General features: G+C 70.9%; 174 protein-coding genes and 15 pseudogenes (2 of these 189 running past the window's edge). 111 read left to right on the forward strand and 78 right to left on the reverse strand.

Going from position 1 to position 230,686, the window contains the following annotated elements; translation table 11 throughout:
* Both EJ357_RS45105 and EJ357_RS45110 read left to right on the forward strand, forming a co-directional pair.
* A protein-coding gene (locus tag EJ357_RS45105) for an AfsR/SARP family transcriptional regulator (protein WP_126398323.1) crosses the window boundary here: on the forward strand, positions 1–1,192 show its 3' portion. Its footprint begins 827 nt before the window's first position; only the last 1,192 of its 2,019 coding nucleotides appear in the window; its start codon lies off the left edge, out of view; its stop codon occupies positions 1,190–1,192.
* Between the two features lie 221 nt (positions 1,193–1,413).
* Positions 1,414–13,887, forward strand: a complete 12,474-nt coding sequence (locus tag EJ357_RS45110) for a non-ribosomal peptide synthetase/type I polyketide synthase (protein ID WP_126398325.1) — start codon at positions 1,414–1,416, stop codon at positions 13,885–13,887.
* Here EJ357_RS45110 and EJ357_RS45115 read toward each other — a convergent pair.
* The 3 genes from EJ357_RS45115 to EJ357_RS45125 form a co-directional block, all read right to left on the reverse strand.
* Entirely contained in the window at positions 13,832–14,869 is a 1,038-nt protein-coding gene (locus EJ357_RS45115) for an LLM class flavin-dependent oxidoreductase (protein ID WP_126400891.1), read from the reverse strand. The genes EJ357_RS45110 and EJ357_RS45115 overlap by 56 nt on opposite strands.
* A 94-nt stretch (positions 14,870–14,963) precedes the next feature.
* Positions 14,964–16,466: a metallophosphoesterase family protein gene (locus EJ357_RS45120; RefSeq protein ID WP_126398327.1), complete on the reverse strand. Its 1,503-nt coding sequence runs from the start codon at positions 16,464–16,466 to the stop codon at positions 14,964–14,966.
* Positions 16,467–16,559: 93 nt separating this feature from the next.
* Positions 16,560–17,441: an MHYT domain-containing protein gene (locus EJ357_RS45125; protein ID WP_126398329.1), complete on the reverse strand. Its 882-nt coding sequence runs from the start codon at positions 17,439–17,441 to the stop codon at positions 16,560–16,562.
* A gap of 266 nt (positions 17,442–17,707) precedes the next feature.
* Here EJ357_RS45125 and EJ357_RS45130 point away from each other — a divergent pair, with 266 nt between their 5' ends.
* From EJ357_RS45130 to EJ357_RS45140, 3 genes are all read left to right on the forward strand, one after another.
* Positions 17,708–18,607 (forward strand): arginase family protein, encoded by a 900-nt coding sequence (locus tag EJ357_RS45130; RefSeq protein ID WP_126398331.1) that lies wholly within the window; start codon positions 17,708–17,710, stop codon positions 18,605–18,607.
* A gap of 83 nt (positions 18,608–18,690) precedes the next feature.
* Positions 18,691–19,947 (forward strand): SLC13 family permease, encoded by a 1,257-nt coding sequence (locus EJ357_RS45135; RefSeq protein WP_126398333.1) that lies wholly within the window; start codon positions 18,691–18,693, stop codon positions 19,945–19,947.
* A 106-nt stretch (positions 19,948–20,053) separates the two neighbouring features.
* The gene (locus tag EJ357_RS45140; protein WP_126398342.1) at positions 20,054–20,554 is read left to right on the forward strand and encodes a universal stress protein; all 501 of its coding nucleotides are present in this window, start codon (positions 20,054–20,056) and stop codon (positions 20,552–20,554) included.
* 40 nt (positions 20,555–20,594) lie between these two features.
* On the opposite strand, the gene EJ357_RS45145 is transcribed toward EJ357_RS45140, so the two are convergent.
* Complete coding sequence (locus EJ357_RS45145) at positions 20,595–21,392, reverse strand: DUF899 domain-containing protein (protein WP_126398344.1); 798 nt, start codon at positions 21,390–21,392, stop codon at positions 20,595–20,597.
* A 105-nt stretch (positions 21,393–21,497) separates the two neighbouring features.
* Between EJ357_RS45145 and EJ357_RS45150 the strand changes: the two genes are divergently transcribed.
* A complete protein-coding gene (locus EJ357_RS45150; protein ID WP_126398346.1) occupies positions 21,498–22,181 on the forward strand; it encodes a transglutaminase domain-containing protein in 684 nt (227 codons plus the stop codon).
* Between the two features lie 27 nt (positions 22,182–22,208).
* On the opposite strand, the gene EJ357_RS45155 is transcribed toward EJ357_RS45150, so the two are convergent.
* The 6 genes from EJ357_RS45155 to EJ357_RS45180 form a co-directional block, all read right to left on the reverse strand.
* Positions 22,209–23,150 carry a hypothetical protein gene (locus EJ357_RS45155; protein WP_126398348.1) on the reverse strand — a complete coding sequence of 314 codons (942 nt, stop codon included), beginning with the start codon at positions 23,148–23,150 and terminating at the stop codon, positions 22,209–22,211.
* Between the two features lie 159 nt (positions 23,151–23,309).
* Positions 23,310–24,497: an MFS transporter gene (locus EJ357_RS45160; protein WP_126400893.1), complete on the reverse strand. Its 1,188-nt coding sequence runs from the start codon at positions 24,495–24,497 to the stop codon at positions 23,310–23,312.
* A 215-nt stretch (positions 24,498–24,712) separates the two neighbouring features.
* Positions 24,713–24,868, reverse strand: a complete 156-nt coding sequence (locus EJ357_RS48740; RefSeq protein ID WP_175647761.1) for a hypothetical protein — start codon at positions 24,866–24,868, stop codon at positions 24,713–24,715.
* 222 nt (positions 24,869–25,090) lie between these two features.
* Positions 25,091–26,281 (reverse strand): MFS transporter, encoded by a 1,191-nt coding sequence (locus EJ357_RS45170; protein WP_126398350.1) that lies wholly within the window; start codon positions 26,279–26,281, stop codon positions 25,091–25,093.
* Between the two features lie 96 nt (positions 26,282–26,377).
* Positions 26,378–27,133, reverse strand: coding sequence for a dienelactone hydrolase family protein (locus tag EJ357_RS45175; protein WP_126398352.1), 756 nt, complete (start codon positions 27,131–27,133; stop codon positions 26,378–26,380).
* Between the two features lie 122 nt (positions 27,134–27,255).
* Positions 27,256–27,876 carry an L-threonylcarbamoyladenylate synthase gene (locus EJ357_RS45180; protein ID WP_175647762.1) on the reverse strand — a complete coding sequence of 207 codons (621 nt, stop codon included), beginning with the start codon at positions 27,874–27,876 and terminating at the stop codon, positions 27,256–27,258.
* A gap of 250 nt (positions 27,877–28,126) precedes the next feature.
* Between EJ357_RS45180 and EJ357_RS45185 the strand changes: the two genes are divergently transcribed.
* Positions 28,127–29,632: a PucR family transcriptional regulator gene (locus EJ357_RS45185; protein ID WP_126398354.1), complete on the forward strand. Its 1,506-nt coding sequence runs from the start codon at positions 28,127–28,129 to the stop codon at positions 29,630–29,632.
* Positions 29,633–29,784: 152 nt separating this feature from the next.
* Here EJ357_RS45185 and EJ357_RS45190 read toward each other — a convergent pair whose 3' ends face one another.
* The 6 genes from EJ357_RS45190 to EJ357_RS45220 are packed head-to-tail and all read right to left on the reverse strand — an operon-like array spanning position 29,785 to position 35,298.
* Entirely contained in the window at positions 29,785–31,047 is a 1,263-nt protein-coding gene (locus tag EJ357_RS45190; protein WP_126398356.1) for a cytochrome P450 family protein, read from the reverse strand.
* Entirely contained in the window at positions 31,044–32,282 is a 1,239-nt protein-coding gene (locus tag EJ357_RS45195) for a cytochrome P450 family protein (protein ID WP_126398358.1), read from the reverse strand. Before EJ357_RS45195 ends, EJ357_RS45190 begins: the two co-directional genes overlap by 4 nt.
* The gene (locus EJ357_RS45200) at positions 32,279–32,911 is read right to left on the reverse strand and encodes a GTP-binding protein (RefSeq protein WP_126398360.1); all 633 of its coding nucleotides are present in this window, start codon (positions 32,909–32,911) and stop codon (positions 32,279–32,281) included. Before EJ357_RS45200 ends, EJ357_RS45195 begins: the two co-directional genes overlap by 4 nt.
* Positions 32,883–33,245 carry a DUF742 domain-containing protein gene (locus EJ357_RS45205; RefSeq protein ID WP_126398362.1) on the reverse strand — a complete coding sequence of 121 codons (363 nt, stop codon included), beginning with the start codon at positions 33,243–33,245 and terminating at the stop codon, positions 32,883–32,885. The genes EJ357_RS45200 and EJ357_RS45205 overlap by 29 nt, the downstream gene beginning before the upstream one ends.
* Positions 33,242–33,664 carry a roadblock/LC7 domain-containing protein gene (locus EJ357_RS45210; RefSeq protein WP_126398364.1) on the reverse strand — a complete coding sequence of 141 codons (423 nt, stop codon included), beginning with the start codon at positions 33,662–33,664 and terminating at the stop codon, positions 33,242–33,244. Before EJ357_RS45210 ends, EJ357_RS45205 begins: the two co-directional genes overlap by 4 nt.
* Positions 33,661–35,298 (reverse strand): ATP-binding protein, encoded by a 1,638-nt coding sequence (locus tag EJ357_RS45220; protein WP_228472805.1) that lies wholly within the window; start codon positions 35,296–35,298, stop codon positions 33,661–33,663. Before EJ357_RS45220 ends, EJ357_RS45210 begins: the two co-directional genes overlap by 4 nt.
* Positions 35,299–35,590: 292 nt before the next feature.
* Here EJ357_RS45220 and EJ357_RS45225 point away from each other — a divergent pair, with 292 nt between their 5' ends.
* From EJ357_RS45225 to EJ357_RS45260, 9 genes are all read left to right on the forward strand, one after another.
* Positions 35,591–35,827: a hypothetical protein gene (locus EJ357_RS45225; RefSeq protein ID WP_126398366.1), complete on the forward strand. Its 237-nt coding sequence runs from the start codon at positions 35,591–35,593 to the stop codon at positions 35,825–35,827.
* 355 nt (positions 35,828–36,182) lie between these two features.
* Positions 36,183–37,913: a fatty acyl-AMP ligase gene (locus EJ357_RS45230; protein WP_126398368.1), complete on the forward strand. Its 1,731-nt coding sequence runs from the start codon at positions 36,183–36,185 to the stop codon at positions 37,911–37,913.
* 128 nt (positions 37,914–38,041) lie between these two features.
* Positions 38,042–45,226, forward strand: coding sequence for a type I polyketide synthase (locus tag EJ357_RS49890; RefSeq protein WP_228472806.1), 7,185 nt, complete (start codon positions 38,042–38,044; stop codon positions 45,224–45,226).
* Complete coding sequence (locus EJ357_RS49895; protein WP_267132870.1) at positions 45,201–51,809, forward strand: HAD-IIIC family phosphatase; 6,609 nt, start codon at positions 45,201–45,203, stop codon at positions 51,807–51,809. Before EJ357_RS49890 ends, EJ357_RS49895 begins: the two co-directional genes overlap by 26 nt.
* Before the next feature lie 103 nt (positions 51,810–51,912).
* Positions 51,913–54,285 (forward strand): thioester reductase domain-containing protein, encoded by a 2,373-nt coding sequence (locus EJ357_RS45240; protein ID WP_126398370.1) that lies wholly within the window; start codon positions 51,913–51,915, stop codon positions 54,283–54,285.
* The gene (locus EJ357_RS45245) at positions 54,282–55,421 is read left to right on the forward strand and encodes an alpha/beta hydrolase (protein ID WP_126398372.1); all 1,140 of its coding nucleotides are present in this window, start codon (positions 54,282–54,284) and stop codon (positions 55,419–55,421) included. Before EJ357_RS45240 ends, EJ357_RS45245 begins: the two co-directional genes overlap by 4 nt.
* A gap of 107 nt (positions 55,422–55,528) precedes the next feature.
* Positions 55,529–56,308 carry an alpha/beta fold hydrolase gene (locus EJ357_RS45250; RefSeq protein WP_126398374.1) on the forward strand — a complete coding sequence of 260 codons (780 nt, stop codon included), beginning with the start codon at positions 55,529–55,531 and terminating at the stop codon, positions 56,306–56,308.
* Positions 56,309–56,388: 80 nt separating this feature from the next.
* Positions 56,389–56,751: an ArsR/SmtB family transcription factor gene (locus EJ357_RS45255; RefSeq protein WP_126398376.1), complete on the forward strand. Its 363-nt coding sequence runs from the start codon at positions 56,389–56,391 to the stop codon at positions 56,749–56,751.
* Positions 56,744–57,382, forward strand: a complete 639-nt coding sequence (locus EJ357_RS45260; protein ID WP_126398378.1) for an SRPBCC family protein — start codon at positions 56,744–56,746, stop codon at positions 57,380–57,382. Before EJ357_RS45255 ends, EJ357_RS45260 begins: the two co-directional genes overlap by 8 nt.
* A 349-nt stretch (positions 57,383–57,731) precedes the next feature.
* Here EJ357_RS45260 and EJ357_RS45265 read toward each other — a convergent pair whose 3' ends face one another.
* The gene (locus EJ357_RS45265) at positions 57,732–58,448 is read right to left on the reverse strand and encodes a lipoprotein (protein ID WP_126398380.1); all 717 of its coding nucleotides are present in this window, start codon (positions 58,446–58,448) and stop codon (positions 57,732–57,734) included.
* 104 nt (positions 58,449–58,552) lie between these two features.
* Here EJ357_RS45265 and EJ357_RS45270 point away from each other — a divergent pair, with 104 nt between their 5' ends.
* Entirely contained in the window at positions 58,553–59,344 is a 792-nt protein-coding gene (locus EJ357_RS45270) for a maleylpyruvate isomerase family mycothiol-dependent enzyme (RefSeq protein WP_126398382.1), read from the forward strand.
* Between the two features lies 1 nt (position 59,345).
* On the opposite strand, the gene EJ357_RS45275 is transcribed toward EJ357_RS45270, so the two are convergent.
* Complete coding sequence (locus EJ357_RS45275) at positions 59,346–59,972, reverse strand: NADPH-dependent F420 reductase (RefSeq protein ID WP_126398384.1); 627 nt, start codon at positions 59,970–59,972, stop codon at positions 59,346–59,348.
* A gap of 233 nt (positions 59,973–60,205) precedes the next feature.
* Here EJ357_RS45275 and EJ357_RS45280 point away from each other — a divergent pair, with 233 nt between their 5' ends.
* The gene (locus tag EJ357_RS45280; protein WP_126398386.1) at positions 60,206–60,844 is read left to right on the forward strand and encodes a class I SAM-dependent methyltransferase; all 639 of its coding nucleotides are present in this window, start codon (positions 60,206–60,208) and stop codon (positions 60,842–60,844) included.
* A gap of 58 nt (positions 60,845–60,902) precedes the next feature.
* Here the strand turns inward: EJ357_RS45280 and EJ357_RS45285 are convergent, their stop codons facing one another.
* Together EJ357_RS45285 and EJ357_RS45290 are read right to left on the reverse strand one after the other, a co-directional pair.
* The gene (locus tag EJ357_RS45285; RefSeq protein ID WP_126398388.1) at positions 60,903–62,492 is read right to left on the reverse strand and encodes a glycerol-3-phosphate dehydrogenase/oxidase; all 1,590 of its coding nucleotides are present in this window, start codon (positions 62,490–62,492) and stop codon (positions 60,903–60,905) included.
* On the reverse strand, positions 62,489–63,088 hold the full coding sequence (locus EJ357_RS45290) for a TetR/AcrR family transcriptional regulator (RefSeq protein WP_126398389.1): 600 nt from the start codon (positions 63,086–63,088) through the stop codon (positions 62,489–62,491). The genes EJ357_RS45285 and EJ357_RS45290 overlap by 4 nt, the downstream gene beginning before the upstream one ends.
* Positions 63,089–63,161: 73 nt before the next feature.
* Between EJ357_RS45290 and EJ357_RS45295 the strand changes: the two genes are divergently transcribed.
* The gene (locus EJ357_RS45295; RefSeq protein WP_126398391.1) at positions 63,162–64,760 is read left to right on the forward strand and encodes an FAD-binding oxidoreductase; all 1,599 of its coding nucleotides are present in this window, start codon (positions 63,162–63,164) and stop codon (positions 64,758–64,760) included.
* A gap of 93 nt (positions 64,761–64,853) precedes the next feature.
* Positions 64,854–65,735: a YegS/Rv2252/BmrU family lipid kinase gene (locus EJ357_RS45300; protein WP_126398393.1), complete on the forward strand. Its 882-nt coding sequence runs from the start codon at positions 64,854–64,856 to the stop codon at positions 65,733–65,735.
* 131 nt (positions 65,736–65,866) lie between these two features.
* On the opposite strand, the pseudogene EJ357_RS45305 reads toward EJ357_RS45300, so the two are convergent.
* Positions 65,867–66,187, reverse strand: a pseudogene (locus tag EJ357_RS45305) (helix-turn-helix transcriptional regulator); the annotation flags it as partial.
* Positions 66,188–66,316: 129 nt separating this feature from the next.
* On the opposite strand from EJ357_RS45305, the gene EJ357_RS45310 reads away from it, so the two are divergent.
* From EJ357_RS45310 to EJ357_RS45320, 3 genes are all read left to right on the forward strand, one after another.
* A complete protein-coding gene (locus EJ357_RS45310; RefSeq protein ID WP_126398397.1) occupies positions 66,317–67,150 on the forward strand; it encodes an anti-sigma factor antagonist in 834 nt (277 codons plus the stop codon).
* A 46-nt stretch (positions 67,151–67,196) separates the two neighbouring features.
* A complete protein-coding gene (locus EJ357_RS45315; RefSeq protein ID WP_126398399.1) occupies positions 67,197–67,649 on the forward strand; it encodes a flavodoxin family protein in 453 nt (150 codons plus the stop codon).
* A gap of 130 nt (positions 67,650–67,779) precedes the next feature.
* Complete coding sequence (locus EJ357_RS45320; protein ID WP_407698452.1) at positions 67,780–69,861, forward strand: DUF1996 domain-containing protein; 2,082 nt, start codon at positions 67,780–67,782, stop codon at positions 69,859–69,861.
* A 134-nt stretch (positions 69,862–69,995) separates the two neighbouring features.
* On the opposite strand, the gene EJ357_RS45325 is transcribed toward EJ357_RS45320, so the two are convergent.
* The 3 genes from EJ357_RS45325 to EJ357_RS45335 all read right to left on the reverse strand — a co-directional run bounded on the left by EJ357_RS45325 (position 69,996) and on the right by EJ357_RS45335 (position 72,318).
* A complete protein-coding gene (locus EJ357_RS45325) occupies positions 69,996–70,745 on the reverse strand; it encodes an SDR family NAD(P)-dependent oxidoreductase (RefSeq protein WP_126398401.1) in 750 nt (249 codons plus the stop codon).
* Between the two features lie 109 nt (positions 70,746–70,854).
* Positions 70,855–71,616, reverse strand: a complete 762-nt coding sequence (locus EJ357_RS45330) for a YqjF family protein (protein ID WP_126398403.1) — start codon at positions 71,614–71,616, stop codon at positions 70,855–70,857.
* A 48-nt stretch (positions 71,617–71,664) separates the two neighbouring features.
* The gene (locus EJ357_RS45335) at positions 71,665–72,318 is read right to left on the reverse strand and encodes a TetR/AcrR family transcriptional regulator (protein ID WP_126398405.1); all 654 of its coding nucleotides are present in this window, start codon (positions 72,316–72,318) and stop codon (positions 71,665–71,667) included.
* A 57-nt stretch (positions 72,319–72,375) separates the two neighbouring features.
* Here EJ357_RS45335 and EJ357_RS45340 point away from each other — a divergent pair, with 57 nt between their 5' ends.
* Both EJ357_RS45340 and EJ357_RS45345 read left to right on the forward strand, forming a co-directional pair.
* Positions 72,376–73,062, forward strand: a complete 687-nt coding sequence (locus EJ357_RS45340; protein ID WP_126398407.1) for a class II aldolase/adducin family protein — start codon at positions 72,376–72,378, stop codon at positions 73,060–73,062.
* Entirely contained in the window at positions 73,059–73,988 is a 930-nt protein-coding gene (locus EJ357_RS45345; RefSeq protein ID WP_126398409.1) for a carbohydrate kinase family protein, read from the forward strand. Before EJ357_RS45340 ends, EJ357_RS45345 begins: the two co-directional genes overlap by 4 nt.
* 153 nt (positions 73,989–74,141) lie before the next feature.
* On the opposite strand, the gene EJ357_RS45350 is transcribed toward EJ357_RS45345, so the two are convergent.
* The 4 genes from EJ357_RS45350 to EJ357_RS45365 are packed head-to-tail and all read right to left on the reverse strand — an operon-like array spanning position 74,142 to position 78,582.
* The gene (locus EJ357_RS45350; protein ID WP_126398411.1) at positions 74,142–75,134 is read right to left on the reverse strand and encodes a TAXI family TRAP transporter solute-binding subunit; all 993 of its coding nucleotides are present in this window, start codon (positions 75,132–75,134) and stop codon (positions 74,142–74,144) included.
* Entirely contained in the window at positions 75,131–76,549 is a 1,419-nt protein-coding gene (locus EJ357_RS45355) for a sensor histidine kinase (RefSeq protein ID WP_126398413.1), read from the reverse strand. Before EJ357_RS45355 ends, EJ357_RS45350 begins: the two co-directional genes overlap by 4 nt.
* A gap of 9 nt (positions 76,550–76,558) precedes the next feature.
* Complete coding sequence (locus tag EJ357_RS45360; RefSeq protein ID WP_126398415.1) at positions 76,559–77,218, reverse strand: response regulator transcription factor; 660 nt, start codon at positions 77,216–77,218, stop codon at positions 76,559–76,561.
* 17 nt (positions 77,219–77,235) lie between these two features.
* Positions 77,236–78,582, reverse strand: a complete 1,347-nt coding sequence (locus EJ357_RS45365; protein ID WP_126398417.1) for an MFS transporter — start codon at positions 78,580–78,582, stop codon at positions 77,236–77,238.
* Between the two features lie 213 nt (positions 78,583–78,795).
* Here EJ357_RS45365 and EJ357_RS49900 point away from each other — a divergent pair, with 213 nt between their 5' ends.
* The gene (locus EJ357_RS49900) at positions 78,796–79,011 is read left to right on the forward strand and encodes a hypothetical protein (protein ID WP_126400899.1); all 216 of its coding nucleotides are present in this window, start codon (positions 78,796–78,798) and stop codon (positions 79,009–79,011) included.
* Between the two features lie 75 nt (positions 79,012–79,086).
* Here the strand turns inward: EJ357_RS49900 and EJ357_RS45375 are convergent.
* Positions 79,087–79,467 (reverse strand): annotated as a pseudogene (locus EJ357_RS45375) (ABC transporter ATP-binding protein); the annotation flags it as partial.
* On the opposite strand from EJ357_RS45375, the pseudogene EJ357_RS45380 reads away from it, so the two are divergent.
* The 5 genes and pseudogenes from EJ357_RS45380 to EJ357_RS45400 form a co-directional block, all read left to right on the forward strand.
* Positions 79,464–79,670 (forward strand): annotated as a pseudogene (locus EJ357_RS45380) (hypothetical protein); the annotation flags it as partial. The pseudogenes EJ357_RS45375 and EJ357_RS45380 sit on opposite strands and share 4 nt — an antisense overlap.
* A gap of 114 nt (positions 79,671–79,784) precedes the next feature.
* Positions 79,785–80,477 carry a YoaK family protein gene (locus EJ357_RS45385; RefSeq protein ID WP_126398419.1) on the forward strand — a complete coding sequence of 231 codons (693 nt, stop codon included), beginning with the start codon at positions 79,785–79,787 and terminating at the stop codon, positions 80,475–80,477.
* A 166-nt stretch (positions 80,478–80,643) separates the two neighbouring features.
* Positions 80,644–81,543: an aminoglycoside phosphotransferase family protein gene (locus EJ357_RS45390; RefSeq protein ID WP_126398421.1), complete on the forward strand. Its 900-nt coding sequence runs from the start codon at positions 80,644–80,646 to the stop codon at positions 81,541–81,543.
* Positions 81,544–81,719: 176 nt separating this feature from the next.
* The gene (locus EJ357_RS45395; protein WP_126398423.1) at positions 81,720–82,172 is read left to right on the forward strand and encodes a hypothetical protein; all 453 of its coding nucleotides are present in this window, start codon (positions 81,720–81,722) and stop codon (positions 82,170–82,172) included.
* The gene (locus tag EJ357_RS45400; protein WP_126398425.1) at positions 82,145–82,864 is read left to right on the forward strand and encodes a pentapeptide repeat-containing protein; all 720 of its coding nucleotides are present in this window, start codon (positions 82,145–82,147) and stop codon (positions 82,862–82,864) included. Before EJ357_RS45395 ends, EJ357_RS45400 begins: the two co-directional genes overlap by 28 nt.
* Before the next feature lie 116 nt (positions 82,865–82,980).
* Here the strand turns inward: EJ357_RS45400 and EJ357_RS45405 are convergent, their stop codons facing one another.
* From EJ357_RS45405 to EJ357_RS45425, 6 genes are all read right to left on the reverse strand, one after another.
* Entirely contained in the window at positions 82,981–83,991 is a 1,011-nt protein-coding gene (locus EJ357_RS45405; RefSeq protein ID WP_126398427.1) for an amidohydrolase family protein, read from the reverse strand.
* A 223-nt stretch (positions 83,992–84,214) separates the two neighbouring features.
* Positions 84,215–85,645, reverse strand: coding sequence for a cysteine desulfurase (locus EJ357_RS45410; RefSeq protein ID WP_126398429.1), 1,431 nt, complete (start codon positions 85,643–85,645; stop codon positions 84,215–84,217).
* Positions 85,632–87,008, reverse strand: coding sequence for a family 2B encapsulin nanocompartment shell protein (locus tag EJ357_RS45415; RefSeq protein ID WP_126400901.1), 1,377 nt, complete (start codon positions 87,006–87,008; stop codon positions 85,632–85,634). Before EJ357_RS45415 ends, EJ357_RS45410 begins: the two co-directional genes overlap by 14 nt.
* Positions 87,009–87,391: 383 nt before the next feature.
* On the reverse strand, positions 87,392–87,514 hold the full coding sequence (locus EJ357_RS50390; protein WP_267132834.1) for a hypothetical protein: 123 nt from the start codon (positions 87,512–87,514) through the stop codon (positions 87,392–87,394).
* Positions 87,511–87,777: a LysR substrate-binding domain-containing protein gene (locus EJ357_RS50895; protein ID WP_126400903.1), complete on the reverse strand. Its 267-nt coding sequence runs from the start codon at positions 87,775–87,777 to the stop codon at positions 87,511–87,513. Before EJ357_RS50895 ends, EJ357_RS50390 begins: the two co-directional genes overlap by 4 nt.
* Positions 87,714–87,914 (reverse strand): hypothetical protein, encoded by a 201-nt coding sequence (locus EJ357_RS45425; RefSeq protein WP_126398431.1) that lies wholly within the window; start codon positions 87,912–87,914, stop codon positions 87,714–87,716. Before EJ357_RS45425 ends, EJ357_RS50895 begins: the two co-directional genes overlap by 64 nt.
* 112 nt (positions 87,915–88,026) lie before the next feature.
* Here EJ357_RS45425 and EJ357_RS45430 point away from each other — a divergent pair, with 112 nt between their 5' ends.
* Positions 88,027–89,184 carry a hypothetical protein gene (locus tag EJ357_RS45430; RefSeq protein WP_126398433.1) on the forward strand — a complete coding sequence of 386 codons (1,158 nt, stop codon included), beginning with the start codon at positions 88,027–88,029 and terminating at the stop codon, positions 89,182–89,184.
* 42 nt (positions 89,185–89,226) lie between these two features.
* Here the strand turns inward: EJ357_RS45430 and EJ357_RS45435 are convergent, their stop codons facing one another.
* The 3 genes from EJ357_RS45435 to EJ357_RS45445 are packed head-to-tail and all read right to left on the reverse strand — an operon-like array spanning position 89,227 to position 92,710.
* On the reverse strand, positions 89,227–90,129 hold the full coding sequence (locus EJ357_RS45435) for an amidohydrolase family protein (protein ID WP_126398435.1): 903 nt from the start codon (positions 90,127–90,129) through the stop codon (positions 89,227–89,229).
* Positions 90,126–91,712, reverse strand: coding sequence for an HAL/PAL/TAL family ammonia-lyase (locus EJ357_RS45440; protein WP_126398437.1), 1,587 nt, complete (start codon positions 91,710–91,712; stop codon positions 90,126–90,128). The genes EJ357_RS45435 and EJ357_RS45440 overlap by 4 nt, the downstream gene beginning before the upstream one ends.
* Entirely contained in the window at positions 91,709–92,710 is a 1,002-nt protein-coding gene (locus EJ357_RS45445) for an ornithine cyclodeaminase family protein (RefSeq protein ID WP_126398439.1), read from the reverse strand. Before EJ357_RS45445 ends, EJ357_RS45440 begins: the two co-directional genes overlap by 4 nt.
* 185 nt (positions 92,711–92,895) lie before the next feature.
* Here EJ357_RS45445 and EJ357_RS45450 point away from each other — a divergent pair, with 185 nt between their 5' ends.
* The 5 genes from EJ357_RS45450 to EJ357_RS45470 all read left to right on the forward strand — a co-directional run bounded on the left by EJ357_RS45450 (position 92,896) and on the right by EJ357_RS45470 (position 97,402).
* Entirely contained in the window at positions 92,896–94,146 is a 1,251-nt protein-coding gene (locus EJ357_RS45450; protein WP_228472807.1) for an ABC transporter ATP-binding protein, read from the forward strand.
* Entirely contained in the window at positions 94,143–94,808 is a 666-nt protein-coding gene (locus EJ357_RS45455; RefSeq protein ID WP_126398441.1) for an ABC transporter permease, read from the forward strand. The genes EJ357_RS45450 and EJ357_RS45455 overlap by 4 nt, the downstream gene beginning before the upstream one ends.
* On the forward strand, positions 94,805–95,494 hold the full coding sequence (locus tag EJ357_RS45460) for an ABC transporter permease (protein WP_126398443.1): 690 nt from the start codon (positions 94,805–94,807) through the stop codon (positions 95,492–95,494). Before EJ357_RS45455 ends, EJ357_RS45460 begins: the two co-directional genes overlap by 4 nt.
* Positions 95,495–95,576: 82 nt before the next feature.
* Complete coding sequence (locus tag EJ357_RS45465; protein ID WP_126400905.1) at positions 95,577–96,500, forward strand: ABC transporter substrate-binding protein; 924 nt, start codon at positions 95,577–95,579, stop codon at positions 96,498–96,500.
* Positions 96,501–96,700: 200 nt separating this feature from the next.
* Positions 96,701–97,402: a 2-phosphosulfolactate phosphatase gene (locus tag EJ357_RS45470; RefSeq protein WP_323377726.1), complete on the forward strand. Its 702-nt coding sequence runs from the start codon at positions 96,701–96,703 to the stop codon at positions 97,400–97,402.
* Positions 97,403–97,884: 482 nt separating this feature from the next.
* Here the strand turns inward: EJ357_RS45470 and denD are convergent, their stop codons facing one another.
* Positions 97,885–98,910 carry a D-erythronate dehydrogenase gene (gene denD, locus EJ357_RS45480; protein ID WP_126398446.1) on the reverse strand — a complete coding sequence of 342 codons (1,026 nt, stop codon included), beginning with the start codon at positions 98,908–98,910 and terminating at the stop codon, positions 97,885–97,887.
* Positions 98,911–99,072: 162 nt separating this feature from the next.
* A pseudogene (locus tag EJ357_RS50900) lies at positions 99,073–99,210 on the reverse strand (helix-turn-helix domain-containing protein); the annotation flags it as partial.
* 169 nt (positions 99,211–99,379) lie between these two features.
* On the opposite strand from EJ357_RS50900, the gene EJ357_RS45485 reads away from it, so the two are divergent.
* The gene (locus EJ357_RS45485; RefSeq protein WP_126398448.1) at positions 99,380–99,592 is read left to right on the forward strand and encodes a hypothetical protein; all 213 of its coding nucleotides are present in this window, start codon (positions 99,380–99,382) and stop codon (positions 99,590–99,592) included.
* 65 nt (positions 99,593–99,657) lie between these two features.
* Here the strand turns inward: EJ357_RS45485 and EJ357_RS49905 are convergent.
* A pseudogene (locus EJ357_RS49905) lies at positions 99,658–99,834 on the reverse strand (HTH domain-containing protein); the annotation flags it as partial.
* Positions 99,835–99,915: 81 nt separating this feature from the next.
* On the opposite strand from EJ357_RS49905, the gene EJ357_RS45495 reads away from it, so the two are divergent.
* Positions 99,916–100,629: an NADPH-dependent F420 reductase gene (locus tag EJ357_RS45495; RefSeq protein WP_126398452.1), complete on the forward strand. Its 714-nt coding sequence runs from the start codon at positions 99,916–99,918 to the stop codon at positions 100,627–100,629.
* 181 nt (positions 100,630–100,810) lie between these two features.
* On the opposite strand, the gene EJ357_RS45500 is transcribed toward EJ357_RS45495, so the two are convergent.
* The 4 genes and pseudogenes from EJ357_RS45500 to EJ357_RS45515 all read right to left on the reverse strand — a co-directional run.
* Positions 100,811–101,578: an NPP1 family protein gene (locus EJ357_RS45500; protein WP_126398454.1), complete on the reverse strand. Its 768-nt coding sequence runs from the start codon at positions 101,576–101,578 to the stop codon at positions 100,811–100,813.
* Between the two features lie 26 nt (positions 101,579–101,604).
* A complete protein-coding gene (locus EJ357_RS45505) occupies positions 101,605–102,720 on the reverse strand; it encodes a chitinase (protein ID WP_126398456.1) in 1,116 nt (371 codons plus the stop codon).
* An 88-nt stretch (positions 102,721–102,808) separates the two neighbouring features.
* Positions 102,809–104,953, reverse strand: a complete 2,145-nt coding sequence (locus tag EJ357_RS45510) for an RICIN domain-containing protein (RefSeq protein WP_126400907.1) — start codon at positions 104,951–104,953, stop codon at positions 102,809–102,811.
* A gap of 143 nt (positions 104,954–105,096) precedes the next feature.
* A pseudogene (locus tag EJ357_RS45515) lies at positions 105,097–105,963 on the reverse strand (chitinase); the annotation flags it as partial.
* Between the two features lie 482 nt (positions 105,964–106,445).
* On the opposite strand from EJ357_RS45515, the gene EJ357_RS45520 reads away from it, so the two are divergent.
* A complete protein-coding gene (locus EJ357_RS45520; protein WP_126398460.1) occupies positions 106,446–107,084 on the forward strand; it encodes a GNAT family N-acetyltransferase in 639 nt (212 codons plus the stop codon).
* 59 nt (positions 107,085–107,143) lie between these two features.
* On the opposite strand, the pseudogene EJ357_RS45530 reads toward EJ357_RS45520, so the two are convergent.
* Both EJ357_RS45530 and EJ357_RS45535 read right to left on the reverse strand, forming a co-directional pair.
* Positions 107,144–107,565, reverse strand: a pseudogene (locus EJ357_RS45530) (IS5 family transposase); the annotation flags it as partial.
* Positions 107,566–107,845: 280 nt separating this feature from the next.
* Positions 107,846–108,631 carry an AraC family transcriptional regulator gene (locus EJ357_RS45535; RefSeq protein ID WP_126400909.1) on the reverse strand — a complete coding sequence of 262 codons (786 nt, stop codon included), beginning with the start codon at positions 108,629–108,631 and terminating at the stop codon, positions 107,846–107,848.
* An 82-nt stretch (positions 108,632–108,713) separates the two neighbouring features.
* Here EJ357_RS45535 and EJ357_RS45540 point away from each other — a divergent pair, with 82 nt between their 5' ends.
* From EJ357_RS45540 to EJ357_RS45550, 3 genes are all read left to right on the forward strand, one after another.
* Complete coding sequence (locus EJ357_RS45540) at positions 108,714–109,532, forward strand: phytanoyl-CoA dioxygenase family protein (protein ID WP_175647767.1); 819 nt, start codon at positions 108,714–108,716, stop codon at positions 109,530–109,532.
* Positions 109,529–109,795, forward strand: coding sequence for a hypothetical protein (locus tag EJ357_RS45545; RefSeq protein ID WP_126398466.1), 267 nt, complete (start codon positions 109,529–109,531; stop codon positions 109,793–109,795). The genes EJ357_RS45540 and EJ357_RS45545 overlap by 4 nt, the downstream gene beginning before the upstream one ends.
* 394 nt (positions 109,796–110,189) lie before the next feature.
* Positions 110,190–111,692, forward strand: coding sequence for an RICIN domain-containing protein (locus tag EJ357_RS45550; protein ID WP_228472808.1), 1,503 nt, complete (start codon positions 110,190–110,192; stop codon positions 111,690–111,692).
* 12 nt (positions 111,693–111,704) lie between these two features.
* Here the strand turns inward: EJ357_RS45550 and EJ357_RS45555 are convergent, their stop codons facing one another.
* Positions 111,705–114,158: a SpoIIE family protein phosphatase gene (locus tag EJ357_RS45555; protein ID WP_126398470.1), complete on the reverse strand. Its 2,454-nt coding sequence runs from the start codon at positions 114,156–114,158 to the stop codon at positions 111,705–111,707.
* Between the two features lie 866 nt (positions 114,159–115,024).
* Here EJ357_RS45555 and EJ357_RS49910 point away from each other — a divergent pair.
* The 6 genes and pseudogenes from EJ357_RS49910 to EJ357_RS45590 all read left to right on the forward strand — a co-directional run.
* Positions 115,025–115,192 (forward strand): annotated as a pseudogene (locus EJ357_RS49910) (Tat pathway signal sequence domain protein); the annotation flags it as partial.
* A pseudogene (locus tag EJ357_RS45570) lies at positions 115,191–115,565 on the forward strand (ABC transporter permease subunit); the annotation flags it as partial. The pseudogenes EJ357_RS49910 and EJ357_RS45570, both read left to right, overlap by 2 nt.
* Positions 115,566–115,756: 191 nt before the next feature.
* Positions 115,757–116,965, forward strand: a pseudogene (locus EJ357_RS45575) (1,4-beta-glucanase); the annotation flags it as partial.
* Positions 116,965–118,932, forward strand: coding sequence for a beta-galactosidase (locus EJ357_RS45580; RefSeq protein WP_126398474.1), 1,968 nt, complete (start codon positions 116,965–116,967; stop codon positions 118,930–118,932). The pseudogene EJ357_RS45575 and the gene EJ357_RS45580, both read left to right, overlap by 1 nt.
* A complete protein-coding gene (locus EJ357_RS45585; RefSeq protein WP_126398476.1) occupies positions 118,929–121,133 on the forward strand; it encodes a glycosyl hydrolase family 95 catalytic domain-containing protein in 2,205 nt (734 codons plus the stop codon). The genes EJ357_RS45580 and EJ357_RS45585 overlap by 4 nt, the downstream gene beginning before the upstream one ends.
* Positions 121,134–121,171: 38 nt before the next feature.
* Entirely contained in the window at positions 121,172–121,888 is a 717-nt protein-coding gene (locus EJ357_RS45590; RefSeq protein ID WP_126398478.1) for a glycoside hydrolase family 12 protein, read from the forward strand.
* A gap of 69 nt (positions 121,889–121,957) precedes the next feature.
* On the opposite strand, the gene EJ357_RS45595 is transcribed toward EJ357_RS45590, so the two are convergent.
* From EJ357_RS45595 to EJ357_RS45605, 3 genes and pseudogenes are all read right to left on the reverse strand, one after another.
* Positions 121,958–122,923 carry a glycoside hydrolase family 6 protein gene (locus EJ357_RS45595; protein ID WP_126398480.1) on the reverse strand — a complete coding sequence of 322 codons (966 nt, stop codon included), beginning with the start codon at positions 122,921–122,923 and terminating at the stop codon, positions 121,958–121,960.
* 130 nt (positions 122,924–123,053) lie between these two features.
* Positions 123,054–124,097, reverse strand: a pseudogene (locus EJ357_RS45600) (endo-1,4-beta-xylanase); the annotation flags it as partial.
* Between the two features lie 85 nt (positions 124,098–124,182).
* Positions 124,183–125,799 (reverse strand): glycoside hydrolase family 43 protein, encoded by a 1,617-nt coding sequence (locus EJ357_RS45605; RefSeq protein WP_456114843.1) that lies wholly within the window; start codon positions 125,797–125,799, stop codon positions 124,183–124,185.
* A gap of 360 nt (positions 125,800–126,159) precedes the next feature.
* On the opposite strand from EJ357_RS45605, the pseudogene EJ357_RS45610 reads away from it, so the two are divergent.
* Positions 126,160–126,656 (forward strand): annotated as a pseudogene (locus EJ357_RS45610) (glycoside hydrolase family 27 protein); the annotation flags it as partial.
* 219 nt (positions 126,657–126,875) lie between these two features.
* Here EJ357_RS45610 and EJ357_RS45615 read toward each other — a convergent pair.
* The 5 genes and pseudogenes from EJ357_RS45615 to EJ357_RS45635 form a co-directional block, all read right to left on the reverse strand.
* Positions 126,876–127,112: pseudogene (locus tag EJ357_RS45615) on the reverse strand (alpha-galactosidase); the annotation flags it as partial.
* A gap of 282 nt (positions 127,113–127,394) precedes the next feature.
* Positions 127,395–129,161 carry a cellulase family glycosylhydrolase gene (locus EJ357_RS45620; RefSeq protein WP_126398484.1) on the reverse strand — a complete coding sequence of 589 codons (1,767 nt, stop codon included), beginning with the start codon at positions 129,159–129,161 and terminating at the stop codon, positions 127,395–127,397.
* Positions 129,162–129,262: 101 nt separating this feature from the next.
* Positions 129,263–130,768 carry a glycoside hydrolase family 43 protein gene (locus EJ357_RS45625; RefSeq protein ID WP_126398486.1) on the reverse strand — a complete coding sequence of 502 codons (1,506 nt, stop codon included), beginning with the start codon at positions 130,766–130,768 and terminating at the stop codon, positions 129,263–129,265.
* A gap of 48 nt (positions 130,769–130,816) precedes the next feature.
* Positions 130,817–132,949, reverse strand: coding sequence for an alpha-galactosidase (locus tag EJ357_RS45630; protein WP_126398488.1), 2,133 nt, complete (start codon positions 132,947–132,949; stop codon positions 130,817–130,819).
* 16 nt (positions 132,950–132,965) lie between these two features.
* A complete protein-coding gene (locus EJ357_RS45635; RefSeq protein ID WP_126398490.1) occupies positions 132,966–134,951 on the reverse strand; it encodes a beta-galactosidase in 1,986 nt (661 codons plus the stop codon).
* A 222-nt stretch (positions 134,952–135,173) separates the two neighbouring features.
* Here EJ357_RS45635 and EJ357_RS45640 point away from each other — a divergent pair, with 222 nt between their 5' ends.
* The 3 genes from EJ357_RS45640 to yicI are packed head-to-tail and all read left to right on the forward strand — an operon-like array spanning position 135,174 to position 141,795.
* Positions 135,174–138,119, forward strand: a complete 2,946-nt coding sequence (locus EJ357_RS45640) for a glycoside hydrolase family 3 protein (protein ID WP_126398492.1) — start codon at positions 135,174–135,176, stop codon at positions 138,117–138,119.
* Positions 138,116–139,516, forward strand: coding sequence for a GH1 family beta-glucosidase (locus tag EJ357_RS45645; RefSeq protein WP_126398494.1), 1,401 nt, complete (start codon positions 138,116–138,118; stop codon positions 139,514–139,516). Before EJ357_RS45640 ends, EJ357_RS45645 begins: the two co-directional genes overlap by 4 nt.
* Positions 139,513–141,795 carry an alpha-xylosidase gene (gene yicI / locus EJ357_RS45650; protein WP_126398496.1) on the forward strand — a complete coding sequence of 761 codons (2,283 nt, stop codon included), beginning with the start codon at positions 139,513–139,515 and terminating at the stop codon, positions 141,793–141,795. Before EJ357_RS45645 ends, yicI begins: the two co-directional genes overlap by 4 nt.
* Positions 141,796–142,397: 602 nt before the next feature.
* Here yicI and EJ357_RS45660 read toward each other — a convergent pair.
* Entirely contained in the window at positions 142,398–144,026 is a 1,629-nt protein-coding gene (locus EJ357_RS45660; RefSeq protein ID WP_126398500.1) for a PucR family transcriptional regulator, read from the reverse strand.
* Positions 144,027–144,286: 260 nt separating this feature from the next.
* Here EJ357_RS45660 and EJ357_RS45665 point away from each other — a divergent pair, with 260 nt between their 5' ends.
* From EJ357_RS45665 to EJ357_RS45680, 4 genes are read left to right on the forward strand one after another with little or no spacing between them, the layout of a single operon-like run.
* Positions 144,287–145,555, forward strand: coding sequence for an aspartate aminotransferase family protein (locus EJ357_RS45665; protein WP_126398502.1), 1,269 nt, complete (start codon positions 144,287–144,289; stop codon positions 145,553–145,555).
* The gene (locus tag EJ357_RS45670; protein WP_126398504.1) at positions 145,552–148,446 is read left to right on the forward strand and encodes an FAD-binding and (Fe-S)-binding domain-containing protein; all 2,895 of its coding nucleotides are present in this window, start codon (positions 145,552–145,554) and stop codon (positions 148,444–148,446) included. The genes EJ357_RS45665 and EJ357_RS45670 overlap by 4 nt, the downstream gene beginning before the upstream one ends.
* Positions 148,443–149,882 carry an NAD-dependent succinate-semialdehyde dehydrogenase gene (locus tag EJ357_RS45675; RefSeq protein WP_126398506.1) on the forward strand — a complete coding sequence of 480 codons (1,440 nt, stop codon included), beginning with the start codon at positions 148,443–148,445 and terminating at the stop codon, positions 149,880–149,882. The genes EJ357_RS45670 and EJ357_RS45675 overlap by 4 nt, the downstream gene beginning before the upstream one ends.
* Before the next feature lie 11 nt (positions 149,883–149,893).
* Entirely contained in the window at positions 149,894–150,247 is a 354-nt protein-coding gene (locus EJ357_RS45680) for a cupin domain-containing protein (RefSeq protein WP_126398508.1), read from the forward strand.
* Between the two features lie 39 nt (positions 150,248–150,286).
* Here EJ357_RS45680 and EJ357_RS45685 read toward each other — a convergent pair whose 3' ends face one another.
* Positions 150,287–151,030, reverse strand: coding sequence for an IclR family transcriptional regulator (locus EJ357_RS45685; RefSeq protein WP_126400913.1), 744 nt, complete (start codon positions 151,028–151,030; stop codon positions 150,287–150,289).
* A gap of 370 nt (positions 151,031–151,400) precedes the next feature.
* Positions 151,401–152,147: an IclR family transcriptional regulator gene (locus EJ357_RS45690; protein WP_126400915.1), complete on the reverse strand. Its 747-nt coding sequence runs from the start codon at positions 152,145–152,147 to the stop codon at positions 151,401–151,403.
* A 280-nt stretch (positions 152,148–152,427) separates the two neighbouring features.
* Between EJ357_RS45690 and solA (EJ357_RS45695) the strand changes: the two genes are divergently transcribed.
* The 14 genes from solA (EJ357_RS45695) to EJ357_RS45760 all read left to right on the forward strand — a co-directional run bounded on the left by solA (EJ357_RS45695) (position 152,428) and on the right by EJ357_RS45760 (position 167,777).
* Positions 152,428–153,567: an N-methyl-L-tryptophan oxidase gene (gene solA, locus EJ357_RS45695; protein ID WP_126398510.1), complete on the forward strand. Its 1,140-nt coding sequence runs from the start codon at positions 152,428–152,430 to the stop codon at positions 153,565–153,567.
* 2 nt (positions 153,568–153,569) lie between these two features.
* Positions 153,570–154,631: a M14 family metallopeptidase gene (locus EJ357_RS45700; RefSeq protein ID WP_228472809.1), complete on the forward strand. Its 1,062-nt coding sequence runs from the start codon at positions 153,570–153,572 to the stop codon at positions 154,629–154,631.
* Positions 154,632–154,712: 81 nt separating this feature from the next.
* The gene (locus tag EJ357_RS45705) at positions 154,713–155,819 is read left to right on the forward strand and encodes an ABC transporter substrate-binding protein (RefSeq protein WP_126398514.1); all 1,107 of its coding nucleotides are present in this window, start codon (positions 154,713–154,715) and stop codon (positions 155,817–155,819) included.
* A complete protein-coding gene (locus EJ357_RS45710) occupies positions 155,812–156,951 on the forward strand; it encodes an ABC transporter ATP-binding protein (RefSeq protein ID WP_126398516.1) in 1,140 nt (379 codons plus the stop codon). Before EJ357_RS45705 ends, EJ357_RS45710 begins: the two co-directional genes overlap by 8 nt.
* Before the next feature lie 3 nt (positions 156,952–156,954).
* Positions 156,955–157,851: an ABC transporter permease gene (locus EJ357_RS45715; protein WP_126398518.1), complete on the forward strand. Its 897-nt coding sequence runs from the start codon at positions 156,955–156,957 to the stop codon at positions 157,849–157,851.
* Positions 157,848–158,714, forward strand: a complete 867-nt coding sequence (locus EJ357_RS45720) for an ABC transporter permease (protein ID WP_126398520.1) — start codon at positions 157,848–157,850, stop codon at positions 158,712–158,714. Before EJ357_RS45715 ends, EJ357_RS45720 begins: the two co-directional genes overlap by 4 nt.
* Positions 158,711–160,093: an aminotransferase class III-fold pyridoxal phosphate-dependent enzyme gene (locus EJ357_RS45725; protein WP_126398522.1), complete on the forward strand. Its 1,383-nt coding sequence runs from the start codon at positions 158,711–158,713 to the stop codon at positions 160,091–160,093. Before EJ357_RS45720 ends, EJ357_RS45725 begins: the two co-directional genes overlap by 4 nt.
* Positions 160,094–160,124: 31 nt before the next feature.
* Entirely contained in the window at positions 160,125–161,078 is a 954-nt protein-coding gene (locus EJ357_RS45730; RefSeq protein ID WP_126398523.1) for a succinylglutamate desuccinylase/aspartoacylase family protein, read from the forward strand.
* Positions 161,075–162,550 carry an aldehyde dehydrogenase family protein gene (locus EJ357_RS45735; RefSeq protein ID WP_126398524.1) on the forward strand — a complete coding sequence of 492 codons (1,476 nt, stop codon included), beginning with the start codon at positions 161,075–161,077 and terminating at the stop codon, positions 162,548–162,550. The genes EJ357_RS45730 and EJ357_RS45735 overlap by 4 nt, the downstream gene beginning before the upstream one ends.
* Complete coding sequence (locus EJ357_RS45740) at positions 162,547–163,485, forward strand: aldo/keto reductase (RefSeq protein ID WP_126398525.1); 939 nt, start codon at positions 162,547–162,549, stop codon at positions 163,483–163,485. Before EJ357_RS45735 ends, EJ357_RS45740 begins: the two co-directional genes overlap by 4 nt.
* 45 nt (positions 163,486–163,530) lie before the next feature.
* Entirely contained in the window at positions 163,531–164,196 is a 666-nt protein-coding gene (locus EJ357_RS45745) for a haloacid dehalogenase type II (RefSeq protein ID WP_126398526.1), read from the forward strand.
* Positions 164,197–164,246: 50 nt separating this feature from the next.
* Positions 164,247–165,530 carry an NAD(P)/FAD-dependent oxidoreductase gene (locus tag EJ357_RS45750; protein ID WP_126398527.1) on the forward strand — a complete coding sequence of 428 codons (1,284 nt, stop codon included), beginning with the start codon at positions 164,247–164,249 and terminating at the stop codon, positions 165,528–165,530.
* Positions 165,531–165,621: 91 nt separating this feature from the next.
* The gene (aspA, locus tag EJ357_RS45755) at positions 165,622–167,031 is read left to right on the forward strand and encodes an aspartate ammonia-lyase (protein ID WP_126398529.1); all 1,410 of its coding nucleotides are present in this window, start codon (positions 165,622–165,624) and stop codon (positions 167,029–167,031) included.
* A gap of 11 nt (positions 167,032–167,042) precedes the next feature.
* Positions 167,043–167,777 carry an SDR family NAD(P)-dependent oxidoreductase gene (locus tag EJ357_RS45760; protein ID WP_126398531.1) on the forward strand — a complete coding sequence of 245 codons (735 nt, stop codon included), beginning with the start codon at positions 167,043–167,045 and terminating at the stop codon, positions 167,775–167,777.
* 51 nt (positions 167,778–167,828) lie between these two features.
* Here the strand turns inward: EJ357_RS45760 and EJ357_RS45765 are convergent.
* A pseudogene (locus EJ357_RS45765) lies at positions 167,829–168,355 on the reverse strand (ATP-binding protein); the annotation flags it as partial.
* Positions 168,356–168,364: 9 nt separating this feature from the next.
* Here EJ357_RS45765 and EJ357_RS45770 point away from each other — a divergent pair.
* Positions 168,365–168,525, forward strand: a pseudogene (locus EJ357_RS45770) (pirin family protein); the annotation flags it as partial.
* Positions 168,526–168,722: 197 nt separating this feature from the next.
* Here EJ357_RS45770 and solA (EJ357_RS45775) read toward each other — a convergent pair.
* The 6 genes from solA (EJ357_RS45775) to EJ357_RS48750 form a co-directional block, all read right to left on the reverse strand.
* Complete coding sequence (gene solA, locus EJ357_RS45775; RefSeq protein ID WP_126398533.1) at positions 168,723–169,868, reverse strand: N-methyl-L-tryptophan oxidase; 1,146 nt, start codon at positions 169,866–169,868, stop codon at positions 168,723–168,725.
* A 20-nt stretch (positions 169,869–169,888) separates the two neighbouring features.
* The gene (locus EJ357_RS45780; protein WP_228472810.1) at positions 169,889–171,292 is read right to left on the reverse strand and encodes an NAD(P)/FAD-dependent oxidoreductase; all 1,404 of its coding nucleotides are present in this window, start codon (positions 171,290–171,292) and stop codon (positions 169,889–169,891) included.
* Positions 171,293–171,393: 101 nt separating this feature from the next.
* Positions 171,394–171,573, reverse strand: coding sequence for a hypothetical protein (locus EJ357_RS45785; protein ID WP_228472811.1), 180 nt, complete (start codon positions 171,571–171,573; stop codon positions 171,394–171,396).
* A gap of 83 nt (positions 171,574–171,656) precedes the next feature.
* Complete coding sequence (locus tag EJ357_RS45790; protein ID WP_126398535.1) at positions 171,657–172,040, reverse strand: RidA family protein; 384 nt, start codon at positions 172,038–172,040, stop codon at positions 171,657–171,659.
* 4 nt (positions 172,041–172,044) lie between these two features.
* Entirely contained in the window at positions 172,045–172,725 is a 681-nt protein-coding gene (locus tag EJ357_RS45795; protein ID WP_126398537.1) for a haloacid dehalogenase type II, read from the reverse strand.
* 90 nt (positions 172,726–172,815) lie between these two features.
* The gene (locus EJ357_RS48750) at positions 172,816–172,965 is read right to left on the reverse strand and encodes a hypothetical protein (protein ID WP_175647769.1); all 150 of its coding nucleotides are present in this window, start codon (positions 172,963–172,965) and stop codon (positions 172,816–172,818) included.
* A 322-nt stretch (positions 172,966–173,287) separates the two neighbouring features.
* Between EJ357_RS48750 and EJ357_RS45800 the strand changes: the two genes are divergently transcribed.
* Positions 173,288–173,974 carry a GntR family transcriptional regulator gene (locus tag EJ357_RS45800; RefSeq protein ID WP_126398540.1) on the forward strand — a complete coding sequence of 229 codons (687 nt, stop codon included), beginning with the start codon at positions 173,288–173,290 and terminating at the stop codon, positions 173,972–173,974.
* A 1,017-nt stretch (positions 173,975–174,991) separates the two neighbouring features.
* Entirely contained in the window at positions 174,992–176,575 is a 1,584-nt protein-coding gene (locus tag EJ357_RS45810) for an ISL3 family transposase (protein WP_267132871.1), read from the forward strand.
* Between the two features lie 58 nt (positions 176,576–176,633).
* On the opposite strand, the gene EJ357_RS45815 is transcribed toward EJ357_RS45810, so the two are convergent.
* A complete protein-coding gene (locus EJ357_RS45815; RefSeq protein WP_126398544.1) occupies positions 176,634–177,542 on the reverse strand; it encodes a hypothetical protein in 909 nt (302 codons plus the stop codon).
* A gap of 451 nt (positions 177,543–177,993) precedes the next feature.
* Here EJ357_RS45815 and EJ357_RS45820 point away from each other — a divergent pair, with 451 nt between their 5' ends.
* The 7 genes from EJ357_RS45820 (at position 177,994) to EJ357_RS45850 (ending at position 185,017) form a co-directional block, all read left to right on the forward strand.
* Complete coding sequence (locus EJ357_RS45820) at positions 177,994–178,845, forward strand: IS5 family transposase (RefSeq protein ID WP_126398546.1); 852 nt, start codon at positions 177,994–177,996, stop codon at positions 178,843–178,845.
* A 253-nt stretch (positions 178,846–179,098) separates the two neighbouring features.
* Positions 179,099–179,941 carry an IS5 family transposase gene (locus tag EJ357_RS45825; protein ID WP_126387580.1) on the forward strand — a complete coding sequence of 281 codons (843 nt, stop codon included), beginning with the start codon at positions 179,099–179,101 and terminating at the stop codon, positions 179,939–179,941.
* A 727-nt stretch (positions 179,942–180,668) separates the two neighbouring features.
* Positions 180,669–180,878 (forward strand): DUF2180 family protein, encoded by a 210-nt coding sequence (locus EJ357_RS45830; RefSeq protein ID WP_175647770.1) that lies wholly within the window; start codon positions 180,669–180,671, stop codon positions 180,876–180,878.
* A gap of 993 nt (positions 180,879–181,871) precedes the next feature.
* Positions 181,872–182,357, forward strand: a complete 486-nt coding sequence (locus tag EJ357_RS45835) for a RidA family protein (RefSeq protein ID WP_126398550.1) — start codon at positions 181,872–181,874, stop codon at positions 182,355–182,357.
* A 124-nt stretch (positions 182,358–182,481) separates the two neighbouring features.
* Entirely contained in the window at positions 182,482–183,591 is a 1,110-nt protein-coding gene (locus EJ357_RS45840; RefSeq protein WP_126398552.1) for an alanine racemase, read from the forward strand.
* A gap of 71 nt (positions 183,592–183,662) precedes the next feature.
* Entirely contained in the window at positions 183,663–184,397 is a 735-nt protein-coding gene (locus tag EJ357_RS45845) for an SDR family NAD(P)-dependent oxidoreductase (RefSeq protein ID WP_126398554.1), read from the forward strand.
* 341 nt (positions 184,398–184,738) lie between these two features.
* Complete coding sequence (locus EJ357_RS45850; protein WP_126398557.1) at positions 184,739–185,017, forward strand: cupin domain-containing protein; 279 nt, start codon at positions 184,739–184,741, stop codon at positions 185,015–185,017.
* 316 nt (positions 185,018–185,333) lie between these two features.
* On the opposite strand, the gene EJ357_RS45855 is transcribed toward EJ357_RS45850, so the two are convergent.
* From EJ357_RS45855 to EJ357_RS45865, 3 genes are all read right to left on the reverse strand, one after another.
* Positions 185,334–185,492 carry a hypothetical protein gene (locus EJ357_RS45855; RefSeq protein ID WP_228472812.1) on the reverse strand — a complete coding sequence of 53 codons (159 nt, stop codon included), beginning with the start codon at positions 185,490–185,492 and terminating at the stop codon, positions 185,334–185,336.
* 427 nt (positions 185,493–185,919) lie between these two features.
* Positions 185,920–186,999 carry a phosphotransferase gene (locus EJ357_RS45860; protein WP_228472813.1) on the reverse strand — a complete coding sequence of 360 codons (1,080 nt, stop codon included), beginning with the start codon at positions 186,997–186,999 and terminating at the stop codon, positions 185,920–185,922.
* A 22-nt stretch (positions 187,000–187,021) separates the two neighbouring features.
* Entirely contained in the window at positions 187,022–188,374 is a 1,353-nt protein-coding gene (locus EJ357_RS45865) for an aspartate aminotransferase family protein (RefSeq protein ID WP_228472814.1), read from the reverse strand.
* A gap of 144 nt (positions 188,375–188,518) precedes the next feature.
* Between EJ357_RS45865 and EJ357_RS45870 the strand changes: the two genes are divergently transcribed.
* The 6 genes from EJ357_RS45870 (at position 188,519) to EJ357_RS45895 (ending at position 195,173) form a co-directional block, all read left to right on the forward strand.
* On the forward strand, positions 188,519–189,688 hold the full coding sequence (locus EJ357_RS45870) for an ROK family transcriptional regulator (protein ID WP_126398559.1): 1,170 nt from the start codon (positions 188,519–188,521) through the stop codon (positions 189,686–189,688).
* A 478-nt stretch (positions 189,689–190,166) separates the two neighbouring features.
* Complete coding sequence (locus EJ357_RS45875) at positions 190,167–190,313, forward strand: hypothetical protein (RefSeq protein ID WP_323377730.1); 147 nt, start codon at positions 190,167–190,169, stop codon at positions 190,311–190,313.
* Between the two features lie 129 nt (positions 190,314–190,442).
* Entirely contained in the window at positions 190,443–190,727 is a 285-nt protein-coding gene (locus EJ357_RS49915) for a hypothetical protein (RefSeq protein ID WP_228472815.1), read from the forward strand.
* A gap of 159 nt (positions 190,728–190,886) precedes the next feature.
* Complete coding sequence (locus EJ357_RS45885; RefSeq protein ID WP_228472816.1) at positions 190,887–191,282, forward strand: AsnC family transcriptional regulator; 396 nt, start codon at positions 190,887–190,889, stop codon at positions 191,280–191,282.
* 492 nt (positions 191,283–191,774) lie between these two features.
* Entirely contained in the window at positions 191,775–193,298 is a 1,524-nt protein-coding gene (locus EJ357_RS45890) for an ABC transporter substrate-binding protein (protein ID WP_126398561.1), read from the forward strand.
* A gap of 6 nt (positions 193,299–193,304) precedes the next feature.
* Positions 193,305–195,173, forward strand: a complete 1,869-nt coding sequence (locus tag EJ357_RS45895) for an ABC transporter permease subunit (RefSeq protein WP_126398563.1) — start codon at positions 193,305–193,307, stop codon at positions 195,171–195,173.
* Here EJ357_RS45895 and EJ357_RS45900 read toward each other — a convergent pair.
* Positions 195,118–196,071, reverse strand: coding sequence for an expansin EXLX1 family cellulose-binding protein (locus EJ357_RS45900; protein WP_126398565.1), 954 nt, complete (start codon positions 196,069–196,071; stop codon positions 195,118–195,120). The two genes, EJ357_RS45895 and EJ357_RS45900, sit on opposite strands and share 56 nt — an antisense overlap.
* A gap of 222 nt (positions 196,072–196,293) precedes the next feature.
* Here EJ357_RS45900 and EJ357_RS45905 point away from each other — a divergent pair, with 222 nt between their 5' ends.
* Positions 196,294–198,375 carry a glycosyltransferase gene (locus EJ357_RS45905; protein ID WP_175647771.1) on the forward strand — a complete coding sequence of 694 codons (2,082 nt, stop codon included), beginning with the start codon at positions 196,294–196,296 and terminating at the stop codon, positions 198,373–198,375.
* Between the two features lie 19 nt (positions 198,376–198,394).
* Here EJ357_RS45905 and EJ357_RS49920 read toward each other — a convergent pair whose 3' ends face one another.
* From EJ357_RS49920 to EJ357_RS45915, 4 genes are all read right to left on the reverse strand, one after another.
* Positions 198,395–198,682, reverse strand: coding sequence for an RICIN domain-containing protein (locus EJ357_RS49920; RefSeq protein ID WP_407698453.1), 288 nt, complete (start codon positions 198,680–198,682; stop codon positions 198,395–198,397).
* A gap of 330 nt (positions 198,683–199,012) precedes the next feature.
* The gene (locus EJ357_RS49925; protein WP_228472817.1) at positions 199,013–199,429 is read right to left on the reverse strand and encodes a glycoside hydrolase N-terminal domain-containing protein; all 417 of its coding nucleotides are present in this window, start codon (positions 199,427–199,429) and stop codon (positions 199,013–199,015) included.
* Between the two features lie 12 nt (positions 199,430–199,441).
* Positions 199,442–199,729 carry a hypothetical protein gene (locus tag EJ357_RS49930; protein WP_228472818.1) on the reverse strand — a complete coding sequence of 96 codons (288 nt, stop codon included), beginning with the start codon at positions 199,727–199,729 and terminating at the stop codon, positions 199,442–199,444.
* A gap of 129 nt (positions 199,730–199,858) precedes the next feature.
* Positions 199,859–202,090, reverse strand: a complete 2,232-nt coding sequence (locus EJ357_RS45915) for an alpha-L-fucosidase (RefSeq protein ID WP_126398568.1) — start codon at positions 202,088–202,090, stop codon at positions 199,859–199,861.
* Positions 202,091–202,560: 470 nt separating this feature from the next.
* On the opposite strand from EJ357_RS45915, the gene EJ357_RS45920 reads away from it, so the two are divergent.
* The 12 genes from EJ357_RS45920 (at position 202,561) to EJ357_RS45975 (ending at position 214,276) form a co-directional block, all read left to right on the forward strand.
* A complete protein-coding gene (locus EJ357_RS45920) occupies positions 202,561–203,622 on the forward strand; it encodes a sugar ABC transporter substrate-binding protein (protein WP_126398570.1) in 1,062 nt (353 codons plus the stop codon).
* A gap of 46 nt (positions 203,623–203,668) precedes the next feature.
* Complete coding sequence (locus EJ357_RS45925; protein WP_126398572.1) at positions 203,669–205,243, forward strand: sugar ABC transporter ATP-binding protein; 1,575 nt, start codon at positions 203,669–203,671, stop codon at positions 205,241–205,243.
* Positions 205,236–206,282 carry an ABC transporter permease gene (locus EJ357_RS45930; RefSeq protein WP_126400923.1) on the forward strand — a complete coding sequence of 349 codons (1,047 nt, stop codon included), beginning with the start codon at positions 205,236–205,238 and terminating at the stop codon, positions 206,280–206,282. Before EJ357_RS45925 ends, EJ357_RS45930 begins: the two co-directional genes overlap by 8 nt.
* A gap of 90 nt (positions 206,283–206,372) precedes the next feature.
* Positions 206,373–207,707, forward strand: a complete 1,335-nt coding sequence (locus tag EJ357_RS45935) for an L-fuconate dehydratase (RefSeq protein ID WP_126398574.1) — start codon at positions 206,373–206,375, stop codon at positions 207,705–207,707.
* Complete coding sequence (locus EJ357_RS45940; RefSeq protein ID WP_126398576.1) at positions 207,700–208,620, forward strand: amidohydrolase family protein; 921 nt, start codon at positions 207,700–207,702, stop codon at positions 208,618–208,620. Before EJ357_RS45935 ends, EJ357_RS45940 begins: the two co-directional genes overlap by 8 nt.
* Positions 208,611–209,048, forward strand: a complete 438-nt coding sequence (locus EJ357_RS45945; RefSeq protein ID WP_126398578.1) for an RbsD/FucU domain-containing protein — start codon at positions 208,611–208,613, stop codon at positions 209,046–209,048. The genes EJ357_RS45940 and EJ357_RS45945 overlap by 10 nt, the downstream gene beginning before the upstream one ends.
* Positions 209,045–210,088, forward strand: a complete 1,044-nt coding sequence (locus EJ357_RS45950) for a zinc-dependent alcohol dehydrogenase (RefSeq protein WP_126398580.1) — start codon at positions 209,045–209,047, stop codon at positions 210,086–210,088. The genes EJ357_RS45945 and EJ357_RS45950 overlap by 4 nt, the downstream gene beginning before the upstream one ends.
* Positions 210,085–210,846, forward strand: a complete 762-nt coding sequence (locus tag EJ357_RS45955) for an SDR family oxidoreductase (RefSeq protein WP_126398582.1) — start codon at positions 210,085–210,087, stop codon at positions 210,844–210,846. Before EJ357_RS45950 ends, EJ357_RS45955 begins: the two co-directional genes overlap by 4 nt.
* Entirely contained in the window at positions 210,843–211,475 is a 633-nt protein-coding gene (locus EJ357_RS45960) for a bifunctional 4-hydroxy-2-oxoglutarate aldolase/2-dehydro-3-deoxy-phosphogluconate aldolase (protein WP_126398584.1), read from the forward strand. Before EJ357_RS45955 ends, EJ357_RS45960 begins: the two co-directional genes overlap by 4 nt.
* Positions 211,472–212,509, forward strand: a complete 1,038-nt coding sequence (locus tag EJ357_RS45965; protein ID WP_126398586.1) for a sugar kinase — start codon at positions 211,472–211,474, stop codon at positions 212,507–212,509. The genes EJ357_RS45960 and EJ357_RS45965 overlap by 4 nt, the downstream gene beginning before the upstream one ends.
* 40 nt (positions 212,510–212,549) lie before the next feature.
* Positions 212,550–213,563, forward strand: a complete 1,014-nt coding sequence (locus EJ357_RS45970) for an aldo/keto reductase (RefSeq protein ID WP_126398588.1) — start codon at positions 212,550–212,552, stop codon at positions 213,561–213,563.
* Complete coding sequence (locus EJ357_RS45975; protein WP_126398590.1) at positions 213,554–214,276, forward strand: FadR/GntR family transcriptional regulator; 723 nt, start codon at positions 213,554–213,556, stop codon at positions 214,274–214,276. The genes EJ357_RS45970 and EJ357_RS45975 overlap by 10 nt, the downstream gene beginning before the upstream one ends.
* Positions 214,277–214,328: 52 nt before the next feature.
* Here EJ357_RS45975 and EJ357_RS45980 read toward each other — a convergent pair whose 3' ends face one another.
* Positions 214,329–215,762: a glycoside hydrolase family 43 protein gene (locus tag EJ357_RS45980; RefSeq protein ID WP_126398592.1), complete on the reverse strand. Its 1,434-nt coding sequence runs from the start codon at positions 215,760–215,762 to the stop codon at positions 214,329–214,331.
* 233 nt (positions 215,763–215,995) lie between these two features.
* Here EJ357_RS45980 and EJ357_RS45985 point away from each other — a divergent pair, with 233 nt between their 5' ends.
* From EJ357_RS45985 to EJ357_RS46010, 7 genes are all read left to right on the forward strand, one after another.
* Positions 215,996–217,312 (forward strand): ferredoxin reductase family protein, encoded by a 1,317-nt coding sequence (locus tag EJ357_RS45985; RefSeq protein ID WP_126400925.1) that lies wholly within the window; start codon positions 215,996–215,998, stop codon positions 217,310–217,312.
* A gap of 160 nt (positions 217,313–217,472) precedes the next feature.
* Entirely contained in the window at positions 217,473–218,258 is a 786-nt protein-coding gene (gene trpC, locus EJ357_RS45990) for an indole-3-glycerol phosphate synthase TrpC (RefSeq protein ID WP_126398594.1), read from the forward strand.
* Between the two features lie 52 nt (positions 218,259–218,310).
* Positions 218,311–218,874 (forward strand): MBL fold metallo-hydrolase, encoded by a 564-nt coding sequence (locus EJ357_RS45995; RefSeq protein ID WP_126398596.1) that lies wholly within the window; start codon positions 218,311–218,313, stop codon positions 218,872–218,874.
* A gap of 110 nt (positions 218,875–218,984) precedes the next feature.
* Entirely contained in the window at positions 218,985–219,161 is a 177-nt protein-coding gene (locus EJ357_RS48755; RefSeq protein ID WP_175647772.1) for a hypothetical protein, read from the forward strand.
* A 386-nt stretch (positions 219,162–219,547) separates the two neighbouring features.
* Entirely contained in the window at positions 219,548–220,246 is a 699-nt protein-coding gene (locus EJ357_RS46000) for a substrate-binding domain-containing protein (RefSeq protein WP_228472820.1), read from the forward strand.
* Between the two features lie 125 nt (positions 220,247–220,371).
* A complete protein-coding gene (locus EJ357_RS46005; RefSeq protein ID WP_126398598.1) occupies positions 220,372–222,804 on the forward strand; it encodes a SpoIIE family protein phosphatase in 2,433 nt (810 codons plus the stop codon).
* Positions 222,805–223,024: 220 nt separating this feature from the next.
* Positions 223,025–223,390: a hypothetical protein gene (locus EJ357_RS46010; protein ID WP_126398600.1), complete on the forward strand. Its 366-nt coding sequence runs from the start codon at positions 223,025–223,027 to the stop codon at positions 223,388–223,390.
* Positions 223,391–223,491: 101 nt separating this feature from the next.
* Here the strand turns inward: EJ357_RS46010 and EJ357_RS46015 are convergent, their stop codons facing one another.
* Positions 223,492–224,079, reverse strand: a complete 588-nt coding sequence (locus tag EJ357_RS46015) for a TetR/AcrR family transcriptional regulator (protein ID WP_126398603.1) — start codon at positions 224,077–224,079, stop codon at positions 223,492–223,494.
* 207 nt (positions 224,080–224,286) lie between these two features.
* Between EJ357_RS46015 and EJ357_RS46020 the strand changes: the two genes are divergently transcribed.
* On the forward strand, positions 224,287–227,511 hold the full coding sequence (locus EJ357_RS46020; protein WP_126398605.1) for a bifunctional cytochrome P450/NADPH--P450 reductase: 3,225 nt from the start codon (positions 224,287–224,289) through the stop codon (positions 227,509–227,511).
* Between the two features lie 127 nt (positions 227,512–227,638).
* A complete protein-coding gene (locus EJ357_RS46025; RefSeq protein WP_126398607.1) occupies positions 227,639–228,829 on the forward strand; it encodes an MFS transporter in 1,191 nt (396 codons plus the stop codon).
* A gap of 260 nt (positions 228,830–229,089) precedes the next feature.
* Here the strand turns inward: EJ357_RS46025 and EJ357_RS46030 are convergent, their stop codons facing one another.
* Positions 229,090–229,452 carry a MerR family transcriptional regulator gene (locus tag EJ357_RS46030; RefSeq protein ID WP_126398609.1) on the reverse strand — a complete coding sequence of 121 codons (363 nt, stop codon included), beginning with the start codon at positions 229,450–229,452 and terminating at the stop codon, positions 229,090–229,092.
* A 70-nt stretch (positions 229,453–229,522) separates the two neighbouring features.
* On the opposite strand from EJ357_RS46030, the gene EJ357_RS46035 reads away from it, so the two are divergent.
* Complete coding sequence (locus EJ357_RS46035; RefSeq protein ID WP_126398611.1) at positions 229,523–230,386, forward strand: NAD(P)-dependent oxidoreductase; 864 nt, start codon at positions 229,523–229,525, stop codon at positions 230,384–230,386.
* A gap of 217 nt (positions 230,387–230,603) precedes the next feature.
* Positions 230,604–230,686, forward strand: partial view of a transposase gene (locus EJ357_RS50905; protein ID WP_126398613.1) — the 5' portion only. Its footprint extends 46 nt past the window's final position; the window shows 83 of its 129 coding nt (coding positions 1–83); the start codon lies at positions 230,604–230,606; its stop codon lies beyond the right edge, outside the window.

Consider the following 230,686-nt stretch of genomic DNA (forward strand, 5'->3'; position numbering starts at 1 on the left):
CGTCGCCCCCGACGCCCGGGCACGCCTGGAGTCGACGGCCGGCCTGCTGCGCAACCTCGCCGTAACCGGCGGCAGCGGACTGCCGGCCGCCCGCGAGCACCGGGTCGCGGCGATCGCGGCCGCCGAGGAACTGGGCGACGCCGAACTGACGGCCCGGGTGATCGGCGCCTACGACGTCCCGGCGATCTGGACCACCCTGGACGACCCGGAACAGGCCGCACACGTGGTCGCGGCCGCCGAGCGCACCCTCGCCGCCCTGCCTTCCACCGAGTTCCCGGCCGGGCTCGAACAGGGCGGTTCCCCCGTCGGCCAGGAGGCGGCCAGGGCCCGGTTGCTGGCCACCATCGCCCTGGAGTCGCGTGGCACTGCCCTCGCCCGTGGCTCTCAGGCCGCCCGCCAGGCAGAGGAGATCGCTCGCCGGCTGGACGATCCGGTGCTGCTGGCGTTCGCCCTCAACGGGGCATTCATGCAGTGCTTCGACCGCGCCGGACTGGCGCCGCGGCGCGACGAGATCGGCGCCGAACTGGTCGCGCTCTCGGCCCGGCACGGCCTGGCCGACTTCGAGATCCTCGGCCACCTCGTCCGGCTCCAAGCCCGCTGCGCCCTCGGCGACTTCACCGCGGCCGACCGGCACGCGGCCGCCGCGGACGCACTGGCCGTACGGCACGAGCGGCCGTTGGTGGGCGTGTTCACCGGCTGGTACGCGGCGCTGCGGCTCGACGCCACGGACCAGGCACCGGCGAATCAAGCGGAAGCGGCCTACCGGGACGCGGCCGGCCTGCTCCGCGACGCGGGTATGCCGGGCCTCGCCGAGGGCCTGCTGCCGCTCGCGCTGCTGTGCCTGCGCCTGCGGCACGGGCTTCCCCTGAGCTTCGACGAAGACACGGACTGGGGCCCGTACGCCCCCTGGGCGCACCCCCTTCTCCTCCTGGACCGGGGCCACCTCCCGGAGGCCGCCGAGGCACTGGACGCCACACCCGAGCCGCCCCGCGGCCTCCTCCAGGAGGCTCTGTGGTGCCTCACCGCCCGAGCGGCACTGGCGCTGGGCGACCACCAGGTCATGGCACGCGCCCAGGCCGCCCTCACCCCGGCGGCCGGCGAACTGGCCGGTGCGGGCAGCGGCCTGCTGACCCTGGGCCCGGTCTCGGCCCACCTGACCGACCTGGCAACCGCCCTCGCGGGCACGGAATAGGAGCTGGACCCCGGCCCGATCGGACGCCGAAGGAGTCCGGCGGAGAGCCGGAGAGCGCTGGGCCGTCCTCTGCCGAAACAGCCCCGGCGGTCGTCCGGTACGTACTCCGGGGCAGGGCAATTCGGCGGTGAACCGGTCGAACATTCTCCTCGTCATACTGGTGAATGATCGAAAACGCTGCTGGCGGGTGCCCTGGCCCCGTGCGACGAGGAAGGAAGCGCATGCCGACTGCCGGGCGCCGTACCGCCGTCACGCTCCTCGACATCCTGCTGCGGGCCGCCGAGGAAGAACCCGGTCAGGTCGTCGTCCATGTCCGCGGAGACGGCAGCGAACACACCGTCACCTTCGCCGAACTCCACGACGACGCCCTGCGCGTGGCCGGGGGTCTGCGCGCGGCGGGGCTCGAGCCCGGCACGCCCGTTCCGCTGCTCGCGGAGCTCGGCGAGGACTTCCAGCCGATGTTCTGGGGCGCCCTGGCGGCGGGACTCGTGCCCGTGCCGCTCGCCCCGGAGACGCGCCGGGTCGGACCGGTCTGGGAGTTCCTGGGCAGGCCCGCCGTGGTGGTCGACGACACCACCGAAGCCCTGCTCGCCGAGATCCCCGGCCCGGTGCGCGCCCTGCGCCTGAGCGCGTTGCGCGAGGGCGACCCGCTGTGCTCGCTGCCCCGCAGGGATCCACAGGACCTCGCCTTCCTGCAGTTCTCCTCCGGCAGCACCGGCGCCCCGAAGGGCGTGGAGCTCACCCACGAGGCCGTGCTCGCGAACCTCCGGCAGATCCGCGCCGCCATGGCGATCACCCCGGACGACGTGGTGGCGACCTGGATGCCGTACTTCCACGACATGGGCCTGATAGGCACCCACCTCGTCCCCATGGCCGCGCGCCTGAAGCAGGTACGCCTCGAACCCCTGACCTTCGCCAAGCGTCCGGCCCGCTGGCTCGAAGCGGTGACGCGGCACAAGGCGACCCTGCTGTCGGCGGCGAACTTCGCGCTGGCGCTGGCGGTGCGGCGGGTGCCGGACAGCACCTGGGCCGGCTCGGACCTGAGCTGCGTACGGCTGATGCTCGTGGGCGCCGAGCCCATCGCACCGCGCGTGTGGCGGGAGTTCACCGCCAAGGCCGGCCCGGCGGGGCTGGACGCCACGGCCATGCTGCCGGTCTACGGACTGGCCGAGGCCACCCTCGCGGTGACCGTACCCCCGCTCGGGGAGATCGCCGAACCGCTGGCACTGGACCGGACGGCGCTCAGCCGTGGCCGGGCCGTTCCCGCCGAACCCGGACCGGACGCCGTCGAACTGATGGACGTGGGCCGCCCCGTGCCGGACTGCGAGATCCGCGTCACCGACGACTCCGGCAGGTCCCTCGGCGAGCGGCGGATCGGTCACATCGAGGTACGGGGTCCCCAGGTGGCCCGCGGCTACCACCGCAGCCCCGAGGCGAGCGCCGCCGCGTTCTGCGGTGGCTGGCTGCGCACCGGCGACGTCGGCTTCCTGGACGAGGGCCGCCTGTGCGTCACCGGCCGTCACAAGGACGTCGTCTTCGTCGGCGGCCGCACCTTCCACGCACCCGACATCGAGGAGACCGCCGCCGCCACTGAGGGACTGCCCGGCGGGACGGTGGCGGCGATCGGATCCACCGACCCGGACACCGGGGGCGACCGTGTCGTGGTGTTCGTGCAGTGGGCGCGGCCCGCCCCGGCCACGGCTCTGCCGGTACTCGACGCCGCCGCGGCCCGGGTCCGCGAGGCATTGGGCCACGACGACGTACGGGTGTTGCCCCTGCCGCCCGGGGCGTTTCCCCGCACGACGAGCGGCAAGCTGCGGCGCGCTGTGATGCGGGTGCGGTTCGAGGCGGGCGCGTACGCGGCGGTCGAGGAGCGGCTGTCCGCGGCGCGGGTCGAGGGTGAGCCTGATCGGCTTGAGGGTGAGCGTGACCGGGTCGGGGCCAAGCCGATCCTGCCCAAGGCCGAGTCGGCCCTGTCCAAGGCCGAGTTGCCCCCTGCGGAAGGGCTCCGTCCGCAGGGGCCCGAGCCACGCTCACGGCGCGACGTCGAGGACGCGCTACGGGGTATCTGGGCACGGATCCTGGACCTCGCGCCGGCGGACATCGACCGCGACGACCGGTTCTTCGCGCTCGGGGGATCCTCGCTGAAGGCGATGGCGGTGCTCGCCGGGATCGAGGACGCCTTCGCCGTCACGGTGGAGCCGCGTGTGCTGCGCGACCACGACACGGTGGGCGCGCTGGCCGGACATGTGCTGGCCCAACTGACCAGTGCCAGTACGGGATGTGAGGTGACGTCAGGAGCGTCGTCACGTTCCGATGGCGGCGGGGTGACGGACACGACCGACGCCGAGCGCGCCTCGGTGCCGTCCGGTGCGAACGCGGGGAACCAGCCGGTGGCGGTGCTCGGCATGGCCTGCCGGTTCCCCGGTGCTTCGACGCCCGAGGCGTTCTGGGAGCTGCTCCTCGCCGGACGTGACACGGTGACCCCCGCACCCGACACCCGCTGGGAGAGCGCGCCGGACGGCCCCGGTCTCTTCGGGTCCTTCCTCCCGGACCCGGCGGACTTCGACGCCGCGTTCTTCGGCCTGGACGACGAGGAGGCCCGCGCGACCGACCCGCAGGCGCGGATCTTCCTGGAGCTGGCCCACGAAGCCCTGGAGCGCGCCGGGTACGCGGGACCGCGGCGGACCGGTCGCCGGATCGGTGTGTTCGCCGCCGTGAGCGACAGCGGCTACCGGGAGATCCTGGCCGCCGCCACGGACGGCGACCTCGCCGCCCACCCGGGCGCGCTCACCGGGAACCTGCCCAACCTGATCGCCGCCCGCCTCTGCCAGGCCCTCGACCTGGACGGCCCCGCCCTCGCGGTCGACACCGCCTGTTCCTCCGCGCTCGTTGCGCTGCACCTGGCGCGGCGCAGCCTCCAGAGCGGCGAATGCGATGTCGCGGTCGTCGGCGGTGTCCAGCTCGCGCTCACCCCGACCGGCCACCGGCTGCTCGCACGCGCGGGCGCGCTCTCCCCGACGGGCAGTGGCCGCCCCTTCGGCGCCGCCGCCGACGGCATCGTGCCCGGAGAAGGCGGAGCGGTCCTCGTCCTCTCCCGCCTGGACGACGCACGGCGGGACGGCGATGCGGTACTCGCCCTGGTCCGTGGCACGGCCGTCAACAACGACGGGCGATCGCTCAGCCTGCTCGCCCCCAACCCGCGTACCCAGCGCGAGGTCATCACCCAGGCGTACGGCGAGTGCGGCGTCGACCCCGACGCGGTGTCGTACGTCGAGGCACACGGCACCGGCACTCCGGTGGGCGACCCGATCGAGGCGCAGTCGCTCGGGCACGCCTTCCCGCCCCGCAGCGACGGGCTTCCGCGCCTGCTCGGCTCGGTCAAGGCCAACATCGGTCACCTGCTGAACGCCGCCGGCATGCCCGGCCTGCTCAAGACGGTCCTGGCGCTCCAGCACCGCCGGATCCCGCCCGCCCCGAACACGGCCACGCCCGCGCCCTACCTGGAACGTGTCGCCCCGGGCTTCGAACTCGTCACCGAGCAGCGGGAATGGCGGACCCCCGGACCCCTGGTCGCGGGCGTCAACGCCTTCGGCTTCGGCGGGACCAACGCGCATGCCGTACTGGAGGAGGCACCCGGACGGACAACCTCTCCAGTGTCCGCCGCCGACGGCCCGCACCTGCTCACGCTGTCGGCCCACAGCCCCGACGCCCTCCGAACGGCCGCCGCCGACCTGGCCGCGTACGCACGGACCCGCCCGGACCTGCGGGAAGCCGACCTCTGTGCCACCGTCAACGCCGCCCGCGACGACCGTCCTCACCGCCTGGCCGTGGTCGTGGAAGGCGACCTCGCGGACCGTCTCCATGCCGCCCGCCCGGCAGACTTCGCGCTCGCCCGTTCCCGCCCACGCACGGTGTTCCTGATGCCCGGACAGGGAGCACAGCGGCCAGGGCAGGGCCTTGCCCTGTACCGGTCGGCTCCGGTGTTCCGGGAGGTCGTCGACGAGGCCTCCTCGCTGACCGGCCCCGTGCTCGGGCGCTCGCTCGCCGAGTGGTGCCTCGATCCCCGCACGGATCCCGCGGAGTTGGCCAGGACCGAGGTGGCCCAGCCGCTGCTCGTCGCGTTCGGGGTGGGACTGGCCCGGCAGTTGGGGGAGTGGGGCCTGGGCGCGGACGCGGTCGCCGGACACAGCGTGGGTGAGATCGCGGCCGCGTGCGTCGCCGGGGCGCTCAGCCTCGCCGAAGCTGTGGGGTTCGCCGCGGAGCGTGGGCGCCTGGTGGGTGAACTGGCCCTGCCCGGAGCCATGGTCGCCGTCAAGGGAGACGAGAACAGCGTCGCCGAGCTCGTCGCCGCGTCCGGCGGCTCGCTGAGCGTCGCCGCCGTCAACGGCCCCGGGCAGGTGGTGATCTCAGGGTCCGAGGATGCCGTCGACCGCGCTGTGGCGGAGCTGACGGGACGTGGCGTGGCCACGCGCGGACTCCGCGTCTCGCACGCCTTCCACTCGCCGCTGCTGGAGCCGGTCCTCGACCCGCTGCGGGACGCCGCGAAGGCGCTCACGGTCAAACCGGTGGCCGTGCCGATGCTGAGCACGGTCACCGGCGAATGGCGCCCCGGCCTCACGCCCGCCTACTGGCAGGAGCACGCCGTCCAGCCGGTACGGTTCGGCGCGGCTGTGGCGCGGCTCCTGGACGAGGGCTACGACCATTTCGTCGAACTGGGCCCGGGGAACACCCTGGGCGGAGCGGTCCGCGCGGTCGCCGGCATGCGGGGCGGCCCGGACGTGGCGGTGCTGACGACAGGACTCGCCGGGGACTCGGGCCGTGATCCCGAATCCTCCGGGGCGCGGGCCCTGTTGGAGACGGCGGGCCGACTGTGGGCACGCGGCGCGGAACTGGATCGGGTGGCTCTGGAGGGGACGGTTCCGGCACCCCTGGACCGGACGGGGCGGGGCGTCGGACGGCCGAGGGTCCCGGTACCGACGTATCCGTTCCAGCGCACCCGCCACTGGCCGAGCAAATCCGGCGCGGAAACCGTGGTGCGGCGCCTCGACTGGAGGGACGCGCCGCTGACGTCGGCGGCGGGGCCTCGCGTGGTACGGCTGATCGGCGCCGACCAGGTGCTGGGTACAGCCCAAGTGCCGGGCATGGGCGAGGGGTTGGGCTCGGTCCAGTCGCTCGGCCAGGCCCTTGCCGAGCGGCTCACCGGCCGTGGGGTGACCGTGATGTGGGAGGGCAGCACCGCGGACGAGACGGTCTCCGCGTCGCCGGACACCGTGGTGTGGCTTGCGGGCGCGGTGGGCACCGGAGACGGACGCCTCCCGGCCACGGCCATGGACACGGCCGCGACCACGGACACCGGCCTGAGCGCGGCCGTTCCCGCACTGCGCCCCGTGCTCGACCTGCTCGCCACCGGCTGCGCCCGACTGCTGGTGGTCACCGAGGACGCGTACGTCGTCGGTGCCTCGACGCAAGAGGCGCGCCCGGCGCAGGCGCTCCTGCACGGCTTCGCGCTGGCGCTCCCGCAGGAGTACCCGGGGCTTGCCGCAGCCGGCATCGACCTGTCCGCCCGCGACCCGCTCGACGCCCGGGTCGACGCCTTGGAACGGGAGCTGTGGTCGGCCCCCCGGCCGGGCGCGGAGGACGCGGAGGGGGCGGGGGGCGCGTTCGCGTGGCGCTCCGGCCGCAGGCTCAGCCGTACGCCGTCCGACGTGCCGGACGCTCCGGCGGCCCTCGATGCCCTGCCGCCGGACGGCACGTACCTGATCACCGGGGGAGCCGGCGGGCTCGGCTCCGCGCTCGCACGTGATCTGGCGGGTCGCGGCGCCCGCGACCTGATCCTGACCGGCCGCTCCGAGACCGCTCCCGACGAGCTGCTCAGCGAACTCCGCGCCCTGGGCGCCCGGGCCCGGTACCGGGCGGCCGACGTGTCCGACGCGGCCGCCGTCGACGCCCTGTTCGCCACCCTGCCCCCGCTCGATGGGGTGTTCCACGCCGCCGGTACGGTCCGGCCCGGCACCCTCCGTGCCAAGAGCGACGGCGAGATCGAGCAGGTACTCGCCGCGAAGGTGCGGGGCACGGTGCTGCTCGCCGAGGCGCTGCGGCGACACGGCCAGGCACCGGCGGTGTGCGTCGCCTTCTCCTCCCTCTCCTCGGTGCTGCCCGGCCTGGCGGGCGCGCTCGGCGACTACGCGGCGGCCAACGCCTTCCTGGACGCCTTCGCCGCCGCCGAACGCGCCGCGGGCCGGCCCTGGCAGGCGATCGGGTTCGGGCCTGTCGCCGATGCGGGACTGGCCGCCGGATCACCGGTCCGACAGCGGCTGCGCGCCCGCGGGCTGACCCCGATGACCGCGCGGGCAGCGATCGCCGCGCTGCGCACGGCCGTCGCCACCGATGCCGCGCATCTGCTGGTGACCCCCTCGGAGCCGCCCGCGCCGGCCGTCACCGTGGACCGCCCGAGCGGTACGCAGGACAGCGCAGTTCCAGCGCCCCGTACCCCACCGGACGGCGAAGCCGATGCCGGCGCCGAGGTCGACCCGGACCGCGTCGCCGATCTGGTCCGCCGCCTGCTGGCCGAGGCACTGCACCGCGCCCCCGAGGACATCGGCGACGACGAGCAGTTCCTCGGCCTGGGGCTCGACTCCCTGACCGCTGTGGACCTCGCACGCCGCCTGGAGACGGAACTCGGGCTGCCGCTGCCCGCCACGCTGCTCTTCGAGTACCGGACGATCGGCGAACTGGCCGCCCATCTCGGCGGACAGACACCAACGGCCGCCCCCGCCCTCATCCCCGCCCCCACCGCCGTCACCCGCCGCGCGGCTGAGACCACCCCTCGCCCCCTCACCCCGCTCCAACGCGCCTTCCTCACCACCGAGGCCCTGTACGAAGGCGTCACCGCCTACGGCTACATACGCCAGACCGTCCGAGGCCCCCTCGACCCCGACCTCCTCGGCCTCGCCCTGTCCCACCTCGCGGCACGCCACCCGATGCTGCGCCTGCGCATCACCACGGACGCCACGGACGCCACGCACGCCACTCACGGCACACCGCCGCCCCGCCAGTACGCCGCACCAGCCGATCGCACCGACCGATCCCCGTACTGGTACGAGGTGCACGAGCCGGACGCCACCACGCCGCCCCTGCCCGACCTCGAACAGCGGCTGTACAACCGCCCGTTCGACCTGACCGCCGAGGCCCCGGTGCGTGCCGCTCTGGTCCGTGACCGCAGTGACGCGCACCTCGCCCACCTGCTGCTGGTCGTCCATCACAGCGCCGCGGACGGCTACAGCCTCAAGGTCCTGTGCGAGGAGCTCTGGTCGCTCTACACCGCCCTCGCCGACGGGCGCGCCCCCGAACTCCCCACCCCACGCGCCGAGTTCGCCGACTACGCGGACCTGGTCACCGCGGAGCGCCGGTCGCCCGACTTCACCCGGGACCAGCGGTACTGGCGTGACCGCATCGCCGAGCACACCGCGTCGGCCACGGCCCCGGCACTGCCGTACGACGGCAACCCGGAAGCACTCCCGGAGCCGCCGCTCGCCCACCACCAGACGACCGTCGACGCACCGCTCACGGCGGCGCTGCGCGAGCTGGCCGCCCGCCACGAGGTCTCCCTGTTCCATCTCCTCCTCGCGGTGTACGGCCGCTGCCTGGCCCGGTGGAGCGGACAGCGGGCCGTCGCCGTGAACGTGGCGCGCGCCCGCCGGGAGGTGCCCCTGCCCGGGATCGACCGCCTCGTGGGCCCGCTCGCCGACACCCTGCCGGTCTTCGCCGACGTCGACCCCGACGAGCCCGTGACCTCGCTGGCGCGCCGGCTGCAGCGGATCTGGCGTGAGGCAGAGTCCCACGCCACGCTCGGCAGCCCCGACATCGCCGCGCTGCTGCCCGCCACCGGCCCCGCCCCACGTACGGTCGCCCCGGCCGGGTTCAGCTTCGCCCGCTTCCCGGTGAGCCACGGCCGCGACTGGCCGGTCACCGTGACCCCGACCGCGGCGGCCACCGCCTCCGCCGCGACCCGGCTCGGCCTGCTGTGCTGGGAGTCCGACACAGCCCTGCGCCTGTCCTGGAACCACCCCGCCCACCTCTTCCGGCGCACGACCGTGGAGCGGCTCGCCGCGGACTACCTGGGCGAACTGCGCGCCGCGACCGTACAACCGCCGACGCCGTCGCTTTCCCCTGGCAAGGCCGCCACACACCCCGGCGACACCACCAGCCGCCCCGGCGACACCGCCGCACACCCCGTCACGCCTGCCGGTTCCCGATCTCGCGGCGACGACGGTGTCGCGGCCCGCCTGAGCGCCCAGTTCCGCGCGACGCCGACAGCAGTGGCCGTCAACACCGGCAGCGCGACGCTCACTTACGCCGAACTCGACAGCGCCTCCGCCGCTCTCGCCACCCGGCTGAGAGCGAACGGCGTACGCCCCGGCGACCTGGTCGGCCTGCTCACCGAACCGGGCGCGGACACCGTCGTCGGCGTGGTCGGCATCCTCCGCTCGGGCGCCGGTTGGGTGCCCCTGGACGCCGCTCACCCCGTCGCCCGGCTGCGGGACCAGGTCCACCGCACCGGCGTGAGCGTGGTGGTGTGCCACACGGCGACACGAGCGGCCACTGCCGCGCTGGCCGACATCACCCTGGTCACCGCCGACGGCCCGGCACCGGCCTTGGACCCCGTGCTGCCGCTGCCGCCCGCCGACCCGGACGCCATCGCCTACGTCATCTTCACCTCGGGCTCCACCGGCCGCCCCAAGGGCGTCCCGATCACCCACCGCTCCATGCTCAACTACCTCGACTGGTCGTTGGCCACCTTCGGCTACGGCCCGGGGGATCATCTCGCGCAGACGGCGAATGTCTGCTTCGACGCCTCCGTACGCCAGTTGCTGGCACCCCTGCTGGTCGGCGCCACGATCCACACCCTCACCCGGGACCTCGTCCGTGACCCCGAAGCCCTGCTGGACCGGATCGTCGACGACCGCATCACGGTGTGGAGTTCGGTGCCGACGCTGTGGGAGCGGCTGCTGACCGCCGCCGAGACCCGGGCGGGACAGGACGGCACCCCCCCGGACCTGTCGGCACTGCGCTGGGTCCACGTGGGAGGCGAGGCACTCCCCGCCGCCCACGTGCGGCGCTGGTTCGACCTGCTCGACACCTGCGGGGGACCGGAGCACCGGGTCGCCAACCTCTACGGGCCCACCGAGGCCACCATCAACGCCACCTGCCACATCATCGACACCCGGCCCGCCGACGACGTACGGCACCTGCCCATCGGCCGGCCGGTGGCCGGGACCGAACTGGCCGTCGTCACCGAGGCGGGCCGCCCCTGCCCGCCCGGCGAAGCCGGTGAACTGCTCATCGCCGGAACCGGGCTGACACCCGGTTACCTCGGCGAACCGCACCTCACCGCGCAGGCCTTCGTCGAACGTGACGGTCACCGCTGGTACCGCAGCGGTGACCGCGTCCGCCGAACCGCTGACGGCGCACTGGAGTTCCTCGGCCGGCTCGACGACCAGGTCAAGGTCCGCGGCCACCGCGTCGAACTCGGCGAGGTCGAGGCCGCGCTGCTCACCCACCCGGACGTCTCCCGGGCCGCCGTGCTGCTCGCCGAGGGACGCCTGTTGGCGTACGTCGAGCCCAGGCCCGGTGCCGGGGAGCCCGACGCACGCGAGCTGCGCGCCTTCCTGGCCCGCGTTCTGCCGCCGTACATGCTGCCCGGACGCATCCGCTCGATGCCGGCGATGCCGCTGACCGGCACCGGCAAGATCGACCGAAAGCTGCTGGCGCGCGAAGGCGAGGGAACGAGCGGTGCGGACGCCGCCGACGGCGTCGTCGGCCGCGACGGGGACGACCGTGCTCACGGGTCCGCGCCGTCCGGGCCCGGAACCCCTCCCACCACCCCGACCGAGCGCACCGTGGCACGCATCTGGTCGGCCCTGCTGGACGTCCCGGACGTCACACGCGACGACGACTTCTTCGCCCTCGGCGGCGACTCCATCATGGTCCTGGAGCTCTTCGCCCGTCTGCGCAACGAACTGCCGTCCGTCCCCCGGCCCACCACCCTCTACACCCACCGCACACTGAGCGCAATCTCGGCAGCCCTCGACACCGCCGCCGCCACAGTCCCCTCGGTCGCACCGACCCCGGACTCCGGCTCCGGCTCCGCGCAGTTCGCGGGCCCCTACCCGCTCACCCCCTCCCAGCGAGGCTTCCTCCTCGCCGAGACCATCGACCCCGGTGCGGGCTCCGGCTGGCTCGCCCGGTTCCGGCTGGGCGGGCCGCTGCGCCAGGACGTCCTCCAGCGCGCCGTCGACGTTCTGGTGGCCCGGCATCCCATGCTCCGCACCGTCTTCCCCGCGGGCGCCCGTCCGCCGGTGCAGCAGGAGCTGCCGGACTCGCTGCGTCTGCCCGTGGAGGCGGAGACCCTCGCACACCCCGACCTGCTCGAAGAGCGGATCGCCGAGGAGGCACGCCGCCGACTGGAGCCCTGGGCCTGGCCGTTGCTGCGGCTGCGGCTGTTCGGTGTGGCCCCCGACGAGCACGTGCTCGTCGTCCATGCGCACCACCTCATCGGCGACGGCTACAGCGCCGCCCTGCTCGCCAGGGAACTGCTCACGGTGTACGACCGCCTCGACCGCGGCCTGTCCCACGGCCTGCCGCCGCTCGACAGCTCCTTCCGCGACCACGTCGCCCTGTCCGCCGTACGCCCACACCCACACGGACCCGAGGCCGAGGACTACCGCGCACGCCTCGGAGCGCCCTACACGCCCCCGGTGCTGCGCAACCCGACCCCCGAGGACGCCGACGTACAACCGGCGTTCCACACCACGGGGTTCACCCTGGACCCCGTCACGACCGGTGCGCTGCGCAGGCTCGCCCGAGCAGCGCACCGCACCCCGTACGCCCCGCTGCTCACCGCGTACTACCGCGCCCTCGCGGCGTTCACCGGACAGCGCGATCTCGTGCTGGGGCTCGCTGTCACCGGGCGCGAGGAGTCCACGGTGGACGCACACCGGGTGTTCGGCCCGTTCGCGGAGGCGGTGGCCCTGCGCCCTGCTGGGCCCGGCGGAGGTGACCCCGGCATGGGAAGCGACGGCCAACTGCCCTCGTTCGAGGACGACTTGCGGTGCCTAGCCGCCGAGGCCGACCTGGCCCGGGCCGAAGGGCCGGGCGGTGAACTCCGCACGGCAGCGGGACTGCCGCACCACGCCCAGTTCTTCTTCACCTTCCTCGACTTCACCTCTCTCGGCTCGGAGGCCGTGGGCCGTCTGACGCTGCACGCGGACGAGTCCGACACCGCCCTCGCCCCGCCGCCGGTGGGCACCGACGTGTTCCTGGCCGTGCGGCCGGTGGCGGACGGTGAGGGACTGCGCGTCACCGTGCGGGCCTCGGCGGCGGCCCTCACCTCCCGTGAAGTCGCCGGGTTCGCCGAGGAGATACGGAGGCAGCTGCGGGACGCGCTCAGCGAGGTGCGGGACCCCGAAGCCGCGCCGGCCCGCAGCGGTGGCCGCCGACGCCGTAGGCACCTCGACGCCGCGCTCGTCGGATACCTGCCTGCCCCGCACCACCTCGCCGCCATCGCCGGACTGCCGCCCGAGAGTCCCGGCCTCGGCCGTGAGGAGATCCGGGCGCTCCTCTTCCCGGAGGGGCGTGCCCGGCTGCTGGAGGAGACCGGGACCCCGCTCGGGAACTCCGGCTTCGTGGCCCTGCCTCTGTTCGCGGACGAACTGGCCGCGGGCGGCGACCTCGCGGCCCGCACCGCCCGCGCCGTGGAGCATGCCGCCTCACTCGGTGCGCGGTGCGTCTCGCTCGCGGGCATGATCCCGTCCCTCACCGGCTACGGCTACGACGTCCTGCGGGAGACCACGGCCGGCGCCGCCCTCACCACCGGTCACGGGTCGACGACCGTGGCCGTGGTCAAGACCGTCCGGGCCACGCTCGCGGCGACCGGCCGCCGCCTCGACGATCTCTCCCTGGCGATCGTCGGGTGCGGCTCGATCGGCACCTCGTCCCTACGCCTGCTGCTGGCGACGGCACCCCGCCCGCCGGCCCGGCTGCTGCTGTGCGACGTGCCCGCAAGCACCGTGCGACTGAAGCGGCTGGCGGCCGACCTGACGGCCGGGAATCCCGCGATGCCGGTCCAGGTCGCCGAGTCCGGGCGGAGCCTGCCCGCGTCGGTCTACGAGGCCGACGTGATCGTCACCGCCGTGAGCGGCGCGACGAACCTCCTGGACATCGACCGGCTCCGCCCCGGCACGACCGTCGTGGACGACTCCTTCCCGCACTGTTTCGACACCGCGAGGGCACTGGACCGCATGAGCCGCGACCAGGACGTCCTGGTCGTCGGAGGCGGTCTGCTGGCCCTGGACGCCACGGTTACGCGGCTGAGTGACGATCTGCCGGGCGTGGCGAGCGCGGGGTTCGCCATGCGGCCCGGGATCGCGGGCACCTTGGCGTCGTGCCGACTGGAGTCGCTGCTCCACGCCCATCTCGCGGACTCCGGCCGCTCGCCGAGCGCTCTCCCCCTCATCCACGGCCTGGTCGACCTGCCCCGTGCCCTTGCCCACTGGGACGCGGCCGAGGCCGCCGGGGTCCGGCCCGCCCCGCTGCACCTTCTCGACCGCGTCCTCGCGGAGGGCGAGGGGCTGCCTGTCAGGTCCCCGAACGCCAACCCAGCGCCGGACCCAGCCGGGTGGCGATGTCCGTGAGGATCTGCACATAGTCCTCGTGCTCGAAGGTGAAGGGCAGCGCGAACGCCACCTCGTCGACCTCGCGGAACGCGGCGTGGGCGTGGAGGCGTTCGGCGATCTCCGCCGAGCTGCCGACGAGGTCCGGCGCGAACAGCAGCCGGGCCGGACCCTGCGGTGCCGCGGTGCGCGGGGTGCGCTTGGCGACGTACTCCTCGTACTTCGCGCGCTGCTCGGGCGTGGCGGAGTCGGTGGGGATGACGACGAGGCCCTGGGAGACGCGGGCGTTCTCGCCGTCGGGGTGATGGGCGCGGAAGGCGCGGATGTGCGAGAGCTGGATCGCCGCGAAGTCCGGTGCCGCCGCCGCGTCTTCGGGCTCCTCCACCTTGACGACACTGCTGGTGAGCAGGTTCATCCCCTGCTCGCCGGCCCACTGCGCCGAACGCAGGCTGCCGCCGCCGTACCACAGCCGGCTGCCCAGGCCGGGGGAATGCGGCTGCACGCGCTCGGAGAACACTTCAAAGCCCTCCATGCCGCTGAAGTCCGTGGCCGGCTTGCCCCGCACGAAGTCCAACAGCCGCCGCACCCGCCCGTAGCCGAAGTCCTCGACGTCGGCCGTGTCGGGGTACAGGGCCTCCTTGACCCGGTCGTAGTGCATCGGCGGGCCCACGCTGACGCCCGGGTTGATACGGCCCCCCGACAGGATGTCGACCGTCGCCAGGTCCTCGGCCAGCCGCAGCGGGTTCTCCCAGCCGAGCGGGATGACGGCGGTGCCGAGCTCGATGCGGCTGGTGCGCTGGGAGGCCGCCGCGAGGACGGCGACGGGGGAGGAGATGCCGTACTGGAGATGACGGTGGCGGAGCCACGCGCTGTCGAAGCCGAGCCGCTCGCCCAGCTCGATGATCTCCAGCGTGGATTCGTGGCCCCGCCGTGGATCCGCCTCGTCGAACAGCCCGATCGTGAGGAAACCGAGTTTGCGCAACGGTCGTGAGGTCGGCGGCACGGGCCCTCCATCGTTCATGGATCAAGGAGTACGGCAGTGCCAACCACCTCGCGCCCGACGATGTTCCCGCCCCGACCCGCCGCCCCGCTCCAGGTCAGAACAGGGGAATGGTGACCTCGTCCTCCACCGGCGGGGCAATCTCCTGGGCGCGGTTGCCGGTCGCGGCGTAGCAGCGCAGACGGACGGTCTGCGGGGTGACGTCCAGCCGCAGGAAGCATTTGAAGAACGGCGGGCTGTAGGTCGCCGAGCTCGGCGAGAACAGCGAGGTGTAGATCTTGCGCACGGGCAGGCGGAACCGCTTGGCGCGGTCGGGCCGGCGTCCGGTGCCCAGCAGGCCCGCGACCAGGCGCGTGCGCCGGGTGATCCGGGCGTCGGCGGCCGGTGCGCGACCCGGCCGGATGTCCAGCCGCTCGGCGACGACGGCCGTGGCCTCCGCCTCGGTGAGAGAGAAGAAGCGGCGCAGGCGCAGCCTTCGCCCGTAGAGCCCGCTGTAGAAGGCCAGGGAGTCGCCGCGCAGGGGATAGCAGCGGAACTCCTTCTCCGTGACGTTCGCGATGTCGACCCGCGGAATCGTGTGCGTGGCGTGCATGAACGCACCGCCGCCGCCCGCGACGACGTACTGGATGGTGCGGCCGTCCACCTGCACCGGATAGCGCTGGTAGTTGTGGATGTCGCCGCCTATCGCCGCGACATAGCGGTGGGCCGGGTCGCGGACGATCTCGTCGACCGTGCCGCCTCCGTCGATGGCGCAGGGGTGGTACTCACCGTCCACGTACAGGGGCTGGCCCGTGATGAGGATCTTCGGCCGGGGATCCTTGGACACCTCGCGCAGCCAGGCGCCCTGTTCGGCGTCGATGGTCCCGAGCAGTCCCGTGTCGATGCCGATGATCCGCACCGGCCCGGCGTCGATCGCCCAGTACGGCCCCGGCTGGACGGCCTGTTGAGCCGGAGCAGACCTCAACTCACGAGCCTGCGGGAGGTGTTGACCGTCGCCCTTGCGCGGCCTGTGCCACAGCAGCGATCGCAGCCATGCCTTGCTGAGCGGGCGCGGCGCCGCCTCCGGTTCGAGGGGCGGGGCGTCGTCGCAGAAGACGCGCATGAACGCGCCGAGGTCCTCGTACCAGTCGTGGTTGCCCGGGATCGCGTAGATCGGTGCCTGGTAGTCCTGGTACGGGCGGAAGAACTTGGTGTCGTAGTCGTCGGCGCTGCCCACCGGATAGATCACGTCACTGGCGAGGACCGCGAACCTGGTGTCCTGGCCCACCTTCGAGAAGCCCGGCACGACCGCGTACTGGGGCTCGTCGCCCTCGCCGGTGTCACCGATGACGAGGAAGGAGAAGCTGTCCGGGTCGTCGCGCCGGATCACCTTGTCGGCAGGCGCCCCGGCGGCCGCCCGCTGAGCGACCCAGCGGCTGCGCGTACGGCCCGTGGGGTCCCCGAACCAGGACGCGAGCACGCCGTTGCGGGCGGCCCAGAGCATCTTCGGGCTGAGCCAGGAGATCTTCTCGACCTTGGACGGCATCAGCCGCTTGTACTCGCCGAGTTCGGTGGCGCCCCAACCGGCGCCTTCGGCGGTATCGCGTGAGGAGTCAGACACCTGTGCACCGTAACAATGATCTAGAGACGGGCGGGAAGGGGAGGGCGGGGCTCCGGCGTGTCGCCCTGCCCCGTCCTCCCGACTTGCGTCGGGTCACCACTTGTGGGCGGACGGTTCCCGGTGGGCCGGCCGGGCACCGGCCGTGGGTGCCTTGAACTCCCGCTCGCCGCCCGGCCGTTGCCCTGGGGCACTGCCCGGTCCTGCGGTACGCGGGGATGTTCCGGAGCGGTTCCTCTGGCCCTCGCCGAGGACCAGGAGCGGGTCGAACATCACGACCACTCCGGCCAGCAGGAGGAAGATGGCCGGCCCCAGGAGCATGGGCAACAGCAGCGAGGTGGGCGAGTCACCGGCCCACGACGCGCCGGTCGCACCGTGCAGATGCACGCTGACGGCGGCCATGCCCGTGTAGTGCATGCCCGAGACGGCCACGCCCATGACCATGCTGGCGCCGAGGCTGGTCATGAAGCCGCGGACGGTGACCGCCGCCCAGAGCGCGGCGGTCGCGGCGATGATCGCGATCAGGATCGAGAGCGTGACGGTGAACACGTCGTACTGGATGCTGCCGTCGAGGTGCATCGCCGCCATGCCCAGGTAGTGCATGGCGGCCACACCGAGGCCGGTGATGACGCCCGCACCGGTCAGAGCGCCCTTGCCCGCGCCCCGATAGCCGACGATGAACACACCGACGCCGACCACGATGACGGCCACGGCGAGGCTGAGGACGGTGAGTCCCACGTCGTAGCCGATCCGGGTCTCCTCGACCTGGAAGCCGATCATCGCGATGAAGTGCATCGTCCAGATGCCGCAGCCGATCGATGCGGCGCCCAGCGCCAGCCAACCCGCCTTCCACGACTGCTCGTTGAGCAGGGACCGGACGATGCACCGCAGTCCCAGCGCCCCTCCCAGGCAGGCCATCAGATAAGCCGCCACCGGGGTCACCGCACCATAGCGGAACCCGTCAACCGTGCCTTCCATAAGCCAACTCCCCCCAGAGTCTTGGCCAGTTGTGGAGAAAGGTGTACGGGGCAGGGTTGGGCGAAAGCAAGCCTTTACCGCCGGTAGCAGTTGAACTCTGCATCACCGGGAGTCAACTTCGGTCACACAGGGATGAGTTTTGGCCATGTGCGGGCTGGGCTCGGCAGGGCCTGCTTCGGACCACGAGTGGTGCCGGGCCTCGGGATGTGGCACAGATGGGGGGAGGCGGCATCGGGCAGGAGGGGGCAGCGGCGGAAGGAGCGGGCATGCAGGACATCGCGATCATCGAGGCGCCGTCCGTGCTCGGCCTGCGGCCCTCCGGGGTCCAGGACCTGCCGGCGGCGCTGCTCGACGCCCACCTGTCGGCCACTCCCGGCGCGGTACGGGCCGGCCGGGTCGAACCACCCGCCTACGACCCGACGAGGGACGCCGACACCGGGGTGCTCAACCCGCACGCCATCGCGGAGTACTCCGCCCGACTGGCCGACGCGGTCGGCGGCGTTCTCGACGAGGGCCGCTTCCCCGTCGTCCTCGGCGGGGACTGCAGCATCCTGCTCGGCAACCTCCTCGCCCTGCGCCGCCGCGGACGCCACGGCCTGCTGTTCCTCGACGGGCACACCGACTTCTACCAGCCCTCGGCGGAGCCGACCGGTGAGGCGGCCTCGATGGAACTCGCCCTGGCCACGGGCCGCGGCCCCCGGCTCCTCACCGACCTCGAGGGCCGCGGCCCCCTGGTGCGGGACGAGGACGTCGTGGCCTTCGGCTTCCGCGACGCCGCCGAGTCCGCCCGGGCCGGTATGCAGCCGCTCCCGGCCGGGCTGCACGCCATCGACCTCGACGCCGTACGCGCGTTCGGCGCGGACAAGGCAGCGCGCCGAGCCGTCGACCGGCTCGCCGCCGGTGCGGGCGCCGGGTTCTGGGTCCACCTCGACGTCGACGTCCTGGACGACGCGATCATGCCCGCCGTCGACTACCGCCAGCCCGACGGGCTGACCTGGGACGAGTTGGAGAGCGTGCTGCGGACGGCGCTGGCCGATGCGCGCGCCGTGGGACTCGACGTCACGATCTTCAACCCGCGCCTCGACCCGGACGGCACCATCGCCGCCCGCCTCGCCGAGTGCCTGCGCCGTGGGCTGTCGGTGCGGAGTGCCGGCAGGGGTGCATGACTATTCTGTGGGTACGCCGCTGACCAGGCGGTTGTGCAACCGCCGGCTGCACCGGACACCCCCCACCTCGAAAGGCTCCGACCCTGAACGGCCCGCTCGCGGAAGCGCTCTCTGCCGTCCTCCTCGTGGTGGTACTGGTCTGTGCCGTGGTACGCCCATGGGGCCTGCCGGAGGCGGTCTTCGCCGTCCCGGCCGCGGCGGTGGTCATCGCCACCGGGGCGATCTCACTGGACCACACAGCGGAGGAGGCCGCCCGGCTGGGGCCGGTGATCGGCTTCCTCGCAGCCGTCCTCGTGCTGGCCCAACTGTGCGACGACGAGGGACTGTTCCAGGCCTGCGGGGCCTGGATGGCACGCACCGCCGCGGGCCGGCCACGCCGGCTCCTGGGGCAGGTGTTCGTCGTCGCCTCGCTGATCACCGCGGTGCTGAGCCTGGACGCCACGGTCGTGCTGCTCACCCCGGTCGTCTTCGCCACCGCCGCCCGGCTCGGCGCCCGTGCCAAGCCGCACGTGTACGCCTGCACCCACCTGTCGAACACGGCCTCGCTGCTGCTGCCCGTCTCCAACCTCACCAACCTGCTGGCCTTCGCCGCGAGCGGGCTGAGCTTCACCCGCTTCGCCGCGCTGATGGCGCTGCCGTGGGTGGTCGCGATCGGCATCGAGTACCTGGTCTTCCGCCGGTTCTTCGCGGTGGATCTGGAGGCCGGCGCCCAGGCCCCGGCCTCCGCCGGGCCGCCCGAGCTGCCGCTGTTCGCCCTCGTCACGGTGGCGGGCACGCTGGTCGGGTTCGTGGTGACCTCGGCGGTGGGGATCGACCCGGCGTGGGCGGCCTTCGCGGGAGCGCTGGTGCTCGCCGTGCGCGCCCTGATCCGGCGCCGGACCACTCCCGCGGCCCTGGCCCGGGCCGTGGGCCTGCCGTTCCTCGCGTTCGTCCTGGCCCTGGGCATCGTGGTGCGGGCCGTCGTCGACAACGGGCTGGACGACGCCCTCGGCCAGCTCGTCCCCGACGGCACCGGACTGCCCGCGCTGCTCGGCATCGCCGCGCTGGCCGCCGTACTGGCGAACGTGATCAACAACCTGCCGGCGGTGCTGGTGCTGCTGCCCCTGACCGCGCAGGCCGGGCCCGGCGCCGTGCTGGCGGTGCTGCTCGGCGTGAACATCGGCCCCAACCTCACCTACGCCGGGTCCCTGGCGACGCTGCTGTGGCGCAAAATCGTGCACGAGCACGACACTGACGTCGAGCTGGGAGAGTTCACCCGGCTCGGCCTGTACACCGTGCCCGCCGCGCTCATCTGCTCGGTGGTGGCGTTGTGGGGCGCACTGGAACTGATCGGAACGTGAGCGAAACCCGATCTGAGGCCCCTCGGCGTCCGATCGGCCAATTGACCCGAGGCCGAGGCCGATCGGATACGACCGGACCGGACCGAGAAACCGGAGGCTGACCTGTATGGCCGTCATCGTGTGGATCGTGGAGGGCACCTGGCCGGCCTGCGTGGACGCGGCCCGCTCCCGGGTTCCGGAAGGCTCGGAGATCGTCCTGCTGCACGTCACCGGCCACGAAAGCCCGGGAGCCGCGCACGGAGCCTTCGCCGGTCTGCTCGGCCGGGGCCACCCCGAGCGGGATCCCGGCACCCGGATGGAGCAGCTGGCCGCCGACTCCGCCCGCGAACTCCTTGAGACGGCGGCCGACAGGCTCGGCCGGGACTGCGCGCGCGTGGAACGCTCCGGCCGCGTCGAACGCGAGGTCGTCGCCGCGGCCGACGGCGCCGATCTGCTCATCCTGGCCCGGGACGGCGATCGCAGCCATCTGGGCCCCAGGAGCCTGGGCCCGGCCAGCCGGTTCGTCGTGGACCACGCCCCCTGCCCGGTCCTCCTGGTCTGGCCGGAAACCGCCCCAGGACTGTCCAGCATCCCGGCCCCGCCCCCGCATCCCCCGCACCACCACTAGAGCCGTCAGCCGTCAGGAGCCAAACGCCAGACGTCAGCCGTCAGACGTCGTACTCGTCGGGCAGCCGCAACCCGGGCCCGCCGGCCTGCAGGCCAAGAGGCACCGCGCGGCCCTTCGGCTCCTCCCACTCCTCCTGGCGGCCGAGTGCGGTGAGGTCCAGGTACGGGATGCCGTAGTGGAACTGCTCGATGCCACGGCCGAAGGCGGAGTAGGTGTGGAACACCTCGTCCCCGACCCGCAGAAAGGCGCTGACGCCCGGCCAGTCGCCGCGCATCCGCTCCGACCACGGCATGCCCGCCTCCGCGAGCTCGGCCTCGGTGCGGTGGAAGACCTGCACCGGCGCGACGCGCTCGTCGACGGTCGCGTGGAAGTCGTAGTTGAAGTCGCCGCCCGCCGAGGAGTACCAGGGGAACGTCCATCCCATCCGCGCACGGTAGGCGGCGAGCTTCGGATACGGCGCCCGGCTCACCGCCACCAGCGTCGTGTTGCGGGCATGCAGCTGCCGCAGCCTGCCGATGCCGTCGGCCGCGGAGGAACAGCTGGGGCAGCCGGTGTCGCGGGGGTGCTCGACGCCGTCGGCGTCGATGTCGTACATCCACATGAAGTGGTGCATGACCAGCTGAGGGCGCCCCTCGAACAGGTCGGGCAGACTCACCGTCCCGTCCGGACCCTCGAAGGTGTACGCCTTCTCGACCCGGACCATCGGCAACCGTCGCCGTTGGGCGTTCACCCGGTCACGCGCGCGCGTGAGCTCCTTCTCCTGCGCCAGCAGTTCCTTGCGGGCGGCGAGCCACTCCTCGCGCGACACCACGTCCGGCAGGTTCGCCATCGAAGTCATCTCCCGGTCCTCCCACAGGTGCCGTCCAACGAGCGGCCGAAGCGACCACCCCTCCAGCTTGCGCCCGCCCCCGCCCGCTGCGCACACCGATTCGGTCCGGATGCCATGGCCCTGGGGATTGCCGAGAGCCGGATGGAAGAGAAGAACATCCGGCCGGTCAGCGAACTCATCGCCGCGCTGACCGCCGTGGATCCGGCTCCGCTGCACCGGCCGCGAACGCCCGCGACGCGGGTGATCGGCACCTGCCGCCACTTCGCCACGATCGCCTGCGCGCTCCTGCGGGCACGAGGGATCGCCGCCCGCGCCCGGTGCGGTTTCGGGACGTACTTCCAGCAGGGGCGCGGCTTCGACCACTGGATCACCGAGTACTGGGACGAGGCCCGGTGCCGATGGGTGCGCGTGGACACCGAGCATCTCGGCAGGGACTTCGTCGCCCGCCCGGACGACCTCGCGCCGGGCGAGTTCCTCACCGGCGGCGAGGCATGGGTCCGCTACCGGAGCGGCATGATCGATCCGCACACCTTCGGTACGGCGGGCACGGATCACGCCTGGGGGCCGCACGAGATCAGCGGCAACGCCGTCCGTGACCTCGCCGCGCTGTGCAAGTGGGAGACCTTGAACTGGGACGAGTGGGGTCGCATGACCGCGGCGTACGAGGGCGCCACCGGCCCCGACTACGACCGGCTGATCGACGTGGTCGCCGATGCCTGCGCCCAGGACGATCCGTCCGCGCCGGCCCGCCTGTTCGCCCACGAGGACCTCGCCGTACCCCGGGACCTCACCGGCTGAAGCCGGCCGGCGGCCGACCGCGGGTCTCTAACGCCTGCGTGCGCTCAGGCGTTTCACCTCCCGGGCCGCCTCCCGCTCCTCGCGCTCGGCCCGGGCCAGGGCGTCCGCGGTCGTGCGGCCGCGCTCTTCGGCCTCCCGCTGCTCGTGTTCGGCCCGCTGGAGCTCTTCCCGGGCCTGACGCAGCTGCTGCTCGGCGGCCGACACCTGCTGCCGGGCCTGGTCGTGCCGGTCTCGGGCCTGCCGCAGCGCGTCGTCGGCGTCGGCTTGCTCGGCGCGTCTGTCGTGCAGCCGCCGCGTGGCCTCTTCGGCCGCTTCTCGGGCCTCGTCGAGCTGCTCCTGCCGCCGTCGGCGCCGTTCGGCGAGTTCGTCCTTAGAGCGTGTCCGCGCGGACGGTGCGGGTGCCGTGGATGCGGTCGGCCTGCGCGGAGCGTGGGTCGTGGCAGCGGTGCCGGTGGGAAAGTCCGACGGCGGGGTGAGCGCGCTCTCCAAGCGGCCGCCGGCCCACCGGTCGGCGGCCTCCGGGTCGGCGAGCACGGCGCGCAGGGTGGACTCGAGGTCCTGCTGCACCGTGGCCGACAGCGGGTGCCCCGCCTGACGGGCCAGTTGGGCGGCCTGCCGGGACAACGCGGAGACCATCTGCCGACGCTGCTCCGCCAGCTCCTTGATGCCACCGGCGTCCAGAGCGTGGTACGCCTCGCGCAGCGCCGGTCCCAGTTCCAGGATCCGCCGGCTCTCCTGGGGCCTGGAGCGCAGCAGCAGGTTCGCGGCCCAGGCCGCCAGGGTGGGGCGCCGGGCGGCGCGGAGACGGCGGGCGTCCTCGACGTGGCCGGCCGTCTTGGCCGCGGCCGCCAACTCCGCACGGCGGGCGACGAATTCGGCCGGAGGCGTCACGTAGAGGTCGTCGAGCACCGCCTCCACGTCGGGCTCCCGGCCGTCTCGTGTTCCCTTGCGCTTGTTCAGGGTCCCCACATCCCCGGTGCACCTTCATGCCACGGGCTCGGACCCGGCTCGGCGGCGCCCCGGGCCGACCCGCCACCGGCCCCGGACGGCAGGCAGGCGATCACGTGACGCACGGACATGGCACCAGCCTCACCCGCACCCGCTGCCCCCGCATCCCGGACCTGCCCATCAGCAAGGCCGGGAAGTCGGCCGCCCGGGTGACCCGGCCTGCCTCGCGGCGACGGCCATGACGACGGTGGAGATCAGGACGACGCCGGCGCCGACGTAGAGCGGCGCCGTGTAGCCGAGGCCCGCCGTGATGGCCAGGCCGCCGAGCCAGGCGCCGAGGGCGTTGCCCACGTTGGACGCGGACACGTTGGCGCTCGCGGCCAGTGCCGCACCGTGGGCGTAGTCGGTGACGCGAGTGATCAGTCCGGGCACGCCGGCGAACCCGAACAGGCCCATCAGAAACACCAGGACGACCGACGCGGTGGCGCTGGTGGCCAGCAGACCGAACACGGCCAGCGTTACGGTGAGGCCGAGCAGGGACAGGACCAGCGCGCGGTCACGGTCGCCGTCCGCCGCCCGCCCGCCGATCAGGTTCCCGACGACCAGGCCGACGCCGTACACCATGAGCAGCCAGGCGACATCCGCGGGGGAGAAGCCGCCGACCTCGGTGAACGTGTAGGCGATGTAGCTGAACGCACCGAACATCCCGCCGTAGCCGAGCGCGGTGGCCGCCAGGGTCAGCCAGACCTGACCGGACCGCAAGGCGCGGACCTGGGCGCGCAGGCCACTGGGCGGTACCGGGCCGGGGTGGCCCACCGTGGGTGGCCGGCCGGGGACGAGGGCGACGATGCCCGCGAGGGCCAGCACGCCGATCGCGGTCACCGCCCAGAAGGCCGTCCGCCAGCCCCAGCGCTCCCCGAGCAGCGCGCCGAAGGGCACGCCCAGCACGTTCGCGACCGTCAGACCGGCGAACATGACGGCCACCGCACGGGACTTCCTCTCCGGTGCGACAAGGCTGCCGGCGACGAGGGACCCGATGCCGAAGAACGAGCCGTGGCACAGCGCCGCGACGACCCGCCCCAGCAGCATCACGGGATAGTTCGGCGCCAGGGCGGACAGCAGGTTGCCGATGACGAACAAGGCCACCAGGCCGACCAGGACGTTCTTGCGGGGCAGTCGTGCCGTCGCCGCGGTGAGCACGATCGCGCCGACCGCGACACTCAGCGCGTACCCGGAGATCAGCCATCCCGCTGCCGCCTCGGACACCGCGAGGCTCGACGCCACCCGCGGCAGCAGCCCGGCGATCAGGAACTCGGTCAGACCGATACCGAAACCACCCAGCGCCAGCGCGACGAGCCCACTCGGCATCCGTCGCCGTTCGACCGCGCGCCCGTCCGAAACGAGCCTGGAGGCGCCGTCGCTCACCGTAAGTCCGTGTCCCCGACCGTGAATTCGTTCATGGGCCCACCCTCACGGCTGCCGGGTGGATCCGTCGATGGACAAAGATCGACGGCGCTTGGACGAAAGCGAGAGAGGTCGGGGCCCTCTCGGCCACGCCGCCACTCCTGCGTCCATGCCGCTGGCTACTCCTTGATCCACCGCCGCAGCGCCTCGACCGTGTCCTCCGGTGTCGTGTTGAAGCACAGGCGGATCCCGGGCGCCTCCTCGGTCAGGACGTTGACCAGTCGCTCGAACAGCAAAGTGTTCTCCGGCAGCATCCGTACGCCCCCGCCGATCATCGCCAAAGCGAATGTGTGCTTTGAAGCTCCTCGCGGACGGTGGCCTCGGCGCTGTCGGGAGAGGTGTCGATGAGGCACGGCACGGCATCGAACCCGGCTTCGCGCAGTGCCGCGTTCGCCGCCCCGATCGGGGCGCTCGCGGCACGGTGATCTTCCCTGTGTATCAGGAAGTTGGGCCCGCGGCCCGGTCGCTCGGAACCCGACGGACGAGCTGACCCGCGCTCAGGTCCGCACCGGTACCGGCCGCCGAAGGAGATAGGCCGCCGCGCCCGACACCAGCACGGTCATGCACGCGATGAACACCAGCCCCGCGTTCTCCAGGCCGATCGGCCCCGTCAGCAGGCCCACACCGATCACCGGTACCGAGATGCCCCCGTAGGCCACCACGAACAGCGTCGAGATCACCGCCGCACGCCGGTCCGCCGGGGACGCCTCCGCCACCGCGGCCAGCGCCCCGCGAAACGCCAGCCCCTGACCGCAGCCGCCGACGAGCGCGCTGAGCACCACCGGTGACATCAGATCCCAGTGCAGCGCCCCCGCGAGCAGCGCCAGCCCGGCGAGGAGTCCGGCGCAGCCCAGCGGCAGCGATCGCCTCACCCCGACCGGACCGACGGCCAGTTGCCCGGCGGTCGAGGCGAAGAAGGCCAGCGCGACGACCAGCCCGCTCACGGCGTGGTTGTCCACGTCCAGGGACTCGGCGAGGAACGCGGGGCTGACCGACGTGAACACACCGAACAGCGCGAACCCCACGAACGAGGCGATCGCCGCGGGACCGAACACCGCCCGCACGCTCGCGGGCAGGGCCGGCCGCTGCGGCCGTACGGTGCTCAGCGGCAGCCGCTCCCGTACGGTCTCGGGAAGCCGCAGCAGGACGGCGGCACAACCGGCGACCAGGGCCAGGTGCACGGCGAACGGCAGATACAGCGGCCAGGCGGCGTACTGCGCGAGCACGCCGGCCAGCAGCGGACCGCAGCCCAGTCCGCCCATGTTGGCGGCCGTCGCCACGAAGGTGGCCCGAGAGGCGCCCCCGGGCGGCGCCAACTCCATCACGTACGCCGTAGCGGCCCCGGTGAACAGACCGGCGGACAGCCCCGACAACAGCCGCCCCGCATACAGCCAGCCCAGCCCGGTGGCGCACAGGAAACAGACCGCACTGGCCGCGGCGCACCCCAGTCCCCACATCAGCACCACGCGCCTGCCCACCGCGTCCGAGGCGTTGCCCACCAGCAGCAGCACGCCGATGACCCCGAAGGCGTACACGGCGTACACCACGGTCACCGTCAGCTCGGAGAACCCGAACTTCTCCTGGTAGAGGGGATAGAGGGGCGTCGGCAGCGTGGTGCCGGCCATGCACACGGCGAACACGGCCCCGCTGAGCGAACACTCCCGCCACCCTCGGTGATCACCGTCCACGCCGCCGACGATAACCCCGCATGCGGCCTTGGTCCGGCCCGGCGCGCCACCGGTCCGGCAGAGGCGTTCGCGCGCAGGCCCAAGGCCACGAGCGGTCTAGAACGTCCGCTTCAGCAGATCGAGCAGCGCCGCCCAGTGCCGCTCGGCCGCGGCCCGGTCGTATGCGGAGGTGTCCGCCTGTGTGTAACCGTGGTGGGCGCCCTCGTAGACCTCGTACCGGTGGCGGACCCCGGCCGCGGTCAGCGCCCCGGCGAGGCGCTCCATCTGCTCGGGCGGCATGGACTGGTCCGCGTCGGCGTGGCCGAAGTACAGCTCCGCGGTGACGTGTTCGGCGACCAGGTGCGGGCTGTCCGGTGCGTCGGTCGCCAGCTGCCCGCCGTGGAAACCGGCGGCGGCGGCCACCCGCTCCGGGTAGGCACCGGCCGTACGCAGGGCGAGCCGGGCGCCCATGCAGTAGCCGGTGAGGGCGACCGGACCGTCGGCGACCTCGGGCCGCTGCGCCATCCAGCGCAGATAGGCACCGGCGTCCCGCATCGCGAGCTCGGGCGTCAGGGACTGCATCACCGGGACGATCTTCTCCCACAGTTCCGGCCGCGCGGCGGGGTCGATGAACTCGGGCAGCTCGAAGACCGGGCTGCGCCCGTGGCGGTAGAAGACGTTCGGTACGAGGACCGTGTAGCCGGCCTCGGCGAGCCGGTCGGCCATCGACCGCAGATGAGGACGCAGCCCGAAGGCGTCCTGGTAGAGGAGGACGCCCGGCCGGGGCAGACCGTCGCCCGGATGGGCCAAGTAGGCGTCCGCCACGCCGTCCTCGGTGGGGACGTCGACGTCTGTTGCCTGTACGGAGGTCATGGGGGTGCCTCTCTGCGCGGTCCTCGGCGAGCACGTCGCCGGCCCGGCGGAACCGGGCCGCACGCATGCTTGCACGCACCATCCAAACGGGTCGGGGCACCCCCGCCCACTTGGAGACGGCTTTACTCGAAGCGGGACGTGTCGCCCGCTCCCTTCCGTACGATCTCGGCCTCGCCGGACGAGAAGTCGATCACCGTCGTCGGCTCGGTCCCGCACTCCCCGGAGTCGACCACCGCGTCCAGCACATGGTCCAGCCGGTCCTTGATCTCCCAGCCCTGCGTCATCGGCTCCTCCTCGTCGGGCAGCAGCAGCGTGCTGGACAGCAGCGGCTCCCCGAGCTCGGCCAGCAGGGCCTGGGTGACGATGTGGTCGGGGATGCGCACGCCGACCGTCTTCTTCTTGGGGTGCTGGAGCATCCGCGGCACCTCCCTCGTCGCGGGGAGAATGAACGTGTAGCTGCCGGGCGTCGACGCCTTGACCGCGCGGAACACGTCGTTGTCGACCCGCACGAACTGGCCGAGCTGCGCGAAGTCCTGGCAGACGAGGGTGAAGTGGTGCCGGTCGTCCAGCCGGCGAATGGACCGGATCCGGTCGATGCCGTCACGGCTGCCCAGCCGGCAGCCCAGCGCATAGCAGGAGTCCGTCGGATACGCGATCAGCGCATCGGCGCGGACGCTGTCGGCGACCTGGGCGATGGTGCGCGGCTGAGGGTTGTCGGGGTGCACGTCGAAGTACTTCGCCATTCGCCGAGCCTATGCCCTGGAGGCCCGAGGGCCGTGCAGGCCCGGGTGAGTGGGCCTTGTGGGCAGGCCCGGGAGGGCGGCCGCGGGGCACCTGTTTCGCCGGTCCGCGCAAACCGGTGTCAACGGAAAGACCATGACCGAGGCTCAACCGTTTTCCCGATGTGAACGACGGCGAACCGCGTCGTACACGTGAGGTAACGTCCCCGACCGGTACGTCGTGAATGAAGCGCAGGACGAGGTGAAGGCCGACGTGGCTGGCAGAGAGGACGAGGTCCGTCAGGCGGGGACGGGCAGCGCCGACGGCTCGGCGTGGGCGGAGCAGTTGCTGGACCACCTGCGGCCGACCGGACGCGACGTGCGCCGGGTCGTCGCCTGGCTCGCGGATGCCGTGGACGGCATCGCCGCGCTCCGGGACGACACCGGCACCCTCCTCGGCGGCCCGCTGCCACCCCTGGACGACCGCCTCGTCGAGGCCGTCGCGGCCGGCCGTATAGCCTCCGCCGCCTGGGAGGGCCAGGGCCGTCATCTGCGCCTGGTCAGGGTGGCGTACCCGAACCCTTCGGCGGCGGGTGTCCTCGCGGTGTCGCGCGAGTCGGCCTTCGACCGGCGCACCGCCGACATCGTCACGCACACCGTCCAGGTCATCGAACTCCTGCTCAAGGCGGGCGAGACGACCGCCGCCGGACGCCGGCTGGAACAGGCGACCTCCGATCTGCGCCTGGCGATCCTCCAACTGCTGATGGTGGAGGACACCGTCTCCGCGCGCCGCGTCGCCGCCGGACTGTGGCCCGGTCTGCTCGACACGGACTCCGCATGCGTCTACGTCGTCGAGGGCACCGCCGAGGAGCGCGACGGGCTCGCCGAGCAGTGCATCGACGTGACGGGCGAGCGCGCGCTGGTCGTGCTCTGCCCGGCGGTGGACGAGCACGTGATCGTCGTGACGCCCGGCGAGTCCGAGGCCCGGCAACTGCGCTCGCTGATCGGCCCGCGCCCGCGCACCTTCCTCGGCGGCAGCGCCCGGCACAGCCTCGCCCGCATCGCCACCGCCTACGGTCAGGCCGTGAGCGCCCTCGCCGTCGCGCACTTCCGCCCGGACAAGGCCGCCGTCTACGCCGAACGCACCCACCCCGAGCGGCTGATCGACCCCGCCGCCCTGCGCGGCTGGACGGACCGTCTGCTGCGGCCGCTCGACACCCTGCCGCACCACACCCGCGCCGAACTGCTCGCCACCACCCGGCTGGGCCTGGAGTTCACCGCCGTGAGCACGGCCAAGGTCCTCGGCGTCAGCCGCAACACCGTCCGCGCCCGCATGGAACGCGTGGAGGGCCTGCTGCGCACCGACTTCGCCGACCTCACCGCCCGCGCCGTGGTCCACCTGGCACTCAACATCCAGGTCAGCCTGGCCGACACGCCGGCCGACAGCGACGCCACCACCGAGGCGGCGCCCGTCCCGTTGAACGACCTGCTGTCCGGGCCCGCCATGCGCACCTGGGCGCAGGACCTCCTCGCCCACCTCGACAAGGACAGCCGGGACCTGCGCCGTACCCTGCGCGCCTGGATCGCCGAGGGCGGCAACGCCGAACGGGCCGCACAGACCCTCGGCGTGCACGCCCAGACCGTCCGCGAGCACGTCCGCAGCGCGGAACCCGTCCTGCAACGGCAGCTTCTCGCCGGCGGTGCCGACCTGTACGAGGTCGTCCTGGCCCATCTCACCCTCGGTGACCTGGACCAGCCCGCACTTCGGGCGGCCAAATAGGGCCTTCCGGACTCACTTGTGCACAGGTGAGCCCCATGGGGCGTACAGCGGGCATCGACGCGATACCCAATCCCCCCGCGTAGACGTAAGTTCGACCTGCGGCGGGGGCACGACCGGAACGGGGGACCGGTCGCGTCCCCGCGCCCTCAGCCTCAGGCCCGCAGGCGCACGGGGATCTCCTGCCAGCCGAACGCGATGAACGACGGCACCTGACGCAGCTCGTCCTCCCCGACGGCCAGATCCAGGCCGGGGAAGCGCTCGAAGAGGGCGGGCAACGCCGTCATGGCCTCGACCCGGGCCAGCGGAGCGCCGATGCACCGGTGCACACCGATCCCGAACGCCAGATGGTCGTCGGCCCCGCGCGCCGCGTCGAAGCCGTCCGCGTCCGGCCCGTAGTGCTCGGGGTCCAGACCCGCGGCGGCGTACGTCGTGATGATCGCGTCCCCGGCCGGCACCGTCACGCCCCCGACCTTGATGTCCTCGACGGCGAACCGCAGGGGCAGTGAGGCGATCGACGGGTGCACGCGCAGCGTCTCGTCGATCACCGCGTCCCAGCCGATCTCCCCGGACCGTACGGCCGCCAGTTGCTCGGGGTGGGTCAGCAGGGCGACGGCCGCGTTGCCGATGAGGTTGACGGTCGTCTCGAAACCGGCGCCGATCACCAGCAGCAGCGTGTACAGCAACTCCTCGTCGTTGAGCCGGTCGCCGTCCTCGTCACGCACCCGGATCAGCTCGGTCGTCAGATCGTCCCCGGGGTGCTCGCTGCGGTGGGCGATCAGCGCCCCCAGCACCGTGCCGATCTGCTGCTGCACGAACGCCGCGTGCTCCGGGCTCGGGTCGGAGGTGTCCATGATGGCGGCGATGAGCGTCCCGGTCGCCTCCGTCAACTCGTCGGGCACACCGAACAGTTCGCAGATCATCCGCATGGGCAGGGGATGGGCGAACCCGGCCTTCAGATCGACCACGCCGCCGCCCGTGCCGCCGTGGTCGACGGCGCCGGCGAGGGCGTCCAGCAACTCCGTGGTGATCGCCTCCACCCGAGGCCGCATCAGCTCCGTACGCCGCTGGGTGAAGCTCGGCGCGACCAGCTTGCGCAGCCGTGTGTGGTCGGCGCCGTACGTGGAGAGCATGTTGACCACGCCGACCCAGCCCAGGATCCAGCCCCAGGAGGGGTGTTCGCCGATCTCGGGCCACAGCCGCCAGTGCCGCCGCGGGTCCTTGCTGACCTGCGGGTCGAGGATGAGCTCCTTGAGGGTGTCGTAGCCGGTGGGCGCCCACGCGGGAATGCCGCCGGGCAGCTGCACGGGCACGATCGGGCCGAGGGCGCGCAGCCGGGCGCTCTCGCCGGCGATGTCGGATCCGAACGGGTCGATGGCGAAGCGGTCGAGGCGTTCGGTGCGGTCGGTCTCGGTCACGACGGAACTCCTGGCTGGTCGGGGGAGCGAGGGCTGAACCGGACGGGCAGCGAGGTCAGCGAGCGGTGGAAGGGACCGGGCCGCCAGGTCAGGCGGGCGCGCGGCAGGACCGGCTCCAGGTCGGGCAGCCACTGCGTGAGCCGCTCGATCGCCTCGGTGGCGATGAGCAGCGTGTGCTGCCGGACCGGGCAGGCGTGCGGGCCCGCCGACCAGGACAGGTGCGAGGCGTCCTTGGGGTGCCGGCCGCTGGTGACCTCCTGCTCGGCGAAGTGGGCGAGCGCGCCGTAGGAGACGACCACCGGCACCGCGGCTCTGATCCATGTGCCGTGGAAGGACACCGGGTTGCGGGCGTAGTGGATGCCGTAGTTGGCCAGCGGTGTCTCGTGGTGGAGCACCTCCACCACCGCGTCCGTCACGGGGCGGGCCCCGCTGGTGAGCGTGGAGTAGTACAGCGGGTTGCCGAGGATGCGGGACAGCGCGTTCGACACCAGGTTGGCCGTCGGCTCGTGTCCGGCGCCCAGGGTGAGGAACACCTGCCAGGTGACCTCCTCGGGGGTGAGCCCGGCCGGGTGGTCCAGGAGCCAGCTCGGAAGGTCGTCGCCCCGCCGCTCGGCCTTGGCCCCGATCAGCTCCAGCACGTACCCGCCGAACTCCGCCTCGCCCTCGGCCGCTTCGGCGCCGCCCTCCATCATCTTGCCCAGCGCCCCGTCGAGCCGGTCGCTCTGACTGTCCGGCAGCCCGAAGAGGTTGTTGAACACCAGCGCCATCAGCGGGCGCGCGAACTCGCCCACCAGATCGGCCTCGCCCTTCGGCCCCATCCGGCCCACCAGCACCCGCACCGCCCGGTGCACCCGGGCCCGCAGATCGTGCGGCTCGATCCGGTCGAAGGTGTCGATCAGCGTGCTGCGGTACCGGACATGGGCCGCGCCGTCGGCGAACAGCGTGTTGGGCCGCCAGCGCATCATGCCGAGCACCGGAGAGTCGTCGGCGACCGTGGACTCCCACGGCCGCGGATCGTGCGAGAAGGTCTCCGTGTCGTGCAGCAGATCCAGCGCCGCCCGCCGCTCGGTGACGACGTACGCCGGCACGCCCGGAGCCAACTCCGCCCAGCCGACCGGGCCCTGGGCACGCAGCTCGTCGTAGTAGCGGTACGGATCCTGTGCGAAGCCGTCCTCCCAGAGCCGCACGGGTGCCGAGCGGGTGAAGGCCTGCCGGTCGGGGGAGTGGGTGGTCACCGGGCGTCCTCCGGAGCGTTGCGGTCGATCAGGTGCTGGACCAGCGCGAGCAGCGCGTCGACGGACGAGTCGGCGTCCCGCGCGTCACACGTCACCATCGGCGTGCCCGCCTCCAGGTCCAGGGCGGCGCGCAGCTGTTCCCGGGTGTGATGCCGGGGCGCGTCCGGGAACGCGTTGAACGCGACGGCGTACGGCAGCCCCGACTCCTCCACCAGCCCCAGCACGTCGAACGACGCGTCGATCCGACGGCTGTCGACCAGGACCAGGGCGCCCAGCGCGCCGTACGCGATGTCGTCCCACAGCGCCCGGAACCGCTCCTGCCCGGGTGTGCCGAACAGATACAGCACGACCCCGCCGGGCAGGCTGATCCGGCCGAAGTCGACGGCGACCGTGGTCGTCGACTTGTCCCGCACCCCGGCGAGATCGTCCACCTGCGCGGACGCCTCGCTGAGCGGCTCCTCGGTGTGCAGGGGCCGGATCTCGGAGACGGAGTCGATCAGGGTCGTCTTGCCCACGCCGAAGGGGCCGGCGACCAGGATCTTGACCAGGTCGCGGGCGGTGTCGGGGAGGTGGACGTCCCCGGTCGGGGTCCGGGGAGCGCTAGATGTGCTTGAGGGCGCGAAGGCCATCGGCCACTCTCTTCAGCAGGTCGGGGTCGAAGCGTCCGGCGGGTGGGATCGGCGCACGGGCCAGCACCAGGTCCCGGTCGATGAGGTCGGCCGCCAGTACGCGTATCGCGGACACCGGCAACCGCAGCAGCGCGGCGGCCTCCACGACCGTCAGCGAACCTTCGTCCAGGGCGTCCAGCAGGGCGAGTTGGGCGGCGGGCAGACCGGCGGGGGCGGGAGTACGCGTGCCGGTGAGCACCGACAGCCGCTCCAGGTGGGACCGGCTGGGCCGGGCCACGCCGCCGGTCGACAGATACGCCGGGACCAGCGGGCGGCCGTCACGCCGGCCGGTCATGCCGACGCGTCTCCGTCGGCACCTCGGGGCGCGGCGGCCATCGCCTTCTCGCCCAGCCGGGCCACCTGCGAGTGCACCCGGTGCGCGAGCAGATCGAGGCGCACCTCCTCGTCGCCGTAGGCGGCCACGCAGGTGCCGTGATCCGTCGGCACGATCAGCACATAGCCGTGGTCGGACTCGATGACGACCTGCCGCACCTCGGCCTGCTCCCGGTCGGCGAACGCGGCCGCCGCGGTACGGCACGCCCCCTGCACGGTGCTGGTGATCGCGGCCACCCGCTCGGCGGAGGGCCGGGTGAGCGCGTCCGTGTACCCGGTCACCAGTCCGTCCCGCGTCAGCAGCACGGCGGCCACGACGTGCGGCACCTGCAGGATCGGTTCGAGCACCCACGCGGTGTCTCCAGCATCACGGCTGGTCATCGAGCCGTTCCCCCTTCATGGTCGGTCTGATCGATGTCGTCGGCCGTGGCCTCGGCCCGCCGGCGGGCCGCGCCGGCGGATTCCGGTACGGCCGTGGAGGCATCGCCCGTGCGCTGGCCGGCCGCCGACCGGGCCGCGGACGTACCGGCTTGCAGCGCGCCGAGCGCGGCGGCGGCGCGCTCCGGGCGGCGTACCTCGGGATCCGGGCGGCGTACCTCGGGCCGCGGTGCGGGCGTGTCGTCGGACGCGGCGGCCGGCCGCGTGCGGCGCCGGCGCTGCGGCAGGCCGCCGGCTTCGCGCGGAGCGTGGTGCCCGGAGGCGGTACCGGAGGCGTCGTGGTCGTGCTCGGCGCCGTATCCGTGCGAGGTGCCGGACGTCCGGGGTCGCGAGCTCGCGGCGGGCTCGTCACGGGAGCCGCCGGAGGCCTCACCACGGGGGGCGCCGGAGGTCTCACCGCCCGAGCCGGAGGTCTCGTCGCCGCGTGGGCGGAGGGACTCCCCATCGCGCGAGCCGAGGGGCTCCTCGCCCCGGGCCCGGGCGGACGCCTGGTCGTGGGATGCCTTGCGTGTGGGGCGTGGTGCGCTGGCCGCGGGCGGGCGCTCGTCGGGGTCGATACGGCTGAGCAGGTGGCTGTCGACGCGCAGTACCGCGCGCACTCCGCCGTACGGCGACGGCGACGACAGGTCCACGCTGAGGTCGAACTGCCGGGTCAGCTGTCCGATCGCGGCGAGTCCCATGCGCGGCGGGTCGCCCAGCTCGGTGAGGAGGATCGGCTCGGAGCCGGCCACCAGCCGCTGCGCGCGGGCGCGTTCGTCCTGGGTCATACCGAGGCCCGCGTCGTCGACCGTGACACAGGCGCCGTGATGCACGTGCTCCAGGTTGACCACGACGTCGGTGTCGGGCGCGGAGTGCCGCAGGGCGTTGTCGAGGAGTTCGGCGACGATGATCGCGACCGGCTCCACGGCATGGGACACGAGCCCGGTCCCCGCCGCCAGGTGGTTGTGGACCCGGATCCGGTGGTAGCCCGCGAGCCGGGCCTGGCCGCCGGTCACCGCGTCGACCAGGTGCGACTCCTCGCGGGCGAGCCCGACCCAGGCCCCGCACACCACCGCGGCCACCTGGGCGCGCCGAAGCGACTGCTCGTTCTCGTGGTCGAGCTGGAACAGGGTCTGCGTCAACTCCGGGTCGTCGTACTTCTGCTGAAGCCCGCGCAACGCGTCCTGCAACCGGTACAGGGCCGCCTGGATCTCCCGTGTCGCCCCGCGCATCCCGGCCTGCGCGGCCGCGTCCACCCGGGTGCGCTGCGCGGCCAGCTCGGTGCGCAGCCCGGTCAGGACCTGCTCCAGCGCGAGGCCCAGTGGCGTGCCCGAGGTCTGCGGATGCAGCGGGCCCGGCACAGTGACATGCGGGTGTGCCAGCTGCCGGGCCGCGGCCGGAAGCCGTTGCGCCCCCAGATGCTCGACCTCGGCGGTCAACGCCTGTAGCGCGTCGCCGAGTTGGTGGCGCAACGCGGCGATCTCGGCGCGCTGCCGCGCCTGTTGGCGCTGCGCGTGCAGCAGCCCGCCGCCCAGGGCGACTGCGGACAGCATGCCGACGGCGAGACCGCCGGTCACCAGGTCCGGTATTTCGATCATCGAGTCGGTTCCCAGGTGGTCGGTTCGGGAGCGGTCGGGCAGGGCTGGTCCCGAGGCCGCGGGGGAGGGCGCTCGGAGCACAGTACACACCGTCATCGACCGATCTCGCACGGTCGATCGATACTTCAATTCGAAAGTGTCAGGACTCTGCTCACTTCTGCGTCAACTGTCTGAATTGGCGTACAGCAAGGGGGAGTTGGCGTAGATGCCCGCCTTCGGCGGTGCGGTGTGTGCCCGCCCGGGCGGCGGGTACTCGGCGAAGCCAGGAACGACAACGCCGGAGGAGGCCCGAATGACCAGCGGCACGGAAACCGGTGGCGTGACCGGTACGCAGGACAAGGACTACAACCTGATCTGGTACGTGGAAGCGTGCCTGAACAACGCGCTGCGTCTGGAGAACTACATCGAGGACGCGGAACGCGGCAAGGACACCGAGGTGGCCGACCTGTTCCGCAAGGCCCAGGCGGACAGTCGCAAGGGCGCCGAACTCGGCAAGGCGCTTCTGCGTACGCGACTGAGCGGCGGCTGACCCGGCCCGCCCGCGCGGCCCGGACACCGAGAGAGCCGAGGTGTCCGGGCTTTTGCCTGTCCGCAGGTGACGGATCTGTGTCGGACCTCGCTTCGCCAACCACCCTTTGGACACGTAGGGTTTACTTCTGTTCGGCCCGTCGGACCGAACGGAGTTGCTATGGTGCTACTCGCCGGTAGCAAGCTGAACGGGGGCGCGGGGAGTCCGGACCCAGCGCCACAGCTTCCCGGCGGGTCGTCGAGCGCGACAGGTCCGGCAAGGGGGCCGGGCCGACCGAGGCGTCTGCGCGTTTCTCCTGCGCGCCCCTCGAACTCCAGTTCCTCGCCCACCGATTCAGACAGGTGAGACTCGCAACATGGTTCGTTCCCTGGTCGATCTGCTGACCACGCATGCTTCGCACCACCCCGATCGAACCGCCTACCGCTACCTCGTCACCGGCGATGTCGACGGCGAGATCCAGGAGATCTCGTACGGCCGTCTCGCCCACCGCGCCCGCGCCGTCGCCGCCTGGCTGCAGGAACGCGGCCTGGCCGGAACCCGCGCCATGCTGCTGTACCCGCCCGGCCTGGAGTTCATCTGCGGCTATCTGGGCTGTCTCACGGCCGGTGTGGTCGCCGTGCCGGGTGTCCCGCCGCAGGGCCGCGCGCAGAACCACCGTGCCCTGACCCGGATGAAGCGCCTCATCGCCGACGCCGACGCCAAGGTGATCCTGGGCGGCCGTGAGGTGATCTCGGCCCTGTCCGGGATGGCGGAGCACCTGCCCGAACTCGCCGACATCACCTGCGTCGCCACCGAGGACATCCCCGACGAGGCGGCCGCCGCCTGGCGGGAGCCCGACCTCACCGCTGACTCGGTCGCCTTCCTCCAGTACACCTCCGGCTCCACCTCCGCCCCGCGCGGCGTGATCGTCACCCACGGAAACCTGCTCGACAACGAGCGGGTCATCACCGAGCGCATGGGCCACACGCAGGACACCATCGCCGAGTACGGCCACGAGATGTTCGTCAGCTGGCTGCCGGTGTACCACGACATGGGCCTCATAGGCCCCGTCCTCAACACGGTCCACCTGGGCGTGACCGCCACCCTCTTCTCCCCGCTGCACTTCCTGCAGCGGCCCCAGCGCTGGCTGACCGCGATCAGCCACTACCGCCCGCACACCAGCGGCGGCCCCAACTTCGCGTACGAGCTCTGCCTCAAGCACGCGGGCCCCGAGCTCCTCGACGGTCTCGACCTCAGCAACTGGAAGGTCGCCTTCAACGGCGCCGAGCCCATACGCGCCGCCACCCTGCGCCGCTTCGCCGACACCTTCGCCCCGGCCGGCTTCCGCCGCGAGGCCCTCTACCCGTGCTACGGCCTGGCCGAGGCCACCCTGATGGTCACCGGCAGCACGGTCCACACCGCACCGACCCTGCTCCAGGCCTCCGAGTCCGGCCCGCACGCCGGCCAGTCCGACGCGGCGGCCGTCGGCTGCGGCCGTCCCGGCCCCGACGTCACCGTCGCCATCGCCGACCCCGAGGGGCGCGAGGAACTGCCCGAGGGCGAGGTCGGCGAGATATGGGTGCGCGGCGCGAGCGTCGCCAAGGGCTACTGGCGCAACGCCCTCGCCACCCGCGAGACCTTCCGCGCCACCCTGACCGGCCATGACGGCCGCTTCCTGCGCACCGGCGACCTCGGATTCCTGCGCGACGGCGAGCTGTTCGTCACCGGCCGCCTGAAGGACCTCATCGTCATCGACGGACGCAACCACTACCCGCAGGACCTGGAACTGACCGCCGAGATGGCCCACCCGGCCCTGCGTCCCGGCTGTACCGCCGCGTTCTCCGTCGACGCCGTGGACGGGGGCCACGGCGAGCAGTCCGTCGTCGTCGCCGAGATCACCCCTGACGTGGCAGACGAGGCGGAGAAGATCACCGACGTCGTCCGCAGCGCGATCGGCGAGGCCCACGGTCTGGCGGTCCGTGACGTCGTCCTGGTCGAGCCGGGCACCATCCCCAAGACGTCCAGCGGGAAGATCCAGCGCCACGCCTCGCGGGCGGCCTACCTGAACGGCACCCTCGCCGTGATCGCCGCGCCCGCCCTGAGCTGACACCGCCCAGTCACCGTATTACGTCGGCGAGTGCGCCGTACGACGGCCGCAGCGACCGCACCACGATGCGATCCCCGCACGGCGTACGGCTCCAGCCCTTGCCCGAATCCACGAGGACACCTGTCTACATGCCTGCGCTCGAGTCCCCGAAGCCGTCCCCCGACCCGTCGCTCACCGCACCCGAGGGGGTACGGGCCTGGCTGGAGTCGGCCGTCGCCGAGGCGGCCGGGCTCGACCCGCTGACCGTCGAACCGGATCGGCCGCTCGCCGAATTCGGGCTGGGATCACGGCAGTTGGTGACGCTGGCCGCCGAGCTGTCCGCGCTGACCGGCCGGCCCCTGGACCCGTCCCTCGTCTTCAACCATCCGACGATCGCGGCGCTCGCCGAGGCGGTGTTCGACGACGGGCGGTCGACGGCGCATGGGACGAGCACAGTCCCCGCGCCGGCCGACGTACCCGTACGGCACGACGACGACATCGCGATCATCTCGATGGCCTGCCGCTTCCCCGGCGGTGCCGACGACCCTGAGGCGCTGTGGCGGCTGCTCACCGCGGGCGAGGACGCCATCAGCGAGGTGCCGGCGGGCCGTTGGGACACACAGGGTTTGCACGACCCCGACCCGGAGGCCACCGGCAAGGCGTACTCCCTGCGTGGCGGCTACCTCTCCGGCATCGACCGCTTCGACGCGGGCTTCTTCGGGATCTCGCCGCGCGAGGCCGCCGCCATGGACCCCCAGCAGCGGCTGCTCCTGCAGACCGGCTGGGAGGCCGTCGAACGCGCCGGGATCGTCCCGGACACACTGAACGGCAGCTCCACGGGCGTCTACATCGGCCTGTACGACAGCGGCTACCTGGCCTCGGCCGCCCTGGACCAGCTCGACGGGCATGTCGGCACCGGCTCGGCGTCCAGCGTGGCGTCCGGCCGGATCGCCTACACCCTCGGCCTGCAGGGCCCGGCGGTCACCGTGGACACCGCGTGCTCCTCCTCCCTGGTCGCCCTGCATCTGGCGGCGCGGGCGCTGGCGGGCGGCGAGTGCGACCTGGCGTTGGCGGGCGGCGCGTCCCTGCTGGTGACGCCGCGCGGGCATGTCGAGTTCAGCAGGCTGCGCGGACTGTCGCCGTCCGGGCGGTGCAGTCCGTTCTCGGCGGACGCCGACGGCGTGGTGTGGGCCGAGGGCTGCGGCGTGGTGCTGCTCAAGCGGCTCGCCGACGCGCGCCGGGACGGTGACCGCGTCCTCGCGGTCGTCAAGGGCTCGGCGATCAACCAGGACGGCCGCAGCCAGGGCCTCAGCGCCCCCAACGGCCCCGCTCAGGAGCGGGTGGTGCGCGCCGCACTCGACGCCGCCGGGCTCCAGCCGCACGACCTGGACCACATCGAGGCGCACGGTACCGGCACCCGGCTCGGCGACCCCATCGAGGGCCGCGCCCTGGCCGCCGTCTTCGGGCCCGGCCGCCCCGCCGAGCGCCCCCTCGGGGTCGGCTCACTGAAGTCCAACATCGGCCACACCCAGGCCGCCGCGGGCATCGCCGGCGTCATCAAGACCGTACTGGCCCTCCACCACGACCGGATACCTGCGTCCCTGCACGCCGAGAACCCGACCGAGCACATCGACTGGGCGCACAGTGGGCTGCGCGTACACGGCGAGGCCCAGGCCTGGCCGCGGGATCCCCAGCGGGTACGGCGGGCCGGGGTGAGCGCGTTCGGTATCAGCGGCACGAACGCCCATGTGGTGATCGAGGAAGCCCCGGTAGAGCCGACGCGACAGCCCGGCGACCTGCCCGGCGCCACCCTCTTCCCGCTCTCGGCCCGCACCCTCCCGGCACTGCGGGCACAGGCCGGCCGCCTCCTCGAAACCCTTGAGCGGCAGCCCGACGCGCCGCTCCCGGCCGTGGCCGCGACGCTGGCCCACCACCGCACCCACTTCGAGCACCGGGCCGTCGTCTGGGCGAGCGACCACGCCGACCTGCTCACCGCCCTGCGTGCCCTCGCCGAGGACCGGCCCGACGCCGACCTGACCATCGGCCCTCAACAGACCCTCCCCGCAGGCAAGGTGGCCTTCGTCTTCCCCGGGCAAGGAGCCCAGTGGGCGGGCATGGCACGCGACCTGCTCGACCGCGACCCGGTGTTCGCCGACGAACTCGACCGCTGCGACGCAGCCCTGCGCCCGTTCACCGACTGGTCGGTGACATCCGTCCTGCGCGGCGACGCGGGCGCCCCTGGCCTGGAACGCGTCGACGTCGTCCAGCCGGTTCTCTTCGCCGTGATGGTGTCGCTCGCCGCGGTGTGGCGTGCCCGCGGTGTACGGCCGGACGCGGTCGTCGGACACAGCCAGGGCGAGGTGGCCGCCGCGTGCGTCGCCGGGGCACTCAGCCTCAACGACGCCGCGGCCGTGGTCGCCCTGCGCAGCCAGGCGCTGTCCGGCCTGTCCGGCACCGGCACCATGGCCGTCGTCGCCCTGCCGCACACCGAGGTCGAGGCGCGACTCGCGGACGGCGACGGCAGGATCGGCGTCGCCGCCGTCAACAGCGGCCGCTCGACCGTCGTCGCCGGTGCCGTGGACGCGGTGGAGGCCCTGCTCGCCGACCTCGACCGGCAACAGGTCTTCGTCCGCCGCCTCGACGTCGACTACGCCTCCCACAGCGCGCAGGTCGAGCCCGTCCGGGCGACCGTCCTCGACGAACTCGACGGAGTCACCACCTATCCCACGTCCGTCGCCTGGTACTCCACGGTCACGGGCGAACCGGTCACCGAGGAACTCGAAGCCGACTACTGGTACACCAACCTGCGCGAACCCGTCCGCTTCGCGCCCACCGTCGAGCGCATGGCCGCCGACGGCTACCGCTGCTTCGTCGAACTCAGCCCGCACCCGTCGCTGCTCACCGCCCTGCACACCATCGACGAGAGCCTGGTCGCGGTCGGCTCCCTGCGCCGTGACGAGGACGGCCCCGCCTGCCTGGACCGCGCCACGGCCGAACTCCACGTCCACGGACGACGGATCGACTGGCGCCCACTGGTCCCGCCCACCGCTCCCGCGGACCTGCCGACGTACGCCTGGGACACCCAGCGCCACTGGATCGAGCCGGCCGCCTCCGCCGCCGCCCCGGGGCTCTTCGACCGTGCCGCGCACCCGTTGCTCGGCGTCCAGCTCCAGTCGGCGGACGAGACCCGCTGGACCTTCCGCAACGAGTGGTCGCCGGCCACCGCCGAGTGGCTGCCCGACCACACCGTCTTCGGCCGGACCGTGGTCTGCGGCACCACCCTGATGGAACTGTGCCGGGCAGCGCTCGCCGTGGCCCGCCCGGACACCCCTTCCGACGTCACCGACCTGCTCCTCCTGGCTCCGCTCACCCTGCCCGACACGGGCACGGTCGAGGTGTCCGTCGAGGTGGTCACCGCCGGGGCCGTACCGGAGATCACGGTGCACAGCCGCCCGCGCGTCCAGGAAGCCACCGACTGGACCCTGCACGCCACCGCCTCCGCCGCCGAGTCGGCCGCCCTGCCGGCCGACGAGCCACCTACCTGGCCGGAGACGGCCGAGCCGGCCTGGGGCGAGGAGACCTACGAGCGACTGACCGCTCTCGGTCTCGGCTACGGCCCGGCCTTCCAGGGCGTACGACAGGCCACCGCGTCCGGCGACGGGACCGTGCTCGCCCGCCTCTCGCTGCCGCCCGTGGCCCGTGACACGGCCGACCCCTACCCGCTCCACCCGGCGCTCCTGGACGCCGCCCTCCACGTGGCCGCCGTCCTGGACACCGACGACCGGAAGGTCCTGCTGCCGGTCGCCGTGGCCCGCTGTGTCCTGCTCCCCGGTGGAGCGACGGACCTGATCGCGTCCGTACGCAGGACGGACGGCGGCTCGGGCACGGACCTCACCCTGGACGTCGCTCTGTGGGACGCCGACGGCTTCCCGGCGGGACGGCTGGAGGGCGTACGCCTGCGCGCCGCGAACCCGGCCGACCTGAACGGCGGCCCGGAGAACGGGCGGCACCTGTACGAGGTGGCGTGGACTGCCGTACGGGAGACGCGGGACGAGGCGCCCGGCACCGCGTGGGCCGTCCACGGCGACCCGTCCGACCCGGCGGTGGCGGCGGCCTTGCGCGACCTGCGCGCGGCGGGCGTCCAGGTCACCGGCGAGGGCGCCGAGACCGTCGTACGAATCTGGCCTCGCCCGACGTCCGACACCGAACCGGCCGCCACCGCACACGAGCTGGCCGCCACGGCCCTGGCCGAACTGCAGGCGCTGATCGCCCTGCCGCCGGACCAGTCGCCCACGCGCACCCTCTGGGTGACCCGCGGGGCGATCGCGGCGGCCGACGGGGACCCGGTGGCCGGGTTCGCCCAGTCCGTGCTGTGGGGACTGGTACGCAGCGCCCGCAGCGAACACCCGGACCTCGGGATCGGCCTCCTCGACCTCGATGGTGACGAACCGTCACTGCTGTCGGCCGCCGAATGCACCGATGAGCCTGAACTCGCCCTGCGCGGTGGTGAGTTGCTCGCACCTCGCCTCGTCCGTGCCCGTACCGCCGCGTCCGACGGTACGGCTCGGCTTCCCACCGACGGCACCGTACTGATCACCGGAGGTCTCGGCGCGGTAGGCCGCCACATCGCCCGCATGCTCGCCGAGAACGGCGTCCGGCACCTGATGCTGACCTCCCGTCAGGGAACCGGCGATCCCCGCGCGGCAGAGGTCACCGCCGAACTGACCGCACTCGGCGCAGAAGTCGAGATCGCCGCCTGCGACGTCGCCGACGCGGCGGCCGTGACGGACGTACTGGCCCGCATCGGGGACGACTCGCCCCTGCGCGGAGTCGTCCACTGCGCCGGAGTCCTCGCCGACGGCGTGGTCGCCGAGCTGACCCCCGAACGGCTCGCACAGGTGCTGCGCCCCAAGGTCGACGGGGCCGCCCACCTGCACCGGCTCACCGCCGACCACCCGCTCGACCTCTTCCTCCTGGTGTCCTCGGCCGCGGGAGTGGTCGGCAGCGCGGGTCAGGCCAACTACGCGGCCGCCAACGTCTTCCTCGACCAACTCGCCCACCACCGAAGGGCGTTGGGCCTGCCCGGCAGCTCGGTCTCCTTCGGCGCCTGGGCCGGGGAGGGCCTCGCGGCGGTCCACGCCGACCTGGAGCGCATGGCCCGCGTCGGTCACCGCGCCCTCACCGCCGACCAGGGCCGGGAGCTGACCGCGCTGGCCCTGCGGCGCGACGCCCCGCACCTGGTCGCCTGGGCGCTGGACCTGCCCCGGCTGCGAGCCGCCGCACCGACGGACGCCCTGTGGCGCACCCTGCTCCCGGCGTCCGGGCGCGTTCGAGCGGGCAGCCGCACGCCGGCCGACCGGCTGGCCCGGCTGCCGGAGTCCGAACGCGCCGCGCGCGTCCTCGCCCTGGTCCGCGAGGAGGCCGCGCACGCCCTCGGCCTGCGCTCGGCGGAGTCCGTCCGCCCGGATCAGCCGCTGCGCGACCTCGGCATGGACTCGGTGACGGCGGTCGAGCTGCGCAACCGCATCGGTGCCCGGATCGGCGCCAAACTCCCCGCGACCCTGCTCTTCGACCATCCGACGCCGGGGCGTCTCGCGGAATACCTGCTGAGCAGCGCGCTCGCGGCAACGGGCCGCACGAGCCGGAAGGCCCGGCCGGCACCCGCACGCTCCTCGGACGAGCCGGTGGCTCTGGTCGCCATGGCCTGCCGACTGCCCGGCGGCGTCACCGACCCGGAGGGGCTGTGGCGCCTCGTCGCGGAGGGACGGGACGCGGTCGGGCCGTTCCCGGCGGGGCGGTGGGACGTCGAGTCGCTGTACGACCCCGACCCGGACGCCCTCGGCAAGTCCTACGCCCGCGAGGGCGGCTTCCTCGACGACATCGACTCCTTCGACGCGGGCTTCTTCGGCATCACCCCGAAGGAGGCGGCGGCGATGGACCCGCAGCAGCGACTGCTGCTGGAGACGGCCTGGGAGTCGCTGGAGCGCGCCGGAATCGTGCCCGCCGACCTGGCGGGGAGCACCACCGGCGTGTACGTCGGCATGTTCGGCAGCGACTACCTCTCCGGCACCCGGCTCGACCAGCTGGACGGCTACGTCGGCACGGGCTCCGCCCTGAGCGTCGCCTCGGGACGGCTCGCGTACACGCTGGGGCTGAACGGGCCCGCCCTGACGGTGGACACCGCGTGCTCGTCCTCGCTGGTGGCCGTGCATCTGGCGGCGCAGGCGCTGCGTGCGGGCGAGTGCGATCTGGCGCTCGCCGGCGGTGTCACCCTGATGGTCACGCCGCAGACCTTCGTCGAGTTCAGCCGCCTGCGCGGACTGTCGCCGACGGGCCGATGCCGTTCCTTCTCCGACGCCGCCGACGGCGCGATCTGGGCCGAGGGCGCCGGCATGGTCGTACTGAAACGACTGAGCGACGCCCGGCGCGACGGTGACCGGATCCTCGCCGTGCTGCGCGGCACCGCCGTCAACCAGGACGGCCGCAGCCAGGGCCTGTCCGCGCCGAACGGTCCCGCGCAGGAGCAGGTGATCCGGCGCGCGCTGGAGCAGTCCGGGCTGCGCCCCGCCGACATCGACCACGTCGAGGCACACGGCACCGGCACGACCCTGGGCGACCCGATCGAGGCGAACGCCCTCGCGGAGGTCTTCGGCGCCTCGCGCCCCGAGGGACGCCCGCTGTACCTGGGCTCGCTGAAGTCCAACGTCGGGCACGCACAGGCCGCTTCGGGCGTCGTCGGCCTGATCAAGGTCGTGCAGTCACTGCACCACGAAACCCTGCCGCGCACCCTGCACGCCGACACGCCCAGCCGCCACGTGGACTGGGCGGACAGCGGACTGCGTCTGCTGCGGGACGAGGTGGCCTGGCCCGCGTCGGCGGAACGGATCCGGCGTGCGGGGGTGAGCGCCTTCGGGATCAGCGGCACCAACGCGCACGTGATCGTGGAGGAGGCGCAGCCGCCCACGCCCGAGCCCCCGGCCGAAGTCCCGCCGGGCAAGCACCTGTTCGTCCTGTCCGGCCGCGGTGAGGCGGGCCTGCGCGGACAGGCCGCCGCGCTGGCCCGCCACCTCGCCGACGACTCCGTCCCACTGCCCGACGTCGCGCGCACCCTGGCCCTGCACCAGCCACTTCGAGCGGCGTGCGGCGATCGTGGCCGAGGAGCGGGAGCGCGGCGAACTGCGGTCCGTGCTCGGCGAGTTGGCGGCCGGACGGATGCCGTTGCCGCCGCACCGGGAGGAGCGGACGGGGAAGGTCGCCTTCGTCTACGCCGGACACGGTGGTCAGTGGCCCGGGATGGGCCTGGACCTCATGACCGAGTCGGAGGCCTTCCGTGAGGAGCTGACCCGGATCGACGAGGCGGTGGAGCGGCACGCCGGCTGGTCGGTGCTCAACGCGCTGCGCGCACCGGAGGAGTTCTCCCCGCTCGAGCGCACCGAGTACCTGCAGCCGGCGCTGTTCGCGGTGAACGCGGCGCTGACCGCCGCCTGGCGCTCGCTCGGCGTCACCCCGGACGCCGTGACCGGCCACAGCCTGGGCGAGATCGCCGCCGCGTACAGCGCGGGCGCCCTCACCCTGGACGACGCCGTGGCCGTGGTGACCGGACGCGCCCGGGCGGTCGTACCCGTCGCCGGCCAGGGCGGCATGCTGTCCCTGGACCTCCCGCGTCCGCGCGTGGAGGAACTGCTCGCCCCCTACGCCGGCCGGCTGTTCGTCGCCGCCGTCAACAGCCCGCACTCCACTGCCGTCTCCGGCGACGCCGACGCACTGGCCGAGCTGCGCCGCGGCCTCGACGAGCAGGGCATCAAGGTCCGGCCCCTGTCGACGCCGTTCGCCTCGCACACCCCGCTGATGGCACCGCTGCGAGACGACCTGCTCGCCCGCCTCTCCGGTATCGGCGCGGGGCACGCCCGGACCCCGCTGTACTCGACGGTGCTCGCGGAACCCGTGTCCGCAGACCGTCTCGACCCGGGCTACTGGTACGCCAACCTCAGTGAGCCCGTCCGCTTCGCGGACACGATCCGCCGCATGCTGGACGACGGCTACCGCTACTTCGTCGAACTGAGCCCGCACCCCTCGCTCGGCTCGTCCATCGAGGTGGTGGCGGCCGAGGCCGGAATCGACGCGGTGAGCGTCGGCTCGCTGCGCCGACAGCGCGGCGGACGGGACGTCCTGCTGGGCAGGCTGGGGGAGTTGTACGCCGCCGGCCACACGCCCGACTGGTCCGCGCTGTTCCCGGGGGGCCGCCGCGTCGACCTGCCGACCTACGCCTTCGCCCGCGAACGCCACTGGCTGGCCCCCGCCCCGGCCACCGCGACCGGCGCCTCCCCGCTCCTCGGCACCCACGTCGAGGCCAGCGACGAAGCCGACCGGCACCTGTTCCAGAGCGAGGTGGACCTGAGGGACAGCCGCTTCGCCTATCTGACCGACCACAAGGTCACGGGCGAGGTGTGGCTGCCCGGCGCCGCCTTCCTCGGCATGGCGCTGGAGGCCGCCTCCGCCGTGCAGGACGGCGCCGACGTACGGCTCGCCGACGTCAGGTTCGTCCAGCCGCTGCGTCTCGACGAGTCCCGGCCGACCCGGCTCCAACTGGTCCTGAGCCCCGCCGTCGACGGCTTCCGGGACTTCACCATCGCCTCGGCGCCCACCGGACGCGGACAGCGGACCCGCTGGGAACGCCATGCCGGCGGCCGCGTCGCCGTCGACCCCGCCGAACCCGGCATCGCCCCCGGCGACTCCCTCGCCGCCCTGCGCACGCAGTGCACGGAACAGGTCGACCTGCCGACCGTCTACGGCGGTCTCGCAGCCCTCGGCATCGAGTACGGCCCCGCCTTCCGAGGCCTGGAGTCGGGCCACCGCACCCACTCCGCGAGCCTCGCCCGACTGGCCGACAAGCCCGCCGCGGGCCATCTGCTGCACCCGGCCGTCCTCGACGCCGCCTTCCACGCGGCCGCGCTGCCCGGCGGAGCACCCGAAGGACGGGCGTTCGTGCCCGCCGGCGTCGGCCGGCTCCACCACACCGGACTGCGCACCACCCCTGTCTGGGTGACCTGCGAACTGCGGTCCGTGTCCGGCGACACCGCCACACTCGACCTTCGGCTGTACGACGAGAAGGACCAACTGCTTCTGGTGGCCGAGGAGTTCGAGCTGGCCGCGCTCTCGCCCCTGGACGGGGCGCTGTTCGAGACCCGCTGGCAGTCCCGCGCGGTGGCCAACGAGCCACCCGCGCAAGGCAGGTGGCTGATCCTGGCCGACGAGTCGGGCGTGGCCTGCGAACTCGTCGAACGGCTGGGCAGCAGCTCCGTGCCGTACGTGGTCGCCCGAAGGGGCGAGGTATTCGCCGCCGAGGGGCCAGCCCACTACGTCCTCGATCCGGCCGACCCCCGGCAACTGGCCCGCCTCCTCGACGAGGCTTTCGCCGGCGAACTGCCTGAGCGCATCGTCCAGTTGTCCGCCCTCGACGCTCCCGCGATCGATGACGCCCGCACGGCCGAGGAGGCCGCCCGGCTGTGCTGCCTGGGCACCCTGCACCTGGTGCGCACGCTCGCCGACCGGGCGCAGGGCCCGGCACCGCGCCTGTTCGTCGTCGTGCGGGGCAGCCAGGCAGCCGGTGACAGCACGCAGGTGACGCGGCCTCAGCAAGCGCTCGCCTGGGGCTTCGGCCTCGCGGTGGCACAGGAGCACCCGGAGCTGAGGACCACGCTCGTCGACCTCCCGCCGACGGACGGCGTCGACTCCCTGTGGACGCAGCTCCGGCACGCCGACGACGAACGGCTCGTCGCGCTGCGCGGCGCCGGACGACTGGTACCCCGCCTGACCCGCACCCGTCCGGACGACAGCGGTCACAGGGCCGTCACCGCCGACGGCGTGCACCTGATCACCGGTGGCCTGGGCGGCCTCGGACGCGTCGTCGCCGAACGGCTGGTCCGCCGAGGCGCCCGCCGCCTGGCCCTGATGAGCCGGAGCGCGCCCTCCGCGGACGCCATGGCCTGGATCCGGGATCTCGAAGAGCGGGGCGTGACCGTGCACGTGGCCCGCGCCGACGTCGCCGACCGCGCCGGCCTCACCGCCGCCCTGGACGCCGTACGCCACGCACTCGGCCCGATCGCCGGCGTCGTCCACGCGGCCGGCGTCCTCGACGACGCCACCATCGCGAACCTGACCGACGAACGCGTCCTGCGCGTCCTCGCCCCCAAGGTCCTGGGCACCGCGCTGCTCACCGAACTCACCCCGGACGCCGAGGACTTCGTCCTCTTCGCCTCCGCGGCCGGTCTGCTCGGCTCGGCCGGGCAGAGCCCGTACTCGGCGGCCAACGCCTTCCTCGACGCCTGGGCCCACCACCTCTCCCGCACGGACCGGCGGGCGCTGAGCCTGGACTGGGGCGCCTGGTCGGGCGTGGGCATGGTGTCCGGGGCCGGCGCCCGCGAGGCCGAGACGGCCCGCTCGGGCCTGGTCGCCTTCTCGGCGCAGGACGGCGGCGAACTCTTCGACCGCGTCCTGACCACCGCCCGTCGTCAACTCGCCCCCCTAGCCCTGGACTGGGAGCTGCTGGCCCTCGACCCCGACGCCGCCCGCACCCGCCCGATCCTGGCCGACCTGATCACTGTCCCCACGGGTACGCCCGACACGGACGACCTGGTCAAGAAGGTGTTCTCGGCGACGACCGACACCGAACGGGCCGTACGGCTGGAGGCGTACGTACGCGCCCGGGTCGGCGAGGTCTCCGGCGGCGCCGTCCAGGTCTCCGCGACCACGGCCCTGAAGGAACTCGGCCTCGACTCCCTCATGCTCGTGCGGCTGCGCAACGCCTTCGCCCGCGAGCTGGGCGTCGAACTCCCTGCGGCAACCGTCTTCTCGGCCGCCGACATCCGCGGCCTCGCCCAGGCCCTGAGCGCGGCACTGCCCGACCGGGCGGCACAGGACGAGCGACAGCACACGAAGCCGGACGAGCCGCGGCCCGCCGCCGAGGTACCCGCGACCGAACTGCACCCCGCGACCCGCGACGTCGTACGGCTGCTGCGCAGCGCCCAGCCAGGCATGCCGCAGGCCGCCCACGCCGTCGGCCTGGCCGTACGCCTCACCACACCGACCACCCGCGATGCCCTCACCGGCATCCTCACCCGCCTCACCGCACGGCACGCCGCCCTGCGCACCGCCGTCGTCACCGCCGCCGAGGGCGGGCGGCAGCTACGGGTGGACCGCGAACTCGCCGAACCCCCGCTGCGGTGGACCGTCGTGCCGGACGACACCGGCCTCGACGCCGCCGACGGACTGCGGGCGCTCCTGGAACCGCCGTTCGCTCTGGAGACGGCGCCCCTGTGGCGCTTCGAGCTGCTGGACGGCGGCGAGCGCGGCCAGATCCTCGTCTACGGCGCCCATCACGCCGTCAGCGATCTGCAGTCGCTGCTGCTCGTGGCGGGCGAGATCGACGCCGAACTGTCCGGCACGGCGCTCGACGGCACCGTCAGCAACCGCGACATCGCCCTGTTGACCGAGGCCCAGCAGGTGGTCGGCGGGGATACCGACACGCAGGCCGACGCGGACGAATGGCGTGCCGCCTTCCAGGGCGGCGCCCGCCTCGACCTGACCCTGAGCCGACCGCGCCCGCAGACCCGCTCGTACCGCGCCGGCAGCGTCACCGTGCCGATCCCCGACGGGCTCATGGACCGGATCGCGGCCACCGCGAGCCGCCTGGCCGTGACCCCCGCCGCGTTCTGCCTCGGCACCCTCACCGTCCTGCTGGCCCGCAAGCGCGAGCACGAACGCTTCGTCCTCGCCGTGCCCGTCGACACCCGCATCCACGCCGACGCATACGACGCCGTGGGCTTCTTCGGCGTGCCGGTGCCGTTCCCCGCCCAGGCGAACGCGGGGGAGCGGATCGAGGACGTGCTGCGCCGCACCGACGGGCGTCTGCAACGGGTGCTGGCCAAGGGAGCGATGTTCTCCGACGTACTGCCGGTGCTGGCCCGGCAGGGCCTGTACCGGGCCAACGCGCCGCTGGTCGAGGTGTACTTCAACTATGTACGGGCCGCGGGCCGGCCGGCCGCCCTGGAGGTGCTTCCGGCGGGCACGGGCTACTCCGACCTCGACCTGATGATCACCATGACGCCGGACGCGGGCCGCATCCGCCTGGACCACAACCTCGACATCCTGGACGCGGCTGCCGTCACCGAGCTGGGGGAGGAACTGCTGCGGCTGCTCGCGGAGACGGCCGGGGATCCGGCGGGACCGGTGCGTACGACGTCCGCGCCCGCGCCGACGCCGATGACTGCCGAGATCCCGGAGGCAGGCGCCGAACAGGTCCCGGCCGAGGGACCCACCTCCGCACCGGCCCACCAGCTCGCCCTCGCCGCCACTTTCGCCCTCGGCAACCTGCCCCTGATGTGCGAGACGGCGGTGGACGAGTCGCTACGGGACGGCAGTGTCACGACCGTCGCGGAGGCGCCGTACCACCACGTCCTGGCGAGCCTGCGCGACCCGAACGGCGTGTTCGCCGACCCGGCCACCACCGCGGGAGTGGTCCTCCTGCGGGCGGCGGACCTGCAACGCTTCGGCCCCGTCGACGACGCGCTGCTCGCCGAACTGCGCACCGCCTACCCGGCCGCACTGCGCGCCGCGGCCGAGCGCAGCCGCAAGCCGCTGATCGTCGGCTTCCTGCCCACCGCACAGCCCGAGGACCGCCTCGGCCGGTGGGAGCGGGAGATCGCCGCCGAGCTGGCCGACGCGCCCGGCATCGCCGTACTCGGCCCCGACGACTGGACCCGCCACCACCCCGTCGAGGAGCCTTTCGACGAGCGCACCGAACGACTGGCCCACCTTCCGTTCACCCCGCACTTCCAGGCGGCCGTCGCTCTGCGCCTCGCCGAGGCCGTCCGGGCGGTACTTCGCCCCGCGCCGAAGGTGATCGCGGTCGACGGCGACGAGACCCTGTGGGGCGGCGTGGCCGGGGAGATCGGCCCCGAGGCCGTCGACCTGACGGGTCCGCGGGCCCAGCTGGCCCGCAGGCTGTTGCGGTGGCGGACGGCCGGCGCGCTGCTGGTGCTGGTCAGCAACAACGACGAGGACACGGTCCGTGCCGTACTCGACCGGCCGGACAGTGCCCTGAAGGCGGAGCACTTCAGCGTGCTGTCCGCGGCCTGGGGACCGAAGCCGACCCGTCTGGCCGAGGCGGCGCGCACGCTCAACCTCGGCCTGGACAGCTTCCTGTTCCTCGACGACAACCCGGCCGAGATCGCCAAGATGCGCGCCGCGCTGCCGCAGGTGCTGTCGGTGACCTGCCCGCCTACTGCCGAACTGACCGAGTTCCTGGGCCGGTTGTGGCCGCTGGTCCCCGCCGCCGCGACGGCCGAGGACGCGTTGCGGGCGCGGTTCTACGAGCAGGAGCGGGAACGCGACGCCGTGCGCGAACAGGCCGGTTTCGAGGAGTTCCTGGACGGGCTGGAGCTGGAGGTCGACGTCCGGGCCCTGTCCGACGACGACGTCCAGCGCGCCGAGCAACTCGTCGCCCGCACCAACCAGTTCACGCTGCGTGCCCGCTCCGCCGACGGCGGCGACGTCGCCCGCTGGCGCGAAGACGGTGAGATCTGGACGGCCGCGGCCCGCGACCGCTTCGGCGACTACGGTCAGATCGGCCTGCTCGCCGTGCGCCACGACGGCGACCAACTCGACGTCCTCGCCTGGCTGATGAGCTGCCGCGCCCTCGGCCGAGGCGTAGAGGAACGGCTGCTGCAATGGCTGGCCGACCGTGCCGAGGAACTGGACTGCGCCAAGGTCCGCCTGACCGCGGAACGCACCCCGCGCAACGCCCCGGCCCGCCGCCTGCTGTCGGCACTGGGCGGCGGCGACCCGGACGACGAGCGGCTGGAAACCGTGGTCACGCCGGAACACCTGCGGACGTTCCGCTCCTGGCGGCGGCAGTGACGGCACCGATCAGTGGGCGGCCGGGGGACCGCCCGGACGGCACCGCCGGGGTCCGCCCGGACAGCACCGACGAAGGGGCAAGGCAACACCGTGAAGGACTCTCATGCGTGAGGTGAACGAGAACGTGTCGGCTGCCGCCGAACAGCGGGCGACCGCGGAGGAGATAGAGCGGGGCGGAGTCGGCCTGACGGTGACCGACCTGCTGGCCAGGGTCACCGGATCGGCGGCGCCCACGCGGCCGGACGCCGGCCCCCGGCGGGACGTGGACACCCTCGCGGCCACCATCGCCGCCATGGCCGGCCGTTACGTCCCCGCAGGCCACCTTGCCCCCGACGCCGACTTCTTCGACGCGGGCGGCACCTCCGTGAGCGCGGTGGAACTCGTCGCCGCGCTGGAGGACGAGCTGGCCGTGCAGCTCGACCTGGACGAGGTGTTCGCCGACGCCAGGCCGGTCAGCCTGGCCAGGCGCGGACTGGGCAGCACCGGCGACGCAGCCGTCGTACCGGCGCCGCCCGCTGGGCAGATCCCGGCTGCGCAGATCCCGGCGTCGCGCGCTCCGGAGATCCCGGCGTCGGCCGCTCCGGAGTTCCTGGTATCGCCCGCTCAGGGAATCCCGGCAGTCCAGGCTCCGTCCGCACACTCCGCGGCCCGACCCGACGACCTCACCCAGATCCTCGCCGACCTGGCCCTCGCCGACCGGCTCCCCTTCACACGCTCGCCCGAACCCCTGCCGCCCCGCCGCGTCCTGCTGACCGGCGCCACCGGCTTTCTCGGCAGTCACATGCTGCTGGACCTGCTGCGGCACAGTGACGCCCACGTCTACTGCCTGGTCCGCGCCGCCGACGAGGAGGCGGCCGTCACGCGGCTGGGCGAGGCGCTCAAGGGTTATGCCCTGCCCTGGTCGTCGGAGGTCCGCCGCCGCATCACCGTACTCCCCGGCGACATCCGCCAACCCCGCCTGGGCCTGCCCGACGACCTCTGGAACACTCTCGCCCACGAACTCGACAGCATCGTCGGCGTGGCTGCCGCCGTGGACTTCCTGCGCGGATACCAGTCCCTGCGCACCAGCAACGTCCTCGGCGCCCTCACCCTCGCCGAACTCGCCGCGACCGGGCGTCCCAAGCCCCTGCACCACATCTCGTCCATCGCCGTCTTCAACGAGGTCGGCATCCCCTCCATGGGCGAGGACGACCCGTTCGCCCACATCGACCGCCTCGTCGCGGGCTACGACCAGACCAAGTGGGCCGCGGAAGTCGCCCTGCGCCGGGCCCGTGACCACGGCCTGGTCGTCACCGCCCTGCGCCCCGGCGGCATCGGCGGCCACACCAGGACCGGCGCCTACAACCCCCAGGACCTCAGCAGCGGCCTGATCTCGGCGTTCGGCCGCTTCCGTACCGTCCCGGCCTTCCGCTGTCTCAACGCCGCCCCTGTCGACTGGGTCAGCCGCGTCGCGGTCGCCGCCATCTGCGAACCCGACGCCTGGGGCTTCGACTACAACCTCACCGGCGTCCCCAACACCCTCGACGACGTCGTACGGGACATGGCCCTGGGCGGCATGCACGTGCGTGTGCAGGACTGGGACGAGTGGCGCACCGACGCCCTGGCCCGCCTCCAGGCCGACCCGGTCCCCGAACTGGCCTTCCTCACCCGCGTGTTGCAGAGCCCCACCGCCCTGAAACTGTGCGAGGCCACCCTCAAGGGCCCGGCCGCCACGGCCGACCGCACCACCGCACTCGTCGAGGCCCTCGGACTGCCGCCCGCCGCCCGCTACGACGCATGGGCCCAGCTGAAGACCTTCGAACGCCTCGCGAACGACGGCCTGGCCCGCCTCCCGGACAAGGACGACCAGCCGTACCTGTGGTTCACCGAAACCACCGAAGGCCGCGTCGGCCCGGTCGGCGCCACCCCAGACACCCCCTGCGCGATGTCCCTCACCCTCTCCATCGCGAGCATGCACCAGCTGGTGACCGACCGCCGTGTCGACGTCCGGGGCGAACTCACCTGCCCGGCCCTGCACCCCGAGCCACTGACCGTGGAACGCGGCGACATCGTGATCCGCCCCGAGGAAGGCATCCCGCACGGGCACGGCCTGCGCCACCAACTCCTGCGCTACCGCCTGCGATTGACCGACACCGACGGCGGCCGCTGGTGGCTGGAGGGCCACAAGTACGCGCGCGCCCGCCGCGACCTCTGGCGCCAGACCCGGGCCCTGACCGTGGAACTCGGCCGCGAGGGCGAACCCGCGAGCCTGGCCGGCGAGGTCGTCGTCCCCGCCGACTCCTACGTACGCGACCAGATCGACGGCATCAAGGTCGACCCGCGCCTGACCAGCCAGGAGAAGCGGGCCGCCAAGCTGACCTGGCTCGCCTGGTTCGGCCTGGAGATGGGCCGCGGCCTGCTCGGCCCCTTCGCCCGGGCCGCCGCGGACCTGCTCGACCTGCGCCGCACCCCGACCTCCACGGAGCACCACCGATGATCTTCCGCACGACGAACCCCAGGACCACCCGGACCGCCCTGCGCAAGGTCAGGACCACCACCTCCCTGCGCCCCCTCCACCACCGCCTCGACCCGGCGAGGGTCGAGGAGATCCCGTTCCACGCGCCCGACGGCGTACGCCTCGGCCTCACCCGCATCGACAGCGGCGACCGCGACCGCCCCGCCGTGCTGCTCCTGCACGGTCACACCGCGTCCGCCGACATGTTCCTGCTGCCCGAGACCCGCAACCTGGTCGATGTCCTCCTGGACGAGGGCTACGAGCCCTGGCTGCTCGACTGGCGGGGCAGTTGCCGTCTGCCGTACAACGAGACCGGCCGCCGCTACACCTACGACGACGTCGCCCTGTACGACATCCCCGAGGCCGCACGCCACATCCGCACCCGCATCGGCGACCGCCCCCTGTTCGCCGTCGCCCACTGCATCGGCTCCCTGACCCTCTCCCTGAGCATGACGGCGGGCCTGGTCCCCGGCCTCGCGGGCGTCGTCTCCCAGGGCGTGTTCCTCACCCCGAAGCTCGCGGGCCGCACCTCCCTGCGCATGAGCCTGGCCGGCGAGCTCCTCAAGTCCCGTATCGACCACATCCCCGTCGACTTCCGCAAGGTCGGCCTGTGGTCGAAGTACACCCCGCTGTTCGCCCTGGCCTCCCGCAAGGCGACCTGCCCGGACCCCACCTGCCAGATCCTGCACAACTCGGCCTGGGGGACCGGCGCCTCCCTCTTCGTCCACGAGCACCTGACCGACACCACCCACGACCGCCTCGCCGAACTCCTCGGCCCCGCCCCGCTGTGGATCCTGCCGCACCTGCGCCGTATCGAACTGGCCCGCACCGTGGTCCGCTGGCACGACACCGACCACCGCTACCGTGCCCTCCCGCAGAACGCCCTGGACGCCGCCGCCCGCATCGACACCCCGGTGCTGCTCCTGGCAGGCAGCGAGAACGGCCTGTGGCTCGACTCGCAGAAGCTCTGCCGAGACGTCCTCGCCCACCGCCAACCCCAGCTGGACGTGACGTACACCGAGATCCCGGGCTACGGCCACCTGGACACGTTCCTCGGCAGGGGCGCGGCCCTCGACGTCTTCGGGCACATCCTCGATTTCCTGGGCGAACGCCGGTGACGGCAGCCGGTACGGCCGGATACCGTACCGGTCGGTAACCAGTCTCGGTGACGAGCACCCGCACCCGAGATCCCGCACCTGAGAACACGCACACCAGGAGGCCACCCATGCCGCAGCTCGAAGTCGACGGCGCAGCGCTGACGTACGACGACGAGGGCCCCCGCGACGGCGAGGGTGTACCCCTGGTGTTCGTCCACGGCTGGACGGCGAACCGGCATCGCTGGGACCACCAGGTGGCCCACTTCGCCGAGCGGCGACGGGTCGTCCGCCTCGACCTGCGCGGGCACGGCGAGAGCGGCGGGGCGGGGGTGCGCACGATCGACGCCCTGGCGAAGGACGTCCTCGCCCTCCTCGACCATCTGAAGATCGAGCGGTTCGTGATCATCGGCCACTCCATGGGCGGGATGATCGCCCAGACCATCGCCCTGTCCCACCCGGAGCGGGTCGAGCGTCTGGTGCTGGTGAACTCCATCGGCAGGATGGCCTACAACCGGGGCCGCGCCCTGCTCATGGCCGCCTCGACGCTCGCCCCGTTCAAGCTGTTCGTCGCCGCCAACATCCAGCGCGCCTTCGCCCCCGGCCATCCGCGCGAGGAGATCCGGGAGTACATCCGCGCCTCGGCCGACACGCCCCGGGAGGTCGTCATGACGCTCTACGGCGCCATGCGTGCCTTCGACGTGCTGGACAGGGTCGCCGAGATCCAGGCGCCGACCCTGATGGTGCACGGCTACCACGACATCCAGCTGCCCGTCTCCCAGATGCTGCGGATGGCCAAGGCCTACCCGGACGCGGTGATCCGTATCGTCGACGCCGGCCATGAACTCCCGGTGGAGAAGCCGGCCGAACTGACGACGGCACTCGACCGGTTCCTCACCGGCCGCGACTAGCGGGCCGGTGTCTCGCTCGGGCCCAGGCCCGACCCTGGGCCTTATTTAAGTGTTGCCTTATATAAGCGACAGCTGGCATAGTGGGATCCGTGCACGCCTTCGATGTGCTGGGTGATCCGGTCAGACGCCGGATATTGGAGCTGCTTGCGGTCGGCGAGCAGGCATCGGGCGACATAAGTGCCGTGATCCAGGACGAGTTCGGGATCTCCCAACCCGCCGTGTCGCAACACCTCCGGGTGCTGCGCGAGAGCGGTTTCGCGTCCGTGCGGGCGGAGGGCACCCGGCGGCTGTACGCCGTCGACGCCGCTCCGCTGCGGGAGGTGGACGCATGGCTGGAGAGATTCCGCGGCTTCTGGGAGCAGCGGCTCGACGCCCTTGGAACGGAACTCGCGCGAGGCAGGCGCGAGCGCAGACTGGGAAAGGAAGCGAGCGGGGATGAGTGAGATCGTCGACGAGCTGAACCGCCTGCACCGGCAGGTCGGTGTACGGCGGGTCGAGTCGGGCGAGGCCCGAACGGTGCTGTTGCGGCGTACGTACGACGCGGAGATCGCCGACGTGTGGGACGCGGTGACGTCGCCGGAGCGGATCGGCCGCTGGTTCCTGCCGGTGAGCGGGGAGTTCAAGGTCGGCGGGCGGTACCAGCTGGAGGGTCAGGCCGGCGGGGAGATCCTGACGTGCGACGAGCCGACGCGGCTGCGGGTCAGCTGGCTGATGGGGCCTGACCCGGGGTTCAGCGAGGTCGAGCTGCGGCTCACGCCGGAGGGTGACGAGCGGACGGTGTTCGAGCTGGAGCACGTGGCCGTGTTTCCGCCCGAGTTCTGGGACCGGTTCGGGCCGGGCGCCGTGGGTGTCGGCTGGGACGGGGCGTTGCTGGGCCTGCGTATGCACCTCGCCGGTGGCGGGATGAGCAGGCAGGAGGCCGAGGCCTGGCAGATCTCGGAGGAAGGCAAGGCGTTCAACACGCGGTCGGGCGAGCTGTGGGGAGAGGCCTACGCCGCCTCGGGGGCCGATGAGGGGGTCGTGGCGGCCACGACCGCGGCGACGGTCGCGTTCTACACCGGAGCCGAGTCGTAGGTGGTTCGCGGAACGGTCGTTGAGCGGCTCGACACTTTCGAGCCGCTCGATGCTTTCCAGGGTCTTCTTGAGCCAACTCGAAGTGATGGGTGCCGCACTCGCTCTCGGCATGGCGGGCCTGCTCGCCGCGACCGCCGAGAAGGGCCGCTACGTCGGCGCCGCGGTCGCGGCCAACCCCTCGGCGAAGCCCCGTACGGCACCCGTTTCCGCGGGGAGTTCCGCGATCAGTGACTGGACCACCACCGTCACCGTGACAGCCCGGCTCCTGCACGGCATCCTGACCGACCCCGGGGAGGTGTCCGGCGCAGCGCGATCCCCCGCACGCGTCGGACACACTGCCACCGACTGCTCAGCTGATGCGCAGGGTCCGCTTGGCGAGTTCGTACGCCGGCAGCATCTCCCGGTGCTCCTCGGTGTCCATGCCGCCGAGGTGGATGACGACCGGGCCCTTCTTGGTGGTGACGGCCAGGGCGGCCTCCTCCTTCGTCTCCTCCAGCAGCTTGCTCGTGAAGAGGTACTTCACCTCGACACCGGAGAGTCCGCCCGCCTCGAATTCGCTGTACTTGGCCTTGCTCGTGTTGTCCTCGGCCGCCAGGAAGGCCTCCAGCACCGCACGCGGGTCGTCCATGCCCGGCTTTCCCGTCCAGACGCGGAGGAAGCCGATGTTCCCCGCCGGCTTGGCGTCGACCTCGCACGCCGCCGCGACCGGACCCTGGTACAGGATCGCGTCGGCGATCGCCTCGGCCAGCTCGGACTCCTCGGGGTCGGCGGAGGCGTCGGCACCGTCGGCCACCTTCTCCTTGGCCGCCCCGGCGTCGATCGCCTCCGCCTCCCAGTCCTCGGCGATGTCGAACGTGACCGGCAGCTCACAGGCCGAACCGGCGGGACCGAGCTTGCCGCCGCTCTTCACCGCCGTACCGCTCTCACTCTCCGCGTCGGCCGCCGCCGAAGCGCCGGCCGCCGGTTTCGTGTCGTCCTCGCCCGCCCCCGAACAGCCCGTCAGCACCCCGGCCAGCAAAGCCGCCTGAGCCAGCCGTCTGCGTAGCCGCCCCGCCCCTACCAGCATCGTGATCTCTCCCCACCCGAACTTGCTTCCTGATCTTGCTCAATCGCACACATTATCGGAGAGTGCGGACACGGCGGACCTCTGTGCTGCGGCATCATGAGGCGATGACCTCGCTGACCTTCGACCGCTACTGCGACGAGATCGTCACCCAGACCGAACGGCTCACCGGCCACGTCCGGGGCGCGGACATGACGGCGCCGGTGCTCTCCTGCCCCGGCTGGAACCTCGGCCAACTGCTGCGGCACGTGGGCGGCGACCACCGCTGGGCCGAGGAGATCGTACGGACCCGGGCCACCGGCCCGATCCCCGACGACCTGGTGAACGACCTCTCCGCGTACACCGGCGAGGACGAGGCGTTCCTGATCCCCTGGCTCGCCGAGGGCGCCGCGCGCCTCAGCGCCGCCCTGCGCACCGCCGGTCCCGAGGCGCAGGCCTGGAACCCCTCCGAAGAGCGGCCTGCGCCGGTGGAGTTCTGGGCGCGGCGCATGACGTACGAGACCGTCGTGCACCGCGCCGACGCGGCCCGGGCGGCCGGGGCCGAGTTCGTGCTGGACGCCGACCTGGCCGTCGACGCGGTCGAGGAATGGCTGGAGTACTCGACCTCCCCCGAGGCGTTCGAGCCCGGGCCGGACCTGCCCGACCTGCTCGGCCCCGACCGTACGCTCCACTTCGACGCGACCGACGCCGGATCATGGCTGGTCGACCTCACGGGCAAGCGGCCCGTCTGGCGCGCCGGGGCCGACCACGCCACGGTGACCGCACGCGGCCCCGTGGCCGACCTGCTCCTGTTCTTCTACAAGCGGCCCGCGCCCGCCGTCGAGACCCGGGGCGACACGGCGCTGCTCGACCTCTGGCGGACCCGCGCCGGCTTCTGGCTGGAGGCGCCGGACGAGTGACCTAGTCGGCGGCGCGGGTGACCACGTTGATGTTGAACGCGTGGGCGCCCAGACCGCCCGCGATCCCCATGAAGAGAAACGCGAAGTGCTCCTGTCCGCGCGCCGTGGTGATGCCGCCGATGTCCAACTGGGACGACGGCGGCCAGCCGAGGTCGGCGAGCAGCCGGCCGGTGGTCAGCTTGGCCTCGGCGTCGTCACCGGAGAGGAAGACGGTGCTCGGACCGTCGAGAGCGTCCGGGGCGATCATCACCGTGGAGTCCATGGTGCACAGCGTCTTGACGACGGGGGTCAGGGGAAAGGCCTCCTGAATCTGTTCTCCCAGGCTGCTGTTGGGGTGCGAGAGCTCGGTGAAGTCGGCGGAGAGGCTGATACCGACGTCGATCAGTACAGTGCCGGCCAGCGCCGCTGCCCCGATGGAGCGCAGCAACTCCACGGACACGTCCCCCGGGGTCGCGTTGACCAGCACCTCCGCATGGACCGCCGTCTCGCTCAGGCCTGCCACGGGGAGACCGAGGTCCGCCCGCTCCTTGGGGTCACGTGAACCGAGGAGCACATCGTGTCCCGCGGCGCTCCAGCCATGGGCGAGTGCTCGTGCGACGTTGCCGGTGCCGAGAATTCCTATACGCATGCCGCGACGCTAACCGCGGCCGACGCGCCCCCGGATCGGACCACGGGCCCAGGGGGGCCGGCTCCAAGGTCGTAGTCCTCTGGTCGCTGAGCCTGTCGGTCCCTTGCCGAAACGGCAACAACCTTTGCCCCCTTCCGAGGCGTCCCGCAGGCTTTTCCCGACGGACGGGACGCGCATCCTTCGCCCGGCCCAGTCCCTCCACACCACGACACCCGCGCACCCCAGGAGGCACCATGCCAGAGACCCCCGCCCTGACGGCAGCCGAGTTCTGGGAGGCCCGCTACCGGGACGGCGGCCCGCTGTGGAGCGGCCGTCCCAACGCCCTGCTCGTCCGCGAGGCCGGTGACCTCCGGCCGGGCAGCGCGCTCGACCTCGGATGCGGCGAAGGCGCCGACGCGGTGTGGCTCGCCTCGCGCGGCTGGCGCGTCACCGGCGTCGACATCTCGCACACGGCACTGGAACGCGCCGCCGTGCACGCCGCCGAGGCCGGCGTGAGCGACCGTACGGTCTGGGAACGGCACGTGCTGGGGGAGACGTTCCCCGAAGGCTCCTTCGACCTGGTGAACGCTCAGTTTCTGCAGTCGCCGGTCCCCTTGGACCGGCAATGGATTCTGCGCCGGGCCGCGGGCGCGGTCGCCCCCGGCGGCACTCTGCTGATCGTCATGCACGCCTGCTGGCCGTCCTGGCAGACGGAGCCGCCCTTCGACGCGCACTTCCCGACACAGCGAGGCGTCCTCGACGAACTCGCGCTCCCCGAGGACGACTGGACCGTGGAGACACTGGACACGGTGCGCAGGCAGAGCGTGTCACCCGACGGCGTGGAGGGCTTCCGGGCCGACCATGTGTGGCGGATCAGGCGCACGGACGCCTGACGCACGCCGCAGCCTCACACCCCACGCCGCGGCCCCGTACACCTCACCCAGCGGCCTCCTACGCCTCACCCACCTGCGCCGACACCTCGCCCAGCACCCCGCGTGCGGCGTCCATCGCCGCGGCACGGTCGGCGGGCACCAGCCCGATGCGGGTACGCCGGTCCAGCAGGTCGGCCTCGTCCAGGGCCCCCTCGTGGCGTACGGCCCACAGCAGTTCGGCGCCGGTGACGGGATGACCCGGCAGCACGGGTTCGCCCAGCCGGGGATCCTGCGCACCGAGCGCCTGGACGGCAGCCGCCTCGGTGCCGTAGCGCTGGACCAGGCGACGTGGGGCTCGGACAGCGCCGAGGGTGTCGGGCGACGCGGCGCCGACCAGGGGCAGGGAGGCGGTGGGGGAGGAGCCGGCGGGGAGCCGGCGGGCGGCGACGGCGGCGTCGACGGCGTCCTCGGCCATCCGCCGGTAGGTGGTGAGCTTGCCGCCGACCACCGTGATCACGCCCTCCGACGAGGTGAGGACCGCGTGCCGGCGCGAGATGTCGGCGGTCCGTGGCTCCGCGCCCGACTGTGCCGCCGGTGCGGTGTCGAGCAGCGGACGCAGTCCCGCGAACGCGCCGACCACGTCGTCGCGTCGGACCGGCACGTCCAGGACGGAACCGAGGACGTCGAGGAGGAAGCCGATGTCCGTCTCGGGCACTTCCGGGATGTCGGGGATGTCGCCCTCGACGGGCTCGTCGGTGAGGCCGACGTAGACGCGGCCGTCGCCCTGGGGCAGGACGAGGACGAAGCGGTTCGTCTCCCCGGGCACCGGGACGTGCAGCCCCGCGGGCAGCGGACCGAGGTGGTCGGAGCGCAGGACGAGGTGGGTGCCGCGTGAGGGACGGATCCGGATGCCGTCCACCAGAGCGCCCGCCCAGACGCCGGACGCGTTGATCACGGCCCGGGCCCTGATCTCGCCCTCCTCGCCGGTGACTTCGTCACGTATCACGGCACCGGACGCGGTGAGCCGCAGCGCTTTCACCCGGGTCAGGATCCGCGCACCGTGGGCGGCCGCCGTGCGGGCGATCGCGGTCACCAGACGGGCGTCGTCGGTGAGCCGGCCGTCCCAGGACAGCAGGCCGCCGCGCAGGCCCTGGGTGCGCAGGGCGGGGGCGAGGTGCCGGGTCTCCACGGTGGAGAGCCGACGCGGGGCCGGCAGGGTGGCGCGGGCCGTGCGGGCGGCGAGGCGCAGGCTGTCTCCGGCCCGGAATCCGGCCCAGGCCAGCGCGGACTGACCACGGGAGACCAACGGCGTCAGAGGCAGCACGAAGGGCTGGGCCCGCACCAGATGCGGTGCCGTGCGCTCCATCAGCACCCCGCGCTCCACGGCGCTCTCATGGGCCACGTCGAGCTGCGCCGAGGCGAGATAGCGCAGCCCGCCGTGGATGAGCTTGCTGCTGAAGCGGGAGGTGCCGAAAGCCAGGTCGTGGGCGTCGATCGCGGCCACCGTCAGGCCGCGGGAGGTGGCGTCCAGGGCGGCCCCGGCGCCGGTCGCGCCCAGGCCGACGACCAGGACGTCCACGGCCGCACCGCCGACGGTCTCGGCCAGTTCACGCGAGCGCCGGGCGGCGTTGAGCGATGATCCCGGAGCCGGGGGAGGGGTGGGGCTCATGGCGTCAGGGTCCTCTCCAGGATGCTGCGCAGTTCCGCGAGGAAGGCCTCGCTGTTCAGGTCGGGGTCGTCCTCGTCGGTCATGGTGCGCAGGGACAGCGTGAAGGACTGGACGATCAACAGCACGGCGCGCGCCTGCCGTTCGGCATGGCCGGTGCGCACCGAGCCGTCGGCGTGGCCCTCCCGCAGGGCGTCGGCCAGCAGTGCGATGAGGGCTTCCTGGCTCGCGCCGCGGCGGTCGAGGACGTAGGGGAGGAGCAGTTCCGGATCGACGTCGACGATCTTCTGGAAGAGCGGGTGGGCGCGGAAGGCCTCGACCCCGGCCACCAGCCCGTCGACGATCAGGGCGCGGGTGTCCGTCCCGGGCCGCCGCTCGGGCATGGCCCCGGTGGCCACCGCGACCCACTCCCGGGTCATCAGGTCCCCCACCAGCGAGCGCACATCGGGCCAGCGCCGGTACAGCGTCATCCGGGAGACGCCCGCGCGGCGGGCCACGTCGGTCAGCGTCGTACGGCGGACACCGACGGCCAGGACACAGTCGCGCACCGCGTCGAGCACCGCGTCGCCGTCCGAGTGGTTGTGACGAATAGGCGTCATGTGTAACAGTGTAACGCCTGCGAGGCCGTCCGGAACACGGCATCGCCCGAATCGACCGGTGAGGACGACCGCCATGGACATGTTGTGGAGCGGCTGGGGCGACCCGGCCAAGGCGGCGCCGCTGCCCGAGACCGTGACGGGGTTGCTGCGCGATCTGCTCGGCGTCAAGCCGCGGACCGCCGGGACGGTCGCCCTCGAGGACATCGCCGTACCCGAGCCGGGGCTCGAACCCGCCGTGCGCCAGGCACTGTTCGGTGCCGTGGGCGGTGAGGAGCACGTCCGCTTCGACGCGGAGGCCCGCATCCGCCACACGCGCGGCAAGTCCACTCCCGACCTGCTGCGGATGCGCGAAGGCGACGTCGACGACATCCCCGCGGCCGTCGTACTCCCCGCCGACCACGACGACGTGCTCGCCGTCCTGCGCGCATGCGCCGAACACGGCCTGCCCGTGGTCCCGTTCGGCGGCGGCACCTCCGTCGTCGGCGGCCTTGCCCCCGCCCGACGGGGCCCCTTCGTCGCCCTGGACCTGCGCCGCATGGACCAGCTGCTCGACCTCGACCCCGTCTCCCGCACCGCCACCCTGCAACCGGGTCTGCGCGCCCCGCAGGCCGAGGCGCTGCTGGCCGAACACGGCTTCACCCTCGGCCACTTCCCCCAGTCCTACGAGTGGGCGACCATCGGCGGATTCGCCGCCGCCCGCTCCAGCGGCCAGGCCTCCGCCGGCTACGGCCGCTTCGACGAGATGGTGCTGGGCCTGACCCTGGCCACCCCCGAGGGCGTCATCGACACCGGGCGCGCACCGCGCTCGGCGGCCGGCCCCGACCTCCGCCAGCTCCTCCTCGGCTCGGAAGGCGCCTTCGGCGTCATCACGTCCGTCACGGTACGGATCCGCCCCGTTCCCCGGACCCGTGTGTACGAGGGCTGGCGCTTCCCCTCCTTCGACGAGGGCGCCGCAGCCCTGCGCCGCCTCGCCCAGGACGGGCCGCGCCCGACGGTGCTGCGCCTGTCCGACGAGACCGAGACGCTGATCGGCCTCGCCCAGCCCGACGCGATCGGCGCCGCCGTCGCCGGGCAGCAGCCCACGGGATGCATGGCCATCACCGGCTACGAGGGCACCGACGAGGACACCGCGCACCGCCGGGAGCAGGCCGCCGCCGTGCTGCGCGAGTGCGGCGGGACGCCGCTGGGCGAGGAGCCGGGACAGCGCTGGGCGCACGGCCGCTACTCGGCGCCGTACCTGCGGGACTCCCTGCTGGACGCCGGGGCGTTCGCGGAGACACTGGAGACGGCGACCTTCTGGTCACGCGTCCCCGAGCTGTACGCGTCCGTCCGTGAGGCCCTCACCACCACGCTCACCGAGTCCGGCACCCCGCCCCTGATCATGTGTCACATCTCCCACGTCTACGAGAACGGCGCCTCGCTGTACTTCACCGTCGTCTCCGCCCAGGGCGACGACCCGGTGACGCACTGGGAGAAGGCCAAGCGCGCCGCCAACGAGGCGATCCTCGCCGCGGGCGGCACCATCAGCCACCATCACGGCGTGGGCACCGACCACCGGGACTGGTACGTGCGCGAGGCGGGCCCCCTGGGCATCGAGGCGCTGCGCGCGGTGAAGCGCAGGCTGGACCCGGCGGGCCTGCTCAACCCGGGCGTCCTGCTGCCCCTCGACTGACCCCGCATCCACACGCACGACTCCCTCCCGCCCTCTCCACCCACCCCGCTCCGCCTCCGGCAGTACCCTGCCGTCGGCCCGAAAGGCACATCGATGCGACAGTTCACCGCCATCGTCAACCCCACGGCCGGCGGATCCGCCTCAGCGGCCGCGCTGCTGCAGGTGGCCCGGCAGCTGCGGGAGGCCGGGGCCGGCCTGGAGACCGAGTACAGCCGCAGCCTGGACCACGCCCGGGAACTCGCCCGGGACGCCGGGCGGCGGGGCAGGGTGGTGCTCGCTGTCGGTGGCGACGGCATCGCCGGCGGCATCGGCGGAGCGCTCAGCGGCACCGACGCCCTGCTCGGCCTCGTGCCGGCCGGGCGCGGCAACGACTTCGCCCGGGCGCTGAACCTGCCCGCCGACCCGACGGCACTCGCCCAGGTGCTGCTCCACCACGAGCCCCGCAACGTCGACACCATCGAGGTCGAGTCGGCCGTCCACCACCGCACCGTGGTCCTCGGCAGCGTGTACGCGGGTGTCGACGCACTCGCCAACCGGCACGCCAACAACGCCACCCTGCTGCGCGGCGCGGCCTCCTACTACGCCGGCGGACTGCGCGCCGTCACCACCTGGCGCGCGGCGCGCTACCGGGTCACCGTCGACGGCGTGGACCACCCGCACACCGGCTACACGGTCGTCGCCGCCAACTCCGGCTACTACGGCTCCGGCCGCCTCATCGCCCCCGAGGCCCGCGTGGACGACGGCCTGCTGGACGTGGTGATGATCCGCGAGGCGCCGCGCCGGCTGTTCTTCGCCCTGATGAACGACCTCAAGACCGGCGCCCACGTCCACCGCCCCCAGGTGAGCATCCTGCGGGGCAGGGAGATCCGTATCGAGGCCGACCGCGAGGTGCCCTACGGCGCGGACGGCGAGGTCGAGGCGACCCTTCCGGTCACGGTCAGGGTCCTGCCGGGAGCGCTGCGCGTGCTGTGCTGAGCCTTTGGTCAGGGGTGTTGAGCCCCTGGCCGGGTTGCTGAGCCCCTGGCCAGGGGGGTCACGTCCGCGACTGCGCCCGGCGGCCGCTCATCGCCGTCCACCGGCGTGCGCCGGCGTGCGGCCCTCAGCTGATCGGAGGCCGCACTGCGGTCCGCCTCGTCCTGGACGAGCAGCGAGAGCAGCGCGGCGACCGGCAGTCCGGCCTCGGCGGGGTGGCGCAGCACCTTGTCGGGCTCGATCTGGTAGGTGTTGGTGCGCCCCTCGCGGACGTGCGACAGATAGCCGTCCCGCTCCAGATCGGAAATGATCTTCTGGACGGCCCGCTCGGTGAGTCGGCAGTGCGCCGCGATCTGCCGAATGCGGACGTTCGGATTGTCGGCGATGGTCGCCAGTACGCGCGCGTGGTTGGTCAGGAATGTCCATCCGGTGTGCGGCTCAGGGACTCCGTCCATGCACCAAGACTACGACTCTGTGTTCACGTATACAAAAACACGCACTGCGTTTCATGTATCTATTGACGTGTCCTGTCGTTCCGGTTCAGTCTAGTAGCGAGACGGGGAGCAGCTGAGGGAGAGGCGGTCATGCCGGAGCTCGCGTCCTCTGGGCACCCCCCTTGCGGGGGCGCCGCCGATCGTGCGGACATCGCAGGCGCACCGGCGGCGGGTGCGCCGCGGCCACTCGTCACACACCTTCGTCCCGAGGGCGACCGGGTCACGGTGAAGGTCCGCGGGGAACTCGACCTCGACACCAGCGAGCAGCTCCGCGGCGTTCTGCGCCAGGCCCTGAGCAGCTCGGTCCGCGGCATCGACCTGGACCTCGAGGACGTCTCCTTCTGCGACTGCTCCGCACTCAACGTCCTGCTCGCCCTGCGCAACCGGGCGCTGGAACAGGCCAAGACGGTCGCCATCCACTCCACGAGCAGCGTGGTCGATCGCCTGCTTGCCCTGTCCGGCACGCGGACGCTGTTCGCCCGCTCGGAAGCGGAGGACAGGCACGACACGGCGGATGGTCCGGACACCGATCGGCAGGACATGGCGGACCGGCATGAAGCGGCGGATGGGCACGGCCACGACACGCAAGCGCGCGAAGCTGCGGACCACGACCTGCGGATCGAAGTCGCCCAGCTGCGGCGGGCCATGCAGACCCGGCCGACCATCGACCTGGCCCGGGGCATCCTGATGGCCTCGTTCAGCCTGACCTCCGAGGAGGCCTGGACGGTCCTCGTCGCGGCCTCCCAGAACACCAACACCAAACTGCACTCGCTGGCCGGAGACCTGGTCACCGCGGTCAAGGGCGACGCGCTGCCCGAAGAGCTCCAGGAGCAGCTGTCGGCCGCCGTGGCCAGGGTCAACTCCTCCGCGGGAGCAACGGGAGGCGGGACGGACGACCCGGACCCCGCCCCGGCCGCCAACTGAACCGCCCCGGTTGCGTCGATCGGCGGCGCGGCGGCAGGGTTCGGGTGTGCCTACCTTGCTGATCGTGCATCACACCCCCTCGCCCAACTGCCAGGCCATGCTCGAAGCGGTGATCTCCGGTGCCACGGCGCCGGAGATCGAGAACGTCGAAGTCGTACGGCGAGCCGCCCTGTCGGCCACCGCGACCGACGTGCTCGACGCCGACGCCTACCTGCTGGGCACTCCGGCGAACCTCGGCTACATCTCCGGGGCCCTCAAGCATTTCTTCGACCAGGTCTACTACCCGTGCCTGGACGAGACCCGCGGCCGGCCCTTCGGCTACTACGTGCACGGCGGCAGCGACGTCACGGGGGCGGTCCGGGCCATCGACGCCATCACGACCGGTCTCGCCTGGCGACGCGCCGCGCAGCCCGTGACGGTGACCGGCGAGCCCGGCCGGACGGACACCGAGGCCTGCTGGGAACTGGGTGCCACGCTTGCCGCCGGGCTCATGAACTGACCCTCGTCGAGGCCTCGTTGTAAGAGATTTCTGTGAATTCCCGAGGCGGTTGAACACGACGCGGCGCGTCTCCGTATTAGGCCAGGGGATTTTCATGCCCTGACCGATCACGAGGCGTAGGAGTACTTCCTTGGGACGCAGCACGCGAAGACGCCCCACGGGCGCACGGCGCGCGACCTTTGCAGCGGTCGCGCTGATGTTGGGCGGCGGCGGCCTGGTTGCGGGCAACGTCTATGCCTCGGCCACCGAGGACGGCGAAGCGGAACAGGCCCGCACGCTGTCCTCCCCGGCAGGCACGATCGACTGCCCGGACGTCGGCAGCAAGCTGACGGCCGTGCCGGACGGGGCGAAGGAGGACGTCGCCAAGGAACTCGCCCTCCTGGACCAGCAGATCGCCGACGCCTACCAGCGCCTGAAGGAGTCGGCCCAGGCCGTCCAGCAGGACGCGGCCTTCGCCGACAGCGCGATCATGAATCCGCTGAAGGACAAGCGCACGGCGACGATCGAACGCATCGCCATCGCCATCGAGGGCTTCGGGGACCGGCCGCAGGGTCTGGAGTCCCTCGCCCCCTGCACGCTGCGCGCGGCCGACAGCGGCGACGGCGACCAGGGCGACGCCGGCCAGAACGAGGGCGGCGACAACCAGGCGGGCGAGGACCAGGGCGACCAACAGCCCGACAACGGCGGCCAGACCGGTGAGGGTGGCCAGGCCGGCAACGGTGGCCAGGCCGGCAACGGCCCGGTCGCCGCGGACTTCGTGGACATCAAGGCCGTGCAGCCGAACGTGTCCGCCCCGGCCGTCCAGAAGGGCGCCTCCCGCGGCACCTTCGCCACCAGCTGCGGTGTGAACGAGAACGGACTGTTCAACTCGGACAACGTGATCGTGGCCCCCGGCGTCTCCAACGGCGCCCACCACTTCCACGACTACGTCGGCAACCAGGCCAACAACGCCTTCGCGAGCGACGAGGACCTGGCGGGCGCCGAGACCACCTGTGTCGACCAGGGCGACAGGTCGTCGTACTTCTGGCCCGTCCTGCGCCTGCAGAACGGCACCCAGGAGAAGGACGCGGGCTCGCCCGGCGGCGGCATCGAGGGCAACGCCGGTGAGATCGTCACGCCCAAGGCCGTGACGATGACCTTCGTGGGCAACCCGCGGGGCAAGGTCACCGAGATGCCGCGACTGCTGCGCATCATCACCGGTGACGCCAAGGCGTTCGTCAACGGCACCGCCAACGCCAACGCCTCCTGGAGCTGCACCGGCTTCGAGGACCGGCAGCTGAAGGACAAGTACCCGCTGTGCCCGCAGGGCAGTGACGTGGTGCGCACGTTCAAGTTCCAGAGCTGCTGGGACGGCCAGAACATCGACAGCGCCAACCACCGCACGCACGTGGCGTTCGCCGCGGCCGACGGCACCTGCTCGAACGGCTTCCAGGCCATCCCGCAGCTCGTGCAGCGGATCGTCTACGACGTCGACGCGCCGAGCCTGCAGGACGGCGGCAGGACGACCCCGCTGTTCGCGGTGGACTCCTTCCCCGAGCAGCTGCACAAGCCGGTGACCGACCACGGCGACTTCATCAACGTCTTCGACGAGGACCTGATGGGCGAGATGGTCGACTGCATCAACGCGGGCCGCACCTGCGGTGCCGGAGCCGACGAGGGCGGTGACCCGGGCCAGGAGGAGCCGACCGAGGAGCCGACGCAGGCGCCCACCACTCCGCCGGCCGGTGACGACAAGCCGGAGCCGGGCGACGGAGGGGACGAGCAGACGGACCCGCCGGCGAACGACGACCCCGCCACCGAGGCCCCGGCCACCGAGGCGCCCGAGACCGAGGCCCCGGCGACCGAGAACCCCGCCACTGAGGCTCCCTCGAACGACGACCCCGGTGACGACCCCGCGGCCGACGACCCGGCGAACGACGACGAGCCCACCGTGTCGAGCACGGTCGCGCCCAAGTCGTCCGGCACCCCGTCGGCCGCCGCGGGCGACGACCAGGCGCAGGGCGGCTCCGGTGACGACGAGAACGCGGGAGGGGCCGCGGCGCAGACGCAGCCCGCCGACGAAGCCACCGAGGACAGTCTGGGCACGAAGCCGCAGGCGGTCGGGGGCAACCTGGCCGAGACGGGCACCACGCTGTGGCCGGCCGCGGCCGGCGCCGTCCTCCTCATGGGCGGCCTCCTGGTGCTGATCCGCGCCAGGCGCAGCGCCCGATGAGGGTGACGACGCAGGGCAGCGGCGCGTAGGCGCCGACGCTCCACAGGGCCCGGACCGGTCGACCCGGTCCGGGCCCTGTCGCGTCCAGCGTCGCGGCACGGCGTCGAGGTTCTGCCGAAGGGCGTCGCCGCGCACTAGTCCACGATGGCTCCGCAGGAGATGTTCACGTCCGTCGCGGTGAGGGTGCGGGCCCGGTCGGAGGCGACGAAGGCGGCCACGTCGCCGACGTCCGCGAGGGTCGCGGTCCGGCCGAGCTGGGTCGCGTCGACCAGGCTGCCGACGATGGCCTCGGCACCGGGGAACCCCGTGGGCAGGGATTCCGGCACGCCGCCGGACTTGAGGGTCACGACGCGGATGCCCTGCGGGCCCAGCTCGATCGCCCACTGGCGGCGCAACCCCTCCAGGGCGTCCAGCGCGATCTTGAAGCCGCCGAGGCCGGGCAGGGTCTGGGTCCCACCGCCGCCGAAGGCGAGGATCACCCCCGTGCCGCGTGCGGTCATGTGGCGGGCCGCCGCCCGGGTCGTCAGGAACTGCGACCGCATCGCCGTCACGATGGGCCGGAGGAAGTCCGCCTCCGAGATCTCCATCAGTGGTTTCTGCACGTCTCCGTAGCCGATGGCGTTGAACGAGACGTCGATCCGCCCCGCACGCGCGGCGACGCCGTCGACGAAGGCGTCCACCGCCGCCTCGTCCTGCGCGTCGACCATGGCGGTCTCGGCGTCCGCGCCCGCGGCACGGATGTCCTCGGCGAGCTTGTCGAGCGGCGCGGCGGTCCGCCCGGCGAGGAAGACCTTCGCCCCCTCCCGGGCGAAAGCGCGCGCGGCCGCCCCTCCGATGGCGCCTCCCGCGCCGTACACCAGCGCGACCTTGTCCCTGAGCAACATGACCGATCTCCGTTCTGACGACCGCCGACCGGCTGGCCGCATGGTGCGGCCCCGGCCCTCTCATCCGATACGTCGGCGCCGGCCTCCGGAATTCGACACGCGGCGCGGATCAGGGCGTGGGGATGCCCGCGGGGCGCGCCGGACGGCCGAGACGGACCGGGACGCCGGGGGAATACAGCACGCTGACCGGGGCGCTGCTCGGGGCCGGCAGTCCGGCCGCCGTGATCAGGTTCTCCTCGCAGGTGATCAGCTCGGCGCGGTACAGCGGCCATCGCGGGTGGTGGTTGGGCAGGTACGCCAGCGGCTCGGGCCCGCCGAAGAAGGCGTTGTGCATGCCCCAGCGAGCGGTGAGGAAGTGCTCCAACTCGGTGGGTTCCTCGATGAGTTCACCCGTCCGTACGGCGATGCGGCTGTACGCGCCGCGCGGGCCGGGCCAGCGCCGGGAGCTGGTGTAGGTGACGGTGTCGCCGTCGGCGCGCACGGTCATCCGGGACCACAGGTAGGGCAGCCGGAAGCCGACGCGCCCCATGACGACCGGGATCAGCCGGGCGGCGTCCATCGACCGGAACACGACGCCGCGCCGCCCGTGCGCGTCCACGGAGTACAGCCGCACGTTGGTCTCCGGGAAGGTCCCGAGATACGGCACGCCGGGCAGCCGCAGCCAGCCGACCCGATGCATCCGGAAGGCGACGAGTCCGACGTACGTGACCCCGTCGTGCGTGTCCGCAACGGTCCCACTGGGCAACAGCCCCGCCACGACGTCCGGTTCGACGGCCCAGTGGATGAAGGCGAGGTCGAGCCACTCCTGGGTGAGGAGTGGGGTTCGTATGCGGTCGGGCGCGTCCGGGGTGACAGGCGTGGGATTCGGCACCGCGCCAGCATGGCAGAGCCGCAGTCCGCCGCAGCGCGAAGCCCGGCGTCACGGTCGACGGGCGGCGACATCGGTGAGGTACCCGCGCAGCATGAGCCGGGCCTCGTCGAGGAGTCCCGGATCGCCCTCGGGGGCACGGCGGAACGCCTCCTGGGCGAGGGCGTCGGCCGCGAGGACCGCGGCGTGGCAGGCCCGGCCGAGCATCTCGTCGTCGCGGACCGTGCCGAGTGCGAGGAGGACGCGCCGGACGCCGTCCGCCATCCGGCGTTTGTGCTCGCGGTCCGCCGCACGGGTCTGCTCGGTGAGGCTGCTGCCGAACCACAACGCCCGGAAGCCGTGTTCGGTGCGGTAGATGGCGGCGTACGCGTCGATGAGCACGCCGACGGGGTCGTCCCACTGCTCGGCGGCGGCCGCGCGGACCAGGTCGTCCATGGCGGCCTCGAGCCGGGCCAGGTAACCGGCCGCCAGGGCGTCGATGATGGCGTCGCGGTCGGGCAGGTACTGGTACAGCGAGCCGACCGAGACCTTCGCCTCCGCCGCGACGCGGGTCGTGGTCAGCGCCTGGACCCCTTCGGCGACCAGGACACGCTCGGCGGCCTGAAGGACCCGGGCCAACCGCGCCTTGCTGCGCGCCTGCTGAGGAGTACGGCGCAGGGGAACGGGCCAGCTGCCGCCGCTCCCGGGAGAGGCCGGATCGCCCATGCACAGCCTCCGAACCTGAACGTGACATTGTTTCAGGTTTATGTTACCGTCGCGGACATGACCGACTCAAGCTCGGTGCTGGGCCAGGAGCGCACCGCGGTGGCCGCGGCGTGTCGCCGCCTGGGGGCCGAGGGGCTGCTCATCGGCACGGCCGGCAACGTCAGCGCGCGGGTGGGGGACCGGGTAGCGATCACGGCGACCGGCGCGGTGCTCGCCGAACTGACCGACGACCAGGTGACCGTGGTCGACCTCGACGGAAACGTGGTGGCAGGGGCGCTCGAGCCCACCTCGGAACTCGACCTGCACCTGGGCGTCTACCGCCGCTACGGCACCGGCGCGGTCGTCCACACCCACGCCCCGATGGCGACCGCACTGTCCTGCGTGCTCGATGAACTCCCTTGTATCCACTACCAGTTGCTCGCGCTGGGCGGCTCGGTGCGCGTGGCACCGTACGCCACGTTCGGCACCCCGGAACTCGCCGAGTCGGTCCTCACGGCACTGGAGGGCCGCGGTGCCGCGCTGATGGCCAGCCACGGCGCCCTCACCCACGCTCCGACACTGGACAAGGCGGTCGAGCACGCGCTGCTGCTGGAGTGGGCGTGCGGCGTCTACCGGCACGCGGCCGCACTCGGTACGCCCCGAGTCCTGGACGAACACCAGCAACTCGCGGTGATCGAGGCCGCGATCGCCCGGAACTACGGCACCACCCACCCCGTACCGCCTGTGCAGGAGGGAAACCGATGAACGTCGTCACGATGGGCGTGCATGTGCTGGACGTGCTGGTACGGCCGGTGGAGGCGATACCCGAGGGCCAGGGCGCGACGCTGGTGGAGGACATCAGGATGACCGCCGCCGGGACAGCCGGCGGGACGGCACTGACCCTCGCCAAGCTCGGCGCATCCGTACGCAGCGCCGGCGCCATCGGCTCCGACCCCACCGGGGACATGCTGGTCCAACTCCTCGGCGCGGCCGGCATCGACACCCGCCACCTCGTCCGCCGCACGGACACCCCCACCTCCGCGAGCGTCCTGCCCATCCGCCCCAACGGCGACCGCCCGTCGCTGCACCTCCTCGGCGCCAACATCACCTACGGCCCCGACGACGTGCCCTGGGACGCCATTGCCGAGGCGACCCACCTCCACCTCGGCGGCCCCGAACTCATCGGCGTCGACACCGCCACACGCATCCTGTCGCATGCCAAGGAGCACGGTGTGGCCACCTCGGTGGACCTGCTCGCACCCGGCGTACTCGGCAGCTTCGACCAGATCGCGTCCGCGCTGCCGTACATCGACCACATGCTGCCCAACGAGGACCAGGTCCTCGGTTTCACCGGCGAGGAGGACCTGCTCGCCGGAGCGCACAAGCTCCTCGACGCCGGAGCCGGACTGGTCGCGGTCACCCGGGGCGGGGACGGCGCGCTGCTCGTGACCCCCGAGGGCACCGAGCAGGTCCCGGCCTTCGCGATCGACGTGGTGGACACCACGGGCTGCGGCGACGCGTTCTCGGCCGGCTTCGTGCGCGGCATGGGCCTGGGCCGCACACCGTACGACTCCGCCGTCCTCGGCTGCGCGGCCGCGGCGCTGGTGGCCCAGGGCCTCGGCAGCGATCACGGAGACTTCGACCTCGCGGCGGCCGACGCCTTCGCCGCGACGCACAAGCCCCGCTCGTGACCGGATGCCCGTGGCGGGAGCGGCTGCCGCCGACCTAGGCGCAAACAGGGGAGGACCTGTACAGCCACGAGCCATCTGCAATCGCGGGCCCGTCCGGAGGGCTGACGGGCCCGGACTCACCCGTGCACCCGGACCCAACCGTGCGCCCAGGGCTCATCCGTGCAGCTCGCGGTAGGCGACGACCGCCCCGGGATGCAGGGGCACGACGCCGGTGGAGATCAGGCTGCGGGCGTCGAGGAACTGGGTGCCGAGGGCGGTGGTGGGGACGAGGTGGGTGGCTCGGCGTACCAGGACGTCGGTGAGGGCGGCTGCGACGGGGGCGGGCAGGTCGGGGCGGCACAGGAGGAGGTTGGCCACGCCGATGGTGGTCACCTCGGGAGCGCCGCGGTATGCCCCGGCCGGGACGGTCACCGCTTCGAGACCGGACCCGGAGTCGCCTGTGTCGGTGCGCAGGCGGGGGAGCAGCCCGGCCAGTGGCAGGAGGCGGATTCCGGGGCGGGTGTCGAGGCCGGAGAGCGTCGGCAGCGGTATGCCGCCCGACACGAGCAGGGCGTCGATCGCGCCGCCCCGCATCGCCTGTGCGGCCTGGGGCAGCAGCAGGTGGCGGACACGGACGTCGGCGCCCGGGGTCAGGCCCGCGGCGCGCAGCAGGCGGTCGCCGAGGACGGCACCGCCGGATGCGGGCGCGCCCAGCGAGACGGTGCGCCCCGCCAGGTCGGCGACGGTGCGGATCGGCGTGTCGGCGCGCACGGCCAGCTGAAGGTAGTTCTCGTAGACCCGGCCGATCGCACGCAGTGGGACCGGGCGCCCGAACGGTGCCGAGCCGCCGTAGGCGGCCCACGCGATGTCGGCCAGCGCCAGCGCGACCTCGGCCCGGCCCTCCTGCAGCAGCCGTATGTTGGCCACGGAGGCCTCGCTGTTGATCACCTCGCAGGAGAGCCGGGGGTAGGCCGCCTTCACCTGGTCGGCGAGCAGTTGGCCGAAGGCCGCGTAGAAGTTGCCGGACTCGCCGGTCGCGATGCGCAGCCTGCCCTGCGGGCCACGGTCGGCGTGCCGTGCGTCGGCCGCCCCGGCGGCCGCGATGAGTCCCGTGCACGCCGCTCCGAGGGCCGCGCGCAGGGCGGTGCGACGGGTCGGGACGGTCATCGCGTGCCGCCTTTCGGAGCCGGCGTCCCGTGCTCGGCGCGCGGGAGTACGACCCTGACCAGCAGGCCGTGCGGCTCGGCCGACGTGAGCTCGATGTGCCCGCCACGGCCGGCCACGAGCTGCTCGGCGATCGCCAGTCCGAGGCCGCTGCCGCGTACGTCGCGGTGGCGTTCCGAGCGCCAGAAGCGGGTCCCCGCCCGGGGGAGCTCGGCCGCGGGGAGGCCCGGGCCGTCGTCCCGTACCTCGAACACCGCGTCCGGGCCTTCGGCGTAGCAGCGCGTCTCGACGTGGGTGCCTTCTCCGGCGTACTTGATCGCGTTGTCGAAAAGGATGTCGGCCACCTGGGCCAGTTCGCCCTCCGTGCAGGTCATGAGGACGGCGGGGCCCGGGGCGCACTCCAGATGGACGCCGGCCTGTTCGGCCACCGGCCGCCACAGCTGGGCCTGGGCCGCGGCGACCGCCGTCGCGTCGCAGCGGGCCGCCCGCTCGTCCGTGACGGCCAGCTCCCCGGCGCGGTGTTCGGCGTTCGCGAGGGTGAGCAGGTCGTCGAGGAGGTGCTCCATGCGTTCGAGTTCGGCGGTCACGCCCGTGTACGTGCGGGTGGCGGCGGCGGGCAGGCGGGGCTGGAGCGAGTCGATGCGCAGGCGCAGCGCGGCGAGCGGGTTGCGCAGCTGGTGCGAGGTGTCGGCGACCAGGCGGCGCTGCTGTTCCAGCGCGGTGCTCACCGCGTCGGCCATGCGATTGAAGCCGGTGGCCAGCTGGCGCAGCTCGGGCGGGCCGCCGGCCCGGGCGTGCTCGGCGGGCAGCCCCGCGGCGAGCGCGCCGACCGCGCGGTCCAGGTGGTGCAGAGGGCGTACCACCCAGCGCGTCGCGGCCCGGGCGAGCAGCACGCACGCCACGGCGAACAGGCCCGCACCGGCCAGGACGAGCGCCCAGCGCAGGGCGATGTCGTCGGCGGCGTCGCGCACCGAGGCACGCAGCACCACCGCGCCGGACACCCGGGTGCCGGTGCCCACGGGGCGGGCGAGCAGCTTCTCGCCGCGCGACCAGGGGCGCAGTGTGCCCCCGGGCGAGACGGGCTGGTTGCGCAGCGCCGCGTCGACGAGGCGGGCGACCTCCGGGTCGGCGGCGCGCATGCCGCCGGACTGCACCACCGGGGCGCGGCGGGCGTCGACGACCACGACGGCCTCGCCGTACAGCTCGGTGTACCGGGTGGTCTCGGCGGTCAGTGCGCCGGTGTCGCCGCTCTCGGCGGCCTGGTCGGCCAGTCCGGCGAAGCGGTCGAGGTCGGCGGTGCGGGCCGCGACGAGCTGTTCGGTGCGCTGGGTGGCGGTGACGCCGAGCAGCGGGACGGCGAAACCGGCCACCGCGAGTACGGCGAAGGCCAGGACGACGGTCAGTACCCGGGTACGCATGGGCCCGGTTCAGTCGCCGAACCGGTAGCCGAAGCCCCGGATGGTGGTCAGCACCTCGGGCCGGCCGAGTTTGGCCCGAAGCTGGGTGAGATGGACGTCGAGCGAGCGGGACACCGCCAGATAGGCGTCGCCCCACACCTCGTCCATCAGCTGCTGGCGGCTGACCGCCGTACCCGCGCGGGCCGCCAGCGCGGCGAGCACCGCGAACTCCTTCGTGGTCAGCCGCACCTCGGCACCGCCCACCGTCACCCTGCGCGCGTCGAGATCGACCTCGACGTCACCGGCGAGGACCGTACGCGGTGCCGGTGCGGCGGGTGGCGCGGCGCGCCGGGTCACCGCGTCGATGCGGGCCAGCAGCTCGGCGAGCCGTACCGGCTTGACGAGGTAGTCGTCGGCGCCCAGCCGCAGGCCGCGCACCACCGACCGCTCGTCGCCCCGCGCGGTCAGGACCACCACCGGAAGGCCGCTGACCGCCCGCAGCTTGCGCAGCACCTCCAGGCCGTCGAGGTCGGGCAGCCCGAGGTCGAGCAGCAGCAGGTCGGCCTGGCGGTGGCGGGTGAGGACCTCCTCGCCGCGCCGCACCCGGGTGGGCAGATGACCGTGCTCGTACAGGACCTCGGTCAGCGCACCCGCCACCCCGTCGTCGTCCTCGGCCAGCAGCACGCGCACGGTCGCCACCCTCCCACTCAGGCCTTTGCCTCGCTCTCCAGCGGCGATCCGTCCGACGTCTCGCGCATCCGAATGTAGACGAGCAGCGAGATCAGGACACAGGCGGTGACGTAGTAGAAGTACCAGCTCTCGTGCCCGGCGTTCTTGAACCACAGGGCGACGTACTCGGCGGTCCCGCCGAACAGGGCCACGGTCAGCGCGTACGGCAGACCGACGCCCAGAGCCCGGATCGAGGTCGGGAACAGCTCCGCCTTCACCACCGCGCTGATCGACGTGTACAGGGAGCTGACCGCCAGCGGCCCGACCATGAGCAGGAACGCGTACACGGGGTCGCTGGTGCGCGACAGCAGGGTGAGCGACGGCACCACGACCACGGCGCCCAGCGCACCGAACGCGATCAGCATCGGCCGCCGCCCCACCCGGTCCGACAGCAGCCCCATCACCGGCTGCAGCAGCACGAACACCAGCAGCGCGAAGAAGTTGATCCAGGCAGCCGTCGGCTTGGCGATGCCGCTGGTGTTGACCATGAACTTCTGCAGATACGTGGTGTACGTGTAGAAGAACAGCGTGCCGCCCATGGTCAGCCCCACGACGACCATGCACTGCCGCGGGTAGGACAGCAGCATCCGCAGACTGCCGCGCGCCGGCCCGTCGCCCGCGCCCTTCTCGCCCTCTTCGGCCGCCGCGCGCTCGTAGCTCTCCGACTCGTCCATGCCGCGCCGCAGCCACAGCACGACGATGGCGCCCGCGGCGCCGACGACGAACGCGACCCGCCAGCCCCACGCCTCCATCTGGGAGGCGCTGAGCACCTGCTGCAGGACGATCTGCAGGCCGAGCGCCGTCAGCTGCCCGGCGATGAGCGTGACGTACTGGAAACTGGAGTAGTAGCCGCGCCGGCCGGGCGAGGCCACCTCCGACATGTATGTCGCCGAGGTCGAGTACTCACCTCCGACGGACACGCCCTGCAGCAGCCGCGCGGCCACAAGTAGCACCGGCGCGGCGACCCCGATCGCGCCGTACGACGGCGTCAGCGCCACGATCAGCGAACCGGCCGCCATGAGCGTCACCGACAGCGTCAGCGCCGAACGCCGCCCACGCCGGTCGGCGTACCGCCCCAGCACCCAGCCGCCGATCGGCCGCATCAGGAAGCCGACGGCGAACACCGCGGCGGTGTTGAGCAGTTGGGCCGTCTGGTCGCCGGACGGAAAGAACGCGGCGGCGAAGTACACGCTGAACGCGGTGTACGCGTACCAGTCGTACCACTCGATCAGGTTGCCGATCGATCCGCGGACGATATTGCTGACGACCCTGCGCTCGCCGCGGCGCGTGTCCTGCGCGCCTGGTGCCGTGGTCTGTGTGGCCATCGAAAACTCCCTTGTCTGAGGCCCGGGAGCACACAGATTCGATGGCACGACAGGGCCGTTCAACAGCGCGAACCAAGTCCTAACAGTCCCTTAGGGCAGTGGCGGCGCGAGCAGCGCCCGCGCGCCCTCGGCCACCCGCCACTCGCCCTGACGGTCCAGCGCCCACGTGGCTCCCCGCATGCGGGTGAGCGCGCCACACCGCACCCTGGTGCCATGGCAAGCACGCACCCCGTCGTCGTCTACCCGCCCGCCGCGGACGGCGGACGCCGGGTGCGCGTGGACGATCACTTTCTCGGGATGGCGTACGGGCTCCTGGACGTGGCCGAGTTCCTGCGCCGGGCGGGCATCGAGGACGCGGATCCCGAGTACGTACGGCAGTCCGGGCTGATCGAGTGGCGCGGCGGCGGCCCGGACATGTGGGCACGCTGAGCGGCAAGCCACCGGCACCCCGCCGGACCGTCCCCACCGGCCGAGCACCTGCGCCGGCTCCTCCTCCGTCACACCGGCGAGCAGACCCGCGCCCGTGGCGGCGCGGTAGTGCTCGACCGTGGCCACCAGCGCGGCGGTGGTGGACGCGTCGGGCATCGCGGCCATCTCGTCGCAGACCAGCCGGCGCGGCCGCAGGACGAGGTCCCGGGCGAGGCAGGCTCCTTGCAGCTGCCCGTCGCTGACCTCGTGGGGCCGGCGGGTCAGCAGGTCGGGGGTGAGGCCGACGGACGAGGCGGGACGGTGCAGCAGGGCAGTGACACGGGCGAGGGTGTACTTGGCGCAGCCGCTGGGGCCGAGCAGGCCGACCGCCTCCCCGGGGGCGACGGACAGCGAGGCGGCGCGGACGACAGGGGCCCTCCTGTCGTATCCGGCGGTGATGGCGCGCAGTTCAAGCATGGAAGGAGTCCGACCGGGCCACGGTGGGCGACGTCGACGGCTGGTTCTGGTATCCGCTGACGGGCAGGGGCGCCGTCTGCGATTTCGCGACCGCGAGCAGGGAGCCTGCGCCGCTCACCGTGAGTCTGCTGATCACGCCGTCCATCGGATGCTCCGATCCGGCGCGTTACGTCGTGAACGAGGGAAGGGTCTTCGCGGGCTGACCGGCGAGCCTCACAAGGCGTCCGCACGGCCGACCGGGTGAGGGTCTGTCAGGTGGGGACTGGGCCCGACCGAAGACAGGGGGCGACTCTGCCGTGCCGGGGAAGGGAACCCGTATGTCAGTCCCGGCTCGTTCCGATCCGCTGCCGAAGGTGCTGATCGCCCTGACCGCGGTCACCGGGATCGTCGACGCGGTCGCCTTCCTGGGCCTGGGCCAGGTCTTCACCGCCTTCATGACGGGCAACATCCTCTTCCTCGGCTTCGCGGCCGCCGGTGGCGAGGGGCTGGCACCGATGGGTTCGCTCACGGCGCTGGCCGGATTCGTGACCGGCGTGGTCGCCGGCAGCCGTCTCGGTGTCGCCGAGGCTGCACGCCTGCGCCGGTGGCTGCTGGCGTCGGCCGCCATCGCGTCCGTGCTGCTGGTGGCCGCCGCGCTGGCGGCGATCGGCCTGGAGACGGTGAGGGGCGGTCTCGTGCCCAGGCACTATGCCGTGATCGCGCTGATGGCGCTGGCCATGGGGGTGCGCAGTGCGACGATGTGGCGGCTCGGGGCGATCCTGAACACCACGTTGGTGACGGGCACCCTGGTCACCTGGATCAGAAAGTCGACCGTGGGCGGCGGCACGCCGGACGCCTTCCAGTCCTACCGTGTCGCTGCCCTGGTGGCGGTATTCTCCGGCGCGGCCGTCGGCACTCTGCTGCTGCGTGCGGGTCTGACCACGGCGTTGCTGGTCGCCGCGGCGGGCGTACTCGCGGGCATCGGGGGTTACGTTGCCCATCCGGCATCGCGGCGGGCGGTGAGTGCCTGAGCCGGCGTCGTCGTTGGGGTAGGTGAGGACCAGCTTCGACCCGTGTTCCAGCCGACCGGCTTGTCGCCGTGTGAGTCGAGAAATCCGGTCGACAGGCGAGGTCGCGACGTACTGTGATGGCCCAGGCTGCCCGCCGTACGGTGCGGGCCGACCGCAGGAGCTGCTCTTGGCGACCGGGAGAACCACGGACATCCGCCCCGCGATCGATGCCACGTTGGTCAGGCGCCTGGTTGACACGCAGTTCCCGCAGTGGGCCGAACTGCCCCTGGAGTTGTTCGATCCCGCCGGCTCGGACCATGTGATCTACCGGCTGGGGGAGGAGCTGTCCGTCCGGGTGCCCCGCCATGCCGGAGCCATCAGGCAGGCCAGGAAGGAGTACGAGTGGCTGCCTCGGCTCGCCCCACATCTGCCCCTGGCGATCCCGGTGCCGGTGGGGGTGGGTGAACCCGACTTCGGCTATCCGTGGCCGTGGGCGGTGTCCCGCTGGCTGGACGGCGAGGTGGCGACCGTCGAGACCCTGGCCGACTCGTCCGTGGCCGCCGTCGAACTGGCACAGTTCCTGGTCGCCCTTCAGCGGTCCACGCCCGAGGCCATCGCTGCCGACGACGCCCGCGAGGACCTCACCGCCGGGTCGCTGGCCGACCGGGACGATGCGACGCGTGCCGCCATCGCACAGGTCGACGGCACTTTCGACGCCAAGTCGATGACCGAGCTGTGGGACGCGGCGCTGAGCGCCCCCGGATGGGACCGCCCGCCGGTCTGGTTCCACGGAGACTTCCACACCGGCAACCTGCTGACCGTCGACGGCCGACTCAGCGCGGTCATCGACTTCGGCGGGCTCGGTGTCGGCGACCCGGCCTGCGACCTGACCATCGCCTTCGCCCTGCTGTCGGAGGGAAGCCGGGCCGCCTTCCGCGCCGCACTCGGCGTGGACGACGCCACCTGGATGCGGGGCCGCGGCTGGGCACTGGCCACGGCTCTGAACGCCTACACCGCCTACGCGGCAGTCAATCCCAGGGTGGCGGCGCAGACCTCGCGCCAGATCGCCGGAGCTCTCATCGGGTAGGCAGCCAGGGGCGGTCTCCCCGATCGGTGGGTCTGGTGCGAGTCGTGGCCGTAAGCCACGCTGGTCACCAGCAGGTGAGGGGGAGGTCCGATGAGGTCGGTTCGTTGCGGCGATGAACCCGTGGTCGTCTTCGGCTGTGTGACGGGTGACCGGGTCAGCTGCGCGTGGGATCGCGGTTGACCGAGGCGGAGAGCAAGTCGAACCCGGCTCCCCGCGGTGTCATGCGCTGGCACCTGGGCCTGCACATCGCCGTGGTATTGGTCCTGGCCGTGGCCGCAGGGATCACAGTTCTGGGTCTGTTGTGGCTCATGCTGGGGGCACCTCGCGTGCAGGCGACCGGTCCGCTCAAGCCCAGTGACGCGTACGACGCCATCAAGATCGCTTTGGCCGTTGTCGCAGGAATCGGGGGCGTTGTGGCGCTCGTGGTCGCTTACCGGCGCCAGCATCTCAGCGAGGCGACCGATGCCCGCGAGTACGACAAGGCACTGATCGAACGGTTCGGCGCCGCCGCCGAGCAACTCGGGGCAGATCAGCCGGCAGTACGCATGGCCGGCGCCTACGCCATGGCACGGCTCGCCGATGAATGGCCGCAGGAACGCCAGTGTGCGATGTGCTGTGCGGCTACCTGAGAATGCCGCATGCTCCCGATCCACCCGCCGACGATCAGGCGCTCGTTTCGTGGCAGCGCGAGCGGCAAGTGCGCGTGACTGTCCTGGGACTCATTGCCGCGCACCTGCGCGACGGTGCGCCCGCGTCCTGGCAGGGCCACGACCTGGACTTCACCGGCGCTGTCCTTGATGAAGCCGGCTTCCGCGGCGCTCGCTTCACCGGCGGCGACATCCTCTTCGTCAAGACCCTCTTCGCCGGCCACGGAACGGACCAGGTCGTCTTCGACGAGGCCGACTTCGCCGAAGGCTGTCACATCTACTTCCGGCTCGCCGAATTCCGCAGCGGTACCGTCCGCTTCAACCGCGCCACCTTCAGCGGCGGCTGGGTCACCTTCGACCACGCCCGCTTCACCGGCGCTCACGTGACCTTTCGGGACGCTGCCTTCACAGCGGGCGAAGTCCCTTTCGAGGGCGCTGAGTTCTCCGACGGCACCGTCGACTTCGCCGGTGCGGCATTCACCGGCAGCACGGTGAACTTCGGTGAACACCACCTTCCTTCCATCTACCGCACGGCTCCGCCCGCCCACTTCGGCGGTGGCACCGTGGACTTGTCCCAGGTGGCCGACTTCACCCTTCCTCCGCGGTTCGGTTTGCAGGAGCTGCCTCCTGGACTGCGGCTTCCTGAGGACACCGACGTCTCTGAGCTTCCCTGACGATGCAGTTCCTGCATTGGCGGGTCACTGCGACCTCGTCGGCGAGGTGCCGGGTCGGGTCATCTCCGAGTCCGATGAGGCTGTTGCTGTGCGGGTGCCTACGAGGCCTACGGGGCTTACGGTTCCTGCGCCAGGCGCGGGATGAGCTGCTCGGCATTGCCTCGGTTCACCGCGTGCAACTGGCCGGGCTTCCAGTCGGGATACGTGTCGAGCGCGGTGTCGAAGCCGGTGCTCCAGTCCTCGGGAAGCATGGGGTAGTCGCTGCCGTACAGGATGTGGTCGGGGGCGGCGAAGGCGAGCAGGCAGGGCAGGGTGGCGGGGCCCGGGGAGATGGCGGTGTCGAAGTGGAACCGGCGCAGATCGGTGACGAAGTCCACGGGGGTCGTGGGGACTTCGGGGACGGTGTCCGGCGTGTCGGTGCTCGTGGTGCGGGGGAGGCGGGCCGCGAGGGCGAAGCGGGAGGCGGCGTAGGGCAGGAAGCCGCCTGCGTGAGGGAGGATCACCTTCACACGGGGGTAGCGGCGTGGTACGCCGCGCACCGTCATGTGCAGGGCGGCGCGGGTGGTGTCGTAGGGGAAGTCCGCCAGCGGAGGGGGGACTTGCGGCAACGGAGCGCCCGGGGGTGCGGTCGGGTGGACGAGGACCACGGCGGAGCGGGCGTCGAGTTCGGCCCACAGCGGCTCGAACGCCTCCTCACCCGGGTAGCGGCCGTGGGCGTTGGACAGGATCATGACGCCGTCGGCGTGCAACACGTCCAGGGCGTGGACTGCCTCTGCGAGGGCGGCGTCCACGTCGGGCAGCGGGAGGGCGGCGAAGTGGGCGAAGCGGTCGGGGCGGTTCTTGACCAGTTCGGCCGTGTACTCGTTGACGCCGCGGGCCGTCGCGCGTGCCGCGTCGGGGTCGTCGGGGCCGGCGAGCGGTGCGGCGTACGACAGCACCGCGGTGTCGATGGACCGCCGGTCCATCATGGCGATCGCGCTGTGTTCGTCCCACGCGGGCGCGGGCCAGCCGACGGCCGCGGCACGGGCGGCGATGGCGCGGCTGCGGGCGGGCGGGATGACGTGCTGATGGACGTCGATGCGCCGCGGGTCGGACCGTACGGAATCTGTGCGCCGGGGGTCTGCCATGCCGGTCGGAGCCTCCTCGCATGCCGCACCTCGACATGTCGGCACAATTGGATGTTATCCGGGCATTTCCGTTCCCTCTATCGGAAGGTCTTCTCCGGCCGACCTTCTCGTGGCCGTGGCCGTCGCCGGACTGGATCGAAGCCTACGTAGCGGAGCCGGGACCCGTCCGGCCATCTGTGGCCGTTCGGACCCCGGCTGACTCGCTGAGTTCTCCCTCCCGTCGTCAGCCGTCCTGTTGCAGCCTGCGCAACGACGCGACGAGCTGGTCAACTTCCTCGGACGTGTTGTAGAGCGCGAGCGAGGCGCGGGCCGCCGACTCCAACCCGTAGTGGGCGAGGGCCGGTTGGGCGCAGTGGTGGCCCGCGCGGATCGCGATGCCGTCGCGGTCGAGCCAGTCGGCGACGGTGGCGGGGTCCTGTCCCGCGAGCGTGAAGGTGAGCACCGCGATCCGGTGGGCCGCCGAGCCGATCAGCTCAAGCCCGGGCACTGTGGCGAGGGCCTGGTGCGCATACGACATGAGCCCTTCCTCGTACGCCGCCACGGCCTCGCGATCGAGGGACGTCAGCCAGTTCACGGCGGCGAGCAGTCCGATGACCCCGGAGATGTGCCCGGTACCGGCCTCCAGTTTGTGCGGGGCGGCGGCGAACGTGGTGCTCCCGAAGTCCACGGACTCGATCATGTTGCCGCCGCCCTGCCACGGTGCCATGGCGGCGAGGAGTTCCGGCTTCGCGTACAGGACGCCGATGCCGGTCGGCGCGAACAGCTTGTGACCCGAGAACGCGTAGAAGTCCGCGTTCAAGTCCTGCACGTCGACCGGGAAATGAGCGACGGACTGGGCGCCGTCGATCAGGACCCTGGCGCCGTAGCGGTGGGCGAGCGCCGTCATCTCCTTGACGGGTGGGACGGTGCCCAGCACGTTCGAGGCGTGGCTGATCGCGACGAGCTGGGTGCGCGAGGACAGCAGATCGGCGTACGCGTCCTGGTCGATCTCTCCGTCCGGCGTCAGCGGGATCGGTACGAGCCGGGCCCGGGTCTCCTTGGCGATCATCTGCCACGGCACGATGTCCGAGTGGTGCTCGAGGACCGGCACCAGGATGTCGTCCCCGGGCCCGAGGTTGGCCCGGCCCCAAGTCTGCGCGACGAGGTTGACGGCCTCCGTGGTGCCGCGCACGAAGACGACGCCGTCCGGGCTGGGGGCGCCGAGGAAGTCGGCGACGGCCGCCCGTCCCTCCTCGTACGCCTCGGTTGCCTCCCGCGCCATGGTGTGGGCGCCACGGTGGATGTTGGAGTTGGCGGCGCCGTAGTAGGCGGCGAGCGCCTCGATGACCTGACGCGGCTTCTGCGTGGTGGCGGCGTTGTCCAGCCAGATGAGGGGGTGGCCGTTGACGGTCCGGTGCAGGATCGGGAAGTCGTGGCGCACCGACTCGGCGGTGAACCCGGCCGGTTGGCGAAGAAGCGCGGAGGGATCGGCCGGCGGCGCGGGTGGCGTGAGCCCGGGGACGGGCGTGGTCGCCGTCTGCGGAACAGCCGTACCGGCGCCGGCTGCCGATCCCGGAACGGTCGTACCGACCTCGGCAGCCGCCGTGCGATCCGCTGCCGCCGGCGTCAGCCACGCGGCGCCCGGTCGCGGCGCCATGACGTCAGGCGTAGTCATGGTACTTGGACACCTCGACGTTCTGGAGGACGGCGATGGCGTCGTCGACCAGCACAGCTGTGTTGAAGTAGGCCGTCATCAGATAGGACGTGATGCCCTTCTGGTCCATGCCCATGTTCCGCATGGACAGGCCGGGTTCGACCTCGTCCGGTACGCCTGCGGGGCGCAGCCCCACCACGCCCTGCTCCGCCTCGCCGATCCGCATCAGCAGGATCTCGGTGGTACCGGCGGCATCGCCCGCGCCGCCCGGGCAGCGCACCTTGTCGGAGGGCAGCAGCGGCACTCCCCGCCAGGTCAGCAGCGGGCTGCCGAACCGGCTGTCCGTGACCGGGGGCACCCCCCGCCGCGTACACTCGCGCCCGAACGCGGCGATCGCCTTCGGGTGCGCGACGAAGAATGCCGGCTGCTTCCACACCTTCGTCAGCAGCTCGTCCAGGTCGTCGGGGGTGGGAGCGCCGGTGCGCGCCTGCACGCGCTGACCGGCCGGGACGTTGTGGAAGAGGCCGAAGTCGGGGTGGTTGAGCATCAGGTTCTCCTGGCGCTCGCGCAGGGCCTGGACGGTCAGGTTGGCCTGGGTCCGCGTCTGGTCCATCGGCCCGTTGTAGAGGTCGGCGACGCGGGAGTGCACCATCATCCGGGTCTGGGCCAGCGTCATGTGGTACTCGCGCGGGGCATCCTCGTAGTCGACATACGTGCTCGGCAGATCGACCTCGCCCACATGGCCGCCGCTCAGGTCGATGGGCGCCTCGGTGCCCGGTGCCGGCATGTCGCCCGCCGCGTACGACTCGACCGCCCCGCGCAGCGCCTCGTCACGCTCCATGAGCCCGGCCAGGGCGGCACGATCGGCGCGCAGGGCGATGCCGGGGGTGACGGCCTTGACGGTGTACGGCATGGGCTCGCGCCTGGTCCACGCGTCCAGGTCGAAATACTGCCCGTCGCCGATGACTTGGATCAGCGCCTCGTCGCCGTACCGCCCGGCGGCGCGCTTCTCGGCGCGCCCGCGGACGATCACCCACAGATGCTCGGTGGTGTCGCCCTCCGTGACGAGCACCTGCCCGGCGTCGAAGCTCATCTCCTCGAAGGCGTCGGCCAGTTGGCCGAGGAGGGCGTCGTCGCTCTCGCGCAGATACGAGATCTCGCGTAAGTCGCCCGGAACGACGCGCGGGCTTCCGTCGTCGGTGTGGGTGCTGATGCGGTCGTCGCCCAGCACGTAGGTGCGGCGCCGGTTGACGCGATAGACACCCGATTCGACGTCGACCCAAGGAAGGGCGCGCAGGAGATAGCGCGGGGTGATGCCGCGCATCTGCGGTGTGGTCTTCGTGGTCGTCGCGAGTTGCCGGGCGGACTCGGGGCTGAGGCTCATGCGGTCGGTCGTCACAGGGAACTCCTCGAGTGGATTGCTCCGGGGTCGGAACTGCTCCGGGATCGGACTGCGGTGCGAGCGAGGCCGATCGTGCTGCCGGCGACAGGCCCCGACAAGATGCGTGGGACACCGTTCGGTGGGGCCCGGGCCGAAAACGCTCGACTCGGGGCGTGCTGGGCGCGCAGGAACGTATACGTCGGCAGGCAGCGCCACCAAGGGCGAGGACCGACCGGGCGAGCCTGCGAACAGAGGGACGCCGAGTGGCTCGACGCTCCGTCAAATCGGCTAGGGACGACTTGATTCAGCCCCGTATCACCGCTTTTACTTTCTTAAAGGCGCGCTTATACGACCCCTCTTTGAGGCGTATTTATCTGAATTCGAAATTACTCGCTGGGTGAGGGCTCGGCGGCCGAGGGCGGCAGGTCCAGGAGGGCCCGCGGTGGTGCCGACGAGTGCGGGCCGGAGCGCCAGACCAGCGCCTTCGCGTAGGGAATGCGGGGCGTCACCGGCACGACGGTGACCTGCGGATCCCTGGTGATGCCCCCCCGGGCCCGCCCGCCGCGAGGGCGATGCCGGCACCGGCGGCCACGAGTTCCAGCTGCAGCGCCACGTGGTCGGTGGAGCAGGCGGGCCGGAAGGGGATCTCGGCCTCCTGGAATGCCCTGCGCAGCCGGGGGTACAGGCCGCTGTCCGGACCGTAGGTGATCAGCGGGGGCGGCCAAGACCGGCGCTCGCCCCCTCGACGAGGTGCAGGGTGACGCCGGGACAGAGCCGGTGGAAGGCGCCGAGCAGTGCCGGGAGGCTGCTGCTCTCCACGCCGTCGGCCGCTCTCAGCGACAGGGTCCCGGTGAGCAGGCCGGAGCGCGCGGCGAACTCGGCCTTCGCGGCGGCGACGGCCGCCGACACGGTACGGGCATGCGGCCGCTTCCCGGTAGCCGCACGATCACCCCATCACCACCTCGTATCCTTCAACTGACCGAAACATTGACAGTTGCATGACCAACACGGGGGAAAGCACATGACATACCGACGCGCGGCGATACCGGCGCTGGTCGGAGCCCTGCTGATGACGCTGCTGCTGTGGTGGGCGGGGGCGAGCGCCCAGGCGCTGCAACTGCGGGGCACCACCAGCGTGTTCGACATCGATTCCGCGAACGAGCTCTGGAGATGGCTCGCACCCTGGTCGTACGACCCCGCGACGGCGCTGCAGTCCGACGGGACTTCCGGCGCGGGCACGGGGGGAGACACGGCCGTGAGCGGGGGCACCCAGTACTCCGATCTGTACCGCACCGCGATGCAGATCAGATACGTGGCCGTGTTCGTGTTCTTCCTGGCCGGTGCGCTGCTCCTGCTGCGCAGGATTCCGCCGGCGCAGGGGCGTACGCCTGCCACGCTGTGCGCGCTGTGGGCCTGGGGCCCGGTGGCCGGAACGCTGGCGGTGACGGTTTCCGCGCCGTGGCTGATCGCTTCCCGGGGGCGCGGCAGTTACCGGTTCCTGCCGCAGGTGGCGAGTGTGATCGCGTCGAGCGGGCCGGTCACGGTGTTCGCGGCGCTGTTGGCCGCCGTGGGCACGGTGCTCGTGGCGCGTGTCACCGTAAAGGGCGCGGACCCGCTGCCCCGGCGGAGTGTGCCGCCGCGGGCCGCTCGCCTGGCCGCGAGCGTCGGGACCGCTGTGATCGCGGTGTCGCTGGTGATCCTCTCGTACGTGTCGGTGGCGGCCTGGATCCAGACCTCGTTCGGCGTCGGCACCGGGCTGCTGTCCGACCCCGGCGACCTGCTGCGCGAGTGGCTGCTGCTCGGCGCCTGGACGGGCCCGGCGACCGCGCCGCTCGGCGACTGGCTGCTGTACCGAGCCGCCGATGTGCTCATGCTGGCCGTGGTGTGGTGGGCGCTGCGGCTCCTGCCCGGCCTGCTCACCCGGACCACGGCGCCGGCGATGGCGGTGGGCGCGGTCTGCGCAACCGTGCTGGGTCTGCTGGTGAGCCAAGTCGTGCACATGGCGCTGGACGACACCGTCTCCGTGTGGGGGCCTGTGTACCTGTTCTCCAAGCTCGGCGACGGCGTCCCGGCCGCCCTCACCTTCGGCATCATGGCGGGGGTGGCGGCCCTGGTGACCCTGCGACTGGCGGGCGACCGTGACACCGGCAAGCAGGAGAAGGTCCCCTCCACGGTGTGAGCAGGACGGGGTGGCTGCTCGCCGCCGGGCCTGGCGGCTGGTTCAGTTCCGTCCGGTGAGCAGTCGTCGCGGATTGGCGATGCGGAAGGCGTACGCCGCGGCTCCGCCCAGACCGAAGCCGGGATGCTGCGGCGGCTCCGCGTAGGGCCGGTCCGAGCCCTGGACGACGGCGTCCACACCGAGGGCGCGGACGATCGCGTCGACGGCGCGCGGACCGTACGAGGACGTCTCGACGAAGACATCCGGGTCCACCCCGCTGCCGGCCCCGTCGCCCCGGGCGGCGAACCGCTCCCCGTGCAGCGGAGCGAGCCCGGCCAGCAGCGCGAAGCACACCCGCAGGCGTGGATGGCGGGCGCGGCCGAAGGCGCGGAAGGCGAACCAGGCTGCGTGCATCTGCTGGACGTAGGGGACCATCGCGGGCCACCAACCGGGCCCCTCGGACTCGCCGGGTGCGGGCCCCGGGTGGACGAACAGCGGGAGGTCGCGCTCTTCGAGCAGGTCGAGCAGCGGGGTGCACCGCGCGTAACCGGCGGCGTCGGCAAGGGCGTTCGCCGGGAGCTGGAGGCCGGCGAACCCCCGGTCGAGAACCTCGGCCGTCTCCTTGGCGTCGATGTCCCGTACGCAGGCGGCGGCCCAGGCCCCGAACGGCTCGGGGAGCGCGGCGGCGCCCTCGTGGTAGGCGTCCAGCAGGGGGCGTGCCTCGGCCGCGGGCAGCCACTCCACGCCGATCGGGGCGGACAGGGAGACGAGCGCCAGGCCGAGGCCGTCGGCGGCCGCCTGCTCCGCGCGCCGTGTCACGTCGTGGTCGGCGGGCGGGATCTCGTAGGGCGCCTCACCGTGCAGAAACAGGGTCCAGCCGTCCAGGAACGGCGGTTCACCGCGGGAGCGCAGGGCCGCCACCAGCGCGGGGGTCCACAGATGCTGGTGCACGTCGACGTTGGTCATGGCGCTTCTCCCACCACGGTTGACGCTCCTGCCACCACGGTTGCTCCTCCCACTACGCCTGACGCCTCTCCCGCCAGGGTGCGCAGTGCGCTCCGTACGTCGTCCGAACCCAGGATGTCCCGGTCCACCGCCTCCACGTCCACCCCGCAGGGCCGGTCGTCGTCCAGGCGGGGAACGATCTCCCGGATCACGCGGTGCAGGAACCGAGGTCCCCGTCCCAGGGCGGACGGTGCGGCCAGGTCCACGGCCTGGGCGGCGACCACCGCCTCCACGGCCAGCAGCTGCCGTAGCCGGACGAGGACCGTGGCCAGCCGCCGCGCCCCGAGCGCCGCGTTGGTCGAGTCGTCCTCGACGGCGTCCGCGCCATGGCGGGGGTCGGTGCACACGGGGGCGGACAGCATGCGGATCTCGGCGACGAGCGCCTGCGCCGTCTTGGCCAGCGGTGCGAAGCCCGAGCGTTCCGGACCGTACGGGGAGAGGTTCGCGGGCAGTCCGCTGACGGCGGGGGCGAGCAGGCGTCGCATGCGCTCGGCGGAGAGTGACGCGGTCTGCGTCAGGGCCAGCGCGAGGGTGTCGAAGGCGAGGGCCAGGGCCGGGGTGTGAAAGTTGCCGGAGGAGAGGATCTCGCCGGTGTCGGGCAGGACCACCGGATTGTCGCCACAGCCGTTGAGCTCCGGTCGGAGCGCGGCGTCGGCGAAGCCCAGCGCGGCGTGCAGCGCCCCGTGCACCTGGGCCGCGCAGCGCAGGCTGACGGGGTCCTGGACCCGGCGCGCGTACCGGGGATCGCCCAGCTCACCGCCGTCCAGGAAGCCGAGCAGCTCGGCCGCGGCACGGGACTGACCGGGGGCCGGCCGCAAGTCCAGTACCCGTGGGTCGAGCGGGCTCGTGTTCGCCCGGAAGCCCTCGTAGGTCAGCGCCGTGACCGCCTGGGCCAGGGTGAGGACAGCGGCCGCCTCATGCAGGGCGAGAGCCCCCTGTCCGGCCGCCAGCGGGCTCGCGCTGCACAGCACATGGCCGTCCTTCGGGCCCAGTACGGCAGGAGCGAGACCGGCCCGCCGCAGTGCCGTACCGCCGTCGAGCACCTCGCCGGCGAACTCGGCACTGCCCTCACCGATGACGACCAGGCCGACATGGGCCATCTGGCACAGATCCGATGCGCCGATCGACCCCACCTCGGGTATCACGGGATGCACCCGCGCGTTGAGCATGTCCACAAGCAGCCGCGGGATCTCCGCTCGTGCCCCGCTGCCTCCGCCCGCGATGCCGTTGACGCGGGCGAGGAGGGCGGCACGCACGAGGGGCACCGGCAGCGGGTCGCCGACCGCGTTGGCCCGTCCGCGGACCGTACGGACGCTGAACTCCTCGAGTTCGGCGCGGGGCAGTGCGTACGACGACCGGGTGCCCAGCCCCGTCGTCAGCCCGTACGTCGGCACCTGGCGGTCGACGACGTCGTCGACGACGGCCCGGTCGCGGGCGAGGCGGGGGAGCACGTCGTCGGCCAGGACGACCTCGGCTCCGTGGTGGGCGACGGCGACGACATCGTCGTAGGACAAGGTCCGCCCGTCGACGACGACCCCACTCATGAGAACCGCAACTTCTGCCCGAGGCCGCGCTCTTGGGCCTTCTTCAGCATGGCCCCGCCCAGCGCGATGTCGGAGAGGGACAGGCCGCGGTGCCAGAACAGGTTCGTCTCCTCGGCGCTCTCCCGGCCGGGCTTGCGGCCGGCGACGATCTCGCCCAACTCGCCGTGCAGAATGGTCTCGTCGAGTCTGCCGCTGTCGACATGTGCGCGCAGTGCGCCGAACGGTCCGGCGTGCGCCTGGCCCCAGTCGTCGACGACGATCTTGTCCATGACGTCCGTGAGGGAGAGTTCGACGGCGCTGTTCGTCCCGTAGGGCACGACCAGGGCGCCGGGGGCGATCCACTCGGTTTTCAGCAGCGGCTCCGGGCGTTCGAGGCGGGAGGCCTCCACCACGATGTCCGCGCCTTCCACGCAGGTCTTCCAGTCCTCGGTCACGACGACGGGCTTGCCGAGTTCCTCCTGTAGCCGCTCGGCGAAGGCCTCCCGGCTCTCGGGGCGGCGCGAGTGGACGCGGATCTCGGCGAGGTCGAAGATCCGGTCGAGCAGGCGGACGTTCCAGTACGACGTGGCGCGGGCGCCGATGTGCCCGAGGACCTTGGCGTCCGGGCGGGCCAGATGACGTGCCCCCAGTGCGGTGAGGGCGCCGGTGCGCATCTCGGTGATGGCGGTGGCGTCGAGGACGGCCACCGGCATACCGGTGCGCGGATCGAAGAGGTTGAGCAGCGCCATCTCGGAGGGCAGACCCAGCCGGTAGTTGTCCACGTAGTCGCCCACGATCTTGACCCCGGCCAGCGCGAGCGGAGCGATGTAGCCGCGCAGGACGTTGAAGTGGCCGTTGAACGCGGCATCGGGCATGAGGTGCACGCGCGGTTCGATGACCGTTTCCCCGAGGCCCTGGGCGCGCAGCCCGGCCTCGACGGCGTCGAGTATCTCGATGTCGGTCAGCTCGAGCCGTTCGATGTCCGAGCCGTTCAGGAAAGTGAACCGGACCGGTTCCATGGGGTGTCTCCCTTGCGTCTGCGCTGGCCAATTCTCAGTGGCACATCAGCCGTGGAACGTGGGCATTCCGGACGCCCTTGACCTGATTTCGTACGAACGTAACGCGGCGTTCACAGTCGGCCATTGACTGCCATTCACGCACTCGAAAATCTGCATAGGCATATGCAGTCAGGTGAGGGGCAGCCTTGATCAGATTCGACGCGGTGAGCAAGAACTATCCAAACGGCACCACGGCCGTGGACGATCTGTCCCTGGAGTTGGCCGAGGGCGGCATCACGGTCCTGGTCGGTCCCTCCGGCTGCGGCAAGACCACCACCTTGCGCATGATCAACCGCATGGTGGAGCCGACGGCCGGGACGGTGAGCCTGCGCGGACGGGACATCCGGGAGGTCAACGCCCCTGAACTGCGCCGCGGCATCGGGTACGTGATCCAGCACGCCGGGCTCTTCCCGCACCGGACCATCCTCGACAACATCGCGACCGTCCCGCTGCTGCTCGGCTGGAGCCGGAAGAAGGCGCGGGCGCGGGCGGCGGAGCTGCTCGAACTGGTGGGCCTGCCGGCCGAGATGGCGGGGCGCTACCCGAGCCAGCTCTCCGGCGGGCAGCAGCAGCGCGTCGGGGTGGCCAGGGCGCTGGGCGCCGACCCGCCGGTGCTGCTGATGGACGAGCCGTTCAGCGCGGTCGACCCGATCGTGCGGGCGGAGCTGCAGGCGGAGTTCATACGGCTGCAGAAGGAGCTGCACAAGACGATCGTGTTCGTCACCCACGACATCGACGAGGCGATCAAACTCGGAGACAACATCGCGGTGTTCCGAACCGGAGGCAGGCTCGCCCAGTTCGACACCCCCGAGCGACTGCTCGCGCAGCCCGCCGACGACTTCGTGGCCGGCTTCGTCGGGCAGGACCGGGGCATTCGCCGGCTGTCCTTCCTCAAGGCGGCCGAAGTGCCCCTGCGCGACGGTGCGGTGCTGCCGGCGACCTCTCCCGTGGCATCGGCCAGGGCGGCGGACGAGCCGTGGGTACTCGTCGTCGACGCCGAGCGGCGACCGCTCGGCTGGGCCGCCGTCGCGGAGCTGCCGGAGAGCGGCACCCTCGCGGACGCGCCGCTCACGCCGCTCGGCCACACCTTCAGCCTCGTCGGCGACTCGGCGCGGGCCGCCCTCGACTCGGCGCTCCTGTCGCCGTCCCGGCTCGCGGTGGGCGTCGACGCGGACGGCGCGGTCGTCGGGGTCGCGGACGCGCACGAACTCTCCGCGGGGGTGGCCGCGGCTGAAGTGCCCGAAGCGGCGGAGGACGCGGCCGTGGATGCGGCGCCCGAGGTCGCCAAGGACGGCGACGCGGAGTCCGGGGTGTCAAAGGACGAGGTCGCAAAGGGAGCGGACGCCAAGACCGGGGACACGGCCGGTTCCGTCGGCCCGGGCGGTGGTGAGCGATGAGCGACGGCGAACCGCTGGTCCGGTGGGCCTGGATCGGCGACCACCTGGGCGAGCTGGCCGACTACACCGGGGTCCACCTGCGCCTCGGCCTGCTGCCCGTGCTGTTCGGGCTGATCATCTCGGTGCCCCTCGGCATCCTCTGCCACCGCTGGCGATGGCTGTACGCGCCGGTGCTGACCGTGGCCAACATCCTGTACTCCATCCCGTCACTCGCCCTGTTCATGATCTTCGTCAAGTACACCGGGCTGACGGAACGCACCGTGATGATCCCGCTGACGCTGTACACGCTGTCGGTCCTGGTGCCCAACGTCGTGGACGGGCTGGCCTCGGTCCCCGAACCGGTCCGGCAGGCGGCCACCGCGCTGGGGTTCGGCCCGGTACGCCGTGTCGTCCAGGTCGAACTGCCCATCGCCGTACCCGTCGTCATCGCCGGCGTACGCGTCGCCGCCGTCTCCTCCATCAGCCTCGTCGCCGTGGGACAGCTGATCGGACAGGGCGGTCTCGGCTACTACATCACCCGTGGCCTCCAGCTCGACTTCCCGACCCCGATCGTCACCGCGATCGTGCTGATCATGCTGCTCGCGCTCACCACAGACGCGCTGCTGGTCCTGGCGCAGCGGCTGCTCACCCCCTGGTCCCGGAGCAAGGTGACGGCGACATGAACGATCTGCTGAACCAACTCGGGCTCGTGGGGGACTGGTTGACGTCCTCCAAGCAGTGGCACGGTGCGGAGGGAATCCCGCAGCGGCTTCTGGAGCACCTCACCTACAGCGGTGCGTCGCTGCTGTTCGCCGCCCTGATCGGGCTGACGCTCGGGCTGCTCGTCGGGCACACCGGCCGTGGGGCGTTCGCCGTGGCCAGCGTCGCCAACCTCGCGCGGGCGATCCCCACCTTCGGCCTGGTCGTCCTCGTCGTCACGCTCGCCGGGCTCAGCACCACCCCCGTACTGGTCGCCCTGGTCGCGCTGGCCGTCCCGCCGATCCTCATCAACACCTTCGAGGGAGTCCGGGGCGTGGACCCGGCGACCAGGGACGCCGCCCGCGGGGTCGGCATGACCGAGTGGGAGGTCCTGGTGCGGGTGGAGGTGCCGATGGCGCTGCCGCTGATCCTCCTCGGCCTCAGGGTCGCCGCGATCCAGGTCGTGGCCACCGCGACCGTGGCGGCCTATCCGGGGCTCGGTGGCCTGGGCCGCTTCATCGTCGACGGGCTCTCCCGCAACGACTACGAGCTGGTCATCGGCGGCTCGACGGTCGTCGTGGTCCTGGCGCTGGTCGTCCAGATCCTGTTCACCGCGCTGCGGCGCGTCATCGTCTCGCCGGGCCTGAGGGTCTCGGCGTCCAAGTCCTGAGTTCGTCCGAGCCCCGAGTTTGCCCGAGCCCTGAGTCTGTCCGAGCCCCAGGGCTCCGAGAAAGGAAACACCCATGAGAGCCATCCACCGCGGCGCCGCCTTCGCACTGATCGCCGCGCTGTCGCTGACCGCCTGCGGCGGCGGCGAGAGCGATGACAACCCGCTGACCGGCGGCAGCGCAGACAGCGGCGACGGCAAGTCCCTCGTCGTCGGCTCGGCGAACTTCCCCGAGAACCAGCTGCTCGCCGAGATCTACGCCCAGGCCCTGGAGGCCAAGGGCCTGAAGGTGACCCGCAAGTTCGACATCGGGGCCCGTGAGGTCTACTACGACCAGGTGGTCAAGGGAGGCATCCAGGTCTTCCCGGAGTACAACGGCGCCCTGCTGGCGGTGGCGGTCGACAAGAACAGCACCGCGACCAGCACGGACACCATCAACGCCGAGCTGAAGAAGAAGCTCCCGTCGTCGGTGGAGATCCTGAACTCGGCCGAGGCCGAGGACAAGGACTCGGTCACGGTCACCGCCGAGACGGCCAAGAAGTACAACCTCAAGACCCTCGCCGACCTCAAGCCGCTCGCCGGGGACTGGACGATCGGTGCCGGCTCCGAGTTCAAGACCCGTACCCAGGGCTGGATCGGTCTGAAGAAGATCTACGGCGTCGAGTTCGGGAAGTTCCAGCCGCTCGACGCGGGTGCCCAGAGCACCCTGCTGAAGCTGCTGAACTCGGGCAAGGTGCAGGCCGCCAACATCTACACCACCGATCCCGCCATCGTGGAGGACAAGCTGGTGGTGCTGGAGGACCCGAAGAACCTCTTCGCCTCACAGAACGTCACGCCCCTGGTCTACAAGTCCGCGGTCGACGACACGGCCAAGGGAGCGCTCAACGGAGTCTCGGCCAAGCTCACCACCGAGGACCTGACGGAGATGATGAAGAAGCTCGTCAACGACAAGGAGGACGCCTCCACCGTAGCCAAGGAGTGGCTGACGAAGGCCGGCCTCGCGAGTTGACCGGTTCGGCCACACCAACACCGTCCGTAGGGGTGTCGGCCCGATCGGCAGACGGGTCGGCAACACCACCCACGGAGTCAGGCACCGGGACGGCGGGAAAGTGTTCGCCGGAACTGTGGCCGCACTCATGCCAAGACCCTCGACGTGATGCCCATCACTCTCTGGCCGCAGCGGATCGGGCGTGCGCGATCATGATCGGAATGGACACTCGTTTCGTTGGCATCGCCGAGGTGGTCGAGACCCCGTCCGTGGCGGTCGTAGTCGACGTCATGCGTGCTTTCACCGTGGCTGCCTGGGCCTTTGCCCAAGGCGCGGAAAAGATCGTTCTTGCCGAGTCGCTGGACGACGCTCTCGCGCTCAAGGCTCGCCACCCGGAATGGGTGGCGCTCAAGGACGGTCCACCCGCGCCCGGGTTCGACACCGTCAACTCACCCGGCCTGCTGCGGTCCATCGACCTTGGCGGACGGACCGTTGTGCAGAAGACCACGGCAGGGACGGTCGGTGCCCTTGCCGTCAAGGAGGCGTCGCTGGTGCTGTGCGCCGGCTTCGTGGTGGCGGAGGCAACGGCTCGGCTCTTGCGGGCACGTAAGAGTGACAGCGTCACGTTCGTGGTCACCGGCGAGGACGGCCAGGCCGATGAAGACCTGGCATGCGCCCAGTACATCGCTCGGAGAACCACCGAGGCCGGCACGGATGCCGCCGGGTTCCTTCGCCGCGCTGCCGAGTCCCGCGCCGCCACCGAGCTGGCGGAGGGGGTGCGTCAAGGAGTCCATCCGGATGACGTCGCACTCTGTCTTGAGCTCGACCGGTTTCCCTTTGCCATGGTGGCGGCCCTGGAAGGCTCGCTCATGGTCCTGCGTCCGTACGCCGTGCCGTCGCCGACCGATGGCGGCCCGATCTGATGGAGGGCCGGTGCTGGACACGCTGGTGACGACGGCGGCTGGGGCTCTCTCCGCCACCGTGGGCGTTCTGGTCGGCGGCATCGTCACCCGCCGCGCCCACGACCGTCAGTGGCTACGTGACCAGCAACTTGCCGCCTGTCAGGAGCTGTTCAGTCACTACGCCAAGTTCACGATGGAACTCAGGCGGGCACACGGTGACCGGCGTGGCTGGGACTACGACTGGGGCGAGTGGAGCGCGGCCTTGATGCGCGTCAGTCTGGTCGCCCCTGCGGAAGTCGCGGCCGAGATCGACGATTTCGGCCGCGCCGTCGGCACCTGCCTGGACCAGGTGGCGCGGGGACGCGAAGGGGCTGCCCTTCGGGATCGGTGGGTGAGGCGCGGGCGCTCGAACCGTCGACGAGCGTGGTGCCCCGACCCCGACCCCGACCCCGACCCCGACCCCGACCCCGACTTCGACGGGACAACGCGGCGGCAGTCGGCCGTCACCTGGCGGGCGGTAGGTCGGCCAGGACCGCCTCGGGGTGGTCGGCGAGGTACTCCCGTACGACCGATGCGAAGCTCGGGTCGGGCTGAAGCCCGAGCGCGGCGGCACGTGTGTTGTCGAAGACGGAGGGCCACGACCCCACGATGGTTTCGATGGCAGGATCGGGCGCGATCGACACCAGATCGGCCACGGCGTCCCCGGCCACCTGCCGCAGCGTCGTCAGCATCTCGGCGACAGAGACCGTGAGTGCCGGAAGGTTGACCGGCAGCCCGCCGTCGAGCCGGCCCCGCCCGGTGCTGCGCTCGACTTCCGCGATGCGCAGGATCGCCTCGACCGTGCGCCGTGGCGAGGCGAGGGCCACTCGCAGGGCGGGACGCACGGGGCAGATCGCCGGGAGGCCCGCGAGCGGTTCGCGGATGATGCCGGACAAGAAGCCGGAGGCGGCGGCGTTCGGCTTGCCCGGCCGCACCGACACGGTCATCAGGCGGGCGACGCGTCCGTCGACGAAACCCCGGCGGGTGTAGTCCGCGATCAGCTGCTCGCAGACGAGTTTCTGAATCCCGTAGCTCGATCGTGGCGTGGGCAGGGTCGATTCGCCGACCACGGGCGGGAGGGGCAGCGCCGGGTCGGAACCGTAGACAGCCACGCTGCTGGAGAACACCACGCGCGGAGCCGGCCCGCCGGCGGCCGACTGTCCCCGGGCGGCTTCGAGGAGGGCGCGGGTGGTGTCCAGGTTGGTGCTCATACCGAGATCGAAGTCGGCTTCGCACTCGGCCGAGACGGCGGCGGCGAGGTGGAACAGAACGTCCACCGGCTCCGCGAACACCTCGTCGAGGCGGTCGATCAGGTCGCCGTGCACGATCTGCACGAGGGGGTCGGACGCCGAGGGCGACTCGGGCGGCACGATCCGGTCGGCGAGCACCAGGCGATCGATCGGCGCGCCACGGAACGTCCGGGTCGTGAGCAGGGTGCCGGTGAGCTGTCGTCCCAGGAAGCCGAAGCCACCGGTGATGACGATCCTCATGCGCTGTCTCCTCGGTAGTCGCTCAGCCGGCCAGGCCCCATGCCGACAAGGGCTACGACTACGTCCACCTGCGGCGATGGTCAAGCAACCGAGGGCATCCTGCACCGCACCGCCCGCAGGGAGTTGAGAATGCGCAGCACTTGACCGCGAGGTCGTTTCAGCCTTGGCGATACGTCGGCGCACGGTGTTGCGATGGAGTCCAAGAGCGGCGGCGGTACGGCCCAGCTGCCATGGTGGGCAAGCCATGCGCGCAGGGTTCCAGCAGGACGGCGGGACCGGGTGATCACCCGTATGGCGCATCGGACCGCACTCTCCGGATGCCTTGCGATGCCGGTTCCTTTCAGCTGGTGAGCCCTTGCGCTCGGCCGGGTGGGCCTGTCCGGGCTGGCTCGACCAGGGGCGCGAGGGCGCGTGTGTCGGCTTCGCCTGGTCCCATGAGCTGATCGCGAACCCGGTTCAGGTGCCTGGCATGAACGACAGCTTCGCCCGTGAGGTGTACCGGGAAGCACAGCGGCTCGATGAGTGGCCTGGGGAGAACTACGAGGGTACGTCGGTGTTGGCGGGCGCCAAGGCGGTCGCTGCCCGGGGGTACATGGATGAGTACGTCACGCGCAATTCTGTTCCGCTGAGGGCTCCGGAGGCGGATCCCGACCTTCTTCATGAGACCGGTGAGATCGACTGATCGCCCGCCGCACGCGGTCGGCGACGGTGCGGGGGTGCTCGAGGACGGCGGGGCCGGCGTCGAGGGGGAGGGAGGTCGGCGCCCGCGGCCAGGCGGTAGCCGCGGTCGATGTCGCGGTGGACAGTGCGCACGGTGAAACCCAGGCGGTCGGCGAGGTCCGCGCCGGACCACCCTCGGCGTGTCTGCAGCAGGGGCAGCAGCCGCAGCACGCGGGAGGTCGTGTCACTCGTCGTGATCTCCACTCTGCCCGTGCCAAAGGACAGAAGCTGTCCTAAAGCCCTCCTACTGTGAAGCTGTCCGCAGGAACAACACCGGAGGAATGCATGGGAATCGCTGTTCTCGGTACGGGTGGCGGCGCTCGGGCCCACATCGCGAAACTCGCCGAGCTCGGTCACGAGGTCCACGTCGGCACACGAGATCCCAGGGCCACCCTCGCGCGCACCGAGCCCGACATGATGGGCAACCCGCCGTTCGGCGCCTGGCTCGCCGACCACCCCGGAATCCAGATGCACACCTTCGCGGATGCCGCCGAGCGGGCGGCGGAGCTGGTCATCAGCGGCATCGACGGCCACAACGCGGTCGCCGCCCTGTCCGCCGCGGCGGAGCAGCTGGCGACCAAGACGCTCGTCGACTACGCCGTGCCGTACATCTACAACCCCGACCTGGAGCATCCCTGGCCCACACCCTGGGGCACGATGCCGAAGCTCGACCCGTGCGACACCGACAGCCTCGCCGAGCGGATCCAGCGCGCGCTGCCGCGGACGAAGGTCGTCAAGGCGTTCGTCACGCAGGAGCAGGACACCGTCGTCGACCCGAAGGGCGTCGGGGCGGGCGAGCACACGATGTTCATCGCGGGCGAGCACACCGACGCCAAGGCGGCCGTCACCGACCTGCTCAAGGCCTACGGCTGGACCGACATCCTCGACCTGGGCCCGCTGGTCTCCGCCCGCGGCATGGAGATGTACGCCCACATGCACTCCGCCATCGGCTTCGCCCTCGGATTCGGCACCCACTTCGGCATCAAGGTCGTCCGCTGAACGGTGGGGCACGGCCGCGGCCGGGTCCAGAATCTCCGCCGGGCGGGTGAATGTCGTCACCGGCGTGAGGCCGTGGACCGCCGTTACGGATGGCCCCCGCCGACGAGTGCCAGCGGGGGCGTTCGCTTCACACCGTTGCCCGTACCACCGCCGGTGATCGGTGGCCCGGGAGGGCCGAGCGTCAGGCGTACGGATCGAAGGGGATGCCGGACGGCTTCGCGTGGTCCAGGGCCCACTGGAAGTCGCCGTCGTCGATCTTGACGGTCGCCGAGCCGAAATCCGCGCTCATGAGCTTGTCGCGGTAGCCGGCCGGGAAGCCGTTCCAGCCGACGAGGCGCGGGTAGAACCAGTTGCCCGTGGCGTTCTCCGCCGGTTCGTCGTTGCCGTTGGCGAAACGGAAGCAGTGACTCGAGACGCCGTCCTTGTGATAGACGATCTTCGGGTGGGTGCCGTCGAAGCGGATCGCCGAACGGGCGGCCACCTGGTAGGTGTTGTGCTGGGACACAGACACGTACTGGACCTCGTTGTTGTGGATCCACACGATGACGTGCTCCCAGTCATGGGTGTGACCGAGGGCCGCCGGACCGAGGGTGATCTGGTCCTTCTCGAAGTAGCTGGCGTACATCACCGCGCACCAGCCGTTGTTGCACTTCGAGCGCGAGTAGGTGTTGGCGTTGGCCAGCTGGGCGTAGTCGTGGCACTTGCCGTTGACGTCGCCGCCGAGCTTCAGGCCCGGGTTGAGGGTGCCGTCGGTGCCGATGGCGGCGGTGGCGTAGCAGCCGTCACCGTCGTAGTCGTAGGCGGGGGAGAAGGTCTGATCCAGGCCGTCCGCGTTCTGCGGCAGCAGGGTCAGGACGTTCGCGTGGGCGGTCGCCGGGACCGCGATCACGAGCGTCAGCGCTCCGACCGCTCCGAGGAGGACTTTGGCGAGGGGCCTCAACTTGCGCATCTCGACTCCTTGTTGAGTGCCGGTCGTCAGCAGTAGAGGTTGCCGCCCGGGGAGACGCCGAGGATCGAGGTGAATCGGTTGTAGGCGTCCACGCGGCTCTGTACCTGGGCGGGGTTTTTGCCGTCGCATTCGAGGGAGCCGTTGATGGAGCGGATGGTCTGGCCGAAGCCGGCCTGGTTGACCATGGCGTTGTGGGGGGTCATGGTGCCGGGGCCGGTCTGGGTGTTCCAGTACCACAGGCCGGTTTTCCAGGCGACGGGTGCTTCGTTCTGTACGCGCCAGGGGTTGTTGAGCAGGTCGATGCCGAGGGCGTCGCCGGCGGCCTTGTAGTTGAAGTTCCAGCTGAGCTGGATGGGTCCGCGTCCGTAGTAGGCGGCCTGGCCGGCGGGGCAGCCGTAGGGCTGGTTCCAGTCGCAGTAGTGGGGGTAGTTGGCCTGGTTCTGTTCGACGATGTGGACGAGTCCGCCGGTCTCGTGGTTGACGTTGGCGAGGAAGGCGGCTGCTTCCTGTTTCTTGACCGTGTCGCTGCCGGTGTTGGCGAAGCCGGGGTAGGCGCTGAGGGCGGAGGTGAGGCCGCTGTATGTGTAGAAGGAGTTCCGGTTCGGGAACATCTGGTTGAACTGCGCCTCGCTGACGACGAAGCCTGACGGGTTGCCGCCGCCTCCGCTCGCGGGCGCGTTCCACTTCTGGTTCGCGGCGCCGGTGCAGGTCCAGATCTGCAGGCGGGTGCCGTTGGCGCTGTTGTTGTCCCGGACGTCCAGGCACTTGTTCGCGGCGGGGTTGACGACGTCGCGCGCCGCGCTGACCACCCACTGCTGGTTGGCGCCGCCCGAACAGTCCCACAGCTGGACCGCCGCGCCGTCGGCGGTACTGCGGTCGACGACGTCCAGGCACTTGCCGAGTGCGCGCAGGGTCCCGTCACCGGGGTTGGACCAGGTCTGGGCGCCGGTGCCGTTGCAGTCGTAGAGCTGTACGGCGGTGCCGTTGGCGCTGGAGGCACCCGCCACGTCGACGCACTTGCCGGCGAGTCCGCTGATCGTGCCGTCGGCGGCCTGGGCGGGGGTCACGGTGAACAGAGTGGTGAGGAGGGCGGAGAGAACGGCGAGGACCGCGAGGCGGGGTCTGCGCTGGGTCAGGGACATGGCTGAGGACGCTCCTTGGGGGTGTCGGGGGGTGGGTCGGCCGCCCCTCGGGCGGAGCGGCGGCCGACGGCGGAGCTGGATTGAAGCGCTACGGGTAGCTCGTCAGATTGGCCACGTTGGTCGTGGAGTTGGACGGACCACCGGTGTTGTTGACGACGTGCCGGATGGTGCCCGTGCCGCCGAGCGAGACCGTCACCATGCTGGTGAAGCGGACGCCCCCGTTGCTCGGTGCCTCGATGGCACGCTCGGCGACGACGCTCGGGTTGACGTTGAAGTAGCAGTAGCTGCCGAACCCGTAGACCTGGTGGCTGGTGACCGAGTCGGCGACCTTGTAGGCGGCGTAGCCCTGCGTCGAGCCGTTCATCCAGGACGCCTGGTTCGGTGGGTCGTACGGCATCTCGTTCTGGTAGAAGTACGTCCGCCCGCCGTTGCCGTTCCAGACGGTCTGGTGCTTCTGGTAGTGCTCGACGAACAGGCCGTACGCGGTGACGTTGTCACCGTTGACGATCAGGCCGGTGTCGCCGGTGTTGGTGGTCCAGCCGACGCCGTTGCCGTGGTCGGCGCGCCAGATCCAGGTGTGGTCGGCGATGACGTTGTCGCTGTTGATCACCAGGCTGGTGGTCGCCTTGCCGACGGCGGCGCCGCCGACGCGGAAGTACACGTCGTGCAGGGACGTCGGGTTGGCGGCGTGCGAGGCGGAGGAGTTGCCGGGGCCGACCTCCACGAGGGTGCCGGAGTTGGTCGTGCCGGCGTCGAAGAGCACACCGGCGATCTTGACGCCGTCGACGTCGGCCACCCGCATGGCGGTGACGCCGTTGTCCGGGATGAAGGTCGACAGGCCCAGGCCCAGGACGACGGTGTCGGCGCGGTTGACCTGAAGCGTCTGGTCGAGGTGGTAGACACCGGGGGTGACCAGCAGGTTCAGGCCCGAGGCCAGTGCGGAGTTGATCTGCGCGGCGGTGGCGCCCGGCCGCACGATGTAGAACCGGCTCAGCGGGAGCGAGCTGCCCGAGGCGCCGTTCGCCCAGCTGATGCCGTTGGAGTTGGCCCGCGGTGCCGGCACGAACACCTGGTAGGCACCGTTCTCGTCGACGTACAGGAACGGCTTCTCCCTGCTGACCGGGGACTGCGCGACCGTGGTGTACGGCGGGCTGGGGAATTGGGTGGCCGGGACGCCCTGGCTGCCGACGAAGACCATGTTCCAGTTGGAGCCGGTCCAGCTGCCGAGCTGGGAGTTGCGGGTCAGCCACTGCTGCTGGCTGCCGGAGTTGACCTGACCGTCGATCTTGGTGTCGGCGAACAGGCCGCCGCTGGACCAGCCGTTGTCGTCCAGGGCGAGGTTGCCGCGCAGATGCATCCGGCGGTACGCCGAGGCTTGCGAGACCGCCCAACGGTCGGTGCCGCTCGTCGGGTTGACGGACAGGTTCTCGGCGCCGCGCCAGAAGTTCTGCGTCGCGTTGCCCTGGAACCAGTCGGCCTCCGCGTGTACCGCCCCGTTGATCGTGACCGCGTCCGGGGACAGGCCGAGACCGGCGACCTGGGTGTAGAAGCCGACGTTGACGTCCGCGTTGTAGGAGCCCGGCTTGAACAGGACCGCGTAGCGCTGGGAGCCGAACTGGTTGGTCTCCTGCTGCTGGAAGATGGTGTTGAGCCTGCTCTGGATCGTGGACGCCGACATGGACGGGTCGAAGACGGCGACGTTCGGGCCGAGGTCCGGAGTGGTGCCGGACTGGGTCACGGGGACCACCTGGAAACGTTGGGCGGCGCTGCCGTTGCAGGTGTACTGCACGAACTGCACGCTGTCCGCGGTCGAGGCGCCGGGGTCGTCCAGGCACTTGCCGCTGTTGCGGTTGACGAAGCGGTAGGCGCCACCGCCTTCGTGGACGGGCAGCCACTGCTGGTTGGCGCCGCCGCCGTAGGTCCACAGGTGTACGGGCGCGTTGTCTGCCGTGGAGACGTCGGCGACGTCCACGACCTGGTTGGCGTTGTTGCGGTTGTTGATACGGACATAGCCGTCGCTGGTGGTGGTGAAGCTCCACTGCTGGGCCGTGGAGCCGTTGCACGAGTACTGCTGCACGACGGTGCCGTTGGCGGAGGCCGCCGACCGGGCGTCCAGGCAGCGGCCGCTCGCGGCGTTCATGACGGTCGCGAAATCGGTGGGCAGCGCGGCGGCCGCGCTCTCCGCCGCAGGCGCCGCGGTGAGCAGGGAGGCGACGGCTGCCGCGGTGACCACCGCGGAAGCGGTTGATCTGCGGCGGCGCTTGAGTACGGAGCGCAAGGATACGGAGCGCAAAGAGGTGAGCACGGGTTCTCCTTGCCGAAGGAGCGCGGGTGGTTGGGGGGAGTGGGAGTGGGAGTGGGGGTGGGGGTGCTGGATCAGCCGGTGTACGCCGCGAAGACGCGGGTGTAGTCCCAGTCGGACTGGCTCACGCCGGAGCAGCTGTCGGCGGGGCCGCCGGTGCACGGGCGGTCGCGGTTGGCGGACCAGAACGTCAGCCGGGCCAGGTGGTGCTGCTGGGCGTAGGCGAGCATCGTGCGGAAGTCGGCGACCGTGACGGTCTCGCCCTGGTCGGTGATGCCGTTCATCGACGAGATGCCCATGAGCCGGTAGGCCTGGTCGTCGCTGTAGCCGTAGGCGTTCTTCAGCGCGTTCTTGAGGCCTTCGGCGGCCCGCGTGCTGAGGTTGCCCATGTTCTGGCCGACCCCGCCGAAGTTGAACGGCATGATCGTCCAGGCGTCCACGGTCAGACCGGATGAGGCGGCGCGGTTGATCAGGCTGGTGTCGGGGCCGCTCTGCCCGGTGCCGATGGTGACGTAGACCTTGAGGCCGGGGTTGTTGTTCTTCACGGCCTTGAGCGCGTCGACGGTGCGCTGTTGCACGGTGGGGCTGTCGTAGGCGTCGGCCTCGAGATCGATGTCGATCGCCTTGAGCCCGAACGCGGTGATCACCCTCTGGTAGGCGGCGGCCAGTTCGCTCGCGCTGGAGCAGGAGCTCTCCAGCTTGTTACCGCTCCACCCGCCGAAGGACGGGACGACGTCGCCGCCGTTCGCCCGCACGGTGTTGATCGTCTGCTGGTCGACACCGCCGGTCAGCGCCCGGCTGCCGTCCCACCGCGGGTTGCAGTAGCCGTTGCTGAGCACGAAGGCGAGGGTGAAGTACCTGACCCCGGTGGCGTTGGTGACCGTGGTGGGGTTCGGCGGGCTGCCCCAGCCGTTGTAGAGGTACGGCGCCACGGCTGCCGACGTGAACGGGGCGGCGTCGTCGGGGCTGGTGATGGTGCCGGTGCCGGCCTGCGCGGGTGGCGTGCCGAGCAGGCCGGTGGCGAGGGAGAGAGCGGCGAGAGAGACAGCCGTGGGGAGAGGTCTGGGCATGGGTGCAGAGGCCCTTCGTGGGGGGTGAACAACCGAGGCCGCGTTTACCGCATGAACGGTGAATGCGGCACGCGCTGCGATGCTGACCCGTGAACCTAAAGGTCTGGACCACTTTCGTCAATACGTGAAGTAAGGCTTGAGGGAAGTGGGTTACGGCTTCCGGCCAGCTGTCGGTCGCCAGCTCCGGATGATCGGCCTGCCACTGCTGGGTGAAGGGGGTGACCGTCGCTCGTCCGCGCCGGGGCCCGCTTCGAACGCCCCAAAACCCCCTCACGGCATGAACTGCCTCAACGGGTCCGTAGAATCTGACATCTGCTGGTTACTGGACTTCCTCAACACGCAGGTGGCCTACCGTGCGTGAACCGCACCCGCTCCTCACCTACTTCATGGACGCTGCCGACGGTTGCTTCCCACCGGTCGACGGCCGGGTGACGGTGCTGCCGCCCCTGCCTGGGGGGCTCGAATGCTCGGTCGCCTTCACCGGTCACGCCGTCGTCGCCACCGCCATGACCAACCAGGCCGTATACGCCGCGGGCCCGGACGGCTTCGGCGAGTCGCTGTCTGCGGACTTCCTGCGCCACCTCGCCGGACCCACGGGCTGGATCGGCGTCACCGACGCCACACTCACGGCCCGCGGCACCGGCGGCCCCCCGCGTCTGACGGAGCTGACCGACGCAGACGACCATCCGCGTGTCCGCCACGCCCTGTGGCTGCGGACAAACGTCCAGGTCTACGGTGACGAACGTGGCCTCATCACCCTGGCCGACGGACTCGCCGGGCGGCGAGAGCTGAGTATCGAACTCCACCGCGCTCAGTACGGCAGCCGCGGACATGGGCGGTCGCTCCTCTCCGATGCCCTTTCGCTGGTCCCGGAAGGCGAACCGGTCTTCGCCGCGGTTTCCCCGGGCAATGCCCGTTCCCTGCGCGTTTTCCTCGCGTGCGGGTTCACGCCCATCGGCAGCGAGGTTCTGCTGCGTCCCGAGCGGGGGTAGCCGGCCTCGGCCGCGGTGGCGTCCTCGAAGGTGGCCGTCACCTAGGGGATTTCGTTGGATCACCGGGCGGACCGCAGGAAGATGCCGGCAATGTGGAGTCCGGCCAGGTAGATGGTCGCGGTCTTCTCGTAGCGGGTCGCGATGCCTCGCCACTGTTTCAAGCGGTTGATGCACCGCTCGACGGTGTTGCGCTGCTTGTAGGCCTCAGGGCCGAAGGCCGGTGGTCTGCCGCCCGGCTGCTCCGCCGCAGGCGGTGGCCTCGCTGATCCGCCGGGACCGGGATCACCGCCCGGATGCCGCGGTTGCGCAGGTGGTCGCGGATCGCGCGAGATGAGTAGGCCTTGTCCGCAAGGACCATGACGTCGGTGAAGGCGGGAGCGTCACCGGCCTGTCCGGCGGTGAGAATGAACGCCAGTGGCCGGCAGCGGGCATCGGCTGCCAGGTGGATCTTGGTGGTCAGCCCGCCGCGGGACCGGCCGATGGCGTGGTCGGCCGGCTCGCCAACAGGGGCCCTTTTTGCGGGCCCCGGCCGCGTGCTGGTGAGCTCACGCGACGATCGTGGAGTCCACAGACACGGCCCAGGCCAGGTCCTCATCGGCGTCGGCCTGAGCCATCAGCGCGGTGAACACCCTCCCCCCGCTTCGGCGTCCGGTCCGGGAGCAACGGCTCGATCCGAGCCCACTGCGCAGGTCGAACGGGATAGGGCAGGACCGGCTCCGTACGCGCCCTGCCGGCCACGAGGCAGCTGTCAGCAGGAGTCCTTACAGTCCTGGGCCGTCCAGCCCCGCAGGGATGGCCGCACGTACGTCACGCGGGCTCGCGCCGAGTTCACGGCGGCAGGCCTTGTTGAAGGCCTGGAGGTCGGCGATGCCCACGGCCGCGGCGATGGCGGTGATGGACAGGGTGGACGACAACAGGAGGTGCCGGGCGCGTTGAAGGCGTCGCTGCCGGATGTACGACACGACCGTGAGGCCCGTTTCGGCACGGAACACACGCGTCAGGTGTGTGTGGGAGATCCCGATGGCGCGCGCGACGTCCGGTACGGACAGCGGGCCGGCCAGGTGTTCCTCGACGTAGGCCTGTGCGGCGGCCACGAAGGGGTGGCGGCGCCCGGCGCCAACGCCCCTCGGCAACTCGGCGATGCGCCACAGAGCGGTCCAGACCTCGGCCGTGGCTCGCCGGGGAGAAGTCGGCATGGCCGTCACGGCGTGTCGGAGCAGATCGGCCAGGCGGGTGCTCTCGGCCGCGGCGTCCTGCATCACCGGCACCACCCGCGCGCTCCCGCCGTCGTGCAGCCGCAGATGGACGTAGAAATGCTCAGACCGGCCCCGATAGTGGAAGTGCACCTCCGTGTTCGGCGGCACCAGGCTGACGTGGCCGGGGCGTATGGGGTGCACCGACTGCCCGAGAGACAGCGCACCCTCGTAGTTGTAGAGGTGCAGCTGCCACAGGTCGGGCAGCCGGAAGACGTCGTGGGCGCTGGAGACGCCGTGCACCCCGATGCCGGCATTGACCACGGTGGGCGCCTCGTCGAGCCGTACTGTCACGTGTTTCACGAGGATGGAAAATTACCAGCACTGGACGATTTCAGCCCACGACTGAGCCGGTCAGGGCGCTTACGTTCGTCGCATGTCAACCAGCAAGCAACTCCTGACCTCGGTTCAGGTGGCGCGCTTCGTCGCGCAGGGTTTCCTGCGCCTGGACGGGGTGGTGCCGCAAGAGATCAATGAGCGGGCCATCGCGACCTTGACCGAGGGCCTGCCGGACGTGGCCTACGGAACTCCGCTGGGCGGGGCGTTCGCGCCGGACACCTTCGTCCACGAACTGCTCGCCCTGCCGGTCGTCGCGGGCGCTGTCGAGAGTCTGGTCGGGCCCGACCCGACCGTCGACCACCATGCGGTTCATGTGCGCTGGCCGCACGAGGGAGAGGCGCAGCCGCTCCACGGAGACGCGATCATCGACGTGCGGCCGGACGCGTTCGACATCCAGCTCATGTACTACCCGCACGAGGTGACCGCCGACATGGGCGGCACCCTCAGTGTGCCCGGAAGCCATCTGCGCAGGATCAACGAGACGGACGTCGGCCGCGTCCAGAACCTCAGGGGACAGACCCGTCTGACCTGCCCGGCCGGCACGGTCGTTCTCGTGCACCACGGCATCTGGCACAGCGGCCGCCGCAACGACACCGCGAACCGCCGCTACATGTACAAGCTCCGCCTCAACCCGACCGTGCCGCAGGTGCGTCTGTGGGACCTCTCCGACCTGCACGACCCCGCGGTGACCGCGGAACTCAACACGTACCTCCCCTGGTACGAGCAGGCCACCGGCCGACTGGAGATCTACAACCGGGTCCTGCTGTGGCGGGCCCTGACCGGTGACGACTCCTTCGATGTCGAGTACTGGGTCACACGCGTCAGCAACCGGCCTACCCTGGGGAGCCACGCATGAGGCAGCAGGTTCTGGTCCTCTATCTCTCGACGTCGACGCTGGACTCCCACGTCGTGGGCTGGTCGCAGTACGACGGGACCGGCCGGACCCACCCGACGACCGGCGACAGCGACGAGCCGCCCTATCCCACCGGGCTCGCCGCGCTGCTCGACGGGTGGCGCCTGTTCCAGGCGTCCCAGCTGCTGCCGCCTCAGGCCGGTCACGAGTACGACGTCTCCTTCCTCAAGCACGAGTTCTTCTTCGAGAAGCTGGAGGACGACTGACGGCCTCGCGCTCGTCGATGTGAGCCGGGGGCATGCGGACGGCGGGGCGGCGCATCGTCTGACGGCCCGGATCAGGTGATCAAGCGCTTCGAAAAAGCCCCGCCGACCTTCCGCCGTACCTTCGTGCCGACGGACCTGAGATGCCAAGTCATGCAGCGCGCTTACATTCGAAGCGCTTCGACAGTATGGTGCGCGCCGGGAGTATCGCGTCCGGTGTGCCCAGAGTGACCCGACGCCTTCTCCGAGCCGACGGCGCGTCACCGACACCCCAGCAGGGAACCGGGTGACGCGCGCACTGAAGGAGACAGGGATGCATGGCTCGTATGTGAGACTCACGGTTCCCTGGTGGCGTCGCGGGAGGCGAACGGCCGTGCTCGCCGCGGTGACCGCCCTCATGGCGACGCTCTTGGCCGGGTTGGGTGCCACCGGGACGGCGCAGGCGGCCACGGTGGACACGAGCGCGTGGTATGCGCTGGTCAACCGTGGCAGCGGCAAGGCTCTGGATGTGGCGGGCGCGAGCACTGCCGACGGTGCGGGCGTGACGCAGTGGAGTCGCATGGACAGTGCCAATCAGCGGTTCCAGTTCGTCGATTCGGGTGGCGGCTACTACCGGTTGAAGGCGCAGCACTCCGGGAAGGTGCTGGACGTCCTCAACTACTCCACCGCCGACCAGGCGGACGTGGTGCAGTGGGGTGACGCCAACGGCACCAACCAGCAGTTCCGGCTGGCCGATTCGTCGGACGGTTACGTCCGTCTGATCAACCGCAACAGCGGCAAGGCCCTTGAGGTGCAGAACGCCTCCACCGCGGACGGCGGCAAGGTCGTGCAGTTCGCCGACTGGGGCGGGGCCAACCAGCAGTGGCAGCTGGCCCGTGTCGGCTCCGGCACGCCGACGGCGGGAGCGCTGGCGCAGGCGCACGCCGCGGGGCGGGTCAAGGACAACGGAAACACGGTGCAGTACAGCTGGCCCGGCGTCTACTTCGAGGGCCGCGTCAGCGGCACCGGCGTGGGCATCGTGCTGAACGACTCGGCCGCCGACTACGACGTCCAGATCGACGGCTCCACCGTCGCCACGCTCGTCACGCCCGGCAACACCACGCACTGGATCAACGGCCTGTCCAACAGCACGCACAGCGTCCGGGTCGTCAAGCGCAACGACACCCCCGGGGACACCAGCACGTTCGGCGGCTTCGTCGCCGCGCCCGGCGGCACCGTACTGAGCAAGCCCGCCGCCCGCAGCCGCCAGATCGAGTTCATAGGCGACTCCCTCACGGTGGGCTACGGCAACCTGTCGAACTCCCGCACCTGCACCTGGGACCAGCTCAAGCGGAACACCAACTCCGACGTGAGCTACGGCGCCCTCACCGCCCGGAAGCTGAACGCCGACTACCAGATCAACGGCTACTCGGGCCTCGGCATGGTGCGCAACTACAACGGAGGCCGTACGGACGTCACGTACCGGAGCTTCTACGACCGTGCCCTGCTGAACGACTCCGGCGACGTCTGGCAGAACCCGGGCACCTGGCGCCCCCGGGTCGTGGTGGTCAACCTCGGCACCAACGACTTCTCGACGGCCATCAACCCCGGTGAGCCGTGGACGTCCGACAGCCTCGCGGCCGGCTACCGCACCGCCTACGGCGACTTCATCCAGAAGCTGAGGACGCGCTACGGGGCCGACACGACCATCGTGGCGGTGGGCGCCGGCCAGTACGCCGGACATGTCCAGCAGGTCGTCAAGGCGCGCAACGACGCCGGTGACAGCCGGGTCCGCTACTGGTTCCTCGACGACTCGGGCCTGGACTTCCTCGGCTGCGACTGGCACTACTCGGCCGCCGACGACCGACTCATCGCCGACCGGCTCACCTCGTTCATCGCCGGTCTGCCGACGGGCTGGTGACCGACACGCGGCTCAGTGCGGCTCGGACTGAGGGAGGGTCTGCGCGCACCAGATCGTCTTGCCGTTGGTGGTGTGCCGGGTACCCCACCCCTGGGTCAGCTGGGCGACGAGCAACAGGCCCCGGCCGCCCTCGTCGAAGTCGCGGGCCCTGCGCAGGTGCGGTGCGGTGTTGCTGGAGTCGGAGACCTCGCAGATCAGGGAGGTGTCGCGAATCAGCCGCAGCCTGATCGGCGGCTCGCCGTACCGGATGGCGTTGGTGACCAGCTCGCTGACGACCAGCTCGGTGACGAAGGAGGCCTCCTCCAGGCCCCACGCGTCCACCTGGTCGACGGCGAACTTCCTGACGCGCGGCACCTGCGCGGGGTCCGGCTCGACGTCCCAGTCGGCGACGTGGTGGCGGGCCAGCGCGTGGGTGCGAGCGAGCAGCAGAGCCGCGTCGTCGGTACGGTGATCGGGGAGCACCGCGTCGATCACCGTGTCGCACAGGGCCTCCAGTGAGGTGGCCGGCTGTTTCAGGACCCGCTGCAGTTCGGTGATTCCCTTGTCGACGTCGCGTGCGCGGCCGTCCAGCAGCCCGTCGGTGTAGAGGGCGAGCAGGCTGCCCTCGGGCAGTTCGAGCTCGGTGGCCTCGAACGGTAGCCCGCCGATGCCGAGCGGAGGCCCCGGCTGGGCGGTCACCGGGGTCCTGGTGCCGTCCGGGGAGATGATCAGCGGCAGGGGATGGCCGGCGCTCGCCAGCGTGAACCGCCGGGAGACCGGGTCGTAGACGGTGTACAGACAGGTGGCCCCGGACTCGCCGGTCGGCTGGAAGTGGCCGGTGGGCTGGAGATCGCTGGCGAGGTGGAGGACCAGGTCGTCCAGGTGGGTCATCAGTTCGTCCGGCGGCAGGTCCACGTCGGCGAGGGTGCGGACCGCCGTGCGCAGCCGGCCCATGCTGGCCGAGGCGTGCAGGCCGTGACCGACGACATCGCCGACGACCAGGGCGACCCGGGCCCCGGACAGCGGAATGACGTCGAACCAGTCACCGCCCACTTCCGCACCTGCCCCGCCGGGCAGATAGCGGGATGCCACCTCGACCGCCTCATGGTTCGGCAGTCCCTGCGGCAGCAGGCTGCGTTGCAGGGTCAGCGCGGTCGTGCGCTCGCGCGAGTAGCGGCGGGCGTTGTCGATGGCGACGGCTGCCTTGGTGGTCAGCTCCTCGGCGAGGATCAGGTCGTCGGCGGTGAAGGCCTCGGGCCGGTCGAGCCGGGTGAAGGCGACGACCCCGAGCAGCGCGCCGCGCGCCCGGAGCGGCACGGTGATCCGGCCGGTCAGCCCGTCGGCGGCGAGGGACCCGTCGATCACCGGGTTGCCCGGTGGCCAGTGGGCAGGGTCGGCGGCGAGCCCGGGCCCGAAGGCCCATTCGCCGCCCTGGCCGGGTTCAGCGGCGAGCTCCACCGTGGACCTGCCGGTGGCCAGGCAGCGGGCGGCGACGGAACCGGGAGGGTGGCTGACCGGTGTCGTGGGCCCGGGAGCTCGGTCGGTGTCGTCCTGCGCGCTGTGCCGGGCGGCACGGCTGAGCACGATGGGCTCGCCGGAGGTGAACGCGGACACGGACGGTGGTTCCTCTCCGCGCAGCACCTCGTCGAAGAGATCCACGGTGACGAGGTCGGTGAATCCCGGCACCGGGGTCGTGGCCAGCTCCTGGGCGGTTCCGATCACGTCGAGGGTCCGGCCGATGCCGCCGCTGGCCTGGTTCAGGATGAGCAGGCGCTGCCGAGCCCAGTACTCGGCGCTCATGTCGAATCCCCAGTTGGCGATCGCGCAGACCCTGCCCCCGGCATCCCGGACGGGCCAGATGCTGGTGGCCCAGGCATTGGCGTAGTCACTGCCGCGAGGGCGGAAGACGGTGATCAGACGCGTGGGTTCGCCCGTCCTCGCCACTTGGGCGAGTGCGTCCGTGTAGGGCTTGTCGTCCCGCTCGGGAAACAGCGTGCGGTCGAATTCGGGAAACATCTCGCGGTACTTCCTGCCGAGCACTTGCTCCTCGGAGTGCGCGATCACCCGGCCCGAAGAGGCGTTGATCCACAGAAAGCGCAGGTCAGGGTCATACACGCCCAGCGCGAAGGGCGACTGCTCGAAGGCCCGGTCGGCGATCACCGGGCGGCTTCCCCAGCGCTGGACGGTCACCGCGTGACCCAGTGCCCGCCCCTCGGGGCCGAAGAGTGGGTGAGCCGTCACCACGGCGTCCACCGTGGAACCGTCCCGGTGGCGCAGGAGGATGAACCCCGTGGGGTCGGGGCCGGCGCCGTAGCCCTCGGGGAAGCCGGGTGGTGGGGGATCGACCAGCAGGTCGGTCACGGGGCGGCCTACGGTGTCCTGCGCCGTCCAGCCCAGCAGCAGTCGGCACCCCTCGCTCCAGCCGCTCACCATGCCGTCACGGTCCACGACGGCCACAGCGGTGGGCGCGTCCTGTGTGCCGGCCATCTCCACGCGCCACGCCTCCGTCCGGACAGCCGTGCCCGTCAGGGCTGGTTTCCAGCGGCCATCTCCAGCCTAGATCGGCCGCCGCTCCACGGCGCTCCGGCCGGTGCGCTCGGGTGTGCCAGGTGCCGGAGCGAGCGGGGCTGGAGCCTGAGCCTTCGCACCCGTTCGACAGCAGCCGCGGCGCGTCCGCCGACAGGGTGAGGTCGCGGTGGGCGGGGGTGTCGAAGTCCTTGGTGAGGGCGTGCGGGTCGTACTCCGGGTCGAACTCGCCGGGGCGGAAGCGGACCGAGAGCTGGCGGCGGACGGCCGCGTCGAGTGTCCGCCTCGGGGTGTCACCCGACGTACTGGCGCACCGCGTCCGTCCTCAAGCCTGGCCGGCCCACAACAACGAGACGGGCCGCGACGTCACGTCCTCCTCGGTCCTCCCGCTCGTCCTGCACGAGTACGACCTGCCCGACTGGACCGACGAGGACCTGTCGATGCGCTTCGTGAACGGCAGTCGTCGATCGCGGAAAGGTGGGGTGTGTGCGGCGTGCATGGCAGACATATGGGATTCCCTTGCGGGGAGTGGCACGACGTATCGAAGCGCTTCGACACCATGGGGGTCATGGGAATTGTCAAGGATCAACATCGTTGATTCAAGCAGGGCGGAAGAACAGCCCCTCCAGTACGTCGGAGGAATCTTGGAAGCGACTCTTGTGCGCCCATAGGTGTTCACTTAACCTCGCAGCAACATCGAAGCGCTTCGACTGTGAATCGCCATCGCAGTGATGGGATGTTCGCTTTCGGCTCGGCCAGTTCCCATCACGACACCGCAGCCGACGGCCACCGCCGGGTGTCCAGGTGCGCCATGAAGGGTTGACGCAATGACGCCGAATGCCGCCTCCGCCTCCTCCGGACCGAGCCGGAGAAGCTTCCTCGCCTCGACTGCGGTCGCCACCGCAGCGGAGGCGGGTGGGATGCCGCTGCTCACCGCCTGCGGCGGGTCCGACACCGCCTCGCGCGAGGGCGCCACCTCGGGCAAGGCCGCCGATCTTCCTCGCCGCGCTGTCGGCGGTGAGCACCGACCTGTACGAGGCCGCCGCGATGGACGGCGCGGGGCGCTGGCGGCGCATGTGGCACGTGACGCTGCCCGCGCTGCGCCCGGTGATCGCGCTGCTGCTGGTGCTGCGGGTGGGTGACGCGCTGAGCGTGGGCTTCGAGCAGTTCCTGCTCCAGCGGTACGCGGTGGGTGCGGGGGCCAGTGAGGTCCTGGGCACCTACGTGTGGAACATGGGTCTCCAGAACGGCGACTTCAGCTATGCGGCGGCGGTCGGCCTGGCCAAGGGAGTCATCGGAGTGTGTCTCGTCCTGGGCGCGAACAAGGTCGCGCACCTGCTCGGCGAGCAGGGGGTGTACAAGAAGTGAGCCTGAACACGCAGCTCATCCGCAGCCTGAAGGCTCCCGCCCGCCCGGTGTGGGAGGAGCCGCCCGGCAAGGCCGGGCTCACCGCCAAGAGCGCCTTCCTCGCGCTGTGCTGCCTGGGGGTGCTCGGGCCGCTGTGGATCGTGATCGTCACCAGCCTCTCCCCGAAGCCGGTGATCGACCGGGTCGGCGGTCTGGTCTCCACCAACAACCGATGGGCGGCCGTCGACACGCTGTACCGGACCACCGACGGCGGCCGCACCTGGACGTCCCTGAAGGACACGGCCGTCTTCGACGTCTCCGAAACCCCCTACCTCAAGTGGGGCAAGGACAAGCCCAAGTTCGGCTGGTGGATCCAGGCCGTCGGCCTCGACCTCTTCGACTCCCGGCACGTCGTCTACGGCACCGGCGCCACCCTCTACGGCACGCGCGACCTCAAGAACTGGGCTCCGCAGATACGCGGGATCGAGGAGGCGTCCGTGGTGCAGATCGTGTCGCCGCCGGCCGGAGAGGCCCACCTGATCAGCGGATCGCGGGACATCGGCGTGCTCTACCACGAGCGGTTGACCGCCTCGCCGTCGCGCGGCCTGTCCACGAACCCCGTGTTCGGGTCCGACGTCGGACTCGCCCAGGCCGCGGCCAGACCCTCGTACGTCGTGCGCACCGGCTCGGGCGACAGCGGCAACGGCGCCTACTCGAACGACGGCGGACAGACCTGGGCGCCCTTCAAGGCGCAGCCCGCCGCCGCCAAGGACGCGCCCGGCCCGATCGTCACCAACGCCGACGGCAGTGTGTTGCTGTGGTCCCTCGCGCACTGGGACGGCACCGTGTACCCGGCGCAGCGCTCGGCCGACAACGGCGCCACCTGGTCCGAGGTCGGCTCCCTCCCGAAGGGCGCCGTCCTGCTCGCGGACCCCGTGGACCCGAAGCGCTTCTACGCCTACGACACGACCGCCGGCACCCTCCGCGCCAGCACCGACGGCGGCCTGACCTTCACCGCCCGGGCCACCGGCCTGCCGACCGGTGACGCGGGCTTCCAACTGGCCGCGGCCCCGGGACGCTCCGGCGATCTGTGGCTCAGCGCCAAGGCGAGCGGCCTGCACCGCTCCACCGACGGTGGCGCCACCTTCACCAAGCTCGGCAGCTGCCGGGCCGCCCACACCCTCGGGTTCGGCAAGGCCGCCGAGGGCGCCTCCTGCCCGGTGATCTACCTTGTCGGTGCGATCGACGGCTCCAACGCCGTTCACCGCTCCGACGACGAAGCGAAAACCTGGACGCGGATCAACGACGATCAACACCAGTGGGGCTGGATCGGCACCGCCATCACCGGCGACCCACGCGTCCATGGCCGTGTCTACCTTGCCGCCAACGGACGTGGTGTGCAGTACGGGGAGCCTGTCTGATGCCTGACCTGAACGATGTCACCCGAGGCCGCCTTCTCTTCGGCGGCGACTACAACCCCGAGCAGTGGCCCGAGGAGACCTGGCACGAGGACGTCCGGCTGATGAAGGACGCCGGGGTCAACTCGGTCACCCTCGGCGTCTTCTCCTGGGCCAAGCTCGAACCCCGGCCGGGGGAAAGGGAGTTCGGCTGGCTCGACCGGCTGATGGACCTCATGCACGAGAACGGCATCGGCGTCGTCCTCGCCACCCCCACCTCCTCGCCCCCGCCCTGGCTGGGCCGATTGCACCCGGACACCCTGCCCGTCACCGAGGACGGCCGCACCGAGTGGTGGGGCGGCCGGCAGCACTTCTCGCACTCCAGCGCCACCTACCGGCGTTATGCCGCAGCCATCACCGAGGACCTCGCCGCCCGCTACGGCGGCCACCCGGCCCTCACCCTGTGGCACATCAACAACGAGTACTGCACCTTCGACTACGGCGACGAGGCCGCGGCCGCCTTCCGCCGCTGGCTGCGCGAGAAGTACGACGCGCTCGACGCCCTCAACGAGGCCTGGGGCACCGCCTTCTGGAGCCAGGGCTACGACAGCTGGGACAGCATCCTGCCGCCCCGCCTGCCCCACTACATGCGCAACCCCACCCACGTCCTGGACTTCCGGCGCTTCACCTCCGACATGCTCCTGGAGTGCTACGCCGCCGAGCGGGACATCGTCCGCCGGTACTCCCCGCACATCCCCGTCACCAGCAACTTCATGTCGCTGTGGGTGGGCCAGGACGCCTGGCGCTGGGCGCAGGAGGAGGATGTCGTCTCCGTCGACATCTACCCCGACCCGCGCGACCCGCACGGCGCCCAGAGCGGCGCCGTCGTCCAGGACATGACCCGCTCCCAGGCGCGCGGGCCGTGGATGCTCATGGAGCAGGCGGCCGGTCCCGTCAACTGGCGGGGCGTGAACCACCCCAAGCCCCGCGGCCTCAACCGGCTGTGGTCCCTGCAGGCCGTGGCCCGCGGCGCCGACGCCGTCTGCTACTTCCAGTGGCGGCAGTCCCGGCAGGGCGCGGAGAAGTTCCACTCCGGCATGGTCAGTCACGCCGGGGAGGAGGGCCGTACCTTTCAGGAGGTCAAGCAGCTCGGCGCGGAAATGCAGCGGATCGCCGCCGAGGTGAGCGGCCGGACCATCACCGCGGACATCGCGGTCCTGCACGACTGGCACGCCTGGTGGGCCGGCAACCAGGACGGCCGCCTGTCCACCCAGGTGGAGTACCCGGACGTCCTGAGCGCCTGGCACCGGGCCCTCTGGCAGGCCCACCTCACCACCGACTTCGCCCACCCCGAGCACGACCTGACGCCGTACTCCGTCGTCGTCGTGCCGCAGCTGTACGCCCTCACCGACGCCGCGATCGACAACCTCCTCGCCTACGTCCAGCAGGGCGGCACCCTCGTCTGCGGCTTCCAGACCGGCGTCGCCGACGAGGACGACCGGGTCCGCCCCGGCGGTATGGACGCCCGGCTGCGCGAGCTGTTCGGCATCCGCACCCTGCACGAGTGGTGGCCGCTGGACGCCGGGGAGGCCGTCACCTGCGAGGGCTTCCGGGGGACCCTGTGGTCCGAGGAGCTGGAGGCCGACGGCACCGCCGACGAGACGCTGCCGTACAAGGGCGGCGAACTCGACGGGCTGCCCGCCGTCCTGCGCAAGGGCCGGGCCTGGTACGTCTCCACGCTCCCGGAGCCGGAGGCGCTGCGCGACCTGCTGGACAGGGTCGCCTCCGGCGCGGGTGTCCGGCCGGTGCTCGACGGCCTGCCCGACCAGGTCGAGGCGGTACGGCGGGGCGAGGTGCTGTTCGTGCTGAACCATGGCCGCGAGCCGGTCACCGTCGAGGTGCCCGGCACCCACCACGACCTGCTGACGGGAACGTCCGTCACCGACCAGATCACCCTCGGACGCTACGGAGTGGCGGTGCTGCGGCCATGACCTCGAACAATGGGATCGTCCACGGAACCTGGGAGCCGGACCCGGCGGCCCGCTGGGAGGACGGCTTCCTCAGCGGCAACGGCCATCACGGCGCCCTCGTGTTCGGGGAGCCGGACGCCGAGCGGGTCGTGGTCACGCACCACACCCTGGTACGGCCGGGCGGTGACGACGAACACCGCCGGCCGCCCCGGCTCGCCGCGGAACTGCCCGCCCTCCAGGACAGCCTCCTGGCCGGTGACCACACCGCCGCGGAGGGCTTCACCGACGGCCGTCCGTTGCACTGGGTGCGGCCCTTCCACCCCGCCTTCCAGGTCCGGCTGGCCCGCCCCGCCGCCGACCGCAACGACTACCGCCGCGACGTCGACTTCGCGACGGGCGTCGTGCGGGCCACGTGCGCCGGCTGGACCAGCCGCGTCTTCGTCTCACGCGCCGACGACGTGATCGTCCAGCACGTCACGTCAGCCGACGGCACCCTCGACGTCTCCCTGGACCACCGCCTCCCCGGCGCCCCCGCCCACCTGGGCGTCGGCCACGGAGCCGTCCTCACCCCCGAGGGCGCCCTGCTGAGCCTGCGCGCCCGCTACCCCGACAGCGACCGCGCCTTCACCGGCGTCACCCTGGTCGCGGTCACCGGCGGCACGACGGTCCTCGCCGCGCCGGGCGCGCACATCGAGGGCGCCCGGTCCGTGCTGCTCCTCACCCGGGTCCGGCGGCACACCGGCGAACTCGACGTGACCGCCGAGGGCCGCGCCCTGCGGGACCTGCCCACGGACTACGACGAGCTCCTCGAACGCCATCTCGCCCTCCACCGCACCGCCTACCAGCGGGTCACCCTCGACCTCGCCGCCGACCCGGCCGAACGGGCCCTGCCCGGCTCGGAATTGCTGAAGCGGCCGCGCAGCGCCGCCCTCCTGGAACGGCTCTTCGCGGCCGGCCGCTACCACCTGCTGTCCGCCGCCGGCCTCCTCCCGCCCCGCCTGACCGGCCTGTGGACCGGCGACTGGGACACCGCCTGGTCGGGGGCGTTCACCAACGACGCCAACCTCAACCTCCAGACCGCCTCCGCCGCGGCCGGCGCCCTCCCCGAGGTCACCGAGGCCCACGCGAACCTGATCCACGGCCAGCTGCCCGACTGGCGCGACAACGCCCGCGCGGTCTTCGGTGCCCGGGGCGTGGTCGCCCCCGCCCACACCGACGGCGAGTCGGGCCACTCGTACCACTTCAACCGCGAATACCCCCTGCACCTGTGGACCGCGGGCGCTGACTGGCTGCTCAAACCGCTCGTCGACCACGACGAGACCCACGGCACCCGCGACCCGCGCACCGCGTCCGCCCTCACCGAAGTCGCCCTGTTCTACGAGGACTTCCTCACCCGCACCGACGACGAAGGCAACCTGGTCGTCGTCCCCTCCTACTCACCCGAGAACCGCCCGGCGAACGCGAGCTGGGGCACGATCAACGCCGCCATGGACCTCTCGGCGGCCCGGCACGCCCTGCTCACGGCGGCCGACTACCACCCGGACACCCCGGACGCCGACCGCTGGCGCGCGCTCGCCGGCCGCCTGCCCCCGCACCGGGTCAACGCCGACGGCGCCCTGGCCGAGTGGGCCTGGCCCGGTCTGGAGGACACCTACGACCACCGTCACCTGAGCCATCTCTACGGAGTCTGGCCGCTCGACGAGATCACCCCCTACGACACCCCCGACCTCGCGGCGGCCGCCCACCGCGCCCTCGAACTGCGCGGCGCCGAGAACGACTCCGCGCACGGCCACCTCCACCACGCGCTCATCGCGGCCCGCCTCAGGGACGGCGACCGGGTCGCCCACGCCCTCGGCCAGGTCTTGGACGGCGACTTCTTCCACGCCTCCTTGATGAGCGCGCATTACCCCAACCGCCACGTCTACAACGCCGACGCCGCGCACACCCTGCCGGCCGTACTGATCGAGATGCTCGTCCAGTCGACCCCCCACCGGCTGGTCCTCCTGCCCGCGCCGCCGTCCGCTCTCCCGGCGGGCCGCCTCACGGGTGTACGCACGCGGTTCGGCGCCGAGGTCGATCTGACCTGGGCACCCGAGGGGGCGAGGGCGGTCCTGCGGCCGGCTCGCACCGTTCGAATCGAAGTCAGGACTTCTTCCGGCGACGCGGAGCCGATCGACCTGGTCGCCGGAGAGGACCACGTCCTCAGCATCGGGACGTGGTAGCAAACCCCCACATCTCCCCCACCCATGGAAGGGACACCATGGTCAAAAGCACTATGCGCAAGATCACCATGGCGGTGCTCGCCCCGGCGATGGCTCTCGGAGCCACCGTCGGATTGGCCGCCGCCCCCGCTTCAGCGGCAGTCTGGAACTCCTGCGACCAGTGGGCCAGCACGAACCTGAACGGCTACACGCTCTACAACAACATCTGGGGCTCGGGTGCGGGCGGCCAGTGCATATGGGCCAACTCCGGGACCGGCTGGGGTGTCTGGGCCGACCACCCCAACACCGGCGGCATCAAGTCGTACCCCAACTCGACGAAGTGGATCAACAAGACGATCGACAACCTCGGCTGGCTCACCAGCGACTACAACGTCAGTGTCCCGTCGTCCGGCGCGTACAACACGTCGTACGACATCTGGGACTCCGACCACGACTACGAGATCATGCTCTGGGTCAACTACAACGGAGCCGTCGGCCCGATCGGCGGCTACCAGGGCAACGTCTCCCTCGGCGGCCACAACTGGAACGTCTACAAGGGCACCAACGGGTCCAACGAGGTCTTCTCGTTCCTGCGGACGTCCGACTCCAACTCCGGCACCGTGGACATCAAGCCGATCCTCAACTGGCTCGCCTACGACAAGCGCTGGATGGCCGGCAGCGAGACCATCAGTGAGGTGCAGTTCGGCTACGAGATCACCTCGTCGTCCGGCGGGCTCAACTTCACCACCAACAACCTGACGGTCAACGGAGGCTGATCCGGCATCAGGGCTGCATCCCGGGCCCGCGGCGCGCGCCCGGGATGTAGCCCGGGATGCGACCCCGGATCAGTAGCCGTAGATCATCTTGTAGGCGACCTCCGGGAGGAACTGTCCGGCCGTGGAGCCGCTTCCCACGCCGCAGTTGCCGTCGGACTCGCCCGGGACCTTGATCCACAGGAGCATCTCGGCGCCCCCGCCCTGTTGGGTGGGGGTGCCGATACGGCGGCCTGACGGGTTGCACCACTGGCCGTTGGAGCCGTTGCCGTTGCGGCTGGTGTCCACGACGAACGGCTTGGTGTAGCCGTACCGGGCGGCGAGTTCCCTGTTGACGGCATTGCCGTACGCGGTGTTCTCGGCCGTGGTCAGGTAGTTGGAGATGTTGAGCGAGAAGCCGTGGGCCTGCCGCACGCCCGCTTCGTGGAGGCGCTGGGCCATGGTCGCCGCGCTCGCCCAGGCCGGGTTGCCGGCGTCCATGTAGACCCAGGTGTTGGGGGCCTGGCGGTTGAACTCGGCGAGCGCTCCGGTCAGCATGCTCTCGCGTTCGTCGATCTGGGCCTGGGTCATGCAGCCGTAGTCCCCGAGGGAGTCCGGTTCGAGGACGACGACGGCCGGGCGGCCCGCGATCCCGCCCGCGAACTGCGCGATCCAGTTGGCGTAGGCGGACGGCGAGGAGGCTCCGCCCGCGGAGTGCCCGCCGCAGTAGTCGCGGTTGTAGATGTTGTAGGCGACGAGAAGGGGCAGCTTGTCGCGGGCGTCGGCGGCGCCCACGTACGCGCCGGTCGCGGTGCCGATGGTGCCGCTCCAGGAGCCGAACCAGCGGGCCGTCGGCGTGTTGGCGATGGAGGCGTTGATCGCGGATGTCCGGCCGTCACCGGGGTTGGCGGCGACCCACCGCTTCGCGCTGGAGTCGGGGTCCACGTAGAACCCGCTGGTCATGGTCGTCGGGTCGGCCGCGTGGGCGGACGGGGCGGTGGCGAGCGCCAGCGGCAGCGCGGAGAGCGCTGCCACCAGGGCGAGGAGGCTGCGGCGCATGACGGGTACCTCGGCTTTCTTGAGAGGGAGGCGTCCGAAGGTCGGCGGAGAGAGGTGGGAGCGCTCCCATCGGAAGAGCTCCCCACGGCAGAGTCGGGTCAGCAGGTCGAGTTGGTCCCAGTCAGGAGGCCGAGCCGCGGGTGGCGGCGGGGGTGCCGCCCAGCGTGGTCAGCACCGCGTTGTACGCGGGCTTCTTGTTGCCGCCCCGGTCGAAGAGCAGCGGGTTCTCCGAGGCCCGCCAGGAGTCGCTGTCGCGGATGCCTCAGACAGTGATGCCGGTGCAGCGTGCGACGTTCATGCAGGCCCTGACCGTGTTCGCGTACGCGGTCGGCGACGCCTGCGCGATGTCCAGTTCGGTGATCTGGACATCCACGCCGAGGGCGGCGAAGTTCGACAGCGTGGTCTGGAAACTGGCGGGCGGGCCGCCGGTGCCGAAGTGGGCCTGGAGACCGACGCAGTCGATGGGCACGCCGCGCGCCTTGAAGTCGCGGACCAGGCGGTAGACACCCTGGGTCTTGGCGTCGCTCCAGTTCTCGATGTTGTAGTCGTTGTAGCAGAGCTTGGCCGCCGGGTCGGCGGAGCGCGCGGTGCGGAACGCCTGCTCGATGAAACCGTCGCCCAGCACGTCCCGGAAGACCGAGCTGCGGAGCTGGCCGCTGGGGCCGTCGGCGAAGGCCTCGTTGACCACGTCCCAGGAGTGGATCCTGCCCTTGTAGCGGTTCGCCACGGTGGTGATGTGGTTGTTCATCACGCCGCGCAGGGTGTTCGCGTCCCTGATGGAGCTGACCCAGCCGGGCAGCTGGGAGTGCCAGACCAGGGTGTGGCCGCGCAGGCGCTGGCCGCGGGCCTGCGCGCGGTTCGCGATCTGGTCGGCGGGGCCGAAGTTGAAGGTGCCGCGGGACGGCTCGGTCGCGTCCCACTTCATCTCGTTCTCGGGCGTGACCGAGTTGAACTCACGGTCCAGGATGCCGGTGTACATGCCGTCGCCGAGCCGGCCCGCGGCCACGGCGGTTCCGAAGTACCGTCCGGACTGGGCCGCCTGGGCGCCCAGGGTGGAGGCCTTCACGGCGTCGTCGGGTGCGCCGGTTGCGGTCACGGGGGTCAGCAGGACGGTCGCGGCCAGCAGGCCGAGGACGGAGGCTCGGCGACAGCCGAGTCGTTTCAGCGGGTTCATGGTTCTCCTCGTGGGGGGAGGGTGTGGGGGGTTGCGTGGTGCGGTCGGTGGACCTCCTCGGGGTGGGGGCGATCGGTGGGCCGCTTCAGGGCGTGGACAGGTCGAACCGCGTGACACGGACCGCGCCGCCGAGGGCCTGCGTGGCGTGGTTGAAGAGGGCGAATCGGTAACCCATGAAGAACCGCCAGTCGTTGCCCAGGGAGAAGGCGGGGCCGAGGCGGGTGAAGGTGGTGCCGTCGGTGCTGTAGGAGAAGCTGCCGAGGCGTCCGGTGCCGGGGCGGATGTCCGCGCTCGCGCGCAGCCAGACCCGGCTGCCCGGGGCGGCCGCGCTCGCGACCTCCGTGCCGGTGCCGGTGGTGTTCCAACTGCCATCCATGGTCAGCCCGTTGACCATCACCAACCGCGGCACGCCACCGTCGCGCTTGACGCCGATCCAGGCGGAGGAGTCCCGCAGCAGCGCGAGTCCGGCCCGGTCGCCGTCCCGCATGGCGGAGTGGTCGAGCTGGACCGTGGCGGTGGAGGTGGGGCCCTGGATGCGGTGCGTCAGGGTGTTGCGGGCCCAGTAGAGGTCGTTGGTGACGGTCGCGGTCCGCAGGGTCAGCCCGCCGCCGACCGACCACTTGGTGTTGTCCGGGTTGTGGTTCCACTCCCATCGCGGGTTCAGCGCCGGGCCGTCGAAGGTGTCCACGCCGGTCATGGGGGTCACCGGGCGGGGCGGCGGGGGCACGACCGGGCTGGGATACGAGGCGCCCCATGCGCCGTCGACGAGCTGCACGACCGGCCAGCCGTCCGAGGTCCAGGTGACGGGCGCCAGGGCGGGCATCCGGCCGCCGGGGTAGGCGTCGACGAAGGCCAGGTAGTACCAGGCGCCGTTCTGCGTCTGTACCAGCCCGCCCTGGTGCGGGACACCGCCGCCGGGGATCGGCCCGCGCAGGTCGAGGAGGACCTGCCGCATCGTGTACGGACCGAAGGGGCCGCCCGACGATTTCAGGATGTACTGGCCGTTCGCGGGGCGGGTCAGGAAGATGTAGTACCGCCCGTTGATCTTGTAGAAGCGGGAGCCTTCGAGGGTGCCGACGCTCGACGGTGTCGTGAACACCTGCTGGGTGCGGACCTGGGTGCGGCCGTCGGGCGAGAGCTGGGCCACGCTGATGGTGGTGTTGCCGTACGCCACGTACAGGGTGTCGTCACTGTCGACGAGCAGCCCCGCGTCGTAGTAGGGGGTGCTGATCGTCGTCAGCCTGTTCCACGGCCCCTCGGCGGCGGTGGCGGTGTAGACGTAACTCCGGGCGAAGTCGATCTGGCCGAGCCAGTAGAAGGTCCTGTTGCTCGGCCGGTAGGCCAGTGACGACGCCCAGATCCCTCGGACGTAGCCACGGGCGCCGTTGAGGTCGTACTTGGCGCCGAAGTCGAGCGCGGGCACCGAGTGACCGGCGATCTCCCAGTTCACCAGGTCGTACGACCTGAGGACGGGCGCGCCCGGCGAGTAGTGCATCGTCGAGGCCGAGGCGTAGAAGGTGTCCCCGACGCGGATGACGTCGATGTCCGCGAAGTCCTGCCAGATCACCGGGTTCGGGTAGGTGGCCGGGGCGGCGGTCGCGAGGTCCGGGGCCGCGGCCGGCGGAAGCAGGGCGCCGGCGGTCAGGCAGGTGGCGGCCGTCAGGGCGCGGCGACGGGACATCGGTTGATGAGGCCATGACATATCCATGTGTGGCGTTCTCCCTGTGCGGCTCAGGGTTCGGGATGTTGAACGTGCATCGATTTGTCGGCAACTGTGGATGATAGGAGGCCCATGCGTCCCGTCAATCCTTTTCGCATTATTCGATGCTCGTGTCGAAACATTCGACGCGGGGGGTGTGAGTCACTGCAGGTCAATTGCCTGTGCGAGACGGATGCGCGTGGTGTTGACATGCTCGTGCGTCCCTCTACCATCCAAGGCGCTGCAAGTTTCCGAACGGCATGCGAAATTTCGAACCCATCTCCAGCTCTCTCGCAGTGTCATGGACGTGACACCATGTCAGCGTCACCCGCCCATGGCGCTCATCCGGTAAAGGAGCCCTTGGTGCCCAGACGATCAGGCGGACGGCTGCTCCGCCTCCTCGCGACCACTGTGCTGACGGTCTCCGCGTCCCTGACGGCCTCCGCGCACTCTCCCGCCGCGGCCGCGCCGGGCGCCCGGCGCTCACTCCGCCGCTGGGCTGCAACAGCTGGAACAGCTTCGGGTGCGGGATCACCGAGGCGCAGGTCCGCGAGGCCGCCGACGCCATGGTGTCCTCCGGCATGAAGGACGCGGGCTACCAGTACGTCGTCGTCGACGACTGCTGGTTCGACCCGCAGCGCGACGCGGCGGGCAATCTGCGGGCCAACCCGACCAAGTTCCCCAGCGGCATGAAGGCGCTCGGGGACTACATCCACGGCAAGGGCCTGAAGTTCGGCATCTACCAGGCCCCCAACGAGAAAACCTGCGCCCAGGGCGTGGGCACCTACCCCGGCTCCACCGGCAGCAAGGGCCACGAGGCCCAGGACGCCAACACGTTCGCCTCGTGGGGCGTGGACTACCCCCCCTCTGCTGGCGGTCAACCAGGACCCGCTGGGCTCCGGCGGGCGCCGGGTGCGCGACGACGGCAGCACCGAGGTGTTCGCCAAGCCCCTGTCCGACGGCTCCGTCTTGAGAAGAGGGGTTTCACGATGACGAGGTCAAGGTCCCTCTTATGGGCCGCCGTGGTATCGGTGCTGGTCGTCCCGAGAATGGGAGGCACGGCACTGGGCCACGGCCGGGGCGGCCGTGTGACAGTCCCAGATCAGGGCCGTGGCCCCGGCGGCGGTGGAGGCGTTGTCCACGTCCACGCAGCGGCCGGACGCGGTGCCGCGCAGCCGCGAGGTGGTGGCGGCCTGCGGGCTGCCCCCGCTCACCTGGAACACGGCCACTCCGTGCGCGGGGACGCTCGCCGAGATCTGCCCGGACGTGCTGGACGTGCCGCCGGTCCACAGGTGGGTGAGGGTGAACCCGTCTCCCTGGTCCAGATGCGGCCGATCACCCTCGTGCTCGACGGCCGAGGGCCCCTCGTCCAGGCCTGCGCCGCCACCTCTGCCGCTTCTGCCGGTCTCCCGCCGAGCAGCGCGAGACACAGCACTGGTGGTGTACCCGCCAAGGCGGACCACAACGGCTCCCGCAACATCGCCCACCGGGCCGAAGCTATGTGGTGGCGGGGCGACCAGGTAGAGGGCTGACAAGGCCACAGACGCCGAAGCCCTGGTTGCCCGAGACGGGGGCAACCAGGGCACGTGGCCTGTCGGTCAGGACTCCTTGACGGCCGTACCGGTGACCGTGTCTCCGGACTTCGTGACCTTGTACTTCACCTTGGCGCCGCTGTGGAAGTGGAAGGTCAGGTTCGCCGTCTCGCCCTCACGCAGGGACTTGAGCGTGTCGGCGGTCAGGATGATCGTGCCGTTCGGGACGTCTGGCCGGAAGGCGATGTTGAACTCCTGGAACGGAGTCCAGCTCGTCAGGCCGGCGTTGGTGCCGTCGCCGTACGTGGCCTCCATCGTCGCCAGGTCGTCTCCCTGGTACTTCGTGGGAATGGCGAACTTGTCCTTCGTGCCCGTGGTGTCGGAAAGGACCGGGGTGTCGTAGGTGATCACGTCGATCTGCCAGGGCAGACCCTTCGAGAACCGGGCCTGGAGCGTCGAGTTGACTCCGTACGCACGGTCACCGGCCAGCTTGGTCAGCGTCGACGCCCGCAGGGCGATCCGGTCCTCGAAGAGGGTGTAGTCCCGGCCCTCGACCAGCTTGGTGTCGCCGTGCCACAGCCCGCGGAACTTCAAGCCGTTGCGGTTCAGGGTGAGCGACTGCACCTCGATCTGGCCGGACTTCTTCAGGTAGATCCGGTCGAAGGAGGCGGTTCCGGAGCGGGTGGTCCAGCTCGACTTGATCCACGCGAAGAGCGCGGGGTCGCGCCACTTCAGGGTCTGGCGGTTCAGGTAAGCGAAGCCCGGGTCCCACAGGGCGGTGGTCACACCGGCGGTGCGCGCCAGGTGCCCGATGTGCTCGTAGTACTTCAGCGCCTCGCCCCGCTCGATGCGGGAGGGGTGGTTGTCGTCGGGGTAGGCGAGCAGGCCGTACTCACCGACGTAGACGGGGATACCCCGGTCGGTGAAGATGTGCTTCATCCGGGCGAAGACGTCGTCCGCGTCGTTCCGGGACTTCTCGTCGTACCGGGTGCCGCCCGCGATGTTCACACTGAACGGGAAGAAGCTGTAGTAATGCACGGTGGCGACGAGGTTCTTGTCGCCCAGCCCGCTGATCGTGGTGTACAGGCTGTCCATGAAGTCCTGGGACGGGGTGCCACCCGGCGTGGTCAGGACGAGCAGACGGTTCTCGTTCCCGCCGCCCGAAGCGCGGACGACCTTGTGGAACGAGGTGTTCAGTTCATGCACCAACTCGGCCTTCCGTGCGTCCGAGACATCGCCGAAGGTCGGTTCGTTGATGCTCTCGAAGAGCAGGGTGCGCGGCTCGTCGCGGAACGCCGCGGAGATCTGCTTCCACAGGGAGTCGAAGCGGGCGAGCACCTGGTCGCGGTCCGCGGAGACCTCGTAGACCCACTGCCAGGAGTCGTGGTGCACGTTGAGCACGACGTAGAGGCCCTCGGCCTGCGCCCAGTCCACCACCTCCTTGACACGGCTCATGTACGCGGCGTCGACGGCGTACGGCGCGGTGTCCTTCTGGTAGTTGCTCCAGGTCACCGGGATGCGGACGCTGCGGAAGCCCTGCTCCCGGACGGTCCTGAGCAGCTCCCTGGTGGCCTTGGGGTTGCCCCAGGACGTCTCCTCCGGGATCGCGTCCAGGGTGTTGCCCAGGTTCCAGCTGGGCTGCATCGCGTCGACGGCGTCCATGGCCCGGGCCGGAACCTTGCCCGTGGAGAGAGCCTGCGGTGCCGAGTCGCCCGGCGCGGCGGTCGCGGTGCTGCCCGCCAGTCCCAGGATGACGAGCAGCGCCATCAGCAGGCCGGCCAGGCGCCCGGGGCCGGGTCTGCCCTGGCGCGCGGGTTGCCGTATGTCCTTCACGTGTGATGCCTTTCGGTTGGTCGTGTCCTTGCGGCCGACGGTTCGGGTTGGTTCCGTCCGTGGTCGGAGAGGCCCCGTTTCAGTGGAGAGCGAGAAGGCGTTCAGTCGTCGAGGGGCTCGTAGTCGAACCAGTCGAAGTGGACGGTGCCTGCCGTGGCGTACATGCCGATGACCCGGCCGGTGAAGCCGCCGGCGACCTCGGTCGACAGGTAGCGGCCGTCGAGTGACGCCAGCTCGGTGAAGGTTCCGTCCGGGGCCTCGATGCCCAGGGAGATGACGTCGGGCCCTGTGCAAGGCCCTTGCGGTTCCGGCGGGTTGACCGTGAGGGCGAGGACCACGGGCCCGGCGGGTACGGACCGGGTGGCCACGACCGTGCGCAGGGAGCCGATGCGCGCGATCACCCGCACCTCCGTGCCGGACGCCTCGATCTCGTAGTGGTGCTGCTCGTCCAGCCGTACGGCGAGGCCACCGCGCCCCTGCTCCGGGTCGATCAGGGTGCGTGCCCGGCAGGTGAGGTGCTGCTGACGGCGGCCGGTGAACACCGCGTCGGGCTCGTCCAGGGAGTCTCCCCGCGCGCGGAGCGTCAGCCATCCGGGGCGCTCCTCGGTGGTGCAGAGCTCGGCGGGGCGGTCCCGCAGGGACATCCAGGCCGGCCCGAGTTCGCTGAGCTCGAAGTCGTCGCGCCGTTCCGCGGCGGGGGTGGGGGAGAGCGGCCAGGGGAGCTCGGGCAGGTCCAGGGTGACCTCGCCGACGACCGGCCAGCCGTCCTCCCAGGTCACGGGAGCCAGGAAGGTCTCCCGGCCGAGCACGTGCCAGCCGGGGGTGCCGCCGCCCGGCCGCACGCCGAGGAACACCATCCACCAGGAGCCGTCAGGGCCCTGGACCAGGTCCCCGTGCCCGGTGTTCTGCACCGGGTGGTCCGTGGAGCGGTGGGTGAGGATCGGGTTGGCCGGGCACGGCTCGAACGGGCCGGTCGGCGTCTGGCCGCGGGCGATCGACACGCCATGGCCGCGCTCGGTGCCGCCCTCGGCGATGAGCAGGTACCAGTAGTCGCGGATCCGGTACAGGTGCGGCGCCTCCGGAGCCTTCGCGCCGGGGCCGCCGGACCAGACCTTGTGCGGCGTGCCGTGCGTCTGCCCGGTGGACGGGTCGAGCCGGACCTGCGACACCCCGGCGACGGTGCACCAGCACGTGCCGTCCTCGTCCCAGGCCAGGTCGGGATCGATGCCGGGCACTCCCGGTGCCGGGATCGGATCCGACCAGGGGCCGGCCGGGTCGGTCGCCGTGACGATCAGGTTGCCGCCGCCCTCGGTGCAGTTGGTGACGATCAGCCAGAAGCGGCCGTCGTGATGCCGCAGGGTGGGGGCGTAGATGCCGCCGGAGGCCCACGCCTTCGTCAGCGGCAGCTGTTCCGGCCGGTCCAGGACGTTGCCGATCTGCCGCCAGTTCACCAGGTCACGACTGTGGAAGATGGGTGCGCCGGGGAAGTACTCGAAGCTGGAGCAGACGAGGTAGTAGTCGTCGCCGACCCGGCAGATGCTCGGGTCGGGGTGGAACCCGGGGATCACGGGGTTGGTGGCGCGGGCGGGCGGGTTCTGAGCGGGCACCCTCGGGCGTCCTTTCGTGGTTCGTGCAGTGGGCGGCAGGGGCGGCGCTCAGGGAGCGGCCGGTTCCGTGCGGGTGATGCGGAACAGCGCCGCGGACGGCGCGGTGGGCAGGGTCACGGTGAGGTCGGCCGTGTCCGGGTTCCAGACGGCAGCGGCTGGACGTGCGGCGGGGTACAGCACCTCGACACGGGCTGCGCCGCCCGCCGGTTCAGGCAGCCGGAGGGTTGTGGTGGCCGCGCCGTCCGGGCGGCGCCAGACGGTGAGGTAGGTGGTGGTGGGGGTGTGCAGGGCGAGAGCGATCCAGGGGTCGTCCCAGGCGGGGAGGCCGAAGGGCCAGGAGGGCACGGCCTGCGGCAGGTCGGCGCGGATGGCCTTGTACACGGCCACCGCCTCGTGGACCAGGGCGCGGGCCTCGGGCCCCAACTCCAGCAGGCCGCCGGAGAGATGGATACGGCCCAGCAGAGCGCTCGCCATGGTGAAGGCGACCTCGTCGAGGGAGTCGTCCGGCTGCGGATAGGCCCACACGGCGCCCTGCTCGGGGGTGACGGCGGTGGGCGCGGAGGCCGCGATGGGCGCGTAGCGCTCCAGGTTCTGCTGGTCGCTGGTGGACTGCAGTTGCAGCCGCGACAGCATCGCGTCGTCCCAGCGCATGCCGCCCGAGGCGCAGTTCTCCACCACCAGGTGCGGATAACGGTCCAGGATGCCGTCGAGCCAGTCCAGGTGGGCCCGGTTGTGGCCGAGCAGGCCGGCGCCCGCACTCTCGCCGGGGTGGGCGCTGGTGCCAGAGCCGGGGTCGATGTTGTGGTCGAGCTTGAGGTAGCCGACGCCCCATTCGCCGACCAGCCGGTCCACGACCTGGTCCAGGTGGGCGCGGGCGGCGGGGTGGCGCAGGTCCAGGTGATACCGCCCGGACTCGGTGACGCGGACGCCGTCGCGGCGGAAGAACGCCTCGTCGGGCAGGGACTTGGCCATGGGGCTGCGTACGCCGATCACCTCGGGCTCCAGCCACAGGCCGGGCACCATGCCGCGCTCCCGGATGCGGTCCAGGACCTCGTGGATGCCCTTCTCGCCGGGGAAGCGGGAGGCGGACGGCTCCCAGGCGCCGACGGTGGTCCACCAGCCGTCACCGTCGTCGTACCAGCCGGCGTCGATGACGAAGTACTCCGCGCCCGCGTCGGCGGCCGCGTCGATGAGCGGCAGGAGCTTGTCGGTGGTGGGCTCGCCCATCAGGCAGTTCATGTAGTCGTTGAAGATGACGGGCAGACCCTGGTGGTCGGGGTGCGGGCGGCGCTGGACGCGCCGGTAGCGGGTCAGCGCGGCGAACGCGCCGTCGGGGCCGCCGTCGGGGCTGAAGGACAGCGCCACGGGTACGGTGCGGAAGGTGGCGCCCGGTTCCAGCGGCTGCCGCCAGCCGTGATGGGAGTCGGTGGGCCCGAACAGGGCCAGGTAGGCCGTCCGGTCGCGCTCGGCGCACTCCCAGCGCCAGCCCCCGCCGTTGTGCTCGACCTGCCAGACCCAGGTGCGGCCGGTGCGCCGGTCCGTGAGGCCGCCCATGGGCAGGTGCCCGCAACTGGACCAGGTGCCCTGGCCGGTCAGGGCGAAGCCGGAACGGCCGTTCGCGTGATGCACGCGTCCACCGTGGTCCGGCGTGGTCAGCCGCAGCGGGCGGCGCTGCCAGCGGCATTCGGCGAGCCAGTCGTTGTCCGCCCACAGCAGGTCGGCGGCGTCCAGGTCCGCCGGGTCCGGCGTGGTGAGGCACCCCATGGCGAACGAGCTGACCGACTCCAGGTGGAGCGTGTCGCGCCCTTCGTTGCGCAGGGTCACCTCGCTGCGGAGCACGGCCAGGCCGTCCGGCGACCGGTAGGTCACCTCCGCGACCAGACCAGTGTCCGGGTCGTGGAGTTCGACGGTCAGGACGTGCCAGTCACCCTCGCGGGTCGCACGGTGGGACCGGTGGCGCAGCCGCTCGCCGAGACCCGTCTGGACCAGCCGGCTGCCCGACCAATTCCTCCCGTGCCCCGTGGCCGTCACTTCCACCAGAGGCAGGGACCCACGAGGGTCCTTGGCGGTCTCCCCGGGCAGTCCGAGGTAGGTCAGGCGGGCACTGCCGTCGTCGCCGAGGTCGAACTCGAGATACAGGGCCTCGTGGCCCCAGCGGAAGTTCCGCTGTTCCGTTTCCATGGTGGCCTTTTCCGGGTCAGTGGCCGCGCAGGACCGCGCAGGCGCCGGGCGGCAGTTCGTGGGCCGTCGTACCCGTGAGCAGGTCGTGGCCGGGATCCGGCAGAGGCACGGTGTCCTCGGTGTGGTTGATCAGGACGTGCCAGCGGCGGCCGTCGGCCGCGTGCCGGGTGACGGCTTCGACACCGGCCGGCAGGCCCGCCAGCTCCGGCTCGACGCCGGCTTCCTTCAGGAGCCGCCCGACCAGGGCGCCGTAGTCGGCGTCGTCCAGGTGGGTGGAGAGGTACCAGCCCTGTCCGGTGCCGATGCGGTGCCGGGTGAGTGCCGGGCTGTCGGTGAGCATGCCGTGGGTGTAGGAGGCGACGGTTTCCGCGCCCTCGGTGTGCAGCGACTCGCTCCAGACGGTGCCGTGCGAGCCGTCCGACAGGGTGATCCGCTGCTCCTTCCGCAGGGGCCGGTACTCATCGACGCGGATGCCCAGCGCCTCGCGCAGCGGTGCGGCCGGGTAGCCGCCGAGCCGGGCGTGCACGCGCTCGTCGACGTAGCCGGCGGCGTGCTGGACGAGGAGTGTCCCCCCGCCCTCGACGTAACGGCGCAGGTTCTGCGCGCCCTTGTCGGACAGCAGGAACAGGGAGGGGGCGATCACCAGCCGGTAGCGGCTCAGATCGTGCTCCGGGTGGGCGAAGTCCGCTGTAACGCCCGCGTCCCACAGCGCGCGATGCGCCCCGGCGAGCGGCGCGTGGTAGTCGAGGCGGGGGGAGGGCAGGCCGTCCGCCTCCAGTGCCCACATGGCGTCCGGGTCGTCGAGCACGGCCACCTGCGCGGTGACCGTCGAACCCGCCAGCTCCGCGAGCGCGGCGACCGCCTCGCCGGTCTGTGTGACCTCGCGGAAGATTCGGCTGTCGGGACCCGCGTGCGGGAGCATCGCCGAGTGCCAGGTCTCGGCGCCGGCCCGGGACTGCCGCCACTGGAAGAACAGGGCGCCCTCCGAACCGCGCGCGATGTGGCCGAGGCTGTGGCGCAGTACGTCGCCCGGCTCCTTGCCGATCACCTGGTCGCCGTCGTAGACGGTGCTGGTGCCCTGCTCCATCAGCAGCCACGGGCGGCCGCCGGCCAGGGAGCGGGAGCGGTCGGCGTAGAAGGCCACATGCGCGGCGCCGTCGAGGCCGTTCGCGTCCGGGTACTGGTCGGAGCTGACGATGTCGAGTTCGCGGGCGAACGCCCATACGTTCAGCCGCAGGTCGTAGGGCAGCATCAGGTTCGTCGTCACCGGCCGGTCGCTGTGCTGGCGGATCGCGTCGCGCTGCTCGCAGTAGGCGGCGATGATCTCGTCACCCCAGAAGCGGTGGAAGTCCACTGTCTGGGCGGGGTTCTTGTGGTACTGCGTCGCCCGTGGGGGCAGGACCTGCTCCCAGGAGGTGTAGCGCTGGCTCCAGAAGGCCGTGCCCCAGGCCTCGTTGAGGGCGTCCAGAGAGCCGTGCCGGGCGCGCAGCCACACCCGGAACGCCGCCGCCGCGTGGTCGCACCAGCAGAGCGTGCCGTACTCGTTGTGCACGTGCCACAGCGCGAGGGCGGGGTGGTCGCCGTACCGTTCGGCCAGCCCGGAGGCGATCCGGCGGGCCGCGCTTCGGTAGGCGGGCGAGGCGAGACAGTAGGTGTCGCGGCTGCCGTGCACGAGGCGGGTGCCGTCGGCCCTGACCGCCAGCGCCTCAGGGTGGGCCAGGGTGAACCAGGGCGGCGGCGAGGCGGTCGGGGTGGCGAGGTCGACGGCCACGCCGTTCGCGTGGAGGCGTTCGATGTGGGCGTCCAGCCAGGTGAAGTCGTAGCGCCCCTCCTCCGGTTCGAGCAGGGCCCAGGAGAAGACTCCGAGGGTGGCCAGGTTGACCCTGGCCCGGCGCATGAGTTCGTCGTCCTCCTTCCAGACCGGCTCGTCCCACTGCTCGGGGTTGTAGTCGCCGCCGAAGGCGAGGCCGCCCAGGCGGTTGGTGACGCTACGTGCCGTCATGGCGGTGAGCCTTTCCCGTCAACTGTCGAAGCGCTTCACTTCGGAGGGAAGTTAACGGACATGTTTCGAGCGAAACAAGGGGCTGTGCAGGAGGGAACTTTGTCTCTACTGGGCCATTGACAGCCGACGAGCGAGAATGACAGCGTCGATGCGCTTCGACAATTCACTCTCCACCCCTGTGTCCACCGCCCGTCCACGCTCGACTGCCGAGGGATCTGTCTCGTGGCTTCTCCGTCCTCCAGCGCTCCCCGGTCGTCCTTCCGTGACCCCGCGCTCGCGCTGAGCAAGCGCGTCGACGACCTGCTGGACCGGCTCACCCTGGACGAGCGGCTCGCCATGCTGCACCAGTACGTCCCGGCCGTCCCACGCCTGGGCATCGCCTCGTTCCGCACCGGGACGGAGGCGTTGCACGGTGTCGCCGGGCTGGGGGTGGCGACCGTGTTTCCGCAGGCCGTGGGGCTGGGGGCGACATGGGACGAGGATCTGGTGCGAGCCGTCGCCGAGGCGGTCTCGGTCGAGGTGCGCGCCTTCCACCGGCACCGGCCCACCCCGTGGGGGTCGGGCACCAACGGCCTGCAGATCTGGTCGCCCGTGGTGAACCTGCTGCGCGATCCGAGGTGGGGGCGCAACGAGGAGGGCTACTCCGAGGACCCGCTGCACACCGCGCGCCTCGGTACCGCCTATTGCCGGGGCCTGGCCGGCGACCATCCCGACTACCTGCGCGCCGCCCCGGTGCTCAAGCACTTCCTCGCCAACAACAACGAGACCGGCCGCGCCGTCACCTCCTCCGGCCTGCGTCCCCGCGTGCTGCACGAGTACGACCTGGCTGCCTTCCGCCCGATCATCGCCTCCGGCGCGGCTACCGGCGCCATGGCCGCCTACAACCTGGTCAACGGCCGCCCCTGTCACGTCAGTCCGCTCCTGGAGGACGAACTGCGGCGCTGGGCGCGGCCGACCGGTCATGAACTGCTCGTGGTCAGCGACGAGGAAGCACCCTGCAACCTGGTGGAGCTGGAGCACTACTTCGACGACCACCCCACCTCCCACGCCGCCGCGCTGAAGGCCGGCATCGACAGCTTCACCGACCACCGCGAGGACAGCGCGACCGTGATCGGCCGACTGCGCCAGGCGCTGGAGAGCGGACTGATCGAGGAGGAGGACGTGAACCGGGCGGTGCGCCGCCAGCTCCACCTGCGCTTCCGCCTCGGCGAGTTCGACCCCGACCTCGACCCGTACGCCTCCATCGGCCCGGAGGTCATCGACAGCCCCGCTCACCGCGCCCTTGCCCGGCGCGCCGCCACCGAGTCGGTCGTGCTGCTCAAGAACGACGGCCTGCTGCCCCTGGACCCGGGGCGCGCACCGCGGATCGCCGTCATCGGGCCGCACGCCGACGCCGTGTACGAGGACTGGTACAGCGGGACCCTGCCGTACCAGGTCGGCATCGCGGCCGGCCTGCGGGGCGCGTTCGACGGGCACGGCGAGGTGGTCTGCGTCTCGGGCGCCGACCGGATCTCGCTGCTCTCCCGCACCTCCGGCAAGCCCGTGGGCGGGACCTCGTTCGACGTCCAGGAGTGGGGCGACGGCGTCCTCACCCTGCGCGACGCCGACACCGGCCGTTACCTGGCCATGGCGGACGACGCCGCGCTCGTCGCGGACCGGACGCTGATCAAGTCCTGGTTCGTCGACGAGACCTTCCTCCTGGAGCCCGCCCCGGACGGTGAGGGCGACACCGTTGTCCTCCGCCATGTGCGCACCGGTCGCTACGCGGCCCTCGACCCCGCCGACGGCCGGGTGCGGGTCACCGCCGAGAACCCCGAGGTGGCCGAGCGTTGGCATCGCGAACTGCTGCGCGACGGCGCCGCAGAGGCAGGGGCCGCCGCCGAGCAGGCCAACGTGGCGATCGTCGTCCTCGGCAACCACCCGATGATCAACGGCCGGGAGACCGAGGACCGTACCGGAATCGCCCTGCCCGAGACGCAGGAAGCGCTACTGCGCACCGTCGCCGCCGTGCGCCCCGAGACCGCCCTCGTCGTCATGAGCAGTTACCCCTACGCGGTCGACTGGGCCCAAGAACACCTGCCCGCCGTGGTGTGGACCTCCCACGGCGGGCAGGACACAGGTCACGCGCTGGCCGCCGTCCTGCTCGGCGCGGCCGACCCCGCCGGGCGACTGCCGCAGACCTGGTACCGGGGCGACGACGCACTGCCCCACCAGCTCGACTACGACATCATCAAGGCGGGATGGACGTACCAGTACCACCGGTCCGCGCCCCTCTACCCCTTCGGACACGGCCTGTCCTACACCGACTTCGCCTACGGTGACCTGCGGATGTCCGCGTCGGCCATGGCCCAGGACGGGGCGGTGGACGTCGCGGTGACCCTGGCCAACACGGGCCCGCGGTCCGGTAGCGAGGTGGTCCAGCTCTACGTGCGAGCCCTCGACGCCCGCTACGAGGCACCCCGTCTGCGGCTCGCGGACTTCCGCAAGGTGCGGCTCGACTCCGGGCAGAGCCGGGAGGTGACGTTCCGCCTGCCCGCCGAACGACTGGCGCACTGGGACGTGGCCGCGGGCACCTTCACCGTCGATCCCGGCCGCTACGAGGTGCTCGTCGCCCGCTCGGCCGAGGACATCGTCCTTGGCGCACCGCTCACTGTCAGCGGCACCGCACCCGCACCGCGCGCACTGGTGGGCCGGCGTACCCTCGCCGTCGACTTCGACGACTACGCCGGCATCACCCTGGTCGACGCCACCCGCGAACGGGGCGACGCCGTCGCCCCGGCGGATCCCGCGCGGCCCGCGACCGTGCACTTCCGCTCCGTCGACCTGTCCGGGGCGGCCCGTTTCGAGGCCGAGGTCGCGCGTGAGGCCACCGGCCACGGCGAGGCGCGACTGGAGGTACGGGCGGGCGACCACCTCCTCGCGGAGATCGCCGTACCGGCCACCGGCCACCGCCACACCTGGACGACCGTGACCGCCGCGACGGCGCTACCGGGCGTGGGGCACCACGACCTGTGCCTCACCCTGCACGGCGACTTCCGACTGGCCTCCTTCCGCTTCACCGCGACCGAAGGCGCGGTCGCGGGCGACACACCGAACACACCGAACACGCGGAACACGCCGAACACACCGAACCCACCGACCCGGTTCAACGAGGACGATTCCGAATGAGCACCCCGCCCTGCCCGAAGCTGCCCGCCGGCTTCCGCTTCGGTGCGGCCACGTCCGCCTACCAGATCGAGGGCGCCCACGACGAGGACGGCCGCGGACCGTCCATCTGGGACACCTTCAGCCACACCCCCGGGCGCACCCACGCCGGTGCCACCGGGGACAAGGCCGCCGACCACTACCACCGCCACCGCGAGGACGTGGCCCTGCTGCGCGATCTCGGCGTCGACGGCTACCGCTTCTCCATCGCCTGGTCCCGTCTGCTGCCCGAGGGCACCGGACCGGTCAACGCCAAGGGGCTGGACTTCTACGACCGCCTCATCGACGACCTGCTCGCCGCCGGTGTCGCACCCGCCGTCACCCTCTACCACTGGGACCTCCCGCAGGCCCTGGAGGACCGCGGCGGCTGGCGCGTGCGGGAGACGGCCGAGGCCTTCGCGGCCTACGCGGCGCTCGCCGCCGGGCGCTACGGCGACCGGGTGGAACGCTGGATCACCCTCAACGAGCCCTACTGCTCCGCCTTCGTCGGCTACGCCGAGGGCCGGCACGCCCCCGGCGCGCGGGAGGGACGGGGCGCCCTGGCCGCCGCCCACCACCTGCTCGTCGGCCACGGTCTCGCCGTCAGCGCCCTGCGCGCCTCCGGGGTCCGCGAGATCGGCATCACCCTCAACCTGGACCGCATCCACGCCGCCTCCGACCGGCCCGAGGACCGCGCAGCCCTGCGCCGCGCCGAGACCCTGCACAACGACGTCTGGACCGAGCCGCTCTTCGCCGGACGCCACCCCCGCGACGAGGCCGAGACCTGGGACGGGCTCGCCGACGGCCCCTGGCGGCTGCCGGGCGACCTGGACCTGATCGGCGCCCCGCTGGACTTCGTGGGCATCAACTTCTACCGGCCCCTCACCGTGGCCGCCGCGCCGCACCGGGCGGCCGACCCCGAGCAGCGCACCGCCGTGGACGTCGGCGTGGCCGAACTGGACCCGTACGGCACCCGGCACACCACCATGGGCTGGCCGGTCGTCCCGTCTGCGTTCACCGAACTGCTCTGCGACCTGCACGCCCGCTACCCGCAGTTGCCGCCGGTCTGGATCACCGAGAACGGTTCGGCGGAGGCCGACACGGTCGCACCCGACGGCCGCGTCCACGACCCCGACCGCATCGCCTACCTCGCCGACCACCTCGCCGCCGTGGCCGACGCCGTCACCGCCGGTGTGGACGTACGCGGCTACTACGCCTGGTCGCTACTGGACAACTTCGAGTGGGCGCGCGGCTACGACCAGCGCTTCGGCCTGGTCCACATCGACTACGGCACCCTGACTCGCACCCCCAAGGACAGCTACCACTGGTACCGGGGCATGATCGCCGCGCACCGCGCGGGGACGGAGGAACCTGCCCGATGAAGTTCACGGACGGCTACTGGCTGATGCGTCCGGGCTGCACAGCCCGCCACGCCACCGAGGTCGGCGATGTGCGCGTCGACGACCACCGGATGACCCTGTACGCACCCGTGAAACACGTCAGCCGACGGGGGCAGACCCTCAACAGCCCGCTGCTGACGGTGGAGTGCTGGTCCCCGGCCGAGGGGATCATCGGCGTGCGGACCACCCACCACGCCGGATCGGTGCGCGGGGGACCGGAGTTCGCGTTGCCCGGAGCCGATGCGGCCGCCGGCAAGGTGCGCCGGGAGGGGGCGGTGCTGGAGCTGTCCTCCGGCGAACTGACGCTGCGGGTGGACACGGAACAGCCGTGGCGGCTGGACTTCACCGACGGCGGGCGCCTGCTGACCTCCTCCGGCGAGCGCGGCACCGGCTTCGTCACCGACGCCGAGGGCCGACATCACATGGTCGGCCAACTCGCCCTGGGAGTCGGTGAGTTGGTCTACGGGCTGGGGGAGCGGTTCACCCCGTTCATCAAGAACGGGCAAGTGGTGGACATCTGGCAGGCCGACGGCGGCACCAGCAGCGAACAGGCCTACAAGAACATCCCGTTCCACCTGACCAACCGCGGCTACGGCGTCTTCGTGAACCACCCCGGCAAGGTCGCCTACGAGGTCGGCTCGGAGGCCGTCGGGCAGGTCCAGTTCAGCGTCGAGGACCAGTCGCTGGAGTACTTCGTCGTATACGGGCCGACCCCGAAGCAGATCCTGGAGCGCTACACCGCGCTCACCGGCCGCCCGGCGCTGCCGCCCGCCTGGGCCCTGGGGCTGTGGCTGACGACGTCGTTCACCACCGACTACGACGAGGCCACCGTCCAGAGCTTCATCGACGGCATGGCCGACCGCGGCATCCCGCTGAGCGTCTTCCACTTCGACTGCTTCTGGATGCGCGCCTACCAGTGGTGCGACTTCGAGTGGGACGCCGATACGTTCCCCGACCCGGAGGGCATGCTGGCCCGGCTGAAGGACCGGGGACTGCGGATCTCCGCCTGGACCAACCCCTACATCGCCCAGAAGTCCGCGCTGTTCGAGGAGGGCATGCGTGAGGGCTACCTCGTCCGCCGCCCGGACGGCAGCGTGTGGCAGTGGGACCTGTGGCAGCCGGGCATGGCCCTGGTCGACTTCACCAACCCGGCCGCCCGGGACTGGTACATCGACAAGCTGCGCACCCTGCTCGCCCAGGGCGTGGACTGCTTCAAGACCGACTTCGGCGAGCGCGTTCCCACCGACGTCGTCTGGCACGACGGCTCCGACCCGGAGCGGATGCACAACTACTACACCCACCTCTTCAACCAGGCCGTCTTCGACCTGCTGCGCGAGGAGCGCGGCGAGGGCGAGGCGATGCTGTTCGCCCGCTCGGCCACCGCGGGCGGCCAGCAGTACCCGGTGCACTGGGGCGGCGACTGCTACTCCACCTTCGAAGCCATGGCCGAGTCGCTGCGCGGCGGACTCTCGCTCGGCATGTCCGGGTTCGGCTTCTGGAGCCACGACATCGGCGGCTTCGAGGGCACCCCGACGCCGACCGTCTTCAAACGGTGGGTGCAGTTCGGCCTGCTCTCCTCGCACAGCCGCCTGCACGGCAGCAACTCGTACCGCGTCCCGTGGGATTACGGCGAGGAGGCCGTCGAGGTCACCCGCGAGTTCACCCTCCTCAAGCACCGCCTCGCGCCCTACCTCCATCGCGCCGCCCAGCAGGCCCACACCACCGGCGTCCCAGTGATGCGGGCCATGGTCCTGGAGTTCCCCGACGACCCCACCGCGGCCGTGCTCGACCGGCAGTACATGCTCGGGGACGACCTGCTTGTCGCCCCCGTCTTCACCGACGACGGCACGGTCGAGTACTACGTGCCCGAGGGCACGTGGACCAACATCCTTACCGGCGCCCAGGTCACCGGCCCTCGCTGGGTACGCGAACAGCACGGCTTCCACACCCTGCCGCTGCTGGCCCGCCCCGACTCCGTCATTCCCCTCGCCGCCGACGCCCAGCACCCAGTGTCGGCCTGGGCGGACGACATCGAACTGCGGATCCACGCCTTCGCGGACGGCGCCCGCCGCACAGTGGTAATCCCCCGCACGGACACCCTCGGCGAGACGGCCCACTTCGACGTCCACCGCGAGGGAGACCGCCTGAGCGTCACGACCGACAGCCCGCACCCCTGGCGACTGCGGGTCGGCGGGCCCGGTGGCACGGTGTACACCAACACGGCTGGGCGGGGGAGGGCCGAGGTGCGTTACGAGGACTGAGCTTGTCGCCTAATCTCGTACATCCGTTGGGGGGGTGGGGATGGAGCAAGCGGTCTTCGAATCTGTCAGGTACTCCGCGGTGTGTCAGGAATGCGGTGCGGAACTGGAGTGTTGGGGGACCCAGGCCCTCGTGGACGCTCGCCTGCGCTGGGACGTGGAGTCGACGTGTTCCGCCTGCGGAGCTGCAGCAGCGATCTGCGGTGGCGACGTGCCGGCCGACCGGCGGGATCAAATGCTCTCCGAGCATGGACCCGCGAGGCTGCGGGTGAGCAGTCCATCGGCCGAGGGTGTCGCCATCATGCGGGTGTTGCGGGCAGAGCTCGGTATCGACCTGATCAGTGCCAAGGCCGTGATGCGTCGCGTGGCGAACGGTGACTACTCAGGAACGCTTCCGGAGATGGAACACCTGGCTCGCAAGCTGAGAGCGCGCGGCATCAGTGCTGTAGCGACGCGCCCATAGGATGCGTCGCGATCGTCGCGATCCGTACAAGGTCCAGGCAGTTGCATCGGGGCTCTCCAGGAAGCCCAGCCGCAGAGGGGCCGTCCACAAGCTGACGGCCCCTCTATGAGCGCAACTCCTCCGAATGCGGGAACCCGGTCCTTCAGTCGGCCCGCAACACATCGAGTGCCGTGAGAGCCACGTGAAGCTCCGTGCGCTGGTCGCCCGATTCGAGGTCGCGCGCGAGGAGGCGCTCAATGGTGCGCAGCCGTTGGTACATGGTCTCGCGGGAAAGGCCACCCCGGCGGGCGGCGGTCGTCTTGTTGCCGGCCGCCTCGAGGTAGTGGCGCAGGGTCGTCAGCAGGTCTGTGCCGTGCTGGATGTCGTGGTCGATGAGGCGCCGGAGCTGCCGTTCGGTGTACTCCTGGACACGGGGGTCCTCGCGCAGTGCGTACAGCAGGCGGCGCAGGCCGATGTCGGTCAGCTCGTGGAAGGAGCGGTCCGGGGGGAGGGGCTGGCCGGGCGGGGTGGCCTCGGCGACGCGGGCCGCCGCACGGAACGAGCGGGCGGTGTCGGTGAGGTCCGTGACCTCGGAGCCGACACTCACGACCGCTTCCGGAGCCAGGCCCAGTACCGTGCCGGACAGTCGCTCGACGATGGGACGCCAGGGCTGGGAGGTGCGCAGAGCCAGCAGGATGCCGAGGCGGTCGGGGGCCAGTTCACCGACGAGGGCCGGCACGCCTGCGGTGCTCAGCTCCTGCATCAGACGGGACTCGGTCTCGACTCCTCCCCCCTTCCCCGCGCGCAGGTCCACCAGGGCGGCGACGAAGTGGCCGCGATCGGTCGGCAGGCCCAGTGCGGCGCAGCGGGCGCGGGCGTCCTCCGCGGAGCGGTGGCGCTGTTCCACGAGGTCGAGCAGGGCGTTGCGGTGTGCGGTGCGTTCCCATGGGGTGGGGTGGATGAGGCGCGCGACGGTCAGTGCCATCGCGGTCCTCTCCAGCAAGGTGACGTCCTCCGGCCCGAACGCCGGTCCGTCGGTGCGCGCAGGGAGCATGGCCACGCGACCCCAGCGCTCGCCCTGGTACTCGACGGGGGCGGTGAGCCAGCCCTCCGGGCCGCGGATCGCTGTGTTGTCGCCGGGCCCGGTCGCCCTGGAGCGCTGTTCCCAGTCGGCGAGTGCCTCCTCGACGGTGAGCCCGGACGGTTCGCAGATCAGGGCCTGGTGCACCAGGTTCTCCAGGACGACCGTGCGGCCGCTCATCTCCGCCGCCGCACGCACAACGTCCTCCGGGCCGGCGCCGCGCAGGGTCAGGGCGGTGAACGCCTCGTGGATGCGCTGGGTGCGGCGCATCGCGTCCGCCTGGTTGCCGAGCAGCAGAGCGTGCACGACCTGGGTGACCTCCAGGAAGTTGACGTCCTTGGCGAGGGTGACGAGGGGGAGGCCGCGCAGGCGGCAGGCGTCGACGAGCGCGTCCGGCGGGCGGTGATAGCGGCGTACGAGTTCGATGACCAGCGCCGCTGCCCCGACGCCGGCGAGTTCGTCGACGTAGCGGCGCACGCCGGCCGCATCCGTCGGCAGGGGCATTCCGGTGGTGAGGACGAGTTCGCCGCCCTTGAGGAACGACGCGGGGTCGGTCAGCTCGGTGATGTGCACCCACCGGACCGGACGGTCCAGGTGCGGCATGCCGGTGACGACCTCGGGCCGTCCGGCGGCCAGGACGGGAAGCGCCAGGACATCGGCCACGGTGAGCGGAGGGGTGGGCCCCTGGCCTGCCGGGTGGTTGTCGTTCACGGTCTCTCCATGGGGGTCCCTGCTCGAACTCGGCCCGGAGCTCGGGGGAGTGCCCGGACACTGTGACAAGCGCCTCTGACCTGCGCAAGAGCGGTCCGTGAGCGACAGGCATCCGGGCGTGCCCCGATAAGGCTGACACAACGTCCGGATCTCGCGTCCCGGCCGGACAGATCGCGCGTTGGCGCATTCCCCGCCCGCGGAGATGCTCGGGAGACCGCAGCAGACCGCAGCAGACCCAACACCGAGGCCGGGAGACGAACATGACCGCACTGTCGCCGCACCTTCGCCAGGCCACGCCCGTGGTGGCGGCCCGGGGCGAGGGCGTCCACCTCTTCGACCAGGACGGCCGCCGCTACCTCGACTTCACCGCCGGCATCGGCGTCACCAGCACCGGGCACTGCCACCCCAAGGTCGTCGCGGCGGCCCAGGAGCAGGTGGGCACGCTGATCCACGGTCAGTACACGACGGTCATGCACCAGCCGCTGCGCCGCCTCGTCGACAAGCTCGGCGAGGTGCTGCCGACCGGCTTGGACAGCCTGTTCTTCACCAACTCCGGCAGCGAGGCCGTCGAGGCCGCGCTGCGCCTGGCCCGCCAGGCCACAGGCCGTCCCAACGTCATCGTCTGCCACGGCGGCTTCCACGGCCGTACCGTCGCCGCCGCCTCCATGACGACCTCCGGCACCCGCTTCCGCTCCGGCTTCTCCCCGCTGATGAGCGGCGTGGTCGTCACCCCCTTCCCGTCCGCCTACCGGTACGGCTGGGACGAGGAGACCGCCACCCGCTTCGCCCTGCAGGAGCTCGACTACACGCTCCAGACGATCTCCTCGCCCGCCGACACGGCCGCGATCATCGTCGAGCCGGTGCTCGGTGAGGGCGGGTACGTGCCCGCCAACCGCGCGTTCATGGAAGGGCTGCGGGAGCGGGCGGACCGGCACGGCTTCCTGCTGATCGCCGACGAGGTGCAGACCGGCGTCGGCCGCACCGGCCGCTTCTGGGGCCACGACCACTTCGGCGTCACACCCGACATCCTCGTCACCGCCAAGGGCCTGGCCAGCGGCTTCCCGCTGTCGGGCATCGCCGCCTCCGAGGAGCTGATGACCAAGGCCTGGCCCGGCTCGCAGGGCGGCACCTACGGCGCCAACGCCGTCGCCTGCGCCGCGGCCTGCGCCACCCTCGACGTCGTCCGCGACGAGAAGCTCGTCGAGAACGCCGAGGCCATGGGCAAGCGGCTGCGCCACGGACTGGAGGCGGTCGCCGACCGGACGCCGGGCATCGGCGACGTGCGCGGCCTCGGCCTCATGCTCGCCACCGAGTTCGTCACCGAGGACGGCGGCCCCGACCCCGAGACCGCCGCCCGCGTCCAGCGCGCCGCCGTCGACGAGGGCCTGCTCCTGCTGCTGTGCGGGGCCTGGAACCAGGTCGTCCGCATGATCCCGGCACTCGTCATCGACGAGACGGCGGTGGACGAGGGCCTCCAGGCGTGGGCGACCGCGGTCGAGGCCGGCACAGCGGGAGCGGCACGGCGATGACGGACACCACCACGGCCCTGGAGCCGCTGGTCGTACGGCTCGCCGAGACCGCTCCCGGCCTGCGGGTGGAGACCGGCCCCGGATCCACCGGCCTCTACGCCTACGACGCCTCCAATTACCGGGTCCCGCCGCGGGCCGTGGTCTTCCCCCGCAGCGCCGACGACGTCGTCGCGGTGCTGCGGGCCTGCCGCGAGACGAACATCCCGGTCACCGCACGCGGCGGCGGCACCAGCATGGCGGGCAACGCCGTCGGGCCCGGCGCCGTACTGGACTTCTCCCGGTACCTGAACCGGATCTTGGACATCGACACGGTGACTCGCACCGCGCGCGTCGAGGCCGGAGTGATCCTGGACGCGCTGCGGTCCGCGGCTGCCCTGCACGGGCTGACCTTCGGCCCCGACCCCTCCTCGCACAGCCGCTGCACCCTCGGCGGCATGATCGGCAACGACGCCTGCGGCAACCGGTCCGTGCGGCACGGGCGCACCAGCGGGCACATCGAGGCGCTGGAGATCGTGACGGCCGACGGCGTGCGGGCCGTCGCCGACCACACCGGACTGCGCGCCGCCGACCCGGACGACACGGACGCCGTCCAGCGGATCGCCGGTCTGGAACGGGACGTGCGCCGCCTGATCGACGGCAACCTGGCGTCGATCCGTACCGAGCTGGGCCGGGTACCGCGCCAGGTCTCCGGCTACCAGCTCCACCACCTGCTGCCCGAGCACGGCTTCGACATGGCCCGTGCCCTGGTGGGCACAGAGGGCTCCTGTGCGGTCGTCACCGCCGCGACGGTCCGCCTGGTGGCGACCGCACAGGCTTCCACCCTCCTCACCCTCGGCTACGACGACGTGGTCGACGCCGCTGAGGACGTCCCCGAGATCCTGCGCTGGAACCCCACCGCCGTGGAGGGCATGGACGAGGCGATCGTCGCCACCATGCGCGCCCGGCGCGGCCCGGATTCCGTCACCGGACTCCCCGAGGGGCGTGCCTGGCTGTACGTCGAGCTCGACGGCGACGACCAGGCCACGGTGAACACCCGGGCCGCCGAACTGCTGGACGTGCTCAAGGCACAGGGCCGGATGACCGGTGGGCGGGTCGTGGAGAGCGCTGCCGAGCGGCGCTCGCTGTGGCGGGTCCGTGAGGACGGGGCCGGGCTCGCCGCCCGGCTCGTCGACGGCTCGGAGTCCTGGCCGGGCTGGGAGGACGCGGCCGTCGCACCCGAGGACCTGGCCGCCTACCTGCGCGACTTCCGCAAGCTGCTCGCCCTGCACGGCCTGACCGGCGTGCTGTACGGGCACTTCGGCGCCGGATGCGTCCACGTGCGCATCGACTTCGACCTCGCCACGGACACCGGCCGGGCCGCCACCCGCCGGTTCCTGACGGAGGCCGCCGCCCTGGTCGTCGAGCACGGCGGAAGCCTGTCGGGCGAGCACGGCGACGGCCGGGCCCGCGGCGAACTGCTGGAGGTCATGTACAGCCACGGGCTGATCCGGGCGTTCGCCGACTTCAAGACGATCTTCGACCCGGAGGGGCTGCTCAACCCCGGCGTCATCGTCGACCCGGCGCCGCTCGACGCCGACCTCGCCCTGCGCGAACTCCCGCTCCTGGACACGACGTTCACCTTTCCGCACGACGAGGACGGCTTCGCGGGAGCGGTACGCCGCTGTGTCGGTGTCGGCCGCTGTCGCAGCGACGCCGGCGGCGTGATGTGTCCCAGCTACCGGGCCACGGGGGAGGAGAACGACTCGACGCGGGGCAGGTCCCGTCTGCTCCAGGAGATGGTGCGGGGCGGAACCGTCCAGGACGGCTGGCGCTCCACCGAGGTGCGGGACGCCCTGGACCTGTGCCTGTCCTGCAAGGCCTGCTCCAGCGACTGTCCGGTCGGCGTCGACATGGCCACGTACAAGGCGGAGTTCCTGCACCAGCACTACAAGGGCAGAGTCAGACCCCGCTCCCACTACTCCCTGGGCTGGCTGCCCCTGACGTCCAAGCTCGTCGGATACGCGGCCCGCCCGGTGAACGCGCTGCTGCGCGGACCGCTGGGCAAGCTCCTCGCGTACCTCGGCGGCGTGACCACGAAGCGCCGTATCCCGGCATTCGCCTCCCGGCGCGCGCTGCGCCGGGCCCTGCGCACGGCGAGGACCGGCGAACCGGCGAAGGCGCTGCTGTTCGTGGACAGCTTCACCCGCGCCTTCCGCCCCGAGGTGGCCGGGGCGGCGAGCCGCGTACTCGCCGACGCCGGCCTTCCCTGCACGGCGCAGGACGACCTCTGCTGCGGCCTGACCTGGGTCAGCACCGGCCAGCTGTCGCTCGCCCGCCGCATCATGGCCCGCACCGTCGCCCGGCTGGACAACGGCGACGACCGGCCCATCGTCGTGGCCGAACCCAGCTGCGCGGCGGCGCTCAAGCGCGACGTGCCCGAACTCCTCGGCACCGACGCCGCCCGGCGCGTCGCGGCCCGTGTCCACACCCTCACCGGAGCCCTGACCGACCTCGCCACACCCGGCTGGTCGCCACCGGAGCTGCCGGACAACGTCGTGCTCCAGACCCACTGCCACGAGTACGCCACCTTCAAGGGCCGCCACCCCCGCGACCTGCTCGGCCGCCTCGGCGTACGCAAGGTCGACGAGGCCGAGGGCTGCTGCGGACTCGCCGGCAACTTCGGCTTCGAGGAACAGCACTACGACACCTCGATGGCCGTCGCCGACCTCGCCCTGAAGCCACGCCTCGACGACATCGACCCGGGGACACCGGCCGTCGTCGTGGCCGACGGCTTCAGCTGCGCCACCCAGATCGACCACCTCGCCGGAGACCGGGGCATCCGCGCCCTGCACCTCGCGGAACTGCTCGACCCCGCCGCCGACCGACCCGGACAACCAGGAGAGAACTCATGACCGACACACCCACGCAGTTGTTCATCGGTGGCGCCTGGGTGGACGCCTCCGACGGCGCCACCATGCCCGTCGACGACCCCGCCACCGGCGAGATCCTCTGCCATGTGGCCGACGCGGGCCCGAAGGACGCGGCGCTCGCCGAGGAAGCGGCCGTGCGGGCGCAGCAGGAGTGGGCGCGTACGGCGCCCCGGGTGCGCAGCGAGATCCTGCGCCGCGCCTACGAGATCATCATCGAGCGCACCGACGAGCTCGCCCACCTGATGACGTCCGAGATGGGCAAGCCGCTCGCCGAGGCCAGGGGAGAGGTGGCGTACGCGGCCGAGTTCTTCCGCTGGTTCTCCGAGGAGGCCGTCCGTATCGACGGCGGCCTCGCCACCCTGCCCGACGGCCGCAACCGGATGCTGCTCTCGCGTCGCCCGGTCGGTCCCTGCCTGCTGATCACCCCGTGGAACTTCCCGCTGGCGATGGGCACCCGCAAGATCGGCCCGGCGGTCGCCGCCGGCTGCACCATGGTGCTCAAGCCCGCCCCGCAGACCCCTCTGTCCAGCCTGGCTCTCGCCGCGATCCTCAAGGAGGCCGGGCTGCCGGACGGCGTGCTGAACGTCGTCACCACCTCCCGTGCGGGGGAGGTGTGCGAACCGCTCCTGCGCGGCGGGCGGATTCGCAAGCTCTCCTTCACCGGTTCCACGGCCGTCGGGCAGCTGCTGCTCGCGCAGAGCGCTCACGCGGTGGTCCGGACGTCGATGGAGCTGGGTGGCAACGCGCCGTTCGTCGTCTTCGAGGACGCCGACCTGGACAAGGCGGTGGACGGGGCGATGGTCGCCAAGATGCGCAACATGGGCGAGGCGTGCACGGCCGCCAACCGCTTCTTCGTACACCGCTCGGTGGCGGAGGAGTTCGGACGCCGGCTGGCCGAGCGGATGGGCGCGCTGGTCGTCGGTCCGGGCACCCGGGACGGAGTCGACGTCGGCCCGCTGATCGACAGGACGGGGCGCGCGAAGGTGGAGGAGCTGGTTGCTGACGCGGTGGAGCGCGGGGCGCAGGTGCTCGTGGGCGGCCGTACTCCCGAAGGCCCCGGCTGCTTCTACCCGCCCACCGTGCTGGCCGACGTCGACCCCGCGAGCCGGCTGATGGGCACGGAGATCTTCGGCCCCGTCGCCGCGATCCTCACCTTCGACGACGAGGACGAGGTGATCCGCCGGGCCAACGACACCCCCTGGGGCCTGGTCGGCTACGTCTTCACCGAGGGCCTCGACCGCGCCCTGCGCGTCAGCGAGCGGCTGGAGGTGGGCATGGTGGGGCTGAATACGGGTCTCGTGTCCAACCCTGCGGCGCCCTTCGGCGGTGTCAAGCAGTCCGGTCTGGGCCGCGAGGGCGGTCGGGTCGGAATCGACGAGTTCCTGGAGTACCAGTACCTCGCGGTGCCGGTGAGCTGAAGGTGGCAAGTATGAGGTTCCTGAAGACCATCGACACCCGTCCTACCTTCGCACCGCACGCGTCCGGCCCGCTCCCGGAACGTCTGGTCTCCGGCGACCCCGCGTTCCTGACGTGGCCCCAGGACGTCGCCCGCGGGGAGATGATCCATACGGGAGTGTGGGAAGCGACGCCCGGCGAGACGCGCTCGATCAAGGGCGAGACCTTCGAGTTCTGCCACATCCTCGCGGGCATCGTCGAACTCACGCCGGAGGGTGGCGAGCCGGTGGTCTACAAGGCGGGCGACAGCTTCGTCATGAAGCCGGGCTTCGTCGGGGTCTGGAAGACCGTCGAAACCGTGCGCAAGATCTACGTGATCGTGAAGTGACGCGTCGCTCAACCGCGCACAGAGCCGCCGGGACCGTCGTCAGGCCAGGTGCCGGGCGGTGATCTCCGCCGCTGTCTCGGCCACCAGTCGGCCCAGCTCGGGCAGCCGGCCGGGCTCGAAGCGGGAGTCGGGCAGGGAGACGGCCACGGCGGCCAGCGGAGTGCCCTCAGAGTCGAGCACGGGTGCCGCGATGGCGCAGACACCCTGAAGGTACTGGTTGTGGTTGACGGCGTAGCCCCGCTCTCGCACCCGGTGGAGCTCGCCGCGCAGTTGCCCCGGGTCGGTGATGGTCTCCTCGCCGTAGCCCTCCAGCGTCCCCGCGGCGACCTCGTCTATCTCGGACTTCCCCAGATGGGCGAGGACGGCGTTCCCGGCGGCGGTGGCGTGCAGCGGTGAGGTGTCGCCGATGGAGTGGAAGGTGCGTACGGCGTGGTCGCAGTCGACGCGGTCGACGACGACCATGCCGTGCAGGGCGTCCGGGACGGACAGGTGGATGGTCTCGTTGACCGCGTCGCGGAGCCGGATCATGGGTTCGCGTGCGGCGGCGAACAGGCTGGAGCCCTGCAGTGCGGCGGGTCTGACGGCCAGGACGCGGGCGCCGATCTCCCAGCGGGTGGTGTCCTTGCGGTTCGCCCGCAGCCAGCCGGCCTCGTTGAGTGTGACGAGCGTGCGCTGCAGGGTGGACTTCGGCAGCCCGAAGAGTTTCGTCAACTCCCCTACGGTGACGGGTTGATGTCGGGCGACCGCCTCCAGAACACGCAGCGACCTGGTGACGCTCTTCATTTCCATTCGATGCCCCCTCGGACCTGTGGGTTCCTGGTTCTCGCCTCTTGACCCCAGCAGGGAGTCACGGTCCACAGTCGTGCCGGATTCCAGCATAGCGTGTCACACTGTGGCACGTGACTGGAGTCGGTCGGTCAGTGGACCGGTGTTGTGGTGTGCCGGGACCCCTGTTCCCCGCGGCGATGGACAGCGGCAAGGCTCTGACCGTGCCTGCCGTGCCTGCCGTGCCGCGTGGTGCGGCCGCCCTGTGTTCGGCCCCCCAGGCCGGGCGCAGGGCGGTGGCTGCGTGACGGAAGGCTGAGGGCCGGTTCGCGCGCTGACGCGTGCGAACCGGCCCTCGGTCGACCGCTTGCGGACCGTCGTCCGCCGTTCAGGCGCCCAGACGGCGCCGTGAGATCTCCGCGGCTGTGTCGGCGACGAGGCGGCCCCACTCGGGTGCGCGTTCACCGTCGTACCGTGCCTCGGGCATGGAGACGGCCACGGCGGCCAGCGGTGTGCCGTCCTCGTCGAGCACGGCGGCGGCGACGGCGCAGACGCCCGGCCGGTACTGGTTGCGGTTGACCGCGTAGCCGTCGGTGCGGATCCGGTCCAGCTCGGTGCGCAGCTCGTCGGCTTCCGCGGGGGTCGTGTCGCTGAACCGCTCCAGGCCTGCCGTGATGAGGTCATCGACGTCTCGCTTGGGAAGGTGGGCGAGGATGGCGCGTCCGACGGCGGTGGCGTGCAGCGGCGAGGTGTCGCCGATCGTGTGGAAGGTGCGTACGGCGTGGTCGCAGTCGACGCGGTCGACGACGACCATGCACTGCAGGGCGTCCGGCACCGACAGGTGGATGGTCTCGTTCATCGCGTCCCGAAGGCGAACCATGGGTTCGCGTGCCGCGGCGAACAGGCTGGAGCCCTGCAGGGCGGCCGGTCGTACGGCCAGGACGCGCGCGCCGATCTCCCAGCGGGTGGTGTCCTTGCGGTTGGCGCGCAGCCAGCCGGCCTCCGCCAGCGTGACCAGGGTGCGCTGCACGGTCGACTTCGGCAGCCCGAAGAGCTTCGTCAACTCCCCTACGGTCACGGGCTGATGCTGGGCGACCGCCTCCAGAACCCGCAGCGACCTGGTGACGCTCTTCATTTCCATCCGGTTTCCCCCTGTTAATCCTTCAAATTTCTACTGAACACCCTCTTGACTCCCCTCTGAAGCCACTGTCATTCTCTGTGCCAGATTCTAGCACAGCATTCCACAATGTGGCACGGCACTTCGAGAGATCCCCTGAAGTGAGCCGGACTGCGAGACGCGGCGGTTGCGAGCCGCAGGTCCACAAGGAGGGCCTGGCTCCCGCCCAAACCATCTCGAATCGAACAGCCTCACGTCGGGGCCAGCATGCGCCTCGGTGATACGAAAGGAAAGTCCTGTGTCAGCTGCCAGGAAGCGCGTCGCGGTGGTCGGCGTCGGAACGATGGGCAGCCAGGCCGCCTGGCGGCTGGCGGCCCGCGGCGCCGAGGTCGTCGGATACGACCGGTTCGCCCCCGGCCACGACCGCAGCGCCGCCGGCGGCGAGACCCGCATCTTCCGCAGCGCGCACTTCGAGGACTCCCGGTACGTCCCCCTCCTCAAGCACGCCGACGCCCTCTGGGAGCAGCTCCAGCAGGAGACCGGCCGCGAACTGCGCCGGCTGACCGGATGCCTGCTCATGGGGCCGACCGACCACCAGCAGATGGCCACCGTCCTTCAGTCCATCGCCGAGCACGACCTCGACCACGAGGTGCTGGACGCCGAGACCCTCGCCAAGCGCTTCCCGCAGTACCGCATCGAGGACGGCGACGCGGCCGTACTCGACCGTCGCGCCGGCTTCATTCGCCCCGAACTGACGATCCAGACCGCCGCCCGCCGCGCCGAGCAGCTGGGCGCCGTGATCCACCGCTACACCACGGTCCGCGAGATCGTCCCCGTCGCCGGCGGCGTGGAGATCCGCACCGACTCCGGCAGCGAGCGCTTCGACACCGCCGTCGTCATGCCCGGCCCCTGGGTCAACGACCTGCTGCCCGACCTGCCGTGGGAGGTGGAAGTCCGCCGCCTCGTCAGCGCCTGGTACGTGCCCACCGCCCCCGACGCCTGGTTCGGCGAGGAGCGCCCCGCCTTCATCCGTACGGCACCCACCCACTGCTACGGCCTGCCCTCCCCGGACGGCATCTCGGTCAAGCTCGGACTGTCACGCGCGCTGCACCGGCTCGCCGACGACCCCAACCAGCTGGACCGCACCGTGCGGCCGGACGAACTGGAGGTCTTCTCCGAGCTGATCGGGCGTTACCTGCCCGACCTGCACCCGGACCCCACCCGCCTCTCCGTCTACATGGAGGGCTACACCGAGAGCAGCCGCCCCCTGGTCGGCCCACTGCCCGGCGCCGAGAACGTCATCCTCCTCGCCGGCTTCTCCGGCCACGGCTTCAAACTCTCGCCCGCCTTCGGTGACATCGCCGCGGACCTCGCGCTGGACGGCGCCTCGCCCCAGCCCATCGACTTCCTCTCCACCGTCGGCCGTACGGAGGCATGACCATGAACGACACCGTGCTCTCCGTCGGCACCCTGGTCGCCGAGCCGGGCACCAAGGCCCGCGGCCACGTCCCCGCCGACCTCGGCACCCTCACCGCGGACATCCCGCTGACCCTCGTCAACGGGACCCGCCCCGGCCCCCGGGTCGTCATCACCGCGGGTGTGCACGGCGGCGAGTTCCCGCCCATCGACGCCGTCGTGCGACTCGCGGACGAGCTGGAACCCTCCGAAGTGCACGGACAGGTGATCATCTGTCCGGTCGCCAACCCGCCCGCCGTGTACCGGGGTCGGCTCAACATCTCCCCGGTCGACGGCGTGAACCTCAACCGCGTCTTCCCCGGCGACCCGGCCGGCGGCCCCACCGAGCGGCTGGCCGCCTGGCTCTTCACCCACCTCGTCGACGGCGCCGACGTCTACATCGACCTGCACTGCGGCGGCATCGACCAGGTCCTGCGGGACTTCGTCGGCTACCGCCTCACCGGTGACCCGGACCTGGACAAGGCGACCGCCGAACTGGCGGGCTCCTTCGGCATCGAGGACGTCATCATCGGGCTGACGCCCGAGGGTGGCAACAGCCACGCGGCCGCCGCCCGCCGGGGTATCTCGGCGGTCCTGGTCGAGGTGGGCCAGCTCGGCCAGCGGGACGAGGCCACCGCCCTCCGCCGCGTCGACGGCCTGCTGAAGGCACTGCGCCACCTGGGCGTCCTCGACCAGGACGGTTCCGCCCCGGCGCCGATTCGCGAGTGGGTCTGGTCCGCCGGTGTCACCGCTGATGCCATCGGCCTGTGGTACCCGGAGTTCTCCTTCGACGCCGACGTCATCGGCGAAGTCGCCGAGGGCGACCTCCTCGGCCGCATCGTCGACCCGACCGACGGCCGCGAACACACCGTCCACGCCCCGGCCGACGGACGGATCTTCTACGGCATGCACGGCCTCACCGTCGCCCCCGGCACCGAACTCGCCGCCCTCGCCGTCCCGTGGGACGCCGACACAGCCGCGCGGGCCGACACCCTCCGGGCCCCCGGCCTCGGTGCCGGATCCGACGAGGCGGATCCCCGCCCCTAGACCCCCATTTCCAGCCGCCCCCCTTTTCCACGTCCCCAGCCGCTCCCCCTTCTCGCGGCCAGCACCACCAGGAGGCACACGATGAAAGATGCCCGAATAGACCGCAGACTGTTCCTGCGAGGAATAGGAGGGGTCACGGCGGGTGTCGCCGCCGCGACCGCCCTCAGTGCCTGCGGTACCGGCACCAGCCGGTCCGTCGCCGGCAGCGGTGGCAAGGGCGGCAAGACGGTGGTCGTCCGCGACAGCGGCGGTTCCTACGGCGCTGCCCTGCAGAAGGCGATCTACACGCCGTTCACGCAGGAGACCGGCATTACCGTCAAGGTGCTGAACCTGGACGACGCTCCGCTGCTGGCGCAGATCAAGCAGGGCCGACCGCAGTGTGACCTCATCAACAACTCGATGATGTCCCACACGAAGTACGTGAAGCAGGACGCGCTGGAGGCGCTGGACCTCGACCGGGTCAAGAGCGTGAAGACCGCGAAGATCCCCGAGGCCCAGATCACCGGCCATGCCGTCGGCCACGGCTTCTACGGCCAGTGCATCGCATATCGCACGGACGCCTTCGGTGGCCGCAAGCCGGAGTCGTGGGCGGACTTCTGGGACACCAAGGCGTTCCAGGGCGGCCGTTCGATGTGCAACCCGGACGGCGACCTGCCCGAGCTGGAGTTCGCGCTGCTGGCCGACGGCGTCCCGATGGACAAGCTGTATCCGCTGGATGTGGACCGGGCCTTCAAGGTGCTGACCCGGCTGCGGGGTGACATCAAGAAGTTCTGGGACAGCGGCCCGCTCCCTGGTGTGCTGCTCAGCCGCCAGGAGGTGACGATGTCCACCGTCTGGGACGGCCGTATCGCCGATCTGCAGAAGCAGGGCGTCCCGGTGGAGCGGCAGCTCAACGGCATGCGCCGCCAGTTCTCGGGCTATGCCATCGCCAAGGGTGCGGCCAACGCGGACAACGCCTACCAGCTCATGGACTTCTCGCTGCGGGCGGAGAGCCAGGCCAACCTGGCCAAGGCCTTCCCGTTGAACCCGGCTTCCCCGCTGGCCTACGCCAAGCTCACCGAGGACGAGCGCAACGCGCTCGCGGGTGCGCCGCAGTACTACGACAAGGGTTTCGACGCGGACATCGACTGGTGGCTGAAGAACGAAGCCGCCGTCACCAAGCGCTGGTTGGAGTGGGCTCGTGGCTGAATTCGGTATCGCCACACCGTCCGTCAAGGTGGCCGGCGGCAAGCCGGCCACGGCGACCGGCAAATCGCTGTCGGTGGTGGCTCTGCGCAAGACGTACGGGGACGTCGTCGCCGTCGACGAGGCGTCCATGGAGATCGCGGCCGGGGAGTTCGTCACCTTCCTCGGCTCCTCCGGGTCGGGCAAGACCACGACTCTGATGATGATCGCCGGTTTCTGTGAACCTGACTCCGGCACCATCACCGTCGGGGACCGTGACGTCACCCGGCTCGCCCCGCAGAAGCGGGGCCTCGGGTTCGTCTTCCAGCAGTACCTGCTGTTCCCGCACATGACGGTCAGTGAGAATGTCGCTTTCCCGCTGACGCTGCGCGGCGTGGGCAAGGACGAGATCCGCCGCCGGGTGGGGGAGACCCTGGAGATCGCGGGGCTGTCCGGGTTCGGTGGGCGTAAGCCGCGTGAGCTGTCGGGTGGTCAGCAGCAGCGTGTGGCGTTGTGCCGGGCGCTGGTCTACCGCCCGCCGGTCATCCTCATGGACGAGCCGCTCGGCGCCCTGGACAAGAAGCTCCGCGACCAGCTCCAGATCGAGATCAAGACCATCCAGCAGGAACTCGGCCTGACCGTCATTTACGTGACGCATGATCAGGAAGAGGCGCTGGTGATGTCGGACCGCATCGCGGTGATGCGCAACGGCCTGATCGAGCAGTTCGACACCCCCCGGGAGCTGTTCGAGCGGCCCAAGACGCCCTTCGTCGCGGACTTCCTCGGCGCGGCCAACTTCCTGCCGGGCCGCATCGAGCAGCACATCGACGATCACACCCTGGTCCGTCTCGACAAGAGTGGCGGCCTGCTGAAGGCGCGCCGCCACGACCTCGCCTCCGGCACCCGGGTCAAGGTCGCCGTGCAGCCGGGCCGACTGCGGGCCTGCGCCACCGATGACGGCTTCTGTACCGGCACGGTCGAGGCGGCCACCTACGTGGGCACGCTGGTCCGCGCGGGCGTGCGGGTCGACGGCGATGACGCGCCGCTGCTGCGCCTGGAAGTACCGGCAGGCCGGGGCCCCGTCGCCGGCGAGCGGGTCGGGATCACCGCCGACCCGGACGACGTCAACCTCTTCGCTGACGAACAGGGAGGGTGAGCCATGGCCGCCACCCTCACCGCCAACGCCCCCGCCCGCCCCCGCAAGCTCCTGGCTTCACGCCGGACGCGGGTCGGGATCCTCTACGCGCTGCCGGTCGTCGTCTATCTGCTGGTGCTGTTCGTCTACCCGATCTTCTCCACGCTGCTGCTCAGCCTGAAGGACGCCGACGGATCGTTCACGCTGCACTGGTACGCCGACGCGCTGACCGGCGTCAACCTGTCGGTGCTGTTCACCACGCTGCGGATCTCCGCCGAAACAGCCGTGCTGAGCCTTGTCTTCGGGTTCGTTCTGGCGAACGCGATCTCGCGGCTGAAGCCCCTGTGGGCCGGCCTTGCCATGCTGATCGTGGTCGTGCCGCACTTCATCAGCGCCCTGGTGCGCACCTACGGCTGGATCATCCTGCTGGGTGACAAGGGCCTGGTGAACGAGACCCTTACCGCCATGTCGATCCCCGGAGCCCCGTTCCAGCTGCTCTACAACGAACTCGGCGTGGTCATCGGCACCACCTCCATGATGCTGCCCTACACGGTGCTGCTGCTGTACGGCGTGATGCGCGGGGTGGACCGGCGGCTGCTCGCGGCCGCGGCCAGCATGGGCGCGGGACGCGTGACGATCTTCCGCCGCGTCTACCTGCCGCTGGTCGCCCCAGGCCTCGCCAGCGCCGGCCTCCTCAGCTTCATCCTCTCGCTGGGCTACTACATCACCCCCGCCCTGATGGGCGGACCCAACCAGACGATGATCGCCACCCTCATCAACCAGCAGGTCACCAAGGAAAACCAGTGGAACGGAGCGGCCGCTCAGGGCGTCATCCTGCTGGTCCTCACCCTGGCCGGACTGCTGCTGGTCAAGGTCGTGACCTCGCTCGGCGCCAGCCGTAAGAAGAGGAACGCGTCATGATGGAACTGCGCAAGACCCTCGCCGGACGGATCGCCCTCACCGCGGTCGCCACCGTCATCCTCCTCTTCCTCGCACTCCCGATCGTCGTCATCCTCGTCACCTCCTTCAGCAACAACGCCTTCGCCTCCTTCCCGCCCGAGACGTGGACGCTGAACTGGTACAAGGCACTGTTCGCCGACGGCAGCAAATGGCCGGCCGCCCTGTCACTGAGCGCCCTGGTCGCCGCCCTGAGCACCGTCTTCTCTCTCATCATCGGCGCCACCGCGGCCACCGCCCTGGTACGCAGCGAACTCCCGCTGCGCTCCGCGGTCTTCGCCCTGGTCCTCGGACCGCTGGTCATCCCGCAGATCGTCACCGCACTCGGGCTGTTCCTGCTCTTCGAACCCGCCGCGATGCTGGGCAGCCCGATCGCCATCGCACTCGGCCACACAGTCCTCGCCTCACCCATCGCGGTGCTCATCCTGATCGCCACCCTGCGCGGCATCGACGAACGCCTCGAAGACGCAGCGGCCAGCATGGGCGCCGGCCGCCTGACGATCGCCCGGCGCATCACCTTCCCCCTCGCAGCCCCCGGCATGATCGCTGCGGCGATCTTCTCCTTCATCACCAGCTTCGACGAGTTCTACATCTCCCAGTTCCTCTCCTCCGTCGACACCGTCACCCTCCCCGTCCAGGTCTACAACTCCCTCACCTTCGAGATCGACCCCAGCGTCACCGCCGTCAGCGCCATCCTCATCGCCTTCGCCATCCTCGCCCTCGGCATCGTTGCCCTGGTCCGCTGGATCGGCTCCGGACGACAGGAATCCCTCCTGTCGGTCGAGAACACGGTCGGCGTCGCCAACCCCGGAGGCGAGGCCGTATGACCACCGCCGCCGCTCAGCTGACCGCGGCCACCGCTCAGCGGCACCTGCTGCTGAACATGACCGCCAACGGATCGCTCGGAGAACAGGGCGAAGACCTCCTCGTCGTCCAGCGAGGCGAGGGCCCGTACGTCGACGACGCGGACGGCAACCGCTACATCGACGGTCTGTCAGGGCTGTACTGCTGCCAGCTCGGCTACTCCTACGGCCCCGAGTTCGCCGAGGCAGCCGAACGGCAACTGCGCGAGCTGTGCTACAGCCCGCTGTGGACCGGCTCCGCGCATCCCTCGGCCATCGAACTCGCCGAGCGGCTGTCCCGGATCGCCCCCGTCGACATCGAGCACACCTTCTTCGCGAGCGGCGGCGCCGAAGCCGTCGAGACCGCCTGGAAGATAACCCGCCGCTACCACGCCCTGCGCGGTGAGCCGGGCCGCACCAAGGTGATCGCCCGGCGCGGCGCCTACCACGGCCTGACCGTCGGAGCCCTGTCCCTCACCGACGACCCCGGCCTGACGGAGCCGTACGGTCCGCCGGCGATCGACACCCGGTTCGTGTCGAACACCAACCGCCTCGGCCTCGCACCCGAGTTCGCGGACGACGAGGTGTACACGGCGTGGCTGCTCGCCGAGTTGGAGGCCGCGATCCTGACCGAGGGCCCGGAGACCGTGGCGATGTTCATCGCCGAGCCGGTGCAGAACCGGGGCGGCTGCATCACCCCGCCCATGGGTTACTGGCAGGGGTTGCGGGCGCTGGCCGACCGGTACGGCTTCCTGCTCGTTGCCGACGAGGTGATCACCGGCTTCGGCCGGATCGGCGAGTGGTTCGGCGGGGACCGCTACGGGGCCCGCCCGGACATGGTCACCGTCGCCAAGGGCATCACCTCCGGATACGCCCCCCTGGGCGCGACCCTGGTCGGCACCAAGGTCACCGAGGTCATCAACCGGCCCGGCGCGGTCCTCAATCACGGCTACACCTTCGCCGGGCACCCGCTGAGCACGGCCATCGCCCTGCGCAACCTCGACATCATGGAGCGGGACCGGATCCTGGACAACGTCCGCGCCCTGGAAGGCGACCTGGCGAAGCGCATGGCGGCGCTCAAGGACCTGCCCATCGTCGCCGATGTCCGCGGCACCGGGTTCTTCTACTCCTGCGAACTCGCCGGCGACCTCGACGACGGCGGTTTCAGCGACAGGGCCCGAGCCGAACTGATCGGCGACCTGATCCCACGCCGACTGCGCGAGGCGGGCCTGCTGGCCCGCGTCTACGACCGCTCCGCGCCCCTGGTCCAGATCGCGCCCCCGCTGATCAGCGACCGCGCCGTCCTCGACCGTATCGCCGCGATCATCGCGGGCACCCTCGCCGAGGCGTCCACCCGCATCTGATCCACACATGTACGTATGGGAAAGGAACGACATGTACTCCATCGGTCCGCTGACCGTCGCCCCGGGCGAGCGCGCCCAGGGCCTCATCCCGGTCGGCACCAGCAGCTACGGCGTGGAGCTCGGCATTCCGCTGATCGTCGTCAACGGCGCCCAGGACGGCCCGGTCCTGTGTGTGGACGCCGGCGTGCACGGCGACGAGTACGACGGCCAGGAGGCCATCCGCCGCGCGCTCGCCGAGATCGACCCCGCCACCCTGCGCGGCACCGTCGTCGGCATCCCCTGCATGAACACCCCGGCCTTCGAGGCGGCGGCCCGCGCCAGCGGCATCGACCACCTCAACCTCAACCGCATCTTCCCGGGCGACGCCGAGGGCTCGTACTCGCAGCGGCTGGCCGCCACCTTCGTCGAGCAGGTCGTGCCGGCCGTCGACGCCGTGGTCGACCTGCACACCGGCGGCGCCTACGGCGAGATAGCGCCGCTGGTCATCCTCCAGGGCGGTTACGAGGACCTGGCCACGGGCCTCGCCCTGGCCGCCGGGCACGAACTGGTCTGGAAGGGCGGCAAGTGGGGCGGCACGGTCCGCCACCCCGTTCTCGAGGCCGGCAAGCCCGCCATCACCATCGAGTGCGGTGGCGCCACGTACCGCGAGACCAACGTCGAGCACCACATGAACTCGATCCGCAACATCCTGCGCAGCCTCGGCATGACCGACGGCGAGGCGCAGCTACGGGACACCTACACCACGGTCGCCGGCACGTTCGCCCGCTCCGCCGCCGGCGGCTTCTTCGTCGCCCGCGCCGAGCCGGGGGAGACCTGCAAGGAAGGCGACCTGATCGCCACCATCACCGACCACTACGGCACCACGCTGGAAGAGGTCACCGCGCCGCAGGACGGCATCGTGCTCTGGGTCCGCCGGATCCGCACGGTCCGCCCGGGCGACGAGGTCGTCATCTTCGGCGAGGTGCTGGGGGAGATCCGGCCATGAGCAGCGAACTGCAACCGACCGAACTGCAACTGACCGAGCTGCTGATCGACGGCAAGCAGGTCCCGGCCGCCGACGGACGCACCTTCACCGTCCTCGACCCGTCGAACGACACCGCCATCGCCCAGGTGGCGCTGGCCGGCAGGGTAGACGTGGACCAGGCGGTGGCCGCAGCGCGCGCGGCCTTCACCGCTCCCGAGTGGGCCGGGATGCGAGCCGCCGACCGCGGCCGGATCCTGTACCGGATCGCGGAGGCCATCCGCTACCAGGGCGAACGTCTGGCCCGCCTGGAGAGCCAGGACGTCGGCAAGCCGCTCCGCCAGGCGAAGGCCGATGTCGAAGCGGCCGCCCGCTACTTCGAGTTCTACGCGGGCGTCGCCGACAAGCTCGGCGGCTCGACGATCCCGCTCGGCCCCGGCCTGCTCGACTACACCGTCCGCGAGCCGATCGGCGTCTCCGGCCAGATCATCCCGTTCAACTACCCGCTCCAGAACACCGCGAGGGGCTCCGCCCCGGCGCTGGCCGCAGGCTGCACGGTGGTGCTCAAGCCCTCACCCGAGGCGCCGCTCACCCCGCTGGAGATCGGCAGGATCGCCCTGGAGTGCGGACTTCCGCCGGGCGTCCTGAACGTCGTCCCCGGCGACGGCGAGACCGGCGCGGCCCTCGCCGGCCACCCGGACATCGACCAGGTCACCTTCACCGGGTCCGTGCCCACCGGCATCAAGGTCGCCCAGGCCGCCGCCGCCAACGTGGTGCCCTCGGTCACCGAACTGGGCGGCAAGTCGCCGGTCGTCGTCTTCGCCGACGCCGACTTCGACCTGGCGCTCGGCGCGGTCGCCGGCTCCGCGTTCGGCAACGCCGGGCAGACCTGCTCCGCCGGCACCCGGCTGCTTCTCCAGCGCGGCGCCGAGGAGTTCCTGGACAAGCTCGTCGCGCACGTCGCGGCCCTGCGCCTCGGCCCCGGCCTCGCCGACCCGGACGTCGGCCCGCTCGTCGCCGCACGGCAGCGGGACCGCGTCCTCGGCTACCTGGAACTGGCGCGGCAGGAGGGCGCCGTGGCACGGGCCGGCGGAGGCGCCCCCTCGGATCCCGAACTGGCCGACGGCTACTACGTCGAGCCGACCGTCCTGACCGGACTCGACAACCAGGCCCGTTGCGCCCGCGAGGAGATCTTCGGCCCCGTCGTAACGGTCATCGAGTTCGACGACGCGGCCGAGGCGCTGGAGATCGCCAACGACAGTCCGTACGGCCTCGCCTCGTACGTGTGGACCCGCGACATCGACAAGGCGATGCGTATGGCCGAGGGCATCCGGGCCGGCCAGGTCTACGTCAACGCCACCGGCGTCGGAACCGGTGTCGAGCTCCCCTTCGGCGGCTACAAGCACAGCGGCTGGGGCCGGGAGAAGGGCCTCGAAGGCATGTCCAGCTACCTGCAGACCAAGAACGTCTGCATCGGATTCGGGAACCGGTCATGAGATACCGCACGCTCGGCGAGCGCGGCCCGACCGTCTCGGTGGTCGGCGTGGGCGGCAACAACTTCGGTGCCCGCCTTGACGAGGACGGCACGAAGGCCGTCGTCCACGCCGCCCTCGACGCGGGGATCACCCTGTTCGACACAGCCGACATGTACGGCGGTTTCGGTGAGCTGGGCGGGTCCCGCGGCGACGGCGAACGGCTCCTGGGCGCCGCGCTCAAGGGCCACCGTGACCGCGTGGTGCTGGCCACCAAGTTCGGCATGGAGATGGGCCGGGACGCGGACCTGTACGGTCCGCGTGGGGCCCGCGCCTACATCCGGTACGCGGTCGAGGCATCGCTGAGCCGGCTCGGCACCGACCGGATCGACCTGTACCAGTACCACGAACCGGACGGCGTCACGCCGCTGGAGGAGACGATCGTCGCGCTCCAGGAGCTGGTCGACGAGGGCAAGATCCGGTACATCGGCTGTTCCAATCTCCCGGCCGAGCAGGTCACGGACGCCTTCGTGTCCACCCAGGCCCGCTACCACCTGCTCGACCGCGGTGCGGAACAGGACCTGATCCCGGCCTGCCTGCACCACGGCCTCGGCCTGCTGCCGTACTACCCGCTGGCCAACGGCCTGCTCAGCGGAAAGTACCGCCGAGGCGAGGAGCCTCCGCCCGGCAGCCGCCTGACCTGGCGTCAGGGCTGGCTCACCGACGCGGCCCTCGACAGGACCGAGGCGCTCACGGCATACGGCGCCGAACGCGGCCTGACCCTCCTCCAGGTCGCGGTCGGCGCACTGGCGGCGCTGCCCGCCGTCGGCTCCGTCATCTGCGGAGCCATGACCCCCGAACAGGTCACCGCCAACGCGGCGGCGGCCGACTGGATACCGAGCCCGGCCGACCTGGCCGTACTCGACGCGATCGTCGCCCCCGGCGAACGCGTCGTCTGAAGCCCCCACCCCTCTGAAAACCCCGAGAGAGCAAGGCTGGACACCATGCGAGAGATCGTCACCTTCGACGCCTACGCCACCCTGATCAACTTCGAGCTCGGTCCCACGACCCTGAAGGTCCTGGAGGACCGGCTCGACCTGGACAATCTGGATGTCGACGAGTTCCTCGACGACTTCCGCGTCATGCGCTTCCAGGCCGTCCTGGAGGCCTACCGCCCTTACCACGAGGTCCTGCACTCCAGTCTGCGCAACGCCATGCGCCTGCACGGCCTGGAGTACCGGGAGACCGACGGCGAGGCCCTCGTGGACGCCGTCCCCACCTTCGGTCCCTGGCCGGAGGTCCCGGAGGCCCTGCGGAAGCTGAAGACCAAGTACGAGATCGCCATCATCTCCAACTCCGACGACAACCTGATCGCGCGGAACGTCAAGAACATCGGCGTCGAGTTCGACTACGTCATCACCGCCCAGCAGGCCGGCGCCTACAAGCCGGACCGCCAGGCCTTCAAGCACGCCTACCGGACCATGGGTGTCGAGGCGTCGCAGGTCATCCACGTCGCCCAGGGCTGGGAATACGACCACATCCCGACCCGCGACCTGGGCCTGAAGCGCCGGGTGTGGATCAACCGCTACGGCCGCAAGGGCAGCGCCGACTACCAGCCCTACGACGAGCTGCCCGACCTGTCGGGCCTGCCGAAGCTCCTCGGCTGCTGACCAACGGCACACCGGCGACACAGGACTGAGAAACACAGAGGACGCACGCCATGAAGCAGATCCCCTACTGGCTGGACACAGCCCCCGCCCTGCCCGACCGTTCCGGAAAGGACCTGCCCGAAGAGGCGGACGTGGTGGTGATCGGCGGCGGCCTCACCGGCCTGTCCACCGCCTACCACACCGCCCGCAAGGGTGCCCGGACCGTCCTCGTCGAGAAGGACAAGGTCGGCTCGGGCGCCTCCGGGCGCAACGGCAGCATGTGCACCCAGGGCATCACCATCAGCCCCGCCGAGGCGCGGGGGCGCTACGGGCAGGAGCGGGCCCGCGAGCTCTACGACTCCTTCCGCGACGCGGTCGACCTCGTCGAGGAGCTCACCCGTAGCGAGAACATCGACTGCGACTTCAACCGTGCCGGGCGCCTCGGCGCGGTCTGCAAGCCCGGCCACTTCGACGGCCTGCGGGCCAAGCAGCGAGACCTGGCCGACAACTTCGGCCACGAGACGGTCGTCCTGAGCAAGAGCGAGCTGCGGGCCGAACTCGGCACGGACTACTACCACGGCGCCCTGCTCGACCCGGACAGCGCGGGCCTGCACGTGGGCAAGTTCGTCGGCGGCCTGGCGGACGCCGCCGAGCGGGCCGGCGCCGACATCCACGAGCGCAACGCCGCCACCGGCCTCACCCGCCTTCCCGGCGGCGGCTTCCTGGTGGAGACCATGCACGGCACCATCCGGGCCAAGCAGGTCATGGCGGCGACGGACGCTTACACCGACAAGTCGATGCCGTGGTTCCGCAAGCGGCTGATCAACGTCGGCAGCTTCATCATCGTCACCGAGCCGCTGGGGGAGGCGCGCGCCAAGGAGCTCATCCCGAACGGCCGCCTGCTGGTCGCCCACAAGAACGTCGGCCACTACGTCCGCCTCACCCCGGACAACCGCCTCGCCTTCGGCGGCCGGGCCCGCTTCGCCCCCTCCAACCCGGCCTCCGACATCAAGAGCGGTGACATCCTCAAGCGGGAGATGACCGAGATCTTCCCGCAGCTTGCAGGGGTGCGCATCGACTACGTGTGGGGCGGCATGGTCGGTTTCTCCTGGGACCGCATTCCGCACGCGGGCGAGGTCAACGGCCTGTACTACTCCATGGGTTACTGCGGGCACGGCGTCCAGATGGCCACGTACATGGGCCGCGCGGTCGCCGAGATGATGGACGGCAACCCCGAGGCCAACCCGATGCGCGGCTTCGGCTTCCCGAAGGTGCCCGTCCCCTTCTACAACGGCACCGCCTGGTTCCTGCCGTTCGGCGGCGCCTATTACAAGGCGAAGGACCGCCTGCTCTGAGCAGGTACCGACATCGGTGATACAGCGGGGGCCTTTCCACAGTCGTGCGGGAGGCCCCCCGCGATGCCCTTTGAGAGAAGGCCGTACATTCATGACCGTCGTCACCCGTAGCGAACACGACCTGCTCGGCGACCGTGACGTCCCCGCCGACGCGTACTGGGGCGTCCACACCCTGCGCGCCACCGAGAACTTCGCCATCACGGGCACTCCCATCTCCGCCTACCCGCACCTGATCGACGCCCTCGCGGCCGTGAAGGAGGCCGCAGCCCTCGCCAACGAGGAGCTCGGGCTGCTGGAGCCGGCGAAGGCGGCAGCGATCGTCGCCGCGTGCGGGGAGATCCGGTCCGGGAAGCTGCACGACCAGTTCGTCGTGGATGTCATCCAGGGCGGCGCCGGAACCTCGACGAACATGAACGCCAACGAGGTCATCGCGAACCGGGCGTTGGAGCTGCTGGGCCACGCGAAGGGTGAGTACCGGTCCCTGCACCCCAACGAGGACGTGAACCTCGGTCAGTCGACGAACGATGTCTATCCGACCGCGGTGAAGATCGCGACGGTGTTCGCGGTACGCGGGCTGCTCAGGGCGATGTCCATGCTGCAGGACGCGTTCGCGCGTAAGGCCGTCGAGTTCCGTGAGGTACTGAAGATGGGCCGTACGCAGCTGCAGGACGCGGTGCCCATGACGCTGGGGCAGGAGTTCTCTGCGTATGCCGTGATGATCGAGGAGGACCGCAGCCGGCTCGCGGAGGCGGTGGAGTTGATCCACGAGATCAACCTGGGTGCCACGGCCATCGGTACCGGCCTCAACGCGCCCGCCGGATACGCGGAGTCGGCCCGCCGCCATCTGTCGGAGATCACCGGGCTGCCGTTGGTCACCGCGGCCAACCTGGTGGAGGCAACCCAGGACTGCGGTGCGTTCGTGCAGGTGTCGGGTGTGCTGAAGCGGATCGCGGTGAAGCTGTCGAAGAGCTGCAACGATCTGCGCCTGCTATCGTCCGGGCCGCGCGCGGGACTCGGCGAGATCAACCTGCCTCCGGTGCAGGCCGGTTCGTCGATCATGCCCGGCAAGGTCAACCCGGTCATCCCCGAGGTCGTCAACCAGGTCGCCTTCGAGGTGATCGGCAACGACGTCGCCATCACCATGGCGGCCGAGGCCGGACAGCTGCAGCTCAACGCGTTCGAGCCGATCATCCTGCACTCGCTGTCGGAGTCCATCACGCACCTGCAGAGCGCGTGCGTCACCCTTGCCGAGCGCTGCGTGGACGGCATCACCGCCAACACCGAGGCGCTGCGCAGGAGTGTGGAGAACTCCATCGGGCTGGTCACGGCCCTTAACCCGCACATCGGGTACACGGCGGCGACCGACATCGCCAAGGAGGCGCTCGTCTCCGGCCGTGAGGTGGCCGAACTCGTCCTGGAGAAGGGCCTGTTGCCCGCGGAGACCCTCGCCGACCTGCTGCGGCCCGAGGTCGTCGCGGGCAGCGGCCAGGCCCTGGCCTGACGGGAGCGAACATGAGACTCGAGGACGTCAAAGCCGTGATCACCGGAGCGTCGAGCGGGATCGGTCGGGCGGTCGCCTCCCGCTTCCGTCGCGAGGGTGCCAACCTCCTGCTCACCGGACGGCGACCGGAGCTGCCGGAAGATCATCCGGACGATCTCTACCTCGGGGGAGACCTGAACGACGAGAACTTCGTCTACCAGCTCGCCGCCCGAGCGGCGGACCACCTGGGAGACGTCGGAGTGGCCGTCCTCTGCCATGGGCTCCAGGTGTCCGGGCCGCTCACGGACATGACCTACGACGACGCACGCGACGTGCTCCACAGCAACCTTCTGAGCTCGTTCCTGGTCATGAAGCACCTGCTGCCGCTGGCTCCCCAGCCGGGAGCATCCATGGTGTGCGTCAGCTCGCGCCTCGGCATGGTCGGCATGCCGGAGCAGACCCTGTACTCCGCCGCGAAGGGCGGCCTCATCGCGCTGGCGCGCGGCGCCGCCATCGAATGGGCGTCCCGCAACATCCGCGTCAACGTGGTCGCGCCAGGTCTGACGATGACGCCGATCATCGAGGCCTCGTTCCAGCGGCGTCCCGACCCCGCCGCCTATCGGCGCCTCAGAGAGGACTCCATCCCGTTGCGCAGGCTCGCCACACCCGAGGAGGTCGCCGACGCGGTTCTCTTCCTCGCCTGCCCGGAGTCGTCGTACATCACCGGTGCCGTGCTTCCCGTGGACGGCGGCTACACAGCGTTCTGAGCCCTCAAAGGCACGAGCGCGGTCAGCCCGCACCTCACCGGTCCACGGCGATCACCAGTCAGCGTCGCTCCATTGGTCCAGCAGCGCTTCGGCCATGTCCGTGTCGGGTTCGGCCGCCCGACTGTGGAGCGACTGCTCGGTCCAGATCACCTTGCCGCGGGCCAGGTAGCGGGTGCCCCAGCGCTGCGTGAACCGGGCGACGAGGAACAGGCCGCGCCCGCCCTCGTCGGCCGCCCGGCGCAGGTGCGGTGAGGTGCTGCGGTGCCGTAGCGAATGGCATTGGTGACCAGCTCACTGATCACCAGTTCGGTGGGGAAGGCGAGTTCCTCCAGCCCCCACTCCTCCAGCCGGCGGGCGACCTGGGCTCGGATCCCGGCGACGGCGGCGGGATCACCGGGGATGTCCCAGCCGGCGACCTGAGAGGGATCCAACAGGCGGGACCGGGCAACGAGCAGTGCGATGTTGTTGCCCGGCCGGGCGGGCAGCAGGGCGTCGAGGACGGCCTGACAGGTCTCCTCCGAGGTTCGGCCGGGACCTTTCAGGGCGTCGTGCAGCATCGCGAGGCCGGTGTCGATGTCCGGCGTGTCTGGAACTGGATCGGGCGGTCCCAGGAGGAGATCGAACAGGCTCGTCAGGACTGGACGGAAGGGGCACGGTTCGGGGAGGTGAAGGGGTACGACGAGGGTCCGCTGCCTGCCCCTGAGCTGCCCCGCCGACGCCTCTGAAGCCGCGAGGAAGGGTCCGTTGACCTGGCGGACCACGGCCGCCCGCGCCGATGCCTCCACCGGCTGGGCATCCTCCGTCACATCGCCCGCCAAGGCATCGAGTCCTCGCACCGCCGCTACGAGTGCAGGGCAAGGCAGCCAAACATTTCCTGAGGCCGCAACGACCGTCAGCCGAATGACGATGCCGAGGCTACTGCGCCGAGGTGGCGGTAATGGGTGGCTACCTGGTCTTGAACCGGTCCGGACGCACGAAGTCCAGGCCTTCGATCGCCTGCTTGCCGAGCGCCTCGTGTGCGGCGATGTGGCCATAGCCGGTGGCCATTTTGAAGCCTTTTCCGGAGAATCCGGTGGCGCAGTAGACCCTGCTGTTCTCGTCCAGCCGGCCGAGGAGGGGATGCCTGTCCTCGGTGAAGAGGTCGGGGAAGGCGTCGGAGCGCGCGATGGTTGGGATCAGGCCGGGGAAGAATTCGGTGACGATATCGGTGGCCTTTGCGACTTCTTCCCGGGTGAGTTCGCGGGGCACGGCGTCCGGGTCGGAGGTTGCCCTTGCGCGCCCGGACAGCGGTCCGTCCACCGATGCCTTGACCGTCACACCGTCGACGGCGGGTGCGCCGTACATGGAGCGCTCCTCGTACCACCGGCTGAAGACAGGGAAGTTCTCCGGCGAGAACTGCGTGCCGTCCTGGGCGATGAACCAGGTCAGGACGATCCGATGGGTTTCCGTTACAGCCTTGAGGTGGTCGGGCATGAGCCTTCGGGACCAGCCGCCCGAGGCGACGATGACCTTCTCGAAGGTCCAGGTTCTGTCGCCAGAGGTGACGACCACGCCGCGGTCGGTTTCGGTGATGCTGTCCACGGGCGCGTTCTGAAGGACGGTGGCGCCGTTCTCCTGGGCCGCCGCGACGGCGGCGCTGACGGCGCGGTCGGTGCGCAGAATGCCGGCGCGGGGGTCGTAGATGGCGCAGTCGTCGGGGCGGAGGTTGTGCTGGGGGTAGCGTTCGGCCATGTCCTCCCGGCTGAGGATGTGGTGCTCGGCTCCGGTGATGCGTGTTGCATCGAGGAGGCTGTTGATGTAGCTGCCGTTCGCCGTCCCTATCGACAGCCCTCCGGTGGTCGTGAGGATGTCCTGCCCGGTTTCCGCTTCGAGCTCGGCCCACAGGTCGCGGGAGCGTTCGATGATGGGGTAGTACTCGGGTTTCCCGAGGTAGATCATGCGGAACAGGCGGGTGTCCCCGCCCACGGCACTGCGGCCGTGGGCCGGGGTGGCGGCCTCGAAGCCCACGACCGAGTCGGACAGCCGGGAGGCCTGCCACAGGGCCATGCTTCCGATGCTGCCCAGGCCGATGACTGCGAGTTGTGCGTCCATGAGAGCAGGTTCCTATTCGTCTACTCGTGAAGTCCGGCGAGTCTGCTGCCGAATCTGGCCAGCAGCGAGGTCGTGCTGGACCCCCTGCGCTCTTCCCACTGGTCGGCAATACCGAAGAGCCGGTACATGGCGTGAACGCCCAGCCAGCGAAGGGGTTCCGGTTCCCACTTCCGCGCCCGGTAGCCGACCCAGGGAAGGGTGGTCCGCTCGGTTTCCTTCTCGAAGGCGAGCTCCACGAGAGTCCTGCCGCCGACGTAGGCCGACGTGACGCCGTGGCCCGCGTAGCCGGTGGACGCCCCGATCCCTGATGCCGGGTCCCAGTGCACGCCGCCGTTCCAGTCACGCGTGACGCCCAGGACCCCCGACCAGGCGTGTTCCACCTCGAAGGGGATGCCTGGGAAGAAGGAACTGAGCTTCTGCGAGATCAGGTCGATGGTGGATTGGGCGGTCGCACCGTCTCCCCCTGTGCCGGACCCGAAGCGGTAGGGGACACCGCGGCCCCCCATGGCGATACGGCCGTCCGCCGTCCGTTGGGCGTAGATGAACGTGTGCGCGGAGTCGTTGAGGCACTGCGGCCCGTCCCAGCCGATCTGCTGCCATGCCTTCTCCGGCAGAGGCTTGGTCACGATCAGCGAGGAATTGACCGGGATCAGGCTCCGGCGGCCGAGCAACCGTCCCGAATAGCCTTCGGTGCAGATGAACGTCCTGGCCGCGGTGACACGACCGTTGGCCAGGGTGAGGGTCTTGTCCGCGACGCTGTCCACCCGGCTGCCCTCGTAGATCCTGACCCCCATGGAGGTCAGGGTGTCGGCGAGGCCGTAGACGAGTTTCGCGGGGTGGAACCGCGCGCAGTGCTTGTAGAAGAGCCCGCCGTGGACGGTGGAGATGTTGATCTGGGATTGGAACTCGTCCCGGTCGAGCATGTGCACTTCGTCGTCGGTGAGCCCGTACTTCAGGTCGGCATCACGCCTGGTGACAAGCCGGCCCAGCCCTGCCCGAGTGTGGGCGGCGACGAGCGCGCCGCCCTTGTACTGATCGGCATCGATGCCCTCGGCCTCAAGGATGTCCAGGACCGCGTCGACGCCGGCGACGAACTCCTGCTGCAGTGCCCGGCTTGCCTCCAGCCCTCCCCCGGCGCGGGCGAAGGTGGCACGGTTTCCCGGAGGCATCGCCGAGAGCCAGCCGCCGTTGCGTCCTGATGCGCCGTAGCCCACCTGTTCGGCCTCGAAGACGGCGACCGAGAGCGACGGTTCGATCTTCTTGGCGAAGTACGCCGCCCAGAGGCCGGTGTAGCCGCCGCCGACAATGGCCACGTCGACGGAGTCCTGGCCGGTGAACCGGGGGAACGAGGGCCTCTTGTCGGCCAGTTGGGCCACCCAGAAGCCGAGCTCTCCGTTTCGGGGTGGTGCCGCAAGGGCGTTCATGGTGTGTCCTTCATCTGTCTCTGGGAACCGTGTGGGCCGCTGCTGGAAGGCGGTGTGGCCGCGGTCGACGGGGTGCGTTGCCCCGGTGTGATGTACGAGGGCTACGACGACGCGAGGAACAGGACGACGTCGGCGATCTCCTCGGGAGTGGCGAGGCGCTGGAGCGGGATCTGCCTCTCACGCTCACAGCGGGTGGCCTCCGGGTCGTACCTGCGCCGGAAGGACGCTTCGATGACTCGGCCGTCGCTGTCCTGCATCGCGTCGGCCGGCAGGATCCGCACCGGGGTGTCGATCGTGCTGGTCGAGGGCGTCGAGTGCCTGTTGAAGCCGGGTCACCGACGCAATGCTCATGATTGGCTCGCCGCTACACAGCGGTGCAGATGACCTGGATCTCGACAGGGGTGTTGAGAGGCAGCCCGGCGACACCGATCGCGGTGCGGGCGTGGCGTCCGTTCTCCCCCAGTACCTCGATGAGCAGTTCACTGGCCGCGTTGGCGACCTGCGACTGCTCACCGAAGTCCGGCGTGCTGGCCACGAAGACCAGCATCTGCACGATCCTGACCCGGTCCAGGTCGCCCACCGCCTGCACAGCGGCAGCGAGGCAGTTGAGCGCGGCATGGCGCGCCAGCTCCTGCGCGGTCTCCAACTCCACGTCCCGGCCGACAACGCCCTGACCCAGCAGCTCGCCGTCCTTGAACGGGAGTTGGCCGGAGAGGTGGATGCTGGAGCCCACCTTCCGGTGGGGCACGAGGTCAGGGGCGCGGCAGGCCGAAGAGGACGGGGAGGTCGGCGATGTCGGTGATCCGCTCGTAGCCGAGCCAGTGCTCGTCGTGCTCGAAGCCGCGGTCGACGTACACCTTGTTCTTGATGCCCATGATGGCCGCGGAGCGATGGTCGTACATCGGGCTCGCGGAGACGTGCACGAGCTCGTCGGGTGTCACGCCGAGCTTGTCAAACATGTACTCGAACGCGCGGAGTCGCGGCTTGTAGACGCCCATCTCCTCGGCACTGATGACGTCTGCGAACGGGGCCTTGAGGTTCTCCGCGAGGCGCACGGCGTGCGCGGTGTCGCTGTTGGTGATGATGACCAGCGGGACCGCCTCGGCCAGGCGGTTCAGCGCCTCGGTAACACCGGGGTACGGGCCCCAGGTGGGGATGCGCTCGTACACCTCCCGCGACTCGTCCTCGCGGTACTCGAGACCGACGCTGCGCGAGGCGCGTTCCATGGAACGCGCGACGACCTGGTGGAACGGCTGGTATGCGCCCGTGCACTCGTCGATCCGGTACGCCTTGCAGATCCGCAGGTACTCATCGGCGACCTCGGCCGGCAGTCGTTCGCCCAGGACCTCACGCATCGTGTCGTTGATGCTGAACTTGATCAGCGTTCCGTTCATGTCGAACGTCACGAACTTGGGCTTGACGTCGAATCCCATTGGTCCTCCTACGTGCTTGGTGGAGCAGCCCGATTTGGTCGATTGTCGACCATTGGGTTGGTCGATTGTCGACCAAGTGGTCTCGGGCTGTCAACAGGCGTCAGGGGCGTGCTGATCCGCCGGGTCGGGCGCAATCGGCTCTCGGCTGAGGTCGCCTCCGAGTTCGTGCGGACCGGCAACCAGTGCCGGATCAACGAGCGCCTCGGCGAGTGCGAGCCCTTCCATCAGGTCGTGGTCCACTCTCTGGAACGGACCATGCGCTCGGCGTGGAGCAGCAGAAGGCGATCCCGTGACCCGCCAGGACAGGGTGTGCGAGCGCCGGGTGCGGCTCTGCGTCGCGCGCCTTGGGTCGCCGAGCCGTAGACCACCGCGCTCCCCTTGATCGGCTGTGCCTGGCTTCAGGCCACAACCTGTCACCGCGACCCGTGAGTCGGATAGGACACCGCTGTGAATTCGGTGAGCTCCATGCCGGACGGCCGACTTGACGTGTGGATGCAAAAACCAGCAGCGGTATAGTCGACAAACGACCAAATGGTCGAAAGTGTCGAGGGAGGGTAACGGGGTGGATCACAAGTTCGAGTGGCAGGAGCAGCGGATGACGACGCCGGACGGCGTCTACCGCACACTGCGTGCCGCAATCCTCGATGGGACCGTACCTCCTGGTGGACAGCTGCGCGAGGCGCACATCGCCGCTGATCTAGGGATCAGTCGGTCCCCGCTGCGCGAGGCGCTGACGAAGCTGGAGGAGGAAGGGCTCGTCGTCAAGATCCCCTACCGTGGGGCGTTCGTCGTAGAGGTGAGCGCTCGTGAGGTCGCCGAGATCGACTCGATCCGACTACGTGTCGAGCCGTACGCCGCCGAGCTCTCGGCCGAAGCGCTGCGCGGTCCTGAGCGGCCCCAGTTGCTGCAGACCGTCGAGGATCTCCGCCGGGCAATGGAGAAGGACGACATCCCGGCCAGCATCGATGCGCACCTTCGATTCCACAGGCTCTTCTACGAGCTCTCGGGGCACGGCGTCCTGCAGAGTCTCTGGAACGGCTGGGAGACCAAGCTGCGCCTCCACCTCAGTGTCGATCACCGCACTTACAGCGACGACCCGCATCAATTGGTCGTCGAGCACGAGAGGTTGGCCGCGGTTGCCCTGGAAGGCGACACCGACGCGTTCCGCCGGGAACTGGCTGCCCATTTCCCCATGGGGCTGGGGGCCCAGACGGGGGATCCAGGGGAACGCGCGCCCGGGCATGCATGAGGCCATGCCGGTGTGCGTGAAGTGTCAACGCGATCTTGTATCAGATCTTGAGTGAGGATTGCCGGTTGCCGGTTGCCGGTTGCCGGCCGCCGGCGCTGTGGGGCGGGTAGGTGGCGACGGGGCGTTTACGGCTGCGCGGTTGGCTGCGTGGGCGGGTCCGTTCTTCCAGGAGACGGCGGGTCGTGGCGGCCGTCTGTCATGTGCGCGGCTTCTCCCAGGGCGCAGTCGGCGTCGACTCTGGTGCGCTCGATCATCGCGGGAAAGCCCTCAGCTGGGTGTCGTCGGCAGACGTGGATCTCCGGCTCCATGCCGCGCGGGCCGCGTGAGTGCAGGAACCGGTCTGCACAGCGCTGACTGGCGACCAAGTCGCGCCGGGGCCGGCCCCTCCGTCGATTCAATCTCCCACCCACGCGCGTACCGGACCGCCGCCTCCCGTGCGGGAAGGCGGCCCCGTTCAGCGGGGTGGACGCGAAGCGCTACAACTCGGTGCGGCTGGTGCCATCCAGGCGGGTCACCGCCATCACCGGTGCTACCTCCGGGCTTCAGCCCCCTGGGTGAAGTGCCGGTGTGCGATAGGGCAGGTCGGCCAGAACCCGGAGGTAACTGCCCGCCATGGGCAGCCAGGCGAGGCCACGAGGTGCCCGTTCCGGTGGCGTCCCGCCAAGTGGTGTAGCCGATCAAGTCGCCGAAATCCGCAGGTCGGCGGCAGTGGCTCCGTGTGACCGGGCGCTCAACTGTCCCCAGCGGGGCTCCGCAAGTTGGTAGGCGGCCCAGGAAGGTCGGATGTGGCGGAGTAGGGCCTGCCAGTAGTGGCTAACGAGGAGTGGCCGTCCGGCTCTCCGGGGCGCCCTGGCTGCTGATTGAGACGTGCGCGCCTTGGGCGTTTGTGGACGATTGCGAAATTCGGCTCTGTCGCTGATCTTGTGACGCTGTCGGTGTCAGTGGCGCCTGTGATCGTGACTCGCGTGTTCTTCGCAGAGTTTCGAGGTGCTGTTCCCTCATCTTGGTGGTGTCGTGGTGGAGTTGGTCGACCGGGCCGCGGCCGGGCTCACGATGCATGCGCGGGCCCGTTCGACGGGTGCGGACTGTCCGCACTGCGGTAGTGCGTCGGGCCGGGTGCACGGTCGGTACATGCGACGGCTCGCGGATGCCGCGGTCGGTGGCGCCAGTGTGGTGATCGAGCTGCTGGTGCGGCGGTTCAAGTGCCCGACCCCCGCGTGCCGGGCGGTGACATTCGCCGAGCAGATCGCGGGGCTGACGAGCCCGCATGCCCGCTACACGCCACTGGCGCGTGAGCAGTTGATCTCGATCGCTCTCGCGCTGGCCGGCCGTGCGGGAGCCCGTCTGGCCGGGGTGCTGGGCCTGCGCGTCGCCAAGGACACCCTGTTACGTCTGGTCCGCGCCGCGCCGGAAGAACCCGCCGGGGAGATCCGCGTGCTTGGCGTCGACGATTTCGCCCTACGGAAGGGTGACTCGTACGCCACGATCCTGGTGGACTTGGAGAGGCGGCGCCCGGTGGGCGTGCTGCCCGGCCGGGATGCAGAACCGCTGGCCGCATGGCTGAAGGACCATCCGGAAGTAGAGATCATTTGCCGGGACCGAGCCGGGGCCTATGCCGAGGGCGCACGCAGCGGTGCCCCGCAAGCCCAGCAAGTCGCCGACGCCTGGCACCTATGGCACAACTTCGGCGAAGCCGTCGAAAAGACCGTCTCCGCCCACCACACCTGCGTCCGGACCGCGTTCGAAAACACCGTACCGGCCGCCCCACCAACGAGCGACGACATCTGGCAGACGCCACCGCCGCCGGCATCGGCATCGGCATCGGCTGCCGGGATGCTCGACGTATGCGGACGAGAACGCCGCCTGGTGACCCGGACCAGGGAACGCTACACAGCCGTGCAACAGCTCCTGGACAGCGGCAGCACTCTGGAGAACATCTGCCGGACACTACAGCTGGACCGGTCCACCGTGCGCCGCTTCGCCCGCGCCAGCAGCATCGACGAAATGCTGGCCAAAGCGACGAACCGGTCCACCATCCTGGACAAATACACGCCGTACCTCCACCAGCGGTGGAACGAGGGCTGTCACAACAGTGCCCAGCTCCACCAGGAGATCGCCGCCCTGGGCTTCGCCGGAAGCATCCAGACCGTCCAGCGTTACCTCCGCCCGTTCAAAGCCGCCACTGCGCCACCCGCGCGCCGACTGGCTCCACGGCCCCGCCGCATCGTCCGCTGGATCATGACCGACCCCGGAAACCTGAGCGCCGATGATGCCGCCGACCTCAAGGAGATTTGGGCCAGCCGCCCCGAACTCGACGCCGCCACCCACCACGTCCGCGACTTCGCCACCATGATGCGCGAGCTGCAGGGCGACCAACTGCCCGCCTGGATGGAGCGCGTCCTCGCCGACGATCTGCCCGCCCTGCACTCCCTGATCAACGGACTGAGCCGCGACATCGACGCCGTCACCGCCGGGCTCTCCACCCCTTGGAGCTCCGGCCAGGTCGAAGGGCAGGTCACAAGGACGAAGCTACTCAAGAGGCAAGGATTTGGACGAGCCAACCTCGACTTGCTCCGTAAGCGCGTACTCCTCACGCCCTGACCCGCCTGCGGTTACAAGATCAGTGCCAGAGCCGAGTTACGCGATCGTCCACACGAGGTCAGACGCCCTTGCGTAGCATGCGAGTCAGCGCCGCCCTATGATCGGGCGTGAACGCGTCCGGGCACGCCAGTCCCAGCGCCTGGGCCAGGTCCCGCCCGTAGAGGTCGACCGCCGACTCCACCAGTTCGGCGAGGACGGCCGTCGCCGCTCTCCCGCGCTGCCAGGCCGTACCCATGATCGCGCCCGCGATCACGGTGGCGGGCCACCACCACACTGCGAGCACCACATACAGCAGACCCCAGCCTGCCAGCCGGCAGGCCGAGGTGAAGGCGACTTGAGCGGTCGCGATCTCAGCACGCGACGCTTCCGGCATGCACAGCCACAGCCGTGGCCATGCTGCCGTGAGGTCAAGGTCGTAGGCCTGGTGCACACGCTCACCGGCTGCCCGCATCCGGTCGGCTATCCACGTCGGCCGGTCCGGTTCGACCAGGCAGATCCGGTTGCGTAGGACAAGAAGCCGAGCAGAGTCCGGCAGGGGGTCGGAGTCGCCCGCTTCGCCCCAGCCCTGCTGACGGCGGTATCGCTCCAACAGCACGCGCCGGTAGGCCTGGTGGGCCTTCTGCCAATTCCTCCGGCGTTGTTCGGTCAGTCGGCGCCCCACGGGCCCGCGCCCCGTCGCGAGCCACAACCTGGCCACGCCGCTGCCCACCGACTGTGCCACCAGGCCCACACCAGCGGATCCGAGCAGCAGCGCTGCACTGGCCAGCACCACCTGTCCGGCTCCCCGACGACGCGCTGCGATCCGGTTCACGTGGTTGGCAAGCATTCCCAGGTCGTACCAGTCGCCGTGGCGCAGCACCGTCGCCCCTGCCGCGGCAACCGCCAGATAGAGCGTGCCCGGCAGTACCAGGAGTGACAACCAGCGCTCGGCGACCTTCTTACCCAGTTCGGCCAGGAAGGTGTTCAAGGCCTGGTCCTGACGCGGACCAGTGGTCGGTCATGGACTGTGCACACCGGATCGGTGCTTCGAGCGCCCCACGTGGGCAATTCCGCCCGCATGCAACGGTTCTCGCCTGGGCACGCGAGGACTTCCTCGATTGGATGTTCGTCGGGTCCGCCCAAGGGGTGATACGTGTTGCCCGTCCCGGAGGCGGGAGGGTGCGAGGCGGTTCGGTAACGCCCGAGACCGGCCGCGTAGCCGGCCATTCTGAGCACGTCGTCCAGCTCTCTCAGGAGCCGTACCACCTGTTCAGCGTCGGCGCCGTCGCGCACGGCCGTGACGGCTTCTTCGGCTTTGGCTCGGGCCGCCCCCTCGCTCAGCGGTGGGCTTGCGGCCTCTAAGAGGGCAACTGATCTGGTTTGCAGGTGTTTTGGGGTGTTCGCAGTGACTGTGGCGACGGTGGGTCGTTGCGTGACTCGTGAGTTCTCGACGCCCTTATCGCAGTGACGTCTCGGATGCCCGCTGGACGTTGATCGAGCCCGTGTTCGTGGCATGGCGGGCCGCTCGCACCGGTCCGGGAACCGCGGCACGGGTGCATGATCTGCGGGAGATCGTGAACGCCATCCTCTACGTCAACCGCACGGGTATCCCCTGGGAGTACCTGCCGCACGACTTCCCTCCGTACAAGACCGTCTACGACTACTACGCGAAGTGGGAAGTGGACGGCACTACGCAGCGGGTGCACGATCTGCTGCGCGACAAGGCCCGCCGTGCGCAGGGCCGGCCTGCAGCCCCGTCGGCTGCCGTGATCGATGCGCAGAGCGTGAAAACCTCCGCGAACGTCGCTGAGGCCAGTCAGGGCATCGACGCCGGCAAGAAAATCAAAGGGCGTAAGCGTCACGTGGCCACGGACACGCTCGGCCTGGTCCTGGCCGTCATCGTCACGGCCGCCTCGGTTCACGACTCCACCGGCGGAAAACACCTGCTCGACGAGCTCGCCGCCTCGCATCCCAGCGTGACGAAGGTCTGGGCCGACGGCGGATACCAGAACAGCGTCTTCCAGTACGGAGCCGCAAGGGGAATCGACGTCGAGGTCGTGAAACGGCCCACCACGAAAGGATTCCAACCCCAGGCGAAACGCTGGGTGATCGAGCGGACGTTCGGCTGGCTGATGCAGCACCGGCGCCTCGTCAGGGACTACGAAGCACTGCCCCAGCGATCCCGCACAATGGTCCACTGGGCCATGGCTAACAAAACTAGCCGCGAGCTCACCGGAGAATCCACACCAACCTGGCGAATCGAAACCGGCGAACCGGGCAGAGCGACCTGAACATTGATCAGATGCCCTCTAAGAGGTCGTTTTCCTCTGTAGTGCGGTGTTATCTCTTGTTTTGCTCCTGCTGATGATCTGGTGCTGGCGAGTCTGCAGTGCGGGCAGCGGTTGGCGAGGCGGATGGTGTGGCGTCTGGGAAGAGAGCCGACTTACGCCTGTCTCATTCCAGGACGCCCGGATCTGTCCCGTGCTCCCGCCAGGCGGAACGCACGCCTGGGCGCACGCCCCCAACCGGCGGTATGCCCAGGTCATGACCGACCGTCGTGCGTATCCGAGTGATCTGTCCGATGCCCGCTGGGAGTTGATCGAGCCGGTGCTGTCCGCCTGGCGCTTCGAACGCCGCGGCCGGGCCCTGGACTTCGGCCGGCCGCCCCGGCACGACCTGCGCGAGATCATGAACGCGATCCTGTACGTGGACCGCACCGGCTGCCAGTGGGCCTACCTCCCGCACGACTTCCCGCCCCACCAGACGGTCTACGGCTACTTCGCCAAATGGCAGACCGACGGCGTCTTCGCCCAGCTCAACGGCTTGTTACGGGAGTTGGTGCGCCAGCAGGAAGGCAAACACCGCCACCCTTCGGCCTGCGTGATCGACGCCCAGAGCGTCAAGACCTCCACCTCCGTCCCCGCCAGAACACAAGGCATCGACGCGGGCAAGAAGATCGTCGGCCGCAAGCGCAGCATCATCACTGACACCCTCGGCCTGCTGCTGGCGGTGCTGGTCACGGCGGCCGGCGTCCAGGATTCCACCGCCGGCCGCACGCTGCTCGAGCAGGCCGCCACCGACCACCCCACCCTGCGCAAGGTCTGGGTCGACGGCGGCTACCGCAAGCACTTCGTCGAGCACGCCGCCACCCTCGGCATCGACCTCGAAATCGTCCAACGCACCCCCGGGACCAGAGGATTCGCCCCGATCCCGAAGCGGTGGACAGTCGAGCGAACCTACGGCTGGCTCATGCTGCACCGGCGCCTGGCCCGCGACTACGAAACCCACCCGCACCGCTCCGAAGCCATGATCCACCTGGCCATGACCGACCTGATGGCCCGCCGCCTCACCGGCGAGACCACCATCTCCTGGCGCGACCCGACATAGCAGAATCAAAGCGACATCTCGGGATGAAACAACGGGAGAAAACGACCTCTAAGACTCCGGCCGCACCAAGGGTGGAAGAGGTGTGCCCCCGGTCCCCCGACGCCCTGTACCGGCGGGGGACCACGGCCCACTCGGCATCCGTCACGTTGGTCGGGTACCGGCGTGCGCGCATCGGGTTGCCGGCGGCGTTTCCGAATCGGTGCTTGTGGAGAACGGTCCCCGGCTCGAGTAGCAACAGACGGCAAGCGGTCTCAGGGGGCTTGACTTCGTCATTGAGGCTCCTCGTGGACCGCCGACTCGGCGAAGATCACCTGGATCCTCATACCGGAACGCGTAACGGTTGATCCCCTACACCACGACGCGGGACGCGACCCCCGCTCCCTGGATCTTGCGGTTTCCGGCCCGCCGTCGGCCACTGTCCTGCGGACGCCTCGCCTCCTCGGCGGACACGAGAACTGTCTTGCAACGCTCAACGAACTCATAGGCCAGGTGAGGCGAGGTCTGAGTGGCGCGTACTGCTTGAGGGTTCGGGGTCGTTGGCGGCGGCTTTGATGTTCTCGGGGATCGGCCGGCGACGCGTCGGCCCTCGAGTATGATCACGATCGAGTCTTAGTCTTGACAAAGTCTAAACTGGGGCCTACTTTTCAAGCTCCTTGAGTAGATGTGCGTGGCCTGGGGGCTTTGTTCGTGCCGCCGCATCCGGCCCCTGCTGAAATCGGAGTTGGACATGAGGTGCTACGACTGCCTCCAGGAGGCGCGCAGCGACACCGCCGGCATCGGTGTGTGCTCGCGCTGCGGCTTGGCCGCCTGCGAGAACCACGCCCGCGTACGTCAGGTACAGGTCACCCGCCAGGTCGGCATGGGTGTTGCGTACGGCCGTATCCCGGCGCGCAGGGTGGTGTGCCACACCTGTGACAGGGCCGAAACGGCGCACTGACCGCATGGGGCGCTTGTCGCGCCCGCATCACCGGTCGCCGAGTGGGCGCCGTCCGTCCGGGCATGCGTTCTTGGCCTGCCCGGACGTCGTCCCCGGTCACTGCCGTAGCGTCCGGGCCTCAGCCGTGGCCGCGGCTCGGTGCGCCATGCTGGAGGCGCGACCGCGGACGACAAGATGTCGTAGGGCCGGGCTTGTTCCTGCTCGGCGGCAGCTTCCTCGAGAGGCTTCATGGCGTCTTCGTCGCCGATGATCCCGCGTGCCGTGGGGGCAGGGGCGTTGTGGAGTCCACGCTGACCGCCGGACAAGTCCGTTTTGCCCTGGCGGTGACTTCGACGATCAGGCCTTCCGGCAGCGCGGTGAAGAGACCGGTGTTCCTCCCGACCTGCAAACACCCGTAGGCGGTCGGTCAGCCTCGAACTCGCCTGGCAATCGTCCGCCACTGCGCGTCTGCTCGGGGCCGACCGCATCGCATCCTCAAACTGATTCGGCAGCCGCGCCACGTCACGGTCGTCGTCTTGTCAGATCCGCCAGAAGGTCGGCGGTGTTCTTCCGGCCGTGAACGGGTCCAGTGTTGCCGCACGACGCCGTTGTCAAGCTCGCTACCACGGGGTTGTAGCCAGTCGCTGTAGGCCTGCCGGAACGACCGGGCAGCAGGTCGAGCCGCTCTTGAGGCATGGGGACCTCGTGCCGAACCGGATGAGACCGGTGAGCCAGGTCGTGGCCTCGACTGTCGCTTCCAGCGGCGGCGGGTCCAGCCGCACGCGGTGTTCCGAGGTCGCGCTCGGGGCTGAAGTTTGTATTGACAGTGCTCGACGGGCCCTCATATGGTCGACAAACGACAATACGGGGGCGGATTTAAGCCACCGCATGGCGTTATGTCACCACTGTTACTCGAGGGGAGTGCCGAGTGCAGATGATCAAGATTCATGCGAAGCGGGTTCTCGTGGCCCACTGTGTGGGCGTGTGCCCTGTTCCGCCCGCGGAGGTGGCGCGATGAGCCAGTCCGTGACTTCGGCAGCGAACACCGACTCGGCTTCCGATCGGCTCCAGGCCCTGGGGCTGGCCCTTCCAGAGCTCCGTGACAACCCGTACTACGTGCCCCACCGGAAGGTGGGCTCCAGCATCCACCTCTCCGGCCAACTCCCGTTCAAGGACGGCGAGCTGCTGGGTCAGGGCGTTGTCGGCCGGGACGTGGAGTTGGAGACCGCGCAGGAGCTGGCGCGCCATGCCGCGCTCAACTGCCTCGCTGCCGCTGTGCAGGCGGTGGGCGACCTGGACCGGGTCAGGATCGTGCAGATGCTGGTCTTCGTGGCCAGCACGCCGGACTTCGGTGAGCAGTCGCAGGTCGCCAACGCGGCCAGTGAACTGCTCATCGAGGTACTGGGGGAGAACGGACGCCACGCCCGCACCGCGATCGGTGTCGCCGGGCTGCCTCTCAACACCCCTGTCGAGATCCAGATGGTCTGCACCGCTGCGTAGGGCGGGCCCGACGGCGGTGCACCGCAAGTGCGCGCGATATCGCGGGCCGCGCGCCTTCGGCATCCAGGGGGAGTCAACACCCGTGCCCCTCGATCATTCCAGGCAGAACCACAAGGAGGGCAGCGTGAACCGGCTGCAACGAGCACTCGACGCTCTGGTCGAGCGGATCGACACCCCCGCGCCGATCGTGCTGGTCGACGTCATGCAGGGCAACATCGACCGCGTCCAAGGCTTCGCCGACCAGCGCAACCTCAAGGTCAGGCCGCACGTCAAGACGCACAAGTGCGTGGAGATCGGGCGACGCCAGCTCGAGGCCGGTGCGGTCGGGATCACCGCGGGGAACGTCGGTGAGGCCGAGGTCTTCGCCGCGGCCGGATTCGACGACATCTTCCTCGCCTACCCGATCTGGGCCGCGGGAACAAAGCGAGCCCGGATCCGCCGGCTCGCCGAGTCCGCCCGGCTACGGGTCGGCGTCGACAACGTCGCGGCGATCGAGACCCTCGCCGACGCGATGGGAGACGAACCCGACCGGTTGCAGGTCGTGCTCGAGGTCGACTGCGGCGCCCGCCGTTCCGGGGCGCCGCCCGAGGCTGCGGGCGATCTCGCGCTCGCCGCCCGCAAGCGCGGCCTGGTGCCGGTGGGCGTCTTCACCTATCCCGGTCACGGCAGCGCCGGCCGGGACGCTCGCCGGCGTGCCGCGCAGGACCAGGAGGCCGCGCTCACCACCGCGGTACGCAGCCTCGCCGACGTCGGGGTCACCGCAGAAGTGGTCAGCGCCGGCTCCACCCCCACCCTCGAGTTCTGCACCAGCAGCAGCGTGATCACCGAGATCCGTCCCGGCGAGTACGTCTTCGGAGATCTGAACAACGCCCGGCTGGGCTCCTGCACGGACGACCAGATCGCGTTGTTCGTCGCCGGCACCGTGGTCAGCGACTGGGTCCCCGACCAGGTCATCCTCGATGTGGGCACCAAAGCCCTCAGCCGCGAAGGCAGCCCTGAGATCGGCTACGGCGGTATCGCCGGCACGAAGGCAGTACTGGCCAAGCTCAACGAGTACCACGGATTCCTTCCGCTGCCGGACGGGGAGTTCCGCCCCAGCGTCGGCACCGTCGTCCCCGTGGTGCCGAACCACGTATGCCCGGTCGTCCTCGGTTTCGAGGAGCTGATCGTCACCGACAGCACGGGCACGTCGCTGCAGCGGTGGCCGGTCGACGCCCGCGGATTCCTCAACTGACTGGCACGGGACGAGATTTCCGTGGTCGAGCCCACCACCCGACCGACCTCCCCCGTAAAGGAGTGCCTGACATGAGACTCAACAACGTCATGGCCCTGGTGACCGGCGCCAGCAGTGGCATCGGACAGGCGGTGAGTTCCCACTTCCGCCGCGAAGGCGCGCGGCTGCTGCTCACCGGCCGCAGGGAGCAGCTCGACAGCGCTGAGCCCGACGACCTGTACGTTCCCGGAGACCTCAACGACGAGGCGTTCGTCGAGAGTCTGGCCAAGCAGGCCGCCGAGTCTCTCGGCACCGTCGACGTCGTTGTCCTCAACCACGGCCTGCAGGCCGTCAGTCCGCTCACCGAGATGGCCTGCGACGACGCGAAGAACGTGCTCGAGAGCAACCTGCTCAGCGCGTTCCTGGTGATGAAGCACTTCGCGCCGCTGATGCCCGAGACCGGTGGCTCGTTCGTCTGCGTCAGTTCACGGCTGGGCATGGTCGGCATGTCCGGGCAGGTCCTGTATTCCGCCGCCAAGGGGGGCCTCATCATGCTCGCCAAGGGCGCGGCGATCGAATGGGCCCCGCGCAACATCCGTGTCAACGTCGTCGCTCCGGGCCTGACCGCCACCCCGATCATCGAAGAGGCGTTCCAGCGCAGGCCCGACCCCGAGGGCTACCGCCGTGAGCGCGAGAGCACGATCCCGCTCCAACGCCTCGCCACCCCTGAAGAGGTGGCTGACGCGGTGCTCTTCTTCGCATCGTCGGAATCGTCGTACGTGACCGGATCGGTCCTGACCGTCGACGGCGGATACACCGCTTTCTGAATACCCCTGCTGGGCACCACCACCAGCAATGGGCTGAACGACCTGCTCTCCGTCTCGCTTTCTGTCCCGGGCGACCGCAGATTGCGACATGAACGATCGAACACGCGTCGAGCGCGTCCCCATTCGCCACACTCGAACGGTGCCGCCCACAGTGCGCGCGTGCCGACAACCGCATCCGAGGCGCCCGGCCACCCTGGCACCAGCCGCGATGCGTCGCCGGCCTCCGCACATCGGGAACGGGTCACGCCCATGAGCGCGTGCCAGACGCCGCTCGGCAACGGCCCATTGACCGTGACCGCGGCTACCAACTTCTCAAGCTCAACAAGCTCAAAAGGAAAGACATGTCGCTCCTGAAGGCCATCGACACCAATCCCTCCTTCGCGCCGCGAGAGTCCGGCCCGCTCCCGGAACATCTGATTTGCGGCAACCCCGCCTTCAAGACCTGGGCCCAGGACGTCGCCCGTGGGGAGTCGATCCATACGGGAGTCTGGGAAGCGACGCCCGGCGAGACGCGCTCGATCAAGGGCGAGACTTTCGAGTTCTGCCACATCCTCGTCGGCATCGTCGAGCTCACGCCGGAAGGTGGCGAGCCGGTGGTCGATGTCGATGCCAGGCCATGATCGTCTCCGGGATCTCTCGCGAAACTACATGCTGAGCAACGTCGCCGTGGCCGATGGACCGCTCGGCCCGTCCATCAGCCGTAGGCCCGGCTCTGCTTCATTCCTCACAGGGCTCGCCCACGTGCAGGCCGGGCAACGCAGTAACCGGGATGAAGATCCGTTCCGCGACGTCCACTGGCGTGCGGTCGACTCCGCCCCGGGTGGCCAGTCTCCGGCGGCGGCCTTGATTCCGCCGGCCTGGCCGCCCGGACGGATCTTCGGCAGGACGGCGCTGTGAAGCAGTTCCCGCCGCTGGCACCTGCCTCGCAGTGCCTGGTCACCGGGACGATCGCTTCGGCGAGAGGGTGCCGCGCGTCAGTTCGCCGGAGGCCGAGAGGCTCAGCACATCGTCGGCGGTGACCGTCTCGTCGAGCGTGACCACGCTGGTGACCAGGGGGCGGCCGAGGCTGAGGGTGCCGGTCTTGTCGAAGACCACGACGGTGACGCGGCCGATGCCTTCCAGGGGGAGTCGTACTCCCAGCCCTGGGCGACATGGATGACCTGGGTGCCTCGGGCACTTCTGGGAAGGGGCCGAACGTCGGGATGAGGGCGACGATGGCGTCACCATCGGAGTCCTGGTAGCGCAGCCCGTGCCGGCGCATGGACTTCTCCGTGCTGGAGCGCAGCACCCTATCATAGGGGCGGTAGTCCTACCCAGCACCGCCTGGAAGCGCACGACGTTGAAGGTGTTGAGGAACTCCTGGGTGTCGACGTCGACCTCGGCGATGCGGTCCTTCAGTAGATCCACCGTGGGGGCATCGAGGCTGAAGGTGGTGCAGGGCAGGAGAGGGTCTCGACGTCAGTACGCCCTGTTCGGGCCGGGCGCCGCCGAGCTTGCGTACGACCGGCGGGTGGCCCCTGGTTCAGGCGAGGTCATGACGGCCTTCCCGGAGTTGCGCAATGACGTCGTCCAGCGGTACGGCCATGGCCCGCCCGACGTTGATCCAGTCGTCCTTGGCGTGGCCGAGGAGGTAGTCACGCCGTTCTGGTACCCGCTCCGCGCGCCAGTTCGTGATCAGCGCGCGCAGCGTGAGTCGTGCCAGCGCGGCAATCGGCAGCAGCGGAAGTTCCCAGTCCTCGATAGGGCGTGCCCGTTCGTAGCCGGCGACGAAGGCGCAGGCATCCAGCCAGGGGTGATCCGGCGCCCGGCCGAGTAGGTTCGCCAGGGAGACAGCAGGGTCGAAGATCACGGCACTGCGCATGGTGTCACCGAAGTCGATGACGCCGGTGACAAAGTCGTCGCTCTGCGGATCCACCACAACGTTGTAAGGGCTGTAGTCGCCGTGGATCACTTGCGTTTCGAGATCATTCAGCCTCGGGACGATGGCTCCGTCGAAAAGCCGGAAGACCTCCTGAGCCAACTGACGGTGCTCGGTATTCGGCGTGTGCTCGACGAGTCCGGTCAGCTGGTGGAAATGCCGAATGTCCCATACCAGCCCTCGTCGGTCCGCAGGGTGCTCAAATGCTTTCAGTGCCACGTCGACTCGTCCCAGCATCTCGCCCACCTTGGCGAGCTGTTCCGCGGTTGGATTCGTTCGTGCCAGGACCGGACCTTCGACGAAGTCGAACACCCGCAGAACTCGAGTCCTGCCGTCGTTCGTTTTGATGGCCACGCGGTCGTCTCCGCCGACGGTCAGCTTCACCCGCTGGACCGGCACTTCCGGAGCGGCGCCTTGGAGAAAACGCATCACGGCGGTCTGTAGAGCGACAGCCATCTCTGCCTCGTCAGGGGGTGAAACCTTCACGAGGTAGTCGTCCGAGTGGGTCCTGAGCCTGAACGTGTCATCCTTCTCCGTCGCCAGTCGCTCAAGACGTCCGCCGACGTGGTAACGCCCCTCAAGGAGGGCGCTCACCAGCATGACGTCGATGGGCTCGTGAGACGATGCCAGGCCGCTCTCCTCGAAGAGCCGTTGAGCGATTTTCATTGCCGGTGAGTTGTTCATGGTCAGTTCCTTGGCCAGCCTGCTACAGACGGTCCTTCGCGACCTCGGAGAAGGTCTCCAGGAATCGGGTCACATCGGCGGAGGTGAAGGCCAGCGGAGGGCGGATCTTCAGAACGTTCGCCGCCCTGCCCGTACCGCTGATGAGGATCCGACGGTCGCGCATGTCGTTGATGACGTCTTCGGTGCGTGAGCGGTCGGGCTCGAGCGTCTTCCGGTCCTTGACGAGTTCCACACCGACGTAGAGACCGCTGCCGCGCACCTCAGCTACGTAAGGGGAATCCTTCGTGATCTCCTGGAGCCCTGCGCGCAGAGCCGTACCGTTCTTGAGAGCGCGCTGCTGCACGTTCTCGTTCTCGAAGACATCCAGGACTGCGGCGCCGGCGGCCACAGGGATCGAGCTGCCGGCAAAGGTGTTGAAGTAGCGAACATTCTGTCCGAACGCTTCGCAGACCTCGGGGCGGAAAACCACACCGGAGATCGGCAATCCGTTGCCCATCGGCTTACCCATGGTGACGATGTCCGGCAGTACAGCATGGCGGGTGAAGCCCCACATCGAATCCCCGAGCCGGGCGAATCCCGACTGCACCTCGTCCGCGATGTAGACACCGCCGGACGCGTGCACCTCCTCCACCACGGCCTTCATGTAACCGACCGGATCCGTGAAGATTCCATCGCTGGAGTAGGCGCAGTCGGTGATCAGCGCCGCGAGCCGGTAACCGTGGCGCTCGAGGTCGTCGATCGCGCCGCGCACCTGGTTGCGCATGTGCTCGGCGAGCGTGGATCCGGGCGCGACGAGGCGCGGGTCAGGAGGATCGATGAGCCGGACGTTCGGTCCCAGCGGTGATCCTGTGCCCAGGGTCGGCGAGAAGCTCGCCACCTCACGAGTGAGGCCGTGGTAGGCCCAGCGAGTCACGATGATTCCCTCACCGCCCGTGTGGAACCTCGCCACCCGCACCGCGAGGTCGTTCGCCTCCGACCCGCTGCACGCGAGGCTCAGCTTCGACAGCTCCTCGGGGAAGGTTGCGAGAAGCCGCTCCGCGTAGTCGACCAGCGACTCCTGGACGTAGCGGGTGTTGGTGTTGACTGCCGCCATCTGGCGGGAGACGGCCTCGGCCACGTGCGGGTGGGCGTGCCCGACGCACGGAACGTTGTTGTACGCGTCGAGGTAGTCGTTGCCGTCGCGGTCGATCAGGCGGGCTCCGTGACCGGAGACGAACTCGACCGGCTCCTTGTAGATGAGCGTATAGCCAGGACCGAGCACCTTGTTCCGGCGTCGGATGGTCTCCTGGAGGTGTTCGGGGAGTTCGCTCATTCCGCCCGGGTCGAACCGGTTGGGGTAGTGGGCGAGGGCTCGACTCACCGTCGAAGTCATCATGGGCACACCTTTCGGCCTGGTTCTGTCGGAGTTGCTCGCTGCTGTGGCTGACCCTACCCCTTCTTGGTTCCAGTTCCAACCTGAAACAAGAACATCCAAGCGGGCCCGGCTCGCTCGGCGGATCGGCCTCGCTATGGTCATGAGGTGACCAGCAACCCCACATCGCGCGACTACAACAAGGCCTCAGTCCTTGATGTGGTCCTGACCCGGGCGCCCTTGACGCGGAACGAGCTCATCGAGCTCACGGGCTTGAGCAAGGCCACGGTGTCCCGAGCCGTAGAGGAGCTTCGGGCGGATGGCTTCGTCATCGACGGCGGAGTCGATGAGGTTGTCGGCCGCGGCCGCCGGTCCACCTATCTGGACGTGCCCGGCACGACCGGGCACGTCGTCGGTATCAGCTTCGGAGCGCAGACCACCTGTGTCCTCGTGACCGATCTGAGGGGTCGCGAGGTCCACCACGTGATGGTTCCCACCGCGGACCACGACGAGGTCAGGACCGGCGCCGAATGGCTGGTCGGCTTGATTGCGAAGGCCAGTGAGTCCGCACAGGGGCCACTGCGCCAGGTCGTCGCCGCGGTGCCAGGCCGGGTCCGGAACGGCAAGGAGATTTTCGGCCCGGCGGAGTCGATGAAAATCTTTGCCGGCTCTGATCTTCAGCGAGCCATTGCAGGCTTGATCAATGCTCCCGTGCTCCTCGACAGTGACGCCAATGCGTCCTTGCTGGGGATCCTCACCAACGACGCCACCGTCAGGAACGCCGCGCTCTTCAGCCTCAGCACCAACCTGAACTTCGCCAGCTGCACAGATCGCGAGCTCGCCCGCGGGCGGACGCCTGCCTTCGGGGACATTGGTGTGCTCTCCTCCGGGGTTGACGATGAGATCCTCGATGAGCTGCTGAGCACAAGAGGTCTTCTTCGCTTTGCTCGTGGGCGCGGACTCGACCTGGAACGCATCGAAGACCTCTGGCTGGAACCGCACGAAGAGATGCCGCACGCCGAGGTGCTGGAAGCGTTCACCACGGCAATCGCGACTGCTGTGAGCGTCGTCGCCGTGATGCTGGACCCTGAATCGGTCTACTTCGTGGGTCGATTGCGCCCGCTCGTCGAAGAAGTGCTTCCCGAGGTGCGCAGACGACTGAACCAGAGCCTTCCGGCGGTCCCAGAGGTCAAGACGGTGACGCAGGTGATCGGTCTGTCGACGGCACAAGGAGCGGTGGACGCATGCCTGACCTTGGCTCAGGACCGGCTACGGAACGCTGTGCTCGGGGCGCGTCGACAGAGCCAACCTGCAGAGCGATCCGCACCAGCCTTCTGACTCGGCCACCAAAACGAACCCACGCTTCATGTTGAAGCGAGGTTCCCCCTCTGCGCTGGGGGGTGTTCGTGGTGGCGACTCTGCCTGTTCCGACCCTGCCTGTGCTGACCCTGGCCGCTCGGTCCGTCTGCCGCCTTCGACGGCTCCCTGCAGACCCACGCCGGCACCCTCCGGTCCCAACTGGCCCCAGTGGTGGGTCTGTAGCGCGAGCCGCCCCCGGGAACCAGAAGCAAGGCGGCGCGAAGCGCCCCGTGCGTGGGGGAGCGGGTCACCGCTTCGCCGTCCGGGATGAAGGGGCACCCGCCAGTGCACGAAGGCCGGCAAGGTCACATCCGAGGGCTGGGGTGGTCCCCGAACCCGGGACGAACACGAGCCTTGGGTCCCAAGGGCGCGTCCCGTCGAGCGTCCCGCCCTCATCCGTTGCGGCGACATCCCCTTCTACGGCATCCCGTCCCCGGACGGCCTGAACCCCGACCCGGTGCGCCTGTCCGTCTTCATGGAGGGCTACACCCACAGCACCCGCCCGCTGGTCGGCCCCGTGCCGGGCTGCGACGACATCGTCCTGCTGGCCCGCTTCTCCGGCCAGGGCTTCAAGATCTCGCCCGCCATGGGCGACCTTGCATGAACGGGCTGACCGTGCGCCCCGGCACGCACCTCGCCGCCATCGCCACCCCCCCCACGACTGACGGGCCTCGGGCCCGCCCGGCGCAACGCACTCGCCGGTGCTCCCAACCACTACGACGAGGGCTTCGACATGGACATCGACTGGTGGCTGAAGAACGAAGCGGCCGTCACCAACGCTGGTTGGAGTGGACTCGCGGCTCAACTCGGTGTCGCCACACTGTCCGTCGAGGTGGCCGGCGTCAAGCCGGCCACCGCGACAGGCAAAGCGCTGTCCTGCGGGGACGCCGTCGCCGCCGACGTGGCGTCCATGGAGATCGCCGGGCCGTGGTCCACCGCACGCCGGTCATCCTCATGTCCGATCGCATCGCGGTCATGCGCAAAAGTCCTGATCGAGCAGTTCGACACCCCGGGGTGAATCGGCCCGGCCAAGCCGGAACGTGCCGGAGACTCTTCCCTCGCGGGATGGCAGGGGGCCTGGGCGGTTGTCGTGGCCGCGCCGCCTCATGGTCTGCGGCACCCCCGCTTGTCGTGGAGGTCTGCAACCTCGACCGATCAGCGAAGGAAGCGGTCCGCTGTGGACGCCATCGACGAGAAAATCATCGCCGAGCTGACCCGCAACGCCCGCATCTCGCACTCGGAGCTGGCCGGCAATGTGCTGCTGTCCCGCAATGCGGTGCACCACATGCCGCCTCGGCGCTGGTCCTCGTCTACCGGCAGGACCGCAGGCGCGGCGGAGACGTCCTGGCCGCACTCGAACCCATCCCCGAGGCCGTCATCTGCGAGATCCTCAGCGGGGACTTCGACATCAGCCTCGGCTGCGCACGACCTCTTGCTGACTGATCGTCTGTGTTGCGGAGATCCGGTGCTCCCCACGGCTGGGATGCGAGCCGCTTGCCGCCGCGAGGGCGCGCGTTCCGCAGCCCCTCCAGCGCGGCGGCTCGGCGTCGAACTCACGCTCAGGACACTGTGAACCCGAACCGGGTGCGGCGCTCGGCCGTGAGGACATCGGCGTGTTGGGCGACCGCCGGCGGTCCTGCCCGGTCTGGCAGGCCGGCAGCAGTGACACGGTCCGTTCGTCGCGCGGGGTCGACCGGCGTGTGGAACCTGCGGTCGGCAGGCAGGCCGCAGGTGCGGCCACGAAGGCGTTGGGCCAGGGTGCCGTGTGCCTCCCGCGAATACGGATTGCGGTGCCCAATGACAGGGCCGTTCAAGGGTACGCCGCCGACGCTCGCTGCACGGGCGGAAGCCGGCTCGCGGATCAGCTGGAGTGGGGATGAGCCAGGTCACGCCATAGCCGAGCCATCCAGTCGCGGATCGCGTTACCTCGTACACAGCAATCTCATTGGTTGAGAATTCACCTACCGAGGTAGATCAAGTAAGGCTTGCCTTATATGCTGATCGAGCCCTGCCCATCTGAGCGCGCACGGGCTCACGCCACACTCTCTCGCATGACAGGACTCCCATGCGTACGACCTCCCGCGGTCTCATCTTGACGCTTGCCCTCACTCCGTTGCTGGCCGGCTGCTTCGTGTCCGGCGCAGAAGGATCCGGTTCGGACACGCAAGGCGGATCGGCCGGTCGGCTGAGGGTCGCGCTCGCCCGGCCGCCGGTGCAGGCCCTGTCCCCGTACAGCGACGACGCGACCTTGCTGGGCAAGCTCTCCGTCGTCGAAGGGCTCACCGCCCTGGACAAGAACGGCGCCGCAGCTCCCGCGCTGGCGAAGTCCTGGAAGCAGGTCAACCCCACCACGTGGACCTTCGAGTTGCGCAAGGCGTCCTTCCAGGACGGCACGCCGGTCACGGCCGACGCGGTCGTCAACGCCCTCGACCACGCGGACGCCGCAACGCCCAAGCCCCGCGTCCTCAGTGACGTCACCCTCACCGCGAAGGCCCAGGACGCCGACACGGTCACGATCAGCACGAAGGCAGCCGACCCGGTGCTCCCGCTGCGCCTGGCCAGCCCGGTACTGGCCATCCTCTCCGCCAAGGCGTACGCCAAGGACGGCACGGCCAGCGCGATCGGCACCGGAACCGGCCCTTTTAAGGTCACGAAGCTGATCGGCAAGTCCAAGGCCTCGCTCGACCGTTACGACGGCTACTGGGGCGGCAAGGCCAAGGCGCCCGGCATCGACGTCACTTGGATAGCCGACGGCACCGCACGCGCCAACGCCCTGCGCGGCGGCGACGTCGATATCGCCGAGTGGATCCCCACCGCCCAGGCGAAGCTGCTGGACGCGAAAACCCGTCACGAAGTGCCGTCCGTACGGACCGACAGCCTCATCCTCAACACCGGCAACGGCATCTTCACCGACCCCACGCTGCGCGCGGCGGCCCGTGAGGCCGTCGACGGCTCCGCGCTGGTCGACTCGATCTTCGGCGGCTATGCCGACCCCGCTCAGGGCCTGTTCGGGCCCGCCGTGTCCTGGGCCGCCGACAAGCGCGTCGACGCCACCGGCCGCGCCAAGGCCGCGACACCCGCACAGGTCAGGTCCAAGACGAAGGGCAAGGTCCTGCGTCTGGCCGCCTACACCAACCGCGCGGAACTCCCCGAGACCGCCACCGTCCTGCAACAGCAGCTGGAGAAGGCCGGGTTCACCGTCAAGCAGGACGTACGTGAGTACACGCAGATGGAGGCCGACCTCCTCGCCGGCAAGTACGACGCCCTCGTCATGTCCCGGGTGGTGCTCCTCGACACCGGAGACGCGGTCGCGTACCTGGCGAGCGACTACACGAGCAACGGCGTGTACAACATCGCCCGTCTGAAGGACGCCAAGGTGGACCAGGCCGTCAAGGCCGCCGCCGAGGAAGGCGACGTGACGAAGCGGCAGCAGAAGATCATGGCCGCCGAGGCGGAGATCCTGCGCACCGACGCCGTCGTGCCGCTGGTCCACGAGAAGGTCGTCCAGGGCATCGCCACCGATGTCGAGGGTGTGCTCCTCGATCCGCGCGAGCGCTCCCTGATCGACGTCGATACCCACCTGAAGTAGCGGCCGATGAGCGTCATGTCGGCCGGTACCGAGGTCCGCCCGTCCCGGTGGCGCGCGAGCCTCGGCCGCCTCGCCGCCGGGACCGCGCTGCTGACGGCCGTGGCCATGCTGCCTTGGCTGTCCGGCAACGACCCCGCGCTGACCGTCCTGCGGGCCCGCTCCGCCGACCAAAATCCGACCCCTGAGCAGCTGGCCGCCGTCCGGGAGCAACTGGGGCTGGACGAGGGGCCGTTCGCGCATCTCGCGCACTGGCTCGGCGGGCTGCCGAGGGGCGAGGCGGGCACCTCCTGGGTGTCGGGTGAGGCGGTGCTGCCCCAGGTGACGGGTGCCTTCGCGGTCTCCTTCACGCTGATGCTCGGGGCGCTCGTGGTCACCATCGCCGTCGCCGCACTGGTCAGCGCCCGCACCGTGTATCTCGGCTCCCGGCGACGGCTGCACCGGGGGAGAGGGGTCATCGGGGTCGCTGTCCTCGCCGCCCTCCCCAAGTTCCTGCTCGCCTCGCTCCTCGCCACCGTCTGCGGGGTGTGGCTGGGCTGGTTCCCGTCCAGCGGGTGGGCGGGACCGGCGTCGATGGTGCTGCCCGCGCTCGCCCTCGGTGTCCCGTCCGGGGCGATGATCGGCGGTCTGCTCGACCAGTCCCTGCCCGCCGCCTTCAACGAGCCGTGGGCCCGGACCTGGCACGCCTACGGCTACGCGCCCGGCCGCGTCGCCCGGCATGCGCTGCGGCGCGCACTGGCCGGAGTGCTCCCGCAACTCCTGCCGACCGTCGTCGCCCTGGTCGGCGGCGCCGTCGCGGTGGAGAAGATCTTCAACATTCCCGGGCTCGGTCGCCTCGCCCTGGACGCCGCCATAGCCCAGGACCTGCCACCCCTGCAGACCGCGACCCTGGCCCTCATCCTGCTCGGCGTCGTCGCCGGCCTGCTCATCCAGGCCCTGCGTCGCGCGCTGCTCGGCCCGGCCCTGCGGGACGGGGCCCTGCCCGCGCTGCACGCACCGGCCGCTTCCCGAGGGCGCTTCACCCGCTGGGCCGCCGTGGCCTGTGCCCTCGCCCTGCTCGCTCTGGTCACCACCGGACTGCTCCGCGATCCGCTCCATGTGGACACGGCGGCCCGACTGCTCCCGCCCTCAGCCGCACACCCGTTGGGCACCGACGCGCTTGGCCGCGATCTGCTGGCCCGGCTGGGCCACGGGGCGCTGCGCACGGTGGGCGTGGCCCTCGTGGTGACCGCGGTGTGCGTGCTCGCCGGGCTGTTGCTCGGCATGGCGGCTCAAGTCGGCGCGGGGCTCACGGAAGTGGTGTCGACGATGCCGGCGGTCCTCGCCGGACTGCTGACCACCGCGGTGACCGGCCCGTCGGCCTGGGGCGCCGCCCTCGCGGTCTGCCTGGTCGGCTGGACCCCTTACGCCGCCCAGGCCGCGGCATTGCTGGAACAGGAGCGGGCCAGCGGCCACATGCTCGCGTCCCTCTCCTTCGGTGCCGGTCCGGGCTATCTCCTCCGCTACCACCTGCTGCCCGCCGTACTGCCCCCCGTCCTGCGCAACGCCCTCCTGCGCCTGCCCACCACCGTCCTCGTACTGGCCTCTCTGGGCTTCCTCGGTCTGGGCGAGCAGCCGCCCACCGCGGAGTGGGGCCGCCTGCTGTCGGAGAACCAGCCGTACGTGGAACTGGCGCCCTGGACCGTACTCGGCCCGGCGTGCGCACTCGTCCTGCTCTCCGTTCTCGCCGTGTCCGGCACGGACGCCGCGGCTGTGCGCAGCCCGGCGTCCGTCCGGAAGTCCCGTCGGTCCAGTGGGAGAGGTGCGCAGGCGCAGGGCGGGGTCAGTGCCGGGCGAACTGAACGCCGGTCGGCTGCACGACGTTCGCCAGCAGCTTGATCCCGGAGACGGTCAGGCGTTCCCCGTAGATGTCGGTGACTCTGACCGAGCCACCGCACCCGCTGCCGTCGGCGGAGATGAAGTAGTTGTACTCCGTGCGGGGCAACTGCCGCCAGCTGCCGCCGGCCCGGACCTCCAGGCGGGCGACCGGGTTGCGGTGGCCGATCGCCTGGATGGCGCACCAATAGGGGCTGGACCCGGTCTTGTACCTGAGGGACATCGTCTCGGAGGTGCTGGGGCTCAGCAGCTGCCAGGTGATCGCGATCCGGCCGACCTTGAGGTCGGCGAGCTTGGCGAAGGCCTGTTGGCTGAGGTCGATCTGCCCGGGTGCGCAGGGCAGCGGGCACTCGTTGGTTATCCGCACCGTGATCGACTTGCCGTTGGCCGCGCGGACGAGCACGTACGCGCCGCATGCCTTGGACGTCTCGTAGTCCGTGGTGTTCATGGCCGCGATCATGAGGTCGGGACTCGGGCCGAACAGGCAGGCACCGTTTCCGTCCGCGGCCTCGTAGGCGGTGGCGACCCCGGAGTAGGTGGTGCCGGGCCGAATCCGCCCTGCCGATACCGCCGTGGTGGACGCCGTTCGCCGGGGCTGCGGCGTTCCCGTGGCCGACGGGCGTGGCGACGCGGTGGTCGCGGTGGCCTTCGGACTGGGGCTGCTGGTGGGCGTCGGCTTCCCCGACGCGGTCGGGGTGCTCGTCTCGGTCGGGGTGGTGGACTTCACCTGGGTGGTGGCGACGGGTGTGGGCGCGGCCGCGACCGTATCCGTCCTGTCGTCGGGGAGCACCCCCATGACCAGGTAGGCGAGCGCGCTCGCGGCGGTCAGTGCCAACGTGGTGCCCAGTATGAGCCGGCGCCTCTGCCTGCGCTGCCGCGCGGCCTGCCTTGCTGTCTGCATACCTGTCCGTTCGGAAGATCGAGCCGATGGTGCACTGCTCAGTGGCCGCCGGGAGCGGAAAGGTTGCCGACGATCCCGAAATCTTTTCTGACCGGGGCTGGTTCGAGTCCAGCCTTTCGGCGGGGGTGCTCACGCTGGTCGGGGGAGTGGATGCCTGCGGGGGGCGGGATGGGATGGAGGCGACAGCGCCCAGCCGGCCTGCGGCATCGGCCCATCGAGCAAGTGACGAGTCCCGTGAAGATCACCTTTCTGCTCCACAACGCCTACGCCGTCGACGGCACGGTGCGGGCCACGGCCAACCTGGCCGCCGCACTCGCGATACGACACGACGTGGAGATCGTCTCCTCCTACCGGACCGCCGGCCGGATGCCGCTCGTGGTGGGGGAGCGGGTGAGGACGCGGGCGCTGGTGGATCTCCGGCCCACCACCCGGCGGACCGCGGCCGAGGCGGCCGACCTGCGCTCGCCGGGCACGGTGTGCCCGCACGATTCCCTCCATGCCGGCTGGACACCGCCGAGCAGGCTCGGCGAGACACGCCTTGCCGCACACCTGCGGAGTACCGACTCCGACGTGGTGATCGCGACGCGCCCGTACCTAGTCTGTTTCCTGGCCCAGCACGGCCGCGCCGACTACCTCCGCGTCGGCCAGGAATACGCGGGCCGCGACGCGCACGGCACCGCCCTGCTGGGTGATTTGGACGCGGCCGTCTCCCGCCTCGACGCCTACGTCACCCTGTCCCAGGCCGACGAACGGGCCCACCGTGCGGCGCTCCACGGCCTGCGGACGCGGGTGACTACCGTTCCCGTCTGTTGTCCCGCGCCGGACGCCGAGCCCTCCACCGGCGAGTCCCGGATCGTCCTGGCCGGCGGTCGGCTGACACCGGTCAAGCGCTACGACCGTCTCGTGGACGCCTTCGCCAAGGTCGCGGCCGTACACCCGGACTGGAGCTTGCGGATCTACGGACGCGGCCGGGAGCGGCTGCGGCTCCGTCGCCGTATCGAGGAACTCGGCCTGTACAACAACGTGCTGCTGATGGGCGCCCGCACGTCCATGGAAGCGGAGTGGGCCAAGGGTGCTCTCGCCGTGGTGTCCAGCAGCAGCGAACCGCCCGGCATGTCCCTTGTGGAGGCCATGAGTTCCGGGCTCCCGGTGGTCAGCACCGACTGCGACCACACGCCCCGCGAGATCATCACGCACGGCGAGGACGGCCTCTTGGTCCCGGCCCACGGCCCGGTCGAGGACGCGCTCGCCGACGCACTGTGCCGTCTGATCGAGAACGAGGCCGAGCGCGGGCGGATGGCCGAGGCGGCCCGGCGGAACTCCGAGCGCTTCCGCCCCGAACACATCGCCGCGCGGTACGAGGCCCTGTTCACGGACCTCCGGCCGGAACTCGGCCGCCGGTCGACGAAGGCCGCGACCGGTCCGCGGCGGCGAACCCGGCTGTTCACCCTGGGCGTCGCCCGGCTCGGGCAGCCGGTCACGGTCGGCTGTCAGGTCATGCCTGGAGGGTCGCTGGCGTTCGACGTGGCCGCGGACCAACTGCCGTCCGGCCGATGGGAGGTGGTCCTGCGACACCGGAACGAGAACCCCGCCACCACGCCACGGATTCAGCTCGAACAGCACGGCACGGACGGCGACGGGAGTATGCGGGCCGTCCTCGACCAACGTCACTGGGAACTCGCCGAGGGCGACTGGGACGTGTTCCTTCAACGCGCAGGCGGCAGCAGGTCACGACCGGTCCGAGCAGGGCTTGTCGAGACCGCGCGCCTTCTGGATCCCGCAGCCCTCCGGCCGGCGGACGAGGGGGTGCGGACATGGATCCCGTACGCGACCGAAGGCGGAGAGCTCGCCGTACGCATCTGGCTCCGGCCCGCGCACGCGGAGGTCACCTCCGTCGATGTCGACGACTACGCACTGCGGTTGAAGGGCTCGCTCCACGGAAGGACCGCGCGGGCGCACCACTACCGCTTCACGGCCCGGCTCCGGGCGAACGGCGGCCATCTCATCGACGCCCCTTGTCCCGTCGATGCGTACGGCGACTTCCACATCACCCTGCCGGTCGATGTGGTGGCCGAACTCCATCCCGGCAAAGAGGCGTTGTGGGATCTGCGCCTGAGCGCGTACGGCGGGCCGGAGATCCGCCTGGCGATGGTGACCGGCGATCTCTTCGACCGCCGGGACGTCAGCGTCTTCCCGGCCGTCCGGTGCGCGGGTCCCGGCGGCCCGCTGTCGCTGCGGCCCCGGCTGACACATGATCACGACCTGGTGCTCAGCACCGCCGATGCGGTGCTGAGCGGACCGTAGAAGGGGGCAACCCCAACGGTCAGAGGGCGACGAGTTGCCACTGCTGGTTGGTTCGGACGTATCCGCTTCCCGCGTCGACAAGCTTCCAGTGCTGGTTGTCGCTGTCGTTGTCCCGCCACTGGATGAGCTGGGCGCTTTGGCCGGAACCCCCAGGGCTGTCGAGGACCCTGCCGCTGTGGCGCGCGACGAGACGGAAGGAACCGTCGGCGGCGGACAGCAGCCGCCACTGCTCGTTCTCGCTGCCGGACCAGCCCTGCTGGATGATCTCGGCGCCGTCGGCGGTGCTGCCGCTGGCGACGTCGAGCACCTTGCCGCTGCGCCGGTTGACCAGCCGGAAGAAGCCGCTGAGCAGGGCGACGGTGATGTCCGTTCGCTGAGAAGCTGTGGATCCGGATCCGGCCGCGGGCCCGGACTCCGGCGATCGAGCCCTTCGGCAGTTGGTCGGGCAGCGCGGGGACGATTTCCAGCACTCCGGGCCGGCTGTAGATCAGGGCTTCGGCGAGCAAGCCGGGGATGGCGTTAGCGGCGTCGGCGTTGTAGATGTCGAGGTTCGGGTTGTGGGAGGTCATCAGCGACTTGAAGACCATGTTGTTGCCGAGGATCTTCCGCAGGTTGCCGTAGACCTGTCTGCCGTCCTTCAGCCGGGCCCCGGCCAGTGCGCGGTGCAGGCTCCCGTGGGCGGAGACGTTCTGTATCGGTGACCGTGGCGCCGGTCCCCGAGGCGACGACGCGGGTGACGCCCTCGTAGCCGAAGGTGGCCTGCCCCGCGGGGTAGGTGCCGCGCAGGTTTGTCGGCCCGGGAGACGAACGCCCGGCGGGTCCAGGTCCCGAACTGGTCGGTCCAGCTCGAACTCACCTCGCCGGTACGGAAGTCGGTGACCCGCCCGTAGTTGTTGACCGTGGTCATGCCCGGGGTGCCGATGCGTAGTTCGTACGCGGGGTGGTAGACCTGCGTCCAGCGCAGCGACCAGCCCGACGCGTAGTCCCGGTTGGCTCCCGCGTAGTCACCCGCGAGCGCTTTGTCGCGTGCGCCTTCCAGACAGCCGGCGATCACGGGCGGGGCACGTCACGGGTGCCGTTCGGCAGCACCAGCCGGTGGTAGTTGAACACCACCTTCTCGGGGGCGGGAGCGCCGTACAGCACGGCCCCGTATTCGCCGTTGCCGGGTGAGGAAGCCGTCGGTCCAGGAGGAGGCCGGTGAGGTGTCGTGGATGCCGCGCTCGGGGAGCGTGATCTGCGGTGGCACGGCCGCTTCCGCCCGGCCTGAGAGCAGTCCGCCGGGCGGAGCGGCGGCTCCGGCGGTCAGTGCGGCCGCGCTGAGGAACCGAGTGCGGTCGATGGGGCTGGCCGTCACGGGGACTCCTTTGGCCGGTCGGTGGTGCGTGGTCGTGCGTGCGGGCGGGCGGCCGGTGTAGTGACCCACCGCCGCCCGGTCGGCTTGGACGGAATCCGGGCGGCGGCGGGTGGCTGGGGAAATGAGGGATCAGAGGGCGGTGAAGCTCCACAGCAGATTGGTGCTGCTGCCGTACGTCCACTGCTTGGTGACGGAGCCCGACTGGACGTTGCCGCCGCCGTCGAGGACGAGGCCGGTGGTGCGGTTGGCGATCGAGTAGCGGTCGCCGCCCCGGTGGACGATCTTCCACTGCTGGTTGGCGCCGCCGTTCCACGGAGCCTGCCGGGCCGGAGAGCCGTCGGAGGTGGCGCCCCAGCCGTCGGCGACCATGCCGTTGGTGCGGTTGACCAGCCGGTAGTAGCCGCCTTCGACCGGCTCGGCGTGCCACTGCAGGTTGGAGCTGCCGTCCCAGGTCCACTGCTTGAGGTTGGACCCGGAGCCGACATTGCCGCCGCTGTCCAGGGCGAGGCCATTGGTGGCGTTGGTGATCCGGAAGTACGACGCCGGGTTGAACTGGACCCTCAGCGAGGTGATCTGGTCGTTGTTGCCGGTGACACGAAGGTCGGGGTTCTCGGCGGTGAACGTCCAGGAGGTGCCGGTGAAGTTGTCTCCGGAATAGCCGATCACCTGGTAACCGGGCGCCGGCCGGAGAGAGGACAGGGTGCGCGCGCCGAGTCCGGCCGCGGTCAGGTCGGCTGCGGTGTAGTCGCCGACCGTGAACACGCCCGCGTTGCCGGTGTAGTTGACGTTCGTGAAGGCGACGGCTCCGGCGAGCGGGCGCAGCGCCGGGATCGAGCCGGAGAAGGCCAGCTTCAGGACGTAGGCGTTCGCACTGTACGGCGCAGAGGACGGCAGGGTGACCGTCAGGCCGGAGGAGCTCTGGGTCGGTGTGGGCAGGTCGATGTAGGTGCCGGCGGCGGAGCCGAGGAGCTTGACCGAGGTCAGCGACGAGAGGTTGATCCGGTCCGAGCTGAGGGTCTTGATCGTCAGTGAACTGCCGGGCCAGCCCAGGACGGTGGCGTACAGGACGGTGCCGGCCTTGTTGCGGGTGAAGCGGATGTCCTGCGGGGTACCGGCGTGCGGGGTGGTGAACGAGCCGCCGCCCATCTTCGTCGGGCCCTCGCCGTACTCGGTCCAGGCGCGGGTCGCGTACACCGACTCGCCGAAACGCTTCAGGTGGTCGCCGATGCCGAGCAGGATGTCCTTCTGCGCCTGGGGGATGGTCCCGTCGGCCATCGGCGCGATGTTCAGCAGGACGTTGCCGTTCTTGCTGACCCGGTCGAGGAACGAGTGCAGCATCTGCTGGAGCGTGTAGTAGCCGATGCCCTGCGTGTAGCACCAGCTGCTGCTGGAAATGCTGTCGTCGGTCAGCCAGTACGGGGTGGTGAGGTCGGCCGGGCCGCCGCGCTCGTAGTCGAAGACCTCGCCCTTGCCGTTCATGCCGTCCTTGTACGTGGTGACGACCTCACGGCCCCAGGCGTTGGCCTGGTTGTAGTAGTACGCAAGGAAGTTGAGGCGCTGTTGCTCGTCGACGGCGCGCAGGTTGAAGTCCTGCCACAGGATGTCGGGCTGGGCGCGGTCGACGACCTCCTTGAGCTTGTCGAACCAGAGCTGGTTCTCCGCAGCCGACCCCAGTTGCCCGTAGAGCTTCTTGAGGCTCGGATCCGTCTGGGCGGGGACGTGTTCGTAGAAGCCGGTGAAGTTGTACGCGTGGTGCATGGCCACCAGCAGCTTGAGGCCCTTCGCGCGGATGGCCGTGGAGAAGAGCTTCAGCAGGTCCAGGCCCGGGCCCTTCTTCACCGAGTTCCACTCGTTGACCTGGCTGTCCCACATGGAGAAGCCGTCATGGTGCTCGGCGACCGGGCCGGCGAACCTGGCGCCGGCGTCGACGAACAGCTGCACCCACTCGTCGGGGTCGAACTTCCCGCCGGCCGACTTCAGCTTCGGCGCGAACTTCACGAAGTTGCCCGCCAGGTCCTGAGCGCCGTTGATGAAGTTGTGGTATGGCCATGCCGACGGCTGGCCGTAGGTCGCGATGTGGTGCTGGTTGGCGGTGTCGCCGGCCCGGTACATGTTGCGCGGGTACCACTCGTTGCCGAAGGCCGGGACGCTGAAGACGCCCCAGTGGAAGTAGATCCCGAACTTCGCGTCCTGGAACCACTCCGGGGCCGCCGGGTGCTGGTCGACCGAGTTCCAGTCGGGCGTGTAGGTGCTGGGTGCCGCCTGGGCGATGCCGGAACCGAACACGCCTCCGGCAACGGCCGTCGCGGCCACGCAGGTGGCGCCGGCCAGGAAGTGGCGTCTGTTGATCGAACTCGACATGGAGAGACATCCCTGGTGCAGGAGGGGACAGGGGGGCTGCAGGGGGACACGAGGCGGCGCGACTGCTGTGCAAAGGGCGCCGCTTGTTACGCATGAAGGTCCGCCATGTCTCCGTGGGATGTCAACCGGTGTGCAGGGATGAAAAGCGTCATCCGGTCAGGCAATTGACGCCATTTATGGCAGGTTTGATGTGCTTTACGACTACCGAAACATGGCATGTCTGCCACGGCCTCGCGGCTGATTGAGACCGTTCGTTCGCGAGGATTGATGGGATGGATCTTGTCCTTGCAGCGCCGCACTCCTCACTCCTGGGTAGGTGATGAGCTGCCGATTCAATGTGGATGCAGGCGAGGGTCTGGACAGCACGCCGGGGGCGCACCTATAAACATCCCATCTCTATCGCACGGCGATACGCAGATGTCGTCGAGGCGAAACAACTCCCGCTACGGGACCGGCGCGAGGAAGCACCGATGAGAGTCAGAACCGCCCTGTGTTCAGCCGTCTCCGCCCTGTCCGCACTGGCTCTGCTCAGTGCGTGCGGCAGCGGCTCCACCTCGGCGTCGTCGAGCGACAAGCCGCTGGTCGGCGTCGACTACCCCCGCTCCGACACCGACTTCTGGAACTCCTACATCAAGTACACGCCCCAGTTCGGCAAGGAGTTGGGCCTGGACCTGAAGACCACCAACTCGCAGAACGACGTCGCCAAGCTGACCGCCAACGCGCAGACTTTCATCAGCCAGGGCGTCAAGGGTCTCGCGATGGCCCCGCAGGACACCGCCGCCATCGCGCCCACCCTCGCGCAGTTGGAGGCGAAGAAGATCCCGGTCGTCACCGTCGACACGCGCCCCGACACCGGCAAGGTGTTCATGGTCGTGCGCGCCGACAACCGCGCCTACGGCGAGAAGGCCTGCCAGTACCTCGGCACCAAGCTCGGCGGCAAGGGCAAGGTCGTCATGCTCCAGGGCGACCTGTCCTCCATCAACGGCCGTGACCGCACCGAGGCGTTCAACGACTGCATGAAGAAGAACTACCCGGACATCAGGGTGTTCGGCGAGGCCACCAACTGGGACGGCGCCGTCGCCGCCCAGAAGCTGCAGACCGACCTGACCGCCCACCCGGACATCAAGGGCATCTACATGCAGTCCAGCTTCGCCCTGTCCGGCACGCTCCAAGTCCTCAAGCAGAAGGGTCTGTTGGTGGAGCCGAAGGACAAGAAGCACGTCTTCGTCGTCTCCAACGACGGCATCCCCGAGGAGCTCAAGTCCATCGCCGAGGGCAAGGTCGACGCCACCGTCTCGCAGCCGGCCGACCTCTACGCCAAGTACGCCCTGTACTACCTGAAGGCCGCGATCGACGGGAAGACGTTCAAGCCCGGCAAGACCGACCACGACAGCACGATCATCCAGGTCCGCGACGGCCTGCTGGAGGACCAGCTCTCCGCGCCGCTCGTCACCGCCGACGGCGGCACCTACGGCGGCGTCCCCAGCGTCAAGAGCGACGACAAGTCGCTGTGGGGCAACAACCTCGGCTGACGGCCCATCCGGTACGGCAACGGCTCACCCACACAAGGCGGTTGAGATGAGCGACGGGGAGCGGACAGTCACCCCCGCGCCCGCCCCGACGGACGACGGACGGACCCTGGAGGGCCCGCCCGTCGTCGAGGCGACGGGCATAGTCAAACGATTCGGTCCGACGGTCGCCCTGAACGGCGCCCGGATCACCATCAGGCCTGGTGAGACCCATGCGCTCGTCGGCCGCAACGGAGCCGGCAAGTCGACCCTGGTGTCCGTCCTCACCGGCCTCCAGGCCCCCGACGAGGGAACGGTCACCTTCGGCGGCGGACCCGCCCCGCGGCTCAGCGACCGGGACGCCTGGCGTCGGCGCGTGGCCTGCGTCTACCAGAAGTCGACGATCATCCCCACGCTGACCGTCGCCGAGAACCTCTTCCTGAACCGGCACGACCGCGGACAGAGCCGGCTCATCAGCTGGCAGGCCACCCGTCGCCGCGCACAGGAGCTGTTGTCGACCTGGTCGGTGGACGTCGACCCGCAGACCCCGGCCGGCGACCTGAGCGTCGAGCAGCGGCAGTTCGTCGAGATCGCCCGAGCGCTGTCCTTCGGGGCGCGGTTCATCATCCTCGACGAGCCCACCGCCCAGCTCGACGCGGCTGCCATCAACCGGCTCTTCGACCGCATCCGCGACCTGCAGCGCCAAGGCGTCACCTTCCTGTTCATCAGCCACCACCTCCAGGAGATCTACGAGATCTGCGACATGGTGACGGTGTTCCGCGACGCCCGGCACATCGTGACCGCGCCGGTCGCGGACCTTCCCCGCGCCGAACTCGTCGCAGCCATGACCGGCGAGGCGGCCGCCGACCGGCGCGAGGACCGGGCGAGCACCCTCGACCCCGGCGCCACGGCCGCGCTGAACGTCCGTGCGCTGCGGGGCGACGGGTACGACGACGTCAGCTTCCGGATCGGGGCCGGCGAGATCGTGGGCCTCGCGGGCGCCGCCGGCAGCGGTCGTACCGAGGTCGCCGAGACCGTCGTAGGGCTGCGGGCGGCAACCACGGGCGAGGTGGAGATCGCCGGCAACCGGCCCCGGCCCGGCAGCGTGCCCGCGGCGCTCGCCGCCGGCGCCGGGTTCGTCCCCCAGGACCGGCACCACCAGGGCTTCGTCCCCGACATGTCGATCGCGGACAACGCCACCCTGTCCGTTCCCCGTAGGCTCGGACCCAACGGGTTCCTCAGCCGCGGCCGCCGGGACCGGATCGCCGAGAGCCTGATCGAGAACCTCGCGATCAAGACTCCCGGTCCCGAACTGCCCGTCTCCGCCCTGTCCGGAGGCAACCAGCAGAAGGTCGTCATGGCCCGCGCCCTGGCCGACGATCCCCGGCTGCTGGTCCTGATCAACCCCACCGCGGGCGTGGACGTGCGCTCCAAGGAGTTCCTCCTCGGCAAGGTCGAGGAGACCGCGGAAACCGGCACCGGAGTGCTCATCGCCTCCGACGAACTCGACGACCTGCGCATGTGCGACCGGGTCCTGGTGATGTTCCAGGGCCGAGTGACCTCGGAGATCGCCCGCGGCTGGCACGACCACGACCTCGTGGCCGCGATGGAAGGAGTGGACCTGCATGCCCGAAGTGATGCCTGAACCCGTCCTCGCGGACACCGCCGCCGCCAAGGCCCCGGAGCCTCGTCAGCCGAAGCGGACCGCGCTGCTCGGCGGCCGGATACCCCTGGCCCGGCTGCGCGACCTCGCGCTCGTCCCGGCCATCGTGGTCATCGCGATCGTCGGACAGATCGTCAACCCGGTCTTCCTGCAGGCCGACAACCTCATCAACGTCCTGCAGACCATGTCCGAGATCGCCCTGCTGGTCCTCGCCCAGGCGATGGTCCTGATCGTCAAGAAGATGGACCTGTCGCTGGAGTCCACCATGGGCCTCGCCCCCGGCGTCGCGGCCTGGCTGGTGGTGCCGACCGGCGCGACCCATGGGCTCGGACTGCTCCCCGGCGCGTGGGCCGTCCCCGTCACCCTCGCCGTGGGCGCGCTCATCGGCGTGATCAACGCCCTGCTCATCATCCGCTTCGGCCTCAACGGCTTCATCGTCACCCTCGGCATGCTGATCGTCCTGCGCGGCATCCTCACCGGCATTTCCGGCGGCCAGACCTTCTTCCAGCTGCCGGAGTCGATGCTCTACCTCGGCACCGCACAGTGGTTCGGGATGCCCACATCGATCTGGATCTGCCTGGCGCTGTTCGCCGTCGCGATCGTGCTCCTCGGCTGGACGAGCTTCGGGCGCTCGCTGTACGCCATCGGCGGCAACGTCGACGCGGCCAAGGCCGCCGGCATCCGCACCGACCGGGTGCTGTGGATCGTCATCGTCACCGGCAGCGTGCTCGCCGCCCTCGCCGGACTGATGCTCTCCGGACGCCTCGCCTCCGTCGCCTCCGCACAGGGCAATGGCTACATCTTCACCGTCTTCGCCGCAGCCGTCATCGGCGGAATCAGCCTCAACGGCGGCAAGGGCACCATGTTCGGCGCCTTCAGCGGCATCCTGCTCCTCTTCATGATCCAGAACGTGCTGACGCTGGCCGGTGTCCCGGCTCAGTGGATCGGCGCCCTCAACGGTCTGATCATCCTGGTCGCGCTGACCATCTCACGCATCACGGGCGGCAAGGTCCAGGAGTGAAACGGGCGGCCCCGGCCGCCGGACTCCCTCCGCCGTTCCCTTCACCTCATCGCGGGGCCATGTCCCCGTGCGCTCACAGGAGTTGTCGCCATGTCATCCGCCCTGTCCGATTCCCCGGCTTCCGCCCGCATCACCGCCCTGGACGTGCTGGACGTGCGTTTCCCGACGTCCGAGCACCTGGACGGGTCGGACGCGATGAACCCCGAACCCGACTACTCCGCCGCCTACGTCGTCCTGCGCACCGACGCCGGCGACGGACTGGAGGGCCACGCCCTGGCCTTCACCACCGGCCGCGGCAACGATGTCCAAGCCGCCGCCATCGCGGCCCTCGCCCCGCACGTGGTGGGCCTGTCGGTCGACGCGGTCTGCGCCGACCTCGGCGCGTTCTCCAACTCCCTCGTCCACGACCCCCAACTGCGCTGGCTCGGCCCGGAGAAGGGCGCCATCCACATGGCCACCGGCGCGGTCGTCAACGCCGCCTGGGACCTGGCCGCCAAGCGGGCCGGCAAGCCCGTGTGGCGCTTCCTCGGCGAGATGTCGCCGGAGGAACTGGTCGCACAGGTCGACTTCCGCTGGCTGTCCGACGCCCTCACCCCCGAGGAGGCCCTGGAGATCCTGCGCCGCGCCGAGCCCGGCCGCGAGCAGCGCATCGGCCGCCTGCTCGACCAGGGCTACCCCGCCTACACCACCACCCCCGGCTGGCTCGGCTACTCCGACGAGAAGCTGGCACGCCTGGCCCGCGAGGCCGTCGCCGACGGCTTCACCCAGATCAAGCTGAAGGTCGGTGCGGACCTGGAGGACGACGTACGCCGCATGCGCACCGCCCGCGAGACGGTCGGCGACGGCATCCGCATCGCCGTGGACGCCAACCAGCGATGGGACGTCCAGCCCGCGATCGACTGGATGAGCGCCCTGGCCCCCTACCAGCCGTACTGGATCGAGGAGCCCACCTCACCCGACGACATCCTGGGCCACGCAGCCGTACGCAGGGCTGTCAGCCCCATCAAGGTCGCCACCGGCGAGCACATCGCCAACCGGGTCGTCTTCAAGCAGCTCCTCCAGGCCGGCGCGGTGGACATCGTGCAGATCGACTCCGCGCGGGTAGGCGGCGTCAACGAGAACATCGCGATCCTGCTGCTCGCCGCCAAGTTCGGCGTCCCGGTCTGCCCGCACGCGGGCGGCGTCGGCCTGTGCGAGATGGTCCAGCACCTGTCGATGTTCGACTACGTCGCCGTCTCCGGCACCACCGAGGACCGTGTCATCGAGTACGTCGACCACCTGCACGAGCACTTCGTCGACCCGGTGCGCATCGTCGACGGCCACTACCTGGCGCCGACGCTGCCGGGGCTGAGCGCGCAGATGCACCCCGAGTCCCTCAAGGAGTACGCCTACCCCGACGGCCCCGTCTGGACCGCTCGTGCCTGACACCCACGGCCTCGTCGACGCCCACCACCACGTCTGGGACCTGGACGTCCGGCCACAGCCCTGGCTGGACGAGCCCGCGCACGAGCCGATCCGCCGCACCTTCGGTTCGCTCGACCTGCGATCGGCCGCGACCCGGCCGATCGCCGGACGGCGACTGACGAGCACGATCGTCGTCCAGTGCGTCGCCTCCGTGCCCGAGACCCGCGACCTCCTCGCCCTGGCCTACGGCGACCCGCTGATCGGTGCCGTGGTCGGCTGGGCGGACCTGACGTCCCCCGCGATCGGCGACGTACTCGACGACCTGCGGTCCGGGCAGGCGGGCCGGTACCTGCGCGCCGTACGGCACGTCGTGCAGGGCGAGTCCGACCCCCACTGGCTCCAACGGCCGGACGTGGAAAGGGGGTTGCGGGCGGTCGGGGAGCGCGGGCTCGGATACGACGTGCTGGTCCGCAGCCACCAGCTTCCGCAGGCAGTCCGTCTCGCGGAACGGCTCCCCGAGCTGCCGCTCGTCCTTGACCACGCCGGCAAGCCACCGCTCGCCGCGCAGGACCTCACCGACTGGACCCGGCTGGTACGCGCACTGGCCACGCATCCCCAGGTCCGCTGCAAGGTCTCGGGGCTGATCACCGAGGCGGACCACGAGAAGTGGACCGTCGACGACATCCGCCCCGTGTGGGACGTCCTGCTCTCCGCCTTCGGCCCCGACCGGCTGATGTTCGGCTCCGACTGGCCGGTCGCCAACCTCGCGGGTGGCTGGAACCGCTGGGCCGCCACGGTCGAGGAACTCCTCGACGACTGCTCCGGTACCGAGATCCACGCGGTGCTCGCCGGCACCGCGACCGCCTTCTACCGCCTGGCCCCTGATCCGACTGATCCGACTGACCCGACGAAGGAGGGGGCGTCGTGCTCCTGACGGAACTACTGCACCCCGGGGTCCTCGAGTCCCTCGCCGGAGCCGGCCACGGCGCCCGCGTCCTGCTCGCCGACGGCCACTACCCCGCGAGCACCGCCACCGGCGAGCGCGCCCGCACCGTCCACCTCAACCTGGCCCCCGGCCTGCTCGACGTCACCACCGTCCTCGACGTCCTGCTGCGCGCCCTGCCCGTCGAGTCGGCCCACGTCATGGTGCCGCCCGAGGGAGAACCGGAGCCGCCCGCCATCGCCGAGTACCGCTCGATGCTGGCGCCCGTCCCGGTCGACACGCTCGGCCGCTTCGAGTTCTACGACGCCGCCCGCTCGCCCGACCTGGCGCTGGCGATCGTCACCGCCGACACCCGTACCTACGCCAACCTGCTGCTGACCATCGGCGTCCGCGCTGAAGGGACCCTGACGACACGATGACACTCGCCGCCCGTTACATGTCCGCCCGCACCCTGGACACGGCTCCCGTCGAGCCCTCCCCGCCGGGTCCCGGCGAGGTGGAGCTGGCGCCCGCCTACGTCGGTATCTGCGGCACCGACCTGCACATCTTCCACGGCGACATGGACGCCCGGGTCCAGACGCCCGCCGTCCTGGGGCACGAGATGTCCGGCCGCGTCGTGAGCGTCGGGCCGGGCGTGGCGGGCTGGCGGCCCGGAGACGCGGTCACCGTCATGCCGCTGCGCTGGGACGACACCTGCCCGGCCTGCCGTGCCGGCCATCAACACGTCTGCCAGCACCTGGACTTCATCGGCATCGACTCCCCGGGGGCGATGCAGCAGCGCTGGACGGTGCCCGCCTCGACGTTGATCCGGCTGCCGGAGTCGCTGGCCCTGGACCGGGCCGCGCTCGTCGAACCGACGGCGGTGGCCGTACACGATGTGGGCCGGGCGAAGGTCGCCGAGGGCGAGAAGGTCGTGGTGGTCGGCGGCGGGCCGGTCGGCATCCTGATCGCGCTGGTCGCGCGGGCCGCGGGCGCCGAGGTCCGGGTGGTGGAGCTGAGCGCCCACCGTCGGCTGCTGGCCGAGGAGTTGGGGCTGACGGCGTGGGACCCGGCCGCCGACGACGTTCCGGAGCTGGTGGGGGAGTGGACCGGGGAGGCGGGCGCGGACGTCGCCTTCGAGGTGTCCGGCGCGGCGGGCGGCGTGGACACGGCCGTGGACGTCCTCGGGGTGCGTGGCCGGTTGTGCCTCGTCGCCATCCACCCCCGCCCCCGCGAGGTCAACCTGCACCGCTTCTTCTGGCGCGAACTCACCCTCATCGGCGCCCGGTTGTACGACCGCGGCGACTTCGAGAAGGCGGTGGCCCTGGTGGCGGACGGCACGATCCCCGCCGAGCGACTGATCAGCAAGGTGGTGCCGCTCGCGCAGGCGCCCGCCGCGTTCGAGGCCCTGGAGGGCGGCGGCAACGTGATGAAGATCCTCGTGGACTGCACCGACGACGCCCAGGGAGTGGCCGTATGACCGCCTTCGACCTCACCGGAAAGCTCGCCGTCGTCACCGGAGCCCGGCGCGGCATCGGCCGGGCCATGGCCCGCGCGCTCGCGGGCGCCGGCGCCGACATCATCGGCGTGAGCGCCTCGCTGGAGGAGTCCGACAGCGAGGTGGAGAAGGACGTCCTCGCCGCCGGCCGCACGTTCGAGGCGATCCGCACCGACTTCGCCGACCCCGAGGCCGTACGGGCCATGGGCGCGGACCTCGCCGGGCGGGAGCGCCCGGTGGACATCCTGGTCAACAACGCCGGCACGATCCGCCGTGCCCCGGCCGCCGAACACGACGATGCGGACTGGGAGTTGGTGCTTCAGGTCAACCTCAACGCGCAGTTCGCGCTGACCCGGGCGGTCGGCGCCTCGATGGTGGCCCGCGGCCAGGGGAAGGTCATCTTCACCGCCTCGCTGCTCAGCTTCCAGGGCGGCATCACCGTCCCCGGCTACACCGCCGCCAAGCACGGCATCGCCGGCCTGACCAAGGCGCTGGCCAACGAGTGGGCCCCGCGCGGGGTGAACGTCAACGCCCTCGCCCCCGGCTACATCGCCACCGACAACACCCAGGCACTGCAGGACGACCCGGTGCGCAGCAAGGCGATCCTGGACCGGATCCCGGCCGGCCGCTGGGGCGACGCCGACGACCTGGCGGGCGCGACCGTGTTCCTCGCCTCGGACGCCGCCGCCTACGTCCACGGCGTCGTCCTGCCCGTCGACGGCGGATGGCTGGGCCGATGAGCGGCACCGACCTGGCCACCGTACTGGCAGGAGCACGTCTCCTGCCGGTGCTGACCGTGCCGTCCACCGCGACCGCCGGCCCGCTGGCCGACGCACTCGCGGCGGGCGGCGCCCGGTGCGCCGAGGTCACCCTCCGCACCGCAGGCGCCGAGCAGGTACTCAAGGCGATGGCCGCCCATGGCGGGCTCACCGTCGGCGCCGGCACGGTCCTGACGCCCGAGCAGGTGGAGCGGGCCGTGGCGGCCGGGGCGCGCTTCGTGGTCTCGCCCGGCTTCGACGAGGACGTGGTCGCCAAGTGCCACGAGCTGGGGGTGCCCGTGGTGCCCGGCATCGCCACCGCCACCGAGCTGATGCGCGCCCTGAAGGCGGGCCTCGACACCGTCAAGCTCTTCCCCGCCGAGCCGCTCGGCGGAGTACGGACGCTGCGAGCGCTCACGGCTCCCTTCCCCCGGACGCGCTTCGTGCCGACCGGCGGGATCGGAGCTTCCCGGCTGGCCGCCTACCTCGCGCACCCGGCGGTCCTCGCTGTCGGCGGCAGTTGGATGGCCACCGCGGACCACCTTCGGCGGGGCGACTACGAGGAGATCCGCCGACTGACGGCCGACGCGGTGGACAGGAGCACGACGTGATCGACGTGGTGGCCCTCGGCGAGGTGATGCTGCGCTTCGACCCGGGCGAGGGACGGATCCGCACCGCCCGCTCCTTCCAGGTCTGGGAGGGCGGTGGCGAGTACAACGTCGTACGCGGACTGCGGCGCTGCTTCGGCCTGCGCACGGCCGTCGTGACCGCGCTCGCCGACAACGCGGTGGGCCGGCTCGTCGAGGACCTGATGCTCCAGGGCGGCGTCGACACCTCGCTGATCCGCTGGGTGCCCGACGACGGCATCGGCCGCACCGCCCGCAACGGCCTGAACTTCGTCGAGCGCGGCTTCGGGGTCCGCGGCGCGCTCGGCGTCAGCGACCGCGCCCACACCGCCGTCTCCCAGCTGCGGAAGGGCGACGTGGACTGGGACGCGGTGTTCTCGGCCGGGGTGCGCTGGTTCCACACCGGCGGCATCTTCGCGGGCTTGTCCGACACCACGGTGGACGTCGCCGACGAGGCCATGGCCGCGGCCCGATGCCACGATGTCACCGTCTCCTACGACCCCAACCACCGCCCCAGCCTCTGGGCCGGCCGAGGCGGCGCCGACCGGGCCCGCGAGGTCGACCTGCGCCTCGCCCGGCACGCCGACGTCGTGGTGGGCGCCCTGGGCCTGGCCGGGGCGTACCCGGGACAGGCGCGCGTCGGGGCCGACGAGGTGGCGGACGCGCTCGCCGAGGTGGCCGGTCTGCTGCCCGAGGCGAAGGTGCTGGCGACGACCCTGCGCGAGGTGCCCTCGGCCGGCGTCAACGACTGGTCCTCGGCCGCCTGGTCCGCCGAAACCGGCTTCGTCACCGGCCCTCGGATGCCCGGCCTGCAGGTCCTGGACCGCATCGGCTCCGGCGACGCCTTCGCCGCCGGCCTCATCCACGGACTGCTGGGCGGCACCGGCCTGGAGCGCGCCCTGGCCTACGGCACCGCCCACGGCGCGCTGACCATGACCACGCCCGGAGACGTCTCCATGGCCTCGCTCGCCGAGGTCGAGGCGCTCATCGCGGGTGGGTCACCCCACGTCAGACGTTGACGGCGCCCCCTCGCCCGTATCCCAGTCCCAGGAGCACGACTTGCACCACCGGAAGATCCAGAACACGTCCGTCGCACTCACCGAGCTCGGCTTCGGGGCGTCCGTGATCGGCAACCTCTACCGCGTCACACCGGTCGACGACGCGACCGCCGCCGTCGACGTGGCCTGGGAGGCCGGCCTGCGGTACTTCGACACCGCGCCGCACTACGGTCTCGGACTCTCCGAGCGCCGCCTGGGCGCCGCGCTGCGAGGCCGCCCGCGTGACGAGTACGTCATCTCCTCCAAGGTGGGCAGGCTGTTGGTGCCCAACGAGGAGCCGCGTGGCGTCGACACCGAGGGCTTCGTCGTACGGGACGACCTGCGCCGGCAGTGGGACTTCAGCCGCGACGGCGTCCTGCGCTCCATCGAGGACACACTGGAGCGCACCGGCCTGGACCGCCTCGACATCGTCTACCTGCACGATCCGGACGACCACTGGCGGCAGGCGGCCGAGGAGGCCATGCCCACGCTCGCGGAGTTGCGCGACCAGGGCGTGATCGGTGCCATCGGCGCCAGCATGAACCAGTCGGCGATGCTCGCCCGCTTCCTGCGCGAGACGGCCGCCGACGTGGTGATGCTGGCCGGCCGGTACACGCTCCTGGACCAGTCGGCGCTGGACGACGTCCTGCCCGCCGCGCGGGACCTCGGCAAGAGCGTGGTGGCGGTGGGAGTCTTCAACTCGGGACTGCTCTCCCGTGACCGGCCCACCGAGGGCATGAAGTACGACTACCAGGACGCCCCGCCGGCGCTGGTCGTCCGTGCCCGGGCGATCGCCGAGGCCTGCGCGGCACACGGGACCACCCTGCCCGCCGCCGCGATCGCCTTCCCGCACACCCACCCCAGTATCATCAACGTCACCCTCGGCATGCGGACTCCGGAACAGGTCGGACGAAACGTGGAACTCCATGATCAGCGCGTCCCGGACGCCCTCTGGGACGATCTGCGCGCGCAGGGGCTGATCAGGTCGGACGTGCTCGCGGGGCACGGTGGGGGGAGGGATGCGCGGTGTCTCTGACGGACAAGGCGATCGAGCAGATCCGTGAGCTGATCCGGACCGGTGCCCTGCCGCCGGGCTCGAAGCTCCCTCCGGAGCCGGACCTGGCCGCGCAACTGGGCCTGTCCCGCAACCTCGCCCGCGAAGCGGTCAAGGCACTGGCCGTGGCGCGCGTCCTGGAGGTCAGGCGCGGCGACGGCACCTATGTGACCAGCCTCCAGCCGAGCTTGCTGCTGGAGGGGCTCGGCGGTGCGGTGGAGCTGCTGCAGGGCGACTCGGTCGCCCTGCAGGACCTCATGGAGGTACGGCGGCTCCTCGAACCGATGGCCACGGCCCTTGCCGCCACGCGGATCTCCGATGAGCAGCTGGCCGAGGTGAAGCGGCACCTGGACGCCATGCGCGAGGCCCGCGACGACGTCGAAGCGCTCAACGCCCACGACGCCGCCTTCCACCGCGCCGTTGTCTCGGCCACCGGCAACGAGACCCTCCTCACCCTCCTGGAAGGGATCTCCGGCCGCACCCTGCGCGCCCGCATCTGGCGCGGTCTGGTCGACGACAAGGCCGGGGGCCGCACCCTGGCCGAGCACGAGGCGATCTTCAACGCCCTGTCCACCCGTGACGCAGCCCTCAGCCAGGCCGCGGCACTGCTGCACGTGAGCAACACCGAGCAGTGGCTGAGGGAGCACCTGCGCTCGGGCGAACCCCGCCCCTTCGGGACGACAGCGGGGGAGTGACGGGCGGGCGTTGCCCGTACTGCTTCCCACGCCACAGGTGATCGAGGTCGGGTCAGCTCGTCACGCGGAAGGTGGCGTCGCCGCGTCCCGTCGCGGTGGTGATCGGGTCGAGGCGGAGTTGGTACGCGTAGTGGCGGATGTAGCGGTCGGGGTGGTTGTACGACTGGAAGGACGACCAGTTCGAGTCGGCGAGCCCGGCGACCTGGCGGAAGGTGGCGTCCGCGGCGAACTGGGGGGTGCCGTCGTTGTAGACCAACTGGAAGTCGTAGTTGGAGTGCCGCAGGAAGTACCCGGGGAAGTTGACCGACTCGAAGGAGACGGTGCCGGAGCCCGCGAGGCCGGGCCTCAGCCGGAAGCGGGAGTCGTCGGCGGGGCTGACGTTCGGGTCGATGCGCACGTCCATGTTGGCGTGCCGTACGTACCGGTCCTGGAAGTTGAACGACTGGATCCGGTTGACCGCGGTGTTGGGCCAGCGGGCGAGCACACGGCTCTCCTCGGCGGCCGTCAAGTTCAGGATCCAGCCGTGGCGCTTCTTGGTGCCGCCCATGTTGTAGCTTCCCGATGCCTGCTTCTGGTAGGCGGCGGGATTGGACGGGTCGGTCGTCACGACCGGCATGTAACCGCCGTTGCTGGCGTACTGGTCGAGGTAGAGCCCCCACTTGTTCGTGCCGTTGAACTTCATCCACATCGGGCCCTCGACCATCGACCCGGTCAGGCCGATGCTGGAGAGGTCGCCGAGCCGGGTCCAGGTCCCGAGGATTGAGTTGCTGCCCTCGAGGGTGATCTGGCCGTCACCGGAGGCCCGCACGTAGCGGTAGTTGCCCACTCCGGCCGGCGTCTCGATGATCTGGGTGTCGATGATCTCCTGCGTGCCGGGTCGCTCGATGTAGGTCTGCGGGGAGGTGATGGTGCGGAAGTCGCTGGTGTGGGCGTAGTAGATGCGGTGCTTCGTCTTGCCGTTGAGGGGCACGTTTGTCGCCCAGTACAGGACGTAGTCGTTGGTTTCGGGGTTCCAGATAGCCTCGGGTGCCCAGGCGTTGCGGCCGTCGGGGATCGCGCCGGCGACGTTGATCAGCCACGGCTGCGACCAGGTGACCAGGTCCTTCGACTCCCACACCACCAAGTTGCGGCTGCCGTTGTTGATGGCGGCGTTCCAGTCCTGTCCGCAGCTGATGCACAGGTCGGTCGCGATGATCCAGTACTTGCTGCCGTCGGGGGATCTCACGAGTGCGGGGTCGCGCACGCCCTTCGTACCGACCGTGGAGCGCAGGACCATGCCGCCGCCGTTGAGGTCGTTCCAGTGCAGACCGTCCGTGCTGTGCGAGAGGTACATCTGCTGGTTGGTCGCCCCCTCTCCGGTGAAGTGCACCATCAGGTAGCCCGGGTCGGCGGCGACGGCCCGCTGTGCTGTGGTCAGGGCTTGGCCCGTGAAGAGGAGGCATGTGGCGATCAATATCGCCGACAGCCGGGCACGAAGCGCGGACATGGCAACTCCTGTCGTTCTGCGAACGCTCTGCGGCTCTAGCATGTTCGACTAGTCGAACGGTGTTCGTAAGTTCGGGCAGACGTTAAGCGGGGGCAGCGAGAGGCGTCAATACTTCCGGCAACCGGCTTGTGGTTAAGGCCTTAATCACTCAACGTACTGGCCTACGGCCGCCGGGCCGGGCGTCAGGTCGGACATGAGGGGGAGCGGTGGAAGCCACGAGTTCACAGGTGCCGGTGCGCCGGCGCACCGTCCCTCCGGTCGTTGCGGCGCGATGGGCGCTGTGGACCTTTGTCATCGCCAACTTGGCGATCGTCGAGGTCCTGTTCCTCAACGCCGGGACCGGTCAGAACGGGGTGCTCACGGTCGCCAAGTTCTTCGGCCTGCACGCCGCCGTGCTGATGCTGTTCCAACTGCTGCTGGTGGCCAGGCTGCCGTGGCTCGACCGCCGTATCGGAATGGACCGGCTGACGGTGTGGCACCGCTGGGTCGGCTTCACCCTGTTGTGGACCCTCCTCACCCACGCCGTACTGGTGGTGCTGGGTTTCGCCAGGCTCGATGACGCGTCGATGCTGAAGACGTTCTTCGCGCTGGCCGGAGTGCCGGCTTCGCTGCTCGGGATGCTGGCAGCGGCGATCGTCGTCGTGGTCGCCTCGGTCTCCGCCCGAAAGGTCAGGCGGCGGCTGCGGTACGAGACCTGGCACGGCCTGCACCTGCTGCTGTACGTGGCGTTGGGGCTTGCGTTCGTCCACCAGTTGCAGGAGACCACGACCTTCACGTCGTCCGCGTTCGCGAAGATCTACTGGTGGGCCCTGTGGCTGTTCGCGTTCGGTGCCCTGGTCACGGGCCGGATCGTCATGCCTCTGTGGCGCAACGCCTACCACCGGTTCCAAGTCACCGCGGTGATACCGGAGTCGGACGACGTGGTGTCGGTACACGTCACCGGCCGCCACCTCGACAGGCTGCCGGCCCGGGCCGGCCAGTTCTGCATCTGGCGGTTCCCCGGACACCACCACTGGTGGCTGGCGAATCCGTTCTCGCTGTCGGCGGCACCCGACGGACGCACGTTGCGCCTCACCGCCAAGGCGGTCGGCACCGCCAGCGCCGGCCTGCGACACATCCCGGTCGGGAGCCGCGCGTTCGTCGAGGGGCCGTACGGCGCGTTCACCTCGTTGCATCGGACGCGGCCCGGCGCACTCCTGATCGCCGGAGGTGTGGGGATCACGCCGGTGCGGGCCCTGCTGGAGGAGGAGGCGGCCGGCGACGTCGTCGTGCTCTCCCGGGTGCGCAGTGAGGCCGACGCCGTGCTCGTCGACGAGGTACAGGCCCTGGTCGAGGACCGCGGTGGCGAGCTGCACCTGCTGACCGGCCGCACGGGGGAGGGGAGCACGCCGTTCGAGCCGGACGGTCTCCGCGCCCTGGTTCCCGACGTAGCCGAACGGGACGTCTACGTCTGCGGCCCGCCCGCGATGACCTCGGCCGTGCTCACCGCGCTGCGCGGCCTGAAGCTCCCGCACCGGCAGGTACACGCCGAGCGGTTCGGCCTGGTCTGAGAAGTCCGGCTTCCGCGCCGCGTGGCCGGCCGGTACGCAAGCCATGATCGATCCGAATAACCTTCGTCGAGCAGGACTCGGACGTGGGTGATGCACGGCACGGCCTCACTCCAGCCGGGGGACGTCCGCGGCGGCAGACGATTCGACAAAGGAGAGGCCGATGAGCGTTCTCGACGGAATTCTCGCGGGAGTTCGCGAGGACTTGGAAGAGCGTAAGCGTGCGACACCTCTGGCGGAGCTGCGCTCCCGGGCGGCGGACGCGGCACCCGCGCTCGACCCGCTGCCCGGTTTCCGGGCGCCCGGGGTGTCCGTCATCGCCGAGGTGAAGCGCAAGAGCCCCAGCAAGGGAGCGCTGGCGGACATCCCCGACCCCGCGTCCCTGGCGGCCCAGTACGCGGCCGGCGGTGCCGCCGCGATCAGCGTGCTCACCGAGAGCAGGCGGTTCGGCGGTTCGCTCGCGGATCTGGACGCCGTACGCGCCCGGGTCGACGTGCCCGTCCTGCGCAAGGATTTCATCGTCGACCCCTATCAGCTGTGGGAGGCCCGTGCGCACGGCGCCGACCTTGCGCTTCTCATGGTCGTGTCGCTGGACGACGCCCAGCTCGCCGACCTGATGGCACTGTGCAAGGAGTTGGGTCTCACACCGCTCGTGGAGGCCCACACGGCCGACGAGGTGCGCCGCGCCGTCGCCGCGGGAGCCGAGCTGCTGGGCATCAATGCGCGGGACCTGACGACGCTGGACGTGGACCGCAAGGTGTTCGCCGAGCTCGCGCCGGCCATCCCGGAAGGCACCGTAAAGGTCGCCGAGTCCGGCGTGACGGGCCCCAAGGACGTGGCGGAGTACCGCGGTTGGGGAGCCGACGTGGTGCTGGTCGGTGAGGCACTGGTCCGCTCCGGCGACCCGAGCACCGCCGTGCGCGACTTCATCGAGGCGGCCGGGGCGTAACGCCGAACGGCACCCCCGCACCCAACCCGACACCTTCCCCGAGGAGCCCTCCATGACCGCTGCCTTCCACGTCCTGACCACCGGCTACGCCGACGAGCGGGTGGCCGGCACCGTCACCCTGCTCGTCGACGGGGAGAAGGTCGTGATTGTCGATCCCGGCATGGTCGCGGACCGCCGGCTCATCCTGGACCCGCTCGCGCACCACGAGCTGAACCCGGAAGACGTGACCGACGTGATCTTCAGTCACCACCATCCGGACCACACGCTGAACGCGGCCCTGTTCCCCGAGGCCCGCTTCCACGACCACATGGCGATCTACCAGAACGACATCTGGGAGGACCGTGCCGCCGACGGATACCAGGTGTCGCCGTCGATCACTCTCATGACGACCCCCGGCCACACCGTCGAGGACGTCAGCACCCTGGTCATGGCCGACGAGGGCCTGGTGGTCCTGACCCACCTGTGGTGGACCGCCGAGGGGCCGGCCGACGACCCCTTCGCGCCCGACCGCGAGCAGCTGCGGGCGGCCAGGGAGAAGGTCCTCGCTCTCGGCCCGGCGCTGATCGTGCCGGGCCACGGCGCACCGTTCGTGCCGTCGGAGTCGACGCCCGTCTAGGCGGCCGCCTACCTTCGTCGCCCAGCCATGAACCATCGGCCGATTCCGTCCCGCCCTCCCGCTTCCCACACTGATACCGGCCCCGGGGGTGAAGGGGGAGGCGGGCGCACATGAGAATCAGCCGGGCTCGGTTCCTGGCCATGGCTTCGGCGGCGGTCGGCACGCTCCTGCTGCCGACCACCAGAGCGGCGGCGATGATCCGAATCGTCCACGGCGAACGGACGCCACCGTGCCGCGGCAGCAGCCACGGCGGATCGTCCACGAAGGCGCCGTGGGCCGACCGTTGAACGGCCGAACGCGCCCCGACCCCTCGTGTGGGGGCCGGGGCGCGTCGCTCTGCGTGGGGTCAGTGCCCTTGGCAGAAGCAACCCCGTCGTGCAACTGGTACGCCGCGCCCGCGGTGTGCATGACCAGCGACTGGGACCGGGTCAGCCCTTCGCGGGCGTTGAGCGGCGGCTGGTTCTGCTCCGGGTTGCTGCGGTCTATCGCGGTGGCGATCTGGGTGAAGGAGCCAGTGGGTCCACCGGCCAGTCCGAGCCACCGGCCAGCAGGGCCCCCGCCTTGGCCAGGCTGCGAGCCGCGTACAGGCGCTCGTATCGCTCCGGCCCGATGAAGGGGCGCAGCGCGTCGTTCGTGAACGAGGAGGGCATCGCCCACTGCAACGTCACCGTGGATGTGGCTCAACACGCCGATGGACGGCGTCATCCACGTCGATCCGCGCGCGCAGGACCCGGTGCGTTCCCTCCTGCGGGAGCGTGGCATACCGATGGTCAGCGAGGGCCGGCCACCCCAGCCGCACTGGAGCGACGCGTGGGTGGACACCGACCACGAAGCCGGTCTGCGCCTGCTCCTCGGTCACGTCGCGGAGTCCGGCGCCCGCCGGATCGGGCCCTCGCTGCCCCTGCACGACGACGCGTACCCGCGCCTGATCGCGCAGGCCTACCGGGCCTGGTGCGACGAACACGGCATGCCCGCCCTCGTGGAGGAGTACGCCCCGCTGCCCGACCCCTTCACGGCCGAACAGGACGCGGTCAGCCGGCTGCTCGACCACGAGCGACGACCGGACGCCGTCGTCGGCGTCTACTCCGACTCCGGTCACAACATCCTCGCCGCCGCTCGCTGCCACCGGCTCCGCGTACCGCAGGACCTGCTGGTGGCATGCGTCAGCGAGGATCCGGATTACGCGGCGGCCACCCCGCCCGTCACCACGCTCAGCCTCCGCCCGGACCTGGTGGGCGACACGGCGGTCGACCTGCTGATCGCCGTCATCAACGCCCGCAGCGGCGTGGACCGGCACCGGCTCGTGCAACCGGTGCTGCTTCCTCGACGGTCCACACGGGGGGCGGTGCGACGGAGGAGCGGCACACCGTGACCGCACGATTCCGGAACGCGGCCGGTTGAGGGGGGTGTGCGGTGGCGGGATGCTGGAGGCAGCGCCCGTGAGGGGCGACGCAGTGCTGTGCTGTGTGGCTGCGAGAACTAGGTCGTGGTACCGCCATGGACAACGAGCCCGACACCACCGCGGCAGCGAGGGGTGCGGGACCACCTGAGGACTTCGCCGTCGTCATCGACACCCGCGGAGCCGTCATGGCGTGGGGCGCCGGGGCGGGGCGCCTGCTCGGGTACGAGGCCGACGAGGTGATCGGCCGGCCGGCCGCTTACCTTCTGGCCGCGAAGCTCCCCATCGCGTTGCGGCGCCACTTGGCCGCGCGGGAGCCGTGGACGAGCGACGTGGCGCTGCGGAAACGGGACGGAGACCACGTCAAGCTGCAGCTTCGGGGCATTCCGCTGGCGGACGGGGGCGGTGGGACCCATTGGGTCGTAAGCCCGGCGGCGAGGACATACCCCGCCGCGCCGGCCGATGCGGGGACTGCGGAGCTGTGGGACCTCACGCTCGCGCAGCTGCCGTTGCCCGTGGCGGTATACGACCATGAGGCTCGGTTCGTGGCCTGCAACCAGGTGATGAGCCGTGCCATGGGGCTCACGCAGGAGGAGATGAGGGGTCTGACGCTGTGGGAGATCTATCCTGTCCCCCCGCTGGACGAGATCGACCGCCTCCAGCGGCAGGTGGTGCGCACCGGTGAGATGGTCTTCCGCGAGGAGCAGCCTTTTCGGGCGTCCGGGGAGGTCCGCGATCACGCGTGGTCGGTCTATCTGTCACCGCTGAAGGACCGGGCGGGCGCGGTGCTGGGACTGTCGGCCGTGGTGATCGACATCACCGAGCAGTACTGGGCCCGCCGCCGCCTCGCGGTGCTCAACGAGGCCAGCACGCGCATCGGCAGCTCCCTGGACGTGACCCGGACAACCGAGGAACTGGCCGAGGTCGCGGTGGCCGGCTTCGCCGACTTCGTCACCGTCGACCTGCTGGAGTCGGTCGTCCAGGGACACGAGCCGCAGCCGATCCCGCCCGACACAGAAGTGCAATGCCGTCGGATCGCGCAACGGTCGGTGCTCGCGGGTTGCCCGGAATCCGTGGTGCGGGCGGGCGACCTCGACGCCTACCCTCCCGGCTCACCGCCTGCCCGGGCGCTGAGCACCGGCCAGGGTGCCCACTACCGTGCCGGCGACCCGGAGCTGCGCGGGTGGGCGACGGCCTCCCCGGCCCGTGCCGAGAGCATGCGACGGTTCAGGATCCACTCGGTGATGATGGTGCCGCTGCGAGCCCGGGGGGTCACCCTGGGCGTGATGCACCTGCTGCGGCACCGTACGGCGGACCCCTTCGGCGAGGACGATCTGGTTCTGGCCGAGGAGATCGCCGCCAGGGCCGCGGTGAGTATCGACAACGCGCGCCGCTACACCCGCGAACGCCGGACCGCGATCACTCTCCAGCGCAGTCTGCTGCCCGAGCGGCTGCCACGAGCGCAGGCGGTGGACCTTGCCTACCGGTACCTTCCCGCCGGTGCGGGGGACGAGATCTGCGGAGACTGGTTCGACGTCATCGCGCTGTCCGGGGGACGGGTCGCGCTGGTGGTGGGCGACGTGGTCGGCCACGGCGTGCACGCCTCGGCCACGATGGGCCGCCTGCGCACCGCGGTACGGACCCTCGCCGACGCCGACTTCACGCCCGACGAGCTGCTCACCCGGCTGGACGACCTGGTCATCCGGCTCGACCGGGAGGAAGGCCCGGACACCCGGGGCCAGCCGGAAGGGGCCTCGGGAGAGGTGGGGGCGACCTGCCTCTACGCCGTCTACGACCCTGTCGCCGGCCACTGCGACATGGCCCGCGCCGGGCACCCTCCACCCGTACTGGTCGCCCCCGACGGCACCGTACGAGTTCTGGACCTGCCCGCCGGGCCACCGCTGGGCCTGGGCGGACTGCCCTTCGAGGCAGCTCGATTCGAGGTGGGCGAGGGCAGCCTGCTCGCCCTTTACACCGACGGTCTGATCGAGGCGCCCGGCCGGGACATCGACGTCGGACTGGAGCTGCTGACCGAAGCGCTGCGCTGCTCTGCCGCGGGACTGGAGGAAACCTGCGACGAGGTCATGCGCAAGGTACGGCCCGACCCGCCGGCCGACGACATCGTCCTGCTGCTGGCGCGCACCTCCGGTCTCGGTGCGCACCAGGTCCGTGTCTGGCGACTGCCCGTGGATCCCGCGACCGTCGCCGGGGCCCGCCGGATGGCGAGCGAACAGCTGGCGGCCTGGGGGCTGGCCGAGCTGGAGTTCGCCACCGAGCTGATCGTCAGCGAGCTGGTCACCAACGCCATCCGCTACGGCAGCGCCCCCATCGACCTGCGGCTCATCCGCGCCGACGTGCTCATCTGTGAAGTCTCCGACGGCAGCAGCACCGCCCCGCACCTGCGGCGGGCCCGGGTCTTCGACGAGGGCGGACGCGGACTGCTGCTCGTCGCGCAGGTGTCCGAGCGCTGGGGCAGCCGCCACACCGCCACCGGCAAGACGATCTGGGCCGAACAGTCTCTGCCTCACTGACAGAGGAGAGGTAGGTCGCGGGGACCGCGCCGCAAGGTTACGGGCCGCAGAAGACTGAATGCGGGCATCGCCACGCGATGAGAAGTTGCCTGCGCGGGGCGGGAGTCAGACTCATCGGACAGGCCCTGTACGTTGGAGCGCGCCCCCTTCATTCGCAGGCTGCAAGGGTCGAGGAGCCCGTGGGGAAGTTCGCCCCGAGGTGACGAGGAGTCCAGAGAAGATGGAATTCGCCGAGGCCGTGGACACAGTTCTGCGGGACCTCCGGGCGCAGTGCGCGGTGCAGCCGGAGATACGTTGGGATGACGGGATCGGGATCACGCTCTGGGCCCCGGACGGTTCGGGCCAGGGTCTGACTCCACATCCGGAGGGCACCACCGCGGAGTTGCTCGCGCACCTGGCGGATCAGGTGCAGGACTGGGCGGTGGAGGCACTGTGGTCCGAAGGTGCGTCGGCGGTCTGGCCGCAGTGCCCGACACACCCGGACACACATCCGCTGGCGGCGACTCTCCGCACAGACACGGCGGTGTGGGTATGCCCGAAGCGGGGAACGACGGTGGCGCGTATCGGGGAATTGAAGACCCGGTAGAGCGGTTCGCATTCTGCACGAGTCGGCGTGCGGTGCGCTGTTCCGCACGTCTGCCGGGCGCCGTGTGATCGTCAGCCGCACCGCGTCGTTCGCCGGTGCCCTCAGGCCATGGCCAGCACGGCGGAGATCAGAGCCCGCAGGCAGACCCTTTCGGCCTCCTCGTCCGGCAGTGAGAGGTGCTGCATCGTCAGCCCGTCGAAGCCCGCGAGGAAGAACCTCGCGATCGTCTCGGCGGGCTGGGCGAGCTGGTGGCCGGCGCGTTCGGCGGCCTCGCTGATCAGCTTCGCCGTCACGGCCAAGATGCCGCGGTAGTGGCTTTGCAGCGCCTCCTGGAGATGGGGCGTGCGCAGGGCGAACATGGACAGTTCCGTGAGGAGCTGGTACGACGCCGGCTGTTCGAGCACGGTGTGCCACAGGGCCTCGGCGAGCGTGACGATCGTGTCCTCGAAGGCCGCGTCCGTGGGCGCCGCCCGCTCCACCTGGGTGACCAGGTCCTGGGTGAGCTGCTCCATGACGGCCCGGTACAGATCCTCCTTCGTGCCGAAGGTGTAGTGCACGGTCGCCTGGGCCACGCCGAGCTCGGCGGCGATGGCGCGGGTGCTGCCGGCGGCGACGCCCTCCCTGGCCATGAGGTCGATGGCGGCCTTGATCAGTTGGGGGCGGCGCTCCGCCGCGGATACATGAGCCATGGCGCCATCCTATGCGACTCAGTCTGTCGAACAGGTCGCTCGACAAGGTTTGGTTTCCGGGCCCTGGATCGGCCAGACGTTCCAAGGCTTCCGAAGGTTCCGTCAATCGACTGTGTCGGTCAACACGATCGACCGACATTGTCGACTGACAATGTCGCCTGTACGGTTCTTGCCAGCGACAGCCTGCGCCGAACGAAAGGCAAGCTCATGACTCACGAGACCCTGCGCGGCATCACCGAGCCGATCCCTCAGCGCCCCGCCCTGCCCCTGGTCGGCCACGCCTTCGACATCCCCGGTGGCGCCGACGGCCTGCTCTACGTGATGAAGGAAGCCAGGGAGCTGGGGCCGCTGTTCAAGCTCCGCGTCTTCGGCAACGAGATCAACTTCGCCTCCGGCCTCGACCTGGTCACCGAGCTGGCGGACGAGAGCCGGTTCCGCAAGAACGTGCACCCCGACCTCGTGATCCTTCGCGAGATCGGCGGCGACGGGCTCTTCACCGCGTTCAACGACGAGCCCAACTGGCGCAAGGCGCACGACATCCTGATGCCGGCCTTCTCGCTCGGCGCGATGCGCGGCTACCACTCGACGATGCTCAAGGTGGCCCGGGAACTGATCGGGAAGTGGGACCGGGCGGCCGGGACGGAGCCCGTGGACGTAGCCGGCGACATGACGCGGCTGACGTTCGACACGATCGGCCTGTGCGGATTCGGCTACGACTTCAAGTCCTTCGGCAGCGAGGAGTCGCACCCCTTCGTCACCGCCCTGTCGCGAGCGCTCGGCTTCGCCCAGGCGAAGGGGGAGTCCATCCCTGGCGCGGACCTGTTCAAGTGGAAGCAGGCCGAGCAGTTCCGCGCCGACGTGACCCTGATGAAGGACCTGGTCGACGACGTGATCCGGGAGCGCCGGGCCTCCGGAGACCCGAGCACCGACGACCTGCTCGGGCGCATGCTGCACACCCCGGACGCGGTAACGGGCGAGCCCCTGGACGACGTCAACATCCGCTACCAGGCGATCACGTTCCTCATCGCCGGGCACGAGACCACCAGCGGGGCCCTGTCCTTCGCCCTCTACTACCTGACCAAGCACCCCGAGGTCCTCGCCCGCGCCCAGGCCGAGGTCGACGCCCTGTGGGGCGACTTGGACGCCCCCGCGCCCGACTACGGGGACATCGGCAAACTGACGTACATCCGCCAGGTGCTCAACGAGGGCCTGCGGCTGTGGCCGACGGCGCCCGCGTACGCCGTGGAGCCGCTTCAGGACACCGTCATCGGCGGGAAGTACGCCGTGCGCAAGGGCGAGTCGATCCAGGTGCTCATCCCGCAGCTGCACCGGGACCCCGCCTGGGGCGAGAACGTCGAACTGTTCGACCCCGACCGGTTCCTGCCCGAACGGGAGGAGGAGCGGCCGGTCCACCTGTTCAAGCCGTTCGGCAGCGGCGAACGCGCCTGCATCGGCCGCCAGTTCGCGCTGCACGAGGCGACGCTGGTCCTCGCCCTGGTGATCCACCGCTACCGCCTGATCGACCACACCAACTACCAGCTGAAGATCAAGCAGTCGCTCACCCTCAAGCCCGACGAGTTCACGCTGAACCTGGCCCGGCGCACCAGCGGGGAGCGCCGCCTGCCCACCGCCGCGCCCGTCGCCGCGAGCAGCGCTCCCGCCGGTCAGGACGGGCCCGGCGTCCGGCGCGCCACCGGCACCGCGCTGACCCTCCTGCACGGCTCCAACCTGGGCACCTGCGCGGGCATCGCTCGCGACCTGGCGGCGGACGGCGACGAGCACGGCTTCGCCCCGTCCGTGGCTCCCCTCAACGATGCCGTGGGCAAGCTGTCCCCGGGTGACGGACCGGTGGTGATCGTGGCCGCGTCCTACAACGGCAGGCCCACCGACGACGCCACGGAATTCGTCGCATGGCTGGAGGGCCTGGAACCCGGCGCGCTCGACGGCCTTCGGTACACCGTACTCGGCGTCGGTGACCGCAACTGGGCCGCCACCTACCAGCGCATCCCCACCCTCATCGACGAGCGGCTCACCGCCGCGGGCGCCACCCCGCTGCTGGAGCGCGCCGCCGCGGACGCAGCAGGCGACTTCGCCGGCACCGTGGACCGGTGGACCGGCGACCTGTGGACCGCCCTTCTGGAGCGGTACGGATCAGCCGTACAAGCGCAGGAGACCGAGCCGGCCGCCGAACAGGAGACGGGACTGTACGAGCTTCAGGACGCGACCGACTCGGTCATCGGCGGCCTCGCGGCACGCCACGGCGTACAGCCGATGGAAGTGCTCGACGCGTACGAACTCGTCGACATGAACAACGGGTTGGGCCGCTCCAAGCGATTCCTCAGGCTGCGGCTTCCCGAGGGCGTCACCTACCGCACCGGCGACCACCTGGCCGTCCTCCCCAGCAACCCGGACGCCCTCGTACGCCGGGTGGCCGACCGCTTCGGCCTCGACCTGGACCGCACCGTGCGACTGCGCGCCCGCCGCCGCAGCCGGGGCGCCCTGCCCGTCGACCGGCCGCTGACCCTGCGCCGCCTGCTGACCGACTTCGTGGAACTGCAGGACGCCGCCACCCAGGAGCAGGTCGCCGTGCTCGCCGAGCACACCGCCTGCCCGCCCGAGAAGCGGCCCCTGGCCGACCTCGCGGCGGCGGACGAGGAGGCCTTCCGTGAGCAGGTGACCGCCGCCGGACGCAGCGTCCTGGACCTGCTGGAGCGCTACCGCGCCTGCGAGCTGCCCTTCGAACGCTTCCTGGAACTGCTGCCCGTCCTGCGCCCGCGCCACTACTCCATCTCCTCGTCCGCCGAAGCCGCCCCCGGCGAGGTCGACCTGATGGTGTCGCTGCTCGCCGCACCGCACCGCCGCGGGGAGGGCACCTTCCACGGCATCGCCTCGCACTACCTCCAGACCGTGCACGCCGGCGACATCGTCCAGGCCAGGGTGCTGCCCTGCAGTGAAGCCTTCCGCCTGCCGCAGGACGAGTCGGTGCCGGTGATCCTGGTCAGCGCGGGCACCGGTCTGGCGCCGTTCCGCGGTGCGGTCCTCGACCGCCACCACACCCGGTCGACCGGAACGCTGCTGTGCTACTTCGGCTGCGACCACCCCGAGGTCGACTACCTCCACCGCGCGGAGTTCGAAGCGGCCGAGGCGGCCGGAGCCGTCAGCATGCGACCCACCTTCTCCTGCGCCCCCGAGGACGGTGCCCGCTTCGTCCAGGACCGCATCGCCAAGGAGAGCGACGAGGTCTGGGCGGTACTGGAGTCCGGCGGGCGCGTCTACGTCTGCGGAGACGGCCGTCGCATGGCCCCGGCGGTGCGGGAGGCGTTCAGGGAGATCTACCGCGACCGCACGGGCGCGGACGGTGACGAGGCCACGGCCTGGCTGGCCGCTCTGACCGAGTCCGGCCACTACGTGGAAGACGTCTGGGCCGGCTGACCACCCCATCGCGATGGCAGGCGTCCATCGAACCGAACCTGACTCGTGAGGCTCTCATGCTTGTTGCACACTCGGCGCTGAGCCGAGGAACGCTGGTAGTCCCCAACTCCTCGCAGAGGAGCGCCCGGTGAACGCGCGAAGCGCCTCCGCCCTGACCTTCGGTATGGCGGTGGCGCTCATCGCCGGAGTCACCCTCGGCAACGGCGGCGCGAACGTGATGCCGGTCTTCGTCGACGACTTCGCTTCACGCTTCGGGCTGTCGGACTCCGGCGCCGGGCTCGTGGCCGCTACCCAGCTGATGGCGACGGCGGTGGTGACGCTGTTGCTGGCCAAGCGGGCCGCGCGGCCGGGGCGGGTGCGGATGACCCGTCTCGGCCTGGCCGTCTCGGGAGTCGGCTTCCTGGGAGCGGCAGCGGCCGGCGACCCGGTGACCCTGATCCTGGCCAACCTGGTTCTCGGCGCGGGGCTCGGCGCGGTCTACGCGGCGGCCACGGCGGCGCTCGCCGCCACCGACGACGCCGACAAGGCGTCCGCGGTCACCATCTGCGGTGTGGTCGGCGTGACGGCTCTGCTGATCATGGGCGTCCCCGCGGCCAACCACGACCTCGGGGAAGGCACCGGCTTCCTGCTCATGGCGCTGTGCTGTCTCGCCGCCTGGCCACTGACACGCCAACTCCCCGACGGCCCTACCGGTCCCGCGACACCGGGCGCCGCCTCCGCCGGTACGGGAGAGACACCCGCCGCCAAGCCGACGGTGGTTCTGCTCCTCGGAACCGCGCTCCTGTGGACCGTCACCCAGGGCGCGTGGTCGTACGCCTCGGTCCTGGGCCGCCAGCACACCGGGATGTCCCACTCGGCCGTATCGGCCGTACTCGCGATCTCCAGCGTCGTGGCGCTCGTCGGCGCGGTGGTGGGGCCGGTGGCGGCGCGGCGCTTCGGGCGCATGAGGTCGATGGCCGTCTTCGTCACGGCGCAGGCCCTCGCGATGGCGGCCCTGGTCCTCACCCACGACCCCGTGCTCTTCACCGTCGCGGCCGTCCTCTGGCAGGCCTGCCAACTGGCCGTCCTGGTGCAGATGCTCGCCGCCGCCGCGCTCATTGACCCGACCGGACGCCTGGTCGCCTCCCTCAGCGGCGCGGGCGCCCTGGGCACCGGCATCGGACCCCTTGCCGTCGGGGCCGTCCTCGACGCCGCCGGGGCCGACGTACTCGGCATCGTCCTGGCCCTCGGCACCGTCGTCGCCTCGCTGCCCTTGCTCCGGATGACGGTGGCCGGCACGGAGGCATCGGCCGAGAGGGGGCTCGAGACCTCCTCGTGAACGCTGCCACCGCCCCCTGTTCTGCGTCAGGGAGCGGTGGCAGCTTCATGGCGTCGAGCGTCTGTCAGGTGACGTCCCTCAGGACATGACAAGACCCGGGATCGAGACGCCGCATCACGGAGCGCAAAGCTTCTGACGGTGCAGGTCGCCGGGGTGCGTCTGAACTGCTCGCGCCGGCGCAGACACTCCAGGCTCTGCCATGGCACCCCGGCCTCGATCCGGGCCGGGGCAGTCTGGTCTCCTCGGCCAGGTCCTCCTCGCTAGCCGGCCATCCGCCGCTCCGTGGCCGCCAGATACTCCAGCAGCGTCTGGCGGGACTGGACGAGCGTGTCGATCTGCTCGCCCAGTCCGGCGATGCGTGCCCGTAGCAGCTCCAGGGTCTCCGGGCAGGGCTTCAAGTCGGGGGCCGCGCCGGTGACGCACGGTTGGAGGTACCCGATCTCCTGGGTCGACAGCCCGGCGTCGAGCAGTTTCCTGATCTGGGCCACGGTCAGCACGGCGTCGTGGCCGTACTCGCGGTAGCCGTTGTCGCCGCGGTCGGGCTCCAGCAGGCCCTGGGCCTCGTAGTACCGCAGTTGGTGCGGGTTCACCCCAGTCCGCCGACTCAGCTCCCCGATCAGCATGCGAGTTCCCCCTTGACCTTCATATCGGTGTGAACGTTGACGATTGTGCCACCGATCAGAGAAGGAGCACATGATGCCCGCTGGTACACCCGTCACGGTTCTGGGACTCGGACTTATGGGCTCCGCCCTCGCCGGGGCGTTCTTGCGCGCGGGTCACCCGACGACCGTGTGGAACCGCACGAGGGCCAAGGCCGACGACCTCGTGGCTCGGGGCGCGACGCTCGCCGAGTCTCCGGCGGCCGCTATTGCGGCCGCCCCGCTCGTGGTGGTCTGCGTGTCGGACTACGACGCCGTGGCGGACGTCCTGGACGGACCGCTCGACGGTCGGGTTGTAGTGAACCTGACCTCGGGCGCGCCCTCGCGTGCCCGAGCGCTCGCGGAGGAGGTGGCGCGCCGCGGCGGCGGCTACCTCGACGGCGGGATCATGGCCGTCCCGGAGATTGTCGGTACGGCCGAAGCCGTGCTCGCCTGCAGCGGGCCGCGAGCGCTGTACGACGCCCACGAGTCGACGCTGGGCAGTCTCGGCACGGGTCTCCACCTCGGCGACGACCCCGGACTGTCGGCCACGCACGAGATGGCCACACTCGTCCTCATGTGGAGCATGCTCGACGGTTTCCTCAACGGTGCCGCGATCCTCGGCAGGGCCGGTGTGCCCGCCACGGCGTACCTCCCCATCGCGCAGACGGCGATCGAGATGGTGGCCGGCTGGCTGCCGGACTACGCGCGGCAGGCCGACGACGGCATCTACCCGGCCGACGACGGCACTGTCGACACCCACCTGGTGGCGATGGCGCATGTGGTCGAGGAGAGCGAGTCGCTCGGTGTGAACGCCGAGCTGCCGAGGCTGCTCAAGGCACTGGCCGAGCGAGCGGCGACCGCGGGTCACGGCGCCAGCGGGTACGTGGCGCTGGTGGAGCAGTTCCGCAAGCCATGAGTCGTGCGATGGCGGCCGGGTCATCCACCTGGCAGCCGCAGGGGCTTGAGGCCGCCCAGCCCGGACGGACCGGAGCAGCGACTGTGTCGGAGCTGCATGGCGCGGCTTGGAGCTGTCCGGGCGATCATGTGACTGCCGGTGAGCAATGGATGTTGTGGCCGGTGGCGGGACCACCGGCAGGTGATCGACGGAATCTTGCACCGGGGGGCGGACCGGCGTGCAGGGGCGGGATCTTCCCGAGCAGTACGGTGCCTGGAAGACCGTCCATGAACGCCACCGCCTGTTGTCGGCCTACGGCAC

Source organism: Streptomyces cyaneochromogenes, assembly GCF_003963535.1.
GTDB classification, from domain to species: Bacteria; Actinomycetota; Actinomycetes; order Streptomycetales; family Streptomycetaceae; genus Streptomyces; species Streptomyces shaanxiensis.

Excerpts from the sequence above, each read along its gene's own strand:
- EJ357_RS45740 (WP_126398525.1), top strand. The coding sequence starts at position 162,547 with ATGAGATACCGCACGCTCGGCGAGCGCGGCCCGACCGTCTCGGTGGTC.
- EJ357_RS45445 (WP_126398439.1), bottom strand. The coding sequence starts at position 92,710 with ATGGAACCGGTCCGGTTCACTTTCCTGAACGGCTCGGACATCGAACGG.
- EJ357_RS46020 (WP_126398605.1), top strand. The coding sequence starts at position 224,287 with ATGACTCACGAGACCCTGCGCGGCATCACCGAGCCGATCCCTCAGCGC.
- EJ357_RS45585 (WP_126398476.1), top strand. The coding sequence starts at position 118,929 with ATGACCTCGAACAATGGGATCGTCCACGGAACCTGGGAGCCGGACCCG.
- EJ357_RS45835 (WP_126398550.1), top strand. The coding sequence starts at position 181,872 with ATGAGCCAGTCCGTGACTTCGGCAGCGAACACCGACTCGGCTTCCGAT.
- EJ357_RS45495 (WP_126398452.1), top strand. The coding sequence starts at position 99,916 with ATGGGAATCGCTGTTCTCGGTACGGGTGGCGGCGCTCGGGCCCACATC.
- EJ357_RS46010 (WP_126398600.1), top strand. The coding sequence starts at position 223,025 with ATGGAATTCGCCGAGGCCGTGGACACAGTTCTGCGGGACCTCCGGGCG.
- EJ357_RS45265 (WP_126398380.1), bottom strand. The coding sequence starts at position 58,448 with ATGCTGGTAGGGGCGGGGCGGCTACGCAGACGGCTGGCTCAGGCGGCT.
- EJ357_RS45670 (WP_126398504.1), top strand. The coding sequence starts at position 145,552 with ATGACGGACACCACCACGGCCCTGGAGCCGCTGGTCGTACGGCTCGCC.
- EJ357_RS46030 (WP_126398609.1), bottom strand. The coding sequence starts at position 229,452 with ATGCTGATCGGGGAGCTGAGTCGGCGGACTGGGGTGAACCCGCACCAA.
- EJ357_RS45960 (WP_126398584.1), top strand. The coding sequence starts at position 210,843 with ATGAGCGGCACCGACCTGGCCACCGTACTGGCAGGAGCACGTCTCCTG.
- yicI (WP_126398496.1), top strand. The coding sequence starts at position 139,513 with ATGAAGTTCACGGACGGCTACTGGCTGATGCGTCCGGGCTGCACAGCC.
- EJ357_RS45240 (WP_126398370.1), top strand. The coding sequence starts at position 51,913 with ATGCGTGAGGTGAACGAGAACGTGTCGGCTGCCGCCGAACAGCGGGCG.
- EJ357_RS45300 (WP_126398393.1), top strand. The coding sequence starts at position 64,854 with ATGCGACAGTTCACCGCCATCGTCAACCCCACGGCCGGCGGATCCGCC.
- EJ357_RS45180 (WP_175647762.1), bottom strand. The coding sequence starts at position 27,876 with ATGGCGAAGTACTTCGACGTGCACCCCGACAACCCTCAGCCGCGCACC.
- EJ357_RS45505 (WP_126398456.1), bottom strand. The coding sequence starts at position 102,720 with ATGTCCCTGACCCAGCGCAGACCCCGCCTCGCGGTCCTCGCCGTTCTC.
- EJ357_RS45900 (WP_126398565.1), bottom strand. The coding sequence starts at position 196,071 with ATGCAGACAGCAAGGCAGGCCGCGCGGCAGCGCAGGCAGAGGCGCCGG.
- EJ357_RS45295 (WP_126398391.1), top strand. The coding sequence starts at position 63,162 with ATGGACATGTTGTGGAGCGGCTGGGGCGACCCGGCCAAGGCGGCGCCG.
- EJ357_RS45455 (WP_126398441.1), top strand. The coding sequence starts at position 94,143 with ATGAGCGACGGCGAACCGCTGGTCCGGTGGGCCTGGATCGGCGACCAC.
- EJ357_RS45935 (WP_126398574.1), top strand. The coding sequence starts at position 206,373 with ATGTCATCCGCCCTGTCCGATTCCCCGGCTTCCGCCCGCATCACCGCC.
- EJ357_RS45630 (WP_126398488.1), bottom strand. The coding sequence starts at position 132,949 with ATGGAAACGGAACAGCGGAACTTCCGCTGGGGCCACGAGGCCCTGTAT.
- EJ357_RS45365 (WP_126398417.1), bottom strand. The coding sequence starts at position 78,582 with ATGGCCACACAGACCACGGCACCAGGCGCGCAGGACACGCGCCGCGGC.
- EJ357_RS45690 (WP_126400915.1), bottom strand. The coding sequence starts at position 152,147 with ATGAAGAGCGTCACCAGGTCGCTGCGGGTTCTGGAGGCGGTCGCCCAG.
- EJ357_RS45930 (WP_126400923.1), top strand. The coding sequence starts at position 205,236 with ATGCCTGAACCCGTCCTCGCGGACACCGCCGCCGCCAAGGCCCCGGAG.
- EJ357_RS45275 (WP_126398384.1), bottom strand. The coding sequence starts at position 59,972 with ATGCGTATAGGAATTCTCGGCACCGGCAACGTCGCACGAGCACTCGCC.
- EJ357_RS45890 (WP_126398561.1), top strand. The coding sequence starts at position 191,775 with ATGCGTACGACCTCCCGCGGTCTCATCTTGACGCTTGCCCTCACTCCG.
- EJ357_RS45430 (WP_126398433.1), top strand. The coding sequence starts at position 88,027 with ATGACATACCGACGCGCGGCGATACCGGCGCTGGTCGGAGCCCTGCTG.
- EJ357_RS45980 (WP_126398592.1), bottom strand. The coding sequence starts at position 215,762 with ATGTCCGCGCTTCGTGCCCGGCTGTCGGCGATATTGATCGCCACATGC.
- EJ357_RS45230 (WP_126398368.1), top strand. The coding sequence starts at position 36,183 with ATGGTTCGTTCCCTGGTCGATCTGCTGACCACGCATGCTTCGCACCAC.
- EJ357_RS45345 (WP_126398409.1), top strand. The coding sequence starts at position 73,059 with ATGAACGTCGTCACGATGGGCGTGCATGTGCTGGACGTGCTGGTACGG.
- EJ357_RS45865 (WP_228472814.1), bottom strand. The coding sequence starts at position 188,374 with ATGATGACTTCGACGGTGAGTCGAGCCCTCGCCCACTACCCCAACCGG.
- EJ357_RS45580 (WP_126398474.1), top strand. The coding sequence starts at position 116,965 with ATGCCTGACCTGAACGATGTCACCCGAGGCCGCCTTCTCTTCGGCGGC.
- EJ357_RS45915 (WP_126398568.1), bottom strand. The coding sequence starts at position 202,090 with ATGTCGAGTTCGATCAACAGACGCCACTTCCTGGCCGGCGCCACCTGC.
- EJ357_RS45925 (WP_126398572.1), top strand. The coding sequence starts at position 203,669 with ATGAGCGACGGGGAGCGGACAGTCACCCCCGCGCCCGCCCCGACGGAC.
- EJ357_RS45280 (WP_126398386.1), top strand. The coding sequence starts at position 60,206 with ATGCCAGAGACCCCCGCCCTGACGGCAGCCGAGTTCTGGGAGGCCCGC.
- EJ357_RS45325 (WP_126398401.1), bottom strand. The coding sequence starts at position 70,745 with ATGTTGCTCAGGGACAAGGTCGCGCTGGTGTACGGCGCGGGAGGCGCC.
- EJ357_RS46005 (WP_126398598.1), top strand. The coding sequence starts at position 220,372 with ATGGACAACGAGCCCGACACCACCGCGGCAGCGAGGGGTGCGGGACCA.
- EJ357_RS49915 (WP_228472815.1), top strand. The coding sequence starts at position 190,443 with ATGGACATCGACTGGTGGCTGAAGAACGAAGCGGCCGTCACCAACGCT.
- EJ357_RS45335 (WP_126398405.1), bottom strand. The coding sequence starts at position 72,318 with ATGGGCGATCCGGCCTCTCCCGGGAGCGGCGGCAGCTGGCCCGTTCCC.
- EJ357_RS45460 (WP_126398443.1), top strand. The coding sequence starts at position 94,805 with ATGAACGATCTGCTGAACCAACTCGGGCTCGTGGGGGACTGGTTGACG.
- EJ357_RS45435 (WP_126398435.1), bottom strand. The coding sequence starts at position 90,129 with ATGACCAACGTCGACGTGCACCAGCATCTGTGGACCCCCGCGCTGGTG.
- EJ357_RS45145 (WP_126398344.1), bottom strand. The coding sequence starts at position 21,392 with ATGACTTCGATGGCGAACCTGCCGGACGTGGTGTCGCGCGAGGAGTGG.
- EJ357_RS45735 (WP_126398524.1), top strand. The coding sequence starts at position 161,075 with ATGAGCAGCGAACTGCAACCGACCGAACTGCAACTGACCGAGCTGCTG.
- EJ357_RS45860 (WP_228472813.1), bottom strand. The coding sequence starts at position 186,999 with ATGAACAACTCACCGGCAATGAAAATCGCTCAACGGCTCTTCGAGGAG.
- EJ357_RS45745 (WP_126398526.1), top strand. The coding sequence starts at position 163,531 with ATGCGAGAGATCGTCACCTTCGACGCCTACGCCACCCTGATCAACTTC.
- EJ357_RS45205 (WP_126398362.1), bottom strand. The coding sequence starts at position 33,245 with ATGACCGGCCGGCGTGACGGCCGCCCGCTGGTCCCGGCGTATCTGTCG.
- EJ357_RS45955 (WP_126398582.1), top strand. The coding sequence starts at position 210,085 with ATGACCGCCTTCGACCTCACCGGAAAGCTCGCCGTCGTCACCGGAGCC.
- EJ357_RS48755 (WP_175647772.1), top strand. The coding sequence starts at position 218,985 with ATGAGAATCAGCCGGGCTCGGTTCCTGGCCATGGCTTCGGCGGCGGTC.
- EJ357_RS45220 (WP_228472805.1), bottom strand. The coding sequence starts at position 35,298 with ATGATCGAAATACCGGACCTGGTGACCGGCGGTCTCGCCGTCGGCATG.
- EJ357_RS45950 (WP_126398580.1), top strand. The coding sequence starts at position 209,045 with ATGACACTCGCCGCCCGTTACATGTCCGCCCGCACCCTGGACACGGCT.
- EJ357_RS45715 (WP_126398518.1), top strand. The coding sequence starts at position 156,955 with ATGGCCGCCACCCTCACCGCCAACGCCCCCGCCCGCCCCCGCAAGCTC.
- EJ357_RS45350 (WP_126398411.1), bottom strand. The coding sequence starts at position 75,134 with ATGACCGTCCCGACCCGTCGCACCGCCCTGCGCGCGGCCCTCGGAGCG.
- EJ357_RS45175 (WP_126398352.1), bottom strand. The coding sequence starts at position 27,133 with ATGACCTCCGTACAGGCAACAGACGTCGACGTCCCCACCGAGGACGGC.
- EJ357_RS45140 (WP_126398342.1), top strand. The coding sequence starts at position 20,054 with ATGGCCGTCATCGTGTGGATCGTGGAGGGCACCTGGCCGGCCTGCGTG.
- EJ357_RS45795 (WP_126398537.1), bottom strand. The coding sequence starts at position 172,725 with ATGGGATTCGACGTCAAGCCCAAGTTCGTGACGTTCGACATGAACGGA.
- EJ357_RS45590 (WP_126398478.1), top strand. The coding sequence starts at position 121,172 with ATGGTCAAAAGCACTATGCGCAAGATCACCATGGCGGTGCTCGCCCCG.
- EJ357_RS45680 (WP_126398508.1), top strand. The coding sequence starts at position 149,894 with ATGAGGTTCCTGAAGACCATCGACACCCGTCCTACCTTCGCACCGCAC.
- EJ357_RS45725 (WP_126398522.1), top strand. The coding sequence starts at position 158,711 with ATGACCACCGCCGCCGCTCAGCTGACCGCGGCCACCGCTCAGCGGCAC.
- EJ357_RS45635 (WP_126398490.1), bottom strand. The coding sequence starts at position 134,951 with ATGACGGCACGTAGCGTCACCAACCGCCTGGGCGGCCTCGCCTTCGGC.
- EJ357_RS45250 (WP_126398374.1), top strand. The coding sequence starts at position 55,529 with ATGCCGCAGCTCGAAGTCGACGGCGCAGCGCTGACGTACGACGACGAG.
- EJ357_RS45270 (WP_126398382.1), top strand. The coding sequence starts at position 58,553 with ATGACCTCGCTGACCTTCGACCGCTACTGCGACGAGATCGTCACCCAG.
- EJ357_RS45405 (WP_126398427.1), bottom strand. The coding sequence starts at position 83,991 with ATGGCAGACCCCCGGCGCACAGATTCCGTACGGTCCGACCCGCGGCGC.
- solA (WP_126398533.1), bottom strand. The coding sequence starts at position 169,868 with ATGGACGCACAACTCGCAGTCATCGGCCTGGGCAGCATCGGAAGCATG.
- EJ357_RS45750 (WP_126398527.1), top strand. The coding sequence starts at position 164,247 with ATGAAGCAGATCCCCTACTGGCTGGACACAGCCCCCGCCCTGCCCGAC.
- EJ357_RS45285 (WP_126398388.1), bottom strand. The coding sequence starts at position 62,492 with ATGAGCCCCACCCCTCCCCCGGCTCCGGGATCATCGCTCAACGCCGCC.
- EJ357_RS45310 (WP_126398397.1), top strand. The coding sequence starts at position 66,317 with ATGCCGGAGCTCGCGTCCTCTGGGCACCCCCCTTGCGGGGGCGCCGCC.
- EJ357_RS45485 (WP_126398448.1), top strand. The coding sequence starts at position 99,380 with ATGAACGACAGCTTCGCCCGTGAGGTGTACCGGGAAGCACAGCGGCTC.
- EJ357_RS45700 (WP_228472809.1), top strand. The coding sequence starts at position 153,570 with ATGAACGACACCGTGCTCTCCGTCGGCACCCTGGTCGCCGAGCCGGGC.
- EJ357_RS45645 (WP_126398494.1), top strand. The coding sequence starts at position 138,116 with ATGAGCACCCCGCCCTGCCCGAAGCTGCCCGCCGGCTTCCGCTTCGGT.
- denD (WP_126398446.1), bottom strand. The coding sequence starts at position 98,910 with ATGAGGATCGTCATCACCGGTGGCTTCGGCTTCCTGGGACGACAGCTC.
- EJ357_RS49895 (WP_267132870.1), top strand. The coding sequence starts at position 45,201 with ATGACCGAGTCGGAGGCCTTCCGTGAGGAGCTGACCCGGATCGACGAG.
- EJ357_RS46015 (WP_126398603.1), bottom strand. The coding sequence starts at position 224,079 with ATGGCTCATGTATCCGCGGCGGAGCGCCGCCCCCAACTGATCAAGGCC.
- EJ357_RS45760 (WP_126398531.1), top strand. The coding sequence starts at position 167,043 with ATGAGACTCGAGGACGTCAAAGCCGTGATCACCGGAGCGTCGAGCGGG.
- aspA (WP_126398529.1), top strand. The coding sequence starts at position 165,622 with ATGACCGTCGTCACCCGTAGCGAACACGACCTGCTCGGCGACCGTGAC.
- EJ357_RS45705 (WP_126398514.1), top strand. The coding sequence starts at position 154,713 with ATGAAAGATGCCCGAATAGACCGCAGACTGTTCCTGCGAGGAATAGGA.
- EJ357_RS45605 (WP_456114843.1), bottom strand. The coding sequence starts at position 125,799 with ATGTCATGGCCTCATCAACCGATGTCCCGTCGCCGCGCCCTGACGGCC.
- EJ357_RS45895 (WP_126398563.1), top strand. The coding sequence starts at position 193,305 with ATGAGCGTCATGTCGGCCGGTACCGAGGTCCGCCCGTCCCGGTGGCGC.
- EJ357_RS45845 (WP_126398554.1), top strand. The coding sequence starts at position 183,663 with ATGAGACTCAACAACGTCATGGCCCTGGTGACCGGCGCCAGCAGTGGC.
- EJ357_RS46000 (WP_228472820.1), top strand. The coding sequence starts at position 219,548 with ATGTGGCTCAACACGCCGATGGACGGCGTCATCCACGTCGATCCGCGC.
- EJ357_RS45150 (WP_126398346.1), top strand. The coding sequence starts at position 21,498 with ATGGCCCTGGGGATTGCCGAGAGCCGGATGGAAGAGAAGAACATCCGG.
- EJ357_RS45595 (WP_126398480.1), bottom strand. The coding sequence starts at position 122,923 with ATGCGCCGCAGCCTCCTCGCCCTGGTGGCAGCGCTCTCCGCGCTGCCG.
- EJ357_RS45665 (WP_126398502.1), top strand. The coding sequence starts at position 144,287 with ATGACCGCACTGTCGCCGCACCTTCGCCAGGCCACGCCCGTGGTGGCG.
- EJ357_RS45245 (WP_126398372.1), top strand. The coding sequence starts at position 54,282 with ATGATCTTCCGCACGACGAACCCCAGGACCACCCGGACCGCCCTGCGC.
- EJ357_RS45225 (WP_126398366.1), top strand. The coding sequence starts at position 35,591 with ATGACCAGCGGCACGGAAACCGGTGGCGTGACCGGTACGCAGGACAAG.
- EJ357_RS45385 (WP_126398419.1), top strand. The coding sequence starts at position 79,785 with ATGTCAGTCCCGGCTCGTTCCGATCCGCTGCCGAAGGTGCTGATCGCC.
- EJ357_RS45675 (WP_126398506.1), top strand. The coding sequence starts at position 148,443 with ATGACCGACACACCCACGCAGTTGTTCATCGGTGGCGCCTGGGTGGAC.
- EJ357_RS45780 (WP_228472810.1), bottom strand. The coding sequence starts at position 171,292 with ATGAACGCCCTTGCGGCACCACCCCGAAACGGAGAGCTCGGCTTCTGG.
- EJ357_RS45685 (WP_126400913.1), bottom strand. The coding sequence starts at position 151,030 with ATGAAGAGCGTCACCAGGTCGCTGCGTGTTCTGGAGGCGGTCGCCCGA.
- EJ357_RS45500 (WP_126398454.1), bottom strand. The coding sequence starts at position 101,578 with ATGCGCAAGTTGAGGCCCCTCGCCAAAGTCCTCCTCGGAGCGGTCGGA.
- EJ357_RS45920 (WP_126398570.1), top strand. The coding sequence starts at position 202,561 with ATGAGAGTCAGAACCGCCCTGTGTTCAGCCGTCTCCGCCCTGTCCGCA.
- EJ357_RS45160 (WP_126400893.1), bottom strand. The coding sequence starts at position 24,497 with ATGCCGAGTGGGCTCGTCGCGCTGGCGCTGGGTGGTTTCGGTATCGGT.
- EJ357_RS45340 (WP_126398407.1), top strand. The coding sequence starts at position 72,376 with ATGACCGACTCAAGCTCGGTGCTGGGCCAGGAGCGCACCGCGGTGGCC.
- EJ357_RS45550 (WP_228472808.1), top strand. The coding sequence starts at position 110,190 with ATGGCGACGCTCTTGGCCGGGTTGGGTGCCACCGGGACGGCGCAGGCG.
- EJ357_RS45850 (WP_126398557.1), top strand. The coding sequence starts at position 184,739 with ATGTCGCTCCTGAAGGCCATCGACACCAATCCCTCCTTCGCGCCGCGA.
- EJ357_RS45290 (WP_126398389.1), bottom strand. The coding sequence starts at position 63,088 with ATGACGCCTATTCGTCACAACCACTCGGACGGCGACGCGGTGCTCGAC.
- EJ357_RS45130 (WP_126398331.1), top strand. The coding sequence starts at position 17,708 with ATGCAGGACATCGCGATCATCGAGGCGCCGTCCGTGCTCGGCCTGCGG.
- EJ357_RS45200 (WP_126398360.1), bottom strand. The coding sequence starts at position 32,911 with ATGGCCTTCGCGCCCTCAAGCACATCTAGCGCTCCCCGGACCCCGACC.
- EJ357_RS45540 (WP_175647767.1), top strand. The coding sequence starts at position 108,714 with ATGTCAACCAGCAAGCAACTCCTGACCTCGGTTCAGGTGGCGCGCTTC.
- EJ357_RS45415 (WP_126400901.1), bottom strand. The coding sequence starts at position 87,008 with ATGAGCCTCAGCCCCGAGTCCGCCCGGCAACTCGCGACGACCACGAAG.
- EJ357_RS45825 (WP_126387580.1), top strand. The coding sequence starts at position 179,099 with ATGACCGACCGTCGTGCGTATCCGAGTGATCTGTCCGATGCCCGCTGG.
- EJ357_RS45440 (WP_126398437.1), bottom strand. The coding sequence starts at position 91,712 with ATGAGTGGGGTCGTCGTCGACGGGCGGACCTTGTCCTACGACGATGTC.
- EJ357_RS45470 (WP_323377726.1), top strand. The coding sequence starts at position 96,701 with ATGGACACTCGTTTCGTTGGCATCGCCGAGGTGGTCGAGACCCCGTCC.
- EJ357_RS46035 (WP_126398611.1), top strand. The coding sequence starts at position 229,523 with ATGATGCCCGCTGGTACACCCGTCACGGTTCTGGGACTCGGACTTATG.
- EJ357_RS45720 (WP_126398520.1), top strand. The coding sequence starts at position 157,848 with ATGATGGAACTGCGCAAGACCCTCGCCGGACGGATCGCCCTCACCGCG.
- EJ357_RS45995 (WP_126398596.1), top strand. The coding sequence starts at position 218,311 with ATGACCGCTGCCTTCCACGTCCTGACCACCGGCTACGCCGACGAGCGG.
- EJ357_RS49900 (WP_126400899.1), top strand. The coding sequence starts at position 78,796 with ATGGCAAGCACGCACCCCGTCGTCGTCTACCCGCCCGCCGCGGACGGC.
- EJ357_RS49890 (WP_228472806.1), top strand. The coding sequence starts at position 38,042 with ATGCCTGCGCTCGAGTCCCCGAAGCCGTCCCCCGACCCGTCGCTCACC.
- EJ357_RS45125 (WP_126398329.1), bottom strand. The coding sequence starts at position 17,441 with ATGGAAGGCACGGTTGACGGGTTCCGCTATGGTGCGGTGACCCCGGTG.
- EJ357_RS45260 (WP_126398378.1), top strand. The coding sequence starts at position 56,744 with ATGAGTGAGATCGTCGACGAGCTGAACCGCCTGCACCGGCAGGTCGGT.
- EJ357_RS45210 (WP_126398364.1), bottom strand. The coding sequence starts at position 33,664 with ATGACCAGCCGTGATGCTGGAGACACCGCGTGGGTGCTCGAACCGATC.
- EJ357_RS45410 (WP_126398429.1), bottom strand. The coding sequence starts at position 85,645 with ATGACTACGCCTGACGTCATGGCGCCGCGACCGGGCGCCGCGTGGCTG.
- EJ357_RS45830 (WP_175647770.1), top strand. The coding sequence starts at position 180,669 with ATGAGGTGCTACGACTGCCTCCAGGAGGCGCGCAGCGACACCGCCGGC.
- trpC (WP_126398594.1), top strand. The coding sequence starts at position 217,473 with ATGAGCGTTCTCGACGGAATTCTCGCGGGAGTTCGCGAGGACTTGGAA.
- EJ357_RS45545 (WP_126398466.1), top strand. The coding sequence starts at position 109,529 with ATGAGGCAGCAGGTTCTGGTCCTCTATCTCTCGACGTCGACGCTGGAC.
- EJ357_RS45110 (WP_126398325.1), top strand. The coding sequence starts at position 1,414 with ATGCCGACTGCCGGGCGCCGTACCGCCGTCACGCTCCTCGACATCCTG.
- EJ357_RS45555 (WP_126398470.1), bottom strand. The coding sequence starts at position 114,158 with ATGGCCGGCACACAGGACGCGCCCACCGCTGTGGCCGTCGTGGACCGT.
- EJ357_RS48740 (WP_175647761.1), bottom strand. The coding sequence starts at position 24,868 with ATGATCGGCGGGGGCGTACGGATGCTGCCGGAGAACACTTTGCTGTTC.
- EJ357_RS45730 (WP_126398523.1), top strand. The coding sequence starts at position 160,125 with ATGTACTCCATCGGTCCGCTGACCGTCGCCCCGGGCGAGCGCGCCCAG.
- EJ357_RS45355 (WP_126398413.1), bottom strand. The coding sequence starts at position 76,549 with ATGCGTACCCGGGTACTGACCGTCGTCCTGGCCTTCGCCGTACTCGCG.